The 230,686-nt window shown below is 52.1% G+C and carries 199 protein-coding genes, 4 tRNA genes, 1 other RNA gene, 1 pseudogene and 1 other annotated feature (1 of these 206 cut by a window edge); of the genes and pseudogenes, 99 read left to right on the plus strand and 106 right to left on the minus strand.

Annotated features, from left to right (window positions below):
• The first annotated feature begins 7 nt into the window (after window positions 1-7).
• A complete protein-coding gene (locus tag ACJY2G_RS08495; RefSeq protein ID WP_439291675.1) occupies window positions 8-1,651 on the plus strand; it encodes a CBM96 family carbohydrate-binding protein in 1,644 nt (547 codons plus the stop codon).
• Between the two features lie 59 nt (window positions 1,652-1,710).
• Here the strand turns inward: ACJY2G_RS08495 and xylR are convergent, their stop codons facing one another.
• The 4 genes from xylR to xylF form a co-directional block, all read right to left on the minus strand.
• Window positions 1,711-2,898, minus strand: a complete 1,188-nt coding sequence (gene xylR, locus ACJY2G_RS08500) for a D-xylose utilization transcriptional activator XylR (RefSeq protein WP_112289398.1) — start codon at window positions 2,896-2,898, stop codon at window positions 1,711-1,713.
• A 178-nt stretch (window positions 2,899-3,076) separates the two neighbouring features.
• Window positions 3,077-4,276 carry a xylose ABC transporter permease XylH gene (gene xylH / locus ACJY2G_RS08505; protein ID WP_120161450.1) on the minus strand — a complete coding sequence of 400 codons (1,200 nt, stop codon included), beginning with the start codon at window positions 4,274-4,276 and terminating at the stop codon, window positions 3,077-3,079.
• Complete coding sequence (locus tag ACJY2G_RS08510; RefSeq protein ID WP_439291648.1) at window positions 4,269-5,810, minus strand: xylose ABC transporter ATP-binding protein; 1,542 nt, start codon at window positions 5,808-5,810, stop codon at window positions 4,269-4,271. Before ACJY2G_RS08510 ends, xylH begins: the two co-directional genes overlap by 8 nt.
• Before the next feature lie 65 nt (window positions 5,811-5,875).
• On the minus strand, window positions 5,876-6,868 hold the full coding sequence (xylF, locus tag ACJY2G_RS08515) for a D-xylose ABC transporter substrate-binding protein (protein WP_439291676.1): 993 nt from the start codon (window positions 6,866-6,868) through the stop codon (window positions 5,876-5,878).
• Window positions 6,869-7,250: 382 nt separating this feature from the next.
• On the opposite strand from xylF, the gene xylA reads away from it, so the two are divergent.
• A complete protein-coding gene (xylA, locus tag ACJY2G_RS08520; RefSeq protein ID WP_120161445.1) occupies window positions 7,251-8,570 on the plus strand; it encodes a xylose isomerase in 1,320 nt (439 codons plus the stop codon).
• 91 nt (window positions 8,571-8,661) lie between these two features.
• A complete protein-coding gene (gene xylB / locus ACJY2G_RS08525; protein ID WP_430319121.1) occupies window positions 8,662-10,113 on the plus strand; it encodes a xylulokinase in 1,452 nt (483 codons plus the stop codon).
• Between the two features lie 627 nt (window positions 10,114-10,740).
• On the opposite strand, the gene lsrG is transcribed toward xylB, so the two are convergent.
• The 6 genes from lsrG to lsrA are packed head-to-tail and all read right to left on the minus strand — an operon-like array spanning window position 10,741 to window position 16,617.
• On the minus strand, window positions 10,741-11,031 hold the full coding sequence (gene lsrG, locus ACJY2G_RS08530) for a (4S)-4-hydroxy-5-phosphonooxypentane-2,3-dione isomerase (protein ID WP_112288394.1): 291 nt from the start codon (window positions 11,029-11,031) through the stop codon (window positions 10,741-10,743).
• Window positions 11,032-11,034: 3 nt separating this feature from the next.
• Window positions 11,035-11,910, minus strand: a complete 876-nt coding sequence (gene lsrF / locus ACJY2G_RS08535) for a 3-hydroxy-5-phosphonooxypentane-2,4-dione thiolase (protein ID WP_430319122.1) — start codon at window positions 11,908-11,910, stop codon at window positions 11,035-11,037.
• A 19-nt stretch (window positions 11,911-11,929) separates the two neighbouring features.
• The gene (gene lsrB, locus ACJY2G_RS08540) at window positions 11,930-12,931 is read right to left on the minus strand and encodes an autoinducer 2 ABC transporter substrate-binding protein LsrB (RefSeq protein WP_439291677.1); all 1,002 of its coding nucleotides are present in this window, start codon (window positions 12,929-12,931) and stop codon (window positions 11,930-11,932) included.
• Window positions 12,932-12,959: 28 nt separating this feature from the next.
• Complete coding sequence (gene lsrD, locus ACJY2G_RS08545) at window positions 12,960-13,985, minus strand: autoinducer 2 ABC transporter permease LsrD (RefSeq protein ID WP_439291649.1); 1,026 nt, start codon at window positions 13,983-13,985, stop codon at window positions 12,960-12,962.
• Complete coding sequence (gene lsrC / locus ACJY2G_RS08550) at window positions 13,985-15,061, minus strand: autoinducer 2 ABC transporter permease LsrC (protein WP_430319124.1); 1,077 nt, start codon at window positions 15,059-15,061, stop codon at window positions 13,985-13,987. The genes lsrD and lsrC overlap by 1 nt, the downstream gene beginning before the upstream one ends.
• Window positions 15,055-16,617 carry an autoinducer 2 ABC transporter ATP-binding protein LsrA gene (lsrA, locus tag ACJY2G_RS08555; RefSeq protein ID WP_430319125.1) on the minus strand — a complete coding sequence of 521 codons (1,563 nt, stop codon included), beginning with the start codon at window positions 16,615-16,617 and terminating at the stop codon, window positions 15,055-15,057. Before lsrA ends, lsrC begins: the two co-directional genes overlap by 7 nt.
• Window positions 16,618-16,848: 231 nt before the next feature.
• Between lsrA and lsrR the strand changes: the two genes are divergently transcribed.
• Together lsrR and lsrK are read left to right on the plus strand one after the other, a co-directional pair.
• Window positions 16,849-17,823: a transcriptional regulator LsrR gene (gene lsrR, locus ACJY2G_RS08560; protein WP_112288400.1), complete on the plus strand. Its 975-nt coding sequence runs from the start codon at window positions 16,849-16,851 to the stop codon at window positions 17,821-17,823.
• Between the two features lie 70 nt (window positions 17,824-17,893).
• Window positions 17,894-19,486, plus strand: coding sequence for an autoinducer-2 kinase (gene lsrK / locus ACJY2G_RS08565; protein WP_165353194.1), 1,593 nt, complete (start codon window positions 17,894-17,896; stop codon window positions 19,484-19,486).
• Window positions 19,487-20,100: 614 nt separating this feature from the next.
• On the opposite strand, the gene kdgT is transcribed toward lsrK, so the two are convergent.
• Both kdgT and fsa read right to left on the minus strand, forming a co-directional pair.
• Window positions 20,101-21,099: a 2-keto-3-deoxygluconate transporter gene (gene kdgT, locus ACJY2G_RS08570; RefSeq protein WP_120161434.1), complete on the minus strand. Its 999-nt coding sequence runs from the start codon at window positions 21,097-21,099 to the stop codon at window positions 20,101-20,103.
• 260 nt (window positions 21,100-21,359) lie between these two features.
• The gene (gene fsa / locus ACJY2G_RS08575; protein ID WP_439291650.1) at window positions 21,360-22,025 is read right to left on the minus strand and encodes a fructose-6-phosphate aldolase; all 666 of its coding nucleotides are present in this window, start codon (window positions 22,023-22,025) and stop codon (window positions 21,360-21,362) included.
• Between the two features lie 145 nt (window positions 22,026-22,170).
• On the opposite strand from fsa, the gene ACJY2G_RS08580 reads away from it, so the two are divergent.
• The 3 genes from ACJY2G_RS08580 (at window position 22,171) to ACJY2G_RS08590 (ending at window position 26,313) form a co-directional block, all read left to right on the plus strand.
• Entirely contained in the window at window positions 22,171-23,070 is a 900-nt protein-coding gene (locus tag ACJY2G_RS08580; protein WP_439291651.1) for a glycyl-radical enzyme activating protein, read from the plus strand.
• A gap of 5 nt (window positions 23,071-23,075) precedes the next feature.
• Window positions 23,076-25,508: a formate C-acetyltransferase/glycerol dehydratase family glycyl radical enzyme gene (locus ACJY2G_RS08585; protein WP_439291652.1), complete on the plus strand. Its 2,433-nt coding sequence runs from the start codon at window positions 23,076-23,078 to the stop codon at window positions 25,506-25,508.
• A gap of 61 nt (window positions 25,509-25,569) precedes the next feature.
• Complete coding sequence (locus ACJY2G_RS08590; protein WP_112288867.1) at window positions 25,570-26,313, plus strand: DeoR/GlpR family DNA-binding transcription regulator; 744 nt, start codon at window positions 25,570-25,572, stop codon at window positions 26,311-26,313.
• Between the two features lie 32 nt (window positions 26,314-26,345).
• On the opposite strand, the gene araD is transcribed toward ACJY2G_RS08590, so the two are convergent.
• A complete protein-coding gene (araD, locus tag ACJY2G_RS08595; RefSeq protein ID WP_430319129.1) occupies window positions 26,346-27,041 on the minus strand; it encodes an L-ribulose-5-phosphate 4-epimerase in 696 nt (231 codons plus the stop codon).
• A gap of 401 nt (window positions 27,042-27,442) precedes the next feature.
• Between araD and osmB the strand changes: the two genes are divergently transcribed.
• A complete protein-coding gene (gene osmB, locus ACJY2G_RS08600; RefSeq protein WP_056780657.1) occupies window positions 27,443-27,661 on the plus strand; it encodes an osmotically-inducible lipoprotein OsmB in 219 nt (72 codons plus the stop codon).
• 118 nt (window positions 27,662-27,779) lie between these two features.
• Here osmB and yciH read toward each other — a convergent pair whose 3' ends face one another.
• A complete protein-coding gene (yciH, locus tag ACJY2G_RS08605) occupies window positions 27,780-28,109 on the minus strand; it encodes a stress response translation initiation inhibitor YciH (RefSeq protein ID WP_112288856.1) in 330 nt (109 codons plus the stop codon).
• 11 nt (window positions 28,110-28,120) lie between these two features.
• On the minus strand, window positions 28,121-28,849 hold the full coding sequence (pyrF, locus tag ACJY2G_RS08610; protein WP_439291653.1) for an orotidine-5'-phosphate decarboxylase: 729 nt from the start codon (window positions 28,847-28,849) through the stop codon (window positions 28,121-28,123).
• A gap of 191 nt (window positions 28,850-29,040) precedes the next feature.
• On the opposite strand from pyrF, the gene ACJY2G_RS08615 reads away from it, so the two are divergent.
• A complete protein-coding gene (locus tag ACJY2G_RS08615) occupies window positions 29,041-29,328 on the plus strand; it encodes an Arc family DNA-binding protein (RefSeq protein WP_112288854.1) in 288 nt (95 codons plus the stop codon).
• A gap of 52 nt (window positions 29,329-29,380) precedes the next feature.
• Here ACJY2G_RS08615 and lapB read toward each other — a convergent pair whose 3' ends face one another.
• The 3 genes from lapB to pgpB all read right to left on the minus strand — a co-directional run bounded on the left by lapB (window position 29,381) and on the right by pgpB (window position 31,896).
• Window positions 29,381-30,550 carry a lipopolysaccharide assembly protein LapB gene (gene lapB / locus ACJY2G_RS08620; protein WP_112288853.1) on the minus strand — a complete coding sequence of 390 codons (1,170 nt, stop codon included), beginning with the start codon at window positions 30,548-30,550 and terminating at the stop codon, window positions 29,381-29,383.
• A gap of 6 nt (window positions 30,551-30,556) precedes the next feature.
• Complete coding sequence (locus ACJY2G_RS08625) at window positions 30,557-30,868, minus strand: LapA family protein (RefSeq protein WP_095925116.1); 312 nt, start codon at window positions 30,866-30,868, stop codon at window positions 30,557-30,559.
• A gap of 272 nt (window positions 30,869-31,140) precedes the next feature.
• Window positions 31,141-31,896: a phosphatidylglycerophosphatase B gene (gene pgpB, locus ACJY2G_RS08630; RefSeq protein WP_120161425.1), complete on the minus strand. Its 756-nt coding sequence runs from the start codon at window positions 31,894-31,896 to the stop codon at window positions 31,141-31,143.
• 291 nt (window positions 31,897-32,187) lie between these two features.
• Here pgpB and ribA point away from each other — a divergent pair, with 291 nt between their 5' ends.
• Window positions 32,188-32,778: a GTP cyclohydrolase II gene (gene ribA / locus ACJY2G_RS08635; protein WP_095921676.1), complete on the plus strand. Its 591-nt coding sequence runs from the start codon at window positions 32,188-32,190 to the stop codon at window positions 32,776-32,778.
• A gap of 73 nt (window positions 32,779-32,851) precedes the next feature.
• Here ribA and acnA read toward each other — a convergent pair whose 3' ends face one another.
• The 3 genes from acnA to topA form a co-directional block, all read right to left on the minus strand.
• Window positions 32,852-35,524, minus strand: coding sequence for an aconitate hydratase AcnA (gene acnA, locus ACJY2G_RS08640; protein ID WP_430319131.1), 2,673 nt, complete (start codon window positions 35,522-35,524; stop codon window positions 32,852-32,854).
• Between the two features lie 186 nt (window positions 35,525-35,710).
• Complete coding sequence (gene cysB, locus ACJY2G_RS08645; RefSeq protein WP_112288851.1) at window positions 35,711-36,685, minus strand: HTH-type transcriptional regulator CysB; 975 nt, start codon at window positions 36,683-36,685, stop codon at window positions 35,711-35,713.
• Window positions 36,686-37,159: 474 nt separating this feature from the next.
• A complete protein-coding gene (gene topA / locus ACJY2G_RS08650; RefSeq protein WP_120161421.1) occupies window positions 37,160-39,757 on the minus strand; it encodes a type I DNA topoisomerase in 2,598 nt (865 codons plus the stop codon).
• A gap of 462 nt (window positions 39,758-40,219) precedes the next feature.
• Here topA and ACJY2G_RS08655 point away from each other — a divergent pair, with 462 nt between their 5' ends.
• The gene (locus tag ACJY2G_RS08655) at window positions 40,220-40,471 is read left to right on the plus strand and encodes a YciN family protein (RefSeq protein WP_112288850.1); all 252 of its coding nucleotides are present in this window, start codon (window positions 40,220-40,222) and stop codon (window positions 40,469-40,471) included.
• Window positions 40,472-40,608: 137 nt separating this feature from the next.
• Here ACJY2G_RS08655 and sohB read toward each other — a convergent pair whose 3' ends face one another.
• On the minus strand, window positions 40,609-41,652 hold the full coding sequence (gene sohB / locus ACJY2G_RS08660) for a protease SohB (RefSeq protein ID WP_439291654.1): 1,044 nt from the start codon (window positions 41,650-41,652) through the stop codon (window positions 40,609-40,611).
• 360 nt (window positions 41,653-42,012) lie between these two features.
• Between sohB and ACJY2G_RS08665 the strand changes: the two genes are divergently transcribed.
• Both ACJY2G_RS08665 and cobO read left to right on the plus strand, forming a co-directional pair.
• The gene (locus ACJY2G_RS08665) at window positions 42,013-42,774 is read left to right on the plus strand and encodes a YciK family oxidoreductase (RefSeq protein WP_120161417.1); all 762 of its coding nucleotides are present in this window, start codon (window positions 42,013-42,015) and stop codon (window positions 42,772-42,774) included.
• Between the two features lie 14 nt (window positions 42,775-42,788).
• Complete coding sequence (gene cobO / locus ACJY2G_RS08670) at window positions 42,789-43,379, plus strand: cob(I)yrinic acid a,c-diamide adenosyltransferase (protein WP_346637049.1); 591 nt, start codon at window positions 42,789-42,791, stop codon at window positions 43,377-43,379.
• 16 nt (window positions 43,380-43,395) lie between these two features.
• Here cobO and cobT read toward each other — a convergent pair whose 3' ends face one another.
• The 7 genes from cobT to rnm all read right to left on the minus strand — a co-directional run bounded on the left by cobT (window position 43,396) and on the right by rnm (window position 49,664).
• The gene (gene cobT / locus ACJY2G_RS08675; protein WP_439291655.1) at window positions 43,396-44,439 is read right to left on the minus strand and encodes a nicotinate-nucleotide--dimethylbenzimidazole phosphoribosyltransferase; all 1,044 of its coding nucleotides are present in this window, start codon (window positions 44,437-44,439) and stop codon (window positions 43,396-43,398) included.
• 26 nt (window positions 44,440-44,465) lie between these two features.
• Window positions 44,466-45,062 carry an alpha-ribazole phosphatase gene (gene cobC / locus ACJY2G_RS08680; protein WP_439291656.1) on the minus strand — a complete coding sequence of 199 codons (597 nt, stop codon included), beginning with the start codon at window positions 45,060-45,062 and terminating at the stop codon, window positions 44,466-44,468.
• Between the two features lie 16 nt (window positions 45,063-45,078).
• Window positions 45,079-45,831: an adenosylcobinamide-GDP ribazoletransferase gene (cobS, locus tag ACJY2G_RS08685; protein WP_439291657.1), complete on the minus strand. Its 753-nt coding sequence runs from the start codon at window positions 45,829-45,831 to the stop codon at window positions 45,079-45,081.
• A 25-nt stretch (window positions 45,832-45,856) separates the two neighbouring features.
• Window positions 45,857-46,411: a bifunctional adenosylcobinamide kinase/adenosylcobinamide-phosphate guanylyltransferase gene (cobU, locus tag ACJY2G_RS08690; protein WP_132965970.1), complete on the minus strand. Its 555-nt coding sequence runs from the start codon at window positions 46,409-46,411 to the stop codon at window positions 45,857-45,859.
• A 136-nt stretch (window positions 46,412-46,547) separates the two neighbouring features.
• Window positions 46,548-47,468: a 23S rRNA pseudouridine(2605) synthase RluB gene (gene rluB, locus ACJY2G_RS08695; RefSeq protein ID WP_240783389.1), complete on the minus strand. Its 921-nt coding sequence runs from the start codon at window positions 47,466-47,468 to the stop codon at window positions 46,548-46,550.
• 611 nt (window positions 47,469-48,079) lie between these two features.
• Window positions 48,080-48,700, minus strand: a complete 621-nt coding sequence (locus tag ACJY2G_RS08700) for an L-threonylcarbamoyladenylate synthase (protein ID WP_112288841.1) — start codon at window positions 48,698-48,700, stop codon at window positions 48,080-48,082.
• Between the two features lie 34 nt (window positions 48,701-48,734).
• Window positions 48,735-49,664, minus strand: coding sequence for an RNase RNM (gene rnm / locus ACJY2G_RS08705; protein ID WP_425272789.1), 930 nt, complete (start codon window positions 49,662-49,664; stop codon window positions 48,735-48,737).
• A gap of 334 nt (window positions 49,665-49,998) precedes the next feature.
• Window positions 49,999-50,101, plus strand: a sequence feature (Trp leader region).
• A 55-nt stretch (window positions 50,102-50,156) separates the two neighbouring features.
• Here rnm and ACJY2G_RS08710 point away from each other — a divergent pair.
• The 6 genes and pseudogenes from ACJY2G_RS08710 (at window position 50,157) to ACJY2G_RS08735 (ending at window position 57,265) form a co-directional block, all read left to right on the plus strand.
• Window positions 50,157-51,719, plus strand: coding sequence for an anthranilate synthase component 1 (locus ACJY2G_RS08710; RefSeq protein ID WP_439291658.1), 1,563 nt, complete (start codon window positions 50,157-50,159; stop codon window positions 51,717-51,719).
• Window position 51,720: 1 nt separating this feature from the next.
• Window positions 51,721-53,324, plus strand: a pseudogene (gene trpD / locus ACJY2G_RS08715) (bifunctional anthranilate synthase glutamate amidotransferase component TrpG/anthranilate phosphoribosyltransferase TrpD).
• A 3-nt stretch (window positions 53,325-53,327) separates the two neighbouring features.
• Window positions 53,328-54,692: a bifunctional indole-3-glycerol-phosphate synthase TrpC/phosphoribosylanthranilate isomerase TrpF gene (gene trpCF, locus ACJY2G_RS08720; RefSeq protein ID WP_439291659.1), complete on the plus strand. Its 1,365-nt coding sequence runs from the start codon at window positions 53,328-53,330 to the stop codon at window positions 54,690-54,692.
• A gap of 44 nt (window positions 54,693-54,736) precedes the next feature.
• On the plus strand, window positions 54,737-55,927 hold the full coding sequence (gene trpB / locus ACJY2G_RS08725) for a tryptophan synthase subunit beta (protein WP_112288837.1): 1,191 nt from the start codon (window positions 54,737-54,739) through the stop codon (window positions 55,925-55,927).
• The gene (trpA, locus tag ACJY2G_RS08730; protein ID WP_439291660.1) at window positions 55,927-56,733 is read left to right on the plus strand and encodes a tryptophan synthase subunit alpha; all 807 of its coding nucleotides are present in this window, start codon (window positions 55,927-55,929) and stop codon (window positions 56,731-56,733) included. The genes trpB and trpA overlap by 1 nt, the downstream gene beginning before the upstream one ends.
• 217 nt (window positions 56,734-56,950) lie before the next feature.
• Window positions 56,951-57,265, plus strand: coding sequence for a BON domain-containing protein (locus ACJY2G_RS08735; protein WP_095921655.1), 315 nt, complete (start codon window positions 56,951-56,953; stop codon window positions 57,263-57,265).
• A 73-nt stretch (window positions 57,266-57,338) separates the two neighbouring features.
• On the opposite strand, the gene ompW is transcribed toward ACJY2G_RS08735, so the two are convergent.
• A complete protein-coding gene (gene ompW, locus ACJY2G_RS08740; protein ID WP_112288835.1) occupies window positions 57,339-57,971 on the minus strand; it encodes an outer membrane protein OmpW in 633 nt (210 codons plus the stop codon).
• Between the two features lie 435 nt (window positions 57,972-58,406).
• Here ompW and ACJY2G_RS08745 point away from each other — a divergent pair, with 435 nt between their 5' ends.
• The 3 genes from ACJY2G_RS08745 to yciA all read left to right on the plus strand — a co-directional run bounded on the left by ACJY2G_RS08745 (window position 58,407) and on the right by yciA (window position 60,306).
• A complete protein-coding gene (locus tag ACJY2G_RS08745; protein WP_112288834.1) occupies window positions 58,407-59,162 on the plus strand; it encodes a YciC family protein in 756 nt (251 codons plus the stop codon).
• Window positions 59,163-59,261: 99 nt separating this feature from the next.
• Window positions 59,262-59,801, plus strand: coding sequence for a septation protein A (locus ACJY2G_RS08750; protein WP_439291661.1), 540 nt, complete (start codon window positions 59,262-59,264; stop codon window positions 59,799-59,801).
• Window positions 59,802-59,865: 64 nt separating this feature from the next.
• Window positions 59,866-60,306, plus strand: a complete 441-nt coding sequence (gene yciA, locus ACJY2G_RS08755) for an acyl-CoA thioester hydrolase YciA (protein WP_013575935.1) — start codon at window positions 59,866-59,868, stop codon at window positions 60,304-60,306.
• A gap of 88 nt (window positions 60,307-60,394) precedes the next feature.
• On the opposite strand, the gene ACJY2G_RS08760 is transcribed toward yciA, so the two are convergent.
• Window positions 60,395-61,132 carry a TonB family protein gene (locus ACJY2G_RS08760; protein ID WP_439291662.1) on the minus strand — a complete coding sequence of 246 codons (738 nt, stop codon included), beginning with the start codon at window positions 61,130-61,132 and terminating at the stop codon, window positions 60,395-60,397.
• Between the two features lie 213 nt (window positions 61,133-61,345).
• Between ACJY2G_RS08760 and ACJY2G_RS08765 the strand changes: the two genes are divergently transcribed.
• The 3 genes from ACJY2G_RS08765 to ACJY2G_RS08775 all read left to right on the plus strand — a co-directional run bounded on the left by ACJY2G_RS08765 (window position 61,346) and on the right by ACJY2G_RS08775 (window position 62,407).
• Window positions 61,346-61,642 carry a YciI family protein gene (locus ACJY2G_RS08765; protein WP_112288831.1) on the plus strand — a complete coding sequence of 99 codons (297 nt, stop codon included), beginning with the start codon at window positions 61,346-61,348 and terminating at the stop codon, window positions 61,640-61,642.
• Window positions 61,643-61,805: 163 nt separating this feature from the next.
• A complete protein-coding gene (locus tag ACJY2G_RS08770; RefSeq protein WP_129639837.1) occupies window positions 61,806-62,120 on the plus strand; it encodes a zf-TFIIB domain-containing protein in 315 nt (104 codons plus the stop codon).
• A 125-nt stretch (window positions 62,121-62,245) separates the two neighbouring features.
• Window positions 62,246-62,407, plus strand: coding sequence for a YnfU family zinc-binding protein (locus ACJY2G_RS08775; RefSeq protein ID WP_217150653.1), 162 nt, complete (start codon window positions 62,246-62,248; stop codon window positions 62,405-62,407).
• Here the strand turns inward: ACJY2G_RS08775 and ACJY2G_RS08780 are convergent, their stop codons facing one another.
• Window positions 62,408-62,590 (minus strand): YciY family protein, encoded by a 183-nt coding sequence (locus ACJY2G_RS08780; RefSeq protein ID WP_101076905.1) that lies wholly within the window; start codon window positions 62,588-62,590, stop codon window positions 62,408-62,410.
• Between the two features lie 299 nt (window positions 62,591-62,889).
• Between ACJY2G_RS08780 and cls the strand changes: the two genes are divergently transcribed.
• Both cls and ACJY2G_RS08790 read left to right on the plus strand, forming a co-directional pair.
• A complete protein-coding gene (gene cls / locus ACJY2G_RS08785) occupies window positions 62,890-64,350 on the plus strand; it encodes a cardiolipin synthase (protein WP_430319140.1) in 1,461 nt (486 codons plus the stop codon).
• Window positions 64,351-64,430: 80 nt separating this feature from the next.
• Entirely contained in the window at window positions 64,431-64,754 is a 324-nt protein-coding gene (locus tag ACJY2G_RS08790) for an HI1450 family dsDNA-mimic protein (RefSeq protein ID WP_112288828.1), read from the plus strand.
• Between the two features lie 78 nt (window positions 64,755-64,832).
• Here the strand turns inward: ACJY2G_RS08790 and oppF are convergent, their stop codons facing one another.
• The 6 genes from oppF to ACJY2G_RS08820 all read right to left on the minus strand — a co-directional run bounded on the left by oppF (window position 64,833) and on the right by ACJY2G_RS08820 (window position 72,399).
• The gene (gene oppF, locus ACJY2G_RS08795) at window positions 64,833-65,837 is read right to left on the minus strand and encodes a murein tripeptide/oligopeptide ABC transporter ATP binding protein OppF (protein ID WP_112288864.1); all 1,005 of its coding nucleotides are present in this window, start codon (window positions 65,835-65,837) and stop codon (window positions 64,833-64,835) included.
• Window positions 65,838-65,866: 29 nt separating this feature from the next.
• Window positions 65,867-66,892, minus strand: coding sequence for an ABC transporter ATP-binding protein (locus ACJY2G_RS08800; RefSeq protein WP_232829873.1), 1,026 nt, complete (start codon window positions 66,890-66,892; stop codon window positions 65,867-65,869).
• 11 nt (window positions 66,893-66,903) lie between these two features.
• The gene (oppC, locus tag ACJY2G_RS08805; protein ID WP_430319141.1) at window positions 66,904-67,812 is read right to left on the minus strand and encodes an oligopeptide ABC transporter permease OppC; all 909 of its coding nucleotides are present in this window, start codon (window positions 67,810-67,812) and stop codon (window positions 66,904-66,906) included.
• 15 nt (window positions 67,813-67,827) lie between these two features.
• Window positions 67,828-68,748: an oligopeptide ABC transporter permease OppB gene (gene oppB, locus ACJY2G_RS08810; protein WP_112288826.1), complete on the minus strand. Its 921-nt coding sequence runs from the start codon at window positions 68,746-68,748 to the stop codon at window positions 67,828-67,830.
• Between the two features lie 187 nt (window positions 68,749-68,935).
• Entirely contained in the window at window positions 68,936-70,576 is a 1,641-nt protein-coding gene (gene oppA / locus ACJY2G_RS08815) for an oligopeptide ABC transporter substrate-binding protein OppA (RefSeq protein WP_112288825.1), read from the minus strand.
• A gap of 1,178 nt (window positions 70,577-71,754) precedes the next feature.
• A complete protein-coding gene (locus ACJY2G_RS08820; protein WP_112288824.1) occupies window positions 71,755-72,399 on the minus strand; it encodes a YchE family NAAT transporter in 645 nt (214 codons plus the stop codon).
• Window positions 72,400-72,932: 533 nt separating this feature from the next.
• Here ACJY2G_RS08820 and adhE point away from each other — a divergent pair.
• Window positions 72,933-75,602 carry a bifunctional acetaldehyde-CoA/alcohol dehydrogenase gene (gene adhE, locus ACJY2G_RS08825; protein ID WP_430319142.1) on the plus strand — a complete coding sequence of 890 codons (2,670 nt, stop codon included), beginning with the start codon at window positions 72,933-72,935 and terminating at the stop codon, window positions 75,600-75,602.
• 144 nt (window positions 75,603-75,746) lie between these two features.
• Here adhE and ACJY2G_RS08830 read toward each other — a convergent pair whose 3' ends face one another.
• Entirely contained in the window at window positions 75,747-76,355 is a 609-nt protein-coding gene (locus ACJY2G_RS08830; RefSeq protein ID WP_120161390.1) for a thymidine kinase, read from the minus strand.
• A 627-nt stretch (window positions 76,356-76,982) separates the two neighbouring features.
• On the opposite strand from ACJY2G_RS08830, the gene hns reads away from it, so the two are divergent.
• Window positions 76,983-77,390 (plus strand): histone-like nucleoid-structuring protein H-NS, encoded by a 408-nt coding sequence (hns, locus tag ACJY2G_RS08835; RefSeq protein ID WP_013575950.1) that lies wholly within the window; start codon window positions 76,983-76,985, stop codon window positions 77,388-77,390.
• A 219-nt stretch (window positions 77,391-77,609) separates the two neighbouring features.
• Here hns and ACJY2G_RS08840 read toward each other — a convergent pair whose 3' ends face one another.
• The 4 genes from ACJY2G_RS08840 to rssA form a co-directional block, all read right to left on the minus strand.
• Entirely contained in the window at window positions 77,610-78,617 is a 1,008-nt protein-coding gene (locus tag ACJY2G_RS08840) for an NAD-dependent epimerase (protein ID WP_120161389.1), read from the minus strand.
• Between the two features lie 9 nt (window positions 78,618-78,626).
• Window positions 78,627-79,970, minus strand: coding sequence for a UDP-glucose dehydrogenase family protein (locus tag ACJY2G_RS08845; protein ID WP_120161387.1), 1,344 nt, complete (start codon window positions 79,968-79,970; stop codon window positions 78,627-78,629).
• Window positions 79,971-80,186: 216 nt separating this feature from the next.
• Window positions 80,187-81,200, minus strand: coding sequence for a two-component system response regulator RssB (gene rssB, locus ACJY2G_RS08850; RefSeq protein WP_120161385.1), 1,014 nt, complete (start codon window positions 81,198-81,200; stop codon window positions 80,187-80,189).
• Window positions 81,201-81,296: 96 nt separating this feature from the next.
• Window positions 81,297-82,208 (minus strand): patatin-like phospholipase RssA, encoded by a 912-nt coding sequence (gene rssA / locus ACJY2G_RS08855; protein WP_430319143.1) that lies wholly within the window; start codon window positions 82,206-82,208, stop codon window positions 81,297-81,299.
• A gap of 149 nt (window positions 82,209-82,357) precedes the next feature.
• On the opposite strand from rssA, the gene ACJY2G_RS08860 reads away from it, so the two are divergent.
• The 4 genes from ACJY2G_RS08860 (at window position 82,358) to ACJY2G_RS08875 (ending at window position 84,185) form a co-directional block, all read left to right on the plus strand.
• Complete coding sequence (locus ACJY2G_RS08860) at window positions 82,358-82,822, plus strand: YchJ family protein (RefSeq protein WP_430319144.1); 465 nt, start codon at window positions 82,358-82,360, stop codon at window positions 82,820-82,822.
• Window positions 82,823-82,866: 44 nt separating this feature from the next.
• Window positions 82,867-83,715: a formyltetrahydrofolate deformylase gene (gene purU, locus ACJY2G_RS08865; RefSeq protein WP_013575956.1), complete on the plus strand. Its 849-nt coding sequence runs from the start codon at window positions 82,867-82,869 to the stop codon at window positions 83,713-83,715.
• Between the two features lie 211 nt (window positions 83,716-83,926).
• Window positions 83,927-84,011 (plus strand) — tRNA-Tyr (locus ACJY2G_RS08870).
• A 44-nt stretch (window positions 84,012-84,055) separates the two neighbouring features.
• A non-coding RNA gene (locus ACJY2G_RS08875) (RtT sRNA) lies at window positions 84,056-84,185 on the plus strand.
• Between the two features lie 135 nt (window positions 84,186-84,320).
• On the opposite strand, the gene ACJY2G_RS08880 is transcribed toward ACJY2G_RS08875, so the two are convergent.
• From ACJY2G_RS08880 to ACJY2G_RS08890, 3 genes are read right to left on the minus strand one after another with little or no spacing between them, the layout of a single operon-like run.
• Window positions 84,321-86,153 carry an ABC transporter ATP-binding protein gene (locus ACJY2G_RS08880; protein WP_430319145.1) on the minus strand — a complete coding sequence of 611 codons (1,833 nt, stop codon included), beginning with the start codon at window positions 86,151-86,153 and terminating at the stop codon, window positions 84,321-84,323.
• A gap of 15 nt (window positions 86,154-86,168) precedes the next feature.
• Window positions 86,169-87,602, minus strand: a complete 1,434-nt coding sequence (locus ACJY2G_RS08885) for a M81 family metallopeptidase (RefSeq protein ID WP_430319146.1) — start codon at window positions 87,600-87,602, stop codon at window positions 86,169-86,171.
• 12 nt (window positions 87,603-87,614) lie between these two features.
• Window positions 87,615-88,754 (minus strand): ROK family protein, encoded by a 1,140-nt coding sequence (locus tag ACJY2G_RS08890; RefSeq protein WP_430319147.1) that lies wholly within the window; start codon window positions 88,752-88,754, stop codon window positions 87,615-87,617.
• Window positions 88,755-88,989: 235 nt separating this feature from the next.
• Between ACJY2G_RS08890 and ACJY2G_RS08895 the strand changes: the two genes are divergently transcribed.
• The 4 genes from ACJY2G_RS08895 to ACJY2G_RS08910 are packed head-to-tail and all read left to right on the plus strand — an operon-like array spanning window position 88,990 to window position 93,271.
• On the plus strand, window positions 88,990-90,534 hold the full coding sequence (locus ACJY2G_RS08895) for an ABC transporter substrate-binding protein (protein ID WP_430319148.1): 1,545 nt from the start codon (window positions 88,990-88,992) through the stop codon (window positions 90,532-90,534).
• A gap of 24 nt (window positions 90,535-90,558) precedes the next feature.
• Window positions 90,559-91,479: an ABC transporter permease gene (locus tag ACJY2G_RS08900; protein ID WP_112288813.1), complete on the plus strand. Its 921-nt coding sequence runs from the start codon at window positions 90,559-90,561 to the stop codon at window positions 91,477-91,479.
• Complete coding sequence (locus ACJY2G_RS08905) at window positions 91,479-92,345, plus strand: ABC transporter permease (RefSeq protein ID WP_430319149.1); 867 nt, start codon at window positions 91,479-91,481, stop codon at window positions 92,343-92,345. Before ACJY2G_RS08900 ends, ACJY2G_RS08905 begins: the two co-directional genes overlap by 1 nt.
• Entirely contained in the window at window positions 92,342-93,271 is a 930-nt protein-coding gene (locus ACJY2G_RS08910) for an ROK family protein (RefSeq protein ID WP_430319150.1), read from the plus strand. Before ACJY2G_RS08905 ends, ACJY2G_RS08910 begins: the two co-directional genes overlap by 4 nt.
• Window positions 93,272-93,311: 40 nt before the next feature.
• Here ACJY2G_RS08910 and nac read toward each other — a convergent pair whose 3' ends face one another.
• Window positions 93,312-94,238, minus strand: a complete 927-nt coding sequence (nac, locus tag ACJY2G_RS08915; protein ID WP_132965945.1) for a nitrogen assimilation transcriptional regulator NAC — start codon at window positions 94,236-94,238, stop codon at window positions 93,312-93,314.
• Between the two features lie 400 nt (window positions 94,239-94,638).
• Window positions 94,639-95,538, minus strand: a complete 900-nt coding sequence (locus ACJY2G_RS08920; protein ID WP_430319151.1) for a GntR family transcriptional regulator — start codon at window positions 95,536-95,538, stop codon at window positions 94,639-94,641.
• A 192-nt stretch (window positions 95,539-95,730) separates the two neighbouring features.
• On the opposite strand from ACJY2G_RS08920, the gene ACJY2G_RS08925 reads away from it, so the two are divergent.
• From ACJY2G_RS08925 to vapC, 9 genes are all read left to right on the plus strand, one after another.
• Complete coding sequence (locus ACJY2G_RS08925) at window positions 95,731-96,549, plus strand: ABC transporter substrate-binding protein (protein ID WP_120161372.1); 819 nt, start codon at window positions 95,731-95,733, stop codon at window positions 96,547-96,549.
• A gap of 46 nt (window positions 96,550-96,595) precedes the next feature.
• Window positions 96,596-97,309, plus strand: coding sequence for an amino acid ABC transporter permease (locus tag ACJY2G_RS08930; RefSeq protein ID WP_095922431.1), 714 nt, complete (start codon window positions 96,596-96,598; stop codon window positions 97,307-97,309).
• A 10-nt stretch (window positions 97,310-97,319) separates the two neighbouring features.
• Entirely contained in the window at window positions 97,320-98,063 is a 744-nt protein-coding gene (locus ACJY2G_RS08935) for an amino acid ABC transporter ATP-binding protein (RefSeq protein ID WP_120161370.1), read from the plus strand.
• Window positions 98,064-98,161: 98 nt separating this feature from the next.
• A complete protein-coding gene (locus ACJY2G_RS08940; RefSeq protein ID WP_129639821.1) occupies window positions 98,162-99,325 on the plus strand; it encodes a M20 family metallopeptidase in 1,164 nt (387 codons plus the stop codon).
• A 10-nt stretch (window positions 99,326-99,335) separates the two neighbouring features.
• On the plus strand, window positions 99,336-100,433 hold the full coding sequence (locus ACJY2G_RS08945) for a mandelate racemase/muconate lactonizing enzyme family protein (protein ID WP_430319152.1): 1,098 nt from the start codon (window positions 99,336-99,338) through the stop codon (window positions 100,431-100,433).
• Window positions 100,430-101,614, plus strand: coding sequence for a M24 family metallopeptidase (locus ACJY2G_RS08950; protein ID WP_430319153.1), 1,185 nt, complete (start codon window positions 100,430-100,432; stop codon window positions 101,612-101,614). The genes ACJY2G_RS08945 and ACJY2G_RS08950 overlap by 4 nt, the downstream gene beginning before the upstream one ends.
• Window positions 101,615-101,648: 34 nt before the next feature.
• Window positions 101,649-102,569 carry a dihydrodipicolinate synthase family protein gene (locus ACJY2G_RS08955; RefSeq protein WP_430319154.1) on the plus strand — a complete coding sequence of 307 codons (921 nt, stop codon included), beginning with the start codon at window positions 101,649-101,651 and terminating at the stop codon, window positions 102,567-102,569.
• A 204-nt stretch (window positions 102,570-102,773) separates the two neighbouring features.
• Entirely contained in the window at window positions 102,774-103,007 is a 234-nt protein-coding gene (vapB, locus tag ACJY2G_RS08960; protein ID WP_112288802.1) for a type II toxin-antitoxin system VapB family antitoxin, read from the plus strand.
• Window positions 103,007-103,426 (plus strand): type II toxin-antitoxin system tRNA(fMet)-specific endonuclease VapC, encoded by a 420-nt coding sequence (vapC, locus tag ACJY2G_RS08965; protein ID WP_112288801.1) that lies wholly within the window; start codon window positions 103,007-103,009, stop codon window positions 103,424-103,426. Before vapB ends, vapC begins: the two co-directional genes overlap by 1 nt.
• Here vapC and ACJY2G_RS08970 read toward each other — a convergent pair.
• Entirely contained in the window at window positions 103,412-104,614 is a 1,203-nt protein-coding gene (locus tag ACJY2G_RS08970; protein ID WP_430319155.1) for a glutamine amidotransferase-related protein, read from the minus strand. The genes vapC and ACJY2G_RS08970 overlap by 15 nt on opposite strands.
• 204 nt (window positions 104,615-104,818) lie before the next feature.
• On the opposite strand from ACJY2G_RS08970, the gene ACJY2G_RS08975 reads away from it, so the two are divergent.
• From ACJY2G_RS08975 to ACJY2G_RS09005, 7 genes are all read left to right on the plus strand, one after another.
• On the plus strand, window positions 104,819-106,027 hold the full coding sequence (locus ACJY2G_RS08975) for a pyridoxal phosphate-dependent aminotransferase (protein WP_430319156.1): 1,209 nt from the start codon (window positions 104,819-104,821) through the stop codon (window positions 106,025-106,027).
• A 160-nt stretch (window positions 106,028-106,187) separates the two neighbouring features.
• A tRNA-Asn gene (locus tag ACJY2G_RS08980) sits at window positions 106,188-106,263 on the plus strand.
• Window positions 106,264-106,398: 135 nt separating this feature from the next.
• Window positions 106,399-107,097, plus strand: coding sequence for an RluA family pseudouridine synthase (locus ACJY2G_RS08985; protein WP_120161353.1), 699 nt, complete (start codon window positions 106,399-106,401; stop codon window positions 107,095-107,097).
• 89 nt (window positions 107,098-107,186) lie between these two features.
• Window positions 107,187-109,877 carry an AAA domain-containing protein gene (locus ACJY2G_RS08990; RefSeq protein ID WP_439291663.1) on the plus strand — a complete coding sequence of 897 codons (2,691 nt, stop codon included), beginning with the start codon at window positions 107,187-107,189 and terminating at the stop codon, window positions 109,875-109,877.
• A 233-nt stretch (window positions 109,878-110,110) separates the two neighbouring features.
• Window positions 110,111-111,430: a shikimate transporter gene (shiA, locus tag ACJY2G_RS08995; RefSeq protein ID WP_430319158.1), complete on the plus strand. Its 1,320-nt coding sequence runs from the start codon at window positions 110,111-110,113 to the stop codon at window positions 111,428-111,430.
• Between the two features lie 119 nt (window positions 111,431-111,549).
• On the plus strand, window positions 111,550-112,998 hold the full coding sequence (locus ACJY2G_RS09000) for an AMP nucleosidase (RefSeq protein WP_430319159.1): 1,449 nt from the start codon (window positions 111,550-111,552) through the stop codon (window positions 112,996-112,998).
• Window positions 112,999-113,231: 233 nt separating this feature from the next.
• On the plus strand, window positions 113,232-114,662 hold the full coding sequence (locus ACJY2G_RS09005) for an EmmdR/YeeO family multidrug/toxin efflux MATE transporter (RefSeq protein WP_120161346.1): 1,431 nt from the start codon (window positions 113,232-113,234) through the stop codon (window positions 114,660-114,662).
• 9 nt (window positions 114,663-114,671) lie between these two features.
• On the opposite strand, the gene ACJY2G_RS09010 is transcribed toward ACJY2G_RS09005, so the two are convergent.
• Genes ACJY2G_RS09010 through ACJY2G_RS09020 form a run of 3 tightly spaced genes read right to left on the minus strand, consistent with a single transcriptional unit; the run spans window position 114,672 to window position 117,269 of the window.
• Window positions 114,672-115,358 carry a response regulator gene (locus ACJY2G_RS09010; RefSeq protein ID WP_430319308.1) on the minus strand — a complete coding sequence of 229 codons (687 nt, stop codon included), beginning with the start codon at window positions 115,356-115,358 and terminating at the stop codon, window positions 114,672-114,674.
• The gene (locus ACJY2G_RS09015; protein WP_430319160.1) at window positions 115,358-117,010 is read right to left on the minus strand and encodes an ATP-binding protein; all 1,653 of its coding nucleotides are present in this window, start codon (window positions 117,008-117,010) and stop codon (window positions 115,358-115,360) included. Before ACJY2G_RS09015 ends, ACJY2G_RS09010 begins: the two co-directional genes overlap by 1 nt.
• Entirely contained in the window at window positions 116,892-117,269 is a 378-nt protein-coding gene (locus ACJY2G_RS09020) for a hypothetical protein (RefSeq protein WP_430319316.1), read from the minus strand. Before ACJY2G_RS09020 ends, ACJY2G_RS09015 begins: the two co-directional genes overlap by 119 nt.
• Before the next feature lie 109 nt (window positions 117,270-117,378).
• Here ACJY2G_RS09020 and ACJY2G_RS09025 point away from each other — a divergent pair, with 109 nt between their 5' ends.
• From ACJY2G_RS09025 to citG, 8 genes are read left to right on the plus strand one after another with little or no spacing between them, the layout of a single operon-like run.
• A complete protein-coding gene (locus tag ACJY2G_RS09025; RefSeq protein WP_120161342.1) occupies window positions 117,379-118,743 on the plus strand; it encodes a 2-hydroxycarboxylate transporter family protein in 1,365 nt (454 codons plus the stop codon).
• A 34-nt stretch (window positions 118,744-118,777) separates the two neighbouring features.
• Entirely contained in the window at window positions 118,778-119,665 is an 888-nt protein-coding gene (locus ACJY2G_RS09030; protein ID WP_430319161.1) for a fumarylacetoacetate hydrolase family protein, read from the plus strand.
• Complete coding sequence (citC, locus tag ACJY2G_RS09035; RefSeq protein ID WP_439291664.1) at window positions 119,652-120,746, plus strand: [citrate (pro-3S)-lyase] ligase; 1,095 nt, start codon at window positions 119,652-119,654, stop codon at window positions 120,744-120,746. Before ACJY2G_RS09030 ends, citC begins: the two co-directional genes overlap by 14 nt.
• 15 nt (window positions 120,747-120,761) lie before the next feature.
• On the plus strand, window positions 120,762-121,052 hold the full coding sequence (gene citD / locus ACJY2G_RS09040; protein WP_439291665.1) for a citrate lyase acyl carrier protein: 291 nt from the start codon (window positions 120,762-120,764) through the stop codon (window positions 121,050-121,052).
• Complete coding sequence (citE, locus tag ACJY2G_RS09045) at window positions 121,049-121,924, plus strand: citrate (pro-3S)-lyase subunit beta (protein WP_112289880.1); 876 nt, start codon at window positions 121,049-121,051, stop codon at window positions 121,922-121,924. The genes citD and citE overlap by 4 nt, the downstream gene beginning before the upstream one ends.
• A gap of 30 nt (window positions 121,925-121,954) precedes the next feature.
• Window positions 121,955-123,481: a citrate lyase subunit alpha gene (citF, locus tag ACJY2G_RS09050; protein ID WP_120161336.1), complete on the plus strand. Its 1,527-nt coding sequence runs from the start codon at window positions 121,955-121,957 to the stop codon at window positions 123,479-123,481.
• On the plus strand, window positions 123,481-124,020 hold the full coding sequence (gene citX / locus ACJY2G_RS09055; RefSeq protein WP_430319163.1) for a citrate lyase holo-[acyl-carrier protein] synthase: 540 nt from the start codon (window positions 123,481-123,483) through the stop codon (window positions 124,018-124,020). Before citF ends, citX begins: the two co-directional genes overlap by 1 nt.
• Window positions 123,998-124,837: a triphosphoribosyl-dephospho-CoA synthase CitG gene (citG, locus tag ACJY2G_RS09060; RefSeq protein ID WP_430319164.1), complete on the plus strand. Its 840-nt coding sequence runs from the start codon at window positions 123,998-124,000 to the stop codon at window positions 124,835-124,837. Before citX ends, citG begins: the two co-directional genes overlap by 23 nt.
• 91 nt (window positions 124,838-124,928) lie before the next feature.
• On the opposite strand, the gene ACJY2G_RS09065 is transcribed toward citG, so the two are convergent.
• Window positions 124,929-125,363, minus strand: a complete 435-nt coding sequence (locus ACJY2G_RS09065; RefSeq protein ID WP_439291666.1) for a DUF805 domain-containing protein — start codon at window positions 125,361-125,363, stop codon at window positions 124,929-124,931.
• 105 nt (window positions 125,364-125,468) lie between these two features.
• On the minus strand, window positions 125,469-126,539 hold the full coding sequence (locus tag ACJY2G_RS09070; protein ID WP_120161329.1) for a LacI family DNA-binding transcriptional regulator: 1,071 nt from the start codon (window positions 126,537-126,539) through the stop codon (window positions 125,469-125,471).
• Between the two features lie 278 nt (window positions 126,540-126,817).
• Between ACJY2G_RS09070 and ACJY2G_RS09075 the strand changes: the two genes are divergently transcribed.
• A complete protein-coding gene (locus tag ACJY2G_RS09075) occupies window positions 126,818-128,074 on the plus strand; it encodes a maltoporin (RefSeq protein WP_112289868.1) in 1,257 nt (418 codons plus the stop codon).
• A 319-nt stretch (window positions 128,075-128,393) separates the two neighbouring features.
• On the opposite strand, the gene ACJY2G_RS09080 is transcribed toward ACJY2G_RS09075, so the two are convergent.
• The 6 genes from ACJY2G_RS09080 to ACJY2G_RS09105 all read right to left on the minus strand — a co-directional run bounded on the left by ACJY2G_RS09080 (window position 128,394) and on the right by ACJY2G_RS09105 (window position 135,630).
• Window positions 128,394-128,711 (minus strand): glucose PTS transporter subunit EIIB, encoded by a 318-nt coding sequence (locus ACJY2G_RS09080; RefSeq protein WP_112289867.1) that lies wholly within the window; start codon window positions 128,709-128,711, stop codon window positions 128,394-128,396.
• A 79-nt stretch (window positions 128,712-128,790) separates the two neighbouring features.
• Window positions 128,791-130,860 carry a beta-galactosidase gene (locus ACJY2G_RS09085; RefSeq protein ID WP_430319166.1) on the minus strand — a complete coding sequence of 690 codons (2,070 nt, stop codon included), beginning with the start codon at window positions 130,858-130,860 and terminating at the stop codon, window positions 128,791-128,793.
• 65 nt (window positions 130,861-130,925) lie between these two features.
• A complete protein-coding gene (locus ACJY2G_RS09090) occupies window positions 130,926-132,077 on the minus strand; it encodes a glycoside hydrolase family 53 protein (RefSeq protein WP_430319309.1) in 1,152 nt (383 codons plus the stop codon).
• Between the two features lie 64 nt (window positions 132,078-132,141).
• The gene (locus ACJY2G_RS09095; protein WP_013574912.1) at window positions 132,142-132,993 is read right to left on the minus strand and encodes a sugar ABC transporter permease; all 852 of its coding nucleotides are present in this window, start codon (window positions 132,991-132,993) and stop codon (window positions 132,142-132,144) included.
• Window positions 132,994-133,006: 13 nt separating this feature from the next.
• Entirely contained in the window at window positions 133,007-134,308 is a 1,302-nt protein-coding gene (locus ACJY2G_RS09100; RefSeq protein WP_132965653.1) for a carbohydrate ABC transporter permease, read from the minus strand.
• A 95-nt stretch (window positions 134,309-134,403) separates the two neighbouring features.
• Window positions 134,404-135,630 carry an extracellular solute-binding protein gene (locus ACJY2G_RS09105; RefSeq protein ID WP_430319167.1) on the minus strand — a complete coding sequence of 409 codons (1,227 nt, stop codon included), beginning with the start codon at window positions 135,628-135,630 and terminating at the stop codon, window positions 134,404-134,406.
• 276 nt (window positions 135,631-135,906) lie between these two features.
• Between ACJY2G_RS09105 and ACJY2G_RS09110 the strand changes: the two genes are divergently transcribed.
• From ACJY2G_RS09110 to ACJY2G_RS09125, 4 genes are all read left to right on the plus strand, one after another.
• Window positions 135,907-137,010: an ABC transporter ATP-binding protein gene (locus ACJY2G_RS09110; protein ID WP_430319168.1), complete on the plus strand. Its 1,104-nt coding sequence runs from the start codon at window positions 135,907-135,909 to the stop codon at window positions 137,008-137,010.
• Between the two features lie 194 nt (window positions 137,011-137,204).
• On the plus strand, window positions 137,205-138,311 hold the full coding sequence (locus ACJY2G_RS09115; protein ID WP_120161463.1) for an ABC transporter substrate-binding protein: 1,107 nt from the start codon (window positions 137,205-137,207) through the stop codon (window positions 138,309-138,311).
• A gap of 51 nt (window positions 138,312-138,362) precedes the next feature.
• Window positions 138,363-140,336: a catecholate siderophore receptor CirA gene (gene cirA, locus ACJY2G_RS09120; RefSeq protein WP_430319169.1), complete on the plus strand. Its 1,974-nt coding sequence runs from the start codon at window positions 138,363-138,365 to the stop codon at window positions 140,334-140,336.
• Window positions 140,337-140,420: 84 nt separating this feature from the next.
• Window positions 140,421-141,380 (plus strand): D-2-hydroxyacid dehydrogenase family protein, encoded by a 960-nt coding sequence (locus tag ACJY2G_RS09125; protein WP_430319170.1) that lies wholly within the window; start codon window positions 140,421-140,423, stop codon window positions 141,378-141,380.
• A gap of 63 nt (window positions 141,381-141,443) precedes the next feature.
• On the opposite strand, the gene ACJY2G_RS09130 is transcribed toward ACJY2G_RS09125, so the two are convergent.
• Together ACJY2G_RS09130 and ACJY2G_RS09135 are read right to left on the minus strand one after the other, a co-directional pair.
• Window positions 141,444-141,776 (minus strand): DUF496 family protein, encoded by a 333-nt coding sequence (locus ACJY2G_RS09130; RefSeq protein ID WP_013574907.1) that lies wholly within the window; start codon window positions 141,774-141,776, stop codon window positions 141,444-141,446.
• Between the two features lie 156 nt (window positions 141,777-141,932).
• A complete protein-coding gene (locus tag ACJY2G_RS09135; protein WP_112291615.1) occupies window positions 141,933-143,030 on the minus strand; it encodes an FUSC family protein in 1,098 nt (365 codons plus the stop codon).
• Between the two features lie 254 nt (window positions 143,031-143,284).
• On the opposite strand from ACJY2G_RS09135, the gene ACJY2G_RS09140 reads away from it, so the two are divergent.
• Window positions 143,285-144,343 carry a glycosyltransferase family 9 protein gene (locus tag ACJY2G_RS09140; protein ID WP_430319171.1) on the plus strand — a complete coding sequence of 353 codons (1,059 nt, stop codon included), beginning with the start codon at window positions 143,285-143,287 and terminating at the stop codon, window positions 144,341-144,343.
• A 156-nt stretch (window positions 144,344-144,499) separates the two neighbouring features.
• On the plus strand, window positions 144,500-145,927 hold the full coding sequence (sbcB, locus tag ACJY2G_RS09145; RefSeq protein WP_430319172.1) for an exodeoxyribonuclease I: 1,428 nt from the start codon (window positions 144,500-144,502) through the stop codon (window positions 145,925-145,927).
• Between the two features lie 485 nt (window positions 145,928-146,412).
• On the opposite strand, the gene ACJY2G_RS09150 is transcribed toward sbcB, so the two are convergent.
• A complete protein-coding gene (locus ACJY2G_RS09150; RefSeq protein ID WP_120161309.1) occupies window positions 146,413-147,789 on the minus strand; it encodes an APC family permease in 1,377 nt (458 codons plus the stop codon).
• A gap of 461 nt (window positions 147,790-148,250) precedes the next feature.
• Window positions 148,251-149,669 carry a glutamine synthetase family protein gene (locus ACJY2G_RS09155; protein ID WP_129639393.1) on the minus strand — a complete coding sequence of 473 codons (1,419 nt, stop codon included), beginning with the start codon at window positions 149,667-149,669 and terminating at the stop codon, window positions 148,251-148,253.
• A 338-nt stretch (window positions 149,670-150,007) separates the two neighbouring features.
• Between ACJY2G_RS09155 and puuD the strand changes: the two genes are divergently transcribed.
• From puuD to ACJY2G_RS09170, 3 genes are read left to right on the plus strand one after another with little or no spacing between them, the layout of a single operon-like run.
• Window positions 150,008-150,811: a gamma-glutamyl-gamma-aminobutyrate hydrolase gene (puuD, locus tag ACJY2G_RS09160; protein ID WP_120161306.1), complete on the plus strand. Its 804-nt coding sequence runs from the start codon at window positions 150,008-150,010 to the stop codon at window positions 150,809-150,811.
• Between the two features lie 4 nt (window positions 150,812-150,815).
• Window positions 150,816-151,373: an HTH-type transcriptional regulator PuuR gene (puuR, locus tag ACJY2G_RS09165; protein WP_120161304.1), complete on the plus strand. Its 558-nt coding sequence runs from the start codon at window positions 150,816-150,818 to the stop codon at window positions 151,371-151,373.
• A gap of 50 nt (window positions 151,374-151,423) precedes the next feature.
• Window positions 151,424-152,737, plus strand: a complete 1,314-nt coding sequence (locus ACJY2G_RS09170) for an NAD(P)/FAD-dependent oxidoreductase (RefSeq protein WP_112291937.1) — start codon at window positions 151,424-151,426, stop codon at window positions 152,735-152,737.
• 40 nt (window positions 152,738-152,777) lie between these two features.
• Here ACJY2G_RS09170 and ACJY2G_RS09175 read toward each other — a convergent pair whose 3' ends face one another.
• A complete protein-coding gene (locus ACJY2G_RS09175) occupies window positions 152,778-152,972 on the minus strand; it encodes a hypothetical protein (RefSeq protein ID WP_112291939.1) in 195 nt (64 codons plus the stop codon).
• Window positions 152,973-153,166: 194 nt separating this feature from the next.
• Here ACJY2G_RS09175 and ACJY2G_RS09180 point away from each other — a divergent pair, with 194 nt between their 5' ends.
• Window positions 153,167-154,894, plus strand: a complete 1,728-nt coding sequence (locus tag ACJY2G_RS09180) for a potassium/proton antiporter (RefSeq protein ID WP_112291941.1) — start codon at window positions 153,167-153,169, stop codon at window positions 154,892-154,894.
• Between the two features lie 45 nt (window positions 154,895-154,939).
• Here ACJY2G_RS09180 and osmE read toward each other — a convergent pair whose 3' ends face one another.
• A complete protein-coding gene (osmE, locus tag ACJY2G_RS09185) occupies window positions 154,940-155,272 on the minus strand; it encodes an osmotically-inducible lipoprotein OsmE (RefSeq protein ID WP_112291944.1) in 333 nt (110 codons plus the stop codon).
• A 242-nt stretch (window positions 155,273-155,514) separates the two neighbouring features.
• On the opposite strand from osmE, the gene ACJY2G_RS09190 reads away from it, so the two are divergent.
• Window positions 155,515-156,114 (plus strand): cupin, encoded by a 600-nt coding sequence (locus ACJY2G_RS09190; protein WP_430319173.1) that lies wholly within the window; start codon window positions 155,515-155,517, stop codon window positions 156,112-156,114.
• 6 nt (window positions 156,115-156,120) lie between these two features.
• On the opposite strand, the gene ACJY2G_RS09195 is transcribed toward ACJY2G_RS09190, so the two are convergent.
• From ACJY2G_RS09195 to ACJY2G_RS09220, 6 genes are all read right to left on the minus strand, one after another.
• On the minus strand, window positions 156,121-156,597 hold the full coding sequence (locus ACJY2G_RS09195) for a GNAT family N-acetyltransferase (RefSeq protein WP_430319174.1): 477 nt from the start codon (window positions 156,595-156,597) through the stop codon (window positions 156,121-156,123).
• Window positions 156,598-156,662: 65 nt separating this feature from the next.
• A complete protein-coding gene (locus ACJY2G_RS09200) occupies window positions 156,663-158,255 on the minus strand; it encodes a methyl-accepting chemotaxis protein (RefSeq protein WP_430319310.1) in 1,593 nt (530 codons plus the stop codon).
• A gap of 244 nt (window positions 158,256-158,499) precedes the next feature.
• On the minus strand, window positions 158,500-159,567 hold the full coding sequence (locus ACJY2G_RS09205; protein WP_112291950.1) for an ABC transporter ATP-binding protein: 1,068 nt from the start codon (window positions 159,565-159,567) through the stop codon (window positions 158,500-158,502).
• The gene (locus ACJY2G_RS09210) at window positions 159,560-161,329 is read right to left on the minus strand and encodes an ABC transporter permease (RefSeq protein WP_159281031.1); all 1,770 of its coding nucleotides are present in this window, start codon (window positions 161,327-161,329) and stop codon (window positions 159,560-159,562) included. Before ACJY2G_RS09210 ends, ACJY2G_RS09205 begins: the two co-directional genes overlap by 8 nt.
• 87 nt (window positions 161,330-161,416) lie before the next feature.
• Complete coding sequence (locus ACJY2G_RS09215) at window positions 161,417-162,505, minus strand: ABC transporter substrate-binding protein (protein ID WP_112291952.1); 1,089 nt, start codon at window positions 162,503-162,505, stop codon at window positions 161,417-161,419.
• Window positions 162,506-162,703: 198 nt separating this feature from the next.
• Window positions 162,704-163,594: an SDR family oxidoreductase gene (locus ACJY2G_RS09220; RefSeq protein WP_430319175.1), complete on the minus strand. Its 891-nt coding sequence runs from the start codon at window positions 163,592-163,594 to the stop codon at window positions 162,704-162,706.
• Window positions 163,595-163,712: 118 nt separating this feature from the next.
• Between ACJY2G_RS09220 and ACJY2G_RS09225 the strand changes: the two genes are divergently transcribed.
• A complete protein-coding gene (locus ACJY2G_RS09225; RefSeq protein ID WP_430319176.1) occupies window positions 163,713-164,657 on the plus strand; it encodes an AraC family transcriptional regulator in 945 nt (314 codons plus the stop codon).
• Window positions 164,658-164,716: 59 nt separating this feature from the next.
• Here the strand turns inward: ACJY2G_RS09225 and ACJY2G_RS09230 are convergent.
• Together ACJY2G_RS09230 and ACJY2G_RS09235 are read right to left on the minus strand one after the other, a co-directional pair.
• Window positions 164,717-164,804 (minus strand) — tRNA-Ser (locus ACJY2G_RS09230).
• A gap of 195 nt (window positions 164,805-164,999) precedes the next feature.
• Window positions 165,000-165,087, minus strand: a tRNA-Ser gene (locus ACJY2G_RS09235).
• A 387-nt stretch (window positions 165,088-165,474) separates the two neighbouring features.
• On the opposite strand from ACJY2G_RS09235, the gene yccA reads away from it, so the two are divergent.
• Window positions 165,475-166,140 (plus strand): FtsH protease modulator YccA, encoded by a 666-nt coding sequence (yccA, locus tag ACJY2G_RS09240; protein ID WP_112287404.1) that lies wholly within the window; start codon window positions 165,475-165,477, stop codon window positions 166,138-166,140.
• 107 nt (window positions 166,141-166,247) lie between these two features.
• Window positions 166,248-166,577: a sulfurtransferase TusE gene (gene tusE, locus ACJY2G_RS09245; RefSeq protein WP_120161282.1), complete on the plus strand. Its 330-nt coding sequence runs from the start codon at window positions 166,248-166,250 to the stop codon at window positions 166,575-166,577.
• Between the two features lie 6 nt (window positions 166,578-166,583).
• Here the strand turns inward: tusE and yccX are convergent, their stop codons facing one another.
• On the minus strand, window positions 166,584-166,862 hold the full coding sequence (gene yccX / locus ACJY2G_RS09250) for an acylphosphatase (RefSeq protein WP_112287394.1): 279 nt from the start codon (window positions 166,860-166,862) through the stop codon (window positions 166,584-166,586).
• 98 nt (window positions 166,863-166,960) lie between these two features.
• On the opposite strand from yccX, the gene rlmI reads away from it, so the two are divergent.
• Together rlmI and hspQ are read left to right on the plus strand one after the other, a co-directional pair.
• Complete coding sequence (rlmI, locus tag ACJY2G_RS09255; RefSeq protein ID WP_120161280.1) at window positions 166,961-168,154, plus strand: 23S rRNA (cytosine(1962)-C(5))-methyltransferase RlmI; 1,194 nt, start codon at window positions 166,961-166,963, stop codon at window positions 168,152-168,154.
• A 139-nt stretch (window positions 168,155-168,293) separates the two neighbouring features.
• Complete coding sequence (hspQ, locus tag ACJY2G_RS09260; RefSeq protein ID WP_112287392.1) at window positions 168,294-168,611, plus strand: heat shock protein HspQ; 318 nt, start codon at window positions 168,294-168,296, stop codon at window positions 168,609-168,611.
• Between the two features lie 92 nt (window positions 168,612-168,703).
• On the opposite strand, the gene ACJY2G_RS09265 is transcribed toward hspQ, so the two are convergent.
• The gene (locus ACJY2G_RS09265; protein WP_430319178.1) at window positions 168,704-169,117 is read right to left on the minus strand and encodes a CoA-binding protein; all 414 of its coding nucleotides are present in this window, start codon (window positions 169,115-169,117) and stop codon (window positions 168,704-168,706) included.
• 188 nt (window positions 169,118-169,305) lie between these two features.
• Between ACJY2G_RS09265 and ACJY2G_RS09270 the strand changes: the two genes are divergently transcribed.
• The gene (locus tag ACJY2G_RS09270; protein WP_430319179.1) at window positions 169,306-169,956 is read left to right on the plus strand and encodes a YccT family protein; all 651 of its coding nucleotides are present in this window, start codon (window positions 169,306-169,308) and stop codon (window positions 169,954-169,956) included.
• A gap of 118 nt (window positions 169,957-170,074) precedes the next feature.
• Window positions 170,075-170,536, plus strand: coding sequence for a methylglyoxal synthase (gene mgsA, locus ACJY2G_RS09275; protein WP_112287389.1), 462 nt, complete (start codon window positions 170,075-170,077; stop codon window positions 170,534-170,536).
• A gap of 70 nt (window positions 170,537-170,606) precedes the next feature.
• Here mgsA and helD read toward each other — a convergent pair whose 3' ends face one another.
• Window positions 170,607-172,661: a DNA helicase IV gene (gene helD / locus ACJY2G_RS09280; protein WP_430319180.1), complete on the minus strand. Its 2,055-nt coding sequence runs from the start codon at window positions 172,659-172,661 to the stop codon at window positions 170,607-170,609.
• A 194-nt stretch (window positions 172,662-172,855) separates the two neighbouring features.
• Here helD and ACJY2G_RS09285 point away from each other — a divergent pair, with 194 nt between their 5' ends.
• Together ACJY2G_RS09285 and yccS are read left to right on the plus strand one after the other, a co-directional pair.
• A complete protein-coding gene (locus ACJY2G_RS09285; RefSeq protein WP_112287387.1) occupies window positions 172,856-173,317 on the plus strand; it encodes a YccF domain-containing protein in 462 nt (153 codons plus the stop codon).
• A 37-nt stretch (window positions 173,318-173,354) separates the two neighbouring features.
• Window positions 173,355-175,499 carry a YccS family putative transporter gene (gene yccS, locus ACJY2G_RS09290; RefSeq protein ID WP_430319181.1) on the plus strand — a complete coding sequence of 715 codons (2,145 nt, stop codon included), beginning with the start codon at window positions 173,355-173,357 and terminating at the stop codon, window positions 175,497-175,499.
• Window positions 175,500-175,526: 27 nt separating this feature from the next.
• Here the strand turns inward: yccS and ACJY2G_RS09295 are convergent, their stop codons facing one another.
• Window positions 175,527-176,156, minus strand: a complete 630-nt coding sequence (locus tag ACJY2G_RS09295) for a TfoX/Sxy family DNA transformation protein (protein ID WP_120161272.1) — start codon at window positions 176,154-176,156, stop codon at window positions 175,527-175,529.
• 216 nt (window positions 176,157-176,372) lie between these two features.
• Here ACJY2G_RS09295 and sulA point away from each other — a divergent pair, with 216 nt between their 5' ends.
• The gene (sulA, locus tag ACJY2G_RS09300) at window positions 176,373-176,879 is read left to right on the plus strand and encodes an SOS-induced cell division inhibitor SulA (protein WP_120161270.1); all 507 of its coding nucleotides are present in this window, start codon (window positions 176,373-176,375) and stop codon (window positions 176,877-176,879) included.
• Between the two features lie 357 nt (window positions 176,880-177,236).
• Complete coding sequence (gene ompA / locus ACJY2G_RS09305; RefSeq protein WP_112287383.1) at window positions 177,237-178,310, plus strand: porin OmpA; 1,074 nt, start codon at window positions 177,237-177,239, stop codon at window positions 178,308-178,310.
• A gap of 137 nt (window positions 178,311-178,447) precedes the next feature.
• Here the strand turns inward: ompA and matP are convergent, their stop codons facing one another.
• The gene (gene matP / locus ACJY2G_RS09310; protein ID WP_430319182.1) at window positions 178,448-178,906 is read right to left on the minus strand and encodes a macrodomain Ter protein MatP; all 459 of its coding nucleotides are present in this window, start codon (window positions 178,904-178,906) and stop codon (window positions 178,448-178,450) included.
• Between the two features lie 210 nt (window positions 178,907-179,116).
• Here matP and ACJY2G_RS09315 point away from each other — a divergent pair, with 210 nt between their 5' ends.
• Window positions 179,117-180,883, plus strand: coding sequence for an AAA family ATPase (locus ACJY2G_RS09315; RefSeq protein WP_430319183.1), 1,767 nt, complete (start codon window positions 179,117-179,119; stop codon window positions 180,881-180,883).
• A gap of 68 nt (window positions 180,884-180,951) precedes the next feature.
• Window positions 180,952-181,470 (plus strand): bifunctional 3-hydroxydecanoyl-ACP dehydratase/trans-2-decenoyl-ACP isomerase, encoded by a 519-nt coding sequence (fabA, locus tag ACJY2G_RS09320; RefSeq protein WP_430319184.1) that lies wholly within the window; start codon window positions 180,952-180,954, stop codon window positions 181,468-181,470.
• A 154-nt stretch (window positions 181,471-181,624) separates the two neighbouring features.
• Here fabA and rmf read toward each other — a convergent pair whose 3' ends face one another.
• The 6 genes from rmf to rlmKL all read right to left on the minus strand — a co-directional run bounded on the left by rmf (window position 181,625) and on the right by rlmKL (window position 189,655).
• Window positions 181,625-181,792, minus strand: a complete 168-nt coding sequence (gene rmf, locus ACJY2G_RS09325; RefSeq protein ID WP_013574871.1) for a ribosome modulation factor — start codon at window positions 181,790-181,792, stop codon at window positions 181,625-181,627.
• Between the two features lie 275 nt (window positions 181,793-182,067).
• A complete protein-coding gene (pqiC, locus tag ACJY2G_RS09330) occupies window positions 182,068-182,637 on the minus strand; it encodes a membrane integrity-associated transporter subunit PqiC (RefSeq protein WP_120161266.1) in 570 nt (189 codons plus the stop codon).
• The gene (gene pqiB, locus ACJY2G_RS09335; RefSeq protein WP_430319185.1) at window positions 182,637-184,289 is read right to left on the minus strand and encodes an intermembrane transport protein PqiB; all 1,653 of its coding nucleotides are present in this window, start codon (window positions 184,287-184,289) and stop codon (window positions 182,637-182,639) included. The genes pqiC and pqiB overlap by 1 nt, the downstream gene beginning before the upstream one ends.
• Complete coding sequence (gene pqiA, locus ACJY2G_RS09340; protein WP_181955481.1) at window positions 184,276-185,577, minus strand: membrane integrity-associated transporter subunit PqiA; 1,302 nt, start codon at window positions 185,575-185,577, stop codon at window positions 184,276-184,278. The genes pqiB and pqiA overlap by 14 nt, the downstream gene beginning before the upstream one ends.
• A gap of 47 nt (window positions 185,578-185,624) precedes the next feature.
• On the minus strand, window positions 185,625-187,529 hold the full coding sequence (locus ACJY2G_RS09345) for an ABC transporter ATP-binding protein (RefSeq protein ID WP_217175095.1): 1,905 nt from the start codon (window positions 187,527-187,529) through the stop codon (window positions 185,625-185,627).
• Window positions 187,530-187,534: 5 nt separating this feature from the next.
• Window positions 187,535-189,655, minus strand: coding sequence for a bifunctional 23S rRNA (guanine(2069)-N(7))-methyltransferase RlmK/23S rRNA (guanine(2445)-N(2))-methyltransferase RlmL (gene rlmKL, locus ACJY2G_RS09350; protein ID WP_439291667.1), 2,121 nt, complete (start codon window positions 189,653-189,655; stop codon window positions 187,535-187,537).
• 110 nt (window positions 189,656-189,765) lie between these two features.
• On the opposite strand from rlmKL, the gene ACJY2G_RS09355 reads away from it, so the two are divergent.
• On the plus strand, window positions 189,766-190,869 hold the full coding sequence (locus ACJY2G_RS09355; protein WP_430319186.1) for a YcbX family protein: 1,104 nt from the start codon (window positions 189,766-189,768) through the stop codon (window positions 190,867-190,869).
• A 154-nt stretch (window positions 190,870-191,023) separates the two neighbouring features.
• Here ACJY2G_RS09355 and ACJY2G_RS09360 read toward each other — a convergent pair whose 3' ends face one another.
• Both ACJY2G_RS09360 and pyrD read right to left on the minus strand, forming a co-directional pair.
• A complete protein-coding gene (locus ACJY2G_RS09360; RefSeq protein WP_112287374.1) occupies window positions 191,024-191,569 on the minus strand; it encodes a cell division protein ZapC in 546 nt (181 codons plus the stop codon).
• A gap of 184 nt (window positions 191,570-191,753) precedes the next feature.
• Complete coding sequence (gene pyrD / locus ACJY2G_RS09365) at window positions 191,754-192,764, minus strand: quinone-dependent dihydroorotate dehydrogenase (RefSeq protein ID WP_120161257.1); 1,011 nt, start codon at window positions 192,762-192,764, stop codon at window positions 191,754-191,756.
• Between the two features lie 314 nt (window positions 192,765-193,078).
• On the opposite strand from pyrD, the gene ssuE reads away from it, so the two are divergent.
• From ssuE to ssuB, 5 genes are read left to right on the plus strand one after another with little or no spacing between them, the layout of a single operon-like run.
• Entirely contained in the window at window positions 193,079-193,660 is a 582-nt protein-coding gene (ssuE, locus tag ACJY2G_RS09370) for an NADPH-dependent FMN reductase (protein ID WP_112287372.1), read from the plus strand.
• Window positions 193,661-193,678: 18 nt separating this feature from the next.
• Window positions 193,679-194,653: a sulfonate ABC transporter substrate-binding protein gene (locus ACJY2G_RS09375; protein WP_120161255.1), complete on the plus strand. Its 975-nt coding sequence runs from the start codon at window positions 193,679-193,681 to the stop codon at window positions 194,651-194,653.
• Window positions 194,654-194,712: 59 nt separating this feature from the next.
• A complete protein-coding gene (gene ssuD / locus ACJY2G_RS09380; protein ID WP_430319187.1) occupies window positions 194,713-195,867 on the plus strand; it encodes an FMNH2-dependent alkanesulfonate monooxygenase in 1,155 nt (384 codons plus the stop codon).
• A gap of 11 nt (window positions 195,868-195,878) precedes the next feature.
• Window positions 195,879-196,670, plus strand: a complete 792-nt coding sequence (ssuC, locus tag ACJY2G_RS09385) for an aliphatic sulfonate ABC transporter permease SsuC (RefSeq protein ID WP_120161252.1) — start codon at window positions 195,879-195,881, stop codon at window positions 196,668-196,670.
• The gene (gene ssuB, locus ACJY2G_RS09390; RefSeq protein WP_120161250.1) at window positions 196,667-197,449 is read left to right on the plus strand and encodes an aliphatic sulfonates ABC transporter ATP-binding protein; all 783 of its coding nucleotides are present in this window, start codon (window positions 196,667-196,669) and stop codon (window positions 197,447-197,449) included. Before ssuC ends, ssuB begins: the two co-directional genes overlap by 4 nt.
• An 85-nt stretch (window positions 197,450-197,534) precedes the next feature.
• Here ssuB and pepN read toward each other — a convergent pair whose 3' ends face one another.
• A complete protein-coding gene (pepN, locus tag ACJY2G_RS09395; RefSeq protein ID WP_430319188.1) occupies window positions 197,535-200,150 on the minus strand; it encodes an aminopeptidase N in 2,616 nt (871 codons plus the stop codon).
• Between the two features lie 410 nt (window positions 200,151-200,560).
• Between pepN and ACJY2G_RS09400 the strand changes: the two genes are divergently transcribed.
• The 5 genes from ACJY2G_RS09400 (at window position 200,561) to ACJY2G_RS09420 (ending at window position 208,039) form a co-directional block, all read left to right on the plus strand.
• Window positions 200,561-201,973 (plus strand): MFS transporter, encoded by a 1,413-nt coding sequence (locus ACJY2G_RS09400; protein ID WP_208644592.1) that lies wholly within the window; start codon window positions 200,561-200,563, stop codon window positions 201,971-201,973.
• Window positions 201,974-202,309: 336 nt separating this feature from the next.
• Window positions 202,310-203,515, plus strand: a complete 1,206-nt coding sequence (gene pncB, locus ACJY2G_RS09405; RefSeq protein ID WP_430319189.1) for a nicotinate phosphoribosyltransferase — start codon at window positions 202,310-202,312, stop codon at window positions 203,513-203,515.
• A gap of 279 nt (window positions 203,516-203,794) precedes the next feature.
• Window positions 203,795-205,195 carry an asparagine--tRNA ligase gene (gene asnS, locus ACJY2G_RS09410; protein ID WP_279919583.1) on the plus strand — a complete coding sequence of 467 codons (1,401 nt, stop codon included), beginning with the start codon at window positions 203,795-203,797 and terminating at the stop codon, window positions 205,193-205,195.
• A 299-nt stretch (window positions 205,196-205,494) separates the two neighbouring features.
• Window positions 205,495-206,607: a porin OmpC gene (gene ompC, locus ACJY2G_RS09415; protein WP_279630514.1), complete on the plus strand. Its 1,113-nt coding sequence runs from the start codon at window positions 205,495-205,497 to the stop codon at window positions 206,605-206,607.
• Between the two features lie 241 nt (window positions 206,608-206,848).
• Window positions 206,849-208,039, plus strand: a complete 1,191-nt coding sequence (locus tag ACJY2G_RS09420) for an amino acid aminotransferase (RefSeq protein WP_430319190.1) — start codon at window positions 206,849-206,851, stop codon at window positions 208,037-208,039.
• Between the two features lie 75 nt (window positions 208,040-208,114).
• Here ACJY2G_RS09420 and ACJY2G_RS09425 read toward each other — a convergent pair whose 3' ends face one another.
• The 7 genes from ACJY2G_RS09425 to cmoM all read right to left on the minus strand — a co-directional run bounded on the left by ACJY2G_RS09425 (window position 208,115) and on the right by cmoM (window position 219,008).
• On the minus strand, window positions 208,115-208,762 hold the full coding sequence (locus ACJY2G_RS09425) for an MBL fold metallo-hydrolase (RefSeq protein ID WP_112287362.1): 648 nt from the start codon (window positions 208,760-208,762) through the stop codon (window positions 208,115-208,117).
• Between the two features lie 49 nt (window positions 208,763-208,811).
• On the minus strand, window positions 208,812-209,363 hold the full coding sequence (locus ACJY2G_RS09430) for a YcbK family protein (protein ID WP_112287402.1): 552 nt from the start codon (window positions 209,361-209,363) through the stop codon (window positions 208,812-208,814).
• A gap of 179 nt (window positions 209,364-209,542) precedes the next feature.
• Window positions 209,543-211,393 carry a L,D-transpeptidase gene (ldtD, locus tag ACJY2G_RS09435; RefSeq protein ID WP_430319191.1) on the minus strand — a complete coding sequence of 617 codons (1,851 nt, stop codon included), beginning with the start codon at window positions 211,391-211,393 and terminating at the stop codon, window positions 209,543-209,545.
• A gap of 353 nt (window positions 211,394-211,746) precedes the next feature.
• Complete coding sequence (gene mukB, locus ACJY2G_RS09440) at window positions 211,747-216,195, minus strand: chromosome partition protein MukB (RefSeq protein WP_120161234.1); 4,449 nt, start codon at window positions 216,193-216,195, stop codon at window positions 211,747-211,749.
• The gene (mukE, locus tag ACJY2G_RS09445) at window positions 216,192-216,923 is read right to left on the minus strand and encodes a chromosome partition protein MukE (protein ID WP_430319192.1); all 732 of its coding nucleotides are present in this window, start codon (window positions 216,921-216,923) and stop codon (window positions 216,192-216,194) included. The genes mukB and mukE overlap by 4 nt, the downstream gene beginning before the upstream one ends.
• Entirely contained in the window at window positions 216,904-218,226 is a 1,323-nt protein-coding gene (mukF, locus tag ACJY2G_RS09450) for a chromosome partition protein MukF (protein WP_112287358.1), read from the minus strand. The genes mukE and mukF overlap by 20 nt, the downstream gene beginning before the upstream one ends.
• A complete protein-coding gene (gene cmoM / locus ACJY2G_RS09455; protein ID WP_439291668.1) occupies window positions 218,223-219,008 on the minus strand; it encodes a tRNA uridine 5-oxyacetic acid(34) methyltransferase CmoM in 786 nt (261 codons plus the stop codon). Before cmoM ends, mukF begins: the two co-directional genes overlap by 4 nt.
• 147 nt (window positions 219,009-219,155) lie before the next feature.
• Here cmoM and elyC point away from each other — a divergent pair, with 147 nt between their 5' ends.
• Entirely contained in the window at window positions 219,156-219,935 is a 780-nt protein-coding gene (gene elyC / locus ACJY2G_RS09460) for an envelope biogenesis factor ElyC (RefSeq protein WP_120161230.1), read from the plus strand.
• 10 nt (window positions 219,936-219,945) lie between these two features.
• Here elyC and ACJY2G_RS09465 read toward each other — a convergent pair whose 3' ends face one another.
• The 11 genes from ACJY2G_RS09465 to rpsA all read right to left on the minus strand — a co-directional run.
• Window positions 219,946-220,839 (minus strand): YcbJ family phosphotransferase, encoded by an 894-nt coding sequence (locus tag ACJY2G_RS09465; protein WP_430319193.1) that lies wholly within the window; start codon window positions 220,837-220,839, stop codon window positions 219,946-219,948.
• A gap of 193 nt (window positions 220,840-221,032) precedes the next feature.
• Window positions 221,033-221,785 (minus strand): 3-deoxy-manno-octulosonate cytidylyltransferase, encoded by a 753-nt coding sequence (gene kdsB, locus ACJY2G_RS09470; protein ID WP_112287354.1) that lies wholly within the window; start codon window positions 221,783-221,785, stop codon window positions 221,033-221,035.
• Entirely contained in the window at window positions 221,782-221,964 is a 183-nt protein-coding gene (locus tag ACJY2G_RS09475) for a Trm112 family protein (protein ID WP_056771818.1), read from the minus strand. Before ACJY2G_RS09475 ends, kdsB begins: the two co-directional genes overlap by 4 nt.
• Before the next feature lie 396 nt (window positions 221,965-222,360).
• Entirely contained in the window at window positions 222,361-223,584 is a 1,224-nt protein-coding gene (locus ACJY2G_RS09480; RefSeq protein WP_430319194.1) for a winged helix-turn-helix domain-containing protein, read from the minus strand.
• Between the two features lie 96 nt (window positions 223,585-223,680).
• Entirely contained in the window at window positions 223,681-223,893 is a 213-nt protein-coding gene (locus ACJY2G_RS09485) for a cold-shock protein (RefSeq protein WP_112287352.1), read from the minus strand.
• A 261-nt stretch (window positions 223,894-224,154) separates the two neighbouring features.
• Window positions 224,155-224,364: a transcription antiterminator/RNA stability regulator CspE gene (gene cspE, locus ACJY2G_RS09490; protein WP_013574839.1), complete on the minus strand. Its 210-nt coding sequence runs from the start codon at window positions 224,362-224,364 to the stop codon at window positions 224,155-224,157.
• Between the two features lie 349 nt (window positions 224,365-224,713).
• Complete coding sequence (gene lpxK / locus ACJY2G_RS09495; RefSeq protein WP_430319195.1) at window positions 224,714-225,703, minus strand: tetraacyldisaccharide 4'-kinase; 990 nt, start codon at window positions 225,701-225,703, stop codon at window positions 224,714-224,716.
• The gene (gene msbA, locus ACJY2G_RS09500; RefSeq protein WP_120161223.1) at window positions 225,700-227,448 is read right to left on the minus strand and encodes a lipid A ABC transporter ATP-binding protein/permease MsbA; all 1,749 of its coding nucleotides are present in this window, start codon (window positions 227,446-227,448) and stop codon (window positions 225,700-225,702) included. The genes lpxK and msbA overlap by 4 nt, the downstream gene beginning before the upstream one ends.
• 38 nt (window positions 227,449-227,486) lie before the next feature.
• Complete coding sequence (locus tag ACJY2G_RS09505) at window positions 227,487-229,733, minus strand: DNA internalization-related competence protein ComEC/Rec2 (protein WP_430319196.1); 2,247 nt, start codon at window positions 229,731-229,733, stop codon at window positions 227,487-227,489.
• Window positions 229,734-230,015: 282 nt separating this feature from the next.
• A complete protein-coding gene (gene ihfB / locus ACJY2G_RS09510; protein ID WP_013574835.1) occupies window positions 230,016-230,300 on the minus strand; it encodes an integration host factor subunit beta in 285 nt (94 codons plus the stop codon).
• 60 nt (window positions 230,301-230,360) lie between these two features.
• Window positions 230,361-230,686: the 3' portion of a 30S ribosomal protein S1 gene (gene rpsA / locus ACJY2G_RS09515; protein ID WP_095925166.1), read on the minus strand. It continues 1,348 nt past the right edge of the window; the window shows 326 of its 1,674 coding nt (coding positions 1,349-1,674); its start codon lies off the right edge, out of view; the stop codon is at window positions 230,361-230,363.

Here is a 230,686-nt window from a genome sequence, read left to right on the forward strand (position 1 = left end):
GACTCTCGTGAGTTACGGGGCTTTTTATTTCCGTCAATTCTACCGGTCACTCATTTCGGCTCATCGTTATAAAACAAATCATTCTTTTCTTCTTCATCTTATTTTACGTGCACATTTCACTGGCAATGAAATAATAAAACCTCTCAGTGACTCCAGCGGAAATCCTTTCTTTTTTAAACACGACTCAATATTTAAATACCCTTGCCGCGCCGTTAAGGATGCCAATATGAAATGTAGATTTTATTTTTCTTTGCTGCTGGCCTGTTGTGCAGGAATATCGGTACCGTCCGTTCAGGCTGCTGACGGACAGGCTAATGTGGTGTGTAGTTTCAGTCATATGAAACCGGATGACGCCATATTAATGCCCGGAATGCCAGGCATGGCAATGTCCCATGATTTTGTGGGCAACCGCTCCACCGACGCCTTCTCTACGGCAGAAAGCCTTCTCCTGCATTCAGGCACAACCTGTAATAACGCGGCGGACAGCACCGGTTATTGGGCGCCGACCATGATGTTACCTGATGGTCAGGTGGTGAACCCGGCCTACATCAAAATTTATTATCAGGCAAATAATGTTGCACAGTACCCTATCACCGCTTACCCACACGGTTTGCAGTTACTGGCGGGTGATCACCGGGGCTCGGGGCCGAATCCTCAGGTTAATTTCTTATGCGCAAATGGCAATGGTTACACCCACACCGCCGACCAGACCTGCGGCCTGCGCTCCGCTGGCGACGCCGTGCAGTTCAATATTGCTGTGATGTTTCCTAACTGCTGGGATGGTGTCAACCTGAAAGCCAAGGGCACAAAAAATGCCGTCTACAGCGACAATTCAGGGAAGTGTCCGGCCGACCATCCTGTCAAAATTGCCTCAGTGAATATGAACATTGCGTATGTCCTTCCTCAGATCCAATCGCTGGATGTCAGTAAAATCAAGTTATCACTGGATCCTCAGATGATTGACGGTCAGCTGACACCACTCTGGGGCAGTATTTATACCGCACATGGTGATTTCATGAATGGGTGGACAGAAGATGCAACCAAATTCATGGCTGACCGTTGTATGAATTATTCTATGGAATGTTCGACGAATATCCCTTACAGCTATACCGATGCAGAAGCTGATACCTATGTCAGCAATCAAACTGATGCCGAAAACAATTATGGCAGTGTCCCGACATTATTAGTGCAGGATGACTGGAGAAACTCCAGCCGCGATTATCATAAACAAATGCTGGCATTAATTAAATTCAAAATCCCCGCTTTACCGCCAAATGTGGATGATTATCCCGGCGTAAGCTTTAAATATAAAATCCGCATTTATAATGGAAATATTTCTGATACAAGTGCCTTTACTATTTTCTTCTACCCAACCACACCTGATGGCTGGGATGAAAATACTGTGAACTGGAATAACAAACCGTCATTTAAATATACTGCGGATGCCAGTTTGTATATGGATAACGTTCAGCAATTCCGCTATGTCGATGTCGATAAAGCCGTCCGTGCAGCTATTGCTGCAGGGCAAACCGAAGTGGCGTATTACATAGGCGGCGAACGCACCGGCCGCACTATCAGTGTCGAAGCAAAAGAAAGCGGTAAGCCGCCGGTTCTGATGCTTGCCGGTTATCAAAAGGTCGTCGAACCTTAAAAAGCGGAAGGTCTGCCTTGCCCCGTTGCCCTCACAACGGGGCTTTTTTTATGTGGTTTCTAAACGTCCTGATAGACACTTTCGCCGTGAATACTCCGGTACTCTTTCGGCGTCATTTCGTAGCCTTTTTTGAATACCGAATAGAAATATTGCAGCGACGGATAGCCGCACATCTGCGAGATCTCATTAATTGAAATTGACGTCGCCGCCAGCAGATTGCGCGCCCGGTCGAGTTTTTCCTCGTGGATCACACCGTGGATTGTTTGCCCGGTTTCATCTTTAAAGCGTTTTTCCAGGTTCGAACGCGACATCCCGATGGCATCAAGAACCTGCTCTACCTTAATCCCTTTACAGGCGTGATAACGGATATAGTGCATGGCCTGGATAACCGCCGGATCGCGCAAAGAACGGAAATCAGTTGAACGGCGCTCAACCACTTTCACCGGTGGCACAAGAATGCGCTGTAACGGTAAATCGCGCTGATCCAGCAACTGATGCAGGAGCTTTGCCGCCCGGTATCCCATCTGCCGCGTGCCTTGCACCACGGAAGACAGCGCCACGCGTGACAAATATCGTGTCAGTTCTTCGTTATCAATGCCGATCACACTGAGCTTTTCCGGCACCGGAATATTCAGATGCTCGCAGACCTGCAACAGATGGCGTGCCCGGGCATCGGTGACGGCAATAATGCCAGTTTGCTGCGGCAAGGTCTGGATCCAGTCGGCCAGCCGGTTCTGCGCGTGCTGCCAGTTTTCCGGCGCGGTTTCCATCCCCTGATACACCACCCCCTGATATTGCTCAGCCGATACCAGTTTTTTGAAAGCGTGTTCGCGCTCCTGTGCCCAGCGTTTCCCCCCCGCATCAGGTAAACCATAAAATGCGAAACGGTTGATACCTTTCTCTTTGAGGTGCATAAAGGCCGCTTCAACCAGCGCGTAGTTGTCGGTGGCGATGTAATGCACTGGCGGATAATCGTCTTCCTGATGATAGGAACCGCCGACGCCCACTATCGGAACATTTAGATCCTTAAGCAACGTCTCGATTTCCCTGTCGTCAAAATCAGCAATGACGCCATCGCCGAGCCAGTCTTTAATATTATCTATACGGCAGCGGAAATCCTCTTCAATGAAGATATCCCAGTCGCTTTGTGAGGCCTGCAAATACTCACCCACGCCTTCTACTACCTGACGGTCGTAAACTTTGTTAGCGTTAAATAACAGAGTGATCCGATAACGTTTCTCAAACATGCCTGTCTCTCACCGGTTTCTAATAGACTAAGCCTCATTCATTGCGCTAACTGAATGAGGCTGATTGCGTTGGTCAATAGCACAGCGCAATGGCTTAGGTTGATTTGGCATAGTGATTATGTGAGGTTCCTCAGGTTTTCCTGCATTGCCTCGCATAATCACCGCCACAGCGGAGGATTTATGCGCGTCTCTTGGTGGCCGAATCCATCCAGACCGCCAGCAGCAGGATCGCGCCTTTGACGATGTACTGCCAGAACGTTGGCACGTCCAGCATACTCATGCCGTTATCCAGAGATGCCATGATGAAAGCGCCCATTACGGCACCCGCAACACTCCCCACCCCGCCCGCCAGGCTGGTTCCGCCAATAACGCAGGCGGCAATGGCATCCAGTTCGGCAATATTACCCGCCGATGGCGAACCCGCGCCCAAACGTGAACTGAGGATCAGACCGGCGATAGCGACCATCAGTCCGTTAATCGCAAATACCGCCAGCTTGCTGCGTTCAACGTTCACGCCGGATAACCGCGCCGCTTCGATGTTGCCACCAATGGCATAAATACGACGACCAAATGAGGTGCGGGACGCCATAAACATGCCGCCCAGCATCAGCGCTACCAGAATCAGCACCGGCGTCGGCACGCCGCGATAGTCGTTGAGCAGATATATCGCACCCAGCGCAATGATGGCCGTCAGTGCCTGACGGGTGACATCGTTTTTAGCCGCGCTCACCGGCAATCCGAGAGCTGCACGCTGTTTACGCCGGTGCCATTGCCAGCCGATAAACAACGCCAGAGCCACCGCACCGATACCAAAACCTAAGGTATCTGGCAGGTAGCTTTGACCAATCAGCGACATCGCAGGCGTCGTCGGCGACACCGTGGTGCCGCTGGTGATACCTATCAGAATGCCGCGAAACGCCAGCATTCCTGCCAGCGTGACGATAAATGACGGTACCTTACGGTAAGCCACCCACCAGCCGTTCCATGCGCCAAGCAACAATCCAAGCGCCAGCGTCACCACGATAGTCAGTGGCAACGGCCAGCCGAGCCAGACGTCAAAAATCGCCGCCACGCCGCCGAGTAAACCCATCATCGAGCCGACGGACAGGTCGATTTCCGCAGAAATAATCACGAACACCATGCCGACGGCCAGAATGCCGGTAATGGCGGTCTGGCGCAGCAAATTAGAAACGTTACGCGCGCTGATATACGCGCCGTCGGTGGTCACGCTGAAAAACACGATAATCACCGCAATGGCCGCCAGCATGACAAAAACCTGCAGATTGATACTTTTCAGTTTTTTGACCGATAGCACGGCCTCTGAACCGCTCTCGTTGACGGCGGCGGAAGGGGTTCCTGGCTGGGGAAATTTAGACATAAGCTTCACTCCTCAATGCGGCTTCCATGACCTGCTCCTGACTTAAATTGTTATTTTCCAGGCAGGCTTTCACCTGCCCGAGATGCATCACTACGACGCGGTCACTCAGTCCAAGCACTTCGGGTAACTCTGATGAGATAACGATGATTGCCATTCCCTGTGCCGCAAGCTGGCCGATCAGTTTGTAGATTTCATGTTTTGCTCCCACATCGATTCCGCGTGTAGGTTCATCAAGAATTAAGATTTTGGGTTTAAGCAGCAGACAACGCGCCAGAATGGCTTTTTGTTGATTGCCGCCGCTGAGCCTTCCGATTGCCAGCTCGGGAGAAGATGTTTTAATTTTGAGTTGTTTCACCGATTCGCTGATGGTGTGCTGTTCCTGCGCTTCACGCAGAACACCGCCACCGCTGAACTGGCTCAGCGCTGCCAGCGTGATATTGCTGCCCACCGCCATCACCGGCACGATGCCGTCGCGTTTGCGGTCTTCGGGCACCATCGCCAGGCCACGGCGCATGGCATCACGGCAATCGGTAATCTGCACTTTATGACCTTCGAGCCAGACATCTCCTGACCAGCGCCCCGGATAAACACCGAAAAGGCACTCCATCATTTCTGTTCTGCCTGCACCGACCAGCCCTGCGACGCCCAGTACTTCGCCCTGACGCAGCGTGAAACCGGCGTTATCCACCCGCTTTATGTGGCGATTCACCGGATGCCACGCAGTGAGGTTTTCAATGCGCAAAATTTCATTACCCATCTGCCGCTCACGCGGGGGGAATAACTCAGTGAGTTCGCGGCCCACCATCATAGCGATGATGTCCTTTTCCGACGTGCCGGCCGCATTGCAGGTGGCGATATGACGTCCATCACGGATGACGCAAAGTTTGTCGGAGATAGCTTTCACTTCGTTCAGTTTGTGGGAAATGTAAATGCAGGCGATATCGTGATGGCGCAAATCACGGATAATATCGAGCAAAATCGCGGTTTCACTTTCAGTGAGAGACGCCGTGGGTTCGTCAAGCACCAGCAAACGCACCTGCTTGTTGAGGGCTTTAGCAATTTCAACCAGCTGCCGCTGCCCTAATCCCAGTTCGCCCACCAGCGTATGCGGATCGATATCGAGTTTGACCTGCGCCAGCATACGCTGACAACGCAGATACATTTTATCGGTATCGAGCAGGCCAAAGCTGCCCCACTCATTGCCCAAAAACATGTTTTCCAGCACGCTCAGTTGTTTTACCAGCGCCAGCTCCTGATGAATTATCGCAATCCCTTTTTGTTCAGTATCACGAATACCTTTTGCAGTAAGTCGTTCACCTGAAAAATAAATTTCCCCCTCAAAAGTTCCGTGCGGATAAATTGCGCACAACACTTTCATTAATGTCGATTTTCCGGACCCGTTCTCGCCGCACAGGGATAACACTTCGCCTGCGGCCAGCGTCAGACTAATATTATCAACCGCTTTTACCGCACCAAATTTCTTAGTGACATTTCGCATATCCAGCAGGGGTAATTTTTCATATTGATCTGGCATGTTTACCTCCAGAAAAAACAACACGTCAAAAAGAAGTGTTGTTTTCGTAGAAAAATATTGAAAAATTAGAGATCTGATTTCTTATGGAAACCGTCAGCCACCACGGTGCTATCAATATTATTTTTATCCACCTGAATCGGTGTTAATAAATACGAAGGCACTTCTTTTTTACCGTTATTTAATGTCGCATTAGATTTTGGCGTTTCACCTTTACCTAACTGCACGGCAATTTCGGCAGCATCATTGGCCAGTTTGGTGATGGGTTTGTAAACCGTCATGGTCTGCGTACCCGCTTCGATACGTTTGATCGCCGCAAGATCAGCATCCTGACCGGAGATCGCGACTTTACCCGCCAGACCCTGTGCAGATAACGCCTGCACCGCACCACCGGCGGTCGCATCGTTGGAGGCGACGACGGCATCGATTTTGTTGTTGTTGGCGGTCAGCGCGTTTTCCATAATCTTCAGGGCATTTTCAGGCAACCAGCCATCAGCCCATTGATCACCCACCACTTTTATCTTGCCGTCTTTGATTAGCGGATTGAGTACTTTCATCTGACCGGCGCGGAAAAGCTTGGCGTTGTTATCCACCGGCGAGCCGCCCATCAGGAAATAATTGCCTTGGGGTACGCGTTCAACCAGGCTTTGAGCCTGAAGTTCGCCCACCTTTTCATTATCAAAAGAGATATAAAAATCAATGTCGGCGTTATTAATCATGCGGTCATACGCCAGCACTTTTATGCCTTCCTGTTTGGCTTCGGCAATCACATTACTCAGCACTTGTCCGTTATAAGGAATGATCACCAGCACATCGACGCCACGGTTGATCATATTTTCAATCTGCGCCATTTGGGTTTCTTCATTACCATTCGCAGACTGAACAAAAACATCCGCACCGAGCGTTTTGGCTTTAACCACAAAAATATCACGGTCTTTTTGCCAGCGTTCTAAACGTAAGTCATCAATAGCCATACCAATTTTAATTTCTTTCGCCAACCCTGACTGACTGAAAAGCACTAATGCGGCACAGGCAGAAAGAATTATTTTATTCATTTTCATCATGTCAGACCTTTTATAAGAATAAGTAGAGGCAGATACAGAAGAGTTCGTACAGCAATGACACAAGGATTGTTGTCGCTGGGTAATTAATCGGCAATTGCAGATTTTAATCACTGCATTACGATTTTTTGTTTATTTCAGGAATTATGATGGGGATCATGGTTTGCCTGTAATACAAGCACGATAAGACTTTTTATTGTCGGGACATCGTGGAAGTTTAATAAAAACCATGAAGAAAACTGCTTATTTATGCGATCTGCCGCACACTTAATAATTCTATTAAATTGAGTGTGAAATAACGTAATTGTGGGATTTAACATCTCCTCCGAAGATAGAGCCTCAGCTTCCCAGTCCCGCTGGGCCCGTTTTCAAGGAGTTTTCAATGCACGCATATTTCGACAAGCTTGACGCCGTTCGCTACGAAGGTGCTAACAGCACTAACCCGCTGGCATTCCGTCATTACAATCCTGAAGAAGTCATCCTCGGCAAAACGATGGCTGAGCATCTGCGTTTCGCAGCCTGCTACTGGCACACATTCTGCTGGAACGGCAATGATATGTTCGGCGTGGGCGCATTTGATCGTCCGTGGCAACAACCCGGCGATGCGCTGGAGCTGGCGAAACGTAAAGCAGAGGTGGCGTTCGAGTTCTTCCAGAAACTCAATGTGCCTTACTACTGCTTCCACGATGTTGACGTCTCGCCGGAAGGCGCGACGATTAAAGAATACATCAATAATTTTGCCGTAATGACCGATGTTCTGGCGCAAAAACAGGAAGCCAGCGGCGTTAAACTGCTGTGGGGCACCGCGAACTGCTTTACCAATCCACGTTACGGCGCGGGTGCGGCAACCAATCCAAATCCTGAAATCTATACCTGGGCAGCGACGCAGGTTGTTCATGCGATGAACGCCACTAAACAGCTCGGCGGTGAAAACTATGTGTTGTGGGGTGGCCGCGAAGGTTATGAAACGCTGCTCAATACCGACCTGCGTCAGGAGCGCGAACAACTGGGTCGCTTCATGCAGATGGTGGTTGAACACAAACACAAAATTGGTTTCCAGGGCACCCTGCTGATTGAGCCAAAACCGCAGGAGCCGACCAAGCATCAGTATGATTATGACGTGGCGTCCGTTTACGGGTTCCTTAAACAGTTTGGTCTGGAAAAAGAGATCAAAGTAAATATCGAGGCGAACCACGCGACGCTGGCTGGTCACTCTTTCCATCATGAAATTGCCAACGCCATTGCTCTCGGTATCTTCGGTTCCGTCGATGCGAACCGCGGTGACCCGCAGTGCGGCTGGGACACTGACCAGTTCCCGAACAGCGTGGAAGAAAATGCGCTTGTGATGTATGAAATCATCAAAGCCGGCGGTTTCACCACCGGCGGTCTGAACTTCGACTCTAAGGTGCGTCGTCAGAGCACCGACAAATATGATCTGTTCTACGGCCATATTGGTGGCATGGATACCATGGCACTGGCGTTGAAAGTGGCGGCCCGTATGATTGAAAGCCGTGAACTGGATAAACACGTTGCACAGCGTTACGCCGGCTGGAATACAGAACTGGGTCAGCAGATCCTCCAAGGCAAAATGTCTCTGGAATCCCTGAGCAACTATGCGCAACAAAACGCGCTGGCACCTCAGCACCAGAGCGGCCAGCAGGAACGTCTGGAGAATCTGGTTAACCGTTATCTGTTTGGTTAATCTTGTAAAATAAGCTCACGCCCTGCCCGCTTTGTGCGGAATCGCAGGGCGTAAATCGTTCTGGGAACGGGTTAACAGAAAAGGGAAAAATATGTATCTCGGAATAGATCTCGGCACGTCTGGCGTCAAAGCCATTTTGCTTAGCGAAGAAGGTCGGGTGGTCGCCAGCCACAGTGAGGCGTTAACCCTTTCCCGTCCCCATCCTTTGTGGTCTGAGCAAAATCCGGCCGACTGGTGGACAGCAACAGACCGCGCGTTGTCTGCGTTATCTAAGCAACATGCCCTGCAAAGCGTAAAAGCGGTCGGCCTGACGGGTCAGATGCATGGCGCCACGGTTCTTGATGCAAAGCATCAGGTTCTGCGTCCGGCAATTTTATGGAACGATGGCCGCAGTTTCAGCCAGTGCGGGAAACTGGAAGCAGAACTCCCGGACTCCCGCCAGATAACCGGCAACCTGATGATGCCCGGCTTTACGGCACCAAAACTGCTCTGGCTGCGCGAAAACGAACCTGACTTGTTCGCGAAAATAGACAAAGTATTGCTGCCCAAAGATTATCTTCGCTGGCTGATGACCGGCGTTTTTGCTTCCGATATGTCTGACGCCGCAGGCACGATGTGGCTCGACGTGGCGAAACGCGACTGGAGTGACAAAATGCTCAGCGCAACCGGCCTGACGCGTAAACACATGCCGGAGCTTTTCGAAGGCAATCAGATTACCGGTCAGTTACTCCCAGAACTCGCTTCCCGCTGGGGAATGGATTGTGTGCCAGTCATCGCCGGTGGCGGTGATAATGCTGCTGGAGCGGTAGGTGTCGGGTTATACAAAACGGGTCAGGCGATGCTTTCTCTTGGCACGTCCGGCGTGTATTTCGCGGTCAGCGACGGATTTCTGAGTAATCCGCAACAGGCGGTACACAGTTTCTGTCACGCGCTGCCGGACACCTGGCATCTGATGTCGGTTATGCTCAGTGCCGCATCCTGTCTGGACTGGGCCGCGAATCTGACCGGCACCGCTTCAGTGGGTGAGCTGATCACTCTGGCGCAGAAAACTCAACCCGCCGACTCTCCTGTCTGGTTCCTGCCGTATCTGTCCGGTGAACGCACGCCGCACAATAATCCGAATGCCAAAGGAACGTTGTTTGGCCTGACACATCAGCACGGCCCTGCCGATATTGCCCGCGCGGTGCTCGAAGGTGTGGGATTCGCTCTGGCAGACGGTATGGACGTGTTGCACGCAACCGGTCTGAAACCGCACAGCATCACGCTGATTGGCGGCGGTGCCCGAAGCCCTTACTGGCGGCAAATGCTGGCGGATATCAGCGGTAAGACGCTGGAATACCGCACCGGCGGCGATGTCGGTCCGGCATTGGGCGCAGCGCGTCTGGCGCAAATTGCGATGAATGCGGGTAAACCGCTGGAACAGTTCCTGCCGGAGTTGGCACTTGAGCAAGTGCATGAACCAGACAGTGTTAAGCACACGGCATATGCGGAGCGGAGGAAAGTGTTCAGGGAGTTATATGTAAGGCTTGAAGGGTTGATGTAATTGGCCATTACAAGGGAGATTTAATCAACATTAGATCGAGAAGGTTTCGGTTTCTCAAGTGCAGCGGTCACCTGACGCACAGTGCCGAAACCGACCAGAGGGGAAAGGCTTTTCCCCTCTGAACTCCCCTCGCTTTTTCAAACACGTGATCCGCGCGCTGGCTATGTTTCAGATACCGCAGTGACAAGCTGGAAATCTTGCCGCGTTGCGGTGCCTTCTCTCGGTCCTGGAGCCTCTGGTCTCCAGGCCGCTCCGCTCAGCAAGATTTCTGAATCGCCCGCGCGATCTTAAAGTCAAAACCAATCCGCTTTTCATATCAAAATCAGTAAGGTTGCGAAGTAGAAGCCTGAGGCCGGTTCCAAAATACCGCCGGAGGGAGAGGTGGAAAACCGCGTGTCTTTTACGCGGGTTGTAACCCGAACGAAGGGAACCGCGCAGCGGCGGGGTTTTGCGGCTATCACTGCGGCTGATGAAACATAGTCAGCGAGCGAAGCGCGCAGTGAAAGAGCCCGGGGGGTCTTGGGGGGTGGCGGCGATAGGCCGCCCCCCAAGTCGGTGTGGGCCGACGCCCACGGTTTTGAAGTTGCAGTTGCAGTTGCAGTTGCAGTTGCGGTTAGAAATTACAGGTCAAGGGTAAATCCCCTTGAAAGTTGTCTTCTTCCTCGGCTCCGACATAATCCCCTCAAGCGCTTCAACGCATTTCAGATAATGGGGGGTTTTCTTGTGCGCCAGCACAGCATCATTATCCTGATAGGCTTCGTAGATAAAGAATCGCGTCGGTACATTTTCGTCCTGCAACACATCAAACCTCAGGTTTCCCGGTTCTTTCACCGCACCTGAATGATTGGCGTGAAACACTTCCAGAAACTCGTCCACCTTTTCCGGCTGAACATTAATTTCGACCAGTGTCACTTCCATGATTCACCCCTTTTCGCTCAGGAACAGTTCGTATGCGTGCGCCACGCTGGCGTTTTCATGCACCACCGCTTTCACAGCTTTCAGCATGGCGATTGGCGATTCTGACTGGAAAATGTTACGCCCCATATCCACACCGGATGCGCCCTGGTCTATAGCGTTGAAACACATTTCCAGCGCCTCGCGTTCCGGCAGCTTTTTACCGCCTGCAATCACGATCGGCACCGGACAGCCCGCCGCGACGCGTTCGAAACCTTCATCGACATAATAGGTTTTGATGATGTTCGCGCCCATTTCAGCCGCAATACGGGTTGCCAGCGAGAAGTAACGCTGATCACGCGCCATGTCTTTGCCGACGCCGGTCACCGCCATGGTCGGCATGCCGTAACGCATCCCCTGATCGACCAGCTGGATAATGTTTTTGATCGACTGATGCTCGTATTCACTGCCGATATACACCTGCGCCGCCATCGCCGCGACGTTCAGGCGCAGCGCGTCCTCTATCGCGACGGCAACGGTTTCATTGGAAAGCTCAGTCAGAATCGAGTTACCGCCGGAAGCGCGCATTACCACTGGCTTATTGACCGCCGCCGGAACCACACTGCGCAGCACGCCACGGGTACACATCAGTACATCGGTATGCGCAAACAGCGGTGCAATATTGATATCGATACGCTCAAGGCCAGTGGTCGGGCCCTGAAAATAGCCATGGTCGAACGCCAGCATCACTGTACGCCCGGACCCCGGATTGAAAATACGCGCCAGCCGCGACTGCATTCCCCAGTCCAGCTGACCGCTGCCTTTTAGGAAAAACGCATGATTGTCCTGCGGCGTGCCGATGCCGAAGTTCTTGCCGTCTCTGATATCGTCCAGATCTGCCATGTTCATTTCTCCTTAATCGTCAGAAGTCGTATTTGCCGATGTTGTCTTTAGTGAAGACCACGCGTTCCGGCAGTAACACGATGCCGTTGCCTTTGGCCTCATACTGGTAGCCCTGCACGCTGTTCGGCACGACTTCTACCGATCCGACGTTTGGCACATCCAGTTTGTCACCTACGTTGAGTTCGCCTTTTTTCAGTAACTGATCGGCGACGTAAACCGAAATCTTGCCCTGACTGACCACGTCCCACAGGCCGAACTGTTTCACCGTCCCGCGCTCAACATAAGGGCGCATGACGTTTGGCGTACTGAAGCCGACAATGGTCACATTAGTACGTTTGAGGTTTTCCGCCGCCTGTGCGGCCGCCGGTAATGCATTGGCGTCTGGTGCAATAATCGCGTCGAGATCACCGTAGGATTTCAAAATCCCTTCGGCGGTTTGCAGCGATTTGGTGGCGTCGTTATAGCCATATTGCGTGGTCACGATTTCCCAGCCCGGATGCTCTTTGGCAATTTTGGCTTTCGCCTCTTTTACCCACTGGTTCTGGTCGGTCACCGTCGGGCTGGAGTAGAAAAATGCCACTTTGGCTTTTTCTTTCTTCACCTGGCTGGACGTAATATCCACCAGCATCGAGCCGAGCTGTTGCGGAGTGCCCTGATTGATGTAAATCGAGCGACATTCTGGTTTGGTGTCAGAATCCCAGGTCAGCACTTTCACGCCGCGTTGCATGGCGCGTTTAAGTGCCGGACACAGGCCATCCGGTGATACCGCCGCGACCACAATCGCGTTGTATCCCTGATTGACGAAGTTGTTGATCATTTGTACCTGACCGGAAACGCTCGGTTCGGTCGGGCCGTCATACGTGACGTCCACACCCAGTTCTTTCCCCGCCGCCGTCGCGCCATTGCCGCCGCTGGTGAAATAGCCGACGCCCACGAGTTTTGGGATAAAGGCGATACGTTCTGCCGCCTGCGCACTCACGCAGGCGAGGCTTACGGCACTGGCAATCAGTAAGGTTTTCATTGTGTTGGCTTTCATCATTAACCCCGGCTTATTTAGAAGACGTCAAGGAAGGAGAAGGCGCAGACCAGCGCTGGCGATAACGCTGGAAAACACTGCGGATAAGACCACGGTTGAGGCTGGCGGAACGACCGATGACCACCAGGATCAATAGCGCGCCGGACAGCGCACTGGAAACCTGACTGGAGACGCCGACCATCTGCAAGCCCTGCTGGAGATACCCGATCAGCAGCGTCGCCAGCGCCGTGCCGAGAATGGAACCTGAACCGCCGTAGATATTGGCGCCGCCAAGCACGACCGCCGTGATAGCAGGCATCAGCAAAGCGTTGCCGAGATCAGAACGGGCAGAGCCGAAATAGGATGTCATCAGGATGGCGGCGACCGCGGAGGCCAGGCCGGTCATCCCGTAAAGGGCAAACACCGTGCGGCTGACAGGCAATGCGCCATAGCGCGCCACGCGGGCATTCTGTCCGATGAGGAAGACATTGCGACCGGTGCGACTGCGGTGCATCAGCAACCAGAAAAACAGCGTCGCCAGCAGGAAGATCACCAGCGGCATCGGCAGACCCAGCACCACCTGATTAGCAAAGTTGGTGAACGCATCAGGGAAATTACCGATACCCTCGAAACCCGTCGCGCCCGCCAGCCCGGAAAGCAGTAAGGCACTGCCGCCGAACAGATAAAGCGTGCCAAGCGTGATGACCAGCGGGTTAACGCCGGTATAAAGGATCAGAGCCGCATTCAGCAAACCACAGGCCGCGCCAAGCGCCAGCGTCATGATGATCGCCAGTGCCAGCGGAACGCCAGCCTGAAAAAGTACGCCGAGCGCGATGGCGCACAGGCCGATGGTCGAACCGAAGGAAATGTCGATGCCGCCGCTGACAATCACCAGGGTCAGCGGCAATGCCACAATTCCGATGGTGATGAAATCGCTGGTGCTGAACAGCAGCGTATTCGCATCCAGCATGCGCGGATTGGCGAAACCGAACAGTAAGATTTCGATGACCAGTAACGCCAGCAGCGCGATTTCCCAGCCATATTGTTGGAGTTTATTCATCACATCACCCCGCTCTTTTTGCCGGTACTTAACCGGCGGCTGGTATTTTTTGATGGCTGAGATTTACGTTCAGCAGTTTTCTTCTGAAGCGGCGGACTGGCCGTCAGGAAGCGTGAATACTTCTGACGCCGCAGGTTTTTCTCCAGCGCCTGCCGCAATCTGCCGTCGAATACCAGCACCGCCAGCAGCACTAGTCCGGCGATAAAATCGTTCCACCAGGCAGGAAGACGCAACAGCACCAGCACGCTGTCGATTTGTGTCAGGAAATACGCGCCGAGCACCGCGCCGAGTATAGATCCGGTGCCGCCGAGCAGGCTGATACCACCAAGTACGCAGGCGGCAATGGCTTTCATTTCCAGTCCGCTTCCGGTCTGGTTAGGCACAAAACCGATTTGCGAGGCGAAGACAATACCGGCGATGGCCGCCATCATGCCGTTGATGCCGAACGCCAGAATGCGTACGCGGTTCACAGCGACACCCAGTTGCCGCGCACCTTGTAAGTTATCGCCCACCGCGTAAAAACTGCGGCCAAATACGGTACGGCTGAGCATCCAGAACATCGCCACCAGTAAAGCCATCACCAGCCAGCCCAGCGATGAAACGCTGAGAAACACCGGTTCGGACAACGATTTCAGTCCGGCAGGTAAGCCTTCAATCCATTTGCCGCCGGTCATCAGCAACATCAGCCCGCGGTATAAACCCAGCGTGCCTAAAGTGGCGACAATCGCCGGAATGCGCAGCCAGGCCACCAGCACGCCGTTGAATAATCCCGCCAGCAAACCGGTGCCGAGAGTGACCACACAGGCCAGCGGCAGGTTCATGCCGCCGTTGAGCAAAACCCCCAGCGTCACGGCGCAGAGGCCGGTAATGGAACCGACCGACACGTCGATATTGCGGGTCAGCATCACCACCGTCGCGCCCATCGCCAGCAACATCAAAATTTGCGCGCTGCCGAAAATCATGCTCAGCGTCTGAAAGCTGAACGACTGCCTGTCCATTGCGCCGAGTAAGGCAAACAAGGCGATGATCGCCATCAGCGCGGTCAGTTCACGGTTGTTTTGTATCCGCTTCAGCATGAGGATCCTCCGGTGGCGGGGGTTTTGGCGTGATTACCAAACGCGATGTGCATAATGTTGCTGACGTTGATGTCGCTGCCCTGCAACTCGCCACTCATTTCGCCCTGATGCATGACAAAGACCCGGTCGGCCAGCCCTTCAATTTCATCCAGATCAGAAGAAATCAGGATCACCGCCACGTTCTGTTCAACGACATTGCGCAGCAGCTGATAAATATCCGCCCGCGCAGAAACATCGACTCCGCGCGTTGGTTCATCGACGATCAGCACCGCAGGCTGGGCTTCCAGACATTTCGCAATCAGCAATTTCTGCTGATTTCCGCCAGAAAGCGTGCGGGCAGTTTGCGACCCGTCGCGATATTTGATACCCAGCGCACGGTGATAACGCTCCAGCACTGCCGCCTCACGTTTGATATTCAGCCACCAGCTCTGACGGTTGAACGTGAGCGATGTGGTGTTCCAGCTCAGTGGCGCATCCAGATAAAGGCCGGACGCCTGCCGGTCTTCCGGCAAATACACCAGCCCTTTTCTAAGACGTTGTAAGGTGCTAAACCCGCTGATGTCCTGTTGCAACAAAAGCACCTGACCGCTTTGTGCATCCCGCAGGCCATACAGGGTTTCGGCCAGTTCGGTGCGCCCAGCGCCGACAACGCCTGCCAGCCCGACGATTTCCCCGGCGCGGGCGCTGAATGAAATATTGATAAACCCTTCACCGGTCAGGTTTTGCACCTGCAAGACCGGCTCGTTTCCCGACGAATTACGCCGTGCTCCCGGTAAATCCAGCCACAGCTTTTGTTCTGCGGGCAGTGCAGTGGCCTGCGTTTGCGGTGTGATAGCCGCAATCAGCGCATCGTTATCCAGCTCAGAAAGCGCGCCGCTGAGCGCAATTTTACCGTCGCGCATCACGCTGACCCGGTCGGCAATGGAGCGGATTTCCGGCAATTTGTGCGAGATGAACACCACGCCGACGCCCTGCGCCGTCAGGTGTCTAACCTGCGTAAACAGGCGGGCGGATTCCGCGGGAGTCAGCGAAGCCGTCGGTTCATCGAGGATCAGCAAACGCGCATCACGCATCAGCCCGCGCAGAATTTCCACCAGTTGCTGATCCGCCACTTCCAGCGTTCCGGCCAGTGAACCGAGCGGCAGATTGCAGCCCAGTTCAGTCAGCGACTGTTGCAGTTTTTTCTCGCTGGCCTGATGTGCGGGAAGACGGAAAAGAATGTTTTCGCGCACGCTGAGGCTCGGAAACAGCATCGGTTCCTGCGGCACCAGATAGATACCCGCCTGATGTGCTTTGGCAGGTGTCAGCGCCACCAGCGGCGCGCCACCAAGTCGCATTTCGCCCCGGTCGGCAATCTCGACACCGGCGATGATTTTCATCAGCGTCGATTTCCCCGCGCCATTCCCGCCCAGCAGTGCATGTACCTCACCGCGTTGCAGGCTGAAATCGATATCTTTCAGCACCGCAACACCGGAAAAGCTTTTACTGACACCGCTGACCTGCAACAGCAGGTCCGGGGATGGTGCGTCTGCTGATGAGTTTTCGCTGGACTGCATACGCTGGCCTCAGGTGAGATACATTAAGTGAACAAATGTATTTATTGTTTAACAATGCTCATAAAGCTAGTCTGTGGTGACGCGGAAAACTTTTGCCCTGATCACAGTTTGTTCAACTCATATACTCTGCGTTATGATTCGGGCAGTAATCATTTGAAATTTGCCAAATACATCACAGTTAACAACATTTCGTTAACGAACAATTGATCTACATTTTGATAAGTGTTCACTATGAATGACAAAACAACGCTTTCCGATTTGACTAACCATCCGGAATTCAGCATGGGTGAAGAGGAACTGCTGGCGCGCACCGCGTGGTTCTATTACCACGACGGCCTGACCCAGAATGAGATTGGTGAACGGCTCGGACTGACACGGCTTAAAGTGTCGCGCCTGCTGGAAAAAGGCCGGCAATCCGGAGTGATCCGAGTACAAATCAACTCGCGTTTTGAGGGCTGTTTGTCGCTGGAAAACACGCTGCTTGAGCGCTTTGGTTTGCAGCAGGTTCGTGTGCTGCCCCAGCTTGCCGACGGTTCGCTGAGCGCACGACTGGGCGTCGGCGCGGCGCATATGCTGATGACGATGTTAAAACCAGAGCAATTGCTGGCCGTGGGATTTGGCGAAACCGCCATGAGCACCTTGCAGCATCTGAGCGGGTTTATCGCCTCTCAGCAGATCCGTATGGTGACGCTTTCCGGCGGAGTCGGTCCGTATATGACCGGCATCGGGCAGCTTGATGCAGCCTGCGGCGTGAGCATTATTCCTGCGCCGTTGCGGGCGTCATCAGCCAGCGTGGCGACCATTTTCCGTCAGGAACGCAATGTTCACGACGTGATGCTGGCGGCCTGCGCTGCGGATATCGCCGTCGTCGGCATCGGTTCGCTGAACCAGAAACAGGAGGCGACCATTTTGCGCTCCGGTTATATCAGCGAAGGCGAACAGCTTTTATTTGGCCGTAAAGGCGCAGTAGGCGACATTCTCGGGTTCTTTATGCAGCGCAATGGTGAGCTGGCGGAAAACATGGCGATCCACGACGAACTGATTGCCGTCGCACCGGACGAACTGGCCAGCATTCCGACGGTATTAGGCGTAGCGGGCGGAGTCGAGAAGGCCGAAGCAATTGTCGCCGCACTGAAAGGCAAACGAATAAACGCACTGGTTACTGAAGAGAGCACAGCAAGAGCCATGCTGGCGCTGCTCGGCTGACCCGCAGGGAGTGAGGGGTGTGGCGGTCAGGTAACCGGTGCCCGATAAACTGGCACGAGAGAACATCACGATGACCCCTACCCTGAACTCTGACGACGATCGTAGCTATCTGATGGCGCTGGATGCCGGTACCGGCAGTATCCGGGCGGTAATTTTCAATCTTGAAGGTGAGCAGATTGCCGCCGGACAAGCAGAGTGGATCCATCTCGCCGTGCCGGATGTCCCCGGTTCGATGGAGTTTGATCTGCAAAAAAACTGGCAGCTTGCCTGTCAGTGTATTCGCCAGGCGCTGCATGAAGCGCATCTCCCTGCTTCCGCTATCCGTGCCGTTGCCGCCTGTTCTATGCGCGAGGGCATCGTGCTGTACGACAAATCCGGCGAGCCTGTCTGGGCGTGTGCCAACGTCGATGCCCGCGCCAGCCGTGAAGTCTCCGAATTAAAAGAAATCCACGATTTCGAATTTGAACGCGAAGTCTATGAATGCTCCGGCCAGACGCTGGCGCTGAGCGCAATGCCGCGTCTGCTGTGGCTGGCGCATCACCGGCCTGACATTTACCGGCAGGCAGCCACCATCACGATGATCAGCGACTGGCTGGCGTATATGCTCAGCGGCGAGCTGGCGGTGGATCCGTCCAACGCCGGCACCACCGGTATGCTGGATTTAGCCACCCGCAACTGGCGCCCTGAACTGCTGGATATGGCGGGGCTTCGCGCCGATATGCTTTCGCCGGTGGCAGAAACCGGTACCCGCCTCGGCTATGTGACGGCCCGCGCTGCGGATGCCTGCGGCCTGAAAGCCGGAACCCCCGTCGGCATGGGCGGTGGTGATGCGCAACTGGGCACGCTTGGCCTCGGGCTGGTGCGTCCCGGTCAGACGGCGGTTCTCGGCGGTACATTCTGGCAGCAAATCGTCAATCTGCCGCAAGCGGTCACCGATCCGGAGATGAATATCCGCGTCAATCCGCACGTCATTCCCGGCATGGCGCAGGCTGAATCCATCAGTTTCTTCACCGGCCTGACCATGCGCTGGTTCCGCGATGCTTTTTGTACGGAAGAAAAAACCATGGCGCATCGTCTTGGCGTGGATGCCTACAGTTTGCTGGAAGACATGGCGGCGCGGGTACCCGTCGGTGCCTGGGGCGTGACGCCGGTATTCTCGGATGCGATGCATTTCAAGAACTGGTATCACGCCGCCCCGTCTTTCATCAATCTTTCCATCGATCCTGAAAAGTGCAACAAACCGGTGCTGTTCCGTGCGCTGGAAGAGAACGCCGCCATCGTCTCGGCCTGCAATCTGGATATGATCGCTGCATTTTCGGGCGTACGGGCCAAATCGCTGGTGTTCTCAGGCGGCGGTTCGAAGGGCAAATTGTGGTGTCAGATTTTAAGTGATGTGACCGGCGTTCCGGTGAATGTGCCGGTGGTAAAAGAAGCAACCGCGCTGGGTTGTGCGATTGCAGCGGGTGTCGCTGCAGGTGTGTATTCGTCGCTCGCCGACACCGGTGAAGCGCTGGTGCGCTGGGAACGGGAATATCAGCCGGATGTGGCGAATCACGCAAAATATCTGGTGCAGAAAGCCAACTGGCAGGAAGTGTATGCGGATCAGCTTGGGCTGGTGGACAGGCAGCTGACGACGTCGATGTGGAAAGCACCAGGATTGTGAGGGTTAGCCACCCTAACTGGCTGCCTGAGGTCAAGGTCGTGGGCTCGCCGCCCACACTAGCTTTAAGGTCAACACCTTGGGCTGCCACCCAAACTGGCCTTAAGAGGCGCCTATCGCCGCGCCTCTTAAGAATCTCCGGCTCTTTCACTACGCGCTATCGCTAGACACTATGTTTCAGTTACTACAGTGACAGGCTGGAAAGCTTGCCGCTACGCGGTCCCTTCTCCCGGTGTTCGAGCCCTACGTCTCGAACCCGCTCCGTTCAGCAAGTTTTCTGAATCGCCCGCACGATCTTAAAATCAACGGCAGATTGTCTTTTATCATTTAAAAGAGTTTATTGGCGTGCTCAAAATTCAGCTGAACGGAGCGGCTTCGAGACCATTGGCTCGAAGACCGAGAGAAGGCAGTGCGAAGCACCTGGATTTGCGCCACCTACTAATTCACCAGAACATGTCCGTTGTGCCTGCGATAGCGCGCAGTTAAGAGACGTGGGAGATCCAAGAGGGGCCCGTCATGACCCCTCTTGGTCGGTTTCGGCGCGAAAAGCCGCATGATAACCGGTGCTAAAAAACCGAAACTATCACAGTCCATAACTAAGAGGCCATAACACCCAGTTATTTGACACTCGCCATCGGCGGATCCATCGCCACTTTGCCTTTCACTGCTTTGTTTTTCACTCTTCTTGACCACATCGCTGTCAGGATCGGCACCAGTATCGAGGTAACGATAACCGAAGTAGCGACCAGCGCCGTGGCGGCCGGGGCGATAGGTTTGAACTGCGGGACCATTTCGGCAATCAGTACCGGCGTCGCTACGGCAGCACCCGCGGAACTGGACGCGGCGATACCTGCGGTGCCATCACCGCCGCCGATAAATTTGTCGGCGAGGATCAGCGGGATACCGGTGATCACAATGACTGACACGCCCAGCAATATGCCTAACAGACCGGTTTGTGCAATGACGCTCAGGTTGATGGTGTTACCGAGGGCGAAAGCGAAGAACGGGATCAGCGTTTGTACCGCTTTGCTGAAGAACTCGCGCAGTTCAGGATCCAGATTGCCTAAGCCAAAACCGACCAGGAATGGCAGCACCGCGCCAACGAAAACATGAGGTTCAAAGGACGCAATCCCTGCTGTGCCCAGGATGACCATCGTCATCAGCGGGCCGGACTCCAGAGACATCAGGACGAAAGCCCCCGCCTCTTCTTTGGTGCCGTATTGCTGCATTACTGAGGCATACAGGCCGCCGTTGGTCATGTCCATTGCGGCGACCAGCGCCAGTACCGAAAGCCCGGCGAAGAAACCAAACTCCACGCCATTTTCCGGCATAAACCGTGATGCTATCGCCGCCACAACCCAGGCGACCGCGATTTTCGTGACCACCAGCGTGCCTGACTTACGCAACACGGTTCCGGTTGCGCTCAGTTTGATCGAGGCTCCCATGCAGAAGAACCACACCGCCAGAATCGGTACGGTGCCGGTCATCAGTCCGTTAGTGAAAGAGCCAAAATATTTGCCCGAATCAGGCGCGAAGGTATGGCACAACGCACCAAGAAAGAGAGGCACTAACATCATTCCGCCAGGAATTTTTTCTATCGCTCGTTTAATGTGCATATTTTTTCACCTGATTAGAAGTAACGGACCACTGAATGCCGCTACGTTATCCATTTATCAGGTGTATAAAAGTGACTCGCCTCATAAATTGAAACGATGTTTCTATTTTTTAGATCGGTAGTTTTATTAATTTATTCCGTCAATATTTAATTTCGGAGCGCAATCACATTTTCAGATTTTTATTATTCAGAAGGTGTCTGTCAGAAAACAAAAAACCCGCAGCAGTCGCCTGTGCGGGTTCGGTATGGCTGGAATGAAAATCAACTGATTGACGTTGTTCCGAAAGCCTGGCGCCAGTCGGCATCAAATTTTTCGACGGCCGCCTGCACTGCCGGTGTATCGAGCAGTTGCTCAGCGACATCGACCGGCAGAGTGATTGACTGACAACCGGCCAGCAGACAATCCATCGCCTGGCGGGGCGTTCTGAAACTGGCCGCCAGCACTTTTGCATGTGGCGCATGAAGATTCAGCAGGGTCTGCAACTCCTTCACTACAGCAATACCATCACCGCCCTGCGCGTCCAGACGGTTGACGTAAGGCGCGACATATTCAGCCCCTGCCAGTGCCGATAATAACCCCTGACCCGCCCCGTAAACGGCGGTGCCGAGGGTCGGGATATTCATCCCTTTCAGTTTTTTAATCGCGGCCAGACCTTCACGGGTTACGGGGACTTTTACCACTAAACCAGATACGCGCTGCGTCAGTAACAACGCTTCAGCTACCATCTTTTCAGCATCAGACGCCATCACCTGCGCGAATAATTTGCCATTACCGCCCAGCGCATCCCGCAACGCAGGCAACACTTCCCACAGCGATTTACCTTCTTTCGCCACAATGCTGGGATTTGTCGTCACCCCCTGCAACGGCAATATGCGTGAAAGACGTTTGACCGCAGCCACATCAGCAGTATCGAGATACAACTCCATAACCCTCTCCTTAAACATGTGAGCAAATGCAAAGTTCAGTGAGTGTACGCCTGCAAGCAGAAGATTTGTTGATCATCATCAAAATCACTTTCGAATGAAAGCATGTAAATTACGTAAGAAGAAAAAGACACAAAGGAGTGTCGAGATGATTTTCAATGTGCAGCGTTATTCCACACATGATGGCCCCGGGATCCGCACGGTCGTTTTCCTTAAAGGCTGTTCGCTGGGATGCACCTGGTGCCAGAACCCGGAAAGTCGCTCCGCCAGCCACGATATTTTGTTCGATACCCGCCTGTGCAGCACTGGCTGTGACTATTGCGCGCAGGTCTTCCCACATGCAGTCAGTGTTGAGGATGGCAGGATCCGCGTCCGGCAGGAAAATTTTACTGCGGCAGATTTATGTCAGATAGAACAAACCTGCCCTTCCGGCGCGCTGAGCGTGTGCGGAAGTGAGGCAGATGTCGATGAACTGATGCAGCAAATTTTGCGTGATAAACCTTTTTATCAGCGTACGGGTGGCGGCGTCACGCTTTCCGGTGGCGAACCTTTTATGCAGCCGCAGATGGCACAAACGTTACTGCAACGCTGCAAACAGGAAGGTTTGCACACCGCGGTGGAAAGCTGTCTGCATGTGCCGTGGAAATACATTGAACCCTCACTCGGTGCGCTCGATCTGATGCTGGCCGATTTAAAACATGTCGGGGATGACCCCTTTAGACGCCTGACCGGCGGCTCGGTAAAACGCGTGATGGATAATTTTCGCCGTCTGGCCGCTGCAGGACAACGGCTTATCGTACGCGTTCCGTTAATTCCTGATTTCAACGCTGACCGTGCGTCCGTCCGGCAGATTGTGGATTTTGCCGCTGAAGAAACCGGCTGCGAAGCCATTCACTTTTTGCCGTATCACACACTTGGCATCAATAAATACGCCCTGCTCGGGCAACCTTATCTGGCTCCGCGCCAGCCGTTAAATGCCCCTGACCTGCTGACGTTTGCCGAAGAATACGCCGCACAAAAAGGGCTATGTTCACAGTTAAGAGGATAAGAATAATGACCCAGCTGAATCTGAATACCCTTTCCGCCCGGATCCGCTCACACAAAGATGCCCTGATCCATATCGTAAAACCGCCGGTCTGTACTGAACGCGCGCAGCATTACACGCAGATTTATCAGCAACATGCCGACAAGCCGCTGGCGGTGCGTCGCGCCCTGGCGCTGGCTGAACATTTGCGCCAGCGAACTGTCTGGATCAAGCATGATGAACTGATCGTCGGGAACCAGGCCAGTGAAGTCCGTGCCGCGCCGATTTTCCCGGAATATACCGTCGGCTGGATCGAAAGTGAAATCGATGCGCTGGCGGACCGGCCGGGCGCGGGTTTTGCCGTCAGCGAAGCCAACAAAAAAGTTCTGCATGAAATCTGCCCGTGGTGGCGTGGTCAGACGGTTCAGGACCGTTGCTACGGGATGTTTACCGACGAACAGAAAGCGCTGCTCGAAAGCGGGATCGTGAAAGCTGAAGGGAATATGACGTCAGGAGACGCGCATCTGGCGGTGAATTTCCCGCTGCTGCTGGAACTCGGGCTTGACGGTTTACGTCATAAAGTGGACGAACGTCGCAGCCGCATTCAGCTGACAGACTGGGAAGATCTGCATAAAGAACAGCTGCTGAAGGCCATTGATATCACCCTGACTGCCGTGAGCCATCATATTATGCGCTTCGCTGAGCTGGCGCGTGAAATGGCAATTTCTGAAACCCGCGAAAACCGCCGTGCGGAATTACTGACCATGGCAGCGAACTGCGAAGTGATTGCCCACCGGCCACCCGAGAATTTCTGGCAGGCGTTGCAGTTATGCTATTTCATTCAGCTGATTCTGCAGATTGAATCCAACGGACATTCCGTTTCGTTCGGGCGTATGGATCAGTATCTGTATCCGTTCTACCGCCGTGATGTGGAACTGGAACAAACGCTGGAACGCGGCCAGGCGATTGAGCTGCTGCAAAGCTGCTGGCTGAAACTGCTGGAAGTGAACAAAATTCGCTCCGGCACACACTCAAAAGCGTCGGCAGGCAGCCCGCTTTATCAGAACGTCACCATCGGCGGCCAGACGTTGCATCACGGCGTGGCGGCGGATGCGGTCAATCCACTGTCTTACGCGGTGCTGGAATCCTGCGGACAACTGCGTTCTACCCAGCCGAACCTCAGTGTGCGTTATCACGCCGGTATGAGTAATGATTTCCTTGATGCCTGCGTACAGGTGATCCGCTGCGGCTTTGGGATGCCTGCGTTCAACAACGATGAAATCGTCATACCTGAATTCATTAAGCTGGGCGTCGAAAAGCAAGATGCTTATGATTATGCAGCCATTGGTTGTATCGAAACCGCGGTCGGCGGCAAATGGGGATACCGCTGCACCGGCATGAGTTTCATCAACTTTGCTCGTGTCATGCTGGCGGCGCTGGAACAAGGCAAAGACGCGAAAAGCCATACTCGCTTCCTGGCTCAGGAACGCGGTCTGTCGCAGGGTAATTTCGATAACTTCGAACAGGTCTTTGCACAGTGGGATGAACAGATCCGTTATTACACCCGCAAATCAATCGAGATTGAATGCGTGGTCGATACGGTGCTGGAAGAAAACGCGCAGGATATTTTATGTTCCGCACTGGTCGATGACTGCATTGAACGCGGCAAAACCATCAAGCAAGGCGGCGCTAACTATGACTGGGTTTCCGGTTTGCAGGTCGGTATCGCCAATCTGGGTAACAGTCTGGCGGCGGTGAAAAAGCTGGTCTTCGAACAGGGAACTATCGGTCAGCAGGAACTGGCTGAAGCGCTGGCTTCCGATTATGAAGGGCTGGATGGCGAGCGTCTTCGTCAACGCCTGATTAACGGCGCAGAGAAATATGGCAACGATCATGACGGCGTAGATAATCTGCTGGTACGCGCTTATCAGTGTTATATCGACGAACTGTCGAATTATCACAATACCCGCTTCGGACGCGGCCCGATTGGCGGCACGTATTATGCGGGCACATCGTCAATTTCCGCCAATGTGCCTTTCGGGGCAGCCACCACAGCAACGCCGGATGGTCGCAAAGCCTTTACCCCGCTGGCCGAAGGCGCAAGTCCGGCATCGGGTACCGATCATCTTGGTCCGACCGCCGTATTTAACTCGCTGGGTAAATTGCCGACCGAAGCAATTCTTGGTGGTGTATTGCTGAACCAGAAGCTCAATCCGGCATCACTGGAAAACGAAAATGACCGCCAGACGTTAATGCTGATGCTGCGGACTTTCTTCGAGGAACATCACGGCTGGCATGTTCAGTACAATATTGTTTCCCGCGAGACGTTACTGAAAGCCCGTGAAGAGCCGCAGAACTATCGTGACCTTGTGGTTCGCGTGGCCGGATATTCCGCGTTCTTTACGGCCTTATCGCCGGAGGCTCAGGATGATATTATCGCCCGTACTGAACACTCACTTTAATGTTCTCAACTGATATTTCTTTTTTTTGGGCGGTTCCGGCCGCCCTTACTTTCGGGCGATTATGAACGACAGACAACAAATTATTCTGCAATGGGTAAATGACAAACAACGTATCAGCGTCTCTGAGTTATCACAGATTTGTCAGGTATCCGAAGTCACGATCCGCCATGATCTGACCCAGCTGGAGCAGCGCCATTATCTGCGCCGTGCCCACGGTTTTGCCGTCGCGATCCAGACTGACGACGTGGATACCCGCATGATGTCGAATTTCGCACAGAAACAGAAACTGGCGAGATTTGCTGCATCATTGATTCAGGACGGAGAAACTGTGTTTTTCGAAAGTGGCAGCAGTATCGCCCTGCTGGCGCAATATCTTGCTGACAAAAAGAATCTGACCGTGATTACCGTCAGCAGTTATGTGGCGTCATTATTGAAAAGTATGCCGTGTGACGTGGTTCTGCTGGGCGGAATGTATCAGAAAACCAGTCAGACCGTGGTTGGCCCGCTGACCAGACTGTGCCTGCAACAAATGAATTTCAGCAAGGCGTTTATGGGGATTGACGGTTTCACAGAGGCAACAGGTTTTACCGGTCGCGATATGCTGCGCGCCGATGTAGTGAATGCGGTGGTGGAGAAAGGGGCGGAAAATATCGTCCTGACCGATTCCTCTAAATTCGGCCAGATCAATCTCAATCCGCTCGGCCCTGTCAGCGCATTCAGCAGGGTGATCACTGACGATAAATTGTCACCCGAGTATCAGCAACTGCTTTCTGCGGCTGGCATTCAGGTCAGCCTTGTGGGCTGACCTTTGGCATCAAAAGGTTTACTGCCCGTAGTTTACTGCCCGTAATAAGCGTTTTTTCCATGCTTGCGAAGATAGTGCTTATCTAAAAGTTGCGGCTGCATATCCGGCAGCTGCGGCGATAACTGACGTGAGAAAATCCCCATATACGCGATTTCTTCCAGTACGACGGCGTTATGTACGGCGTTATCTGCGTCGGTTCCCCAGGTAAACGGTCCGTGTGAATGCACCAGAACCGCCGGGATATCCGCCGGTGACAGGTTTCTGTCCGCAAAGGTTTTGACGATCACTTCACCGGTTTCCCATTCGTAACGCCCTGCAATCTCCTCTTCCGTCATCCGGCGGGTGCAGGGAATATTGCCGTAGAAATAATCCGCATGAGTGGTGCCCCAGGCAGGAATGTCCAGACCGGCCTGCGACCAGATGGTCGCGTGGCGCGAATGCGTATGAACAATACCGCCCGCTTGCGGAAAATTGAGGTACAGCACCCGATGGGTATCGGTATCCGAAGACGGCTTTTTACTGCCTTCTACGATTTTGCCGGTTTCCAGTTCCACCACCACCATGTCGTCCGCGCCCATGTGGTCGTATTCCACGCCCGAAGGTTTAATCACGACCAGCCCGAGCGCACGGTCAACAGCGCTGACATTCCCCCAGGTAAAGGTCACCAGATTGTGGCGCGGAAGTGCCAGATTGGCCTCTAATACCTGCTCTTTAAGTTGTTTCAGCATCTTGGTTCCCTCATATTGCGATGCTTTATTGTCTGAGTCGCGGGGGTGTGCAGGTATGGGGCAAATCGCTAAAGAGTGCGTACAGATCTGCTGCAAACGCAAAAGTGCCAGCCGTGCGAGATGAGGGATGAAATGTCGCCAGCTTTAGTCTTTTGTGCTCCGGTGACGCTTCACGCTGGTGAATTAAGATTATTCACCTAGTGAATGAATGGTGGTTTCACTATTTTAATTCAACGGATGCAAAAGTGCGTCCGGATGATACGAAATATAAATAAAGGTTCGGAACAGCCAAAAAATTTATTAGTAGTGTGAAGGATCACAAGGTGAATTTCGGTGATAACGCTGCAACTTACCTATACTTATAAATGATGCTGAACGTTAATCCTTTGAGGAAGATAACTATGATGCTCGTAAATAAACGCGTTGCCAGTATTGCACTGGTTCTGACTCTTGCGATGTCTGTTACCGCCTGCGGTAACTGGTCTAAACGTGACCGTAACACGGCAATTGGTGCCGGTGCCGGTGCACTGGGTGGTGCGGTTCTGACTGATGGCAGTACTTTAGGTACATTAGGTGGCGCAGCAGTCGGTGGTATTGTGGGTCATCAGGTCAGCAAATAAAAACAGAATCAAAAAACAGAAAGACGCTGCGCTGTCGACCGGCGCAGCATCTTGTTTATATCAGCCTTCTTTACATCAGCCTTCTTTACATAAGCTCAAGTACATTAGCTTAAGTACATCAGCCGCCAGCCAGCTTCACTTTCATTCCTTTCGCTTCCAGCAACTGTTTCAGCAGGTCACGTTTATCGCCCTGGATCTCAATCACGCCCTCTTTCACCGCCCCGCCGCATCCACATTTCTTTTTCAGTTCTGCCGCGAGTTTTTCCAGTGCTGCATCATCAAGATCAACGCCGGTGATCAGACACACGCCTTTGCCTTTACGACCGCTGGTCTGGCGCTGAATACGCACAATACCGTCACCTTTCGGGCGCGCGACGACGGCCTTCGGTTCATCAATCCTGCCGCTGTCGGTTGAATAGACCAGACGGCTGTTGTTGTCATTGCTCATACGACTCCCTCTTAACGCAGTGATGCGCGGATATCACGCAGGGTCTGCGCCGGATCGGCGGACTGCGTAATCGGACGGCCAATCACCATGTAATCCACACCGGCTGCCAGCGCTTCCTGCGGGGTCATGACGCGACGCTGGTCGTCAGCTTTACTGCCCGCCGGACGAATTCCCGGTGTCACCAGCTGGAATGCCTGCCCCAGCGCAGATTTAAAGCGCGTCGCTTCCTGAGCAGAACACACCACGCCGTCCAGGCCACAATCGCGGGTCAGACGGGCCAGACGCTCGGCGTAATCCGCAGGTGAAAGTGTAATGCCCAAATCCGCCAGGTCACTGCCTTCCATGCTGGTCAGCACGGTCACTGCAATCAGCAGCGGTGCATCTTTACCAAAGGGTGCCAGTGCTTCTCTGGCTGCGGTCATCATGCGCGCACCGCCGCTGGCGTGAACATTCACCATCCACACGCCCAGATCCGCCGCAGCGGCAACGGCACGTGCGGTAGTGTTAGGAATGTCGTGGAATTTCAAATCCAGAAAAACGTCAAAACCGCGGCTTTGCAAATCTTTGACCATCTGCGGACCAAAATGCGTGAACATCTCTTTGCCCACTTTCAGGCGGCAATCGCGGGGATCAATCTTATCGGCATACGCCAGCGCAGAGGATTTGTCGGCATAGTCAAGTGCGACAACAATAGGTGATGTATTTAAGTCGTTGTTGTTAGTGTTATTTTCAGACTTCATATCGTCAGCCTCTTGTGTGAATTCAAATCAGTAAGGGGAAATAATTTTTTTGCCGCCCGCATTTTACATGGCAAGACGCTGAATTCACAGCTACACATAATGTGACAGATTTATTAAATTTTTGTGAATCACTAGACGATGCAACAAGGCTGGCATAGCTTGTTACTTTTACTCTAAGGAAAGGCTGAAAAATGAGTGAGATAACAACCCTGACTGTCAAAATCCCGGTTGAATTAAAAGAACTGATTAAAAACGCCGCCGCTGACGCAGAACATTCATTAAGCGCAGAAGTGGCAGCACGCCTGGAACAGAGTTTTAATCCTGCTGCGCCAAAAAGCAAAAAGGCCGCCAAAGCGACCGAACACGAGATTGATAACCAGCATCTGGCGGAAGAAAGCGAACCTGCCCTGACCGCCAAAGAAATCAAGAAATTGCGTACCTTACTGAGCACGCGTAAGACGAGCACCAAGAAGAAGTAAGTTTAAACACTGCCTAAGCTTCCCCCTGATGATTCAGATTCAAGGGGGAAAGCTATTGGCCGTCCAGTCCTCTTATAGGCTTGATCGTGGCCCATCCCCGGCATGACGGGCAATGCCAGTACAATGAATGCGCGGTAAAGCCGCATTTGTGGCAACGGTAACGCGGCTTGGTACGGATTTGCTCGCCTACCATGTCGCGCAGTAAGACCAGACTTTCCTTCGCACGGCCCTCTTCCGCATCCGCCAGATGGTAATCCATCAGATGATGAAACACGCGCATCGTCGGATGGCGTTGCAGCTGACGGTTAATGTAGTTCTGCGCCGTCTCACGCCCTTCCTCATTATGAATGATTTCCGCCAGCATCAGCTCCGCAGCCGCACCGGTATTTTCATCCACACAACGTTTGAGGAACTCAGCCCAACCGAGAGTATCTTTCAGGTGCTGATAGCATTCCTGGAGCATCGGCAACGCTTCACTGACCAGCTCTTTATCCTGCTCCAGCACGCGCTGCAAGGCTTCTGTCGCTTTGCGGTATTCACCCTGCGCCAGCAAAATTCGCCCTTGCATAATAGAGACGCGGGCGCAGAGCTTATCCGCAGCAGCCGCTTTTTTCAGCAGCCCCATCGCTTTATCAAAATCATCGGCAACGATCGCCTGCAAGGCCAGTTCGCACCAGAAATGCGCGATTTCTTTACGGCGATTTTCTTTACCCAGTTTGACCAGTCGCTCAGCCACGTCGATGGCATTTTGCCAGTCGCTGGTCGCCTGATGGATGATCAACAGTTGCTCAAGCGCAAACAGCTGGAAATCCTGCTCTTTGACCAGCTGATTGAACATGTCTTCGGCGCGGTCATAAAAACCGGCAGCCATGTAGTCACGTCCCAGTTGCTGGACGGCAAGCAGGCGTTGTTCGAAGGTCAGTGAGGCGCTTTCCATCAGTGACTGGTGGATGCGGATTGCGCGATCCACTTCGCCACGGGAGCGGAACAGGTTACCCAGAGTCAGGTGCGCTTCGACTGTGCTGCTGTCCTCTTTTAACATCTCAAGGAACAGGTCGACCGCTTTGTCCTGCTGATTGGAAAGCAGGAAGTTAACCCCCGCTACGTATTCACGCGACAGGCGGTTAGCATTTTCCTGTTTATCCTGCTGAGAACTTCTGCGCCCCATGTACCAGCCATAGGCGGCCGCAACGGGCAACAACAGAAACAGCAGTTCTAACATAGAGGATTATTCCTTGCTGACATCATAAGATGCTGCTGGCGGCGTAACGACAGCCGCAGGCTCAATTTGTTGTTCAAGACGTTTGATTTTACGTTGCGCGCGCCCAAGTGACAGACGGACGCGAAGATAGAACAACCCGCAAATGACCCAGCCGAGGATAAAACCGGTGGCAAACAGCACGGCAAGTAGTGTGGAAACGCGATAGTCACCCTGCGCCAGCAAATAGTTAAAGGTCACAGTCTGATCGTTATGGGCACCCAGAGTGATAGAAATCACAACGATGACCAGCAAAAATAAAAAAATCAGCAGATATTTCACATTCGTTCCTGTAATGCCGGATGTTCCGGATGAATTATGCCAAAAACTCTCGTCCCGACCTAATAAGTTAGCATTTCCGAACAAAGCTGGGAAATATTGCAGTGGCTTTAGATGCAGTCTGTATCAACTTCGACCAATTTTAAAGACTATATCCGAAGTTACGCATATTACTGCAATCAGGCCAATAAGAAGTATATGGGGATTCAGTACGGGGAATTAAAGGGGCCCGGCGAGCGCCCCTTTTGGTGACAAACACTTATCTGATTTTCCGGTCATTCGCGCTCACGAATTTCCTGATTTTCTGCCGGCGGTGGCGTCAGCGGGCCGACGTAACGTTCGGTCAGCCAGCAGGCCACCGTCACCAGTATCCAGCTGATCCCCACGGATGCCAGCAGGTCACGCGGCCAGTGCATACCCAGCATCAGGCGGCTGCCCATAACCACCACTGCCCACACCATCAGCACCGTGACCGTTTTGTAGTGCTTACGGCGCCATAACAGCCCGATACCTAACAAAGCCCAGGTAGCCGCAAACATGGTATGACCGGAAGGAAATGCGTATCCGGTATCGTTCTGCCAGCTTTTGTTCAGCCAGTGCGGGATTTGCACGTTATCACCCAACACTTCTTTCACCTGAGCGCTGCGCACTTTCCTTTTCTGGGCGTAAAAATCCTCAACGTCCATATGATGGTCAGTGCCCAGCCACGCCACATAGGGCCTCGGCTCACGGACTTCCCCCTTGATGTAATCTTTCGCATACTGCCCGACCAGCAGAGAGGCGATGATAATCAGGCCCAGTCCGATGGCGGGTTTAAGCCGAAAACGCAGACACCACAAAAACCAACCACAAAGGATCACTGTGGTGATAATTCCCCACGGCTGACTCACGGTTTCAGTGACCCAATACAACGGGCGCAACACGGCCGGATTTCCTCCCGGCACCCAGAGCCAGCCGCTTATCCATACCGCTGCGGGCATCAGCATTAAAATTACAGCCCCGAGAGCGGTGCGTTTGGCGATATCAAACATAGTTGTCCTTTCCGTCAGTCGTAAAAAAGAATTGGAGTGTAGCAACGTTGTCACTGCATCACATTCTCAACGCTTCAATTGTTGAGGATGCAGTTATAATTCATATCTTATTAACTAATCGTTCAAATATTCCCGCTAAAATGAACAGCAAACTGTGGCAAAATGGTGCCCTGTCATGATGGAAAGGCACCGATTCCCTATCCACAGGCCGCATCTGAACGTAGGATGCGCATCAACAAGTAAAATACTCACTGTGAATCAAGACTATTTGTGGTTTTTTTGGAGCGTAAAATGCAGCTGAAACGGGTGGCAGAAGCCAATCTGCCAACACCTTGGGGCGATTTCCTGATGGTGGGTTTTGAAGAATTGGCCACCGGGCACGACCACCTGGCGTTAGTTTTTGGTGACATCAGCGGTGAAACACCCGTTCTTGCGCGAGTTCACTCTGAATGTCTGACCGGTGATGCTTTATTCAGCCTGCGCTGTGACTGTGGTTTTCAGCTCGAAGCAGCACTGAATCACATTGCTGAGGAAGGCCGCGGTATCCTGATGTATCACCGTCAGGAAGGGCGTAACATCGGCTTGCTCAATAAAATCCGTGCTTATGCGCTGCAGGACAAAGGCTACGACACCGTCGAAGCCAACCACCAGCTCGGGTTTGCCGCTGACGAACGTGACTTCACGCTGTGTGCGGACATGTTCAAACTGCTCGGCGTGGATTCCGTTCGCCTGCTGACCAACAATCCGAAGAAAGTCGAAATCCTGACAGAAGCCGGGATCCATATTACCGAACGCGTCCCGTTGATCGTGGGCCGTAATCCGGAAAACGAGCGCTACCTGTCGACCAAAGCGGCCAAAATGGGTCACCTGCTCGATAAGTAACGGCTCTATAGTCCGATGAAAATATTAAGGGCACCTTAAGAAGGTGCCCTTTTTTATGGCAGAAGGTCAGGTATTACAGCATTTTGCGGATCACATAATGCAGAATGCCGCCGTTCTGGAAGTACGTCAGCTCATTGCCGGTGTCGATACGACAGCGGGCATTGACCGTTTCTTTATGCCCGTCTGCATAAACGATATGCACCGCGACGTCCTGCCCCGGCGTCAGGGTTTGTAATCCGCTGACACTGATCTGCTCGTCGCCGGTCAGTTTCAGCGTTTTACGGGTCACACCCTGCGGGAATTCGAGCGGCAGAATCCCCATCCCGATCAGATTCGAACGGTGAATACGTTCGAAAGATTCGGCGATAACGACACGCACGCCAAGAAGACGCGGTCCCTTTGCTGCCCAGTCACGGCTTGAACCCGAACCGTATTCTTTACCCGCAATCACCGCCGTCGGCACACTTTCATGCTGATAACGCATCGCGGCATCGTAAATCGCCAGCTGATCCTGCGAAGGAATATGACGGGTATAACCGCCCTCCACACCCGGCACCATTTCGTTTTTGATACGGATGTTGGCGAATGTACCGCGCATCATGACTTCATGGTTACCACGGCGTGAACCATAAGAGTTAAAGGCTTTTGGTTCGACACCATGCTGTTTGAGATACAGCCCCGCCGGGCTTTCCGCCTTAATATTACCGGCTGGTGAAATGTGGTCGGTAGTGACGGAGTCCGCCAGAATCGCCAGAATACGGGCATCTTTGATGTCTTCGAGCGCATCCGGCTCGGCTTTCATATCACTGAAGAACGGCGGATGGCGGATGTAAGTGGAATCTTCCTGCCAGGTGTAGGTCGGCGTGCCGTCAACCTGAATCGCCTGCCAGCTAGCATCTCCGTTGAAGACTTCGGCATATTCTTTGTGGAACATTTCCGTCGTCACCTGCCCGACCGCATTGGCAATGTCATTAGCAGAAGGCCAGATATCTTTCAGGTACACCGGCTTGCCGTCTTTGTCCTCGCCGAGCGCATCGGTCGTCAGATCGACATTCATATTCCCCGCCAGCGCGTAAGCCACCACCAGCGGAGGTGATGCCAGCCAGTTGGTTTTAATCAGCGGATGAATACGTCCTTCGAAGTTACGGTTACCGGAAAGCACCGCACCGACCGTCAGATCACCGGCTTTAATCGCCGATTCAACCGGATCTGGCAACGGCCCGGAGTTACCGATACAGGTTGTACATCCGTAACCCACCAGATTAAATCCGAGTTGTTCCAGATACGGCATCAGACCGGCGGCATTAAGATAATCGGTCACCACTTTAGAACCCGGCGCCAGCGAGGTTTTCACCCACGGCTTGCTGGTGAGACCTTTTTCTGCGGCATTTTTGGCCAGCAAACCGGCCGCCATCAGCACGCTCGGGTTCGAGGTGTTGGTACAAGAGGTGATGGCGGCAATCACCACCGCGCCGGTGGTCAGGGCATAATGCTGGCCGTCGAGCGTGAACGTCTCTTTATCGCTGCGCCCCGCTTTGCTGTTGCCCAGTTCAAGTTCCGTCGCCGCTTTAAACGCTTTGGGAACGTTGGGCAGTGCCACGCGATCCTGCGGGCGTTTAGGCCCGGCCAGACTTGGCTCGACTTCCCCCATATCCAGCGCCAGCGTACTGGTAAACACCGGCTCATCACCGGCATTACGCCACAAGCCCTGAACCTGAGAATAGGCTTTCACCAGTTCGATTTGCTCGTCGCTGCGGCCACTGAGTTTCATGTAACTCAGGGTGACGTCATCCACCGGGAAGAATCCGCAGGTGGCACCGAATTCAGGCGACATATTGGCAATGGTGGCGCGGTCGGCCAGCGGTAAGTCAGCCAGTCCGTCACCGTAGAATTCGACAAATTTCCCCACCACCCCGTGTTTGCGCAGCATCTGCGTGACCGTTAACACCAGGTCAGTCGCGGTGATACCTTCGCGTAATTTACCGGTGAGTTTGAACCCGACAACATCCGGGATCAGCATGGAAACGGGTTGTCCGAGCATGGCCGCTTCGGCTTCGATACCGCCGCAGCCCCAGCCTAAAATGCCCAAACCGTTGATCATGGTGGTGTGCGAATCGGTGCCGACCAGTGTGTCGGGATAGGCGACCGTTTTGCCATCCTGTTCTTCATACCAGACGGTTTGCCCGAGGTACTCAAGGTTGACCTGATGACAGATACCGGTGCCGGGCGGGACTACGCGGAAACGGTTGAAGGCTTTTTGTCCCCAGCGCAGGAACTGGTAGCGCTCATTATTACGCTCCATTTCGAGGCGGACGTTTTCATCAAAGGCCTGATCATCACCAAATTCATCGACCGTTACGGAGTGGTCGATAACCAGATCTACAGGCGATAACGGGTTTACCTGTTCGACGTTACCGCCAAGCCGTTTGACCGCCTGACGCATCGCCGCCAGATCGACCACGGCGGGAACACCGGTGAAGTCCTGCATCAGAACCCGCGCCGGGCGGTAAGCAATTTCCCTGTCCGCATGGCCGGTTTTCTGCCAGCTGACCAGTTCCTGTAAATCACTTTCCGTGACCGTGTCGCCATCGACATGGCGCAGCAGATTTTCGAGTAACACTTTGAGGGATTTAGGCAGGCGCTGGATATCACCCAGCGTTTTGGCTGCGAGTGGCAGGCTGTAGTAGTGGAACTCCTTGTTCTGGACCGCCAGCTTATCCAGACTGTTCTTGCGAATAGACGACATAGCTTCTCCTTTAGCGCTCAGCGTGGCCTTAAGGAATAACCCGCTGGCTTATAAGTGCATAGTTAAAGATAACACAAATAATTGTTAACATTCCGATAACAGCTCAAAGTGTTCAACAGGCAAAAAAAATCCCGCGGCATCATCAGAGGCGGCGGGACTGGCGGTCAGCAAAGAAAATGTTGCGGTTTATTTCACCGGCAGTTTGATGTCTTTAAACATCTCTTCGATATCTTCGTTAGATCGCAGGGAAATGGCCGAATCCACCACATCGCGCGTCAGATGCGGCGCAAAGCGCTGGATAAAATCGTACATGTAACTGCGCAGGAACGTACTGCGGCGGAAACCGATTTTAGTGGTGCTGTAGGTGAAGATATCGCGCGCATCGACGGTGACCAGATCCGGATCTTGCACCGGATCCACCGCCATACTGGCGATTACTCCGACGCCGAGCCCCAGACGTACATAAGTTTTGATCACGTCGGCATCGGTGGCGGTGAAAACAATGCGTGGCGTCAGACCGGCACGGTTGAACGCCGTATCAAGCTCTGAGCGGCCGGTAAAGCCAAAGGTATACGTGACGATAGGGTAAGCGGCCAGTTCTTCGATGGTGACTTTCTCTTTGCCCGCCAGCGGATGATCCGGCTGAACCACGACCGCACGGTTCCAGTGGTAACAAGGCAACATCACCAGGTCATCGTAAAGATGCAGGGCTTCGGTGGCGATAGCGAAATCCGCATTCCCTTTGGAAACGGCTTCAGCAATCTGAGTCGGAGAACCCTGATGCATATGCAGCGAAACGCGCGGGTAACGCTCGATAAAGCCTTTAATCACGTTCGGCAGGGCATAACGTGCCTGCGTGTGCGTGGTCGCCACATACAACGACCCTTTGTCCGGATAAGTGTGCTCGCCAGCCACGGCTTTGATGGCATCCACTTTAGACAAGACTTCACGGGCAATACGGATAATTTCCTGCCCGGCGGGAGTCACCTGCGTGAGATGTTTGCCACTGCGCGAAAAAATCTGGATCCCCAGTTCATCTTCCAGCATGCGAACCTGTTTACTGATACCCGGCTGCGACGTGTACAGGCCTTCTGCCGTCGAACTGACGTTCAGATTGTGATTAACAACCTCTACGATGTAGCGCAGTTGCTGCAATTTCATATCTCATACCACCCTGGTTTCAAACCCTGTCGCCATCCCTGTTCATCCGTTGGCTGAACAGTCTGGAAATGATTTTTTTATCGACTACCGGAAGTCTGTGAACGCACCGTTTTTATGCCCCAGACGCATTAACTTATTACTTAAGTGCATAAGAATAAATTTTATATAACAATTATATCAATTATTAACGTCATGTATACCCGAAGAACATAACGATAATCGCGGTCTGTCGCAGACTGATAATAAAAACACGCAGAACTCAGCGATGATAGATCTTAATGCAATAAAAAAACCAGCCCGGAGGACTGGTTTTTTACAACTGCGCAACAGGATGCAGTCATTCGGTTATCGCCTAAATAATTCAAAATTCAGGAAGGCGGCAAACTCTGGCATCCCCGGTCACAGGGCTAACCCTGTGACCGGGGTGACTGAGCGCAGCCAACGCATCGGCAAGTTGAAGTATGACGGCGATAATTATTTTTTGCCTTCGACCCATTTACCATCAACAAAGAACGCCGTCCAGCCAGTGGCTTTACCGTCTTTCTCAGAGGAAACGTACTGCTGCTTGGTCTTACGGCTGAAACGTACCATCGATTTATTGCCTTCCGGGTCAGCGACTGGCGCATCGGCCAGATAGCTCAGTTTTTCCGGCAGACGATCTTTAAAGCGTTTCAGTTCTTCCACCAGCGGCGCACGGGTTTCGCGCGATTTAGGGAAAGTATTGGCCGCCAGGAAGACACCAGCCGCACCATCACGCAGAACGAAATAGGCGTCTGATTTCTCACACGGCAATTCTGGCAATGGAACCGGATCTTCTTTCGGCGGTGCAACGTCACCGTTACGTAAGATCTTACGGGTGTTTTTACACTCGTCGTTGGTACAGCCCATGTACTTACCGAAACGCCCCATTTTCAGGTGCATCTCAGAACCACATTTCTCGCACTCAACGATCGGGCCGTCATAGCCCTTAATGCGGAACTCGCCCTGCTCGATTTCGTAGCCATCACATTCCGGGTTATTACCGCAGACATGCAATTTACGCTGATTGTCGATGAGATAGCTGTCCATCGCCGTGCCGCATTTGCCGCAACGACGTTTCGCACGCAGCGCATTGGCTTCGGCTTCGTCGCCTTCCAGAATGTTGAGCACTTCAGCATCAGCAATCAGGTTGATGGTGGTTTTGCAGCGCTCTTTCGGCGGCAACGCATAACCGGAACAACCCAGGAACACGCCGGTGCTGGCGGTGCGGATCCCCATCGGACGGCCACAGGTCGGGCATTCGATGCTGGTCAGTACCATCTGATTCGGGCGCATACCGCCTTCCTCAGGATCTTTCTCGGCGGTTTCTAACTGCTGGCTGAATTCACTGAAGAATTCATCGAGAACCGCTTTCCATTCCGCCTTGTTATTAGCGACCTGATCCAGCCCGTCTTCCATGCGTGCGGTGAAATCGTAGTTCATCAGTTCGCGGAAGTTTTCTTCCAGACGATCGGTGACGATTTCGCCCATTTTCTCGGCATAGAAACGACGGTTTTCAACGTGTACGTAACCGCGATCCTGAATGGTCGAAATGATCGACGCATAAGTAGACGGACGGCCAATGCCACGTTTTTCCAGCTCTTTAACCAGTGATGCTTCGCTGAAACGCGCAGGCGGTTTGGTGAAGTGCTGAGTTGGCAGCAGTTGTTGCAGCTCCAGTTCAGTGCCCACTTCAATCGCCGGTAAGGTTCTGTCTTCGTCGCCTTTACGCAACGCAGGCATCACCTTGGTCCAGCCATCAAAACGCAGCGTACGGCCTTTGGCACGCAGGGAATAATCACCGGCTTTAACCGTCAGTGTGGTGGAATCGTACTGAGCTGGTGTCATCTGACACGCCACAAACTGGCGCCAGATCAGCTGATACAGACGCTGTGCATCCGCTTCCATATCTTTCAGCTGTTCGGAAACAACGGCCACATCAGAAGGACGAATCGCTTCGTGCGCTTCCTGAGAGTTCTCTTTGTTGCTGTACTGCAGCGGGGCTTTCGGCAGGTATTTATCGCCGAAATTCTCGCCAATATAGCCGCGTACCATTTCCACCGCGTCCTGGCTCAGGTTGGTGGAGTCAGTACGCATATAGGTAATGTGACCGGCTTCGTACAGACGCTGGGCCATCATCATGGTTTTCTTCACACCAAAGCTCAGACGCGTACTGGCCGCCTGTTGCAACGTAGAAGTAATGAACGGCGCACCCGGTTTGCTGCTGGTCGGTTTGTCTTCACGGTCAACCACGGTGTAGCGCGCTTTCTCAAGCAGCGAGACGGCTGCGTGAGTCTGTTCTTTATTCACCGGCTTGAACGGTTTTTCCAGGTGATGCGTAACTTCCATTTGCAGGGCGGTTTCTTTCTTCGCCAGCAAATCTGCATGCAACTCCCAGTATTCTTCCGGCACGAACGCTTTGATTTCTTTCTCGCGTTCCACCACCAGACGCACTGCCACGGACTGAACACGGCCAGCGGATAAACCACGGGCAATTTTCTTCCACAGCAGCGGGGACACCATGTAACCCACCACGCGGTCCATAAAGCGACGCGCCTGCTGAGCGTTAACACGATCAATATTCAGTTCGCCGGGTTCTTTAAAGGCATTCTGAATCGCGTTTTTGGTAATTTCGTTAAATACCACGCGGCTGAAACGTTTGTCATCACCGCCAATCACTTCCCGCAAATGCCAGGCAATCGCCTCTCCTTCGCGGTCAAGGTCGGTTGCGAGATAGATGTGGTCAGCTTTTTCCGCTAACGCTTTTAACTCAGCAACAACCTTTTCTTTACCGGGAAGTATTTCGTATTGAGCAGCCCAGCCATGAAACGGATCGACGCCCATGCGATTAACCAGCGCAGTTTTCTCATCCTTTTTTACTTTTTTCTTTGTTTTTTCTTCGGTTGAGACGGCGGTTTTTTTAGCAGCGGATCCACTGGTCGGTAAATCACGGATATGACCGACGCTGGACTTAACCACGTAGTCATTTCCTAAATATTTATTAATCGTTTTGGCTTTTGCCGGGGACTCAACTATTACGAGAGCTTTGCCCATAATTACCTTTACCTGAATGATTCTTCATCAACTGAAGAAGATTTTGTCTAGTTATGCCGCGGCACAATATCACGTCTTTTTTTATATTGCGGCAGTGAGTCAGAACGTCAACTCATTTCTTTAAAAGAAGGAGCGAACTGACTTCCAGAGGTTCAAAACACTGATTCTGCAAGGGATTAACCAGACAGGGCTCAGCAGAATGCGCCCATTTTTATGTCAAATAATGACCAAGCGTAAACAAAACATTCCACCTGAAGCCACAAAATCCCACACTCTACCTGATTAAAATCGTCACGCAAACTAATTAACACGTAAACGCTCTTTTCGCCAATCCGTGCAAACTCTTGACTGTTTAGTACAAATAACAATCAACCGTTCAGGTGGATTACCCACAGCAGATTTGCGGTTTTCTCCGTCGCGGGATTACAATAACGTCAGCAATTATAGTGGGGAGTAAATATCATGCACGAAAATACATCGGCAATTAGTCGCGAAGCTTTACTGGTCGAGGCGAATAAGGTTATCCGTGAGCACGAAGATTACATGCACGGAATGCTGGCGACAGACGTTGAGCAGAAAGGCAATGTGCTGGTTTTCCGCGGGGAGTTTTTCATGGATGACGACGGTTTACCGACCAGAAAAACCACGGCAGTATTTAATATGTTTAAACACCTGGCGCATCTTTTTTCAGAAAAATACCATCTCGTCGATTAAGCGTAAAAAAAGACTAATAAAGGTTAACGTTACCGATTAACTCTTGCAGTAAATCGGGACAATAAAAAAGGGACAATAAAGTCCCTTTTTACTCTTAATGCTCAGCCAGAACGATTTATGCCCCGCCAGATCAGGCGTTACAATAACGGCTTCTGACTGCGCTGCAACCAGCGCAGGAACAGACGATCCGCGCTTTCTGCTGCACTGCCGGTAAACAGGTCCATCATGCGTTTGCGACGGCTGTAACGCACCGCGATCACTTCATGATTTTTCATTTCGGCAATCAGCAAATCATCACTTGTACCGATCGCATCAATCAGACCATTTTCTCGTGCCTGTGTACCGAACCAGTGTTCGCCGGTCGCAACCGCATTAATATCGAGTGAAGGACGGTTTTGATGTACAAACTCCTTGAACAACACATGCGTTTCGTTCAGGTCTTCACGGAATTTCTCGCGCCCTTCCTCGGTGTTTTCACCCAGCAACGTCAGCGTCCGTTTGAACTCACCCGCCGTATGCAACTCAATATCAATGTCGTTCTTTTTCAGCAAACGGTTGAAGTTAGGGATTTGCGCCACAACACCGATGGAACCGATGATGGCAAACGGCGCGGCAACGATTCTGTCCGCCACGCACGCCATCATATAACCGCCGCTGGCCGCCACTTTATCCACGGCAACGGTCAGGCGGATCCCGCTTTGACGCAGGCGAACAAGTTGTGAGGCCGCAAGGCCATAGCCGTGTACCACCCCGCCCGGACTTTCGAGGCGCAGCAGCACTTCGTCTTCCGGTGTCGCCACCGCCAGAACCGCCGAAATTTCTTCACGCAGCGACGTGACTTCGTGGGCGTCCATACTGCCTTTAAAATCGAGCACATACAGGCAGGGTTTGCTTTTCGAGCCACCGGTTTTTGCCTGCAGTTTTTTCTGTTTGGCTTCCGCTTTGTCTTTTTTCTTCAGTTCCTTGCTGCGAATTTTCAGCTCTGCAGGATTCATACGCGCACTGCGCATTTCACGTTGCATTTCGCGGTATTGTTCGCCTAAGTCGATCAGCTGTAACTCACCTTTGCTGTGAGATTTACGGTGACGAAGGCCAATCACCAGAATTATCAGTGCGCCGATGGCGATCACTACAGTCACAACTTTGGCCAAAAACAGCCCATAAAGAGAAAGTAAATCCACAAAACCGCCTTATCTATGTGGTCATAAAACCGTGGTCAGAAAGATGTTGAACATTCTAGACAATCGTCGCTGCGGCGTCTTGTTTGAATATGACATTGTCAATCGTACGTAAAACTGAGTGCGCCGGTGTTCCAATTTTGTTACAAAAGAACTGTCCGTTTTTCGGTTAATCATTGAAACTCATGCCCATTTGAGGCATACAAGCGGTGATCACTGCCGAAACACCCCAAATTTTCGCCACAATGTCGGACTGCGGTTGAGCGCAATTTCTCCCGTTCCCGGCATTTTTGATATTAAGAGCGCCAGATATGATGACGGCCATTTGCCGCCATATCGCGCCCCCGTATAAGAGGACTGACTGTGCATTACCATCCTAAATCTGATTTGCTCAACAACCGCATTATTCTCATTACCGGCGCCGGCGACGGCATTGGTCGCGAAGCCGCCCTGACCTACGCCCGCTTCGGCGCGCAGTTGATTTTGCTGGGTCGCACTGAGAGCAAGCTGGCCAGCGTGCAGCAGGAAATTGCGGCAAGAAACCTGCGCCCGGCTTTTATTTATGCACTGGATTTACTGACCGCCAGCCAGCAGGATTGCCAGCGCGTTGCCGATCAAATCGCGCAATGGGTACCACATCTCGACGGCGTTTTACACAATGCAGGCCTGCTGACTGAGATTACGCCGATGGCCGAAATTCAGCTGCAGGACTGGATGAACGTGATGCAGGTTAACGTGAATGCAACCTTTATGCTGACGCAGGCGTTACTGCCGCTGATGCTGAAATCCGCCAGTTCTTCGCTGGTCTTCACCACCTCCAGCGTGGGACGCGAAGGCCGCAGCGGCTGGGGTGCCTATGCCGTGTCCAAATTCGCTACCGAAGGCATGATGCAGGTGCTGGCTGAAGAGCATAAGCATACCGGTTTGCGCGTCAACTGCATCAATCCGGGCGGTACGCGCACCAGCATGCGTGCCTCGGCGTTCCCCGATGAAAACAAAGATAAACTCAAAACACCGGCCGACATCATGCCGTTGTATCTTTACCTGATGGGCGATGACAGCCGCCGTAAAACCGGTATCAGTTTTGATGCCCAGCCGGGGCGTAAAGCCGGTCCGGCAGAATAATCACGGAGTCACTGATGACCGAAGATCGCCACAAGCAGCGCCAGCAAAAGCTGAAAGAACAGGTTGATGCACGTATTGATGCTGCCAAAGAACAACGCGGCATTCTGATTGTGTTTACCGGCAACGGTAAGGGCAAAACCACGGCGGCCTTTGGTACCGTCACCCGCGCCGTCGGGCATGGTATGCGTGCGGCAGTGATCCAGTTTATCAAGGGTGAATGGCCGAACGGCGAGAAGAACCTGCTCGAGCCGCACGGCGTGGAATTTCAGGTGATGGCGACCGGTTTTACCTGGGAAACGCAGAATAAAGAAACCGATACCGAAGCCTGTCAGGCCGTCTGGCAGCACGGAAAACGCATGCTGGCCGATGCCTCGTTGGATCTGGTGGTGCTCGATGAACTGACCTACATGGTCAGTTTCGGCTATCTGGATTTACAGGATGTGGTGGACGCGCTAAATGCCCGTCCGGCGCACCAGACGGTGATTATTACCGGACGTGGTTGTCATCGTGATTTGCTGGAAATGGCCGATACCGTCAGCGAACTGCGGCCGGTAAAACATGCGTTTGACGCCGGTATTATGGCGCAACAGGGCATCGACTGGTGACGCCCTGTTTCACCGGTTAAAGCTCAATCTGACATTCTGCCAGCGTCGCCATTTCGTTATGAATCGCGCAGGCGGCATCAATCAGCGGTAACGCGAGCGCCGCGCCGCTGCCTTCGCCCAGCCGCAGGTTCAGATCAAAATATGGTGTCAGGCCCAGTGCTTCCAGCGCCAGCGTCGCGCCCTGCTCTGCCGAAAGATGCGAAGGAATGAGATAGGGTTTCAGCGCAGGCGCAATCTGGCATGCCGCCAGCGCTGATGCGTAAGAAAGAAAACCATCCAGTACCAGCGGAATACCAGCAGCTGCCGCTCCAATCATGGCACCCGCCATCGCCACCAGTTCAAAGCCCCCCACTTTCGCCATCACATCCAGCGCATCTGACGGGTCAGGCTGATTGACCGCAATGGCTTTTTCCACCACGCTGATTTTATGTGCCAGTCTGTCCGGTGGCAGATTCGCACCCAGTCCGACGGTTTGCGCAGGCTGAGCACCGGTCAGCACCGCCACCATCGCCGCTGCGGGCGTGGTGTTTGCCATACCGAGTTCGCCGACAGCCAGCAGCGATAATCCGCTTTCAGCTTTAGCGATCACTCGTTCTGCACTCCAGATCAGCAATGACTCAGCCTGTTCGCGCGTCATCGCCGGGCCGGTGGCAATATTTCCCGTTCCCTGCGCGATTTTATGGTTGAGCGTGCCGGGAACATCCGGGCCAATGATCCCGCAATCAATCAGCGTAACCTGCGCACCGGCCGCTCTCGCCAGCACGGAAACCCCGGCTTTTCCCTGCACAATATTCACCGCCTGAATGGCAGTTACAACCTGCGGAGACGGCGTGACACCTTCCTGCCACACACCGTGATCGGCAGCCATCACCAGCACTTCTTTGCTCGGAAAATGCAACGGCTGATTGCCACGAATAGAGGCCAGCTGGATCGCCAGTTGTTCCAGGCGGCCAAGGCTGCCCAGCGGTTTAACCAGACTGTCGAGCCGTTCTGCCGCCTTCTGCGCGGCCTGTGTATCAGGTTCAGCAATCTGACGGAGGATATTTGCCAGCGAAGCCATCGGGTTGTCCTTACGAGTTTGAAAAGTTAAATACCGCTGTCGTTAAAACGCTGGATCACACAAGCGCCATGACTGAGATCGATTTCACACAGACAGCCCTGCTTAAACGGGAAGCGCCACATGTCGGAGGGTGCCAGTTTGAGCATCATCGCCAGCAACAGGCTGAGTGAACCCTGATGCGCGACGATCGCTAACCGGCTTTCCTGTGGGCGCAAATGCAGCTGCTGCAAAGCCTGGCGGATACGCAGGGTGAAATCTGTAAAAGATTCGCCCTGCGGGACATCGGCCTTTTGCCAGTCCTGACACCAGGCCTGATAACCTTCAGCCTGCGAGGCTTCCAGCTCCTTGTGATGGCGCATTTCCCAGTCGCCAAACGCCATCTCTTGCAACAGAGGCTGAGTTTCCATCATCAGTTCGCGTCCGTGAGCAATTATCGCCGCCGTATCGCGGCTGCGGCGCATATCGGTGTGGATCAGCGCATCGAGTGGCACAGAAGCCAGCTGGCGGCCGACGTGCTGCGCCTGTCGCTCACCTTCAGCAGTCAGCGCAATGTCGCTGCTGCCGCAAAAAACGCCGCTTACGTTAGCCTGAGTTTGTCCGTGCCGTATCAGATACAGTTTCATTATTTTGTCCTTTATCTCAGTGCCATAGCAGGAAAAACAGGAAGACCAGTTCACTTAATTCGCACGCTGCCCCCAGGGTGTCACCGGTCTGACCGCCAATGCGGCTGGCAACAAAACGCCGGAAGCCGAAGACAAACAGCAGCGTCACCAGCAATGCAAACAGGGATGATAACCCGCCGATGAACAACACGAGCGCCGTCATCAGCAGCAATGTGACACCGAAGCGCCCTTCACTGATTTTACCGATAAATAAATTGCCCATTCCCGATTCGCGGGCATAAGCCTGACGGTACATCATCACCGCCATCATGCCCCGCCCGACAACCGGCGTGACGATAAGAAGCGCCAGCACCGGCAATCCGTCCGCACTCATCTGATAAATCAGCGCTGTCCGCAGTACAACGGCTACAATCAGCGCCAGCGCGCCATTAGTGCCGATGCGGCTGTCGCGCATGATTTCAAGGATCCGCTCGCGGCTGCGTACCGAAAACAAACCGTCGCAACTGTCAGCTAATCCGTCGAGATGCAGACCGCCGGTCAGCATAATGTGCGCGATGACAACGGCGATTGCCGCGACAAGCGCGCCGACATGCGGCATGACAGTCCACCATACCAGCGCGGTAAGTAAACCCATCACCAGTCCGACCAGCGGAAAACAGACAATCCCGCGGGAATACTCTTTCAGATCAACGCCGTCGCACCATCGTTCCTTCACCGGAATGCGGGTAAGGAACTGCAACATCGCCAGAAACTGCCGCCAAAAAGCCATAATAAATTCCCTTTTCTGAGTGGTTTTATTCCGATGTTTTTACCGGTAGCGGAATGCCTGAGACAATCAGGTAAACGTCGTCCGCTGCGGCGGCCAGTTGCTGATTTACCCGCCCGGCGATATCACGAAAACGCCGCGCCAGCAGGTTGTCCGGCACGATACCCATGCCCACTTCGTTGGTGACAATAATCACTTCGGATTCAGGATGTTGCGCAGCTTCCATCAGCTGTGCAACTTGCGCAAAAATGTGCTGTTCTATCGCGTCAAAATCCATTTCTTCCGGCGGTGTTTCACCGGCAATATCAAACAGAAGATTGGTGATAAGCGTCGTGATGCACTCGATAATAATGGTCGGAAACTGCGCCTGATGCGCACGCACAACATTACCCAGGTCACGATAGCTTTCAAAAGTATGCCAGTGAGCCGGACGTTGTTGCTGGTGATAACGGATGCGCTCCGCCATTTCGGCATCGGTCACGACCGAGGTGGCGATATACAGCACCTCGCCGCCACGTTTTTCAGCCACCTGCTCGGCAAAACGGCTTTTGCCGCTGCGGGCACCGCCGGTGATCAGCATCATAATCGGCTCCATGCTTTCTGTTGGTTAATTCAACATTCGTCAGAAATGACGTTATGCCCTGAATTTTGAGCAAAAAAAACCGCAGTCACTGACTGCGGTTTATGAGCATAGACGCAAGTGCATCGCTTGTCAGCGATTAACCCCGTTTTGCCGGTCCGGTTGCGCGACGTGCCGGTGCAACCTGAGTGTGGCGCTTAACAGCACGACGGATCTGGTTAGCTTTCACACGACGACGGTCACGTTCAACCGGCAGTTTGCTGACGGTTTCTTCGGTCATATCGACCAGTGTGCGCAGATAGTTGATGTCTGGCAGATCCAGCTCTTTATAGCCGCCACGAGGCAGGCCTTTAGGCAGGTTCAGGTCACCATAACGCACGCGGATCAGGCGACTGACCTGCACGCCAACGGCTTCCCACAGACGACGAACTTCGCGGTTACGCCCTTCTGTCAGGGTCACGTTGTACCACTGGTTCAGGCCTTCGCCGCCCTGGAATTTGATCGAGCGGAATGCCGCAGGACCGTCTTCCAGCTGCACGCCACGGCTCAGTTGTTTGATTTTTTCATCATCAACCTGACCGAACACACGTACGGCATATTCGCGTTCAACTTCACGGCTCGGGTGCATCAGGCGGTTAGCCAGTTCACCGTCGGTGGTGAATAACAGCAGGCCGGAGGTGTTAACGTCCAGACGCCCTACCGCAATCCAGCGTGAACCGCGCATTTTTGGCAGACGGTCAAAGACGGTCGGACGGCCTTCCGGATCACTGCGCGTACACAACTCGCCTTCCGGCTTGTAGTACGCCAGCACGCGGCAGACAGTGTCCTGAGATTCCATCACTGACAGAACGTGGCCATCAAGACGAATTTTGGTGCCGCCGGTGACTTCCACGCGGTCGCCCAGCGTAGAAATTTTACCGTCAACGCTGACGCGGCCAGCCTGGATCATCGCTTCAACTTCACGACGTGAACCGTGGCCTGCACGCGCCAGGACTTTTTGCAGCTTTTCGCTTTGTCCTTCGGTGCTGTCCAGTGCGTTCTTCGGCTTCTGGTATTTCACTTCTTCTTCTTCGCCGTTTTCATCAAACAGCGCTTCAGCTTTAGGTTTGGTACCACGCGGTTTTAGCGGCGCGCGAGGTTTTTCACCACGGGCATTTTCCGGACGACCCGGTTTGCCTGTACGTGGTTTTTCAATACGGGAGTTTTCGGTGCGTGAATCGCCGCGGCCTGCGTCAGAACGTGGTTTGTCTGAACGCGGCTTGTCGCTGCGTGGTTTATCTGTACGTGGTTTGTCAGTACGTGGCTTTTCGCCGCGCTTTTCAGCCCGTGACGGTTCCGGACGGCTTTTAGCTGCGCCGGAATTTCTGCCACTTTTTGGCTTGTCACCAGATGGACGTGCCGGTTTGGCTTTATCGCTGGTGTGCTTCTGGGAATTATACTTCTCGCTCATTGAGCAGCCTCATTTGTCGCCTTCACAGGCGTCGGGGGGAGCCGGCAGCATGACGTGATTCGCCATCTGCCCGCCAAAATTCAGTTATTGCGTAGTGATACAACGACTTACAAAAAAGTCAGCCCGCCATTATACACATTTATCAGTAATTTGTATCCCGCTAAGGACGTTACGGGCTGATTATTTTTCAAACAAAATGCAAAAAATGGCTCACGGGAAGATCAGCGGAAAGGTGCCGGATCGCCCGCGCCTTCACGTATCACTTCCGGTGACGCTTCGGTCAGGTCAATCACCGTCGTCGGTTGCTGACCGAGGGATCCGCCGTCAATCACCAGATCAACCAGCTTGCCTAAATTATCCTTGATGTCTTCCGGATCAGATTCTGCAAAGTCATTGCCCGGCAGCATCAGCGTGGTGGACATCAGCGGCTCACCCAGTGCATCGAGTAATGCGACAGCAATCGGGTTTGATGGCACGCGCAGACCAATGGTTTTACGCTTCTCACTCATCAGGCGACGCGGCACTTCTTTGGTCGCTTTCAGAATGAACGTGTAGTTACCCGGCGTGTTATTTTTGATCAGACGAAATGCCGAATTATCCACGTAAGCGTAAGTGGACAGCTCAGAGAGATCACGGCACATCAGAGTAAAGTTGTGGTTTCCGTCTAACTGACGGATGCGGCAAATGCGCTCCATCGCGTTCTTTTCTTCCAGACGACAACCCAGCGCATAGCCAGAGTCCGTCGGATAAACGATCACATTGCCCTTGCGCAGCAATTCGACCGCCTGATTAATCAGGCGTGGCTGCGGATTTTCAGGGTGAATATAAAAATATTGACTCATTGTTCCCTCTTAATTCTTCTTCTGCGGTCGGGCTTCAGACCAGTTCAATTTCAGGCTGTTTCCCGGCGACCGGCCAGTGTTGCCATACCGGTTCAACGCCTGCGGGAAGCCAAAGTTTGCGCCCCAGCTCAATCCACGAACAGGGCTGATGAAAATCAGACCCCTGCGAGGCGAGCAAATTATAGTCACGGGCGTAAGCCGCCAGTTGCGCACGCTCATTGGGTGCCTGCTGACACTGCGCGACTTCCATCGCATCGCCGCCCTGTTCCGCAAAGAACGCGAGCAGGCGTTTCAGCCATTTTGTGGACAAGTCATAACGCCCCGGATGGGCGACCACGGCCTGTCCGCCAGACTGATGAATCGCATCAATCGCTTGTTCTATTGTACACCACTGTGGCGGAACATAGCCGGTCTTGCCTTTGGCGAGGAATTTTTTGAACACCTGGGCGATATTATCAGCCGCACCGAATTCCACCAGATAGCGGGCAAAGTGTGCCCGGGTGACGGCACCACCATCGGCCAGACGCAACGCGCCTTCCCATGCACCTTCGATACGCGCTTTCGCCAGACGACGGCCCATTTCCTGCGCACGTTGCTGACGTAAATCGGCCTGCACTTTCAGCAGTTCGATCATCGCCGGATGCAAAGGGTCGATGCCCAGCCCGACGATGTGAATTTCATGGTTTTCCCACAATGTAGAAATTTCAACACCGTTCACCAGTTGCAACGGCAGCTGATTTTCAGCAATGGCTTGTGCCGCCCGCGCCAGCCCTTCCGTGCTGTCGTGATCGGTGATCGCCAGAACGCCCACCCGCATTTCCACCGCACGCGCGACCAGTGCTTCAGGCGTTAGATAGCCGTCCGACGCCGTGGTATGGCTGTGAAGATCGTAGATCGTGAATGCAGTGCTGGGGGTCTGATCGTCTGCTGAAGATGAAGTGTTTACGGGTAAAGTCGTCGTCACGTGGGGAATTAACCTGTTTCTGAATGCAGCGCCCATCATAACGCGTTAGGGCTTTTCACGTTAGGGATGATTTTCACCTGAACGTGATGCACTGCAACGGTGCGATAACACTTTTTGCACAATACAGCCGCACCACGGCCGCACTAAAGCGGGGAAGTGCATGAAAAAGAGGGTTGACTTTACATCCCTGAACTAGTTTACTAGTACGCAAGTTCACGGGACAGTTCAGAAATGAACAGCGTGACAAACCGATTCAGAAAGCTTACGTTTTAAAGACGTTAGCTTCATAAACAAACAAGAGTGTCTGATGATGAAAACTCACATGATGGCGGTTCTCAGCTGGTGGCGTACTTCCCTTTGGCGGGCGGAATAATCACGCATAGCTGTCATCAGACGCTGCAAGATTTCCGAAGCCCGCATAATGCGGGCTTTTTTGTGGCCGTCTATTTGAAATCTGTTTTACAGAAACGTTAAAAAATTTCAGGAAGCAAAATGACTATTCAGAAACCACGATTAGAATTGCTGACCGCAGAAGGATGTTATCGCAGCGACCCGACGGCCATTTTCCACCAGCTTTGTGGCGCACGCCCGGCTACGCTGCTGCTTGAATCCTCAGAAGTGACCAGCAAAGAAAACCTGAAGAGCCTGTTGATTGTTGACAGCGCCCTGCGCATCACTGCGCTGGGTTCCCGGGTTTCCATTCAGGCACTGACCCCCAACGGCGCGTCTTTACTGTCACTGATTGACGCCGCATTACCGGCTGAAATCCGCAATGATGTTCGTCCGAACGGTCGCGAACTGAGCTTCCCGGTGATTGACCAGATGCAGGACGAAGATGCCCGTCTGCGTTCACGTTCCGTATTTGACGCACTGCGTAGCATTCTGACCTCAGTTGAAACGCCTGCGGATGAGCGCGAGGCGATGTTCCTCGGCGGTCTGTTTGCTTATGACCTGGTCGCCGGTTTCGAAGATTTACCGCAACTGCCTTCTGATCAGCGCTGCCCGGATTTCTGTTTCTATCTGGCAGAAACCCTGCTGGTGCTTGACCATCAGAACCGCTCCTGCCGTCTGCAGGCCAGCTTGTTTACCCCATCAGCTGAAGAGAAACAGCGCCTGCACGAGCGTCTGGAACAGTTGCAACATCAGCTGCAATTACCGGCGCACGCCATTGCGCATCAGAGCGTGCCGGAAATGCAACTGAGCGTGAACCAGAGTGACGAGGTGTTCGGCGCCGTTGTTGAAAAAATGAAAGTGGCGATCCGCGCCGGTGAAATTTTCCAGGTCGTGCCTTCACGTCGTTTCTCACTGCCATGCCCTGCTCCGCTGGCAGCTTATGAAACGCTGAAAAACAACAACCCGAGCCCGTACATGTTTTTCATGCAGGACAACGATTTCACGTTGTTCGGCGCATCGCCAGAGAGCGCGCTGAAATATGACGCGACGAATCGCCAGATCGAAATCTATCCGATTGCAGGCACCCGCCCGCGCGGTCGCCGTGCTGACGGTTCACTGGATTTAGATCTCGACAGCCGTATCGAACTGGAAATGCGTACCGATCATAAAGAACTGGCCGAGCATCTGATGCTGGTGGATTTAGCGCGTAACGATCTGGCGCGTATCTGTGAGCCTGGCAGCCGTTACGTCGCCGACCTGACCAAAGTTGACCGTTATTCTTTCGTGATGCATCTGGTGTCCCGCGTGGTCGGCACACTGCGTCATGACCTCGACGTGCTGCATGCTTATCAGGCCGTCATGAATATGGGCACGCTGACCGGCGCACCGAAAGTTCGCGCCATGCAGCTGATTTCCGCCTCCGAGCAGACACGTCGCGGCAGTTACGGCGGCGCGGTTGGCTACTTCACCGCTCACGGTGATTTAGATACCTGCATCGTGATCCGCTCAGCCTATGTCGAAGACGGCATTGCCACCGTGCAGGCAGGCGGCGGCGTGGTGCTGGATTCCGTCCCGCAAGCTGAAGCCGACGAAACCCGTAATAAAGCCCGTGCAGTCCTGCGCGCCATCGCCACCGCCCACAATGCGAAAGAGGTATTTTAAGATGGCCGATATCTTACTCATCGATAACATCGATTCCTTTACTTACAACCTCGTCGATCAGCTGCGTTCAAGTGGTCATAACGTGGTGATTTACCGCAATCAGATACCGGCTGACGTGATTATTGAAAAACTCAGCCAGCTGGAAAAACCCGTGCTGGTGCTTTCTCCGGGTCCGGGTACGCCTTCCGAAGCGGGCTGCATGCCGGAACTGCTGAAACGTCTGCGCGGCCAGTTACCGATTATCGGTATCTGCCTGGGTCATCAGGCGATTGTCGAAACCTACGGCGGATTTGTAGGTCAGGCGGGTGAAATCCTGCACGGTAAAGCGTCTTCTGTTACGCATGACAACGAAGCTATGTTTGCCGGTATGAACAACCCGCTGCCGGTAGCACGTTATCACTCGCTGGTCGGCAGCCAGATCCCCGACGGTCTGACCGTTAACGCCCGTTTCGGCGACATGGTGATGGCAGTGCGTCACGAAGAAGATCGCGTTTGCGGTTTCCAGTTCCATCCGGAATCCATCTTAACTTCACAGGGCGCCCGTCTGCTTGAGCAGACACTGGCCTGGGCTTTGGCGTAAGGAGAACTGTCATGAAAACGCAAACTATTCCCGGCATTCTCGAAAATCTGTTTCGCGCTCAGACAATGACGCAGGAAGAAAGCCAGCAGTTATTTACCGCCATCGTGAATGGCGAACTGGAACCGGCGCAGCTGGCCGGTGCATTAATCAGCATGAAAGTGCGTGGCGAACAACCGGCTGAAATCGCCGGTGCCGCCAAAGCGTTGCTGGCACACGCGGAACCGTTCCCGCGTCCTGATTATCAGTTCGCTGACATTGTCGGCACCGGCGGCGATGGCACCAACAGCATCAACATTTCTACCGCCAGCGCCTTTGTGGCCGCGGCGTGTGGCGCTCGCGTGGCGAAACACGGCAACCGCAGCGTGTCCAGCCGTTCGGGCTCGTCGGATTTACTGGTGGCGTTTGGTATCCGTCTGGATATGCCAGCGGAAGAATCCCGCGCCGCGCTGGATGACCTGAACGTGTGTTTCCTGTTCGCACCGCAATATCACACTGGTTTTCGCCATGCGATGCCGGTACGCAAAGCACTGAAAACCCGCACGCTGTTTAACGTGCTGGGTCCGCTGATTAACCCGGCACGTCCGCCGCTGGCGCTGATTGGCGTGTACAGCCCGGAGCTGGTGCAGCCGATTGCCGAAACATTGCGTGCGCTGGGATATGAGCGTGCGGCAGTGGTTCACGGCGGCGGAATGGATGAGGTTGCTATCCACGCAGCCACACAGGTTGCCGAGCTGAAAGACGGTAAAATCACCACTTATGAACTGACGCCGCAGGACTTCGGTCTGGATAATTATCCGATTGAATCCTTGCTGGGCGGCGAGCCGGAAGAAAACCGTGACATTCTGGCACGCTTATTACAAGGTAAAGGAGATCCGGCCCATGAAGCCGCGGTAGCCGTCAATGTGGCGATGTTACTGCGTCTGTTCGGTCAGGAAGACTTAAAGCAAAATGCACAACAGGCTTTGGCCGTCATGCGCAGCGGTGAACCTTACCAGCGCGTGCTGGCATTGGCAGCAAGAGGATAAGTGATGCAGCAGGAAACCGTGCTCCACAAAATTGTACGCGACAAGGAAATTTGGGTCGCGGCACGCAAAGAACAACAACCGCTGGCCAGCTTTCAGAACGAAATAACTCAGAGCCAGCGCAGTTTCTACCATGCCCTGCAAGGTGCAAGAACGGCCTTTATTCTGGAGTGTAAACAAGCCTCTCCGTCGAAAGGGAAGATCCGCGAAAACTTCGATCCGGTAGAAATCGCCAGTGTTTATAAAGACCATGCGTCCGCCATTTCAGTATTAACCGATGAGAAATACTTCCAGGGCAGTTTTGATTTCCTGCCGCTGGTCAGCAAAACCGTCACACAGCCGGTGCTGTGCAAAGATTTTATTATCGACCCGTATCAGATCCACCTGGCCCGCTTTTATCAGGCCGATGCGATTTTGCTGATGCTGTCAGTGCTGGATGATGACCAGTACGTTCAGCTCGCCGCCGTCGCTCACAGCCTGAATATGGGCGTACTGACCGAAGCGAGTAATGAAGAAGAACTGGATCGCGCCGTTAAGCTGAAAGCGAAAGTGGTCGGTATCAATAACCGCGACCTGCGCGATTTATCCATCGACCTGAACCGCACCCGTGAACTGGCACCGCGCGTTCCGCACGGCATGACGGTCATCAGTGAATCCGGCATTAATACTTACGGGCAAATTCGTGAGCTCAGCCGCTTCGCCAATGGTTTCCTGATTGGCAGCGCGCTGATGTCAGAACAAGATTTGTCCGCTGCCGTGCGTCGTGTGCTGCTCGGTGATAATAAAGTCTGCGGCCTGACCCGCGCTGAGGACGCCAAAGCGGCCTACGACGCCGGTGCCATTTATGGCGGACTGATTTTTGTCGAAACCTCACCGCGTTTCGTCACACAAACGCTGGCGAAAGAAGTGCAGAACGGCGCGCCGCTGAAATATGTCGGCGTGTTCCGCGATGAAACCGTCAGCACAGTGGTACAAACCGCAGAGATTCTGAAACTGACCGCCGTGCAACTTCACGGCGATGAGAGCCAGGCCTATATCGATGAACTGCGCGCAGCGCTGCCGGAAGCCGTGCAGATCTGGAAAGCGCTGAGCGTCAAAGAAACATTGCCCGCGCGCGACCTGAACCACGTGGATCGTTACGTGCTCGACAACGGCAAAGGCGGCACCGGTTATCGTTTCGACTGGAGTAAACTGGCCGGTCACGATCTGAGCAATACGTTACTCGCCGGTGGCCTGAGCGCAGATAACTGTGTTGAAGCCGCACAGCTCGGTTGTGCAGGTCTGGATTTCAACTCCGGTGTTGAAAGCGAGCCGGGCATCAAAGATGCCGAAAAAATTACCGCCGTATTCCAGACATTGCGGGCGTACTAAGCCGCACGCAATGACGCAAAAATTGACAGACAGGACGGAATAACATGACTTTACTTAATCCCTACTTCGGCGAATTTGGCGGCCAGTATGTTCCGCAAATTCTGATGCCTGCGCTGGTCCAGCTGGAAGAAGCCTTTGTCAGTGCACAGCGCGACCCTGAGTTTCAGGCTGAATTTATTGATTTGCTGAAAAACTACGCAGGTCGCCCGACGGCGCTGACACTGTGCAAAAACCTCACCGCCGGTACTAAAACCAAGCTGTATCTTAAGCGTGAAGATTTGCTGCACGGCGGCGCGCATAAGACTAACCAGGTGTTGGGTCAGGCATTGCTGGCAAAACGCATGGGCAAAACAGAAATCATTGCTGAAACCGGTGCCGGCCAGCACGGTGTGGCATCGGCTCTGGCCTGCGCCCTGCTCGGTCTGAAATGCCGCATTTATATGGGTGCCAAAGACATTGAGCGTCAGTCGCCAAACGTGTTCCGTATGCGCCTGATGGGTGCGGAAGTGATCCCGGTACACAGCGGTTCATCCACGCTGAAAGATGCCTGTAATGAGGCACTGCGTGACTGGTCAGGCAGCTATGAAACAGCACACTACATGCTGGGCACCGCAGCAGGCCCGCATCCGTATCCGACTATCGTGCGCGAATTCCAGCGCATGATCGGCGAAGAAACCAAATCCCAGATGCAGGAACGCGAAGGCTGTCTGCCGGATGCGGTGATTGCCTGCGTCGGTGGCGGTTCCAATGCCATTGGCATGTTTGCAGATTTCATCGACGACACCAGCGTGAAACTGATTGGGGTTGAACCGGGTGGTCTGGGTATCGAAACCGGACAACACGGCGCGCCGCTTAAACACGGTCACGTCGGCATTTATTTCGGCATGAAAGCGCCAATGATGCAGACGTCTGAAGGTCAGATTGAAGAGTCCTACTCGATTTCAGCCGGTCTGGATTTCCCGTCTGTCGGCCCGCAACACGCCTTCCTCAACAGTATCGGCCGTGCAGAATATGTGTCGATTACCGATGATGAAGCGCTGGATGCCTTTAAAGAATTGTCCCGTCATGAAGGGATTATTCCTGCGCTGGAATCCTCACACGCGCTGGCTTATGCGTTGAAACTGATCAAGGAAACGCCAGAGAAAGAACAAATCCTGGTCGTGAATTTGTCAGGTCGCGGCGACAAAGACATTTTCACCGTACACGACATCCTGACTGCCCGGGGAGAAATTTAATGGAACGTTATCAGCAATTATTCAAGCGTCTGGAAAGCAAAAAAGAAGGTGCATTTGTTCCTTTCGTTACGCTGGGCGATCCGGGCGTTGAGCTTTCCCTGTCCATCATCGACACGCTGATTGAAGCGGGTGCGGATGCGCTGGAACTGGGGATCCCGTTCTCTGACCCGCTGGCTGACGGCCCGACGATTCAGAATGCTAACCTGCGCGCTTTCGCAGCGGGTGTGACACCGACGCAGTGTTTCAATATGCTCGCACGCATCCGTGAAAAGCACCCGGACATTCCGATTGGCCTGCTGATGTACGCCAATCTGGTGTTCCACAACGGTATCGAAACCTTCTATCAGCGTTGCGCTGAAGTGGGCGTCGATTCTGTGCTGGTGGCCGATGTGCCGTTTGAAGAATCCACGCCGTTCCGCGCCGCTGCATTGCGACACGGTATTGCGCCAATTTTCATCTGCCCGCCAAATGCGTCGGATGACTTGCTGCGTGAGATTTCTTCTCATGGTCGCGGCTACACCTATTTGCTGTCCCGCGCTGGCGTTACCGGTACGGAGAAGCGCGCGCTGACGCCGCTGAATCACATGGTTGATAAGTTGCGGGAATACAATGCTGCGCCACCATTGCAGGGCTTTGGTATTTCTGAACCTTCACAGGTGAAAGAAACGCTGGCCGCAGGCGCAGCCGGTGCGATTTCCGGTTCAGCGACAGTGCGTATCATCGAAAACAACCAGCATCAGCCTTCTGAAATGCTGGCTCAGCTTTCCCGCTTTGTCAGTGAAATGAAGGCCGCAACCCACGCATAACCTTCTCTAAAACAGAACCTCAGTCATACAGTGACTAAGGTTCTGTTTCTTTTAATTTCTTACTTTTTTTTACCCCGCTTAATTTGTATTACCCATTTCAATAATCCAAACTAAAATTACTCTGCAGATCAATGATACTGTACGTGAGAGAGATATCATCTGCTCAGTTAAACGTTTGTTTCTTTTGGTTTTATAACAAATCATGGAGAGTTATTTTATGAAGCTATTCAAAACATTGTCCGCATTCTGCATGGCAGCCGTTGTGGTCATGGCCGTTGCCGCTTGTGCACCGACTAAAAAATCAGAAGGAACCGGTGGTTACATCGATGACACTGTTGTCACGACAAAAGTAAAATCAGCCCTGCTGGCCGATAAAACGATTAAATCCACTGAGATTAGCGTCGAGACCTTTAAAGGCCGCGTGCAGTTAAGTGGTTTTGTGACGTCAACAGCGGATGCAAACCGTGCGGTAGAAGTGACGCGTGGCGTTGCAGGTGTACGTTCGATTGAAAATGATATGCGGGTAAAATAAGCCCGCAAATGCGGTAAACTGAAAAGCGAAGAGGCGCCGAAGCGCCTCTTTTTTTGTGTTTTTTTCTTTAAAATCAGAAACGATAGCCGACGCCAAACATAAAGACCCACGGATCGATCCGGGTGTTGATGTTTTGCTGCTCACCACCGGCTTTGAATTTAACTTCCGTATCAATATCCATCCACCACACAGACATGTTGATTAACCAGTTGTCGTCCAGGTTGTAATCCAGCCCCGCCTGCGTTGCCACGCCCCATGAATCTTTGACGCTTAAATCAGACAGCCCGGCATCACGCCCGGTCTGGTTGAAATCCGTGTCATAGAACGTGGTGTAGTTGATACCCACACCGAGGTAAGGACGCAATTTGTCCTGTCTGTCACCGAAGTAATACTGCGCCATCAATGAAGGCGGCAACTGCTTCACTTCTGCGATTGTCCCGGTACTTTGCAAACCGACTTTGTGCTGGAACGGCGTCGCGGCCAGCAACTCCATGCCGATATTGTCGGTGAACATGTAGCCAAGTGTTAAGCCCATCTGGGTATTGTTGTTGATATTAAATGACCCCAGACCCAGCACGTTATCCGAACCTTCTGTCGGACGTACCGTGGCGGTGCCTACGCGAAAAATCACATCCCCTGCCTGATGTGCGCTCGCGACTGCCGGAAATGCCGCTGCTGCGACTAATGCCCAATATGCTGCTTTCATTGTCCCTTCCCTTTGTGTGGATTATTTATCAACCGCGCGAATGATACCTACTCTTTGGTATGGTTTGATCAATGCGAGATCACATCTTTAAAACAAAAAGTAAGAAAATGCATCTTCCGCAAAGCGATCTAAATCTATAAAAACAAAGGAATTGATCTACATCAAAAATGAGGGGGTTTTGTAGATTTGTTAACAGGTGTAATCCCAGTTGCTAAAAAAATAGCGTTGCGTAATTTGCATACACAAGTTGGTTTTAAAATGGTGCCGTGGGCTGAATACGAGTTTACTGGCGATTGTTCTCAGTCACCTCAGCGACGTTTACGCAGAGATTCATCAGGCAAACTGACAGGAAATCAGCGCAAAACTATCGGCGGAGTATATTTAAAGGGTACAATCGCCGCCTTATTGATTTTTGCTTTTTGCCAAGGAGCGTCCATGTCTATCACGGCCAGTACGTTGTACCGTGACAGTTATAATTTTATGCGTAATCAGATGAGTAGCGTTTTGGCGCTCTCGGTTCTGGCCGCATTGATTACCGTCATATTGAGCTGGGTTTTAAGTCCTTCCGCTGAGCAGATCGATGCTATCGGCCAACTGATGAGCAACATGACCGGCATGAGCGTCGGCGATATGATGGGTTATATCGAACAGCAAATTACTCCGGAGCAGCAAAGCGCTATTTTCCGCTATAGCCTGGCAGCGCTGTTTTCCACCCTGGCTGGTAACGTCATTCTGGTCGGCGGCGTATTAACGCTCATTCAGCTGGTTTCTCAGGGTGTACGCGCCAGTGTCGTTCAGGTGATGACCGCTTCCCTGCCGGTTCTGCCGCGTCTGGCTATTTTGCTCTTCATTTACAGCGTGATGTTCCGTATCGGGCTGGCACTGCTGTTTGTTCCTGCTTTCCTGATTGCGATTGCATGGGCGTTATCCCCGGTTATCGCGTGCAAAGAGAACACGGGTGCCTTCAAAGCGATGCGCCTGAGTACACGTCTGGCCTTCTCAAATGTACGTCTTGTGGCACCGGCTGTGATGTTGTGGATTGTGGCACAAGTGGTTCTGATGCTGTTTGTCGGCGTTCTGAGCGCACTCAATCCGATGATTGGCGCCGTTATTCTCGGCGCAGTCAGCAATATCATCAGTGCATTTATGCTCATTTATCTGTTCCGTCTTTACATGAAATTACATGCATAATATAGACATACGTTTTTAAGGGGCGCTCCGGCGCCCTTTTCTTTTGTCCGTGAAATGATTCCGGTATAGTCATCCCATACATAAAACATGGAATGAAGTATGAAGCAGCTCCTCGATTTTCTTCCCCTGATTGTCTTTTTTGTGGTTTATAAGCTTTACGACATCTTTGTCGCATCAGGCGCGTTAATCGCTGCCACCGCGTTAGCGTTAGTGATCACCTGGATTCTGTACCGTAAAATCGAGAAGATGACGTTAATCACCTTCGCGATGGTGGCGGTTTTCGGCACCCTGACCCTGGTTTTCCATAATGATGACTTCATTAAATGGAAAGTGACCGTGATTTACGTCCTGTTCTCCGGCGCATTGCTGATCAGTCAGCTGGTGCTGAAAAAGCCTTTAATCCAGCGTATGTTGGGTAAAGAGCTGACATTGCCGGATCACGTGTGGAATAAACTGAACATCAGCTGGGCGATCTTTTTCCTGCTGTGCGGCCTGGCTAACATCTATGTCGCCTTCTGGTTGCCACAAAATATTTGGGTCAACTTTAAGGTCTTTGGCCTGACAGCCCTGACGCTGGTATTTACGCTGTTAAGTGGTATCTATATTTACCGGCATATGCCGGATGATGAAAAAAAATAAGCATTTTTTTGCACAGGCCTTTCTTTGAAAGGCCTTAATCTTTTGACAGTGTGAAGCCCAATACATGAACGAAAAACATAGCTTACCCAATGGTGAAATGGTGTTGCGTACGCTGGCTATGCCCGCTGACACCAATGCAAACGGTGATATTTTTGGCGGCTGGCTGATGTCACAGATGGACATGGGCGGTGCGATCCAGGCGAAGGAAATCGCTAAAGGTCGCGTCGTGACGGTTCGCGTTGATGGCATGACATTCCTCAAGCCGGTCGCGGTCGGTGATGTGGTGTGCTGTTATGCCCGTTGTATCCGTACCGGCAACAGCTCGATTACCATCAATGTTGAAGTCTGGGTGAAGAAAGTCTCTTCTGAGCCTATCGGACAGCGTTACAGAGCCACTGAAGCGGTCTTTACCTATGTCGCCGTGGATGACGAAGGCAAATCACGTCAGTTGCCGGATGGACGCAGTAATTTCAGCGTTGATTCAGACGGTGTTTCTCAGGACTGAGTGATTTCCTGAAACGCTTAAAAACGAAAAGGTCGCCTCGAGGGGCGACCTTTTTTATTGTGCTGAACGTCAGAATCCGCAGCAGGTGTTACTCCACACTGCTGCCGCCTTTGATTTTGAACACCAGATTAACAATCAGGTTGCTCGCCGCTTTAGGCTCATAACGCCATTTGTTCATCGCCTGCTTCACTTCACGCTCAAACATGTTGCGTGGTTCGGCTGACAACACGCGGATATTCTGCACGCGACCGTCGCTGTCTACATCAAACTGCACACGTACACGACCTTCGATACGCAGGGCCAAAGCACGTGCCGGGTAACCAGGCTGCCCGCGTTGCAGCGGACGTGGCCCGCTGTCACTTTTTGCATTGGTTGACGCTGGCGGCTGACTGAACGGTTTGTTTACCGGCTGATTGCTGGTCACCGGCGCGGTTTGCACCGTTTGCGTCGGTTTTTCTACCGGACGTTCAACAGGCTTAACCTTCGGTTTCACCACGGGTTTTTTAACCGGCTTCGGTTTGGGTTTGGGTTTCGGTGGTTCAGGGATCACCACGGCTTCTGGCGGAGGTGGCGGCTCAGGCACCACTTCCGGCTCAGGCTCGGGTTCAGGTGGCGTCGGTTCAGCCTGAGGCGGCGGCGGAGGTGGCGCAAAGTCAGCGGGATTGACCATCGTCACGCTCATCACCTTTTGTTCCTGCGTCGGCAATTTGATTGACTCACCGACTGTCATATACAAAACGCCAGCGATAACAGCGACATGCAAACTGACAGCAAGCGCAACCGGAATCGTAACCTTGCAGATAAATCTAAACTTTTTTAGCGGCATAATGATTCATTTTCCCCGTGAAGCCGCAAGTTTAAATGTAAATAGCAATCATATTCAACACCGAGATGACAACTATTCTCAAATAACCTTTGCTTTGATCCTACGCAAAGCACTTTCCCCGGACTTCAGGTTTAGCTATGTTAATTCTACAAAACGCTCTGGCAGCGCCTGAATGCTGCAAATCGCTCTATAAAACCCAATTAAAGGTGACTCATGCTTTACGTTATTTATTCTGAAGATGTTTCGGATTCACTGGAGAAACGTGCCGCTGCCCGCCCTGCGCACATCGAACGCCTGAAAAAATTGCAGGAGCAAGGCCGCGTATTGATCGGCGGCCCGACTCCGGCCATCGACAGTGAAGATCCGGGCGCTGCCGGAATGACCGGCTCCGTACTGATTGTTGAATTTGAAACGCTCGATGACGCCAAAGTGTGGGCCGATGCAGACCCTTATGTCGCCGCAGGCGTCTATAAATCAGTCACCGTCAAACCGTTCAAACGCGTATTCTGATATTTCTCGGGCAGTCTTCGGGCTGCCCGTCGTTCCCTGTGCCCTGTCCTCTCTCCTGCTTTAATCAACTTTACTTTTGCTTACGCCAGTTGATTGTCTAACTCTCCGGATAGCCAATAATTTACCTGCGCAATTTTTATCAAAAGCGAATGGAGAACCGGATATGCAATGTCCTGTATGCAAAGAAAGCCAGCTGGTGATGTCTGAACGTCAGGGGATCGAGATCGACTATTGCCCGGACTGTCGCGGCGTCTGGTTAGATCGCGGTGAGCTGGATAAAATCATTGAGAAGTCCGCCGCGCTACAGCAGGCGGCTCAGGTACAAGCTCCTCAGGAGCAACGTCCTCAGCCTGTACGTTATGACGAGCGCGACCGCCGGGACGACAATCGCCATCATGGCAATTACGATAACCGGGGTCATTACTCGTCGCATAAGCCGTATAAAAAGAAGAGTTTTCTTTCTGAGTTGTTCGACTGATTTCTGCCCGCTAAAAACTCACGCGTCATGACTAATGCGTCATGGCGCGATTTCCCCGAATGTCGTCACATTGCTTTCATCGCTTCTGTGTTAGGATGCCTACCCCTGCCCACGAGGTACGTCCTATGTCATTCTTCGACGGATTGAAGTTTCTAACCAGTACGACCACGAAGGTCACATGCCCTGAATGTGGTTACGTTTCAGAACAGATGACTGCAAAAGTACGCAAAAACTCGACGCTGGTTTGCAAAAAATGTGGCGCGCTGTTTCAGCCTAAATCCCGCTAATCAGGAATTCCATTCGTAATTTACGGCATATAATGACAAACGCTGGTGCTGCTGATGGTGGATCTGGCGAATGCGGTAGATGTGACGATAGCGTCTTGACTGACCTTCCAGCCAGCGGCTTCTGCGGCGCTGAGTCTGGCGTAGCATACGCCACCGGCCAACTTCATTTTTACTGCGTTTCATTCACTTGTGTCCCGTGATGCCCGTCACTGCTTCTTTAACGGAAGAGTTTCTTTTACAGAAAGTGCCTTAAACGGAAAAAACTGCGGAGGTCATTATAGGCCGATGACGTTGTGATCCAAGTCTTGTTTTTTCCTTCTTCCCCGTTATCGTCTAACCTTGATGTCAGAGCAGTGACATTTTTATTAAGCGGATACAGATTTAAGAGGTAGCTGATTGATTGCTGGGATAAAGTTAGTTAAAAGAATGCCCCTTTCACGTACACTCACGCCGATGGCTTGCGAACAGGATTTTTCGCCTTTATGACAACATTTTATACGGTAATCAGCGGACTTCTGGTTTTCGGCTACTGGTTACTGATTGCCGGCGTCACCCTGCGTATTCTGATGAAACGCCGGGCGGTTCCTTCCGCAATGGCATGGCTGCTGATCATCTACATCATTCCTCTGGTCGGCATCATTGCTTATCTTTCGTTTGGTGAATTGCATTTAGGCAAACGACGTGCAGAGCGTGCTAAAGCCATGTGGCCTTCCACGGCGCGCTGGCTGAATGATCTCAAAGACTGCAAACGTATTTTCGCGACAGAAAACAGTGAAATTGCGGCGTCTCTTTTCCAGCTTTGTGAACGCCGTCAGGGCATTGCGGGCGTCAAAGGCAACCAGCTGCAACTGCTGACCACCAGTGACGACGTGCTGAAAGCCATGATGCGCGATATTGAACTGGCCCGCAGCAACATCGAAATGGTGTTCTATATCTGGCAGCCTGGCGGTCTGGTGGATCAGGTCGCTGAGTCCCTGATGGCCGCGTCACGCCGTGGTATTCATTGCCGTCTGATGCTCGACTCCGCAGGCAGCGTGGCCTTCTTCCGCAGCCCTTATCCGGCCATGATGCGCAACGCCGGTATCGAAGTGGTCGAAGCGTTACAGGTGAATTTATTCCGTGTATTCCTGCGCCGTATGGATTTGCGCCAGCACCGTAAAGTCGTGCTGATCGACAACTATGTCGCTTATACCGGCAGCATGAATATGGTCGATCCGCGCTTCTTCAAGCAGGATGCTGGCGTCGGTCAGTGGGTGGACCTGATGGCGCGTATGGAAGGCCCGGTCGCCACGACCATGGGCATTGTGTATTCCTGCGACTGGGAGATTGAGACCGGCAAACGCATTCTGCCACCGGAACCGGATCTGAATCAGATGCCGTTCGAGCAGGAAAGCGGCCATACCATTCAGGTGATCGCCTCCGGTCCGGGCTTCCCGGAAGATATGATCCACCAGGCGCTGCTGACTGCAACGTATTCCGCCCGCGAACAACTGGTGATGACCACACCTTACCTGGTGCCAAGTGATGACCTGCTGCATGCCATTTGTACCGCAGCTCAGCGCGGAGTCGATGTCAGTATCATTTTGCCAATGAAGAACGATTCAATGATGGTCGACTGGGCCAGTAAAGCCTTCTTTGGCGAGTTGCTGGAAGCGGGTGTAAAGATTTATCAGTTCGAAGATGGCCTGCTGCATACCAAAAGTATTCTGGTCGACGGTCAGCTCAGTCTGGTTGGTACCGTGAATCTCGATATGCGCAGCCTCTGGCTGAATTTTGAAATAACGCTGGTCATTGATGACGCCGGATTCGGTGACGATCTGGGTCGTGTGCAGGAAGATTACCTTGCCCGTTCGCATCTGCTGGATGTCGAAGCCTGGCTTAAGCGGCCTTTCTGGCATCGCATCGTTGAACGTTTGTTCTACTTTTTCAGTCCGCTGCTGTAAAAGCCGCGTCGGGCATGATGTAATACGCTCAGTACCGGCTGGTTTCAGCCTGAACACACTTATTTGTAAACGAGAATGATATGGACCTGAATAATCGCCTGACCGAAGACGAAACGCTTGAACAAGCCTACGATATCTTTCTGGAACTGGCCGGAGATAATCTGGATCCAGCGGATATCCTGATCTTCAATTTGCAATTTGAAGAACGCGGCGGCGCTGAATTATATGATCCCGCAGAAGACTGGGTTGAGCATGTGGATTACGATCTGAATCCTGACTTCTTCGCGGAAGTGGTGATTGGTCTGGCTGACGCTGAAGATCAGCCGATTAATGATATCTTTGCCCGTGTCCTGTTGTGCCGCGAGAAAGATCATAAGCTCTGTCATATCCTCTGGAAGGAGTGATTTAGGAGAGGCGCTTAACAGAAAAAGAAAAACCTGCCATTGGCAGGTTTTTTTATGCTTTCCGTCTGAGAGTATTTATCAGAGCGGATCAACTTTCAGGCAGGATACCGCATGACGGAAGCTGCCTTCCAGCAACGGACGGGTGATCGCACATTCAGGTCCGGCAATCGGGCAGCGGGTACGGAATACGCAGCCTGATGGCGGATTGATCGGCGAAGGTAACTCCCCTTCCAGCAACTGAATGGTCTTGTTGCGCTCTTTATCCGGATCCGGCACGGGCACCGCAGACATCAGGGCACGGGTATACGGATGCTGAGGATTGTTGTACACCTCATCATAAGTTCCCAGTTCGACCGCATGTCCCAGATACATCACCAAGACACGGTCAGAAATGTGCTTCACCACTGCCAGATCGTGCGCGATGAAAATCAGCGACAAGCCCATTTCGCGCTGCAACTGTTGCAACAGGTTAACAACCTGCGCCTGAATAGAAACGTCCAGAGCAGAAACCGGTTCATCACAGATAATCAGTTTCGGTTCAAGGATCAGGGCGCGGGCAATACCGATACGCTGACACTGACCGCCGGAGAATTCGTGCGGGTAACGGTTAATCAGGTTAGGCAGCAGCCCGACCTTTAACATCATTGCCTTCACTTTCTCCTTGACCTCAGCACGAGGCATTTTCGGATTATAGGTTTTCAGCGGCTCGGCAATAATTTCGCCGATAGTCATACGCGGGTTCAGAGACGCCAGCGGATCCTGGAAAATCATCTGGATGTCGCTGCGGGTCTGGCGCCACTCATTATCAGACATATTGAGCAGATCTTTGCCTAACCAGGCTACGCGGCCATCGGTCGCTTTTACCAGACCGATCAGCGCACGGGCGAAAGTAGATTTACCGCAACCGGATTCACCTACAACACCCAGAGTTTCACCTTCATACAGGCGCAGCGTGACACCATCAACCGCTTTCAGGGTTTTTGATGGCTGCCAGAACCACTGTTTGCCGTCTTTGATATCGAAATGGACTTTGAGATCCGCCACTTCAAGCAGGACTTTTTTCTCAGGTGCGTTTGTGTTCATTGCCGCGCTGTTCATTACTGTATTGTCAGTCATACCAGTTCCTCCAGCGGCTTATAGCAGGCACGCAGGCGACCATCACCGAAACGCTCAAGCGGCGGAGCCGAGGAGCAGATATCCATCGCATGTGGGCAGCGAGGCTGGAAAGGACAACCTTTTGGCAGGCGCAACAAGTTTGGCGGATTGCCGGGAATCGTGAGCATCGCCCCGCCCTCGGCATCCAGACGCGGAACCGCGTTCAGCAGGCCGATAGAATACGGATGACACGGATCGTAGAACACATCGCGCGCACGACCATATTCCATGGTACGGCCAGCATACATCACCAGCACTTTATCGCAGATACCGGCCACAACGCCCAGATCATGGGTAATCATGATGATGGCGGTGTTGAACTCGGCTTTCAGCTCATTAAGTAACGTCATGATCTGCGCCTGAACAGTAACGTCCAGTGCGGTCGTGGGTTCATCAGCAATCAGCAATTTTGGTCGGCACAATAAGGCCATCGCGATCATTACGCGCTGGCGCATACCGCCGGAAAATTCGTGCGGGAACATTTTCATACGCTTGCGGGCTTCCGGCATTTTTACCGCGTCCAGCATGCGTACAGATTCTTCAAACGCTTCACGACTGCTCATTTTTTTATGCAGGATCAGGACTTCCATCAGCTGCTCACCCACGCGCATGTACGGGTTGAGAGATGTCATCGGATCCTGGAAAATCATCGATATCTGTTCTGCACGAAGCTTGTTGAGCTGCTGTTGCGGCAGGTTCAGAATTTCGCGGCCATTAAATTTCGCAGAACCGCCAATGCGACCGTTGCTGGCCAGCAAGCCCATCAGGGCAAATGCAGTCTGTGATTTACCGGAGCCTGATTCGCCCACGATGCCCAGCGTTTCACCGGCACGTAAGTCAAAGTTCAGGTCATTTACCGCGGTCACGTCACCGTCAGGCGTCTCGAAAGTCACGCGCAGGTCTTGCACATCCAGCAGGATCGGAGGTGCTTTGCCGTCAACCGCAGCGGGCGATGCAAAAGTGGAATGTTCAATGGTGCTCATGGTTGCACTCCTTAACGATCTTTCGGGTCGAGGGCATCACGCAAGCCATCGCCGATAAAATTGAAACAAAACAGAGTTACAACCAGGAAGCCTGCCGGGTACAGCAGTAACCAAGGTGAAACTTCCATCGAGTTGGCGCCATCACTTAACAACGCGCCCCAACTGCTCAGCGGCTCCTGCGTCCCTAAGCCGAGGAAGCTCAGGAAGGATTCGAACAGGATCATGCTGGGTACCAGCAGCGATGCATACACCACTACGACACCCAGTACGTTCGGAACAATGTGACGCAACACAATATTGCGCGTATTCACACCGCTCACCAGCGCCGCTTCGATGAATTCTTTACGTTTCAGACTAAGGGTCTGACCACGCACGATACGTGCCATGTCCAGCCAGGATACCATCCCGATCGCCACGAAGATCAGCAGGATGTTTTGTCCGAAGAAGGTCACCAGCAGAATGACGAAGAACATGAACGGGAAGGAGTTGAGAATTTCCAGCAGGCGCATCATCGCGGAGTCAATTTTACCGCCCAGATAACCGGACAATGACCCGTAAAGCGTACCGAGGATCACCGCAACCAGCGCTGCCGCCACGCCAACCATCAGGGAAATACGCCCGCCGATCGCCACACGCACCAGCAAATCACGGCCTGAAGAATCTGTCCCGAAGAAGTGATGGGAAGCCATATCAGGGGCGGCTGACATCATATTCCAGTCAGTATCATCGTAGGCAAACTGCGACAACATTGGCGCGAAAGTCACAAATAAGGCGATGAACGCGAGGACGATCAGGCTGGTCACCGCGGCGCGGTTGTGCATAAAGCGGCGTCGCGCATCCTGCCACAAACTGCGGCCTTCAACTTCCAGTTTCTCGCTGAAGTTTTCGACGACGTCGCTATTTTTCTTACTTAACATCATTGACGTACTCCGGCATTAATAACGGATTTTCGGGTCGATGACGGCATAAAGCACGTCGACGATCGCATTGAACAAAATAGTCAATGCGCCCACTAAAATGGTCAGGCTCAGAACCAGTGAATAGTCACGGTTTAATGCACCGTTAACAAACAGCTGGCCAATACCTGGCAATCCGAAAATGCTCTCGATGACCATCGAACCGGTGATGATACCCACGAAGGCCGGTCCCATGTAGGACAATACCGGCAGCAGCGCGGGTTTCAGTGCGTGACGCAAAATGATGCGGCGCAGTGGCAAACCTTTGGCACGTGCTGTACGGATAAAGTTGGAATGCAGAATTTCGATCATTGAGCCACGGGTGATACGCGCGATACTGGCGATATACGCCAGAGACAGCGCCACCATTGGCAAGATCATATATTTTGCGCCACCGCCATTCCAGCCACCACCAGGCAGCCATTTCAGCGTAATCGCAAATATCAGCACCAGTAACGGCGCCACCACGAAACTGGGTATAACCACCCCGGTCATCGCTATGCCCATTACCGTGTAATCCCATTTGGTATTTTGGTTCAGGGCGGCAATAACGCCCGCACTCACACCAAACACAATCGCCATGATAAATGCCGCCAGACCGAGTTTCGCTGAAACCGGGAACGAGGCCGCAACCAGATCATTAACGGTATAGTCTTTATATTTGAACGACGGGCCGAAATCGCCTTTCGCCAGCTGTTCTAAATAGTGGAAGTACTGCTTATACATAGGGTCATTGAGGTGATATTTGGCCTCAATGTTTGCCATCACTTCTGGCGGGAGATTACGCTCACCCGTAAAAGGGCTGCCCGGTGCGAGACGCATCATAAAAAATGAAATGGTGATCAGAATGAATAGCGTCGGAATCGCTTCCAGACAGCGGCGTAAAATAAACTTTAACATTGCCCGTACCTGTTTCTAAGCCTGTCACTACAGCTTTATAGTTTTGGCTTGTTCACGGCGACCATCAACTGATCGTCGCCGTGGTGGCTCTTTGTTTTCATCCCGAAATCCGGAATAAAAAACATTACCTTCATCAAAATAGGATGAGCAAGGCAGCTCGGGGATGCCTTGCTCTGATATCCGTGACTTAGTGTTTGATGATGTACAAGTCTTTCACGTAGACGTTGTCCTGCGGATCTTTACCGGTGTAACCGCCAACGTATGGTTTCACCAGACGCGCGTTCACGTAGTAATAAACAGGAACAATGGCAGAGTCTTTATCCAGCTGGGTTTCTGCTTTCTGATACAGCGCTGCACGCTCTTCATCAGTTTTCACTGTCAGAGTGTCCGCGATGTCTTTATCAAACGCCGGGCTCTTATAGTGAGCGGTGTTGTTGCTGCTGTCAGACAGCATGGTGTTCAGGAAGGAAGAAGGTTCGTTGTAGTCAGAACACCAGCCCGCACGTGCCACATCAAAGTTGCCCTGATGACGGCTGTCCAGGAAGGTTTTCCATTCCTGGTTAACGAGTTTCACGTCAACACCCAGGTTTTTCTTCCAGATAGCGGCGGCAGCGATAGCCAGTTTCTTGTGCAGATCCGACGTGTTGTACAACAGATCGAAAGTCAGAGGTTTAGCAGAGGTGTAACCTGCTTCGGCCAGCAGTTTTTTAGCCTGCTCGTTACGTTGTTCCTGAGTCTCTTTGAACCAGGCTGGCGGAGTCAGTTTCGCACCATCGGTATAAGGAGGGGTGTAACCGTAAGCTGGCAGGTCGCCCTGTGCTTTTACTTTGTTCACGATGATATCGCGGTCCAGGCCCAGTTTCAGTGCTTCACGAACGCGAGAATCGGTAAACGGCGCTTTCTGGTTGTTGATTTCGTAGTAATAAGTACACAGGTACGGGTCAACGTGAACTTCGGTTGGGATTTCTTTCTTCAGTTTCTGGAACAGTTCGATCGGCATGTTGTTGTAAGTCATGTCGATTTCGCCGCTGCGGTAGCGGTTAACGTCAGTTACTTCCGAAGAAATTGGCAGGTAAGTTACCTGGTTGATCACAGTTTTTGCGTTATCCCAGTAAGTCGGGCTGCGTTCCAGGACAATACGTTCGTTGACGGTCCAGGCTTTCAGTTTGTATGCGCCGTTGCTCACGTAGTTTTCTGGTTGGGTCCATTTGTCGCCAAACTTCTCAACAACACTTTTGTTTACCGGCTTCATCGCGGTGTGAGACAGCATTTTTACGAAATACGGAACAGGTTCGGTCAGCGTCACTTGCAGGGTATGGTCGTCGATGGCTTTCACACCCAGAGTATCAGGGCTTTTCTTACCACTGATGATGTCATCAATGTTTTCGATATGACCGTATTGCAGGTAGCTTTCGTAAGGAGATGCGGTTTTAGGATCTGCCAGACGCTGCCAGCTGTAAACGAAATCAGCGGCGGTCACAGGGTCACCGTTGGACCATTTAGCTTCCGGACGCAGGTGGAAGGTCCAGACTTTAAAATCTTTGTTTTCCCAGCTGGTTGCTACGCCAGGAATAACGCTGCCGTCTTTACTGTCGGTATTCACCAGGCCTTCAAGCAAGTCACGGATAACGTTGGATTCTGGTACGCCTTCAACTTTATGCGGGTCGAGAGACTGAACTTCTGAACCGTTGTTACGAACCAGTTCTTGTTTGGCTGCCAGAGTGACACCTGCCGGCACATTGGCTGCAAATGCATTATTCACTGACACCGCGCCAACCGCAGCCATAATGCAGGCAGCCAGCAGATTTTTTTTTGTGATGTTGGTCATTTTTATTCAACTCCAGTTTTTATTATGAACTTGCACGCCTGGGTGCAAGATAAACCCTTGCTGGGTCAACGGATTTCAAGAGCAGGAACGAATTGCTCATGAAAAGCCCCATGTAGTTACCACCCGCAGATGGCTGTCCCCTACTACTGCATGTGTTACCTGGTAAGTCCGTTAAACCTCTGGCTGTTAATCGCCTTGCGGTTTCTGAGATCGTTAAGGATGATCTCGCTCCATTTGATTCACCCCGTGCGCGACAAAAAGAATTCTGTGGCGAACCAGGCAATCACATACTGTTATTCCTGCACTTAACAATATTATTTTCTTATTAACCCGACTTAGGGCGATAGAAAATCCTTCGCGGTTAAATGCGAGCCATCAAATTAATAAGAAGAAGATCTGAAGATTTGTTTAGCTGATCATGAAAATTCAGCATAAGGCGGTTTGATGTCGTCAACGTTATGCCCGGTTTTCTTTTTGCAGAAAACACATGAGGATAAATTTGCAGTAAGCATTGCGACACGACACTCTCCAAAAACAAATAAAATGGCTTCAATCTTTTTCGCACTAGCAAGAATCGTGCTCACCAGGAGCATTGCTCTAAACAAAAATCCATTTTTGAAGGCGATTTGAAAATTATCAGAACCCTGTTACGCGCGCCAATAAATTTTGCAAATTTGTTACGTAATTCTCTTTTACTCATAACAGTCTTTACAACAGGTCAGTCAGGCAGAGAGCAGAAAACAGTTTTAACCCACTGATTTAATATATCTTTATGGCAAAATTACTCATCAAAGTCCTACCGGAGACTGTTCAAGAACTCGCCTGACACAATCAGTTAACATTGTTAGATTTATAAGAATAAACACCTGTTAACTGCTGTGTTAACACTAATAACATCTCGATACAGCCTGCACAAGCCTTACAGAATGATGTGAGTAAATTAGCGTCAATACGGGCAGTAAACGCCCGTAATTAGCCAATAATTAGCTAAGTTTATTTAAAGAAATGAGGACTTGGATTGAAAAGAGGAGTGAGACAAGGGTTTGCGCTACATTAGGGTGCAATTGCTCTGAATTAAGCCATTAGCTGCACTATAATAAGGCATTAGATTATAAGTGGAAGTGATAATTATCACGAAAACACTTGGGTATTTTCGTGATAATTCGGCCGCTAATTGATTAAAGAAGGCCCGGGAAAATCGCTTTTATACCTGTCACAATAAATTCAATGCCCAGTGACATCAGCAGCAATCCCATAATACGGGTGATGACGTTAATGCCGGTTTGCCCCAGCAGACGCACCAGTAAAGGTGCCGCCCTGAACAGCAGCCAGCAGCAGAAGGCGAAGAACATGATCGCAACGGTCAGACCCAGCAGGTTTGGCCAGCTGTGATAACGCGAACTCCAGACGATTGTTGAACTGATTGCACCGGGTCCTGCCATTAAAGGCAATGCCAGCGGAACTACACCGACGTTTTCGCGGATCGCTGTTTCTGACTTTTCCTGCTTGTTCTGTTTATCTTCCCCGAGCTTTCCGCTGATCATCGACATGGCGATAGTGACCACCAGGATCCCGCCAGCAATACGGAACGAATCAATGGAAATGCCGAACAGGTGCAGAATCGCATCGCCGAGGAACAGCGCGGTCGACAATATAATGGCAACAGAAAGGTTGGCCGTCATATTGGTTTTGTTACGCCCTGCCGCCGCCTGATAGCTGGTCATACTGATAAACACTGGCAAGATCCCCACCGGGTTGACCAGTGCAAACAGCCCGACAAAGAATTTGATATAACCAGAAAAATCTAATAAAGATTGGCTCACGCAGAACTCCGCACAGTTACGCCAGTAGATGAAGGTTTTGATGGGCGCTAATGTACTGGAATCGCAGTAAAGGCGCCACGCCGTTTCATAGTTTTTATCACCAGATTTACAAATAAAGGCAGTGGATAAGACTTTTGTTAAAAATCAGTTTTTTTATTGATAACTTTAGATACAAAACTGTATTATCCATGGGCGAATTTGATAATTATTCTCAATAAACCACTGCTGAAAGGTGTCAGCTTAGGTGTTTAGTGATCCAGATCAAATTACGTCTGCCTACAAATAGGTAAGCTTTGTGCATAGTCACTCAACGGTAGTTTGCAGAACAAATATTCGTCAAGCCACGTTGAATGAGGAGTTATCTACTACCTTACGTGCTTCACTACTGGAAGCTCTTTAAGCAAATAAAGAGACAAAGACAACACCTTGAGAATCATAGAGTTAATTAGTTTCTCACGGTGACTGATAGCAGGTCTATACTAGTCTTTGGCAAGTTATTTACTAAAAGAGTTTAACTTTATCAGGAGAGCATCATGGCTGTAACAAATGTCGCTGAACTAAACGCACTCGTTGCGCGAGTCAAAAAGGCACAGCGCGAATATGCCAACTTCAGTCAGGAACAAGTAGATAAGATTTTCGCTGCCGCCGCTCTGGCTGCTGCCGATTCTCGTATTCTGCTCGCCAAACTGGCCGTTGAAGAATCCGGAATGGGTATTGTCGAAGACAAAGTGATCAAAAACCACTTCGCCTCCGAATATATCTACAATGCTTACAAAGACGAAAAAACCTGTGGCATCCTGGGTCAGGATGACACTTTCGGTACCATCACTATCGCTGAACCCATCGGCCTGATTTGCGGTATCGTCCCAACTACCAACCCCACTTCCACTGCGATTTTCAAAGCGCTTATCAGCCTGAAAACACGTAACGGTATTATCTTCTCTCCACACCCACGTGCTAAAAACGCGACTAACAAAGCGGCAGACATCGTTCTGCAGGCTGCTATCGCTGCCGGTGCGCCAAAAGACATCATTGGCTGGATTGATGAACCAAGTGTAGAACTTTCTAACCAACTTATGCACCACCCGGATCTGAACCTGATTCTGGCAACCGGTGGTCCGGGCATGGTTAAAGCAGCCTACAGCTCCGGTAAGCCAGCAATCGGTGTGGGTGCAGGTAATACCCCGGTCGTTGTTGATGAAACTGCAGATATCAAACGTGTTGTTGCTTCCGTGCTGATGTCCAAAACCTTCGATAATGGCGTAATCTGTGCGTCTGAACAGTCCATCATCGTGGTTGATTCTGCTTATAACGCAGTTCGTGAACGTTTCGCATCTCACGGCGGCTACATGTTGCAAGGCAAAGAGCTGAAAGCTGTTTCAGATATCATTCTGAAAAATGGTGGCCTGAACGCGGCTATCGTAGGCCAGCCAGCGACTAAAATTGCCGAAATGGCCGGCATCAAAGTGCCAGCTCATACTAAAGTGTTAATTGGCGAAGTCAGCGTTGTTGACGAATCAGAACCATTTGCACACGAAAAACTGTCCCCTACCCTCGCGATGTACCGTGCTAAGAACTTCGAAGACGCGGTTGCTAAAGCTGAGAAACTGGTAGAAATGGGCGGTATCGGCCATACCTCTTGCCTGTATACAGACCAGGACAACCAACCAGAACGTGTGAACTATTTTGGCAACAAAATGAAAACCGCACGTATCCTGATTAACACCCCGGCTTCTCAGGGTGGTATCGGTGACCTGTACAACTTTAAACTTGCTCCTTCTCTGACGCTGGGTTGCGGTTCATGGGGTGGTAACTCCATCTCTGAAAACGTCGGTCCTAAACACTTGATCAACAAGAAAACTGTAGCGAAGCGAGCAGAAAACATGTTGTGGCATAAACTTCCAAAATCTATTTACTTCCGTCGTGGCTCACTGCCAATCGCACTGGAAGAAGTGGCTACTGATGGAGCAAAACGCGCATTCATCGTCACTGACCGTTTCCTGTTCAATAACGGCTATGCAGATCAGATTACCAGCGTTCTGAAAAGCCACGGTATTGAAACAGAAGTGTTCTTCGAAGTAGAGGCTGACCCAACGCTGAGCATTGTTCGTAAAGGTGCTGAGCAAATGAACTCCTTCAAACCAGACGTCATTATCGCGCTGGGTGGTGGTTCACCGATGGACGCCGCGAAAATCATGTGGGTTCTGTACGAACACCCGGATACTCAGTTCGAAGATTTGGCGCTGCGCTTTATGGATATCCGTAAACGTATCTACAAATTCCCGAAAATGGGCGTGAAAGCGAAAATGATCGCTGTCACTACCACTTCCGGTACCGGTTCTGAAGTGACTCCGTTTGCGGTTGTTACCGATGATGCAACTGGTCAGAAATATCCACTGGCTGACTATGCGCTGACACCTGATATGGCTATCGTTGATGCTAATCTGGTGATGAACATGCCTAAATCACTGTGTGCTTTCGGTGGTCTGGATGCTGTGACTCACGCACTGGAAGCTTACGTTTCTGTACTGGCTAACGAATATTCCGACGGTCAGGCTCTGCAGGCACTGAAACTGCTTAAAGAAAACCTGCCAGCCAGCTACAACGAAGGGGCTAAAAATCCGGTAGCACGTGAGCGTGTTCACAATGCGGCAACTATCGCGGGTATCGCGTTCGCTAACGCCTTCCTTGGGGTTTGTCACTCAATGGCCCATAAACTGGGTTCAGAGTTCCATATTCCACACGGTCTGGCTAACGCAATGCTGATTTCTAACGTCATCCGCTACAACGCCAATGACAACCCAACTAAACAGACTGCTTTCAGTCAGTATGACCGCCCACAAGCGCGTCGTCGCTACGCAGAAGTGGCTGACCATTTAGGTCTGAGCGCTGCCGGTGACCGTACTGCACAGAAAATTCAGAAACTGCTGACCTGGTTGGATGAAATCAAAGCGGAGCTGGGTATCCCAACCTCTATCCGTGAAGCAGGCGTTCAGGAAGCTGACTTCCTGGCGAAAGTAGACAAACTGTCTGAAGATGCGTTCGATGACCAGTGTACCGGTGCTAACCCACGTTACCCGCTGATCTCTGAACTGAAACAGATTCTGATGGATACTTTCTACGGCCGCGAATTCAGCGAAGAAGAAGCAGCAGACGTTGTTGTTGCTGCTCCTAAAGCTGAAAAGAAAACCAGCAAAAAATAATCTGCTGAGTTTCTGATAGCTAAAATCAGAAAGTAAAAACCCGCTGAAAAGCGGGTTTTTTTATGGATTCAGGATAAATGAGGGAAAATTTGAGAATGGCTTTGAAGATAAAAGCCAAAAAACCTCTGTAAATACTTTGCAGATTTACTCTGGTTTAACTTCGACCGTGGTATCAAACGCCGCCATGGCTTCTTTGTAGTGCTTACGGCAGACAGATACATAGCTTTCGTCACCGCCTATAACGACCTGTGCGCCATCATGCAGGGCGTTACCCTTCTCATCCAGCCTCAGGTTACGGTTAGCCTTACGTCCGCAGTGACAGATGGTTTTCAGCTCAACCAGTTTATCCGCCCATGCCAGCAAATATTCACTGCCCTCAAAAAGTTCACCACGAAAATCGGTCCGCAGGCCATAACAAAGTACCGGCACATCCAGATCGTCCACAACGTCAGTGAGCTGGGATACCTGCGCCTTAGTGAGGAACTGGCATTCATCTATCAAAACGCAGCTCAGACGCTGAGAGCGATTCTCCTGAGCTATTAGATTGAAAAGTTCAGTGTCCTTATTGTAGAGCTCTGCCGGCGAGGATAAACCGATTCGGGAGCTGACTTTACCGACACCGAAACGATGATCTAATTCTGCTGTTAACACCAGCGTGCGCATACCACGTTCTTGATAATTATATGAAGATTGCAATAGCGAAGTGGACTTACCGGCATTCATTGCCGAGTAATAGAAATAAAGCTGAGCCATGAAGGAGTGACCCCATAATGTAAATGGATGGCATAAATTTTCGGCGTGGATTGTACCACAAGCCTGACAATCTATAACCACGCCTGTCTGGCGCAGTTATCGGGTACGGTTCAAAGAATCATTACATTTGAAAAAATCACAGAAACTTACAATCAAAATTTATAAATGCAATAGCCGATAATCCGTAATCGTTAGACGACAATACTCCCTGACATGGCTCATCTTATATACCAGAGGGTCGCATTATGGGTTTGTCTATACAATATCTGACAGGATAGAAGCACTTAAAAGTAAAAAATTTAGTATGCTGTTGCGATACTGCCTCCTCAATTTCCCCTAGTCCTTACATTAGTTATCTTCACATCCTCTTTAATTGTGTGAACAATCGCATGCTTATAAAACGACTTACGCATTGCAACAATAGCGCATAAGCGTGTATTGAAATTAGGGTTATAGACCTCAGATAAATAGTGTGAACTGTCCTGCCTATATTTTGCAGGACACATTCACCATTTGCATTAAATGCGTAAATTAAGGTCAGGTATACAAATTGGCTATTGCAGAATACTGAAGAGCATTCTATTATTAGCCAAACGCCCCCCACCAATATAATTTGAGACTAGTATAATGAGCGAAGCATTAAAGATTCTGAACAACATCCGTACTCTGCGCGCGCAAGCAAGAGAATGCACTCTGGAAACTCTGGAAGAGATGCTGGAAAAATTAGAAGTTGTTGTGAACGAGCGTCGCGAAGAAGATTCTCAGGCAGCTGCTGAGATTGAAGAGCGCACCCGTAAACTGCAACAATACCGTGAAATGCTGATTGCTGATGGCATTGATCCTAACGAATTGCTGCAAACCATGGCTGCTACTAAGGCTACCGGTAAAGCAAAACGTGCAGCGCGTCCTGCTAAATACAAATACGTTGACGAAAACGGCGAAAACAAAACCTGGACTGGCCAGGGCCGTACTCCAGCTGTAATCAAGAAAGCAATCGAAGAGCAAGGTAAATCACTGGACGATTTCCTGCTGTAATTGCCCTTATTAACATAAATGTTAATACAAAAAAGCCCATCTTTATGATGGGCTTTTCGTTTTCTAATCCCGCAGATAAATGCTTCTTGTTACTAATACAAAAACCAAACAAGTGCATCTTAAAAATGGATTACATTCAGACTGCTATAGGACTTAACTGATTCCATAAAAAAGGCTGCCTGAGCAGCCTTTAACGTAACAGAATTTTTATCCTGAATTTCAGACCTGATAAAAATCCCGATACCAGTCAACAAACTTCTGCACGCCCTGCTCAACGCTGGTTTCAGGCGCAAAGCCAATGGCCTGCGACAACGGCTGCGTATCCGCGCTTGTCTCGTGTACATCGCCCGGTTGCATTGGCAGCATATTCTTAACAGCCTCCATGCCTAATGCCTTCTCCAGCGCACTGATATAGGCCATGAGTTTTACCGGGTTGTTATTGCCGATATTATAAACGCAATAAGGCGCGGAACTGCTTGCCGGAGATCCCTGTTCCACAGTCCAGTTCGGATCAGATTGCGGAATGACATCCTGTAAACGAACAATGGCTTCTGCAATATCATCGATATAAGTAAAGTCTCGACGCATTTCACCGTGGTTATAAACATCAATACTCTGTCCCGCCAGCATTGCTTTAGTAAACTTAAACAATGCCATATCAGGACGTCCCCAGGGACCATATACGGTAAAGAAACGTAATCCGGTCGTTGGTAATCCATAAAGATGTGAATAGGTATGAGCCATTAATTCATTGGCTTTTTTCGTCGCCGCATACAATGAAACAGGATGGTCAACAGAATCATCGGTTGAGAAAGGTTGCTTTTTGTTCAAACCATAAACTGAGCTGGAAGAAGCATAAAGCAAATGCCCGACTTTATTATGGCGGCAACCTTCCAGAATGTTTACAAACCCAACCAGGTTAGAATCAGCATAAGCCAGAGGGTTTTCGATTGAATATCGGACACCAGCCTGCGCGGCCAAATGGATCACACGTTCGAAACGCTGTCCGGCAAACAATGCGGCCATGCCTTCACGATCGGCTAAATCCAGCTTAATAAACTCGAAGCCGTCTTTATTCTCCAGCTGAGCAAGCCGCGCCAGTTTCAGGCTGACATCATAATAATCATTCAGATTATCGATCCCGACAACCGAATGACCCGCTGCTAACAAACGTTGCGACACATAGAAACCAATAAAGCCCGCTGCGCCGGTAACCAGATATTTCATGAAAACTCCTTACAGAACCGGATTGATTGAAGCACCGCGGCCAATGCCGTAGTAAGTAAACCCGCGTTTCTCCAAACGTTCAGGATCGAATAAGTTTCGACCATCAAAGATAACCGGCTCTTTTAAAGCTTTTTTGATCACATCAAAATCAGGGGCACGGAAGTTCTGCCATTCAGTGCAAATAATCAGCGCATCAGCATTGTGCAATGCGGATTCTTTAGTACCCATTAATTCTAAATCTTCGCGATGACCATAAATACGCTGTGTCTCATTCATGGCTTCAGGATCATAAGCTTTGATTTTTGCACCCGCAGCCCAGAGCTGTTCCATTAATACACGGCTTGAGGCTTCACGCATGTCATCGGTATTAGGTTTGAAGGACAGCCCCCAAAGCGCAAAGGTTTTGCCTTTCAGGTCGTCACCGAAGTGGCGCTGAATGAAAGCAGGCAATTTATATTTTTGCTGATAATTGACCTGTTCCACCGCCTGCAAAAGTTTTGGCTGATAACCGATGTGCTCTGCGGTACGGATTAATGCCTGAACATCTTTAGGGAAACAAGAACCGCCATAACCGCAACCTGGATAGATAAAGTGGTAACCGATACGGGAGTCAGAACCAATCCCCTGACGCACTTTTTCGATATCAGCACCCAGCATTTCTGCCAGATTGGACATTTCGTTCATGAAGCTGATTTTGGTTGCCAGCATACAGTTGGCCGCATATTTGGTCAGTTCAGCACTGCGGATATCCATCAGGATCATACGATCGTGATTACGGTTAAACGGTTCGTAAAGCTCACGGATAGGATCGATGGCATCAGGATTATCTGTACCGATGACGATACGCTCAGGACGCATACAGTCAGCAACCGCAGCACCTTCTTTCAGGAATTCAGGATTGGATACGACATCAAAAGTGATATCCACGCCGCGTTCTTTGAGTTTTTCACTCATTACCGCACGCACTTTATCGGCGGTACCCACCGGCACGGTAGACTTATCGATGACTACTTTAGGTCCAGTCATATGCTCGGCAATAGTGCGCGCCACAGCAGTCACATATTTAAGATCCGCAGAACCATCTTCATCTGGCGGAGTACCGACAGCGATAAACTGGACGGTAGCATGGGCAACACCTTCAGCCGCATTGGTGCTGAACAGCAAACGCCCTGCTTCGTAATTACGTTGAACCAGAGGGGTTAGACCTGGTTCAAAAATTGGGATCTGCCCGTTCTTCAGGTTTTCCACTTTCTTTGCATCAACATCGATGCACAAAACTTCGTGCCCGACTTCAGCAAGAACCGCCGCCTGAACAAGTCCGACGTAACCGATACCAAAAACTGTTACTTTCATCAGCGAATTCCTATTTGTTATTTTTTAAACAACGTGAAACAGACAGCCAAAAATTCCGGAACGCATTATACCAGTTTCAGCCGCAAGTTCGCCTGCAAAGGCATATTTTGCATAAGATAGGTCTTAGCAGAATGGATTAAAACGAAGATAGGTAATAACACGCCGAAAAAATGCTCAATGTTATTAAGGCATTATTATCAGTGACATTAAGTGAGTTCACTCTGTGGACAGCATTAATCTCAGACGTCCACCCGCTCCCCATACCTGACACTGCCACGCATCGCATTTCTGACTGATTTGATTGGAATATGTTGCACCCGTCGTCCCCAGCGGGACACCGTTACTGAGCTGGATCATATTGGTGCCGGTATTGACGTTGGCATGTAATCCCGCAGAAACCAGAATGAGATTCTTAAAACCGGCATGATAATAGCCCAGTAACAAAGGGAATTGCCCTTCAAGATTAGCCTGTCTGAATAAATGATTGACTTGTTTGAGCAACGTTGACATTTGCGGTAACCGCTGTTGCTGATTACTCAAATGCTCACGTAATAAGCTGTTAAAAATGGCCCGCAATAATAAGGCTGCCAGAACGCCATTTTCATTGGCGCGGGTGACGTCAAGACAATAAAACCCGAGATCTTTGGATGAAAGCGCCGCAATATCGAGCACCAGCCCCGGACGGTCCGCTGTTGTCAGCTGCCGGTAGTTAATGCGGCAACTCGCCAGCGTCTGCTGCACAGGCGGTTGCAACTCCTGCAATAACCGCTGGGCTTCATTCGGATTGCGGCACAGCGCTTCCCAGTCCTGAACCAGTGAACTTTCTTCCATCGCCTGTGAGGAAAAAAGCTTTGGGTACAATGACGTAAGCAACGCCTCACGTAAACGCTGCAAGTCGTTAAGAGGTTTAAGCAGAACATCTTCCACGCCAAGCCGCAACATAGAAGCGACATCGGTCATTTTATCAGTGGCTGAAATCACCAGCACCGGGATTTTGTTGCCCTGCAATCTCAGATTTTCGACAAACTCCATCCCGCCCATTTCTGGCATCGCTAAGTCACAGAGGATCAGGTCAGGCGGGTAGTCTTCAAGCAGGGATAACGCTTCAAGACCATTCTCAGCTTCGGTAAAGGTGGCACCCAGGGAACTTACATAGCCAGCAAGGATAGATCGGAAAACGGCTTCGTCTTCAACGATGAGAATATGCTTGCTTGTAAGTGGCTTGTCCATCAGGGTCCCCCAGAATTTCTTATTCTAATAGTGGCTCATAAAGCCTGTTTTTGCTTGGCAGAATTGTCAGATTCGACCAAAGACGTTTTAAGCCATTCAGAACTGTCTATTTTTTATCAGGGGCAACAACTGTTCTCTTTGCTTCTCAACCGCAAGCCTGCCCGCCTCAATCGCTTCTTCCGCCCGATGAAAATCCAGCGTCGAAATCTGCGGACAATATGGCTGGATCAACACATCCGGCGGGTCACCTGCCATACGGTTACGCTTAAGCCGGTTCTCCAGCACCTGAATAGAGGTCGACATGATCTCCATCGCCGAAGGGCTGACATTCGGCTTTCTGGCGTTTGGACGAGTTAAGCGCTGGCGGATTCTGTCACGCCAGCTGACTTCTTTCTCAGTATTTAGTGCTTCTCCGGTCGGTTGTACGGTAAGCAAATCTTGCTGCATCAGATGTGCGTCATGCTGAAGGTCGACAGCAATCACGATATCGGCCCCCAGAGCACGGGTCAGCGACACCGGCACAGGATTGACCACTGCGCCGTCAACCAACCAGTAACCGTTATGCCAGACCGGCGCCAGCAGGCCCGGCATACTGCATGAGGCGCGAATAGCCTGATGCAAATCGCCTTTAGTCAGCCACAATTCTCGTCCGGTACTCAGGTTTGTCGCGACGGCACCAAACTTCTTCGAGCATTTTTCAAACTCATTGATGCGGATCAACTGACCGACCGCATTGAAAACCCGCTCTCCGCGCAATAATCCGCCGCGTCGCCATGAAAAATCCATCAGCCGCAACACATCCCAGTAGCTGAACGAACGTACCCAGCTTTCAATCGCCGGTAATCTGTTGCTCACATACGCCGCACCGACCAGCGCACCCACCGAACAACCCGCCACCACATCGACTTCGATATCCATTTCTTTCAGGGCATTGATCACGCCAATGTGAGCCCACCCTTTTGCCGCTCCCGACCCCAGGGCAAGACCGATGGTGACTTTTCTGCTCATCTGATGACCTTAATATTTCGCATATCTTGAGAATGGGCCGGGAAGCGCGTTGTCACCCGGCGAGTTTGTTAGGTAACATATCATTTTGGTGCATTCAATAGCGCAGACCGCGCACCGGATGTTGATACTCTGCCTGTTCAGGAGTTTGTGTGTCTGAAATATGCCCTTGCGGCAGCAGCCTTTCTTATGAAGAATGCTGCCAGCCCTACATTACTGAGAATAAAGTGGCGCCTTCTCCGGCAGCTTTGATGCGCTCGCGCTATACAGCCTATGTTTTGAAAAATGCGAGTTATCTGATCGCCTCCTGGCACCCGGACTGTCAACCCGAGCAATGGCGTGACAGTTTACAGGAAGGCTTTACCAGCACGCACTGGCAAGGACTTGAGGTTATCCGCGAAACAGACGGGCGCGACAACAATGAAGGCTTTGTCGAGTTTGCTGCGCGATTCACAGAAACCGGTGATGAATACATTCACCTCATCCATGAACGCTCGCGATTTCTTCGTTTAAAAGAACGCTGGTACTATATTGATGGAATTAAACCGCAGACAGGCCGAAACGATGCTTGCCCGTGCGGTTCCGGCAAAAAATATAAGAAGTGCTGCGGTAAATAATTCAACCGTAATATTGATAAGTCTTGGACAGGATCCACACCCTCATGCCGCAACAGAACGTACAAACCAAGGTGTTACGCACCATTTGCCCTGACGCAAAAGGTCTGATCGCCAAAATTACCAACATTTGCTATAAGCACGAACTCAATATCGTGCAGAACAACGAATTTGTTGATCACCGTACCGGCCGCTTCTTTATGCGTACTGAGCTGGAAGGGATTTTCAACGACACCACCCTGCTGGCCGATCTCGACAGCGCGCTGCCTGCCGGTTCTGTACGTGAGCTGAACAGCACCGGACGTCGCCGCATCGTTATTCTGGTCACCAAAGAGGCGCATTGCCTGGGTGACTTACTGATGAAAGCCGCTTACGGTGGTCTGGATGTCGAGATTGCTGCGGTCATTGGCAACCACGATACTTTGCAGACGCTGGTTGAGCGTTTCGATATTCCGTTCCATCTGGTCAGCCATGACGGTCTGACCCGCGAACAGCACGACAGCGCGATGATTGCGCAAATCGATCAGTACCAGCCTGATTATGTGGTGCTCGCGAAATACATGCGCGTACTGACGCCGGGCTTTGTGCAGCATTATCCGCATCAGGTGATCAACATTCACCACTCGTTCCTGCCGGCATTCATCGGCGCCCGTCCGTACCATCAGGCATACGAGCGCGGCGTGAAACTGATCGGTGCTACGGCTCACTACGTGAATGATAATCTGGATGAAGGCCCGATCATTATGCAGGACGTCATCAACGTCGATCACACTTATACCGCTGAAGATATGATGCGTGCAGGCCGTGACGTTGAGAAAAACGTCCTCAGCCGGGCGTTATACCGCGTGCTGGCGCAGCGTGTATTTGTTTACGGAAATCGCACGGTTATTCTGTAAACCCATTCTGACGGTGCTTTTCGTTCAGAGAAGCACCGTTAAGAACAAAAAAACCGCAAACGAACTTTTTTATCGCTTTCAGGACTTTACACCTTCGAATCATTTGGTATTATGCGCCCCGTTCGCAGCTAACCGCTGTAACGATAAATCATCCATGTAGCGCATGATGATTTAAGGCCAGAAGTAAGTAGTAAATGCCACAAAAAATTGTGGTGGGGTTCCCGAGCGGCCAAAGGGAGCAGACTGTAAATCTGCCGTCATCGACTTCGAAGGTTCGAATCCTTCCCCCACCACCATCTTCCAGAAATTCCGTCCCTTTTCCGAAAACTCCAAACTAAAATAAAAATGCAAATCGGGAAGGATAGAGAACCTTCGACCCGAAGGTTTGAGCCGAGCAAAGCGAGACAACGTTGCGCAGCAACGACCCGAAGGGCGAGTCCGGAGGACGAGTAATCCTTCCCCCACCACCATCTTCCAGTATTTCGCACTACCTCCTCCAAAAACAAAAATCAAATAAAGCACAAAGCGGGAAGGATAGAGAACCTTCGACCCGATTCCAGACTCATCCCTGAGTCACTTCTTAGTAAACTTTCCTGTATGCCCCGTCAAACCTGAACAAAATGTCCTGCTGATATTTCCTGATATTGCCTTTGCGGCGGAACATAGCCGTTATCGCGCACCGGGCTCTTCAGCTCATCCACCTGCATTTGCCGTTTGAGCATTCTGCGGGAGGGATCCGGCACCGGCACAGATGCCATCAGTTTTTTGGTATACGCATGTTGGGGATTATCAAATATTGCCGCACGTGGCCCGATCTCCACGATTTCCCCCAGATACATCACCGCCACGCGATGACTCACCCGCTCAACCACCGCCATGTCATGCGAAATAAACAGATAGGAAAGATTCATGCTTTCCTGCAAATCGAGCAGCAAATTCACGACCTGCGCTTTCACTGACACATCCAGCGCCGAAACCGACTCATCAGCGACAATCACTTTGGGATCGAGCGTCAGGGCACGCGCGATGCAAATTCGCTGACGCTGACCGCCGGAAAACTCATGCGGAAAACGGCGCAGCATATCCGGCGACAACCCGACCCTTTGCAGCAGCGACGCCGCCTTCTCTTTCGCATCGCTGCGGTTATGCAGTTTATGTTGCAGCATCGGTTCGATCAGCGCGTCGCCAATGCGCATACGCGGATTAAGACTGGCGAAAGGATCCTGAAATATCATCTGGATGCGCTGACGCATTTGCAAAATGTCGCGCTTACCCAGATTCGTGACATCGAAACCGTCGAAATCAATCGCGCCGCTGTGCGGCTTCAGCAGACGGGTCACAGCACGCCCCGTCGTGGATTTCCCGCAACCGGACTCGCCGACCAGCGAAAGCGTTTCGCCCTGAAATAAATCAAAGCTGATATTTTCCACCGCGTGCACCGCGCCTACCTGACGGCTGAAAATACCGCCATACACCGGAAAACGCGCGCTGAGGTTTTTGACCGATAACAACGGCGTCAGCCCCGAATCTATGGTTCCCGCCACTTCCTGCGGCACACTGGCTTCACCGGTTTGCAGGTTGATTTGCGGAAAACGCAGCGGCCAGTCGCGCCCCTGCATCGACCCTAATTTTGGCACCGCCGCAAGTAATGCACGGGTATACGGGTGTTGAGGCCGGTGGAAAATGTCTTCCGTCGCCCCGCTTTCCACCGCTTCTCCGCGATACATCACCAGCGTCCGGTCGGCAATCTCCGCCACCACGCCCATATCATGCGTGATGAACAGCACCGCCATCCCTTCTTCTTCCTGCAACGTCTTGATCAAATCCAGAATCTGTCCCTGAATCGTCACATCCAGCGCGGTCGTGGGTTCGTCCGCGATCAGTAATTTCGGTTTCAGCGCCAGCGCCATGGCGATCATCACGCGCTGGCGCATGCCGCCGGAAAACTGATGCGGATATTCATCAAAACGCGCGTTAGCATTCGGAATACGCACTTTTTCCAGCAACCGCAGGGTTTCAGCCCGCGCTTCAGATGACGACATGCCGCGATGCCGCTTCAGGCTTTCGGCAATCTGGCGGCCAATACTGAATGTCGGATTAAGCGACGTCATCGGTTCCTGAAAGATCATCGCCATCTCATTGCCGCGGATATCGCGCATCTGTTTGTCCGAGAGCCGTAACACATTGCGCTGATTAAGCCAGACCTCGCCCTCAATCCGGCTGCTTTGTGCTTTCAGTAAACACATCACCGACAGCGACGTCACGCTCTTGCCGGAACCGGATTCACCGACAATCGCCAGCGTTTCTCCGGCATAGACGTCAAACGACAAATCACGCACTACCGGCAGCCAGTCGTCCTCGCCGAGAAATGAAGTGGTCAGATGCTTCACGCTCAGCACGGGCTGACGTTTTTCCTGCTGTCCGGCGGTCTGATTCATCTTATGGCTCCTGAATTATTTGCTGCGCGCGGAAATCTGCACCTGCGGCACATAGCTGAAATCCCGGTCAAACGGGAAGGTTTTGCGTGCTTTGCGGTTGCGCGGCAGGCGCTCTACAAACTGATCCACCACGCCGTTAGACAGCGCCATCAGATTCGGACTGGCAATCGGCGCCAGTTCCGGCGACAGATAACCGGATTTCACCACCACGATATCGGCGCTATGCGGATCGAGTTCCAGCACAGTGAAATCGCTGATGTTGTGATACGGACGACGACGCGCCGACACCACGACGTCAATTCCGCCAGTGCGCAGAACCGCCTGACGGTCAGAAGGTGTCAGTGCATCGAGCAGGAAAACCACCTCAAAATCACCTTTCACCTGCGGGCTGGAATGATCCAGCGAAGCCCCTAACGTCAGCGTCAGCACTGATCCCACGCCAGCGTTAAATGCCGCGTCCGTTGCCGGTGCATCGGCAATACCTGCCACGATCGTATTTTGCGCATACTGTTTGATAAGCTCCTGCAACACATCTGCACGATCGCCCACGCCGCCGCCGGTCGGGTTATCGCCGGAATCGGCCAGCACCACCGGACGAGTTTCACAGGCAATCGCCTTTTTCACACAGGCCTCAACGGTGTCCGTTTCACAGCCAAACACGAAATCTTCGCGCGCGTCCCAGTAAGCCTGCGCCAGTTGCGTGCCCTGTTGTTCCAGCGCCGTCCGGTCGGTGCCGGTCATGATCACTGCGGCTGTCGCTCGTGGCTCATCTGCCCATACATAACCAACCATCAGCGAGCTGTCCCACACGCCATCCACTTCATCCATTTCTGGCAGACGGGCGTACAAACTTTTCGCCGGTTCATCTTCCGTACTGGTACGTTCACCCGGTAATACCACCGGCACCGGCACCCACAGCAGCGTCGGTTTTACACCGGTTTGCAGATGTTTCACCAGCATCGCGACCGAACGGCGCATGGTTTCCTCCACATCGATATGGGGCGCGGTGCGGTAAGTCGAAAACATATCAATGGCGTCGATAATCCGCTGAGAAACATTGCCGTGCAGGTCATAACTGACGCTGATCGGACAATCCGGCCCGACGGCTTTACGCGCCGCAGCAATCCAGTCGCCTTCCGCATCCTCCAGCCCTTCGACATACATCGCGCCGTGCATCGCCAGATATAAACCATCGAACGGTTTTTGCGCTTCCAGTCCTGCCAGCATTTCCGCTTTGAATTTATCGTACGTTGCGCGCGCTACCGGACCACCGGCAATGGCACGGGCGTGGATAGTCGGTAAAAACGTCGCCGGGTAATCCTGCAAAAAACGAAAACGCGGCGACGCCAGTAACTGGGCGTCACGCACGACGGTGAAATCCCTCTCCTCATTCAGCACCGGGTTATAAGTGCTGCATTCAATGTGGATACCGCTGACAGCTATACGCATGTTGATGATTCCTCAGACAGGCTTCAGACCGACCAGAAAGCGGTGTGCAGCAATACTCGCCGCCGCGCGCGCCCAGGTGTCGTCATTTAGGGTAAAAGTACGAACCGGCGTTTTCCCGGCATTTCCCGGCAAAACATTGGCTTCGATAGACTGATGAACAACCGTGCCGAACAGCCCGGAGAAATCTGCGTCCTGATGAGCTATCAGGATCAGGTCCGGGTCATTAATTTGAATCAGATGGGATATCGCTAAACCGAGCGCCGAACCGGCACGGTGCAGAATACGTACCGCTTCGCTGACACCCTGCATCGCCAGCTTTTCCAGGCCGCCAATGGTGGTCGCTTCCAGCCCGCCGTCTCTGGCCATTTCGGCAATGGCATTCAGAGACGCCAGCGTATCGAGACAACCGCGCTTGCCGCAGCGGCAGGGCAAACCGTTCAGTTCCAGCGTGCAGTGGGCGATTTCCCCTGCGCCGCCATGCAGGCCGCGATGCAACTGACCGGCGACAAAATGCGCGCTGCCGATCCCTGCGCCATGACTGACCAGCGTAAAGCTGCTCAAATCCCGCGCCTGCCCGAAATTTTTCTCACTCACCGCCAGTGCTTTGGCGTCATTTTCGATGGCCACGTCCATGCCGGTGGCCTGTGAAATCAGGCTGGCCAGCGGCACATCGCGCCAGCCAAGCAGCGCCGACTGTACGCAGGTGGACTGATGTTCATCAATAAGGCCGGATAACGTCACCCCCAGCCCGACCAGTTTTTTTGCCGCTTCGGGATGCGGTTCAAGCAGTGCCGGTAACGCGCTGGCGATGTTTTCTGCCAGACGCTGCGGACTGGCACCGGCCTCGAACGATACCCGTGAAAGGATTTCGCCATGCAGATTAATCAGCGCCATCTGCGCCGGATTTTGCAGCAAGGAAACGCCGGCGAACCACGCGCCATCCGGATGAACCACCAGCCGCACCGAAGGTCTGCCCTGCCCGTTCCCCGGCACGGTTTCCGCTTCGTGCAGGAAACCGGCGTCGATCATTTCACGCACCACGCCGCCAATCGCCGCTTTGCTCATTCCTGAAAGCTGCGCCAGTTCGGTACGGCTCAGACCGCCGGATGCATTGACCGCACCCAATATCTGACGTTGCAAAGTTGTTAGCATATTCGTTTCGGCGCTCTCAGTTTTTGGTCATCTGCATTGACATTAAACGCTGGAAATGGATATATCAATGCCAATTAGTTCACAAAATAAACTAAATGTTGGCATATAAGTATTTCATATGAACTATTTGTTAAATCTCTTTGTTAAAACAAACTGTCATTAAAACCGGCGTTTTACCAAACCGGCAGACGTAGCCAGAGCCACTTAATCCGATTTTTCACGCAGAGGGCAGAACATGAAGATTACCCGTTACATCCGGCGTCCCGTGCAGTTAACGTTGCTGAGCAGCGCTCTTCTGGCGGCGTTTTCGCTGCCGGTTTACGCCGCCACACTGAACGTGATGCAAAACGAAGCACCGCGCAGTATGGATCCGGGCAACCAGACCGCGACCTTTACCGGTACCGTGCTGGATCCGATGTATGAAGGCCTGCTGCGCATGTCGCCGCAGCTGAAACCTGAAGCCGCGCTGGCGACTTCGTGGAGCAGTGATGAAAGCGGGCTGGTGTGGACATTCAAACTGCGCAGCGGCGTTACTTTCCATGACGGCACACCGTTTAACGCCGATGCGGTGGTCGCCAACTTTGCCCGCCATCTCGACACAAAACGCGGTCTGGCGGCCAGCGGACGTCTGCGCACCTTCCTCGACAGCGTGACCAAAACCGACGATTCCACCGTCGTCTTCAAACTAAAAAAACCGTATCCGGCGTTCCTGAATTTACTGACCACTGGCGCCTGTCTGATGGTCAGCCCGGCGGCCGATAAAACCGGCACGCTCGACAGCAAAGCCGTCGGTACCGGCCCGTACAAAATGGTGCAATACAAAACCGGTGAATTCGTGCTGGAAGAAAAATATCCGGGCTACTGGGGCGATAAAGCCGCCGGGCCGGATGACATTAAATGGACGTGGAGCGCCGAGCCTTCGGTCATGAATATGGCGTTGCAGGCGGGCGAAACTGACGTAATTAACCCGGTGCCGCCGCAGTTTGCACGCGTGCTGAAAAACAATCCGAAGTTCGACCTGCATGAAAGCCCGGGTGCCTCCGTGTTCTGGGTGGCGCTGAATACCGATCTCAAACCGCTCAGCGACGTCCGTGTGCGTCAGGCACTGAACTACGCCACCGACCGTGACGGTCTGGTGCGCGCCATCATGTCCGGCTTCGCGCAACCGGCGAACTCGCCGCTGGCACCGGTCACCGCCGGTTATGACAAAACCCTGAACCCGTATCCGCTGGATCTGGCGAAAGCCAAAGCCCTGCTCAAAGAAGCCGGTGTGGCTGACGGATTCACACTGTCGATTGCAGTGCAGGGTCAGGACGCACGTATCGGTCAGGTGCTGCAAAGCATGTGGGCGAAAATCGGCGTGAAGCTGGACGTGAAAATCATGGAAAGCGGCGTTTGGACCAAAGCGGCATTTGCCGATCAGGCCGGTAAAAAAGCCGATAACACCGGCGCGGTGCTGGCATCCTGGTCTTCCGGCGCGAACGGCGCCGATCTGCAACTTCGTCCGCTGTACTACAGCAAAAGTTTTGCTCCGGGCGGCGCAAATCTGGGCTTCTTCAGTGACCCGAAACTGGATGAAATGTTAGACAAGGCCGCATCGACGCTGGATGAAAATACCCGCAATGCGATTTATGTCGATGCGCAGAAAGAGATTAACCAGCAGGCGCCGCAGGTGCTGTTGTATTACCAGAATGACTTGTACGCCACCGGCAAAAACATCTCAGGCGTCACGATGATCCCGGGCGGCCAAATTGTGGTGAAAGATGCTCAGAAGAAATAAACGCATTCACAGTGGGAAATAGCCATGAAAGCCTATCTTGCCAAAAAACTCATCGCCTTCCCGATCATCCTGATCGGGGTTTCGATGCTGATTTTTGTGTCCATCCGCGCGCTGCCGGGGGATCCGGCACGTCTGATGGCCGGGCCTGAAGCCACGCAGGAAGCCGTTGATGCCATGCGCGTTCGCCTCGGGCTGGATCAGCCGCTGCTGACGCAGTATCTGCATTTTGCCGGTGACGTTCTGCACGGCAATCTCGGCGTCTCGTTGCAGTCGCAGCAGCCGGTGACGCAGGAAATCGGGGAACGCATGCCTTACACGCTGATGCTGGCAGTACTGTCGTATTTTCTGGCAGTGGCGATTGGCGTTCCGGCGGGCATGATAGGCGCGGTGTACCGCAACCGCTGGCCGGATTTTGGCGTGATGTTACTGGCTATCGCCGGTGCTTCGATTGCCAACTTCTGGCTGGGGCTGATGGCGATGAACACCTTCTCGGTCAATCTCGGCTGGCTGCCGTTGCTCGGCGCAACGTCATGGAAAAGCTATATTCTGCCTTCGGTGACGCTGGCCGTTTTGCCGATGGCGGTGATGGCGCGCATGACGCGATCCAGCATGCTGGATGTGCTCTCGGAAGATTATATCCGCACCGCCCGCGCCAAGGGGTTGTCGGCAACGACCGTGTATTGCAGCCATGCTTTTCGTAACGCGCTGATCCCGATTGTCACCATTGTGGCGCTCAATTTCGGCAGTCTGATTGGCGGCGCAGTGGTGACCGAATCTGTCTTTAACTGGCCGGGCATTGGCCGCTTGCTGGTAGATTCCGTGCGTTATCGCGATTATCCGGTGATTCAGGGCGTTGCGCTGGTCGCTGTCTGCGGTGTGGTGGTGATGAATCTGCTCGGTGAATTACTGATCGCTTTCCTGAATCCAAAAATAAGGTTCGATTAATGTCTGCCATTATCACGCAATTACCCCGTCGCAAACCGCGCACGCTGCGGTTTTTCCGCTGGTTGTGGCAACATCCGGCAGTGTCCATCGGCGGCTTTATCGTCAGTCTGATTGTGCTGATGGGAGTGTTCGCACCCTTAATTGCCCGTCACGATCCTTACGCCCAGGATCTGATTGATACCCTGCTTTCCCCCGGTGCCGATCACTGGTTTGGCACTGACGATTACGGGCGCGATATCTTCGCCCGCGTCATTTACGGGGCACGCATTTCCATTATTGAAGTGGTGCTGAGTGTTGGTCTGGCGATGATTATCGGTATTCCGCTGGGCATTATTGCCGGTATGGCCGGTCGTTATACCGACATGATCATCATGTGGTTTATGGATATGCTGTTCGCGTTTCCGGGCATCGTGCTGGCGATTCTGGTGGTCAGTATTCTCGGCGGCGGTCTGGTGAATCTTTTGATCGCCATTTCGCTGTTCGCCATTCCGGTGTACGCACGTCTGAGCCGTAACCTGACGCTCGGTTTAAAGCAGATGGAATATGTCGAAGCGGCGCAGGCGCTGGGTTTGTCTAATTACCGGATCATCGTGCATTACATTTTGCGCAATGCCATCGGGCCGATTATCGTGCAATCGACGCTGACCGCCGGCACGGTCATTCTTGCCGCGGCCAGCCTCTCATTTCTGGGGCTTGGCGTGCAGCCGCCGATGCCGGAATGGGGTACCATGATGAGCGATGGACGCAACTTCCTCGGCATTAATATTTACCTTTCGCTGTTCCCGGGTCTGGCCATTATGCTGATCGTGCTTGGTTTTAACGTACTGGGCGACGGGCTGCGAGATTTACTGGACACACGCTCATGACCTCAGCTGTTTTTTGCGCCGATATCGGCGGTTCATTTATTAAGTTTGGTGTTTCGCGCCATCCCGGCGAAATGGAAGAATGCGGCAAAGTCCCGACACCGGTTTCTTCATGGGACGATTTTGTGCAGGCGATGCACAATCTGATCGAAAAATTTGGCGCAGATTTACCCGCCGGTACACCGCTGGCGATTTCTACAGCCGGACTGGTTTCGCCACAAACCGGCGAAATGCTGGCAACCAATATTCCGGCATTTACCGGACATTCGCTGGCGAAAGATCTCAGCGTTGCGCTCGCCCGCCCGGTAACGGCGGCGAATGACGCGGACTGTTTTGCGCTCGCCGAAGCCCATGCCGGTAACGCGCAACACCAGCCGGTGGTGGTCGCCATTATTCTGGGCACCGGCGTCGGTGGCGGACTGGTGATCAACGGTCAGCTGGTGCGCGGTCACGGCGGCGTCACTGGCGAATGGGGTCACGGCGCCATCACCCGCACTGAGCTGGTGATAAATGGCGAAAACTACGCCATTCCGCGGCTGAAATGTGGTTGCGGTCAGACCGGTTGCCTCGACATGCTGGGTGGCGCTCGCGGAGTGGAACGCTTACATCAGCATTTTCATCATCAAGACTGCACCAGTCTGGAGATCGTGACCGGCTGGCTGAACGGCGATGCCAGCGCGTCTCTCACTGTTAACGCCTGGTTGGAACTGGTCGCCGAACCGCTGGCCTTACTGGTCAATATTCTTGGCCCTTCGCGGATTGTCGCCGGTGGCGGACTGGCTTCTGCCAGTGAACTGATCGCCGCGCTGGATGTGAAAGTACGCAGCGGCGTTCTGCACAACTATCAACAAACGCTGCTGGTGCCGGGGAAATTCCTGACCGACGGTGGCCTGGTCGGCGCATCAGTGATGGGAAGACTGGAAAGTTAAGGAGCTGCCCTCTCCTGCGGGATGAGGGCAACGTCTGATTTCAGCTCGCGACCAGCATCGGTTCCAGAACCGGTGCGGTTTGCTCGAAGACCAGTGACAGCAGAATTTTCTTCACCGCCATCGCTTCCTGCGATAATGCCAGCGTTTCAGAAACACACAGTGAAAGCGGAACCTGAATCGACGGGCTGCTGATGCATGACATCCAGGCTTTCGCCGGACCGGTCATGGCACGGGCAGCAGATTCAGGCAAAATGGTGACGCCCAGACCGCTGGCAACGGCAGCAGTCAGCGTGGCGGCAGATTCAATTTCCCCGATGATATTTGCGCTCAGGCGGCGCAGCGCCATAGCGTCATCCACCAGACGGCGGGTCACGTTGTGCGAGCGCGGCATGAATAAATTCATTTTCGCCACATCACTCAGTTCGACATATTTCCCCGGATTCAGCACCGAGTGTGCCCCGACGAGATACAAATCCTCTTTCATCAGCGGCTGGCTGCTCAGTCCGGCGGCCATACTGGTGCCATAAAATACCGCCATATCCATGCGCCCGTTGAGAACCAAATCACCCAGCGCCGTGCCGAAATTTTCATTCAGATATAACAAAATACCCGGATGCTGTTTACGCACCGCCTGTAACAGCGGCACCGCCAGCTGAGAAGCCGCCGTACCCGGCGCAAGGCCAACCGAAACCTGCCCGTTCAGCGACTGACCGGCATTATTGACCGCGCTGTGGATCTGGTCGCACTGGCGCAAAATCGCCTGCGCATGGGAATAAAGAATATTACCGGCTTCGGTAGGAGTGACGCCGCGCTTGGTGCGAATCAGCAATTGTTGCTGCAATTCTCCTTCCAGTGTCGCCAGTTGCTGGCTCAGTGCCGGTTGGGCGATATGCAGAACATCAGCAGCCTGCGTCAGACTGCCGATATCGACGATTTTCACAAAGTACTTCAGACGTCTGAGATTCATCTCTGTCTCCATCTTGCGCGAATGGGGTAAACCCGGGCGGTCGTTAATGATGCGAATAATAAGCCGGACTAATAAAAGCAAGATTTACGCCAATCTCCGGCGCGCAGGTAAAAAACGCCCGTTCAGAAAGCTAATACCGCAAAATATAAGAGAAAACGATTACGCACGATGAGCAGAAAGCTGGCGACGATGAAAAAAAAGAAGGGAATGAAATGCGCTGCAAAGGAAGGATGCACCAATATCATGCATTCTTATAGGTCATCCTTATAAATTAGCAGGGTTAATAACAGAGGCAGCCACCGCAAGGGCCGCAATCTGACACGCGGCCCTGAATACCAAAATCCATCACTTTTTGCTCTGGTTAACGTATTGCGAAAATAATCAATTTTTCATCAATGAGTTACCCAACTTTACTGACTTTATTGAGCACCATCTGATAAGCCGATTGCAGGTGACTGCGCATCATTTCCGCCGCCGCCTCCATTCGTCCTTCCAACACGGCGTCGATGATAGCGACATGCTCCTCGCACCATTCGCGCACCCGTTGTTTATTGGTGTAACTGCCAAACTCAAGCAAACGACGCAGCCTGTTTTGCTGCTGGATCGCCTGTAAAACAAAAATGTTGCCGCTGAATTCCGCCAGCATCTCGTGGAAAGTCGCATCCGTTTCGAAAATCTGACGGCCATCCACAGCCAGAATATCCGGATGCGTTATCAGATAAATATGCTGCATCCGCAGGCGGCGCAGCGCGCTTTTATCGGCATGAAAACCCGCCGCCAGCATCGCACCCGGCTCAATCATCAGCCGGAAACCGTAACCGTTACTCAGCGCCACATCGGTATTGAGCGTCGGTAAAAACGACCAGCCATGCCCCTTATTGCGGGCGATCAGGCCGTCCTCGGCCAGCCGCAACAACGTGCGCGCCAGCACCCCGCGGTCGGCGTCATAGCGCTGAGCGATTTCAGTTTGCATCAGGGAATCCGGCAACTTTCCGGCGATGCGATCTTTCACCAGCTGCTCGTATAAATCCTGATCGCTGCTGGCGGGGATATCGATGCTGATGCGCTGGAGTTCATCGAAGGCTTTCAGCAGGAAAAAACCCTGATTACGCCGCGCTTCGATAATCCCTAATTCACACAGCAATTTCAGGGCGGTACGCACCGGCGTGCGGGAAACGCCGAGCATATCGGCCAGCTGTTGCTCCCTGAGATGGTGACCTGGCTCAAATTTTGCTTCACGTATCAGGTCAAGGATTTGGTTTGCCAGACGCCTTCCGCTGGCTGTCGTAGTTTGGGTCATGGAATAGCAGCACCTGAAAGTATTTATTGTTTAGGTTTGTACAATATCACAAGCCTTGAGGAGGGTGAAGCCTGGTGATAAAGCCCCCAAATCGTGCAATTAACGCACCAAAAAAGAGCCTTGACTCACAAGCTTAATTGTATTTAATGAGACACAAAGAGGAATCTTGCTCATGGGAAACAGGAGTCTGTCATGTCAAAAAAATCTTTTTTGCGCCGATATGCCGCCGTCTCTCTGGCCGCTATTTGCCTGAGTGCCCCGCTGTTCAGCCAGGCCGCCGCGCCTGCTCTGGTCAGCAAAGGTCAGCTGACGTACGGCACCGCCGCCACGTTCATGCCATTTGAATTTACCAAAGACGGCAAGCTGACCGGATTCGATATCGACCTGATCACCGCCATGTCTGAAAAACTGGCGCTGAAACCGGCGCCGATGTCGATGGAATTCAAAGGGCTGATCCCGGCATTGCAGGGCAAACGTCTCGATATCATTAACTCCGCAATGTACATCAACCCGACCCGTTCTGAGCAGGTCGATTTCGTGCCATACCTGAAAATCGGCAGCCGCGTGATTGTGGCAAAAGGAAATCCGGAAAAAATCACCGGCCGTGATTTGTCCCTGTGCGGCAAAAACATTGCCGTGACGCTGGGCGGTATCGAAGAAAGCCAGGCGCGTGCGGATAACCAGAAATGTCTCGATGCCAAAAAACCGGCACTGACTGTGCTGACCTTCCCGGCAGCGACCGATTCCGCCGTTGCGGTCGCCCAAAAACGTGCCGATGCGGAATTCCTGTCAACACCGGGCGCGGTAGCGCTGCTGAGCGAAAAAGGTGACACCTTCGAAGCCGTCGGTGCTGAATTTGAAGCTGACACGCACATCGGTTTTGCCGTGCGTAAAGGCGATACCGAAATGAAATCGCTGCTGGAAAAAGGCCTTCAGGATGTCGTGAAAGACGGCACGTATCAGAAAATCATCAGCAAATGGCAGTTCCCGGCTTCAGTGTCCATTTTCTGAAACCGCGAAGTTAAGAAAAGATTTGCCCTGACGTTGAGGAAAGTTCATGTCACTTGATCTTGTTTGGCAATACCTGTTCTCACCGGCGTTCTTTCAGGGTGCATTAATGACCTTGTTGTTAACGGTGTGCTCGTTGTTCTTCGGCATTATTGCCGGGCTGGTGCTGGCCCTGCTGCAGGAATCCCGCTTCCGGGCGGGTTCCGTTCTGGCTTTCTTTTATCTGTGGTTGTTTCGCGGCACACCGGTGCTGTTCCAGATTATTTTCGTTTACAACGTTCTGCCGACCTTTGGCCTGCGATTCTCCGCTTTTACCTGCGCGGTGATGGCGCTGTCCTTAAATGAGGGCGCCTATATGGCCGAAATTCTGCGATCCGGTTTGCAGGCCGTACGCAGCGGTCAGCGTACCGCCGGGATGGCGCTTGGTATGACCCAAAGCCAGATCATGCGCAAGATAGTTTTGCCACAGGCCGCGCGGATTGTGCTGCCGCCGATGGGCAATCAGATGATCAGCATGCTCAAATCCAGCGCACTGGTGTCAGTGATTGCGGTACAGGAACTTCTGCTTATCGCCAACCAGACCGCCAGCGCAAGCTTCCGTTATTTCGAAGCCTTGTGCGCCGCCGGGATTTACTACCTGGTGCTGACGTCGATCTTTATGGTCGGACAGGCATGGCTGGAACGCTCTCTTGATCCGAAAAAGCGTAAGAAACCCGCGCTGTCCTTGACCGAACGCCTGCTGCGCAGCAGCACGCCAAACTGAGGAGAAGCCCGTGAATAAATCCAAACCGGTTCTGGAAATCATCGGCGTCGATAAACATTTTGGCGCACAACATGTTCTGAAAAACTGCTCCCTGAATGTGGCTCAGGGCGAAACCGTGGTGCTGATCGGCCCGTCCGGCTCAGGCAAATCCACCTTACTGCGTTGCATTAATTTGCTGGAACCGATTCAGGGCGGCGCAATCTTCTTTCGTAATCAGGACATCACCCACGCCAGCATGGAGCCACACAAACTGCGTCAGGACATCGGCATGGTGTTTCAGAACTACGAGCTGTTTTCGCATCTGACTGCCGCAGAAAACATCATGCTGGCCCCCATGACCGTGCTGGGCATCAGCCGCAGTGAAGCTGAAGCGCAGGCACTGGAACTGCTTGGCAAAGTGCGTATTCCCGACAAGGCGGATTCGTTCCCTGATGAGCTTTCCGGTGGACAGCAGCAGCGCGTTGCCATTGCCCGCGCGCTGGCGATGAAACCAAAACTGATGCTGTTTGATGAACCGACTTCAGCCCTGGATCCGGAGATGATCCGCGAAGTGCTCGACGTGATGGCCGATCTCAGCGCCGAAGGCATGACCAGCATTGTGGTCACGCACGAAATGGGCTTTGCGAAACGCGCAGCCAATCAGATCGTCTTTATGGAAAACGGCGAAATTATCGAAAACGCGACCGGCGAAAAATTCTTCGGCGGCGACGTCAGCCTGCGGGCGCAACGTTTCTTAGATCAAATCTTACATTAATCACTTTTAGCACCACTGAATCACACACTGCGCTCTCACCAGGGGCCTGACTTTTGCCACAAAACTGTATTTCAAATACTGTATTTCAGGAGACACCGATGAGCCTTTCATCGCCCGATATCAGCAGAATGAAACGTGACCTTGCCGCACTGGTCGCGATCAATACTGAAAATCCGCCGGGACGCGAACGCGAAGCCGCTGAACTTATCAGCGCCATGCTGAGCGAAATCGGCTTCGACATGACACTCAGCGAATATGCGCCGGGACGCACCAACGTGATTGGCCGCCTCGAAAATGGCGCTGGCCCGTGCTTTGCTTTTAATACCCACATCGACGTGGTGCCCGCCGGTGAAGGCTGGCAGCAGGATCCGTTTACCCTCACCGAACGCGACGGCCGGTTATATGGTCGCGGTGCCTGCGACGCCAAAGGGCCGCTGATCGCCATGATCGAAGCCATGCGCTGGCTGGCGGCCAACCGCAACGACTGGAGCGGCACGCTGATGGCGATTTTTGTCGCCGACGAAGAAGTCGCCAGCGAAGGTGCGAAGTTTTACGTGCGCGAAGCCCCGGCACATATCGACTTCGTGGTGATCGGCGAACCAACCTCTAACACCACGTATTCGGCACATAAAGGCAGTTTGCGCCCGCTGGTCCGCGTTCACGGCGTCACCGCTCACTCCGGCACACCGGAACTGGGCGAGAACGCTATTTTCCGCGCCGCACAACTGCTCGGTCTGGTGAAAGAAACCCACCAGCACACCGTGCGCTGCCGCTGTCATCCGCTGGTCGGTAATGCCAGCCTGACGGTCACCCGCATTAACGGCGGTCATGCCGATAACGTGCTGCCGGGTGCCTGCGAATTACTGCTCGATCGTCGCATGGTGCCTGGCGAAGACGAAGACACAGTGAAACAGGAGATTCAGGATTTACTGCAACTCGCCCATGACAAATTCGGTGTACGCAGCGAAATCATTACCTTCAAACCGACCACCGGCGGTGCAACCGAAACCGACTCCGGCGATCCGATTGTGCTGGCCGGCGTTGAAGCTTGCGCGGCACAAGGCAATCAGGAACCGGGTCCGTTCGGTTTTCAGGGCGGTTGCGATCTGGTGCATTTTCGCAGCCTGGGAACCAAAGGCATCATCATCGGCCCCGGTTCGCTGGCGGTCGCGCACAAACCTGATGAGTTTATCCCGATCGACGAATTCATCGCAGGCAGCAAAATTTACTGCGATGTCGCGCTGAAAATGCTCAAACGCTGAGGAGGAGCCGGTGAAAGCTACGTTATATCGCACCGACCTGCGGTATCCGCATCTGCAACTTTACACCGCCTCTTCGGGCTGTGTGCCAGGGCTGGACACCTTGTATCTGCTGCTGGAAGACAAAAACGTCAACGGGCTGGGCGAAGTGCGTATCAATATCGCTTATCTCAATGGTTGCAACGCCGAAAGGGTGTTGAGTGATGTGATCCGTGCGTTGCAGCAACTGGATCTCAGCCAGCCTGCCAGCACGCTTTTGCTCAACCTGCCGCAACGGATGGCAGATTCTCTGGCACCGACACGCATGCTGCTGGATATCGCATTGCATGATCTGATTGCCCGTCAGGAAGGTATCAGCGTGGCAGAACTTGCCGGGGCAGAAAACAGCCAAACGGTGAGTTATCACACCAACCAGACGCTGTTCTGGACGCCGATGGAACAGATGCTGGAACAGGCCACAGCCTATGTGGAGCGCGGTTTTACTCAGCTGAAACTGCGCGTCGGTGTGGCGTCATTTGCTGAGGACGAAGCACGCCTTAGCGCCCTGCGCCGCCGTTTCGGACACGAGATCAGTTTGTCCGCCGATGCCAACGGACAATGGCAACCGGAAGAAGCCCGCAGTCATTTACTGTCGCTGGCGAAATTTGAAATGAGTTATCTCGAACAGCCGGTTTCTGACGCCAATGCGCACTATTACCCGGCGCTCGCCGAAGTCAGTCCGCTGCCGCTGATGCTTGATGAAAGCATGAGCAGCGAGGCGGATTTAGGACGTATTGTGCAGCTCAAAGGCAAGGTCATGGCGCATCTCAAGCTGGTCAAAATGGGAGGGATTGCGCCGACAATAGCGGCCGCACGACGCCTGACCGCGGCGGGTGTGCCGTTTATGATCGGCCAGATGAATGAAGGCGGTGCCGCTACCGCCGCCGCGCTGCACGTCGCCCGCGCCAGTCAGCCGGCTTATGCAGAACTTTACGGTGCCGACGGGCTGGGCAACGACCCGGTTCACGGCCTTTCCTATCATCAGGGTTTACTCAGCAGCCAGCCGGGCGCGGGGCTTGGCATCCGCTTTACCCCTTCTCAGGCAGAATTTATTCAGGAGTTTGAACAATGACAGCAACATCATTGCCCGACCTGGGCCGCGTCGTGCCAGGCGCAGAATCCGCCTTTCGTGAAGCAGAATATGCGCAGCGCATGGCGAAAGCGCGTCAGCTGCTGGTCAAAGCCGGTCTGGACGTCATGGTCATCACCGGTCCGGAAAATATCTTTTATCTGACCGGCCAGCAAACGCCGGGCTACTACACCTTCCAGACGCTGGTGTTGCCGGTAGAAGGCGATCCGGTTTTTGTCATCCGTCAGCTGGAGTATTTCAACTTTATCTCCAACACCTTTATCCGCGACGCCGCGATTTATACCGATGGCGATAATCCGGTGAATTTCCTGCTCGATGTGCTGAAAGCGCGCGGCTGGATGAAAAGCCGGATCGGTATCGACAAACGCGGCTGGTTCCTGCCCGTGGCGGTATACGAAGCGTTGCAGGCTGAAATCGGCACTATTCACGACGCAGCCGGCGTTATCGAACAACTGCGGGCTGTGAAATCTGCCGCCGAACTGGAAAAAATGGCCCACGCAGCGCGTTACGTTGATGCCGGTATGCTGGCAGGTCGCGCGGCGATTGCCGCCGGTGCCACTGAAAACGATCTGGTTTCCGCCATGATGGGCGCCGCCATTGCCGCCGGATCCGAATACATGGGCATGGAACCGCTGGTTTCCAGCGGTCCGCGCACCGGCGTACCGCACGGCACCTGGCGACGTCGCAAAATTCTCGATGGCGACCCGATTTTCCTGGAAATGGCCGCCACGCATGACCGTTACCACGCTGCCCTGATGCGCTCCGCCTGGCTTGGCAAACCACCCGCCGTAGCGCTGGAAATGGAAAAAGTGTGTCAGGAAGCGCTGCAGGCTGCACTGGATGCCATTCGTCCGGGCGCCACCTGCGAAGCACCGCATCTGGCGTGTCAGGCCGTCATTGACCGCGCCGGTTACACCGACAACTTCAAAAAACGCACCGGTTATTCTATTGGGATCTCATTTGCACCTGACTGGGGCGAAGGCGCGATCCTCAGCCTTTACAGCGGCATCACGACTGAATTACAGCCGGGCATGACCTTCCACATTCCACCGGCACTGCGCATTTACGGCGAATTCACCGTCGGTGTCAGTGAAACCATTGTGGTGACCGAAACCGGCTACCGCGCCCTCGGCACGGTGGAGCGTCCGCTGACCTTACTTTGATTTAGCGTTTAACAAGATGATGGGAAGTGAATAAATGAAAGACATCAGTGAAAGCCAGGCGCGCCTGAAAGGTATTTTTAATATTACCGTCACGCCTTTTACCGCCAGCGGCGAGTTTGATTTCGCGGGGCTGTCGCGCAATATCGAGCGCGTCATCAGCCTCGGTTATGACGGCATTTTGATTGGCGGCACCTACGGCGAATTCCCGGCAATGACCGCAGATGAGCGCACCACGCTGTTTCGTTATGTCATGGAAGTGGTCGGTAACCGCGTACCGGTAATGTTATGCAGCGCCGGCTCCGATGCCCGCGTCGTGCGCGATTTAACCCAACTGGCGGGTGATCTGGGCGGGCTCCCAATGGTGACACCGCCGTTTGTTTCGGAAGTGACGGAAGCACAAATCATCAGTTTTTTCAAACAGATGGCGCCGCTATCACGCACCGGTATTCTGGTGTACAACGCGCCGGGCATCGGCATTACGTTACCGCCTGTGGTGCTGGAGCAACTGGCCGATATCGAAGGCGTTGTGGGCATTAAACAAGGTGACCTGAACCCGACGGCCATTGACCAGATTGCCAACCGGCTGGGCGGACGTCTGCGCCTGTTCTGCGCTTCTGACCTGGCATTTTTAGGTCCGATGATGTGTGGTTTTGATGGCATCAGCACCACTAACAGCGGCGCATTGCCGGAAATCATTCTGGCGACATATCGTGCGCTGGAAAATGGCGATGCGAACACCGCGCGCGAACTGCACCGCCTTTGGTATCCGTACCGCGCCCTCGCCCGCCGCTATGGTCAGCCGCAACTGGTGAAAGCGGCCATGAACCTGCGCGGCTTCGACGGTCACCATGTGCGCGCACCACTGATTGATCTGGAGCCTGACGTTATCGGGCTGGTGGAGCAGGAACTCCAGCGTCTGGCTGCGGATCCGCGTTCCGGCGTCACCCTGAAGTAATCCGCTTTGCTAAAACTCCCGTCTGAGCAGGCGGGAATTTCCTCTCGTTACATCCGCTTTTCCGGGACATCCCGCAAATTCAGCAATGACATTTTTAATGTCCTTGCCATCGCCTTTCGACGTATATACCTTTGCACTATATTTTTCAGGCGAGTATTATTTGAGCAGATTTCCGGCTTAAACAACTTACTGAGGAATAACGACATGCCCAAAGGCACCGTATTTTTAAATAACAGGACTCAAAGCGTACGTATTCCGGCAGAGTGCCGTTTTCCAGACGAGGTAAAAATCGTGACGATAAGAAAAGTAGGGAGTTCACTGGTTTTAACGCCAGTGGATAACACATGGGATAATTTTTTCCACAGCGAACTGCGCGTGACGGATGATTTTATGGAAGAACGCGCCTCACAAGATCAGTCTGAGCGGGATACATTTTAATGCTGACCTATCTGCTGGACACCAATATTGTCATTTATATACTCAAACGCAGGCCGATGAGCGTGCTGGCGAAATTCAACCAGCACGCCGATCAACTGGCGATCTCAATGATCACTTATGCTGAACTACTGCATGGCATTGCGAAAAGCACCAGTCCGACCAAAAACAAACTGGCGGTAGAGGAATTCGTTTCTCATTTACGTATCGTGGACTATGACCAGAAAGCTGCCGCGCATTACGGACATATCCGTGCCTGCCTCGAAAAATGCGGCAGCCTGATTGGGGTGAACGATATTCATATTGCCGCACAGGCACGCAGCGCGGGTATGGTGATGGTGACCAATAATATGAATGAGTTCACCCGCGTTGACGGGCTCCTGACTGAGAACTGGGTGGGTCCTTCCTTAACTGCGCTTTGAACCCGCCGCTTTTAAAAACGCGGTCAGCAGCGGATGCGGTTTCACACGCAGTGACGACAACTCCGGATGCCCTTGTACTCCGAGATAAAACGGGTGATGAGTGAACTCAATACCATCAGCAATTTTTCCCGTAGCGTCAGTCCCGCTGATATGCAGCCCGAACTTCTCCAGATCGGGCTTCAGTTCGGGTTCAAGATGAAAGCGGTGGTTATAGCGCACGGTAAATTCATCGCCGAGGATGTCATTTAATCTGCTGCCAGGACGGCAATGCATCTGATAATCCCCAAGACGATGTACCGGAAATGTCGGCGTATCCGTCAGCGGGATAAAGGTTTTAATTTCGGCATTAGCATCGGCTTCGGCAAGATTGGCTTTCGTGGAACCAAGCATTTTCTGCACGATGGCCGTGGTCATGGTTTGCATACCCAGACAAAGCCCGAGAATGGGAATATTACGGTTCAGCGCGTAATGCGCCGCGCAAATTTGTCCGGTCACATTACACATCGCTGAGCCTCCGGGCAGCAATATACCATCGACATTTTCCATCACTTCATGCAGGTGATCTTCCAGCGCCTGCGGTGCTGCGTACACCATGTCCAGTGATAACGACAGCGCATCTGCCGCGTCCCCCAGAGCAGCCAGAGTGGCAGGGTAAATACTGCATTGATCCGACTGGGATCCGACCAGCGCAATGCGCAATGACGGGCCGGTGTGCGGTGGCATGTTCTGATTGATCCAGCGCCCGTAGCGGTCTCGCCACCAGCATCCTGACGCGTCATCTGTCTGACCATGACGCCTGAATACAAACCCCTGATTGGCGCGCTCAACCGTAACCAGTTCGTAATCCAGCGCGTTATCCCGCACCTGTCTGGCGATTTGCGTGAACTGAATAATTTGCATCGGCCCCAGCGGAACCACTACATCCTGCGTACCGTAAGTATTGAGCAGGTCTTCCAGCTCCATAACCTTTCCGGCGCTTTGCGGATTCATTCGCTCAGTCCACAGCAAACCGCTGGTCATCAGCTGTCCTTCGCCGATGACATGCTGACAGGCATCCGGATAACGGGCGATATCCCAGCTCACCGGCAGATGAGCTAGCGGTAAATGTTTTTGTGCTGCCAGTATTGCCGCCATCGCCCCGTACAGCGATGGCTCAGGTGTGTCATGTGCAACAAAAATAAAAGACATAAGACAACCTTGAAATATAAAAGGAAAGTGACGGCATTCCGCAGACTCCGGAGTCAGCCAAACGAGTTGCCGTGCCATTTCCGCCGGTAAAATGCTGCTCAGCACGAAGAAATTATGAGCAAAGCAAAAAGAAGAATGGTAAGTTTAAATTGGTTTTAATGATTCACATAATACAATTTTGTTATTACTCAAACAGGGGAAACAATGTCTGCTGAATTTCTTGCACCTCGTTTACGTCGTGTGCGCCCTTCGCCGACAGCGGCGATTTCCGACCAGGTGCGCGCATTGATTGCGTCTGGCTTTGATGTTATCAACCTCGGCGAGGGCGAACTCGATTTCGATACTCCCGCACATATCAGGCAGGCAGGCATCGATGCGATTGTACAAGGTGACACAAAATACACCGCGGTGGCCGGTACCGCCGCGCTGAAACAAGCCATCATTACTAAGTTTAATCGCGAAAATGGGATCAGCTACCGTGCGGACGAAGTGATTGCAGGTAGCGGAGCCAAGCAACTGATCTTCAATGCACTTCTGGCCACGGTTTCTGCCGGTGATCAGGTCCTGATTCCTGCGCCCTATTGGGTTTCTTATCCGGACATGGTGGCGCTGGCGGAAGGCGAGCCGAAGATAGTAACTTGCCTTGAAAGCCATGGCTGGAAGTTACAGCCGGAAGATCTGGCGGCCGCGATTACCCCGCAAACCCGCTGGGTTATCCTCAACTCTCCGAATAACCCAACCGGCGCGGTGTATTCTGCGAAAGAATTAAAGGCGCTGGCTGCCGTTGTGCTGGAACATCCACAGTTGCTTGTCATGGCGGATGATATTTATGAGCAAATTTGTTTTACCTCCGGCGAATTCGCCACGCTGGCGCAGGTTGAACCGCGCCTGAAGGATCGTATCCTCACGGTCAACGGTGTTTCAAAGGGCTATTCAATGACCGGCTGGCGACTGGGTTATGCCGGAGGCCCGGCCTGGCTGATTTCAGCGATGCAAATCTTGCAGTCCCAAAGCACGTCAAATCCATGCTCAATCTCACAGGCTGCGACCGTTGTCGCACTGGAACACGGCAGCAAATTCATCACGGAGTGGATTGAAATACTGTCACGCCGCCGCACCCTGATCATGAACTGCATCAACGCCATTGACGGCCTGAGTGCAGAGGTGCCGCCAGGAGCATTTTACGTTTTCGCTAATTGCCAGAAAATGCTAGATAAAACAACGCCTTCGGGTGAGTCCCTCAATACAGATGAAGATTTTGCGACTTATCTGCTGAAATTTGCCCACGTGGCAACGCTTCAGGGTTCAGCTTTCGGCGTACCAGGTTATTTACGCATCGCTTATGCCATTGATGACAAGCGTTTACAGGAAGCCTGTGAGCGGATCACCCGTGCCTGCGGCGAATTGCGCTAACCGGGCAAAGGCTGACAGAGTGCAGAAACAGGCCTTTCGGGTTCCTTTTTGACTCTATTGTCAACAACTTGACCAAAGTATCAGCAAACGAACGCATTTATAGAGTTTCCCCTTTGACATGCCACGGGGCAGTCGCTATTATTCGCCCCGTTCCAACGATTCCTCTGTAGTTCAGTCGGTAGAACGGCGGACTGTTAATCCGTATGTCACTGGTTCGAGTCCAGTCAGAGGAGCCATATTAGAAACGCCTGCTTAAGGAAACTTAAGCGGGCGTTTTGCTTTGGGGTGTTTCACTCTTCATCTGCCCGACAGGTCGCCACCTGCTTTAAAATTCGTTATCATCCGCCCCCACTCCTCCGCCGGTTAGTCTGATGTCTGCGATTATTGATACCTTTATTGCCCCGCCGTGCCATGAAACGATTGAGATCCTCTTTCAGGACGAGCATCTGGTGCTTATCAATAAACCCTCCGGACTACTTAGCCTCTCGGGGAAAAATCCGCAAAATCTGGATTCTGTTCATCACCGGCTGGTCAGGCTATTCCCCGGTTGCACCCTGATCCATCGTCTGGATTTCGGCACTTCTGGTCTGATGGTGCTCGCCCGTAATAAAGCAATAAATGCTGCCCTCTGCCAGCAGTTCAGCCAGCGCGCCGTGACTAAAATCTACAGCGCACTGCTCTGCGGGCATTTGCAAGATGATGAAGGGGTGATAGACGCACCGATTGCCAAAGACCCGGCGCTGTTCCCGCTGATGTCGATTTGTGCAGTCAACGGTAAGCCTGCCCGCTCCGGCTATCAGGTGGTTGAGCGCTTTTATCATGAGCTGGAGGACGGAACGTCGCTGCCGTTAACAAGGGTTCAGCTGATGCCGGAAACCGGGCGCACTCACCAGCTTCGCATCCACTGCCAGCAGATGGGTCATCCTATTTTGGGCTGTGACCTGTATGGCGGCCGCCTGCTGCCCGGCACAGAACAGACTCCGCGGCTGATGCTGCACGCCAGCGAACTGCACTTTGTACACCCTGTCAGCCTGGAGCGGATAGAAGCCCGCAATGCCAGCCCGTTCTGAATGAGAATACTCCCCTCTGAAAATTGCTGACTTCACCCCTATCTCATTGGGGTGTATAGTATTTTCTCGCAAAACTCAGGGAGAGAGAAATGGTAACGGTCATAGTGGATGGGGAAGATAAAACAGCAAAAATAGTCGACTGGACACTTTTTTATTCAGATAAATACGACTGCATTCAGCTCACCTGCCATTTCCCTTCTGGAAAAAAATATACACGCCCGCTAAGTGCCTCTCACATTGAACCGACTGTCGATGCAAGTGGTAAAATATTGGTAAAACGGGGACAGCCAAATGCGCAGCGTATCGTGAGTGCGCAAATCATTGGCAATAAATATGCGCTGATTACCTACGCTGATTCAGCACATCCCTGGATTTATAAATGTGCAGATGTTGAACTACTCAACGAGTCCCCATTGAAACAAGGTAACGTCTTCAAATACTTGCGTGACGTGGCCGAACAACGTTCGCGACAGGCCAGCTCCGGCAAAGAAAATATCCCGCAAAACACTGTCAGGCAATTAGATAAAATCATCGCCCATCCTGATACCGTGCTGGAGTCTTATTGCTGTGGTGAAAATGCGCCACGTCGTGCCCCTGAAAACCTCATTTATCCTTTTGGGCTGAACGAAAGCCAGATGCAGGCTGTTGAAAAAGCGTTTAGTTCACAAATATCGGTTATTGAAGGGCCGCCGGGGACAGGAAAAACCCAAACTATTCTTAATATCCTGGCGAATATTTTGCTGCAAAATGGGCGCGTGGCTATTGTCTCGAATAACAATACTGCAGTAGCAAATGTGTATGAAAAGCTCGCTAAAGTGGAGCTGGACTATGTGGTGGCAAAGCTCGGCAGTACAGAGAAGCGCGAGCAATTTTTCGATGCACAGCCTTCCAGACCAGCAGCTCAGACCGATCCTGCTCCAGAAAAAGCCGTTCTCACAGAACAAACATTGCGTCTTAAAAAACATTTAAGTATGCAAAATGAAGTGGCAAAACTGCGCGCCGAGATTGATGAATTAAACATCGAAGAGAATTACCTGAACCGCTGGCTTCAGACTCAGGGGTTCGGTGTTCTGCCAGATATAAAACGCTACCGGCTAAAACCAGGGAAGATTACCGACCTGATGGCGTTTCTTCGCTCCCTGCCGCAAGGTAAGCCCGGCTGGCGCAACCGTCTCTCCCTGCTGTTCAAATTTGGCATTTTCAAAACCAACGTACTGAAGTCTGCCGCGAACCGGCAAACCCTCTTTTTTGCTCTTCAGCATCACTATTATTCAACACGTTTACAGCTGTCTCGTGCAGACCTGGCCGAAAAAGAGGAAATCATTAAGGCTAATAATGTCGAAGCGTTGCTAAAAAGTGTTACATCCGATTCGATGTCTTTTTTAAAGCAGCATCTCGACCAATCTATTGGTGAAAACGCTGACTTTACAATGAGAAACTACCGCAACCAATTCACCGATTTTCTCCAACGCTATCCCATTATTGGCAGCAGCACGCACTCCGTCATCAATTCCCTGGCTCCCGGAACGTTACTTGATTACATAATCATCGATGAAGCATCTCAGCAAGATATCATTCCCGGCATTCTTGCCTTTGCCTGTGCCCGAAATGTGATTGTTGTTGGGGATCGAAAACAGCTTCCGCACGTCCCGGAAGAGACAGATATCCTTGCCCCTGCACCTCATTATGATTGTGGTAGTCAGAGCTTGCTTGACTCACTTTTCGGACTCTATGGCGATAATTTGCCCGTGACATTGCTAAAAGAACATTACCGATGCCACCCCAAGATTATTCATTTCTGTAATAAGCAATTTTATGACAATCAGCTTGTGGTGATGACAAGAGACAAAGGTGAAGCGGCACTCTCTTTGATCGTGACCGCCAGAGGTAATCATGAACGGCATAACAGCAATCTGCGTGAAGTGGAGTCCTTCCTGTCAATGGAGAGTGCTGACGCGGCTAACCGCGGTTTTATTGCGCCTTATAACGCACAAGTCTCACTGTCTGAGCGCCTCCTGCCCGCTGAATTTATTACCTCGACAGTACATAAGTTTCAGGGACGTGAATGCGAACAGATTGTTTTTTCGACCGTAATTGACAAGAAGGCTGATACCAGATCACTCGATTTTGTTGATGATCCGCATTTAATTAATGTCGCTGTCTCACGGGCGCAAAAGCATTTCACCTTAGTCACCGGTGAGAATGTCTTTGCGGGCAATAATAAGCATATCGCTGCGCTCGTGCGTTATATGACCTACTACGCCGATGAACCCAATATTCATCACAGCCCGGTCGTGAGCGCCTTTGATTTACTTTATCAAGAGTACGACCATTCTTTAGAAAATTTAAATACCAGACTTAACCCGGAGGATTCAACTTATCGCTCTGAGCAAATCGCCATGAGACTCATTAAAGATATACTTAAGCACGAGACTTACCGCGCGATTATTGTCCACAAGCAGATCCTGCTGAGGCAACTGGTCACAAATTTCGATGACCGTTTTGACCCACGCCAAAAAGAATTTATGGCACAAGGTGCAAGCTGTGATTTCGTTTTTTATTTCCGTGTTGGAAAACAGCCTTTCGCAGTCATTGAAGTGGATGGTCATTATCACGAAACGCCTGAACAAAGTGAACGTGATGCCTTAAAAGCAACGATTCTGGATAAGAGCGGCATCACTTTGCTGAGACTCAGAACTGTCGACAGCCAGATTGAGGCAAAAATTGCCGCGTTTATCCTGGCAAGCATGCAGGAAAATAGCGTACAGCTGGCAGGTTAATACGTCCGGTTGGTCCGGGCGATTTCGCCCCACGCCAACCTTGCGTAAATTACCGCTCCCCGCATTAAATTACCCTTCACTTTGCAAAAGCGTTTTTAACCTGACGGTTGAGGCTGTAGTCTCAGTAGCGGTTTTATTTAGCTGTGCGCCAGATGAAACCCGCTTAACTGTTTTAATAAACAAAAACGCTAATAACTAAAAGTTTAGAAATCTGAGGAACAGACAGGACAATTATGGACTCCATGCTCACCGCCCCCCGCCCCGATGAGGAGATAATTTCGCATAATCGTGCCCGCCGTGCTGCCTGGGGCAGCTTCGTTGGCGCAGTCGTAGACTGGTTCGATTTTCTGCTGTACGGCATCACCGCAGCGCTGGTGTTTAACAGCGAGTTCTTCCCGCAAATCGACCCGGCAATGGGCACGCTCGCCGCATTTGCTACTTTCGGCGTCGGCTTTCTCTTTCGCCCGCTCGGCGGCATTGTCTTCGGCCATTTCGGTGATCGTCTGGGCCGCAAACGGATGCTGATGATGACCGTCTGGATCATGGGCATCGCCACCGCCTGCATCGGTATTCTCCCCTCTTTTGCAACGATTGGCTGGTGGGCTCCGGCGCTGCTGGTCACGCTGCGCGCTATTCAGGGGTTTGCCGTCGGGGGTGAATGGGGCGGCGCAGCGTTACTGGCCGTCGAAAGTGCGCCTGCCGGGAAAAAAGCTTTCTACAGCAGCGGTATTCAGATGGGGTATGGCGTCGGCCTGTTACTCGCAACCGGTCTGGTGTCTTTGATAAGCAGCCTGACAACGGATGCGCAGTTCATGAGCTGGGGCTGGCGTTTGCCGTTCCTGTTCAGTGTTGTGCTGGTACTCGGCGCGCTGTGGGTACGTAACGGTATGGAAGAGTCGGTCGAGTTTGAACGCGCTCAGGAAGAGCAGCCAAAAGAAGCAAAAAAACGCTTACCGGTATTCGAAGCACTGTTTCGCCATCCCGGCGCATTTCTGAAAATCATCCTCCTGCGCCTGTGTGAATTGCTGACGATGTACATTGTCACCGCGTTCGCACTTAACTATTCGACGCACAACCTTGGGATGACGCGTGAACTGTTTCTGAATATCGGACTGCTGGTCGGCGGTATTAGTTGCCTGACAATTCCTCTGTTTGCCTGGCTTGCAGACCGTTTCGGGCGTCGCCGCATTTACATTACCGGCGCACTCGTTGGCGCACTGAGCGCCTTCCCGTTCTTTATGGCACTGGAAGCCCGCTCCATTATCGGCGTAGTGATCTTCTCGTTGCTGCTGGCAAATATCGCCCACGATATGGTGGTCTGCGTCCAGCAACCGATGTTCACGGAAATGTTCGGCGCAGGTTACCGCTACAGCGGTGCGGGTGTGGGTTATCAGGTCGCCAGCGTGGTGGGCGGTGGATTTACGCCGTTTATTGCCGCTGCGTTGCTGAATTTCTCCGGAGGAGAATGGCATTCTGTCGCCATCTATCTGATGGCCGGTTGTGTGCTCTCGGCCCTCACGGCGATGTTTATGAAAACGTCTCAGCCGCACTGAACCGCCACCTGTTAAAAAAGCATCATCCGGAACAGTTGCGCGAATAAAACATTGGCGGCACCGCGCAGACAAGCCATATTTAAAGTGAATGATGACGAACGAAGCACAAAGGAAAACGTATGGATAACAAGTCCCTCACCGCTTCACAGGCGATTGAGAAGCTCGAAGAGATGTATAACAGGTCTGTGGCCGCATTGCGGGTGGCGATTAAAGACTTCATCGTTGAGGGGACACTGCCTGACATCAGTGCGCGTGCCGCCGGGCTGTTTGTTTACCCGGAATTACGTGTCACCTGGGACGGCGTAACGCCCGCTAAAAACCCGACCCGCGCCTATGGTCGTTTTTCCCATCCCGGCCGTTATGCCAACACCATCACGCACCCTGAATTGTTCCGTCACTATCTGCTCGAGCAGCTGTCCCTGCTGGAAGAAGAATATGAAGCGGTAATTGAAGTCGTCCCTTCCCAGCAGGAAATCCCATATTCCTACGTGATTGACGGCTCAGATCTGATGCTTGACCGCTCAATGAGCGCGGGTCTGGCGAAGCATTTCCCGACCACTGAACTCTCGCAAATTGGCGATGAAACCGCAGATGGTCTCAGCTATCCCGGCGATATCTTCCCGCTGTCGCATTTTAATGCCCTGCGGGCGGACTTCTCGCTGGCGCGCCTGCGTCATTACACCGGCACACTGATCGAACACTTCCAGCCGTATGTACTTTTCACCAACTACACCCGCTACGTGGATGAATTCGTCAGCTGGGCGTGCGCGCAGATTGCCGATCCTGAAAGTCCTTACGAGGCGCTGGCCTGCGCGGGCAGTGTGTTCATTACCGCAGAGACGCAGAATCCGGAACAGGCAGTGTCTGATCTGGCCTGGAAAAAGCATCAGATGCCTGCCTATCACCTGATTGCCCGCGACGGCTCAGGTATTACGCTGGTTAATATCGGCGTGGGCCCGGCGAACGCCAAAACCATTTGCGATCACCTTGCCGTCTTACGGCCACACGTGTGGCTGATGATTGGTCACTGCGGCGGATTACGTGAAACGCAGTCGATTGGGGATTATGTTCTGGCACACGCTTATCTGCGTGACGATCACGTTCTGGATGCCGTTCTGCCGCCAGATATTCCTATCCCAAGCATCGCTGAAGTACAGCGCGCACTTTACGACGCAACGAAAAAAATGAGCGGAATGCCGGGTGAGGAAGTGAAGCAACGGCTGCGCACCGGTACGGTTGTGACCACCGATGACCGTAACTGGGAATTACGTTACGCCGCGTCGGCACTGCGCTTTAATCTCAGCCGTGCCGTGGCTGTCGATATGGAAAGTGCGACAATTGCCGCGCAAGGTTACCGTTTCCGAGTGCCTTACGGCACGTTGCTGTGCGTATCGGATAAGCCATTGCACGGTGAAATCAAACTGCCGGGCCAGGCGAACAAATTCTACGAAGGCGCCATTTCAGAACATCTGCAAATTGGCATCTGCGCTATCGACCTGCTGCGCGCCGAAGGCGATCATCTGCATTCACGCAAATTGCGCACGTTTAATGAGCCGCCTTTCCGCTGATAACCACCCTAAAGTCCCCTGAATAGTTCGGGTTGCAGGCAGGCGGCAAGTTTGATAATCCCGATGAGCTGACATTAAGTCAGTGATTCGGGTTGTTAACCGCAGCCAGCGCATCTGCGGCACGAAATATGACGGGGAATTAAGGATTTCCTTAAAAAGACTTTGCATATTACGGAGTCTTTTACCATCATAAATTAAAACGCTGTTCTACTTTCTTCCACACTGGAACTCTCTTGCAAAACGTCATCGTCTCTTTGCGCAAAGCCATCGAGCGCACGCCCTGGTATCCGAAACGGCGTTCTTACCGCACGTTGTTCTGGCGCGAAATAACGCCCCTCGCTGTCCCGATCTTTTTTGAGAATGCCTGCGTACTGCTGATGGGCGTACTGAGTACTTTTCTGGTCAGCTGGCTGGGTAAGGAAGCGATGGCGGGCGTTGGCCTGGCCGACAGTTTTAACATGGTGGTGATTTCGTTCTTCGCGGCGGTCGATCTGGGGACGACCGTTGTCGTTGCCTTCAGCCTGGGAAAACTCGACCATGAACGCGCCCGCGCTGCTGCCCGTCAGTCGCTGGCCATCATGACCGTTTTCGCGGTGCTTCTGGCGATACTTTTGCAATTTTCCGGGCATGTGATTATCGACATGATCGCCGGAAATGCGGAGCCGGAAGTCAAAGAGCTGGCGCTGTCTTATCTGCAAATGAGTAGCTGGAGTTATCCGGCTGCGGCCATCGCGCTGATAGGTTCCGGTGCGCTGCGGGGTGCGGGCAACACCAAAATCCCGATGTTACTGAATGGCGGGATGAACATCCTCAATCTGGTGATCAGCAGCGTGCTGATTTACGGCTGTTTTGGCTGGCACGGTCTGGGCTTTATTGGTGCCGGTCTGGGGCTGACTATCGCCCGTTATATCGGTGCGATTGCGGTCATTGTTGTGCTGATGGTCGGTTTCAACCCTTCGCTGAAAATCTCCCTGAAAAGCTATTTCCTGCCACTGAATACCAATATTTTGCGTGAAGTGCTGGGCATCGGTATCCCGGCCAGTATTGAATCCGTGCTGTTTAACGGTGGTAAATTACTGACACAGGTTTTTGTGGCGGGCATGGGCACCAATGTCATTGCAGGTAACTTTATTGCCTTCTCGATTGCCGCACTGATCAACCTGCCGGGGAATGCGCTGGGGTCAGCTTCTACCATCATCGTTGGTACGCGCCTGGGTAAAGGGCAAATTGCCCAATCCGAGCGCCAGTTGCGCCACATTTTCTGGTTATCCACTTTCGGGCTTTGCGTGCTGGCGTTCCTTTCCGTGCCGTTTGCCGGTTTGCTGGCGCGGTTTTACACCAATGAACAAGACGTTATCGACGTCGTAAAAATCCTCATCTGGCTCAACGCCGCCTTTATGCCTTTCTGGGCCGCTTCCTGGGTATTACCTGCAGGACTAAAAGGCGCACGCGACGCACGTTTTACCATGTACGTATCGATGCTCGGCATGTGGGGTTGTCGTATTGTGGTGGGCTATTTCCTCGGTATTGTTCTTGGCTTTGGCGTGGTCGGTATCTGGCTGGGGATGTTCCTCGACTGGATCGTGCGCGGGATATTCTTTTACTGGCGCATGGCGAGCGGTCGCTGGCTGTGGAAATACCCGAAAACGAAAAGAACCGAATAGTTTTGACTGCTACGCCCGCCGGTACATCCGGCGGGGATGGCCAATTTTCCCGTACAGCATTTCGACTTTCAAATCCCCTTTCTGCACACAATGTTCAAGATAGCGCCGGGCGGTGGTTTTACTCAAACCGGTTTCACTGACCACTTCATCCACTGAATAGCAACGCCCGCCCTCCTGGATAAAGATGCCTTCAACCAGATTCAGCGTATTTTCCTCGATGCCTTTATTGCCTGCTTTCTGTGTAAAATCCTTCGCCTGTAGCTGGTAAAGACTGTCGACGTTTTGCTGGTCCACCACTTTCCAGGCACGCTGTGTCTGGCTGAACTGAATAAAACGCTCCAGCGATTGTTGCAGCCGGTTCCACGACACAGGCTTTAAAATATAATCAAAAGCCCCGCAGCGGATCGCCTGACTGCATGTGTTCATGTCACTGGCCGCAGTAATAAAGATTACCGAACAGTGGGTCTTTTTAAGCAGATCATTTTCAATTAACGAAATGCCCTGACCGTCAGGTAAATAGTTATCCAGCAGCAGGAGCTGCGGTCGTCTTGCTTCTATAAGCTCTCTGGCTTCCCGCAACGTTGTTGCTACACCCGCCAGTCTCAGCCAGGGATGATTGTCTATAAGTTCGGCATAAAGCTGTGCCAGCCGGTTTTCATCTTCCACAATCATTACGTCAATTATTTCAGCTTGCATCATTTACTCACTTCCGTATTTTCCGGTTGAAGGTACTCTGCTGTATGACCTGGAACTCCGTTACCGTTGGGGATAAAAACAGAGAAAACAGCACCGGTTGGCGGATTGTCGGAAACCTCAATACTGCCACCAGCATGGCTGACATAGCTGGCGACCAGATGCAGCCCCAGGCCGTGATCCCCTTCCGGCTTTGAAGTTACCCCCATCGAAAATATGTCTTCCCGCCGTTCCTGCGTAATACCCACTCCGTGATCTGCCACTTCGATCACCAGTTCATCTTTGCTGCAAACGATATACACCTCGACCGGCCCTGCCTCGCTACCGCGCAGCAACGTAGCTTCAATGGCGTTATCCAACAGATTTCCGATAACTGACATCAGCTCAGTTTCACTCAGTGCTGCCGGCAACCGGGTTATCTCACAGGCCGGGTCAAACTCCAGCACGACGCCCTTTTCACGGGCACGGGCATATTTGCCCAGAAGTAATCCGCACAGTCTGGGTGAGCAAAAACGCGCCGAGACAAAATCCAGTATTTCCTGTGCATTTTCTGATTGCGCCTCGATGTAGCGTATGGCCTCATCGTAACGCCCCATATGCAACAAACCCGCGAGCGTCGCCGTCCAGTTAAGCTGTTCATGGCGCATGATGCGCAGGTTATCGGCATAACGTTGCACCTGACTGAGCTGGATGCTGAGCCGGTCGATATCGCTGCAATCGCGGAAAGTAATCACCCAACCCTGCAGCTGATTTTCCAGCATGATCCGCACCCGGCTGGCGATCACCGTCAGGTTATTGAACAGGCAAATTTCATCGTGAATATCTTTTTCCAGCATCACCTGCGGAGTGAAAAAGCCGACCGGAACGATGACCTGCTGAAGCGGGAGACCGCGCAATTCACGCGACGGCGCCTCAAGATTGAGTAATTTTTTGGCTGCCTGGTTGATCACAGCCACGCGAAACTGGTCATCAATGGCGATCACGCCTTCGTAGATAGACTCCATCAGGGCTTTTTGCTGACGCACCAGCAGACCGATGTCGCGCGGTTCCAGCGAGAACATCTGCTTTTTGATCGAGCGGGAGAAAAACCAGGAGAAGGTAAACAATGCCACCAGCAAAGTGACCGCCGCCAGTAAAATGCTGATCACTTTCTCGAGGGTCAGGCTATTAATGTGGCTGGTCAGATACCCGACCGAGACGATACCTATCACCTGATTTTCAGCATTGCGGATGGGTGCTTTGCTGCGCAATGACAATCCGGCGCCTCCCAGCCTGATAGTGGTGGTACTTTTACCGGCCAGCACCTCTTTGTTATCCCCGCCGATCAGCGTTGACCCCAGCCTGCCGGCATCGATGGAGTGAAACAGATGCATCGCTTTCCCGTCGCCGATCACCATATAACTGGCATCACTGTGTGCAGAGACATTCCTCATTAAATGGTTAATTGCTGAAATATCCTTATTTTCAACTGCGTTTATTAATGAGGGAATAAGTGCAATTTCGTCTGCCTGAACTTTTGCACGAATACCCATATCTTCATACAACTGTCTCTGAATATCCTGATAGTAATAAATACCCACTATCGAAAACAGCGCCATAAATAACATAACAAGATAAGTAAAAAGTTTTATCTGAAAAGAAGGCCGAAACCGCATCAGGCAACCTGTAAACAAACAGTGATATAAATAACAGTGCAGGGATATTATCACCGGGCGGTATTCCAGTCAGAGTGGAGAATAAAAGTTGCGAGGCGTGCCGCAGAACATCGCCCGCCAAAGCAAGCCGCGGGTGGCGAGATACATAATTCACAACAGTTATTTCACCATAAATTAACAGCAATATTATAATTACAAATAACACCATAAAAACCACGAAAAATAAACTCAGCCACTTTATGAATTTAATTAAAACCATAAAAACCTTTCACTCCTTTAAAATACCGTTTCTAATTTGCGGCACCTCACATATTAGCGGGCATTATCTCTCTTACACTCCCTGCACAAATTGACACAGGGGATTCATCATGAGTACAACCGACGACACCTATTCTGTTCCCGCGGGATCTTCACCCGCAAAACAGCTCTCATTAAAAGAAAAATGGTGGCATATTCTCGACACCTGGAAGATCGGCATTATTCCACTGCCTTTATTTGTCATGGCTGGCGTGCTGATCGCCATTGATTGCCTTGATGGAAAACTGCCCAGCGATATTGTGGTGATGGTCGCTACTTTAGCGTTCTTTGGTTTCGCCTGCGGTGAGTTCGGTAAGCGTCTGCCTTTCATCGGCAAGATGGGCGCGGCGGCGATTTGCGCCACCTTTATCCCTTCCGCACTGGTCTATTACGGCCTGCTGCCGGACGTTGTGGTGGAATCCACCACTAAGTTCTATAAAAGCACCAACATTCTTTACCTCTATATCTGCTGCATTATCGTCGGCAGCATTATGAGCATGGATCGCAAAGTGCTGATCCAGGGTTTCATGCGCATCTTCTTCCCGATGCTGTGCGGTGAAGTGGTCGGCATGTTAACCGGCATGGGCGTTGGCCTGGCGCTGGGCATGGAACCCTTCCAGATTTTCTTCTTCCTGATCCTGCCGATTATGGCCGGGGGCGTCGGTGAAGGGGCTATCCCGCTTTCCATCGGTTACGCAGCATTACTGCATATGGATCAGGGTGTGGCGCTGGGTCGCATTCTGCCAATCGTCATGCTGGGTGGTCTGACCGCTATCGTTATTTCCGGTTCACTCAATCAGTTAGGTAAACGCTATCCGCATCTGACCGGCGAGGGCCAGCTGATGCCGACGTCCAAAAATGCCACCGCTGACAGCAGCAAACTGAGCAGCACCGGCGGTAAAGTTGATGTCACCACCATTGCCGCAGGCGCGTTACTGGCCGTTCTGCTTTATATGGTGGGCATGCTGTTACACAAACTGATTGGTCTTCCTGCACCTGTCGGCATGCTGTTTGCAGCGGTTGCGCTGAAACTGGCGCACGGCGTTTCACCACGCCTGCTGGAAGGTTCTCAGGTGGTTTACAAATTCTTCCAGACATCTGTTACCTATCCGATTCTGTTCGCCGTGGGTGTGGCAATCACACCGTGGAATGAACTGGTCGCCGCATTCACCCTTTCTAATCTTTTGGTCATCGTCAGCACCGTTGCGGCGCTGGTTGCGACCGGTTTCTTCGTCGGCAAGAAAATTGGTATGCACCCGATTGATGTTGCCATTGTCTCCTGCTGCCAGAGCGGTCAGGGCGGAACCGGTGATGTCGCGATCCTGACCGCCGGTAACCGTATGCAACTCATGCCATTTGCGCAAATCGCCACCCGCATCGGCGGCGCGATCAATGTCTCCGTGTCGCTGCTGGTGCTCGGCAACTTCCTCGTCTGAGACTGTGTGAAATCTTTTTAAATCAGGACCTAATATGAAACTGGCAAGCTATCTCTATCAGGGGCGCAAGTCCTACGGCATCGCGACCGACAAAGGCATCATTGACCTTGGTCGTCATCTCGGAAAGCGTTATCCGGATCTCAAAGCCCTGCTGGCGGGCAATGCGCTGTCGCAGGCTCAGGAACTGGCTGCCCTGCCCGCTGATCTGGACTTCGCCGACATTACATTTCTGCCGGTGATTCAGAATCCGGAGAAAATTCTCTGCGTCGGCATGAACTACGCCGAAAAGCGCAAAGAGTTTGATCAGCATAATCCGGCACCGACGCTGTTTGTGCGGTTCGCTGACTCTCAGACAGGTCATGCATCCCCCATCATCAAACCGAGCCGTTCCGTTGAGTTTGACTATGAAGGCGAACTGGCGGTGATTATCGGTTCTGCGGGGGAAAATATCGCACGTGAAGACGCCCTGTCGCATGTCGCCGGATACAGCTGTTACATGGACGGTTCCGCCCGCGACTGGCAGCACACGTGGTTTACCGCCGGTAAAAACTGGCGTCAGACCGGGGCATTTGGACCGTGGATGACCACCGCCGATGAAATCCCCGATCCGCATACGCTGGCAATCCGTACCTGGCTCAACGGCAATATGGTGCAGGACGACAACACCTGCAGCATGATCCACAAAGTGGCTGAACTGATTGAATATATCAGCACCTTTACCTCGCTTCATGCCGGTGACGTGATCATCACAGGTTCACCCGGCGGTGTGGGCAAAAAACGTGTGCCGCCGCTGTTTATGAAACCCGGCGACCGCATTGAAGTGGAAATCGAAAAGATTGGTCATCTGAGCAATGTGATTGTCGCCGCAGACATAAAGGTTGCCCCCCATCGTCACGCGAGCCCGGCTTATGTTCAGTCGTAATACGCCTGACTTTCACGTCATCTCTGTCAGCAAGCCACCAAAAGGCATGCTTGAGGACATTCGTGCCCTGCTTCAGCAAAGTCAGCTGGGCATGGATGATGACATTGAACAGTTTGTGGTGGCCTGTTCAGGCCACCATGTAGTCGGCTGCGCAGGTCTGGTCAGTAACACCATTAAATGCGTCGCCGTCGCGTCCGGCTGGCGCGGTGAAAATCTCAGCGCCAGATTGCTCGGTGAAGTTGAGAACCTGGCGGTTCAGCGCGGTAATTTTCATCTGTTTCTCTATACCCGCCCTACCAATCTGGCGCGTTTTCGCGGCTGCGGATTTTATCCGCTGGTGCAGTGGGATGATGTGGCCGTACTGATGGAAAACACGCCGGTGGGTATCAGTCATTACTGTCGTTCGCTGCAACGTCACCTTCACCACGGTAAGCGTATCGGTGCGGTGGTGATGAATGCTAATCCGTTTACCCTCGGTCACCGTTATCTGGCAGAACAGGCGGCCGCCACTTGTGACTGGCTGCATGTGTTTGTGGTCAGCGAAGACGTGTCGTATTTCCCGTTTCAGGAACGGCTTGAAATGGTGCGTAAGGGCGTCGCGGATTTGCCTAACGTGACCGTACATGCCGGTTCGGAATATCTGATTTCGCGCGCGACCTTCCCCGGTTATTTCCTCAAGGATGCCGGGCTGGTCAATCAGGCATGGAGCGTGATGGATTTGCTGATTTTTCGTCAGTACATCGCTCAGGCATTAGGCATTACCCATCGGTTTATCGGCAGCGAGCCATTTTGTCCGGTCACCCATCAGTACAACTGCGACATGCATGACTGGCTGGAAACGCCGGGCCGCTCTGCCTCACCGCCACTGAGCGTTATCGAATTGCCACGGAAACGCCATGCCAGCGGCAGAGCCATTTCCGCATCCGAAGTGCGCGCATTGCTCAAAACGCAGCAGCTGGCGCGTATACGCGACATCGTTCCGCCCGGCACTTATGCGCACCTGAAACAGCATTATTGCGTCACGGCGGCGGTTGAAACGACGCACGACGACGCACTCACTATTTCACCCTCACTTTGTTAACTGCAGGAAAAACGAATGAAAATTATGAAGGAGGCGCTGGCAGGAACGGTTGAATCCAGCGATTTGCTGGTAAAAATCGCCCCGGCCAGTGAGCTGACGGTGATCATCAACAGTGAAGTCATCAAACAGTTTCGCGACCAAATCCGCAGCGTCGTCAATGAAACACTCAGCGCCCTCGCGGTCACGGAAGGTTTGCTGATTATCGACGACAAGGGCGCGCTTGATTGTGTGATCCGCGCGCGCGTTCAAAGTGCGGTAATGCGTGCTGCACAAGCCGAAGAGATTAACTGGGAGACATTACGATGAAGAAACTGCGCCGCAGTATGCTGTTCCTGCCCGGAGCCAGCGCCGCCATGCTCTCCACCGCGTTTATCTATCGCCCGGACTCCATCATGTTTGATCTCGAAGATGCTGTTTCCCTGCGCGAAAAAGATACCGCACGCATTCTGGTATTTCATGCGCTGCAACACCCGATGTATCGCGATATTGAAACCGTAGTGCGCATTAATCAGCTCAGCACACCATTTGGCCTTAAAGATTTAGAGGCCGTAGTACGCGCGGGCGTGGATGTCGTGCGTTTGCCGAAAACCGATACGCCGGAAGATATCTTTGAGCTGGAAGCACATATAGAGCGCATCGAAAAAGAGTGTGGTCGCGAAGCTGGCTCCACCAAAATTATGGCCGCCATTGAATCGGCCATTGGCGTGATCAATGCCGTGGCGATCGCCCGCTGTTCACCGCGCCTGATCGGCATCGCACTGGCAGCTTTCGATTATGTGATGGATATGCAGACAGAACGCGGCGACGGCACAGAGCTGTTCTATGCCCGTTGCGCCGTGCTGCACGCGGCCCGTGCGGCGGGCATTGATGCCTTCGATGTAGTGTATTCCGACATCAACGATGAAGCCGGTTTCCTGCGCGAAGTCGAACTGATCCGCAAAATGGGCTTCAACGGAAAATCCCTGATCAACCCGCGTCAGATTGAGTTGCTGCATAACGCTTACGCGCCGACCCCGGAAGACGTGGATTACGCGAAACGGGTGATTGCTGCCGCCGAAGAAGGTGAACGCAAAGGGCTGGGGGTGATCTCGCTCAACGGCAAGATGATCGATGGGCCGATCATTAATCACGCGCAGGTAGTGCTGGAACGCGCCAGTGCGTCTGGCGTCCGCCGCTAGCCCTCAAATTTGCACAGGAATATCAATACAATGAGTCATTTCACTGAAATGTTGCACAGCGAATATCCGCAGTTAAAACACCTGGTTGCCTTTGACGGTGCGCACCGGACGACACCTTATCTTTCTGATCCCGATGCCCGTCAGCACCGTAAACTTTGCACTTCACTGGAACAGGCGATTGCCCGCAGCGGCGTGAAAGACGGTATGACCATTTCCTTCCACCACGCGTTTCGTGAAGGCGATCAGGTCATTAATAACGTAGTCGCTATGCTTTCAAAACTCGGCTTTAAAAATCTCACGCTGGCGTCCAGTTCGCTGATGTCCTGCAATGATGCGCTGATCGAACATATCCGCAGCGGCGTCATCAGCCGTATTTACACCTCCGGAATGCGCGGCAAACTGGCTGACGCTATTTCTCACGGACTGATGGAAGAACCGGTACAAATTCACTCGCACGGCGGGCGGGTAAAATTACTACAGGATGGCGAACTGAACATCGATGTCGCATTTCTCGGTGTACCGTGCAGTGACGAATTCGGTAACGCCAACGGCACACACGGAAAATCCTGCTGCGGTTCGCTGGGCTACGCGATGGTCGATGCGCAATTCGCGAAAACCGTCGTGCTGCTGACGGAAGAGCTGGTGCCCTTCCCTAATATGCCCGCCAGCCTGCTACAGGATCAGGTGGATTACATCGTCAAAGTCGATCAGGTCGGTGACCCGGCCAAAATCAGCGTCGGTGCCGCCCGTGTCACCAGCAACCCGCGGGAGCTGATGATTGCCCGCACGGCCGCTGAAGTCATCGAATTTTCAGGCTATTTCAAACCCGGATTTTCGATGCAAACCGGATCCGGCGCAGCGGCCACAGCCTGCACCCGTTTCATGGAAGAAAAAATGGAACGCCACCAGATAACAGCCCGTTTTGCCCTAGGCGGTATCACCGGCAGTCTGGTGGATTTACATGAAAAAGGGCTGATTGAAACGTTGCTCGATACACAATGTTTTGACGGTCAGGCGGCGGCATCGCTCAGCCGTAATCCGCAACACATCGAGATTTCTACCAACGTCTATGCCAATCCGGGAGCCAAGGCGGCGAGTTGCGATCAGCTGGATATCGTTATTCTGAGCGCACTTGAAATCGACACCGGTTTCAATGTCAACGTGATCACCGGTTCCGACGGCGTGATGCGCGGTGCTTCCGGCGGTCATTGCGATGTGGCCAGTGCCGCCAATCTGACCATTGTCGTCGCGCCGTTGCTGCGCAGCCGCATTCCGACGGTCGTCCGTCGGGTCACGACCCGCGTGACACCGGGGGAAAGCATTGATGTGCTGGTGACCGATCACGGTATCGCCGTGAATCCTGCGCGACCGGAGATCCGCCAGCGGCTGGAAGACGCAGGGATGAAAGTGATGGATATCGAAGCGTTATACCAGCGCGCCATTTCTCTGAGCGGTGAGCCGAAACCGATTGAATTCACCGACCGAGTCGTCGGCGTGATCCGCTATCGCGACGGCAGCGTGATCGACGTCGTTCATCAGGTCAGAGAGGACGCATAATGACTACTGTGACGCCTGCACCAGCAGGCGTCAGTCTGGAGGATTTGCTGGCCGCAAAGGAACTGCGCGCCAGACGGCAAACCGACTGGCTGACACAATTCACACAACCGCTGATTTCACTCACGCTGGTGACGCCGGGGCCGGTGAAAGATTCTGTTGCCTGGCGTCAGGTCATGCGCGAAGCACTGCAACAGGCCGAGGTCATGTTGCTTCAACACGGCTGGCCGGTGCTGAAACATCAGGTTTTCTGGCTCCCGACAGGCGCGGAAGCGTTCTGGTGTGTGGAGCATTATGCGCCAGAAGTGAAAGCGGCCACGGTTGAACTGGAACACTCTCACGCACTCGGGCGTTTATGGGATTTCGATGTTATCTGTCCGCAGGCAGGCGTTGTTGGCCGACGTTCGCTGGATAATGCCAGCCGCCGCTGTCTGGTTTGCGATGGCCCCGCCCACGCGTGCGCCCGCTCGCGTAAACATCCGCTATCTGAAGTGATGCTAAAAGTGGAGGCGCTGATTGATGGCTGGCATCGCACACTCTGAACCCCTTTCTGCTGCCTGCATCGCCACGCTGGCGGCTGACGCCCTGCGCAGCGAAGTCTGGCTGACACCGAAACCAGGGCTGGTGGACAGCATCAATAATGGCTCGCACTGTGACATGGATTTGCCGCTTTTTTTACGCAGCATCGGCGCCATCACGCCGTGGCTGTATCAGTTTTACGCTCTCGGTCAGCAGGATTTTTTGCAACCTGCGCAGTCAATGCTGATGCGCATCCGTCCGACCGGGATTGCCTGTGAACAGGCCATGTTCGGTGCCACACAGGGCGTGAATACGCACAAAGGCGGTATTTTTTCGCTGGGACTGTTATGTACAGCGGCTGGCAGGATCAGCGTGCATCGCCAGCTAATGACCCGTCGCGGGATATGTCGCGAAGTGGCTGCCATGACACAAGGGCTGATTGAGCGTGAACTGCAAAGCTGTCGCCAGCCGGTGACGGCGGGTGAACGGCTGTTTGTGGCACACGGCATGACCGGAGCACGCGGCGAAGTGCAGAGCGGATTCCTCACCCTGCGCCGTCACGTTTTACCTTACTGGTATCAGGAAAATAATCCTGAGCGCCGCAGCCTGAATGCCCTGCTGCGTTTGATGGCGTATAACCCTGACACTAATCTGGTGTCGCGCGGTGGTCTGAACGGACTGCTTTTCGTGCAGGATTATGCCCGGCAGTTGCTGAAAAAAGGGTGGCAGAAAGAGGATTTGCAGGAGATGGACAGGCAGCTGATTGCCCGCCATCTCAGCCCCGGCGGCAGTGCTGATTTACTGGCGATTGCCACCGTGCTGATGGCTTTTCCGCCATGAACGCGATGCCAGAAATAAACCTGAGACGTTTGCCGCGCAACTGGCGGCAAACCGTTCTTATTCACTGCGGAACAGGACATCCGGTGTAGCGTTACTCAACAATGCGGGTTTGGGTTGCCGGTGCAGGCTGAGATTTTTGGCAACACAGAAAAACCATCACCAGCAGCGGGATCCAGCCCAGCACAATGCCCAGCGTGATTTTCATCCAGACATACGTTTCCGGTGATGCGTATTCCATCAGGATGGAATTCAGCAGACGCGAGACAATGCCTGCCAGGTAAACACCGCCAAACCACCAGCCGGAGCGGTTAATGTCATGCATGCGCCTGACGCCGACCGCCAGCAGCGGTAATGCCGTCGCCAGTGCAAAAAGGGTATAAGCGACGCCCGCGTAGAAAACGCTGTAAGGATTTCCCACCAGCGTGAACCCCAATGACACACCCATTGTCAGCAAAATAATTATCAGCAAATTGCCCAGCGCAAAGGTCCAGAACTCCTTGCGGCTCGCACGTCCCCGGAAATCCACATATTATTTCCAGCCCTGCACATAACTCTGCCATAACGTCATTGCTTCACTTCCTTTTGCTGTTCAGTCGTCTGCTTAACATAGTCCGGGGATTTAACCGGTTTATCACTGGCCGCGCAACTGCCTGGCCAGAATATCGAGCTGGTCGGCTATCTGATTAAGATCCTTATCCTGCACACCCGGCGCACTGGCAGAGTTTCTTACCACCAGTCTGGCGGGCAGTATTTTGGAAGGCATCCCGTCATTGTTATCAGCCAGCAGATGCTCAACCGCTTCTTTACTTTGCAAATCGAGATCCAGCGATACCGTGGTCAGCGCCGGATGGAAAAACGCACTGTCATACGTATCGTCATAACCCACAATAGAAACCTGCTGCGGGATAGCCACATTGTGCTGATGCAGCGCGCTGATCACGCCCAGCGCCATCTGGTCATTCCCGACAAGTATGGCGGTAAACTGCGGCGTTTCGCGCAGCATCTGTAATGCGCTGTAATAACCACTTTTTGCGCTCCAGTCACCGTGGATCACCGTCACCGGCACAATGCCCTTTTCTGCCAGCGTTTCCTGCCAGCTTTGCAGCCGCAAACGTGAGGAAACCGAATCATCCGGTCCCGCCAGTAAGGCAAATTCCCTGTGTCCCAGATTCAGCAAATATTCCACGCTGGCCCGTGAGCCGTCCGCCGGATTGAAGCAGACATTGAATACCGGACTGGTCGGATCGACATCCAGAAACAGACAAAGAATGTCGCGGTTATTTTCATAAATTCGCTCCGCCTCGGCACTTTCCAGCGGGATATTAATGATGACCTTTTCGACGCGCTGTGATTTCAGCTCGTTAATGGAGTCCTGAATGCTCTGATTGACGTCTTCATCAATCATGGAAATCAGCACCTGATACCCGGCCTGATGAGCATATTTCTTCACAGAAGCGGCAATCTGTGACGGCGCGTGCAATGCCAGCGATGTCGTCACCAGTCCGATGGTAAAGCTCTGTTTTCCAACCAGTTGCTGCGCCAGCCGGTTTGGCACGTAGCGCAATACTTCAATGGCCTGTTCGACCTTCAGACGCGTGGCGTCTGAAACATTGGCCGACTTGTTTAAAACTCGCGACACCGTCTGATACGAAACACCGGCATAGCGGGCAACATCTTCTAATGTCGAACTTTTTGATTTCATTCTTTCCCCAGACCGCAACCCGTGATTTTGCATAATTCTATGATAATCGAGCCAAAGTACGGGATCTCATTTAAAAGTTCAATCCGGACACCCTCCCGTTGCATAAGTTATACGTTAACATTGCATACAATCGTGATTTACATCACTTCAACTTTATATTTAACGCATAAGTTGTAGACATATATCACATTTCACAATATGTAAAATTGATCATTATTGTTTCTGGGTATCTTATACATTTCGTAAATGTGAACGTCATACAATCATAAGGAAAAAAAATGAAACACAACTTACGCACTCTGGCTGTGGCGGTTTCGCTCGCCATCACAGCAGGCCCTGCAATGGCTAATGATATTGATTTTCATGGATATCTGCGTTCGGGGCTGGGGGTTTCTGGCGGTGGCAGTCTTGAGCAATTCCAGAAAAATAAGGTCGGGCGTCTGGGCAACGAAAACGATACATACGGCGAAGTAGAACTGGGCAGCGAAGTCTATAAAAAAGACGATGTGAGTTTTTATGTCGATTCGATGGTCAGCATGGTGTCGGACGGTTCGAATGATGATGAAAGCACCGTCGATGACGATGCACAGTTCGGTCTGCGTCAGCTAAATCTGCAAATCAAAGGGCTGGTGCCGTGGGATAAAGATGCGGTGATCTGGGGCGGCAAACGTTATTACCAGCGCCACGACTTGCATATCATTGATACCAAATACTGGAACATTTCCGGTGCCGGTGCCGGTATTGAAAACCTGAAAATGGGCGAAGGCGCGCTGTCTCTGGCGTGGATCCGCGGCGATGCCAATGACGTGGATTACCGCGTGGATGGCAATAATGACGTGAACATCAACTACATCGACGTACGCTATGCCGGCATCAAACCGTGGAGCGGCGCGTGGATGGAAGTCGGTGCCGACTACGCCATGCCAAACCTGTCGCATGATCAGAAAGAGTACGGCGGCCTTTACGACGCGGATAACGGCGTGATGCTGACCGGCGAAATCAGTCAGGACATGTGGGGCGGCTATAACAAACTGGTGTTGCAGTACGCCAACAAAGGTCTGGCGCAGAACATGATTTCGCAGGGCGGCGGCTGGTACGATATGTGGAACTACACCAATGACGCCACCGGTTATCGTGGCATCATCACCGGCCTTATTCCGATCACCAGCAAGTTCAGTCTCAACCACGTGCTGACGTATGGCCATGCCGAAAACATCACCGATTACACCGACACCACTGAGCTGGTTTCTCTTGTGGGTCGTGCGCAATACCAGTGGACCGATTATGTGCGTACCATCGGCGAAGTCGGTACCTTCTACCAGAAAGATGATTACAAGAACGGTTCGAATTACAAACAAGGCGGTCAGAAATATACGCTGGCAATGGGCCTGGCGGCCGGTCCGGAGTTTATGTCACGCCCTGAACTGCGCGTGTTCGCGTCTTATCTGAATGATTCTGAGCATGGCGATACGTTTGACGACCATACCAAAGCGGATACGTGGAACTTTGGAGTCCAGGTGGAAGCCTGGTGGTAAATTTCCTTCATTCTTGAAGCTGTTGCTGCGTTGGCTGCGTTTACTCACCCGAATCACTGACATGAGTCAGCTCATCGGGATTCGTTCACTTGCCGCCTGGCTACAACTCCAATAATTTTGGAAATGTGAAGTAATATTGTACAAAAAAATATCCTCATTGTGATAAAGCGACAGATAAAAACTTAATTTCTCTTGTAGGGGATCGTTACGTTTTTTCTCCGCACAGCAGCATCATTATTATATTTTATTAAAAGCAGAAACAATAAAGGCAGCCTTGTGTCGGGCTGCCTTTATTTTTGGCGTTATTTAAATAACAGAGTTAATTACTTTTTAAGCCAAACTTCTCAGTCATTAATTTTTTCAGGCTGTCGGACTGTTTGCCAAATATCGCATGTACTTCCTGACCGATAATCACCACGCCAATCGCGCCGGTTTGCTGGATAGCACCGGAATTTACGCGCTTGAGTTCTTTTACCGTTACGCGCAGGCGGGTAATACAGGCATCAACATTAACGATATTATCGCGACCGCCGAGTGCATCAATTAATAACGCTACGTCAGTGGATGGCGGCACTTCATTTTCCGGGGTTTTATTCTTCGCAGAGAATACATGCATAAAGTCTTTAATATTTACCATGATCAACACTCTCTTTCAGGAATGAAAAAAAACGTGCAACCGGGAAACCTGATTGCACGTCGGTATTAAAAATAACGGGTTAAGAAATGGCTGGTAAACGGCGCGTCAGGATCTGATAACCAAATGCCGGAAGCGTCAGTTTGCGCGGTAAAGTGCCACCGTGAATCATGTCGCTGTAATCCGCGGTTAACGTGATTGTCTGGCTCTGCGCCGCATAGTTTTGCAGGAAGATAAATTCACTTTCACCATCCGTACGACGCGCCGCCGTCATCCCTTCCGGCAGCGTTGCCTCCAGCGCCCGTGGCAAGTTCATTTCCTGCGCCAGCGCGGTGTAAAAATCTGCGTGGAATGTCTGATCGTTTCGGGAGGCCAGATAATATGCCTGCCCTTTGCCAAACAAATTCACCGTCACGGCTGGCGTGCCGGCATAGAAATCATCACCGTAAGTCGCCAGCGTAGCCGCGCCCTCCAGGTGGATCACTTCACACAATTCGCTGGCGCGGTAAGGACCGTTTAACCCGAGCGCATTGCCTTCGACGCCGCTGACACTGTTGTGCTGGTCGTCGGTCAGGCTGTCGATTTCTTCCGACCAGATACCGAGCACCGGACGCAATGGCCCCGGGAATCCGCTGAGGAAACACAAATCGCTTTCGTTAACGATGCCGCTCCAGTAGGTCGCGACGAAGCGTCCACCGGCCTGCACGAATGCGGTGATCCGCTCGCCGACGCCTGCACGCACCATATACAGCATCGGCGCGATCACCAGGTCGTAGCCACTTAATTCGCAGTCGGCGTTGATCACATCCACCGCAATGCCCTGCGCCCACAGCGCACGATAATGTCCGGCGACAGTGTTTTCATATTCCAGCCCCTGATTGCGCGGACCGAGGGAATCGTCCATCGCCCAGCGGCTTTCCCAGTCGAAAATAATCGCTACTTTCGCTTCCACGCGGCTGCCCGCTACCGGTGCCAGCGCGGATAAAATTCCGCCCAGTTCCGACACTTCGCGCCCAACGCGGGTATTAATGTGTCCGACGTGATCGACAACCGCGCCGTGGAATTTCTCAGAAGAACCGCGGCTTTTACGCCACTGGAAATACTGCACCGAATCCGAACCGTGAGCGACCGCCTGCAAAGAAGACAGAATATGCATACCCGGCTTTTTCAGTTTGCTGACCGGCTGCCAGTTGGTGAAGCTCGGCGTGGATTCCATCAGTACAAACGGCTGACCCTGTTTCAGCGTGCGCATCAGGTCGTGATACATCGCGGTATACGCCGCCAGACCGATATCGTCTTTGCGGGTGTGCCACATCGGATAGCTGTCCCACGAGATGAAATCCAGCACGCTGGCAAGTTTCCAGTAATCGTAATCGTAGAAATATTCCATGAAATTAGTGGTTGCCGGTAACGCGGGGTTCTCCGCTTTCAGCGGGCGGATTTCCTCGCTGCAAAAACGCGTGACCTGATCGGTGTTAAAACGGCGCCAGTCGAGATTCAGGCCGTGAACGCCGCTTTCGCCCTGCGGCGACGGCGATTCAATCTGCGCCCAGTCGGTATAGGTGTGGCTCCAGAAGGTGCTCCACCAGGCTTTATTCAGCGCATCGAGCGTGACGTAACGGGCTTTCAGCCAGTCACGAAAACGTCCCTGACAGTGGTTGCAATGACACTCGCCGCCGTATTCGTTGGAAATATGCCAGCCGATCACCGCCGGATGATGGGCGTAACGCTTCGCCAGCGCGCTGTTCATCAGCTGCACTTTTTCGGCATACACCGGCGAACTCATGCAGTGATTGTGACGTCCGCCGTGCAGCGCTTTTACGCGGTCGCGTCCCACGCGCAGGACTTCAGGGTATTTTTGCGACATCCATGCAGGCCGCGCACCGCTTGGCGTGGCGAGAAATACCGAGATACCGTTTTCATGCAACCTGTCCAGCACCTGATCCATCCAGCCAAAGGTGAAATGGCCTTCTTCAGGTTCCAGCGCCGACCAGCTGAAAATCCCGACAGACATGACATTACAGCGAGCCTCTTTCATCATTTCGACATCGCGGATCAGGACATCAGGGCTTTCCAGCCACTGTTCCGGGTTGTAATCCGCGCCATGCAACAGCCCGGAAATCTTACTGCTCAGAAGAGGAAATTTCGTCATGCTTGGGTCCTTAGGAACTTTAAGAAAGTTAAACTCCCCGGCCAATGAAGCCGGGGAAAAAGGGATTAATGGAAGACGTTGATGGAAGGAAGAACCTGACCGTCACAGCTGAACAACGCCTGATTTTCGCGGGCATTGCCCTCTTTCCAGTGGTCGTTGATATAGGTCATACCGGCAGGTGTCGCCCAGCCTGCGCCGTCAACGGCGATCCAGGTCGGTTCCCAGTAGAACAACCCTTTGCCGCGATGATCCGGCACGGCGACCAGGCTTTTGATCATGTCGCTGAGGAAATCGGCCTGCCCCTGAACCGTGGCAGGATAGCCGCCGTCTTTAGCTTCTTTTTCGGTGAAGCTGTTTTCAGCGGCGTCGCAGTTTTTGGTGGTGTAACCGTAGGCCACTTCGACGACGATTACGTCTTTGTTGTAGCGTTTGCTGATGTCGTCCATGTTGGCCTGTAAGGCGGAAATCGGGCCATTCCAGTAGGTGTAAAACGACAGGCCGATGACGTCATAAGGCACCTTGCGCTGATTGATTTCATCGAACCACCAGCGAAAAGTATCGTTCTTGGTGCCTTCAGCCAGATGCAGCATGATTTTGATATCAGAAGGATTTTTTTCATCAGCACGGACACCGGCAATTGCGGCGTTCAGCAAACCAGCCAGACGATCAAACTCACCACCGCCCGCGCCCCAGCTTTTGCCCTCCGGCCATAAAATCCCGCCGTTCATTTCATTGCCGACCTGCACCATATCCGGCACGGTGCCCTGCTCGCGGAATTTAGCAATCACCTCGCGGCTGTAATCGTGAATAGTGGTTTTCAGCTGCGGATAATCCATTTTTTCCCAGCTTTTCGGCTTGAACTGCTTACCCGGATCGGTCCAGAAATCGCTGTAATGGAAATCGAGCAGGATTTTAAAGCCCTGCGCTTTGGCACGTTTCGCCAGCTCCAGCGTGGTGGCCAGATCGTTATTGCCGCCGCCGTACGGATGCCCCTGCGCGTCTTGTGGATCCACCCACAAGCGCAGGCGCACGTAGTTGAACCCGTTTTGTCTGAGGATCACCATCGCATCGGTCTGTTTATGGTTCTGATCGAAGAACTTACCGCCGTGTTTTTCCACATCAATCAGCGTCGAGATATCAGCGCCTTTGATAAAATCTGCCGGGACGTTGGCGACCTTTTTAATTACCACATCCTGTGCCACTGTTGAAAATGACATCGCCAGCAGCACGCAGGCCATTGCGTTTTTTTTGAAAATCTTCTCAGAAAAGAAAGTCATCGGATTATCCTTTTGTACTGCCAGCCGTCAGGCCGGAAACGAAGTATTTTTGTAAGGCGAGATAGAAAATGGCGACCGGCACGGCGATCAGCACCGCACCCGCGGCGTACATGGTGTAGTTGGCACCCATTTTTTGCGCGACCAGGTTGTACAGGCCAATCGGTAAGGTGTACTTATCCGGTGTGCGTAAAATGGTGCTGGAAAGAATGAAATCACCCAGCGGTCCGGTGAAGGAAAACAGCGCGATCACCGCCAGTATCGGTTTCGATAGCGGCATGATGATTTCGATGAAAATGCGGAAATTACCCGCGCCGTCCATCCGCGCTGATTCATCCAGATCTTTCGGAATCGCGTCCAGATAGCCTTTCATCAGATAGGTGTTCATCGGGATCATGCCGCCGACGTAGATCAGCACCAGTGCCAGATGGCTGTTAATCAGACCGAGCAACTGTGCCAGCACAAAGATGGCGATCAGCGCCGAAAACTGCGGGATCATCTGCAATAACAGGAACAGCATCAGCCCGTCTTTACGGCCTTTAAAGCGAAAGCGCGAGAAGGAATAGGCGGTGAAGCTGACGCAAATCAGCGTCAGGATCATGGTCAGGAAGCTGATTTTCATCGAGTTCCAGTACCAGCCAACGTAATTAACTTCGCCGTTAAACAGGTCTTTGTAATGCTGGAAAGAAACGTTCTCCGGAATAATTGATGTGCTAAGCAGACTGTTACCGGCATTCAGCGAGGCGCCGACGGTCCAGATCAGCGGATAAATAATGATCACCGCCACAATCAGCAACAGGAAATAACTCAGCCCCAGGCGAATAAACCGGTTTCTTTTAATACTGCTGTTCTTACTCATGCCCTTCTCCCGGTTACGCCATATCATCTTGTTTAAAGGAATTGGTTGAGCGGAATTGCCACAACGCAATACCGACCACAAATATCGACAGCAAAATCGTAATGGTCGCGGCTATGGCGTATTGCGAAGATGACATGGTGAGTTTATATATCCAGGACACCAGAATATCCGTTCCGCCTGCGTTAGAACCGGCCACTGCCGGGCCACCGTTATTAAACAGATAGATAATATTGAAGTTATTAAAGTTGAAGGTGTATTGCGTGATAATAATTGGCGCAATGGAATATAAGACCAGCGGCAGCGTAATGGTTTTCAGTTTCTTCCAGGTACTTGCCCCGTCCATGGTCGCCGCTTCATATAAATCGTTGGGAATGGCCTGCAATACGCCGGTGGTCATCGCAAATACAAACGGGAAACCCAGCCAGGTCTGCATCATGATCAGCGCGGTTTTGGTCCAGAACGGATCCGTCAGCCAGGCTTTCGGCTCAATACCTAAAGCGGCCAGAATGCCGTTGTTAATCACACCAAACGAGTCATTGAACATACCGGCAAACACCAGAATAGTGACAAAGCCCGGTACCGCCCACGGCAAAATCAGTACGGTGCGGATCAGCGCCTTGAAACGCAAATCTTTCTGATTGACCAGAATTGCCAGCATCACGCCAACCGTACATTGCAGCGTGGTCGCCAGCACCGTCCAGACCACCGTCCATTGCAAGACGTCCAGCAATGTCGAACGCCAGATATTCAGCGTGAAGATATTGATAAAGTTTTTGAACCCCACCCAGTCGACTAATTTAGCCGGTGGCGTGTGATACAAATTGTAATTGGTAAACGCAATCGAGAAACCGAATATAATCGGGAAGACCACCACAAACACCAGCAAAATAAAGCCCGGCGTAATCATTAAATACGGAAAACCTTCACGCAGCAGTAAATGATATTGCTTGCGCACGCTGGGTAATTCCAACCCCTGATCGCGACGTTTGCCGTTTGCCCAGGCGTCGCGCAGACTCCAGTAATAAAAGCCCACGCCGAACGCACCAATCAATACGCTGATAATGCCTTTGGCTAACAGGAATATCGAATTATCACGCGGCACTTCTTCGCCCAGCGTATATAAACCCCATAATCCCTGACGCAGGAAATCATAGAACACGCCGGCGAAACAAATAAGAATGATAAAAAACAGTATTCCCTTGGCCCATTGCCGGTTATAGAACTGCCCAAAACCGGGGATCAGCGCCACAGCCAGCGCCACCGGTGCATGGTGACTGGCGGAGAGTGGCGCCTGGTTTTCCTCATGAAGACGCATAGACACAAAGATGTTCCTTTCACTGGTGAGGGCGTGAATTCACGCCCTCCTTTCAGAAGTACGGGTGTTTAACCGAAATAATTGCGTTTAACGGATTACTCGTTGCTGGCTTTCGCTGCCTCGATTTGCATCTGGATATTTTTCACCGCGTCGTTCAGGGCGGCGTCAACCGGCTGTTTGCCGGTCACTCCCAGCTGGATACCGTTGTTAGCCGGGCCCCAGACTTCCTGCATTTCGGGTACACCCGGCATCGCCGTGGCGCGGGTTGACTGCTCGGCTACCGCGTTGGCTTTTTCATCGTTTTTAATCATCGGATCGTTAACCAGCGCCGTCAGTGCCGGGATTTCCTTGGTCACTTCGTAACGCACCTTGGCGTATTTCGGCTGGTTGATGAAGGTGATGAATTTCTCGGCCAGCGGTTTTTGCTTGCTGTAGGTCGAAACCGCATAACCTTTTACGCCGAGGAATGAACTCATCGGTTTGCCGTTCGGCAACAGCGGCAACGCTTTCACGCCGTAGTTAATGCCTGCCGCTTCATACGGCTGGAACGCCCACGGGCCGGTGATCACCGCGGCCGCTTTCTTCTCAGTAAACAGCGAATCGATGGCGTTCAGGCCGTTATCACCGACAATCCCCGCCGGGAATAATCCGTCGGCATAGAATTTTTTCAGGTAGGTAATGGCTTCGACACTGCCCGGCTTGTTCAGGCCGATATCTTCAACGTTGATTTCGCCTTTGGCATCCTTACCGAAGATATAGCCGCCCATGGAAGCCATTGCGCCGTAGGCGTAATACACTTCGTCAAACTTGGCCAGCAGGCCGTATTTACCTTTCGCCCGCTCTTCTTTGGAGAAGGTGTAATACTCGTCGAGCGTTGCCGGAGCCTGTGGCAGCAAATCTTTGTTGTAAATCAGCACCAGGGTTTCCACCGCTTTCGGCACGCCGTAGGTCTGGCCTTTCAGCTGAAATGCGTTAATCGCCGATGGCGTAAAGCTGTCGGTAAATGCTTTATCAAGGGTCAGCGGTGCCAGTAATCCCTGCACCACCGCCGTGCCTACCTGGTCATTGGGAATGACCACCACGTCGGGGCCGATTCCCGCCGGACCATCCAGACGTAATTTCTCCGTTTGTTGTGCATAAGGCGTTTCCTGCACAACGACTTTGACGTTGTTCTCTTTTTCAAAATCTTTCACCGCGTCTGAAATACCGGAAGATTTCTTAATATCTTCCCAGACAAGTAATTGTCCCTCTGCTGCCCGGACGGCCTGACTGCTGAGACTTAATGACATCAGTACCAGGGCAGTAAGGTGTGTAATTTTCATTGTTGCTCCTGAATGTGAAGGTATAACATTTTTGTAGGATACTCAGCGACATCAAATCCATCATCAACATTAAAAACCTGTTATAACCTGATTAATTGATGGTTAATGCCGTCATAAAAACTATGTTATACGTTAAACTTACAAGCCATAAATCACTACAAAAAGATGCGCATTGTGTGATCTTCTCTCCAAAATTCGAACCCGCTTGTGCAAACGTTTACACAAGGTGGTTATAGTCCGAAATATCAGCGGTATGAATTCTTTATGAGGTCAAACATGTCCAGCATCAGACTTAAAAATGTGGTCAAACGTTTCGATAAAACAGTGACGTTGCATGGCATCAACATTGATATTGAGGACGGCGAATTCACCGTTTTCGTCGGGCCGTCGGGGTGCGGGAAATCCACCCTGCTGCGCATGATTGCCGGACTGGAAGATATTACGGAAGGAGACGTTTACATTGGTGAGCAGCGGGTCAATGACGTCGATCCTTCACGGCGCGGCGTGGCGATGGTGTTTCAGTCCTACGCGCTGTATCCGCACATGACGATTGCTGAAAACATGGGTTACGGTTTGAAAGTGAACGGCGTGCCGAAAGACGAAATCCGCCATCAGGTTGAGATGGTCGCCAAAACCTTGCAGCTTTCTCATCTGCTGGACAGAAAACCGAAACAGCTTTCCGGTGGTCAGCGCCAGCGCACCGCCATCGGTCGGGCTATCGTGCGTAATCCTCAGGTGTTCATGTTCGATGAACCGCTGTCTAACCTCGATGCCGAACTGCGTGTGGATATGCGTTTACACATATCCAAGCTGCATCAGGAACTGAAAACCACCATGGTCTACGTGACGCACGATCAGACCGAAGCCATGACGCTGGCCGATAAAATCGTGGTGATGAACTACGGCAAAGTCGAACAGATGGGCGCACCGATGGATCTTTACTACAACCCGGTAAATCAGTTTGTGGCCGGATTTATCGGCTCACCGAAGATGAATTTCCTGCCAGCCGAAGTCATCAGCTGGCAGCCGGAGCGGCTTGACGTGCGACTGACGCCGGAGAAAACCCTGTCACTGGCGCTGAGCACCCGTGAACTGGCCGCAGGCGAAAAAGTCACGCTCGGCATTCGTCCTGAACATCTGCTGTCGCAGGAAACGGAAAACATGCTGGAATTTAACTGCGAAGTGGTTGAGCGGCTGGGCAACAGCACCTATCTGTTCGGTCAGTGTTACGGCACCGACGGTTTTAAAATGCTGCTGCCGGGCGACATGGCCTTCAACCCTTATCAAAGTCTGACCACCTGGTTTGATGCCAAACGTTGCATGGTCTTCAGCGAAGATGGTCTGCGCATCAGCGCGCCCAGCCTTTCACATCTGCATTAATTTTTTTCATTCCACGTTCAGGAAGCTCAGGACCGCCCCTGCCGGGCGGTTTTGCTCTTCCCCCTCCAAATGTAAACCGCATTGATAATCGTTATCGTTTCTTTTATTGTTAGCGCCTCTTCAGGGAAACGTAAAGGAATCGGAAGAAGATGAATTTTCAGCATAATCTTTTCACTACGCTGTGCGGTAAACGAATGGCGGGTGGATTAGCCGGGCTTACGCTCGGTGTGATAAGCGTTACGGCGCAGGCTGTCACCGTGACAGATATTGCCGGGCGCACGGTGACTGTGCCGGATGATGTTCAGCGCGTTGTGCTCGGAGAAGGCCGGTTGTTCTTCGCCCTTTCCCTGCTCGAAGGCCAGAAACCTTTCGACCGCATTGTCGGCTGGCAGGGAGATTTCCGTAAGCTTGACCCGCAAACCTACGCCACCTATCAGGCGAAATTCCCGCAAATCGACAAAATTCCGCTGATTGGTAATACCAGCGCTGACAGCATCAGTCCGGAAAAAGTGCTGACGCTGAACCCGCAGCTGGCGATCTTTGGTTTATCAGGCCACGGACCGGGCAAAGAAAGTGAGCTGGTGAACCAGCTTCAGAAAGCCGGTGTGCCGGTGGTGTTTGTGGATTTCCGTACCTCTCCGCTGAAAAACACCCTGCCGAGTATGGAACTGCTGGGCAAAGTGCTGAACCGCGAGCAACAGGCGCAGGACTATATCCGTTTCTATCAGGACAACATCAAACGCGTCACCGATGTGACCAAAGACATTCCTGAGCAGGATAAACCCAAGGTGTTTATCGAACTGCGCGCTTCGACGGCAGATGAATGCTGCCGCTCAGCCGGTAACGGAAATATGGGTGATTTTATCGATCAGGCGGGCGGCGTGAATATCGCCAAACCTCTGCTGCCGGGTCCTCTCGGTCAGGTGAATCTGGAAAAAGTCATCGCTTCGCAGCCTGATGTGTATCTGGTCAGCGGTGGCGGTAAACCAGCAAAAGCTGGCGATCCGCAACCCGCCGGTTTAGTGCTGGGCGCGCAGACCACGCCGGAACAGGCGAGCGCCAGTCTGAAACCGCTGCTGGCGCGTAAAGGCATCAGTACCCTGAAAGCTGTCGAAGATGGCCGCAGTTTTGGCATCTGGCACAACTATTACAATTCCCCGTATAACGTGCTGGCCGTGCAGGTCTTCGCCAAAGCGTTTTACCCGCAGAAGTTTGCCGATCTCAACCCGCAGCAAACTCAAAAACAACTTTATAAACAGTTCCTCGCCGTCGAACCGACCGGCACTTACTGGACAGAGTAAAAGGGACGCTGCCCCGGGCTGCCGGGGCTTTTTATCTCACGGAGAGAAGAAATGGCTAAGGTTAAATTTACACCGGCGGTTAAAGCCGGACTGCTCGCACAACTGATTGCTGCCGCGATGCCGGTGATGGCGGAAGACGCCAGCGAAGTGAAAGAAAAAGAAGATCAGATGGTGGTGACGGCCTCCTCCATCGAACAAAATCTTAAAGATGCCCCCGCCAGTATCAGCGTGATCACCCGCGAAGATCTGCAAAAGAAACCGGTACAAAACCTCAAAGACGTGCTGAAAGATGTCCCCGGCGTGCAAATCACCAATGAAAGTGATAACCGTCAGGGCGTCAGCATCCGCGGGCTGGGCAGCGGCTATACCCTGATTCTGGTTGATGGCAAACGAGTCAACTCGCGCAACGCGGTTTTCCGCCATAACGATTTCGATCTGAGCTGGATCCCCGCTGAATCTATTGAACGCATCGAAGTGGTGCGCGGGCCGATGTCTTCCTTATATGGCTCTGACGCGCTCGGCGGCGTGGTCAACATCATCACCCGCAAAGTCGGCACAAAGTGGCACGGCACGCTGAGCGCCGACACCACCGTTCAGGAACACCGCGATCGCGGCGACAGCGGTAACGGTAACTTCTTCGCCAGCGGCCCGCTGGTTGACGATTTACTGGGCGTGAAAGTTTACGGCGCGCTCGGTAAACGCGAGAAAGATCAGGCAAGTTCCGCCAGCGGCAGCACCGGTCAGCCGCGTATCGAAGGTTACACGTCGCGCAACGCCAACGTCGAATTCTCGCTGACGCCGGATGAAGATCAGGACATCACCTTCGGTTACGGGATGGATCGTCAGGACCGCGATTCCGACACGCTGGATAAAAACCGAATCGAACGCGAAAACTACTCGCTCGGCCATAATGGTCGCTGGGGCTTAGCGAATACCGAACTGCGTTTCTACGGTGAAAACATTGAGAACAAAAACGCCGAAACCATCACCTCGAAAAACAACTCCCTCGACGGCAAAGTCGTGATCCCGCTCGGCGATTACAACCAGTTCCTGACGTTTGGCGGCGAATACCGCAACGACAAACTGGAAGACGGCGTGAACATGAAAAATGGCGGCAGCACGCAGGCTAATCAGTACGCGCTGTTCCTGGAAGATGAGTGGCGGATGTTCGAAAATCTGGCGCTGACCGGCGGCGTGCGCATGGATGACCATGAAAACTACGGCGTCAACTGGAGCCCGCGGGCCTATCTGGTCTATAACGCCACCGACACCGTGACGATGAAAGGTGGCTGGGCATCGGCCTTCAAAGCGCCCTCTCTGTTACAGCTCAGCCCGGACTGGCAAAGCGCCTCCTGCCGCGGAAGTTGTAACGTGGTCGGCAGTAAGGATCTGAAAGCAGAAACCAGCGAAAGCGTGGAATTCGGCCTGTATTACGCCGGTCAGGAAGGTTTGCTGGAAGACGTCACCGCCAGTGCGACGGTGTTCCAGAATGACATCGACGACATGATCACGGTTATCCGTACCGCCAACCGCAGTCTGGCACCGACCTATCAGAACTTTGCTGGTTTCGATGCCAGCGGCAATCCGATCTTCCAGTATTACAACGTGAATAAAGCAAGGATCCGCGGACTGGAAACCGAGCTTGGTTTACCGCTAACCGACCAGCTGAACCTCAAGCTGAATTACACCTACAACGACGCCCGCGACCTGAGTAACGGCGGCAATAAACCGTTGTCCGAACTGCCATTCCATACCAGCAATGCGACGCTCGACTGGAAACCGCTGGATGCCTGGAGCTTCTATCTTTCCGCCAACTATAAAGGCAAAAGCCGCACCGTCACTGACGGAAACGCCACGCCTGGCGGATACACCATCTGGAACACCGGCGGTTCGTATGCGGTGAATAAAGCCGTAAAAATACGCGCCGGGGTACTGAATCTGACCGATAAAGATCTCAACCGCGACGACTACAGTTATAACGAAGATGGCCGCAGATATTTCGCTGCTGTCGATTACAGTTTCTGACAATAACCTCCGGCCGGGACACTTCACGTCCCGGCTGTTTCAGTGCTATATCTCTTTATCATTATTTTCAGATAAGGGATTCCCATGCCACTGCAATGCCTCATTCTTGATGATTACCAGAACGTTTCCCTTTCGCTGGCTGACTGGCACTCACTGACGCCGCAGGTGGAATGCCGCGCACTGACAGAACATATCACTGATCAAAACGCGCTGGCAGAATCGCTGAAAGACGCTGAGATTGTGGTGATAATGCGCGAAAGGACGCCGTTCACCGCGGCGTTGTTTGCCCGTCTGCCCAAACTGAAACTCCTGATTACCTCGGGTATGCGCAATGCTTCCATAGATCTGGCAGCGGCAAAAAAGCATGGCGTGACCGTTTGCGGTACAGGCAGCGGACAGGCCGCGCCGGTTGAGCTGACCTGGGCACTGATCCTCGGGCTGGCGCGGCATCTGGTCACAGAAAATAATGCGCTGCGCCAGAACGGTCCGTGGCAAAGTACGGTCGGTTTTGGCCTGAGCGGCAAGCGACTGGGTCTGCTGGGGCTGGGTAAAATTGGTCAGAAAGTGGCGCAGATAGCGAAAGCGTTTGGCATGGACGTCTGTGCCTGGAGCCAGAACCTGACGGCAGAACGCGCCGCAGAACATGGCGTGACGTTATGCGCATCGAAAGAAGAGTTGCTGCGAACCAGCGACGTGGTGTCCATTCATCTGGTGCTCGGCGACCGCACGCGCAACTTGCTGGGTGCGCAGGAACTGGCGCAGATGAAAGCCTCCGCTCTGCTGATCAATACCTCACGCGCCGCGATTGTTGATCAGCCCGCCCTGCTTGATGCGTTGCAAAACGGTGTAATTACCGGTGCCGGGCTGGATGTGTTTGATGTCGAACCGCTGCCCGCTGACCACCCTTTCAGAACACAACCCAACGTGCTGGCGACGCCGCATCTGGGCTACGTTTCCGATGGCAATTATCAGGTGTATTTCACCGAAGCCGTGGAAGATATCCAGGCGTTTCTGGCCGGTAAACCGGTGCGCGTTTTAGAATAGCCTGAATGACAGGCGTAAAAAAACCGGGTATCGACCCGGTTTTTGCTTTGAGAAGCGACGAAATCACTTGGTTTCGTTGGCTTTGATTTCGCCCATCGCTTTCAGCTTTTTGGACATTTCACGACGTTCTTTCGACAGGTCTGCATTACGGATGATGTAATCATCTACACGATCTTCATAGTCGCCGCGCATGCTGGCAATGATTGCCTGAATTTCGTCGATGCTCATTCCTGGCTTGATGTAATCGCTCAGGTTGTCGAGCAGCAGAACACGTTTCTGGTTGTCACGGATTTTCTTCTCGTTGTCAGCAATTTCGCGTTGTAATTTGTTTTTACGACGGAAAATGCGCACAAACTCCAGAACGTCCTGGAAACTCGGCTTATTGATATTGTCCATTTTAACACCTTCGATTAAGTTACACAGATTCAGTGACTGACTTGTCGCAACCCGTTTTGCCACCTGAAGAGTAGCGTAGCAAACACTGGCCTGCGAGCTCAGATAATCGTCCAATGGCTTCATCTTACCCGTTTTAGGCCACAGACAAAAATCCCTTCATGCTTTCGTTGTTTTAACGCTGTTTATTTGAGCTTCTTCTTTCTGCATCGTCATGGTGATGAGGTCGCCCATAGACTTCAGTTGTTCCGCCACCTGCGCGCTCAGCCATACATAACCGTAGACCTGCGCTTCCAGATGATTTGCCGCATTCATTTCTGCCATCAGCGCTTTCAGTTCTTCAGCAGATTCATTGAGCTGATGATTGATAGTCAGCTCATCACCTTTCGTACCGTTCATCAGCATCAGACTGAGTTTTTCCAGCGTGCTGAGCATCAGCAACTGCGCACTGCGCAAGGTGCGGGCGTTGAGCATCAGGAAGTGGCTTTCGCGTGAACTCCAGTAAGCGTCGGCCAGCAGTTCCAGCGTACACAGCAGATTGCGACTCAGCGTCTGGATCGCGTCAAACACTTCGCGCGGAATATGTGATTCTTTGCTGGCAGGCGCGAACAGTGAACGCATCTTGATCATCTGGCTCATAGACGTTTTCATTTTACCGTGCAGATGCGGACGTTCGAGCATGTTTGGCGACAACCACGCGCTGTACAGTTTATTCAGCGACATCAGGTAATCGGCCATCTGTATACGCCAGTGAATAAACGCGCGCTGCGGATAAATACTGGCGAAAAGCAGCGCCAGCAGGGATCCGAAAATCACATCGCCCGAACGCCACAGCGCGGTATTCATATCACCCGGCCCTGCGCCACAGACCACCGCCAGCGTAATACCAATCAGCAGCGCCATATAAGGGCGTTTACCGAGGGTCAGATAGCCGCTGACAAACATCACCACAGCGCACCACACCATCATCAGCGGAAAGGAATACAGTTCGAGCCATAAGGCAATCAGCCCTGAAGCCGAGCCTAGAACGGTTCCGCTGATACGCTCAAGCACGCGCTGAACGACGTTTCCCCAAAACGAAATCGGCCCCATCACCACGACCATGGTGATCAGCGGCCAGGTGCCCTCGGGGATTTCAGTCAGACGCACGATGACAAAAGTCAGCAAAAACGCCACGGCGATACGCAGCCCGTGAGTAATGCGGTAATTACGGTAAATGACGTTATCCAGCGGAGAAATTTTCTTGTCGAGACGCACGTTAGGCCTGCCGAAGGCTAGAATTCAAAGTAGGCAGTAGTTTAGCCGAGTTACCACAGGCATTCACCCCGGTTATGTCAGGGTTTTGGCCGATTGATAGTGGAAAATGAGGAAGGGAATGCTGTTAAACGTGAAAGGCCCTGGGGGTAAGATTGACTTGGCGGATTGCGCCTAGGTAAAATCAGAAAATAATTCTGACAGTTATAATATGTTATGAAATGTTTTCATCTGGCTTAAATTAGGAAATTCAAGGAATGGCGTTTAAAAAACTCAGGCATTTAAACAGGAAAAAGAATATTTTCCTGAAAAAAGTCAAACTCGACGCCCAGTTATTATTCCTCGATAAAATAAAACGTCGCGAACCGGCACCCTTCTCAGAGAAGATGAATATCGTCATGCTCTGCAATGCGTTTGGTATTGGCGATGCGATTGTCATGAGCGGCCTGGTCAATGCCTTACATCAGCAGGGGCACAACATCACTATGTTGTGCGAAAAAAGAACGGCATTTATTTTCGAGCACTCCCCGCTGGTCGACAGTGTGATTGTTTTTGAAAAAACCAGTGACCTGAAAAAGATGCCGGTTAAATCCTATGACCTGCTGATTGATATCAATGATAAAAACCATTTAAGCCCGCTCAGATTTAAAATCATTAAAGCGCTGAATCCGAAAATTGCACTGACGCTGAACCAGAACCAATACAAGATTTACGATATATCAATCGGTTACTATCAGCCGCATAAACATACCAGCTGGCGTCACAGAGCCGTTCTTAATACGCTGGGCTACACGGATTCCGTGTGGCAATATGCACTGACTATTCCGGCAGAGATTGAAGCCACAACCGCACAATTTTTAAGCACGCTGAGTCCGGGAAAATTAGTGGTCATTAATCCATACTCCACCGAGCAAGCCCGCGATATGTCACCGGCTCAACTGGCAGAAATAACAACTTATCTGGCGAAAGACGCTCAAAATACGGTGCTGTATATCGGCACCCCGGCTCAGCTGGAAAAAATAGATAATGCTTCAGGAATTAAATTCTCATCACCTTCTTTCCTGCATGCTGCCGCGCTGATTAAAGCCGCAGACTTAGTTATTTCCCCGGACACGTCCGTGGTGCATTTGTGTAAGGTTTATAATAAAAATCTTATCTGTTTATACAACAACAAAGTGTATGGTCAGGGATATCAGAACAATATTGTGTGGGGGCCGGATTATGACAAAGCCACCCAGATTTTGTCACCGGGCAAGCGCGTTGATCAGATAACCACGGAAACCCTCATCACAGCGCTGGAAACGTCGGGCTTCTGAGGTTCCCTGAACCGCGCGTTACCTGCCAACATTCAGTATCTTCCTCAGCCATGGTATTCTCTGTGGCAGTGATTTCCTCTTTGCTTTGCACGCGTGACTCGCAGAAATATCACGCTGGCGTAAAGTGCCTTCGACTTAATAAGGCCTGCTTAACTAATGTCAGATAAACCGCAAAAAACCTTCTATTTTCATGACTATGAGACTTTCGGCAAGAATCCGGCGCTGGACAGACCGGCGCAGTTTGCCGGTGTCAGAACCGACGAAGATTTCAATATCATTGAAGAACCGCTGGTGATTTATTGCCGCCCTTCTGATGATTATTTGCCGGAACCGGAAGCGGTGATGATCACGGGTATTACCCCGCAAATCGCGCTGGAACGCGGCGTGATCGAAGCTGAGTTCACAGCGCAGATTCATAAAGCCTTCAGCGTACCGGGCACCTGCATTGTCGGATATAACAACATCCGTTTCGACGATGAAGTCAGCCGTAATATCCTTTATCGCAACTTTTACGACCCTTATGCCTACAGCTGGCAGAACGGCAATTCCCGCTGGGATTTGCTGGACGTGATGCGTGCCTGTTATGCGCTGCGCCCTGAAGGCATCAACTGGCCGGAAAATGATGACGGTTTCCCGAGTTTCCGCCTCGAACATCTGACCAAAGCCAACGGCATTGAACACGAGAATGCGCACGACGCGATGGCCGACGTGTACGCCACGATTGCGATGGCGAAGCTGGTGAAACAGGCGCAGCCCCGTTTGTTCAGTTTTCTGCTGGAACACCGCAGCAAGCATAAGCTGAATACGCTGATCGACATTCCCTCGATGGCACCGCTGGTGCATGTTTCCGGTATGTTTGGTGCCGCGCGCGGTAATACCGCGTGGGTCGCGCCGCTGGCATGGCATCCCGAAAACAAGAACGCTGTGATCATGTGCGATCTGGCCGGTGATATGTCGACGCTGCTAGATCTCAATCCTGATGAAATGCGCGAGCGTTTGTACAGCCGCCGCGACGCGTTACAGGCCGGGCAATCTCCGCTGCCGATTAAGCTGGTACATATCAATAAATGTCCGGTGCTGGCACCGGCAAAAACGCTGTTGCCGGAAAATGCCGAACGTCTGGGCATTGATCGTCAGCGCTGTCTCGAGAATCTGCAACTGCTGCGTCAGAACCCGCAGGTACGCGAAAAATTGGTCACGATGTTTGCCGAAGCCGAACCATTTACGCCGTCTGACGATGTGGATGCCCGTTTGTATGATGGTTTCTTCAGCGATGCCGACCGCGCCGCGATGCGCATCATTCTGGAAACCCGCCCGGAGAATCTTCCGGCACTGGATCTGACCTTTAACGATTCCCGCATCGAGCCGCTGTTGTTCCGTTTCCGTGCGCGCAACTACCCTGCCACGCTGACGGATGCCGAGCAAAAGCGATGGATGGCGCACCGGCAGACGAAGCTCACTGACGAACGTTTTCAGAATTATGCGTTAGAGCTTGAGGCGCTGTATAACTTGCATGAGGGGGATGTTGAGAAGATGGCGCTTCTCAAGGCGCTGTTTGAATATGGGAAGAAACTGGTGGGTTAATTTTTGGGGATTCCCCATGCGAAAGGGGAGGCTGCGAGCGGGGTTTAAAAGGCTAACACCATATCAAAGCCTGTTTCAATTTCTTGATTTCGCTTTAATACCCCACCCCAGCCCTCCCCTTCGCAGGGGAGGGAGCAGAGCAGTTAACTCACTCAACCACAGCGGTATGATTAAGCCGTCGTGTGTTTGCTCCTCCCCCTGCGAAGGGGGAGGTTGGGAGCAGTTAACTCACACAACCGCAGCGGTATGATTAAGCCGTAGTATGTTTGCTCCTCCCCCTGCGAAGGGGGAGGAGCAAAGCAGTTAACTCACTCAACCACAGCGGTATGATTAAGGCGTCGTGTGTTTGCTCCTCCCCCTGCGAAGGGGGAGGTTGGGAGGGGGTTTTAAAGGCTAACACTACGTCAAAGAAAACCTCAACTCATTGATTTCGCTTTAATACCTCACCCCGACCCTCCCCTTCGCAGGGAAGGACGCGGAACAAATCAAGCTTCCGGCGCAATCTCCCCGCTCATCTGCGGTGGCTGCTTGCGAAACGCATTAGTGATAAACGCCAGATACCCAAAGCCAATCGCGCCCCAGACTAAGCCTAATGTCATCGAACTCGATTCCAGGTTCAGCCACAGCGCACCGACGGTCAGCGCACCAATCACCGGTAAGACCAGATAGTTGATGTGATCTTTCAGCGTACGGTTACGTTTTTCACGGATGTAGAACTGTGAAATCACCGACAGGTTCACGAAGGTGAACGCCACCAGCGCACCAAAGTTAATCAGCGCAGTCGCCGTCACCAGATCAAAGGTCACCGCAGACATCGCCACAGCGCCGACCAGCAGGACGTTGAACGTCGGGGTACGCCATTTCGGATGCACATAACCGAACAGTTTTTCCGGGAACACACCATCACGGCCCATCACGTACAGCAGACGGGAAACACCGGCGTGCGCCGCCATACCCGATGCCAGAACGGTCACACAGCTAAAGCACAAAATGACGGACTGGAAGAACTTACCTGCCACATACAGCATGATTTCAGGCTGTGACGCGTCCGGATCTTTAAAGCGTGAGATGTCCGGGAAGTACAGTTGCAGGAAGTAAGACACCACCACGAAGATGATGCCGCCAATCAGCGCGGTCAGGAAAATCGCTTTCGGAATGACTTTGCCCGCGTTTGGCGTTTCTTCTGACAACGAACTGATACCGTCGAAGCCCAGGAACGAGAAGCACAGAATGGTCGCCCCGGTGATCATCGGCACCACGTGCGCATTCTCACTGAAGAATGGCTTGGTGGTCGCCAGCGTGCCCATGCCCTCGCCCATGTAAACGCCACGGACTAACAGACCCAGGAACACCACCATGATCGCCACCTGCACCACAACAATTATGCTGTTCAGGTTAGCAACGACCTTGATGCCGCGCAGGTTGAACGCGGTCATCATGCCGACCAGCGCCACCACGAATATCCATGACGGTACGCCCGGGAAAATGGCTTCCAGGTAAATTTTCGCCAGCAGGATGTTGATCATCGGCATGAACAGGTAGTCCAGCAGTGATGACCAGCCGACCATAAAGCCGACGTGCGGGCTGATGGCTTTTTGCGCGTAAGTATAAGCAGAACCGGCAGACGGGAAACGTTGCACCAGTTTGCCGTAGCTCACGGCAGTAAACAGAACGGCGATCAGCGCGAAAATATACGCGGTCGCGACGTGACCATCGGTCAGGCCGGACACAATGCCGAACGTATCGAAAATGGTCATCGGTTGCAGATAGGCAAGACCCATCATCACAACCTGAACCAGAGTCAGGGTTTTACGCAGTTGTACACGCTGAGTGGCCGGAGCGGCAGATGCATTAGCAGACATGGTTCAGCCCTCCCTGCATTGCAGACACCGGGCGCTTAAACGCCTCTGAAAGCAACGTACAGGGAAAACTTCGTGAGTTATTACCAGTAAACGGGGGAGTGATCTTCACGTCGCTGAACGCGGAGGTGAAGGCTGTGCGAATGTGGCCGCAGCTGAAAGTAGTACCGGCGGGCACCGGTACAGGTTTGAAGTATTGCCCCATATTACATTTCCTCATAGTGGCGACCGTTTTTAATTTGGGATCGCACACGAACCTTGTTATCTATCCGGATCTGGGTCCGGCCTCTGTTGAATTAGTTTGGGTACTGCATATATAAAAAAAATAACCGGCGCCTTTAAGCGTCGGTTATCTGCAGTGCGGCGTATTTTGCACAAATCACGCATAAATGACAACATTCAGAGGCGTTGAGTTACAAATTCTTTTCCAGCAATGAACATGATGCGCGGATTCGTTAACTGTCTTAAGCGTTACGTAACATCCAGTCTATCTCCGTTTCCGTCACCCTTCGCTCAAACTGCAACAACTCGTTCGATTTACAGGTGTGATAAACGTGCGAGAAACGCTCGCCTAGGATTTTTTTCAGAGCCGGCTGATCGTCAAAATCATACAGTGCATCGCTCTGGCGGATTGGCAGCGGAATGCCTTCCTGTTCCAGACCGTTACCGGTCACCGGTTCCGGCAACGGCAAGTCGTTATCCAGTCCATGCAACATGCCCGCCAGCACGGTGGCGACCACTAAATACGGGTTGGCATCGGCACCGGCCACGCGGTATTCGACACGGTGATCGGCAGTTCCGCCGCAAGGGACACGCAGTGCAACGGTACGGTTATTATGGCCCCACGACGCCTGCGTCGGCACATACATGCCCGGCTGGAAGCGGCGGAAAGCATTGACGTTTGGCGCTAATACCGCCATCGAGGCTGGCATTAAAGCAATCATTCCGGCAAGAGAGCGTTTCATCAGCTCAGAATCTTCGCCACCGGCACCGGCAAACAGGTTCTTGCCGTTGTCGTCTAGCACGCTGAGATGGATATGCATCCCGCTGCCCGCATATTCGTCATACGGTTTCGCCATAAAAGTGGCGTCCATATCGTGATTTTCCGCGACCAGCCGCACCAGACGTTTGAGCATCAGGGCGTAATCGCAGGCGCGCAGAATATTTTCGCTGTGGTGCAGATTGATTTCGAACTGGCCGGGAGAAGATTCCGCCACCGCGCCATCCGCAGGTAATCCCTGAATGTGCGCCAGACGGTCAATGTCACTGAGCACATCGGCAAAGTGATCCAGATTATCGACGGAATAAACCTGAGTATGCATGCTGCGTTCCTGCGTCCCCGGCGTACACGGCGGCTGAATATAACCTTCCGCATCGCGCTGCCTGTCGAGCAGATAGAACTCCAGCTCTACCGCTACCACCGGGAACAAGCCCCGCTGGCGCAATGTTTGCCAGATATGGTTCAGCACATTGCGTGGTTCAACGTTAAAGGGAGTGCCATCTTCGTCAAGCATAGTCAGAAGCAACTGGCCGATATGTTCAGGGTCGGAAGCCGAGGGCGTCAAGGTGCCGGGCACCGGGATACAGGTGCGGTCGGGTTCGCCCAGCTCCTGGCCTAATCCGGCTTCTTCCACGACATTACCGAGAATGTCCATGGCGAAAACCGATGCCGGGAAATAACAGCCTTTTTCGAGTTTACGGAGTGCTGAGACGGGAATGCGTTTACCGCGGAAGGAGCCATTGAGATCGGTGAGCAGGACGTCGACGTGAAGGGTTTGCGGGTGACGCTCCAGGTACTGAGTTACTTCATCCTGGAACGCGCTACTTCGCTCTTCAGCGTGCTTAGCGAGGGGTTCGCTAATCTCTTTCTTGATTTCGTTCATCAGTTCAGTCGCTTGCATAGGTTTTCCGCCATTTGCTGGTTTCCGGCATATCAGGCACCACCATGATGCCAGCCGGTTATCTTTACCGGGTCATTACCCTGTTCAACGCAGTGCGCTCATGTTGTCGCGATCCTCTCGAATGTGCTCAAAATAACGGCCATATGAATAACCCTAGCCTTAACATTAATTATTTGCAACACCTACATTCTCGCAACATATCCGTTTGAAAAGCGACCGTAGCGCTGCTAAATTGGTCAATAACAGGTCAATATTCTGAGCAGTTTCGTGCGGGGAGGCGCGTGCTGTCAGCAAATTCATCTACTCAACGAGGCGGTATTATGGGCAATATATTTTCCACGACATCCACGGGAAAAGAGACGCGCTACAGACCGGTCATTGGGGTAGTTATGTGTGAGAACACTGTCGATGAAAATCCGGCCCTGACTGTCCATGAAAAATATCTGGACGCCATCTTTAATGCCGATGCCCTTCCCGTCTGTCTTCCGCATGAACTGGCAGCACGCGAAGGCGCGATAGACCAGATTCTGCGCGGTCTGGACGGCATCTTCCTCACCGGCAGCCCCAGCAATATTGAGCCCCATCAGTACGGTGAAGAAGGAGTCGAGGAGCTGGCCGATCCCGGCCGCGACCGCCTGAGTTTGCAGTTAATCCGTGCGACGCTGGAGAAGAAAATCCCGCTGTTCGCCGCCTGTCGGGGATTGCAGGAACTGGTGGTTGCTACCGGCGGCAGTTTGCACCGTAAAGTGCAGGACGTGCCGGGCTATATGGATCACCGCGAAGACACCTCTTTGCCGCACGACGAGCAGTACGCGCTGGTGCATCCGGTGCATATCGAACCCGGCGGCTTACTTTCGGAATTGTTACCCGATTATCAGCAGTTTCAGGTGAACTCCCTTCACGGCCAGGGAGCCAACCGTCTGGGCGACGTACTGACCGTGGAAGCACGCGCACCGGACAATCTGGTGGAAGCCGTGAGTGTCCGCAATCATCCGTTTGCCCTTGGTGTGCAATGGCATCCGGAATGGCACAGTCTGACGGATCCCGTATCCCGCCAGCTGTTTGAGGCTTTTATCGCTGCCTGTCGCAAAGGCCATCAGGCCCGGAGCGCACGAGAGGAATAAACGGATGAGCGAAGTCAGTCTGGCGCCTGGTCGCCGGCTTTCTGAAATTCGCCAGCAACTCGGTATGTCCCAACGCAAAGCCGCCGAGTTGTCTGGCCTGACCCACAGCGCCATCAGCACCATCGAACAGGACAAAGTCAGCCCCGCCGTCAGTACGTTGCAAAAGTTATTGCGGGTTTACGGGCTGTCACTTTCAGAATTTTTCGCCGAGGAACATAAGAGCAGCGAGCCGCGGATCGTGATTAATGCAGCGGATTTAATCGAAATCGGCAGCCGAGGCGTGTCCATGCGCATGGTCCACAACGGCACACCGAACCATACCGTCGCCATGTTGCTGGAAACCTATCAACCCGGCAGCACAACCGGCGATAAGATCAAGCATCAGGGCGAGGAAGTCGGCACCCTGTTAGAAGGAGAAATCATCTTAACCGTCAACGGTCAGAGTTACCCGCTGCGTGCGGGGCAAAGTTATGCCATTAACACCGCGAACCCTCACAGCTTTAGTAATATTTCGACGCGGATTTGCAGGATTGTTAGCGCACATACCCCTAATACCTTCTAGTTGTCATCGACTCCGGGCGAGGCAACGGGAACCCAAAGAAGGATGTCACCATGAGTGCTCAAACAGGAAGTCCCCGCGCTGCCGGTGTGCCCCACACCGACAGCTATTATGCCAGCTCCGCCAACAACCATGCGCCGTGGCCGGAACTGACTGACAATATTGAGTGCGATGTCTGTATTGTCGGTGCCGGTTATACCGGCATTTCTTCTGCTTTATATCTGTGCGAAGCCGGTTACGACGTCGTGGTGCTCGAAGCCGCCCGCGTCGGCTGGGGTGCCAGCGGGCGAAACGGCGGACAGGTCGTTAATTCCTACAGCCGCGATATAGATGTGATTGAAGAACGTTACGGACGTCAGACCGCCGATATGCTCGGCAGCATGATGTTTGAAGGCGCGAATATTATCCGTCAGCGCATCGACCAGTACGCCATCGACTGCGACTATCGCCCCGGCTGTATTTTTGCCGCGCTCAGTGCGCGCCAGCTGACGAAATTGCGCGATCAGCAAAAGTTGTGGAATCGCTATGGTCATACCGAACTGCGGCTGCTGGATGAAACTGCCGTGCGCCGCGAGATCGCCACCGATCGTTATGTCGGCGGCCTGCTGGATAAAAACGGCGGTCATCTTCACCCGCTGAATCTGGTGCTGGGCGAGGCCGAAGCGGTGCGCCGTCATGGCGGACGTATTTTTGAAGGCTCGGCAGTGACACGTATTGACCACGGAGAACCGGCATTAGTGCATACCGCGAAAGGTCAGGTAAAAGCCAAATATGTGATTCTGGCGGGCAACGCTTATCTCAGTCAGCAGCTGGCGCCGCGCCTCACGCGTCTCAGCATGCCGTGCGGTTCGCAGATTGTAGCGACGGAACCGCTGTCGGATGACATGGCGTTATCGCTTTTGCCAAACAATTACTGTGTGGAAGACTGTAATTACCTGCTCGATTATTTCCGCCTGACCGCGGACAACCGCATGTTGTACGGCGGCGGCGTGACCTACGGCGGCAAAAATCCGCCGAATATCGATTCGGTGATCTTGCCCAAGCTCAACCGCACGTTCCCGCAGCTGAAAGGCGTGAAGATAGATTACCGCTGGGGCGGCAATTTCCTGCTGACGTTATCGCGCCTGCCGCAGTTTGGCCGGCTGGAAAACAACATCTATTACATGCAGGGAGACAGCGGGCACGGCGTGACGCTGACGCACCTGGCCGGGAAGCTGATCACCGAAATGCTGCGCGGCGACGCCGAACGTTTCGATGCGTTCGCCCGTCTGCCACACATGCCGTTCTTCGGTGGCCGCAACTTCCAGGTGCCGTTTACCATGCTCGGCGCGGCGTACTATTCGCTGCGCGATCGTTTAGGCGTGTAACCCTGTTCCCCGCAGATTACCTGCGGGGAACAGCGAATATTCAGCCTTTGCCCGCGACCGGAAAGTCACTGTCAGTGCCCACTTCGGGCAACTCATTCAGATCTGGCTCGATCCCCTGCGAAATGTAATCTTTTGCGGCTATCGACTGCTCATTGCCCGCCGCATCGCGGATCAGCACATGTTTGATCGCCCCGTCTTTCATCACCTCGCGGTGTACACCGGTATATTCACTCACTGTGGTTTCCTTTTTTATGAACTGCGCATAGATATAGCTCATCTTTAAGCATAGTTTTTTATTCTTAACTGCAACTAATAAAAATCTTAAATGAGCCCAGCAACGCGCTCATTTTCCTGATAAATTAGGGGGATTGTCACTGATGACGACACCGCACGCCCCCGCACCACTCATGCCTTACAAGGAGAACGCTCTTGGACGCCAGCACGATTAATACTCTTTTCTTTATTGGCGCCCTGTTAGTCGCAGCGAGCATTTTGCTCAGTTCGTTCTCTTCTAAGCTTGGCATCCCTATTTTGGTCATTTTCCTCGCCATCGGTATGCTGGCGGGCGTAGACGGAATTGGCGGCATTGCGTTTGATAATTACCCCGCCGCCTATCTGGTCAGTAACCTGGCGCTGGCCGTCATTTTGCTCGACGGCGGGATGCGTACCCGCGCCTCTTCCTTTCGCGTTGCGCTGTGGCCCGCACTGTCGCTGGCGACCGTCGGTGTCCTGATTACAGCCGGTCTGACCGGGCTGGCTGCCGCGTGGCTGTTCAATATCAACCTGATGCAGGGTTTGCTGATTGGCGCGATTATCGGCTCAACCGATGCGGCGGCGGTGTTCTCACTGATCGGCGGTAAAGGCCTGAACGAACGTGTCAGCGCCACGCTGGAAATTGAATCCGGCAGCAACGACCCGATGGCGGTATTCCTGACCATCACCCTGATCGACATGATTTCCAAGGGCCAACACGGCCTGAGTCTGATGTTTGTGGTGGATGTGGTGCGCCAGTTCGGCCTCGGCATTGTGTTTGGTGTCGGCGGTGGCTGGTTGCTGCACAAGCTGATTAATAAGATCACGCTGGCGGCCGGGCTGTATCCGTTACTGGCATTCAGCGGCGGCTTGCTGGTTTACGCCGCCACCATGGCGCTGGAAGGCAGCGGCATTCTGGCGGTGTATCTGTGCGGCCTGATGCTCGGCAATATGCCGATCCGCAACCGTCACGGCATTTTGCAGACCTTCGACGGACTGGCGTGGCTCAGCCAGATTGGCATGTTCCTGGTGCTCGGTCTGCTGCTGACGCCGAGCGATCTGCTGCCGATTGCTATCGCGGCGCTGGCGCTCTCGTTGTGGATGATCCTGCTGGCGCGTCCGCTGTCGGTGTTTGTCAGCCTGATCCCGTTCAAAAACTTTACCCTGCGCGAACGCGTCTTTATTTCGTGGGTCGGCCTGCGTGGCGCGGTGCCTATCATTCTGGCGGTGTTCCCGATGATGGCCGGACTGCCTAACGCCACGCTGTATTTCAACGTCGCGTTCTTTATCGTGCTGGTTTCCCTGCTGCTTCAGGGTACGTCGCTGGGCTTTGCGGCGAAGAAAGCCAAAGTACTGGTGCCACCGCAGCCGACGCCGGTTTCCCGCGTCGGGCTGGATATCGACGTGTATAACGACTGGGAGCAATTTATCTATCAGCTGGGCTCCGACAAATGGTGCGTCGGGGCGGCGTTGCGTGACCTGCAAATGCCCAAGGCGACGCGGATTGCGGCATTATTCCGTGGCAAAGAAATGCTGCATCCGACCGGCAGTACGCGGCTCAAAGAAGGCGATATTCTGTGTGTGATCGGCCAGGAAAAGGATCTGCCGGAACTGGGTAAACTGTTCAGCGACAGCAATAAAGTGGTGCTCGATGACCGCTTCTTCGGTGACTTTATCCTGCAGGCAGATGCGCCGCTGGATGCGATTTCACAGCTTTATGGTCTGAATCTGGAAGAGACGGTGGATCAGTCGCAAACGCTGGGACATTTTGTGATCAGGCTGCTCGGTGGTGAACCGGTTATCGGTGACCATATCGAATGGGACGGGCTGACGTGGACGATCGCAGAAATGGACGGGAATCAGGTGAGCAAAGTCGGCGTGAGGATTGTGACGCAGAAGGCTTGATGATTTAACGCCTTCCCCTCTCACGAGGGGAAGGCGTTAATTGAATTACTGACCAGCCTGCGGGTCTTTATCGTAGTCTGAACAGGACTGATAACCCTTATTCATGACATGACCGGTGTCGTTATAGCTAACGAAGTAGGTCTGAGCTTTACCATCACGCGGAGCAACCGCATAAGTCTGGCAAGTCCCTTTAGCATGGATAAGCGTGGCTTCAGTCGATGGTGGCCCTGCAATTGCACGAACCTGAGATTTGGTCATACCGACTTTAACGTCGCTGACGACAGGCTCTTTAACGTAGCTTGCTGCGCGATCGTAAGTCTGACACCCTGCCAATACAGAAACAGCTGTAGCAACCACAAGTAACATTTTCTTATTCATAAACTTCTCCTCCTGAGTACTTTTTGTATTGTTAAGCATAGAGGACATAAAGGATTTCGCCAGCCAATATGACTTTTATATGTTGATTGCTACAGATTTTAAGTTTTTTCTGATAACCGTCTCCCTCCCGCAACCCTTTTCTCTCAAATCTTTTTATGTTTCCAAAAAGAGGATTTTCAGGTTCTTTTGTTCTATACATGAATGAGGTAAGCCATTGATTGCGCGATAAGGAGCCCTGCCTGATGCTGTTGGATCGACGCCGGTTTGTTACTTTGCTGGGCGTGCTCGCCCTGATACCGATGCCACGTATGGCCTTCGCGACTGCCCGAGAGGTTGCTATGGATACACTGCTGATTAATAAACCCGACGGCGGTGTGCCGAATAACGCATTGCCGGTGCTGATTTATCACCGCGTCATTCCCCCCGATACCGCTGATAATGCGGAATACCTCGAACACCTTTTCCGCACCAACGGCTGGCCGCCGCAGTGGCGTTATCCGGTGTATACCTTTACGCATTTTCACTCCAACACTCATGAAGTGCTGGGCGTTTATGCCGGTAGCGCAAAGCTGCAACTCGGCGGCGAGCACGGAAAAATTATTGAGGTAAACGTCGGGGATGTGTTGTTGCTTCCGGCCGGGATCGGCCATAAACAAATTTCAGCCGATGAAGATTTCATGCTGGTCGGCGCGTATCCGCCGGATATGAAAGCTGACCTTTGTCATGACGAACTGCCACAACTGGCAGCACGCACCAGAGCGGTCAATGCCGTGCCGCTGCCCGCCACGGATCCGGTGACCGGACACACTGAAGGCAGCATGCTGGTGTGGCATAAAGAGTAAGAACGGTCACAGCGGCAGCATCATCACCGTGACCTGTTCCCCCGCCTGCTCGCGTTGTTCGGCTTCCTGCCAGCCCAGACGGGCATACAATGCCTGCTGATCCGGCGTATACAGCCACAGTGCCTCAATGCCTGCGGCGCGGGCTTTTTCCACACAGGCTCGCACCAGCGCGCTGCCGATGCCTTTTCCGCGCACAGGCGCACAGGTAAAGACTTCGCCCAGCCAATATTCCCGTTCCGCACGATCGGCCAGTTCATAACGGATCACACTGGCGGTGCCCGCAATCCCTTGTTTATCCGCCAGCGCCACCAGGGTGAACTCATGGTGACCGGCGCTGATACGCGCCTGTAACCGCTGACTGATCCGCGCCGGTTCCGCCCAGTGATCGAACGACGACCATTCTTCGTTAAGCAGTTGCGAAATCGCGGGAATATGCTCCGTATTTTCTGCCAGCGAACAAATCTCCAGCCCGTTGATGACCATTCAAAATCTTCCAGGTGACTGATGTGATGTCACAATTTGTCTGGCGGCAGCGTGTCTGTCAAGCCTCAGGCCGCCGTCAGGGCAAACCGCGCGACGGCCTTTTCCAGACGCTGCGACTGATCCAGTAACTGCTGGGAAGACGCCGCCGCATAATCGGCCAGTTTGCCGTTTTGCAGCGTCACATGATTAAGTGCGGTGATGCGTTCGGAGACATCGTGAACACTTTGCCCCTGATACAACGTCGCCTCTGAAATCTCACTGACCAGCGCACTCAGGCCGTTGAAGATATGGATAATTTCCTCCAGGCTCTGACTGAGCACCGTCACAGATGCCGAACCACGGCCAATCTGCTGCACGGAATCATCAATCAGCTGATGGATACCCCGCGTTGAGTGGCTGCTCTTTTGCGCTAGCAGGCCGATTTCTTTCGCCACCACCGCAAAGCCGCGTCCGTGCTGACCGGCGTGCGCCGCTTCAATCGCCGCATTCAGCGCCAGAATATTGGTCTGGAACGCCACGCTGTCAATCATAGAAACAATACTGCTCATTTCCGAGGACTGGCTGACAATCTCCTTCATCGCCGTGTCCACCTGCCCCATCACTTCGCCGCCGCGGGTCGCTACGTCTTTCGCCTGTTCGGCCTGTCGGGTGGCCTGCCGGGCATGGGCGGCATTTTCTTTCACGCGCTCATTGAGGTGAGTGATGTGTTCGGTGGCAGCTCGCAGTTCCTCGCTTTGAATCGCCGCCTGCGCCGACAATTCCTCGTTTCCTTTTGCCATCTGATCAATGTTCAGCATGATATGCGCTGAGGCGTCACGGACTTCGCTAACCAGTTTTTGCAGGCCGCGCTGCATATTGCGCAGGCTGACGCCCAGCTCACGGACTTCGATCACCCGCGCATTATCGTCTTCGACATCCCGCGATAAATCCCCGGCAGCCAGCACGCTGATGTGCCCGATCATGCGTTGCAGCGGACGGATAATCCACGCAGACACACCGCGCCAGACCAGCACCGCGATCACCGCCAGAATCACCAGCGCGCCCATAAACAGGGTTTTCGCCTGTGACAACGCATTCAGCAATCTGTCGCTGAGCGACACCGCCGTGTGCTCGTTAACGTCCAGATAAGCATAATATTTCTGGCTGAAGTCATCCTGAAACGCCTGAATCGGCACTTCAAAGAAGGAATCGATATTGTTGTTCTTTTGCAGGCCGCCAGCCTGTTCGCGCAGACCGTCATAAAACATCTGGTAGCTGGCTTTCAGCTCCGTCGCGGCCTGATTGCCGTCTTTGGTCATCTCCTGAAACTGCGTGAAGGCTTTCTGCGATGCGGTCAGTGAGCCGAGCGATTCTTCCATCAGGCTGTTCCAGCTGCCGACCGAGCCGGTTTCTTTATCCTGCATGTAATAAATGCCAGCACGGTTGAGTTTGTCACTGGCCATCAGCAATTCCATGCGGGCTTTATCCATCACGGCTTGTTGCTGACGCAGACTTTCAGTAGCGATCACGTTGTTTCGCGCATCCTGAAGGATTTTGGTGAGCACGACAGTGGAGAAAATCTGTAAAGCAGAAAACAGGGCGATAACACAAATTACCCCAAAAAGTATTCCCCGTGGACGTCTGAAGAAAGCAGATCGAAACAATCTGTTGAATGGCATCTTACCAGTAAGCGAACGAGTGGTTAAAATCATGATTATTCTGCATTATTTAAACAGGAAGCAGAATTTTACGCGCGGGAAATGACAGAAATATTTCAATAAATTGTCCGACTTCCGGTAATACCCTAAATAATTGAAGCTGCAGGAAGGCGGCAAGCGATGGGATCCCGATGAGCTTACATAAGTAAGTGATTCGGGTCCCTGAGCGTAGCCAACGCACCTGCAGCTTTAAGTATGACGGGTATTATTTGGGAAAGATCCAGACATGCTGTTCGGGTAGCTTCAGGTGGCAGTGCTGCGGATCTCGCACATCGGTGCCATACGCACGAATGACAAAATCATCGCCCGCCGTACGGAACAGATATTCCCAGCGGTCACCGAGATACATGCTGGTCAGCAACGGTAATTCCAGCTGATTCTCGCCCGGCCCTTCAGCCAGCACCACGCGTTCAACGCGGATCACTGCCGTGCCCTCCTGCCCGGCCTGCACGCCCTCGCCCGCCTGTCCCCACAGCACCCAGCCGCTGCCTTCGATGCGCGCTTTGCCGTCGCGTACTTCGGTGACTTTGCCGTGCAGACGGTTGTTGCTGCCCATAAACTCTGCGGTAAACAGCGTTTTCGGCGAGCCGTACATTTCCTGCGGCGTGCCCTGTTGTTCGATTTTGCCGTTATTGAGCAGCAGAATGCGGTCTGAAATCGCCATCGCTTCGTTCTGGTCGTGCGTCACCATCAGCGCCGACAGCCCCAGTTTGATGATCAGTTCGCGCAGGAACACGCGCGCTTCTTCACGCAATTTGGCGTCGAGGTTCGACAGCGGCTCATCAAGCAAAATTACCGGCGGGTTGTACACCAGCGCACGGCCAATCGCCACGCGCTGTTGCTGACCACCGGAAAGCTGATGCGGATGGCGTTTGCCCAGATGTCCGAGGCCGAGCTGGTTGAGAACATCCTGCACACGCCGGGTGATTTCGCCGGCAGAAACTTTGCGCAGTTTCAGCGGATATGCCACGTTCTCGAATACTGTTTTGTGCGGCCACAGGGCGTAAGACTGGAACACCAGCCCGAGGTTGCGCTCTTCGGCCGGAATTTCGCTGCGCGGTGTGCCGTCGTAAACCTTATTTTTGCCGATAACGATGGTGCCTTTGACCGGTTTTTCCAGTCCTGCGACCGCACGCAATAAAGTGGTTTTTCCGCTGCCGGAAGGCCCGAGCAGTGACACCACTTCGCCACGTTTCAGATCCATCGAAACACCTTTTAACACCGGATTGTCGCCGTAGGTTAAGTGCAGATTGTCGACCGATAATTCAATCATGTAATTTGACTCCAAAACGAAGGGCAATACCCAGACCTAACACCACCAGCAGGATGTTAATAAAGGAGAGCGCGGCCACGATATCAATGGCACCCGCCGCCCACAGGGAAACCAGCATCGAGCCGATGGTTTCCGTACCCGGCGAAAGCAGATACACACCGGTGGAATATTCGCGCTCGAAAATCAGGAACATCAGCAGCCACGAGCCAATCAGACCGTAACGCGACAGCGGAATGGTGACGTGACGGGTGATCTGCCCGCGGGTTGCACCGGTACTGCGCGCCGCTTCTTCCAGTTCCGGCCCGACCTGCAACAGCGTCGAGGAAATCAGCCGCAGCCCATACGCCATCCACACCACGGTATACGCCAGCCAGACGCTAAAAATCGTGCTGCGCAGCGATCGCAGCCAGACCACCAGGTTATCGCGCAGCCACTGTGACCATGGCATACCCGAAAGCCAGCCTGATTTGAGCGCGTTATCCAGCCACATCGGCAGGAACAGGAACACCCACAGAAAGGCCAGACCGGCCAGCAGCCCCGGCACCGCACGCGGCACCAGCACGCTGTAATCGAGGAAACGGGTGACGCCATCCGGCTTACGGTGCATCGCAATGCCGATAAACAGATAACAGGCCACCGCCAGCGCGCCGCCGATAACACCAATGGCCATGGAGTTGACGATCGCGCGCAGCAGGTTCGGCTGTTCCCAGATGGTGCGGAAAGTATTGAGCGACAGTTCGTCCCAGATAGAGACACCGACGCCCCAGTTGGAAATAAACGCCCGCAGCATCACGCCAATCAGCGGAACACCGATAGTGACAGTCAGCCAGAACGCCACTACGGCACCGGCCACCCAGCGCCATTTGCCGAGCGGCAAGGCACGCGCCTGCGACGCTTTACCTTTGACCGTGACGAAACGGTTGGCGGTACGCATCAGGCGGCGCTGCAACATGACCAGCGGAATAGTGATACAAATCAGCACCACGGCGACGGCAGCCATCAGATGATAAGACGGCGTGCCGAGTTTGTTGGTCAGCTGATAAAGATAGGTCGCCAGCACCATGTTGCCTTCCGGATCGCCGAGCACCAGCATCAGACCGAACACTTCCAGCCCGAGGAAGAACAGCAACACGGTGGCGTACAGAATCGACGGGCGCACCATCGGCAGACTGACCGCAGTCATCACCTGCAACGGCGAAGCACCGGCGGTTCGCGCGGCTTCTTCAACATCCGACCCGACGCTGCGCAGCGCCGATGAGATATACAGGTACGCGTGCGGAACGTGCGTCAGACCGGCGATCACCACGATGCTCGACATGTCGTAAATGTTCCACGGGACGAACCCAAGAATAGCCTGCGCCCACAGCGAGAAGAACCCGACCGGACCGGCAGCCACCACGTAGCCGAAACCTAATACCATCGGCGAGACGAAAATCGGCACCAGGATCAGCGGTTCAATCATGCGTCTGCCCGGTAAATCCGTACGCACCATCAGGAACGCCAGAATACCGCCGAGCGGAATCGCGATCACCACCAGCCCGAAAGCCAGAATAAAACCGCTTTTCAGTGCCTTGTAGAAATCCGGATCGGTAAAGATGAATCCAAAAGATTCGAGGCTCCATTCTTTTGACGGGGAAAAGAACGGCGCGGAGAGGAAACTTTGTATCACGATGAACGACAACGGGATGTAGATAACCAGCGCCGTTATCAACACCACAATGCCGCGCGGCAGGCTCTGCCACTTTCTGCGCAATGCATTCATGTTACTTCCCTTCGGTTAGAAACAAGGAGAGCGAAATCAGGCAGGAAAAAGGAAGCGCGACAGAAAGTGACGCGCTTCGTTATGCCACTACTTGGCAGCAGCGGTACGCCATTGTTTGATGTAATCCAGGCGTTTTTTCTGTTGCAGGTATTCCAGCAGGGTTTCATCGACCGGGATTGGCTTGAGCGCATTGCCTAACATTTTGGTCATGCCGTCGATGTCGTTTTTGCCTTCGATATCGTTGCGGATGGACGGAATGTCAGCCTGATTGGCCAGAATGCTCTGCCCTTTCTCTGACAAGACGTAGTCCAGCCACAGTTTGGCAGCATTGCTGTTTTTCGATTCCTGGCTGATGAAAGACACGCGGGAAAGTACCAGGGTGTAATCCTTCGGATAGGAAATCCCCAGCGACGGATCCGTTTTGGCGCGGGCTTCTGCGTACGATCCGAGGATGTTGAAGCCGATCAGGTTTTCGCCGGAAGAAACGCGTTCCATCATGGTGCCGGTGGAAGACTGCACCGCTAAGCCGCCTTTGGCGACGTCAGCCAGCGTTTTGAAATAATTCGGATCAGCTTTGAAATCTTGTACCGACAACATGAAGCCGAGACCGGATTTCTCGATATCGTACGTGGTGACTTTTTTGTTGAATTTTTCGGTCTGGCTGGCGATCAGTTTTGCCAGCGCTGCATGTGAATCAGGCACATCACCGGCCGGGATCAGACGCTTATTGTAGATAAACACCACCGGCTCATAGGTCGTGCCGTAGGCTTTGTCTTTCCACACCGCCCATTTTGGTAACTGACCCTGTTCAGGGGATTTATATTCCTGCGCGTAGTCTGTCGCCAGTTTCAGCGCGGTATCCATGGAAGAACTCCAGACGACATCGCCGCTGGTGCCGCCCGCCGCCTGCTCACTGATATAACGGTTATACAGTTCGGTGCTATTCATGTCGTTATATTCGACTTTGATACCCGGATAAGTCGCCTCGAAGCCCTGGATCAGCGGGCCTGCGGCTTTGGTGTCGGTGGTGGAATACACCACAACTTTGCCTTCTTTGGTCGCCGCATCGACGATTTTTTGATAGTCGGCCGGATAGCCCTGAGGTAATGCAGACATTGCAGAGGAAGACATCATTACAGCCACAGCAATCAGAGAGATACGTAATTTATTCGACATTATTGTTAACCTCTAGTTACATTTGGGAAACTAAAAATCAACATAACGCATAACATCGGACTGGCAATAGGGTAACGTTTTTATCTTCACGATTTGTGATTCGGGGCGTTTTTTAGGCAATTAACACCATTAAAACCACGGCAAAAAATGCAAAACAGGCCACCTGAATGGCCTGTTTTGAGTGTCAGAAAACGGGAGTTATTCAAAATATCCGGCGGTATCAATATCGGTCAGTAAATCCGGATGTACCGGTTTCCAGCCCAAAATATCGCGGGTGAACTGGCTGGACGTCGGGTTATTCAGCGAAGCAAAATGCGTGAACCAGCCAAAGTGTGCCGCCAGATCCTGCCCGTTTTTACTGACCACTGGCAGATTCAGGTGCTTACCAATCAGCGTGGCAATGTCGCGAAATGGTACGCCTTCCTCTGAGTTCGCATGATATATCGCATTTTCCGCGCCTTTCTCCAGCGCCAGCACAAATACCTTCGCGGCATCAAAACGGTTCACCGCGGGCCAGAGATTTTTGCCATCGCCCGGATATGCGGATTCGCCTTTTTCGCGGGCCGTCGCAATAATCAGCGGCACAAATCCGTGATCACCCGCACCATGCACCGAGGGCGGCAGACGCACCAGTGAAACCCGCACGCCCTCCTCTGCCAGCTTAGCAACGGCAAGATCAGACGCCACGCGCGGATTTTGTCCCTGCGGATCGGGTAAATCATTTTCTGTCGCCAGCCGTCCGGTATTCACCAGCGCTGTGCCGGAGGTCACGATCAGTGGTTTTTTTGTGCCTTTTAACGCTGCGCCTAAAGCACCAATCGCCAGCCGGTCTTTTTCACAGTTTTCCAGAAACGTCGAAAAGTCATGAATAAACGCGGTGTGGATCACACCGTCGGCCTGCGCTGCGCCGGACGTCAGACTGTGCAGATCTTCAATACTGCCTCGATGCACATCGGCACCCACGTCGGTCAGCGCCTGCGCCGAAGCATCAGAACGCGCTAAACCGAGCACCTGATGGCCTGCGCGCAGTAATTCCTGCACCACCGCAGAACCGACAAATCCTGTCGCACCTGTCACGAATACACGCATTGCGAATTCCTCTGTTGTTGACTCAATCTGCTGCTTTCGTAACTGAATATAGGCGCTGGAGAAAAGACGATCTATGCGCTAATGTCCGTATTATCTTTGCAATCGTCCGGAGTCACTGATGGATCCTCTTTCAGATGTGTTGTCACTGCTGAAGCCGCGCAGTTATATGTCCAAAGGTTTTGAAGCCGGTGGAGAATGGTCGGTGCAATTCCCTGACCATTATCAGTCAATTAAATGCAACGCCATCATTACGGGTGAATGCTGGCTGGCGGTTGATGGCGTGCCCGCCGCAGTCCATCTCAAAGCTGGTGATTGTTTTGTTTTACCGGGCGGACGCCCGTTCAGGCTGGCGAGCGATCTGAATCTTCCGCCTGTCGACGCCGGGCCGATTTTCCAGCAGGCGCAGGATGGCGGGACTGTTTCCTGCAACGGCGGCAAAGATTTCTTTCTCACCGGCAGCCGGTTTGCAGTCAGCGGCGCAAACGCCTCAACCCTGCTGGCAATGTTGCCGCCAGTGGTGCATATCTCGAAAGAATCCGACAGGCAAAGTTTGCGCTGGGCAGTGGAATGTATGATGCAGGAACTGCGCGATGAGCGGCCTGGCGGATTGCTGATCGCGCAGCATATGGCGCACATGATGCTGGTGCAGGCGCTGCGGATGCACGTCGATAATTCACCGGCAGGTGAAAACAGCGGCTGGTTTGCTGCGCTGGCGGATAAGCAACTTTCCAGGGCACTGAATGCAATGCATGAGGATCCCGCAAACCGCTGGACGGTGCAGACGCTGGCTGAACGGGCGGGTATGTCACGTTCGGTGTTTTCGCAGAAATTTAAGCAGGCCGTCGGCAGTGCGCCGCTTGAATACCTGACGCGCTGGCGGATGTTGCTGGCCGGAGACCGGCTGGCGAACGGTAAAGAACCGGTATCAGCAGTGGCGTTTTCGCTCGGGTACGAATCAGAGAGCGCGTTCAGTACGGCGTTCAAACGCACATTGGGGTGTTCCCCGAGGCAGTACGGGCAGAAAGATCAAACGGACGTAGAAAATACAGCAAGTGCGGAGTGAGTCGAATTTCAGACACAAAAAAAGCCGCTAATTGCTTAGCAGCTTTAATGTGTTGTTTATGGCGGAGGAGGAGAGATTCGAACTCTCGAATGGTTTCCCATCGCCGGTTTTCAAGACCGGTGCCTTCAGCCGCTCGGCCACCCCTCCGTAAACAACAAGCACTTCGCGACATCAGTCGTTCAGTACGGGGCGTAGTATACAAGACCGAGGAAAAGATGCAATCATTATTTTCAGTCTAGTTTGTTGATTTTATGAGCATTTAAATTGTCTTCATAAAGTCGCGCATAAATCGCAGATACAAAAAAAGCCGCTAATTGCTTAGCAGCTTTCTTGTGTTGTTTATGGCGGAGGAGAAGAGATTCGAACTCTTGAATGGTTTCCCATCGCCGGTTTTCAAGACCGGTGCCTTCAGCCGCTCGGCCACCCCTCCGCAACGAAGCGAACTATAAACAGTGCCGATCCTCTTGTAAAGTCTGATTCTGTTCGTTTGCCTGAAAAACAGGCATTCGGCTTGCAAGCGGTGATTTAAGCATCATTTAGGCGATTTTGAAGCCAGGAAACCGCGCCCTGCCCGCCCTGAGCAGGTAAAGAAGGGTAAAACGTCTTTAATGACGCTCCGCAACTACTTACACTACAACCTGTTTGTATTTTCACCGACTCCAATTAGATACCCAAAATAATTTGGGTCGCAGGAAGGCGGCAAGAGAGGGAGTCCCGATGAGCTTACACAGGTAAGTGATTCCGGTGACCGGGCGAAGCCAACGCATCTGCGACACAAAGTATGAAGGGCTTAAGTGAGAATTTTATTATGAACCGCATGGATCGTATCGTTGCATCTTCGTCATCATCACGCGCTGGCTCGTTGCTAAGCACGCACCGGGTGCTGCGTAATACTTATTTTCTGCTGGCGCTGACTTTGGGCGTTTCCGCAATTACTGCGACGGCAAGTACGGTTCTGAGATTGCCGTCCCCTGGTTTTCTGCTGACTCTCGTTGGCTTCTATGGCCTGATGTTCCTGACTTACCGCACAGCAAATAGCCCGGCGGGTATTTTGTCCGCTTTCGCGCTGACCGGCTTTATGGGTTATACGCTCGGCCCGTTGCTGAGCTCGCTGCTTTCGGTCGGTGCCGGTGACATTATTATGCTGGCACTGGGCGGTACCGCACTGGTGTTCTTCTGCTGTTCAGCCTACGTGCTGACCACGCGCAAAGACATGTCGTTCCTTTCCGGCATGATGATGGCGGGTTTTGTTGTGCTGCTGGTGGCGGTGATCGCTAACCTGTTCCTGCAAATTCCGGCGCTGTCGCTGGCAATCAGTTGCCTGTTTATTTTGTTCTCTGCGGGCGCGATTTTGTGGGAAACCAGCAACATCATTCATGGCGGCGAAACCAACTATATTCGCGCGACCGTGAGCCTGTATGTCTCGCTGTACAACATCTTTGTCAGCCTGCTGAGCATCCTGGGTCTGTCATCGCGTAACTGATGATATCGGATGGTCCTCTAAGCCCCGCCCTTGCGCGGGGCTTTTTATTTTGTCTGACCGGCGTTTTTGATAAACTGACCGCCGCATTTTTACGGGTTTGAGGTTGTATGCTGCAGTTTGAAGGTCAGATTATTGAAACCGACGCTCAGGGTTACCTGAAAAACAGTCAGGACTGGCAGGAAGGCATGGCACCCCTGCTGGCGGAAGAAGAAGGGATCGCGCTTACCGACGCCCACTGGGAAGTCGTGCGTTTCGTACGCGAGTTTTATCTCGAATTCAATACGTCGCCTGCCGTACGCATGCTGGTGAAAGCGATGGCGCAGAAATATGGCGAAGAGAAAGGCAACAGCCGCTATCTGTTCCGGCTGTTCCCGAAAGGCCCGGCTAAACAGGCGACCAAAATTGCCGGTCTGCCCAAGCCGGTGAAGTGCCTGTAAAAGACTTCAGTATTTGATTTTGAAATCGCTGTAATGGCCGGGTGCGGTCGGCTCGCTGAGCACACGATCTACCCGTGCATGCTTCGGCCCGCCCTGCTTTAACCAGGCCAGCAGCTGTTCCACCTTTTCCTGTTCGCCGCACGCCACCACTTCGACGCTGCCATCCTCAAGATTTTTTGCATAACCGGTCAGACCTAAACCGGTGGCCTGATGTTGGGTCGCAAAACGAAAACCCACGCCCTGCACCATGCCGTACACATAGGCGGCTATACTGACTGTTGCCATAATTTTCTCTCCGTTAGCGGTATGGTTCGTTGCAATTTCACCTGCATGACCGGACAATGTCGCTCTTTTTTGTCTCCGAACCGACAGAACCTAATTTTATGACTGCACGTTTAATTCTGGCCAAAGGCCGTGAAAAATCACTTCTCCGCCGCCATCCGTGGGTATTTTCCGGCGCGGTACACCGTGTCGAAGGCAAAGCCAATTCCGGCGAGACTATAGATATTGTAGACAGTCAGGGAAAATGGCTGGCACGCGGTGCCTATTCACCGTCTTCTCAGATCCGTGCGCGTGTCTGGACGTTCAAGCAAGACGAAGATATCGACATTGAATTCTTTATCCGCCGTCTGCAACAAGCGCAAAACTGGCGCGATTATATCGCTAAGCGTGACGGACTGGACGGTTACCGCCTGATTGCTGGTGAATCCGACTGTCTGCCGGGCATCACCATCGATCGCTTCCAGAATTTCCTGGTGCTGCAACTGCTGTCAGCGGGTGCCGAATACCAGCGTGCGCCGCTGATTGCTGCACTGCAACATTGCTATCCTGAATGCGCAATCTGGGACCGCTCAGACGTCGCCGTGCGTAAAAAAGAAGGCCTGGAACTGACTCAGGGACATGTGGTCGGCGATGAGCCGCCTGCCCTGCTGCCGATTCAGGAACACGGCATGAGCCTGCTGGTGGATATCAAGGAAGGCCACAAAACCGGCTTCTACCTCGATCAGCGCGACAGCCGTCTTGCCGCACGTAACTATGCTGCAGGCCGCAACGTTCTGAACTGTTTCTCTTACACCGGGGCGTTTGCGGTATCGGCGCTGATGGGCGGCTGTACGAAAGTCACTAACGTGGATACCTCTCAGGCAGCGCTTGACGTGGCACGTCAGAACGTGGAGCTGAACAAGCTGGATCTGTCGAAAGCTGAATTCGTGCGTGAAGACGTATTCCAGCTGCTGCGCAAATATCGGACCGAAGGCCAGCAGTTCGACATGATTGTGATGGATCCGCCGAAATTCGTTGAGAACAAAAACCAGCTGGCGAGCGCCTGTCGTGGCTACAAAGATATCAATATGCTGGCGCTGCAACTGCTTCGTCCGGGCGGTATCCTGCTGAGCTTCTCCTGTTCCGGCTTGCTGCCAACAGATTTGTTCCAGAAAATTCTGGCCGATGCCGCACTCGATGCGGGACGCGAAATTCAGTTCGTTGAGCAATTCCGTCAGGCCGCCGATCATCCGGTGACCGGCGCCTATCCGGAAGGCCTGTATCTGAAAGGTTTCGCCTGCCTGGTGATGAACTAAAAAAGGGTCTGACAGACTAAGCACGGCGTGCTGTACTGACGACACGCCGTCGAATTTTTAGCAGAATGAGCGGTCATAACTTGAAATAGCGCGTTTTATCTCCATATAGAGATCAATGTATTATTTTGGGAGGTGACTTATGATTGCCAGTAAATTCGGTATCGGCCAGCAGGTTCGCCACAGACTGTTAGGTTACTTAGGTGTGGTGATTGATGTCGATGCAGAGTATTCGCTCGAAAAGCCCGGTGTCGACGATGTCGCCGCTGACGATTCCATGCGCACCGCTCCCTGGTATCACGTGGTGATGGAAGATGAAGAAGGCCAGCCGGTTCATACCTATCTGGCGGAGATTCAGATTGATCACGAAGCCGCGCGTTCTCATCCGGAGCAAACGTCTCTGGATGACCTGGCTGAATCAGTCCGCAGACAGCTTATGGCGCCACGCCTGCGTAACTAAGTCTGCTCCTGCGGCACGCTCTTAAAATTAAAAACCGGCTTCGATGGCCGGTTTTTTTATTGCTACATTTCTTTGCTGATTAGAGATGGCGGTTACTTTTCCATCCCCAGACGCGGAATTTCGATTTTCGGACAACGATCCATCACGACTTTTAATCCGGCCTCTTTTGCCAGCACGGCAGCCTGTTCATTGATTATGTCTAACTGAAGCCACAGCACTTTGGCCTTAATGGCAATCGCTTCCTGCGCCACGCCATACGCGGCTTCGACATTACGAAATACATCCACCATATCTACCGGATGCGGAATTTCTGCCAGTGAACCATAGGCTTTTTGCCCCAGTAACTCCTTGCCTGCCAGTTTCGGGCTGACCGGGATCACCACATAGCCCTGAGAAAGCAGATACGCCATCACGCCATAGCTTGGACGCCCCGGATTGTCACTGGCACCAACCAGGGCGATAGTTTTCACTTCTTCAAGAATCTTGCGGATATCATTATCTTGCACGGGATTATCTCCTTTTACCTGTATTCGTTAAGTGTAACGCAGGCTGGCTGTTCCGACAGCCCGTGGATCAAAAAGGCGACCTGCCTCACCCTGCCCGTGTTAATTAAAAACATTTTGTAAAACTTTGACACATTATCGCCATTGCTGAATAATAGACGATGAGCAATTTGGTATTTGGGGAGAGAAGAATGAAAGTCTGTCATGCGCTGGTCGCATTAGCGAGTCTCAGCCTGATGGCGTCAGCTTCGGCGACCTCACTCAAATTGTCTCCGGATGTTGACGTTCTGGTGATCGACGGCAAACAAATGTCTGGCGCTATTCTGAAAGGTGCGGACAGTCTGGAACTCGACGGCGGTCAGCATCAGATCCTGTTTCAGGTCAGCAAAAATCTTCGCGCCGGCTTGATGCCGATGTATCACTCCCCTGCGCTTATTGTGACGTTCAACGCCAAAAGCAGTCGTTCCGTTTCTTTCGTTTTGCCAAAACTGAGCAACGAAACTGAGGCGGCGCAATTTAACAAGCAGATGAATTATCAGCTGGTTGATGATCAGGGTCGGCAAATACCGACCCAGCGTGATGTGCTGAATATGTTTAATCCCGGCCACACTGCGGACGCTGAAAAATTGATGATTACCTACAATTTGTCCGGCGCACGTGCAGCTGTTCCTTTGTTTGCGAAAGGATTCACGGATAAAAAAACGGCGCTGGCTCAGGAAACACCGTCGAAAATTTCAATCACTTATCTCCATCCGCTATGGACACGACTGGCTGCCAACGCCAGCTTCGAACAATTTCTGCTCTGGTTTAAGCTGCCAGGTGAACAGGAACGGACATCGTAACTTAACCTGTATCACGCAATCTTTCTGTAAACACTGAATTATCGCCCCCGCCCTTTGCAGTAAAACGGACTTTCAGTATTCTGTGATCCACTCTTACTTTCGCGTTGAAGGGAATTTGATGGAATACACGACCCGTACGATCGCAAAACAAAAACACATTGCTCTGGTCGCGCATGACCACTGTAAAAACACCCTGATGAAATGGGTGGACAAAAACGTCGCCGAACTTTCCAAACATGTTCTCTACGCCACCGGCACTACCGGTAATCTGGTGCAGCGTAATACCGGCATCAATGTAAAAAGTATGCTGAGCGGCCCGATGGGTGGCGATCAGCAGGTTGGCGCGATGATTGCCGAAGGCAAAATCGATTTGCTGATTTTTCTGTGGGATCCGCTGAATGCGGTTCCGCATGATCCCGATGTGAAAGCCCTGCTGCGTCTCGCAACTGTGTGGAATATTCCGGTAGCGACCAATGTGGCGACCGCGGATTTCCTCATCAATTCCCCGTTATTCCAGTCTGAAGTCGATATTGTGATTCCCGACTATCAACGCTATTTATGGTCGCGCCTGAAAGAGTGATGTGAAAGCTCGCACTGATAAAAGTCATCAAAGCTAAAAAGAAAACCCGGCGATTGCCGGGTCTGTCATTTCAGGGTTTACGCTGCACCGGAACGCCGATATCTTCCAGCTGTTCTACAAATACCGACGGACGCTGTTTATCCTGCATCAGCCAGACCTGATGCTTCGCCCGCGTCATGGCCACATACAATAAACGCCGCTCTTCAGCATCCATAAAGTCTTCAGGTTTCGGAAGCAGGACTTCTTCCAGAAGGGATTCGCGCGCCGCCGCCGGGAAACCGTCGTTCCCTTCATGCAGCCCGACAATAATCACATATTCTGCCTGTTGCCCTTTGCTGGCGTGAATGGTCATAAATTCCAGATTGAGTTTTGGCCAGCGCGTTGCCGCCTTCTCGAGAATTTGTGGACGCAGATGGTGATAGCGCGACAGCACCAAAATCCGCTCGTCGGCCGTGACGTATCCGCTGAGCTTATCCAGCAATTTTTCCATCTGGTCCTCAGGCAGGATCACGACATTCTTCTTGTTACCTTTGGTCAGACTGTTCAGCGGTTTTTTCAGCTGATGAGGGTTTTGCTGGACGAACTTATTAGCAATCTCGCCGATACGATCGTTGAACCGGTACGTGGTATCCAGCGCACATTGCGCGCCTTCGCCAAAGTTTGTGGCAAAGGCGGTGGTAAGCGAAAGCTCGGCGCCACTGAAACGGTAAATCGCCTGCCAGTCATCCCCGACCGCAAATAAACTGGTGTGTTTGTTGAGCTTACGTAATGCAGAAAGCAGCAATGCGCGCTGTGGCGAAATATCCTGAAATTCATCCACCAGAATATGCTTCCACGGGCTGACAAAGCGGCCTTTTTCCAGAATATTCACCGCCTGATGGATGAGCCCAGAGAAATCTACCGCGCCCTCATCTTTGAGCGCGGTTTTCCAGGCTTTCATCAGCGGCGCCATCAGGCGAATGCGTTTCGTGAACAGGTCTCTGACTTCTTCCGGCGCACTTTCAATCATTTCTGCCTGACTGCCGCCGTGCATACGCATCAGGCTGAGCCAGCGTTCGAGACGGCTTCCGAGACGTTCTGCCAGGGATTTATTTTTCCAGTAATCACCGTCAGGAACCGTCCATTCCAGCTCGTCGGTCATCCACTGCCGCCAGCCGCTGGCCTGGATTTTTTTCTCCGCACACTGTTGCTGCCAGGTTTTGATCAGCAGCGAGCGACGCGCTTTAGCATCCGTTTCGAGTTTGCTTATCTTCGGCGCTTTTTTGCTCCCTTCCTGAATAATTTGTAACGCCAGCGCATGGAAGGTTTTGGCTTTAATCCCGTCAGTGTGCAGCCGTTCTTTAATACGGGTATTCATTTCATCCGCAGCCTGACGCCCGAAAGCCAGCAGAAGAATTTGCTCGGGAAGTGCTTCCTGACGACGCAACAACCAGCCAGCACGCGCCACCAGCACGGATGTTTTACCGCTACCGGCACCGGCCAGCACCAGAACTGAGTCCTCACCATTGACCACGGCGCGACACTGACTTTCGTTAAGCGGCGAAACCTCAACGGTATCGAAAAAATCGCGATTATCCGCAATGACCCGTTCGGTCCAGGCCAGATTACGTTGTGTGACACTGCGCCTCCCCTGCTCCAGCCAGCGCAGGCAGGTCTGGTAATCATCACGGCAATTGTCAAAATCATTAAGGCGTTCGACGGGCACCGGAACCGCAGAAAAGGCTTCCTGAATATCTTTTTGTACATCGGCTAAATCAGCCCGTTTGAACCATTTATCCTGCTGCTCAATCTGCGTAATTTTTTCGATTTGTCCGTGCAATACCCCCGCGCTGACCCCACTCATTTCCTGACTCCAGGTCTGCCAGATATTAAGGAGGTACTGATAAAACCGCTGAGTTTCCTGCCATTCGGTACCATGAAGACGGACGACTTTCTGTTCCGGCAATTCAAATTCCAGCTCACCCCAGACAATGCCGCGCTTACAGCGGATCTGGATGAGCTGATTAAAAGGGATCAGGTAGTGATGTTTATCGCCACTGACTTCAACGCCCGCATTAAGCAGACGCACCCGGTTGTACGGATGCTGCGCCAGATGTTTCCCGAATGAGGTCGATTTCAATTCCATATCATCACACCGTATTTTCTCTAAAATTCCTGACGGAAAGGTAATGTTTATAATTTTACATGCAAGTGTATTTAAGAGTTTACCTTTGATAAGCGCAGGCGATCCACGTTCCAAAACAGGGTAGAATAAGAAGTATGTTTCCTTTTGGGAAACATGAATTCCTTTAACTTTTCATATCTTCGGGAAGAGCAGACATGCGCACAGTTCTCAATATTCTCAACTTTGTTTTAGGTGGTTTCTTTACCACTCTCGCCTGGCTATTTGCCACGCTGGTGAGCATCGTACTGATCTTTACCCTGCCCCTCACCCGCTCTTGCTGGGAGATCACCCGTCTGTCTTTGATGCCATTTGGCAACGAAGCCGTACATGTTGATGAATTGTATCCTGAAAAACGCAATGCGCTGATGTCCGGCGGTGGTACTCTGTTGAATATATTCTGGTTTATTTTCTTCGGCTGGTGGTTATGCTTGTCCCACATCATGGCGGGTATCGCTCAATGTATCAGTATTATCGGCATTCCGGTGGGCATCGCGAATTTTAAAATCGCCGTTATCGCACTGTGGCCGGTCGGACGCCGGGTGGTTTCCGTTGAGCTCGCCAGACAAGTTCGTGAAGCGAATGCCAGCCGTCTGATGAAAGATGGACGCATTCGCTGATTTTCATCATTTTTGATTTTTAAGGTGGGGTTTTTTAGTGCTTTCGATTGCACCGGGCTTAAGGCGTTATGCCTATAACAGCAATGTTCTTTATCACATCAGGATTTTCATTGCTCTGGCAGGCGCGGCCGCCGTTCCATGGTGGCTGGGTGAGATTACGCTGACTATCCCGCTGACGCTCGGTGTCGTCGCCGCCGCGCTGGCTGATCTTGACGATCGTCTAGCCGGCAGGCTGCGTAATTTGCTGATTACGCTGGTATGCTTTTTCATCGCTTCAGCGTCAATCGAATTACTTTTCCCCTATCCCTGGCTATTTGCGCCGGGACTGATGCTTTCCACCTGCGGGTTTATTCTGCTCGGCGCACTCGGCCAGCGTTATGCCACTATTGCTTTTGGCGCGCTGCTGATCGCCATCTATACCATGCTTGGTACGAGCATGTATCACATCTGGTATCAGCAACCACTGCTCCTGCTGGCCGGTGCCATCTGGTATAACCTGCTGACGCTGGCCGGGCATATTATCTTTCCTATCCGGCCACTACAGGATCAGATTTCACGCTGCTTCACACAACTCGCGGCGTATCTGGAAGCCAAAGCGACCTTGTTCGACCCCGATCAGGAAGACAATAATCAGCAACTGGTTGAGCTGGCGATGGCTAACGGACAGCTGGTTTCCACGCTTAATCAGACTAAAAATACGCTGCAAACCCGTCTGAAAGGTGACCGCGGTCAGAAAGGAACGCGCAGGACTTTGCATTATTATTTCGTGGTGCAGGATATTCACGAACGCGCCAGTTCGTCGCATGTGAAGTATCTAAAGCTCAGTGAACAATTCCATCACAGTGACATTCTGTTCCGTTTCCAGCGGCTGATGAGTATGCAAGCCCGGGCCTGTTTGCAGCTGTCACAATGCATTTTATATCGTCAGAAATATCAGCATAACAGCCAATTTGAGCGGGCGTTTGCGCGGCTGGAAGAAGCATTGAAACGCCTGGAATCTCAGGGCGAGCATCGTGAAATGTTGCAGGCGTTGCGCCATCTTTTACGCAATCTGCACGCCATTGATGCACAGCTGGCCAATATTGAATCCGAACAGTCACTGCCTGAGAATAATGAAACCGGGAAAAACACGTTTGCCGAAGATCGCCTGACAGGGCTTGATGATATCTGGCTGCGTATATCGCGGCACTTCACGCCGCAGTCAGTATTATTCCGCCATGCGGTGCGTATGTCAGTCGTTCTGTTTGTCGGTTACGTGTTTCTTCAGGTCAGTGGTTTACATCATGGCTACTGGATATTGCTCACCAGTTTGTTTGTCTGTCAGCCGAACTACAGCGCCACACGCCGCAGGCTGGCGTTAAGGATTATCGGCACTCTCGCCGGTATCGCGCTGGGTATTCCGATACTGTACTTCGTGCCTTCGATTGACGGACAAATGATCCTGATCGTTATCAGCGGTTTATTATTCTTCGCCTTTCGCACGGTGCAATATGCGCAGGCAACGATGTTTATTACCCTGCTGGTGTTGTTGTGTTTCAACTTGCTGGGAGAGGGTTTTGAAATCGCCATACCCCGCGTCATCGATACGCTGATTGGGTGTGGTATTGCCTGGGCTGCAGTGACTTTTATCTGGCCGGACTGGAAATTCAGGCAAATCGACCGCGTTGTCAGCAAAACTTTCGATGCCAACTGCCGCTACCTTGACGCTATTTTGGTGCAATACCATCAGGGAAAAGACAACAGTCTCGATTATCGTCTGGCACGCCGTGATGCGCATAACTGTGATGCGGAACTGGCGTCAGTAGTCTCGAATATGAGTTCGGAGAAAAATAACGACACAACGACTCTGGATGCCGCATTCCGCTTGCTGTGCCTCAACCATACGATGCTGAGCTATATTTCTGCGCTCGGGGCACATCGTGAAAAACTCGAAGATGCTGAAACCCTGAGCTTGCTGGATGATGCAGTGTGCTGCGTGGACGGGGCTCTGCACCATCTGCCTGCTGAATCCGGGCGTATTCAGCAGGCTCTTGAAAATCTCAGTGCCCGCATTCAGATGAGAACCCCGGATTCGGACAGTAAAGAACAGCTGGTATTGCAACAAATTGGATTACTGGTGGCTCATTTACCTGAACTCACCAGTCTTAACAGTAAAATCTTGCCTGCTCATAACCCGGTCTGACAACCCGCAGCCATCATGTGCTGCGGGTTAGTGCGTCATCGGATACTTTTCTTGCTGATGGTTGAACCAGTGAGTTAAAAACTCTCTCGACGCCGTCGGCAAGGCCGCTTCATGAAAACCTAAAATTGCGCCTTCCAGTGCCATCAGCAAATTAATGCCCAAATTCTTTTTTTTTATTGCACACAATTTCAGGTATGCCCCGCACGCACCTTGCATCCGAAGGTCCCCCGAATTCTCGATACCGACTTGCCACAGCATCCGCTCAAGAGCCAGCGAGAGATTAGGTAAGTCTTTCAAACGTGATGCTTCACTGTTTTTCTTTGCTTCAATTTCACGACGCATCCCTTTGATTGAAACTCTCGCCAGTCTCAGCAAAATGTGGGGATCACTCCACTGCTCATGACTGACTTTGAAATAGCGTAAATGCACATCCATCCCGCGCTTGCGGTAGATCAGACGTTCCATTTTTTTCCGACAAAAATGACCTTCTGTATCATCATTCGCCCTCAGGAATAATTCTCCGTCAGACACCAGACCAAACATGGCTCGATCGGCCGATAAACTGAATCCGCCAAACTGCGTTCGCGATCGTATATTGCCCAGTGGGGCAAACAGTTCCAGACATTCAAGTACTCTTTTTTTTGATTTATTTATCATTGCGTTATCCTTTTCACATTCATTCCTGACTTCCAATTTGAATTACCAGAACCGCTAAATGCAAAATACGCAATGTCGTGAGTGGCAACAAACATAAAATGCAGTTGCAGTGTATTGCCTTCAATATTTGCGAGATGTCTTGGAAAAATTGGGTTGATCTTTGCTCATCGCCAGAGTACTGTACATCCATACAGTAACTCACTGGGGTACATCTCTATGCGAACTCAACACCATACAAATCATCATTTTAGTCAGCTTGCTTTGCCCGTTTCCCGTGCACAGGTAAATACGTCTGCATCCTTGAATAATGGTCTGATCACTGAGTTCGTCTATAGTGCGAGCCAACCTGCTTTTGCTCAGTTACTGCTGCCCCTGCTGCAACATCTCGGCATGCAATCACGCTGGTTGTTGTGGCTGACACCACAACAAAAATTGAGCCGCCACTGGTTATCAGAGTCCGGGCTACCGGTGGATAAAATGGTGCAGGTGAATCAGATCACTGCGATGTCTACTGTCGATGCCATGGAAAAAGCATTGCAAACGGGTAACTACAGTGTCGTGCTTGGATGGTTGCCAGATTTGAATGATGCAGAGAGGGAAAGATTACAAATTGCTGCCCGTCAGGGGGGAGCATACGGCTTCATCATGAAGCCAACAAATGAACAGAATTCAGCTAGTGGACATCACTCAACAGTAAAAATTCACTCTTCTGTATACCATTAGTTCAAAATAGGAATGTTCCTACGAAAATAATGGGGAACTTAGTGATTTGTGCTGCGAAAGCTCCGGAACCCAGTAAAAACGGGCTTCCTGAATGTAGATTGTCTTCGAAAATTGTCAGTAATTGGTCAAAGCCGTTAAGAAATGTGTACGTTTTTCCCTTTTTTTCCACGGTGTTAACACATCAAGCTTGTAAGTTTCGCGCCACGTTGTAGACTTTACAACGCCAAGGTTGCTCAATAATGCCAACGTAAAGTGGCAAGTTCTGAAATGAAGCAATAATCTTGGCGTAAGGATTTTAACCAAGGGCTTAAAAAGCTTAAAGCTCAATTGCCTATTTGGATGATAACGAGGCGCAAAATGAAAAAGACAGCTATCGCATTAGCAGTGGCACTGGCAGGTTTCGCTACCGTAGCGCAAGCCGCCCCTAAAGATAACACCTGGTATACCGGTGGTAAATTGGGCTGGTCCCAATACCATGACACTGGTTTCGCAAATGCTTACGAAGGTATCGGCAACGGCCCTACCCACGAGAGCCAACTGGGTGCAGGTGCGTTCTTGGGTTACCAAGCGAACCAATACCTGGGCTTTGAAATGGGATATGACTGGCTTGGCCGTATGCCTTACAAAGGCAGCGTAAACAATGGCGCGTTCAAAGCACAAGGCGTTCAGCTGGCTGCTAAACTGAGCTACCCACTGACTGACGACCTGGACATCTATACCCGTCTGGGTGGTATGGTTTGGCGTGCAGACGCTAAAGGTAACTTCGACAATGGCGCAGCTGGCCGCGTAAGCGATCACGACACCGGTGTTTCTCCACTGGCAGCCGTTGGTCTTGAATACGCAGTGACCAAAAACTGGGCTACCCGTCTGGATTACCAGTGGGTTAACAACATCGGTGACGCTGCTACTGTTGGCGCACGTCCTGATAACGGCATGCTGGCTGTGGGTGTTTCTTACCGTTTCGGTCAAGAAGAAGCTGCTCCAGTTGTTGCTCCAGCACCAGCACCAGCTCCAGTTGTTGAGACTAAGAAATTCACTCTGAAATCTGACGTTCTCTTCAACTTCAACAAAGCAACTCTGAAACCAGAAGGCCAACAGGCTCTGGATCAGCTGTACAGCCAGTTGAGCTCAATCGATCCTAAAGACGGTTCTGTTATCGTTCTGGGTTACACCGACCGTATCGGTTCAGAACAATACAACCAGAAACTGTCTGAGCAACGTGCTCAGAGCGTAGTAGATTACCTGGTATCTAAAGGTATCCCTGCTAACAAGATCTCTGCACAAGGCCAGGGTAAATCTAACCCAGTTACCGGTTCTACCTGTGACTCCGTTAAAGGCCGTGCTGCTCTGATCGACTGCCTGGCACCAGACCGTCGTGTAGAAATCGAAGTTAAAGGCTACAAAGATACTGTTACTCAGCCACAGGCTTAATAACACTCTTTAGCTTTTGCTACAGATATCAAAAACCCCGCCTCGGCGGGGTTTTTTTATGTCTTCTAATGAAAAGTCAGGGAAATGCTTTCTGATGAGAAAGTCTGTGAAGAATTCGGGGAAGGAAGAAGAGAGACTCAGCTCTCTTTTTTACCGAGGATTTGTTCCAGATCTTCTTTAAGAGAAGACATCTGATTTGCGTACTTCTCTTTACGTTCCGCATCTTCAAGCAACTGAATGATCGTATCAGACAATGTTGCTCCGCGCCTTTGCGCCAGTCCAGCCAGTCGCTGCCAGACAAGAAATTCCAGGTCAATGGACTTCTTACGCGTATGCTGATGTTCAGCATTAAAATGACGCTTACGGCGGGCACGGATGGTTTGTTTTAGCCGATTTTCCAGCGACGGATTCATATTATTAACGATCCAATCCGTCACCTTAACAGGTTCGTTTTCCAGCCTGAGAAGTTGATTCACGGATTCTTCAGCGGCGCTTTTTTCCAAATGACGAGTAATCCGCTCACCTTCCCGGTGTTTTTTCACCAGATACTTCCATTTCCAACCGCTTTCGAGATTTTCCAGTTGCTGATATTTCATCGTGAACTCTTCGGTGACCACGTAACTTTACTAAGCATAACAGCTTTAATTCAATTTTCACCCCAAATAAACCCGCTTATTTTGCCTGTTTTTTAAGCACCCGTTCAGCAATGTGCACTAAGACCAATTGTGCTGCGACTCTGATTGTATGCAGCCGGATTTATTCTTGTATAATCGCTCTTTCCCTTTTTATAGAAAACAGCTAACACATTGACCAATAACCGACTTGACTGGCAGCTTTTACTGCCCGATACCGCGCCTTACGAGGCAATTTTTGCAACGGCTTCCCAGTTAGCCCCTGTCGATTTCGCAGGCACTCAGCCCCGGCTGGAAAATGGTTTAACGCTGTTTTGTCATCCCCGTTCCCGTGCGCGTTTTATGACGCTCAAAGCGCAGGAAAATCGCGAGTACTTGTCACGCATCGCTGATGTGGTCAGGAGCCTGCTGCCGGAACAAACTGAAGTTATTGGCAACCGCTATCATATTGACGGTAATAAGGTGACGCTGCTGGCGGCTAAATCTTCAGAAGATACCTTTGCTGCAAGCTTTACCTGCCAGTACCGCGAATGGATTGAGCCGGAACAATTGTTTGGCTGTGTTCGCTTGTTTAAAGATCAGATTCAACTCGAACCGGGTCTGGTTCATCAGGTCAATGGCGGTGTTTTAGTGCTGTCTATCCGCACACTCATCGCTCAGCCACTGATGTGGTTGCGACTTAAGCAAATGATCACTGAAGGCCAGTATCACTGGGTATCTCCGGATGAGACAAAACCGTTGCCAGTGACGGTGCCTCCGATGCCGCTGGATCTGCGTCTTATTCTGGTGGGCGATCGCTTGTCGCTGGGCGACCTCAGCGATATGGAACCGGAGCTGATGGATTCTGCCATCTATGGCGAATTTGAAGCGGACCTGCCACTGACCGAAGAAAGTGACATGGAAACCTGGTGTGGTTACGTTAACACGCTGGCCGATGAGCTTGAGATCCCGCGTCTTGCTGCCGATGCCTGGCCTGAGTTTCTGAAAATTGCCATTCGCCACAGCACCGATCAGGGAAGCCTGACTCTCGATCCGGTCTGGCTGAATACTCAGCTCAGTGAAGCCGCGCTTTACAATGAAGACGAGTTGCTCAGTGCCAAATCTCTTGAAGCGGCCGCGAATGCACGTGCATGGCGCGAAAGCTACCTGCAGGAACGTATGCAGGACGAAATTGAGCTTGGGCAAATCCGTATTGAAACCGAAGGTGAAGTCGTCGGGCAGATTAACGGCCTTTCCGTTCTGGAATATCCGGGTCATCCGCGCGCTTTAGGTGAACCTTCACGTATTAGTTGTGTCGTACACACCGGCGACGGCGAATTTACCGACGTTGAACGCAAAGCTGAATTAGGCGGTAATCTGCATGCCAAAGGCATGATGATTATGCAGGCCTTTTTGATTTCCGAGTTAGAACTCGACCAGCCTCTGCCCTTCTCCGCTTCGATTGTGTTTGAGCAGTCTTACGGAGAAGTGGACGGCGACAGCGCATCCCTCGCTGAACTCTGCGCACTCATCAGTGCGTTGTCGATGCAGCCGATTAACCAGCAAATTGCGGTCACCGGCTCTGTCGATCAGTTTGGGAATGTGCAACCCATTGGTGGCGTGAATGAGAAAATCGAAGGTTTCTTCGAAGTTTGTCAGCGTCGCGGTTTGACCGGTAAGCAAGGGGTCATTCTGCCAACCAGCAACGTGCGTAATCTTTGCCTGCATCCGCAGGTTGTAGACGCCGTTCGCGAAGGCCAGTTTCACTTATGGGCAGTTGATAACGCAGCCGAAGCGCTGCCTATCCTGACCGGACTGATTTACACAAACGAAGAAGAAGCTGAAGAAGAGCGTCCGAGCCTGCTGGGATTGATTCAGCAGCGTATTGCGCTGGTCACATCGCAAGGTGGCCCGCGCTACCCGTGGCCTCTTCGCTGGTTGAACTGGTTCAGCCGCAGCTGATCGGAGTTGTTCAGCTTACAGCTGTAAGCTAAGCTTCGCCCTTCATTAAAATAAGGCTTACATAGAACATGGTAGATAAACGCGATTCCTATACGAAAGAAGACCTCGTAGCTTCTGGCCGCAGTGAACTGTTTGGCGCTGGCGGTCCTCCATTACCATCAGGCAATATGCTGATGATGGATCGCATCGTTAAGATGCAAGAAAATGGCGGCACCCATGGCAAAGGTTATGTTGAAGCTGAGTTAGATATCAATCCTGACCTGTGGTTCTTCGGCTGTCACTTTATTGGTGATCCGGTTATGCCAGGCTGTCTGGGTCTGGACGCAATGTGGCAGTTAGTCGGTTTCTATCTGGGCTGGCTCGGTGGCGAAGGCAAAGGCCGCGCACTGGGTGTAGGTGAAGTTAAATTCACCGGTCAGGTGTTGCCAACTGCAAAACTGGTTACCTACCGCCTGAATTTCAAACGTGTTATCAACCGTAAACTGATCATGGGCGTCGCTGATGGTGAAGTTCTGGTTGATGGTGTGGTGATTTACACCGCAACTGACCTGAAAGTTGGTCTGTTCAAAGACGCCGCTGCTTTCTAAGAAAGCGCATTGCTGAGTCTGATAAAACGGTGAGCCTGATGGCTCGCCGTTTTTTATGCGCATTTTTCAGCGCAGATGATATTAATGATGTTTATTACAAACAAAAACCTCCGCGCGCAGCGGAGGTTGTTCCTTATTCTGACAGGGGAGCCGCTTAAGCGGTAACGGCCCTGTCCTCCATGGCTTGTCGCCAACCCCCGAGCCAGTGTGATCGGGCATCTAATGATTGGTACGGACAAATCTCTTTTGAGCGTCCGCCAATACCTGCTTGATATCCACGTGATTGTGCCCGTTCCAGGCGATCGCGTTTTTGTCTCTTCATGCCTTATATCCCTCATTATTCAGGTCAGGTGGAAAGAAAACAGTGGCCCGCTTCTGCGTCCACACCTAACAAATAGCTGCTATCGGCAGAGAGGTCAATGCGCAAAATTCACGCCAATGTCATATTTGTGAGTTATATTATTAGATTGCGCGCGAGATAATAGTGCTAATAAAATCCTCATCTGGCTGATCACCATAAAAAAATCCCGGTGTCTGAAAAGTCAGAAGCCGGGATTTTTTACGTTTTACTTAAAAAATATTAAGCTTAAAAAATAGTCATCTTATTTGTGAGGCAATCTGGCCTGCTTCTTGCTGCCATCCGGCAGCCAGCGTTTTCACCAGCGCATCATAACCATCTTCGTTCTGTTTCAGGTTTAACGTAAAGTCGCGCTGGATCATCTGCCCGCTGCGGCTCAGCGTCCAGCTCCCGCTGATAACCACCGTGCCATCATAACGGCCGTGGAATGCGGTCACATTCACGTTCAGCACATCCTGATCATCCGAACTGACAGCCTGGGTGGAAACCAGATACCCCGGCAAGTCACGGCGCAGGTATGTCACCAGTGATTGTTGAAGTTGCTGATCCAGCGGGCTGGCCCAGAGATTATTCTGGGTCAGCGTGTACTGCACATCATTGGTCTGATAAACCAGTCCGTTACCTGACAAGTAATCAGCCACACTAACCCTTTCCACCCACAGATGGCGTTGGGTAGTCATGCCTGATGACATTGCGCTGCCCGTTGCCGGGGCGCTGTTGAGCACCGGCAACTGGTAGTAAGTTTTCTGATCACTGCTGCTACAGGCAGTCAGGAATAATGCTAAGACGACAGGTATCCATTTCATCATTATTTGGCCTTCTTCGGCTGAGGATCATCTTGCCCTGGGGCGGCGAAAATCAGTGCATTACTTTTCTGATTAAGCGTTTTCAATACCGGTTGCAGTTCACGCAGGGTCTTATCCAGACTTTGCATGTCATTCACCATATGTCCGTATGCCGGAGAACCAGGCTGGAAGCCTTTCAGGCTGCGGTTAAGCTGAATCAACGTCTGCTGCATATCCTGTGGCAGGTTTTTCATTTCCTTGCTGCTGACAATGGAATTCAGAGACTCTATGGTCCTCTGCGTCGCTTTCATCGTCCTCTGACTTTCCGCCAGTGTGCTGGTGGCTTCACGCATCATCGGTTCGATCGGCAGATTGTTGATCTTATCGAGCGTGGTCATCAGTTTCTGTTGGATCTGCGCAAACCCGCCGCTCACCGTCGGCAACAGTTTTTGCCCGTCTATTTCCAGCGGCCCTTTCCACGGTTTCTCATTCGGATAGAAATCCAGATCAATAAACATCGCCCCCGTTAGCAGGTTGGCTGATTTCATCGAAGCACGCAGACCATGAGCGATACCGTCACGGATATGCTCTTCGATATTAAAGTTACTGCCCAGCAACTGAGCGAAGCGGTCTGGTTCGATGCGGATCAGCACCGGAATACGATAATCATCCGACATCTGCTGTTTCACCACATTCATCGGATATGGCACTTCGGCCACAGTCCCCAGACGGATGCCACGGAATTCAACAGGCGCGCCAGGTTGCAGGCCGCGAATAGAATCCGAGAAGAACATGACGTAATCCATGTGACGGGTATAAAGCGATTCCTGAATGCTTTTCTGATCGTCGAAGAGCTTATAACTGTCACCATCTTTGGCTTCGTTGCCCTGCGTCCAGCCATTCGGAATGTCAAAGCTGACACCACCGCTAAATAACGTGGTCAGTGAACCCATTTCGACACGCATACCGGCGGCAGACATATCGAAGTTCACGCCGCTGTCTTTCCAGAAACGAACGTTGTCAGTCACCAACGTGTCGTAAGGTGCCCGGATAAACAGCTGATATTTGATGTTGCGCGCTTTCGGATCAAAGTGACTGGTTTCCACTGTACCGACCTGGAAACCTCTGAACAGCACCGGATCTCCCGGATTCAGCTGGCCTGAACGTTCACTTTCCAGACTCACGCGGATACCTTTGGCATCAGGGGAAGCCAGCGGAGGTGAATCATCCAGTTTATATTCTGATTTTTCACCGCCTTTATTGCCCGGCTGCAACTGAATATACGCACCTGACAATAATGTGCCCAAACCGGAAATACCTTCACGTCCGATTTGCGGTTTTACCACCCAGAATACAGAGTCGTCACGGAGCATTTTTTCCATGCCGGTATTCAGGCGCGCTTTAATAATGACCTGTTGCAGATCTTCACTCAGGGTCACGCTTTCCACTTTACCGACATCAACGTTACGGCTTTTGATGGTGGTCTTTCCGCCCTCAATGCCTTCCGCCGTGGTGGTGATCAATGTCACTTCCGGGCCCTGATGGCTGTAGTGGTAGAACAGTATCCAGGCGCCGATCAGTGCCGTAACAATCGGCACAATCCACACCGGCGACCAGCGTTTAATCTTTTCTACTTTGGCAGTTCCATCGTGCTCTGCCATATTATTTCCCGCCATCTTGTGGCTCCTTTGCAGACTTCATTACAGCGCGATCCCAAATGAGCCTTGGGTCAAACGTCATTGCAGCGAACATAGTGAGAATGACAACACTGGCAAAAAGCAGTGCGCCAATGTCCGGATAAATACTCATCAGTTGTCCCATCCTTACCAGAGCTGAAAGCACCGCAATAACGAACACGTCAATCATTGACCAGCGGCCAACAAATTCCACGACTTCATAAATCACGTGCAATCTTTCCCTGTCAATTTCCTTATTACTGTTTGCATCCCAGCATAACCAACCAATCGCAATCATTTTCAGCGTCGGCACCATGATACTGGCAATCAAAATCACCATAGCCACAGGATAAGAACCTTCACTCCACAGCAACACCACGCCAGCCATAATGGTGGATGGCATCGGAGTGCCGAGCACCTGGGTTATCATGATCGGCAGCAGATTGGCGGGGATATACAAAAAAATAGACGTAATGAGAAGTGCCATCGTCCATTGCAAACTGTTTTTGCGGCGCGCATGGCCGGATGTATCACAACGCCCGCACTGTTTTTGATCAACCGGCAAAATAGCCATACAACAATGGCATGAACGTAATCCCTGTGACAGTCCGCTCTCACCGACACGAAGCGGCATCTCCAGCTTCGGTGCAGGAGCAACCTGCTGCCAGATCCAGTAACGGTCAGTACACTGAAAAGCCCTGAGCTGTAAAATACAAAACAGCACAAAGGGATAGAAACTGGTGCCGACGCCGACATCACCATAAGCCATCAGCTTCACGAAACTGACCAAGACACCCGCCAGGAAAATCTCGACCATGCACCAGGCCTTCAGGCGAAAATAGTTACGGGCAATGCTGATCTGCCAGTGACTGGGTATCGATGTCCCCTGGCAAAGAATGATGATGAAAATCATGCCTAACGCAGGCATCAGTTGAACCAGAATCATAAACAGCGACGCCATGCTGGCGTAGTCGTCAGAAACTAAAACCTGGGGAATTTGAATCAGTGTAACTTCGCTTCCCAGGCCGGCAACTTTCATGTTCACGAAAGGGAAAAGGTTAGACAACAGCAGCATGAATAATGCGCTGACAGCATAGGCAATAGGGCGGCGACGCGGCTCTTTCCAGCGCGACGTCAGCGTCGTATGGCAACGCGGGCATTTTGCTTTTTGCCCGACAGCAATCTCAGGGATTGCCACCAGCAAATCGCATTGGGGACATAAAATGTGCGGATCGTGGACATGAGAACACACAAGCCAACTCCTCAATTGCGGAACGTGCAATAGCATGTGCCGCAGGAACAATCCTTCATTCCGCGGCACATGACGGGGCAGTGTTAGCCGTTTTTCTGCGCTTCCAGCGCTTCCCAACGTTCAAACGCCTGCTCTAACTCCTGCTCTGCGGCGGCTAAAGCGGTGATAACCTGCTGAGTTTCTTCATGAGGAAGTGTGAAGAAATTCGCATCACTCATTTGCTGTTGCAGCGCTTCAATTCTTTCTTCCAGCGTGCTGATTTGCGCAGGCAATTGTTCAAGCTCGCGTTGTTGATTATAGCTGAGCTTATTCGCCGTGCGTTTTGCTGGTTCTGCTTTAGGTTGAGCAGCCGGTTTATTTTCGGTGACTACCGCCTGACGGATTGGCTTCTGGTTACGGCGCTGATGCTGTGCGTCATGGTAACCGCCAACATAACTGTTGATCACGCCGTTGCCTTCATAAATCCAGCATTCGGTTGCTGAGTTATCAACAAACTCACGGTCATGGCTCACCAGCATTACCGTGCCCTGATAGCTGTCGATCATCTCTTCCAGCAGCTCGAGTGTTTCCACATCCAGGTCGTTGGTCGGTTCATCGAGGATCAGCAGGTTGCTGGGACGCAGGAACAGTTTTGCCAGCAGCAGACGGTTACGTTCGCCGCCTGACAGCGCTTTTACCGGCGTCATTGCACGTTTTGGATGAAACAGGAAGTCCTGCAGGTAGCCCAGCACGTGACGGGCACGACCGTTAACCATCACTTCCTGCTTACCTTCAGCGAGGTTATCCATCACGGTACGTTCAGGATCCAGCTCAGCACGGTGCTGGTCGAAATAGGCGACTTCCAGTTTGGTACCGCAGTGAACGCGGCCGCTGTCTGCCTTAATCTGACTCAACATCAGTTTCAGTAACGTCGTTTTACCGCAGCCGTTCGGGCCTATCAGTGCAATTTTGTCTCCACGCATAACCTGCGAAGAGAAATTGCTGACCAGTTGTTTACCGGCGATGCTGTAGTTAACGTCTTCCATTTCAAAGACAATCTTGCCGGAGCTTGCCGCTTCAACCACCTGCATTTTGGCGGTGCCCATCACTTCACGGCGATCGGAACGTTCTTTACGCAGGGCTTTCAGGGCGCGTACGCGGCCTTCGTTACGGGTACGGCGGGCTTTGATACCCTGACGGATCCACACTTCTTCCTGCGCCAGTTTTTTATCGAACTCAGCGTTTTGCAGTTCTTCAACGCGCAACGCTTCTTCTTTTGCCAGCAAATACGCTTCGTAATTACCCGGATAGGACACCAGTTTGCCGCGATCAAGATCGACAATGCGGGTCGCCATATTGCGGATGAAAGAACGGTCATGGGAAATGAAGATAATGCTGCCCTGGAATTCTTTCAGGAAATCTTCCAGCCACGCGATACTTTCGATATCCAGGTGGTTGGTCGGTTCGTCGAGCAGCAGAATGTGCGGCGCGCTGACCAAAGCACGTCCCAGCGCCGCTTTACGCAGCCAGCCACCAGACAGGGATTTCAGCTCTGTATCGGCATCCAGACCCAGTTTCAGTAATACTTCATTGATACGGCTGTCGAGCTGCCACAGGCCCTGATGATCGAGAATTTCCATCACCTGAGCCAGTTTGTTCATGTTCTTTTCGCTCGGGTCGGTTTCAACCAGATGCGAAATCGCGTGATACGCTTTCAGGTGTTCAGCCTGCTCGAATACGCCTTCGGAGACGAAATCAAACACTGTACCTTCGACGTTGCGCGGCGGATCCTGTTGCAGACGCGCGACAATCAAATCCTGCTCATACACGATACGGCCGTCATCAAGCGGCACTTCGCGGTTCAGGATTTTCATCAGCGTCGATTTACCGGCGCCGTTACGGCCAACAAGACAGACGCGCTCATTTGGCTCGATGTGTAATTCGGTGTTATCCAACAGCGGCGAGTCACTGAATGACAGCCAGGCACCTGACATACTAATTAACGACATAAACTTTATTTTTCCTCGCCGGCATGGGACAGCAGCCAGCAGTTATGAATCTGACGATTACGGGCGAAATCCTGTGACAGGGTTTGGCTGGTGATTTCTTTCGCGCTCAGCCCCAGCTTGCTCAATCCTTCGAGGTCCATCTGGAAGCCGCGCTTGTTGTTGGAGAACATAATGGTGCCGTTGCGACGTAAAATGCGTTTCAGATCTTTCATCAGAGCCAGATGATCACGCTGTACGTCAAAACTTTCGGCCATACGTTTAGAGTTGGAGAACGTCGGCGGATCGATAAAGATCACATCGAATTGTTCATCGCACATCCCCAGATAAGACAGACAATCTGCCTGGATCAGGCGATGCTGACGGCCGGTCAGACCGTTAGCGCGCAGGTTCTTTTCCGCCCATTCCAGATAGGTGCGGGACATATCTACCGTAGTCGTGCTGCGCGCGCCGCCCAGACCTGCATGAACACTGGCGGTGCCGGTGTAAGCAAACAGGTTGAGGAAGTCCTTACCCTTACTCATTTCACCGAGCATTTTACGGGCGATACGGTGGTCAAGGAACAAACCGGTATCAAGATAATCCGTCAGATTGACCCACAGCTTCGCGTTGAACTCTTCAACCAGCAGGAACTCGCCTTTTTGCGCCAGTTTCTCGTACTGACTGGTACCTTTCTGGCGTTCACGGGTTTTCAGGATCAACTGGCTGGATGAAATATCCAGCACTGACAGGGTGGCATTGATCACGTCAAACAAGCGCTGACGGGCTTTTTGTGCATCCACAGTTTTTGGCGGCGCATATTCCTGCACCACCACTTTGCTGCCGTAGCGGTCAACCGCCACGTTGTAATCTGGCAAATCGGCGTCATACAAGCGGTAGCATTCAATGTCCTGCTGTTTAGCCCATTTCTCCAGTTTTTTCACGTTCTTACGCAGGCGGTTTGCATAATCTTCCGCCATTTGCGTTCCGGCAGCACCAGTCGGGTTTTCAGCCAGCTGGTAGTTTTTCTGCACACATTCCAGCGGACCGTTTTTAGCTTTGAACTGGCGCTCAGCACGCAATTGCAGGCAACTCAGCAATTCCGGCGACGCACTGAACAGCGACAACTGCCAGCCACCAAACTTAGTCTTCATGATGCGACCAAGCATGTTGTGCAGCGCAATCAGCGCCGGTTCGCTTTCCAGACGTTCACCGTATGGCGGGTTACTGATGACCGTACCCACCGGACCTTCCGGCAACGGATTCACCAGTTTACCGACTTCAGCGGCTTCAAAGCTAATCAGCTCCGCCACACCGGCGCGACGGGCGTTGGCACGCGCCATCTCAATGACGCGGCGGTCAATATCAGAACCGAAGAAACGGGACGTGGTTTCCTGCACTGCACGGCGGGTACGAACCTGTGCTTCGGCGGTTAGTTCGCGCCACAGTTCGGCGTCAAATTTGTTCCAGCCGGTAAAGCCCCAGTGCTGGCGATGTAAGCCCGGCGCGCGATCGGCGGCGATCATTGCCGCTTCGATCAGCAAGGTACCGGAACCACACATCGGATCGACCATCGGCGTGCCCGCTTCCCAGCCTGAACGCATCACGATAGCCGCAGCTAGGTTTTCTTTCAGCGGTGCCTGACCGGTCAGATCACGGTAGCCACGCTGATGCAGGCCTTCGCCGCTGAGATCCAACGCGACGCTGGCGGTATCACGTTGCAGGAAGACGTTTACACGAATATCGGGCTGCTGTTTCGCCACATTCGGACGCTCATCCATTTTGCGGGTAAAGCTGTCGACAATGGCGTCTTTCACTTTCAGCGCGCCGTACTGGCTGTTACGGATTTCGTCATTCAGGCCGCTGAAATGCACGGCGAACGTTTTTTCCACGCCAAAAACGGACGGCCAGTCAATCGCCATCACGCCAAGATAAAGATCCAGATCGCTGTGAACTTTGAATTCGTTCAGCGGCAACAGGATGCGCGAAGCCAGACGGCTCCACAATAAGCTACGGTACAGCAGGCGATCGTCACCTTCAAAATGCACCCCTCCCTGCACAACTTTGCAGGCTTGCGCACCCAGCGTTTCCAGTTCGCTTTTTAACAGTTCTTCCAGTCCACGCGCCGTGCTGGCAAACAAAGAGTTCATATCGACATATCACCAAAAATAAAATTGTTGCGCATTATAGCTAATCCCTGCCGCTTGTCATAAAGTCTCTGGTTATTCTTAAGACTTTATACTCTGAGAGGCAGTGTTCAGTGCCCATTCTTTCACGTTTATTTGTTCATCCGGTTAAATCGATGCGCGGCCTGCAAGTTTCACACTCGCTGGTCACGCCAACAGGACTGGCTTTCGACCGTCAGTTCATGATAACCGACCCGCAAGGCATGTTTATAACTGCCCGCCAGTATCCGAACCTCGTCCTGTTCATCCCGGTTTTGTTACCTGATGGTCTGATGCTGAGTGCGCCGGAAGGCGAAAGTATCAGCGTCAGATTTCGTGATTTCGCAGGCGTTAACTCGCCGACGGAAGTCTGGGGCAATCAGTTTACCTCACTCATCGCGCCGGAACCGGTAAATCGCTGGTTAAGTGGTTATTTAAAACGTGATGTACAGTTGCGCTGGGTCGGTGACGAACCCACCCGCCGGGTGAAGAAGCATCCCGAAGTGCCGCTGTCGTTCGCCGACGGGTTCCCGTACCTGCTGATTAACGAAGCGTCAATGCAGGATTTGCAGCGCCGCTGTCCGGGCGGTGTCAGGGTTGAACAGTTCCGACCCAATATTGTGGTCAGTGGTGCCGAGGCTTACGCAGAAGACAGCTGGCAGACCATCCGCATCGGAGAAGTCATTTTCGATCTGGTGAAGCCGTGCAGCCGCTGCATTTTTACTACGGTCAGCATCGAAAAAGGCCGCAAGCATCCGCGTGGCGAACCTCTGAAAACGTTGCAAGGTTACCGGACTGCCAGCGATGGCGACGTCGATTTCGGTCAGAACATGATTGCCCGTAACAACGGTGTGATCCGCGCGGGTGACAGCGTTCAGGTGCTGGCGACCAAACCACCCCGCCCTTACAGCGCAGGCAACGTCGTTGAAAATGTCGACGCACCAAAAAGTACTGCTCAGGAAGTCCGCATTAATTATCAGGGCACGGAGTTTACCGGCAACAATCAGCAGATTTTGCTCGAACAACTGGAGTTACAGGGATTACGTATCCCCTATTCCTGCCGTGCGGGAATTTGCGGTGCGTGCAGAATGACATTAAAAGAAGGAAATGTTGCGCCACTGAAAGAAAGTGCTGTGGGGAAAGACGGAACGATTCTGTCGTGCAGTTGCATACCGGCAACGGATATCGTGCTCGGCTAAAATATTCCGCAATTACCCAAATCCGCAATTACCCAAAATAGTTCGGGTTGCAAAAAGGCGGCAAGAGAAGGGATCCCGATGAGCTTACACAGGTAAGTGATTCGGGTGACTGAGCGCAGCCAACGCATCTGCAACTTGAAATATGAAGGGTAATTTACACTGCCTGATCGTAGACATCGCTGTCGACTCTAAATGCCGCTGGCATTAACCGGTCATGCATCACTTTAATGGCATCACCGAGCACCATACCGCGCCCTGCCACTGTCAGCCGCTCCTGCGCCAGCAGGCACAGGCTGGCGTTATCACCGGATTCTACCACCAGCAATGTCGCCTGTTCGCCACTGTCCATCACCTGCACCTGAGCAAGCTGACCATTCTCTGGCTGGAAAGGACGCATCTGCTGACTGAAATGCCAGCTCTTTGGCATCAGCGGTTTTAAAAAACGGAAAGCGACTAAGGCATTTAAAACTAATTCCGCACGTTGTTCCGCGGCCAGACGAATATGTTTGCACTGTTCTTCATAATCGAAATACAAAGCCGCATCATCGACACAGAATGACATATTTCCAAATGCATCAGGAGTTAACATTTTAGCCGGGAAACGGGAACGGAAAATCATGCCATTGGCGAGATCCAACATAAGCCGATCATGCTCTGCATCGAAGTACCAACGCCAATTATCATCTGGTTTGATTTTCATTTCGTCATCCTGTTTGCCCTCATGCCCTCTGCCTGACTTCATTTCCGGCTAATCTGTGAGAATAGATTTTTTTGCGATGAAGTGATATCAGACAAATCCTGAGCCTGAATTACGGTCAGTGGACAAAATATAGACGAGCCGGGTTGATAAATAAACCCCTGACTCGCCTAAAGGATGAAAAATATTAGATGTGGGTAACAATATCTTTGATTAAACCCGGGCCTTTGAAGATAAAGCCGGAATAGATTTGAATTAATGACGCACCGGCCGCCATTTTTTCACGTGCGGCAGTTAATGAATCAATCCCGCCGACGCCAATAATAGGCAGACGTCCCTGCAATTCATTCGACAACATACGGATAATTTCTGTACTGCGCAGCTGCACCGGACGCCCGCTCAGTCCACCCACCTGCTCACAATAATTCAGCCCCTGAACCAGTTTACGATCGAGCGTGGTATTGGTGGCGATAACGCCGTCCATATTATGACGTACCAGACTGTCCGCTATTTGGATCAATTCTTCTTCAGAAAGATCCGGCGCGATCTTCACGGCAACCGGCACATATTTCTGGTAACGCTGCTGAAGTTCGAGCTGCTTATTCTTGATCGCCGCCAGTAAATCATCCAGCGCCTCACCGTATTGCAGTGAACGTAAGCCAGGAGTATTTGGCGATGAAATATTCACCGCGATATAACCGGCATACGGATATACCTTATCCATACAGGTCAGATAATCGTCTGCGCCGTGCTCAACAGGCGTGTCTTTATTCTTGCCAATATTAATCCCCAGAATGCCGCCAAAATGTGATTTTTTGACATTATTCACCAGATTATCCACGCCATGGTTATTAAAGCCCATGCGGTTAATCAGGCCTTCAGCTTCAACGATGCGGAATAAACGCGGCTTATCATTACCCGCCTGCGCACGCGGTGTCACCGTGCCGACTTCAATAAATCCAAAGCCCATTGCGCCGAGTGCATCAATACATTCGCCGTCTTTATCCAGGCCTGCGGCCAGTCCCAAAGGGTTCTTAAAGGATAATCCCATGCAGTTTACCGGTTTGGTTGGCACTGACTGGCGGATCAGGAATTCAAAAGGGGTGCCGGAAATGCGGCTCAACTGACGAAAGGTTAACTCGTGGGCGCGCTCTGGATCGAGCTGAAACAGTGCTTTCCTGACAAGAGGATAATACATGGAAACTCCTGGATTCCCGGTGGCTAGACGGGGTGGTATTATTGACTAAGCGCGGGACAATTGGAAATGATAACCGGCATATTGAACAAATAATTGCTTCACTGCGCAAACGATTACTTTTTAGTTACCTTTAATTCACTTTTCCTTCTTAACCTGTCTCCGCGTCAACACGCCATCTAAAGCGCTTTATGTGATTTGAAACTTTCCATAGCCAAAATTGAGATTTCCGCTCTGCCGCCTTCCCCTGCTAGGTTTACTTCACTTCGTTAATAAAAATGATAGTTCTATAACAGATTGTTATAAGGAATAAGTGAATGCGCGTAATCACACTGGCCGGCAGCCCACGACAACCTTCCCGCTCCTCTTCCCTGCTGGCGCTCAGCCATCAGTGGCTGGCGAGCCGGGGCGTCGAAGTCTTTACCTACAATATTCAGGATTTTTCGGCTGATGATTTGTTATTTGCCAATTTTGCCAGCCCTCAGTTGAAGCAACTGAATGCTGAACTGGCGAGCGCAGATGGCCTGATTGTCGCCACGCCGGTGTACAAGGCGTCTTTTTCAGGTGCGCTGAAAACTCTGCTGGATTTACTGCCCGAGCGCGCACTCGACCATAAAGTCGTTTTGCCACTGGCGACGGCCGGATCGATCGGCCACATGCTGGCCGTCGATTATGCGCTGAAACCTGTGCTGGCCTCGCTGAAAGCGCAGGAAGTTTTACAGGGTGTTTTCGCCGATGACAGTCTGATCACTGATTATCAGACGTTCCCGGCCAGGCTGGATCCGGCGCTGGAAGAACGTCTGACCGAATCGCTGGAAAACTTCTATCTGGCACTGAGCCGCCGCCGTCCGCAAATTCCGTCTGTCACTTCCCTTTCCGCGCAAGCTCTGCGCGTCTGAAATTAAAAGGAATTAATCATGCCTTCGTCTTTCTCTTTATTACGTCGGTTGCCCGTCATCGCCGGACTGGTCACCAGCCTGATATTCGCCGCAACAGCCTCAGCACAGGAAAAGGATCCTGCGCAATTACGCATCGCTTATCAGAAAGGTTCCGTCGGACTGGTGCTGGCCAAATCTCATCAGCTGCTGGAAAAACGTTTCCCGGACACCAAAATCAGCTGGGTGGAATTTCCCGCTGGTCCGCAGATCCTTGAAGCTCTGAACGTCGGCAGTATTGATTTGGGCGGTACAGGCGATTTACCGCCACTGTTTGCACAGGCGGCCGGGGCGGATCTTCTTTATATCGGTTCAGAACCGCCGAAACCAAAAGCGGAAGTGATTCTGGTCGACAGTAACAGTCCGATCAAAACCGTGGCAGATCTCAAAGGCCATAAAGTCGCATTCCAGAAAGGCTCCAGTTCACACAACTTATTGCTTCGTGCCCTGCAACAGGCAGGTCTTAAATTCAGTGATATCCAGCCGGTCTATCTGACACCTGCCGACGCGCGCGCCGCGTTTCAGCAGCATGACGTCGATGCCTGGGCTATCTGGGATCCGTACTACTCCGCCGCAGAAGTTCAGGGCGATGTTCGCGTGCTGACCGACGGCTCGACGCTGCATCAGACCGGTTCCTTCTATCTTGCGCCGAAAAAATATACCGAGGCCAATCCTCAGTTCATCAGTCAGGTACTGGATGTGTTAACGCAGGCGAATGCGCTGACCAAAACTGACCGCGAACAAAGTATCAAACTGCTTTCTCAGTCGATGGGATTACCGGAAAAAGTGGTCGCCTCTTATCTGGATCATTTGCCGGATATGCCAATCACTCCGGTCAATGCCGAGACGGAAAAGCGCCAGCAGCAAACCGCCGACCTGTTTTATCAGAACCACATTTTGCCAAAGCCGGTTGAAATCAAAGACCGCATCTGGAAACCGGCTGTACAGGCCAACTGAACCCTAATTTAGCCGCCGCTGAGCGGTCATGAATCAAAAAACTTTGAGAGGAACATACTATGAGTCTGAACGTATTCTGGTTTTTACCCACCCATGGCGATGGTCGTTATTTAGGAACTGAAGAAGGTGCCCGTGTGGTAGACCACGGTTATCTCCAGCAGATTGCTCAGGCCGCGGACCGCTTAGGTTTCGCCGGTGTACTGCTGCCGACCGGCCGTTCATGTGAAGACTCATGGCTCGTCGCGGCTTCTCTGATTTCTGTCACGCAACGCCTGAAATTCCTGGTGGCGCTGCGCCCGGGGATTATCTCCCCGACACTGGCCGCCCGTCAGGCGGCGACACTCGACCGGCTTTCCGGCGGTCGTGCGCTGTTTAATCTGGTGACCGGCGGTGATCCGTCTGAACTGGCGGCGGAAGGTTTACATCTCAATCATAAAGAACGGTATGAAGCTTCAGCAGAATTTACCCGTATCTGGCGCCGCGTACTTGAAGGCGAAACGGTTGATTACGAAGGCAAACATATTCAGGTAAAAGGCGCGAGCCTGATGCATCCGCCAGTTCAGTACCCTCGCCCGCCGCTCTATTTCGGCGGATCTTCCGACGAAGCGCAGGATCTGGCCGCCGAGCAGGTGGAACTGTATCTGACCTGGGGTGAACCTCCGGCGTTAGTGAAAGAGAAAATTGAGCAAGTGCGTGCCAAAGCTGCCGCGAAAGGCCGCACAGTGCGTTTCGGTATTCGTCTGCACGTGATTGTGCGTGAAACCAACGAAGAAGCCTGGCGCGCCGCCGACAAACTGATCGCCAACGTGGATGACGAAACTATTCAGCGCGCACAGGCCGCTTTCGCCAAAACCGATTCCGTCGGTCAGCACCGCATGGCAGCGTTGCACGGCGGCGACCGCAACAAGCTGGAAATCTATCCGAATCTCTGGGCAGGTATCGGTCTGGTGCGCACCGGCGCAGGAACAGCACTGGTCGGCGATGGCCCGACTGTCGCTGCGCGTATGCAGGAATATGCGGATCTGGGCATCGACACCTTCATTTTCTCCGGTTATCCGCATCTGGAAGAAGCGTACCGCGTCAGCGAATTACTGTTCCCGCATCTGGATCTGGCCAAACCGGAAGATGACAACACTGTGAAGAAAGCCATTTTGCCGCGCGGTGAACTGGTCGCTCATGACTTTGCGAACAAACGCACTGCCAGCCAGCATTAAGGAGAACGCAGATGACAACGACACAACGCTGGCTGAACCGCGTGGCTCCGTGGATTGTGCCGGTGGTACTCATCGGCGGCTGGCAGCTGGCGGTGGAAGCCGGCTGGCTATCCAACCGTATTCTGCCGGCACCGAGCGCCGTGGTAGAAGCCTTCTGGACACTGGCGAAAAGCGGTGACCTGTGGCAAAACCTGAAAATCAGTTCCTTCCGCGCATTGATTGGCTTCGCTATCGGCGGCAGTCTCGGGTTGCTGCTCGGTTTTATCACCGGGCTTTCCCGCTGGGGCGAGCGTCTGCTGGACAGTTCGCTGCAAATGCTGCGTAACATTCCGCATCTGGCGCTGATCCCGCTGGTGATTCTGTGGTTTGGCATTGACGAATCTGCCAAGATTTTCCTGGTGGCACTGGGAACGTTGTTCCCGATTTATCTCAATACTTATCACGGAATTCGCAACATTGACCGCGGTCTGCTGGAGATGTCGCGCAGTTACGGACTTTCCGGTTTCCCGCTGTTTATTCAGGTGGTGTTACCGGGCGCGTTGCCTTCGATTATGGTCGGCGTGCGCTTTGCGCTGGGGTTCATGTGGCTGACGCTGATTGTGGCGGAAACCATCTCCGCCAACTCCGGGATTGGTTATCTGGCGATGAACGCCCGCGAGTTTTTACAAACTGACGTCGTGGTTGTCGCCATCGTGCTGTACGCCATTCTTGGCAAACTGGCCGATGTTCTTGCCCGCCTGCTGGAAAGTGTCTGGCTGCGCTGGCACCCTGCTTATCAGAAAAAACAAGGAGATGCCGCATGAGCGCCCCCGCACGCATTCCGCAAGGCACGCCGGTGACTCTCTCCGGTATCACGAAAAAATACGGCAACCGCGCCGTGCTCAACGATATTAATCTGCGCATTCCGCCCGGCCAGTTTGTGGCAGTAGTCGGTCGCAGCGGTTGTGGCAAAAGCACCCTGCTGCGTTTACTGGCCGGGCTGGAGAAAACCACGCAGGGCGAGTTGCTCAGCGCCAGCGCGCCGCTAAGTCAGGTACGCGATGACACGCGCCTTATGTTTCAGGATGACCGCCTGCTGCCATGGAAAAAGGTGATTGATAACGTCGGTCTGGGTCTGAAAGGCAAATGGCGTGAAGCCGCACTGGCTGCGCTGGAAGAAGTCGGCCTGGCGGATCGTGCCGATGACTGGCCTTCTGCATTATCCGGCGGACAGAAACAACGCGTGGCACTGGCACGTGCATTAATTCATCGCCCGCGTCTGTTATTGCTTGATGAACCGCTGGGCGCGCTGGACGCCCTGACGCGTATCGAGATGCAAAGCCTGATCGAACGTTTGTGGCAGCAACATGATTTCACGGTTTTGCTGGTGACGCATGATGTCAGCGAAGCCGTGACCGTGGCTGACCGGGTGATCCTGATTGATCAGGGGCAGATTGGTATGGATTTGACGGTTGACCTGCCGCGTCCGCGCCGTAAAGGTTCCGCGCGACTGGCGGAGCTGGAAGCTGAAGTGCTGGAACGTGTACTGACGCCGCAGCCGTTGCAAAATGTGGCTCAGGAAGCGAAGCGCGCACAAAACTGATTTCATCTTTCAGAGAATTAAAAACGTAAAAAGGGCGATGTCTCCATCGCCCTTTTTTATTGCCGCTATTTGCTGTTACAAGCGATTACGCATCTAACGCTTTGGTAATTTTCTCGAACAAATCACCGGACAGATTTTCCAGCCCTTTCAGCTGTTCCAGCGCCTGACGCATCAGCGCCTGACGGTTCTGGTCATATCGTTTCAGGCGGATCAGCGGCTCAATCATGCGCGCTGCAACCTGCGGGTTACGGGTGTTGAGATCTGTCAGCATTTCAGTCAGGAACTGATAACCGCTGCCGTCTGCCGCGTGGAATGCAGAAGGATTGGCAGAGGCAAATGCACCGACTAATGAACGGACGCGGTTCGGGTTGCCCATGCTGAATGAACGGTGGTTCAGCAGTGAACGGACTTTCTGCAACACATCGGCTGCCGGGCTGGTCGCCTGCTGGATAAACCATTTATCCATGACCAGACCGTCGTGATGCCAGCGTTCGTCATAGGCCGCCATCAGCGATTCACGGCAAGGCAGCTGCGCGGAAATCGCCGCAGACATCGCTGCCAGAGAATCCGTCATGTTATCTGCCTGTTCAAATTGTGCCTTAACAAGCTGATCAGCCAGCGTCACATCGGCAAAAGCCAGATAATGCAGGCAGGTGTTACGCAGCGAACGTTTACCGATATCTTCATGCACGACACGGTACGCTGGCAGACGGTTAGCGTTGTAAACCGCCAGGAATTCATCGGCCATTTCGGTCGCCAGACAACGGGTAATCGCATCGTGAACCGCACTGATCGCTTCCGGATCGATAATTTCGAACAGTTCAGCGATTTCGTTCTCAGATGGCAGAGTCAGGATCTGCGCCGCCAGTGCCGGATCGATATTCTCATCCAGCAATACCGCCCGGAACGCATCCGCCACATGCAGCGGCAGAGACAGCGGTTGTTTCTGCTGATGACGCGCCACGTTCAGCTTGATGTAAATTGCCAGCAAACTTTGCGCCGCATCCCAGCGGGCGAAATCGTTACGCGCGTATTTCATCAGGAAAGTCAGCTGATGATCGCCCCATTTGTAATCGAGTTTCACCGGTGCGGAGAATTCACGTAATAAAGAAGGCACCGGCTGATATTCCACGTCGTCAAATACGAACGTTTGCTCAGCTTCGGTCACGTTAAGCACGTTGCTGACTGTCTGACCGTTTTGTTTCAGCGCAATCACGTTGCCCTGCGGGTCATACAGTTCGATATCCAGCGGAATGTGAAGTGGCAGCTTTTCAGTCTGATCAGGCGTCGCCGGTGTTTTCTGGCTGACAGTCAGAGTGTATTGCTGTTTTTCCACATCATAGTCATCGCGCACGGTCAGCACCGGCGTACCGGACTGGCTGTACCAGCGGCGGAACAGTGACAGATCCACGTTTGACGCGTCTTCCATCGCCTGCACAAAGTCGTCACAGGTCGCGGCGCTGCCGTCATGACGCTCAAAGTACAGCTGCATCCCGGCCTGGAATTTCTCTTCACCGAGCAAAGTGTGCAGCATACGGATGACTTCTGAACCTTTCTCATACACCGTCAGGGTGTAGAAGTTGTTCATCTCAATGACTTTTTCAGGGCGGATCGGGTGCGCCATCGGGCTGGCATCTTCAGAGAACTGCGCGCCACGCATCACACGGACGTTATCGATACGGTTGACTGAGCGCGATCCCAGATCAGAACTAAATTCCTGATCACGGAAAACGGTCAGGCCTTCTTTCAGGCTCAGCTGGAACCAGTCGCGGCAGGTCACGCGGTTACCGGTCCAGTTATGGAAGTATTCGTGGCCGATCACTGCTTCGATACCGAGATAATCTTTGTCTGTGGCGGTTTCGGCTTTCGCCAGCACGTATTTGGAGTTAAAGACGTTGAGGCCTTTGTTTTCCATTGCGCCCATGTTGAAGAAATCAACGGCAACAATCATAAAGATGTCGAGGTCGTATTCCAGATTGAAACGGGTTTCGTCCCATTTCATGGATTGCTTCAGGGATTCCATCGCCCAGCCGGCGCGATCCAGGTTGCCGCGGTCGACGAACAGTTCCAGCGCCACATCACGACCCGAGCGGGTTTTGAAGGAATCACGCAGGACATCGAAATCACCAGCGACCAGCGCAAACAGGTAGCAAGGTTTCGGGAACGGGTCTTCCCATTTGATCCAGTGCTTACCGCCTTCCAGTTCACCCTGATCAATACGGTTACCGTTGGACAGCAAATAAGGATAACGGGCTTTGTCCGCCACGATGCGGGTGGTGAAACGCGCCAGAACGTCCGGGCGATCCAGATAATAGGTAATGTGGCGGAAACCTTCTGCTTCGCACTGGGTACACAGCGCTTCACCGGAAAGGTACAGCCCTTCCAGTGCGGTATTTTTCGCCGGATGAATTTCGTTAACAATCGCCAGTTCAAACGCTTCAGGCAGGCCGGTAACTTCAAGCACGCCTTCTTTTAACTGATATTTCGGCCAGTCCTGACCGTTAATTTTCAGGCTGATCAGCGTCAGATCTTCACCGTTGAGCACCAGCGGCGCGCCTTCGGCACCCTGTCGTTTAATCTGACTGACAGCAGTCACGATGGTTTTCTGTGCATCAAGCTCAAAATTAAGGTCGATATCCGTGATGGTATAGTCCGGCGCACGATAGTCATGGCGGAACTTGGCTTGTGGCAGTTGAGTCATAAAAAACCTTTTGGCGTTTTCATTGTTTATGGTGATGACGATTCATGGCATCTAAGCGGGTGCTTTTCATCAGCGAATCGCTGCGCAGAGCCCTGCCGGCCTTCATTCTTTTCTCTCTAAACTCTAACACAGGCATCAGAAAATCCCAGATTGTTGCCAGTTTGTGAGTGCGTATGCGCACCTTTCAACCAAAACACAGAAATTTGTCTTAAAGGACCTTTGGGCGGTCAAAAGTGGAAGTCCGATCTGCATCACATTCTGAACCGATAAAACTGTACTTTTCGCAATGTGTTTTTGCGCAGTTTTTTATGCTCTATTTTCTTATTCGTTACAAAAATTCAATATTTAAATCCGATCGGGAGTCATTAGCATGATCATGAATACGATGAATCACTAAGGCTAATAATAAAATGAGTGACACCTGCGCCCCCGTTATGGGGATACCAAAACAAAAAACATTAAATAACAAGACATTATCAGCCCGCATTGACGCGCTTCCTGCCTCCGCCGGACTCTGGCGCTTCATCATATTGCTGTCACTGGGTGGATTCTTCGAACTCTACGACCTTTTCGAAACCGGATACATTAGTTCAGGTTTACTGGCAGAGAACATATTTCATATCGGCACTGCGGGAGTATTTGGTATATCCGATCAGGCTGCCTTCGCTTCTTCCACATTTTTAGGTCTTTTTTTTGGCGCGAGTCTTTTGGCACCCAATGCTGACCGCTTCGGACGACGCATGACATTCATGTTTGCGCTGGCGTGGTACGGCTGTTTTTCGTTGCTGATGTCGTTCCAGAACACCGCTGAAGGCATCATCCTTTGTCGTTTTCTGGTCGGTGTTGGCCTGGGCCTTGAGCTGGTGACTATCGATACGTATCTCACCGAATGGGTGCCGAGTCATATGCGCAGCCGCGCTTTTGCGTTCGCCTTCTTTATTCAGTTTCTTTCTGTACCGGCTGTCGCGCTGATGTCATGGTGGCTGGTACCGCAAACCTTTTTCGGGCTGACAGGCTGGCGTTACGTGGTGATTGCGGGTGCGTTGTGCTCGCTGGTTGTGTGGATTGTGCGTAAAAACCTGCCGGAGTCCGCCCGCTGGCTGGCGCAACAGGGACGTCACGAAGACGCACATAATGTCGTGAGCGCGATGGAAAAACGCTGCGGCGTAAGCAATAGTCCGGCGTACATCGCAGAAGAAAGCCCCGCTGAATTGCCGCGAAAAGGCACGTTCAGGGAAATCTGGTCACCTGAATACCGCAAACGGACGCTCATGCTGACAGTCATGAACTTTTTCCAGGCGATTGGTTTCTTCGGCTTTGGCAACTGGCTGCCCGCCCTGCTTTCCGGCAAAGGCACGACCGTCACCCACAGTTTGCTGTACGCCTTCTTTATCACGCTGGCGTATCCTCTCGGCTCACTTATTTGCAGCCGGTATGCGGATAAAATTGAAAACAAATGGCAAATTGTTCTCTCGTCATTGATGACAGTGGTTTTCGGCACCTTATTCGCTCTGCAGACCCATCCGGTGATGTTGGTGATTTGCGGCTTCCTGATCACTTATTCCAACGCATGGCTGACCTTTAGCTATCACGCGTATCAGACAGAAGTGTTCCCGACACATATCCGGGCTCGCGCCGTTGGCTTTTGTTATTCTTTCAGCCGCCTGTCGACCGTTTTCAGCAGCATTTTGATCGGCCTGATCCTGCAATATGCCGGAACGCAGGGCGTGATAGCGTTCATTGTCGTTAGCATGATCATCGTGATGCTGGTTATCGGCATTTTCGGACCTAAAACGCGGGGCATTAATTTAGAAAACATCTAATCGTTTACTATCGTGAACAAACGAAGCGTAATGAACACACAAAAATCGGCGTAAAAATGCCCCGATTTTTCTTTTATGAATGTCAGGTTGATTAAATTTATGTAATCAATTTGTGCTTTTTTTAAAACGCAAAATCGCCTGTTTGCCCATATTCCCTATGTTTAAGCACAATTAAGCCTCGACCACCCGCAGACAATTATGATGTGATGAGGGTTCTTTGACAGGATAATACGGTATACTTCACAGACTTTGCTGTTTTATCCAGAACGTTTTTTTTACGGAACGGTTGTTTGTGTTCAAACACTCAGTTTCTGACGAGGATGCTGTAAGCGCGCTATGACTCCATACGCCTCCCCGATTTTGACTTCGCTGTTAGATACCGATGCCTACAAGCTTCATATGCAGCAAGCGGTTTATCATCGCTATCGCAATATTAGCGTGGTAGCCGAGTTCCGTTGCCGCGGCGATGAGTTGCTGGGTGAATATGCCAGCGAAATTCGCGAGCAAATCCAGATGATGAGCCAGCTGGGACTGACAGATGATGAGTTCGCTTATCTTTCCGGTCTGCCCTTTTTCACGCACGACTATCTGAACTGGCTGAAAGCGTTCCGCTACAATCCAGAACACGTCACCGTTTCCGATCGCAACGGGCATTTGCACGTGCGTATTGAAGGTCCGTGGCGTGAAGTGATTATGTGGGAAGTACCGCTGCTGGCGGTGATCAGCGAAGTGGTGCATCGTCACCGTTCGCCGCAAGTCACTGCGCAAATGGCCGTAGATCAGCTGCGTAAAAATCTTGCCAGTTTTAAAGAACAGGCCGCAGATATCGACCTCTCTGCCTTCCGTCTGATGGATTTCGGCACACGCCGTCGTTTCTCGGGCGAAGTTCAGGAAGCCATTGTCAGTACGCTAAAAAATGAATTCCCTTATCTGGCCGGCACCAGCAATTACGATGTAGCACATAAATTGCAGCTGACACCGGTCGGGACTCAGGCTCATGAATGGTTCCAGGCGCATCAGCAAATCAGTCCGGTTCTGGCAAACAGCCAGCGTGCTGCGTTACAGGCCTGGCTGGATGAATATCCTGACCAGCTTGGCATTGCACTGACCGACTGCATTACGATGGATGCGTTCCTGCGTGATTTCGGCAGCAATTTCGCCAATGCCTATCAGGGGCTACGCCATGACTCCGGCGATCCGTTTGAATGGGGCGAAAAAGCCATTGCGCACTATCAGGCGCTGGGAATCGATCCGATGACCAAAACGCTGGTGTTTTCCGATAACCTGGATCTGGATAAAGCGCTGCACCTTTATCGCCATTTCCATCAGCGCATCAATCTGGTGTTTGGGATTGGAACGCGTCTGACTTGTAATATTCCCGGCGTTAAGCCTCTGAATATTGTAATTAAATTGGTTCAGTGCAACGGTAAACCGGTCGCTAAGTTGTCTGACAGTCCGGGCAAAACCATTTGTCAGGACAAAGCCTTCGTGAAAGCGCTTCGGAAAGCCTTTGATTTACCGCTGGTTAAAAAAGCGTCCTGAGTGTCAATGAAGCGCCGGGAGTCATTCCGGCGCTTCATCGGAATTTTGCTCCTAACTTTCTTTCCTTTATATAGCTGTAATTTCATTCCGCTCGGCTTTTATTCGTTATATCAATATTTCCTGTTATTCCTGTTATTCCTGTCAATTGTCCCTTAATTCTTCTTCACCAACGGTGATTTCTGCTTGTGTCCTGAGAAAGGCTAAGTAACATAGCAAAATCCCTATTTACAGGGTGTCCAATATTTCTTAGCCAACATATATAAAGAAAGAGAGAAATCTATGAGCGTTGTGCCTGTAGTCGACGTACTGCAAGGCCGTGCTGCGGTTGACAGTGAAGTCACCGTACGCGGTTGGGTACGTACCCGGAGAGATTCTAAAGCTGGTATCTCATTCGTCGCCGTTTATGACGGCTCCTGCTTTAATCCTTTACAGGCCGTCATCAATAATTCTCTGCCCAATTATCAGGAAGACGTCCTGCGTCTGACGACGGGTTGTTCAGTAGAAGTGACCGGTACTGTTGTCGCATCTCCTGGCGAAGGCCAGAGTTTCGAACTGCAGGCAACCGCTGTTAAAGTTGTTGGCTGGGTGGATGACCCTGATACCTACCCGATGGCGGCAAAACGCCACAGTATCGAATACCTGCGTGAGGTGGCTCACCTTCGCCCGCGCACCAACCTGATTGGCGCCGTTGCCCGTGTGCGCAACACCCTGTCTCAGGCGATTCACCGTTTCTATCATGAAAACGGCTACTTCTGGGTGTCCACTCCGCTGATTACTGCTTCCGATACCGAAGGTGCGGGTGAAATGTTCCGCGTTTCTACGCTGGATCTGCAAAACCTGCCGCGTACCGATAAAGGCGAAATCGACTTCAGCGAAGACTTCTTCGGTAAAGAAGCATTCCTTACCGTTTCCGGTCAGCTTAACGGTGAAACCTATGCATGTGCGCTGTCCAAGGTTTATACCTTCGGCCCGACCTTCCGCGCAGAAAACTCAAACACCAGCCGCCACCTTGCTGAGTTCTGGATGGTTGAACCGGAAGTGGCTTTTGCTACGCTGGATGACATCGCGTCACTGGCTGAAAACATGCTTAAATATGTTTTCAAAGCCGTTTTAGACGAACGTGCAGACGATATGGCCTTTTTTGCCGATCGCATAGACAAAGATGCTGTTGCGCGCCTTGAGCGATTTGTAACATCCGATTTCGCGCAAGTGGATTACACCGATGCTGTAGAAATCCTAATGAATTGTGGCCAGAAATTTGAAAACCCGGTTTCCTGGGGTGTAGATCTTTCTTCTGAACACGAACGTTACCTGGCTGAGCAGCATTTCAAAGCGCCTGTTGTGGTCAAAAACTACCCTAAAGATATCAAAGCCTTCTACATGCGTATGAACGATGATGGCAAAACTGTTGCCGCAATGGACGTTCTTGCGCCAGGTATTGGTGAGATTATCGGCGGTTCTCAGCGTGAAGAACGTCTGGATGTATTGGACGCGCGAATGGCTGAAATGGGTCTGAATAAAGAAGATTATTGGTGGTATCGCGATCTTCGCCGTTACGGCACTGTCCCGCATTCCGGCTTCGGGTTAGGTTTTGAGCGTTTAGTTGCTTATGTGACCGGTGTTCAAAACGTTCGTGACGTGATCCCGTTCCCACGTACACCACGTAGTGCAACCTTCTAATTAATTAAACTATTTCTAATTAACAAAATAGTTACAAAACTAAGGCCAGCAATGCTGGCCTTAGTCATTTTGAAAGATAGATCCCTGTCACAAAGTTCCGTAAAATACACATTTTGTAATACATTTTTTCTGACTGAAACATATTTAGTAATTTAGTAGCATTTTCGCTATGGATTAAGCTTACTACGGATGGAATAGTGCGTTCAGACACAGGAGACACCAAACTTTCGTGAATAGTTCCGTAAAGAATTATTTAGGCAGTGGCAGGTGTCCAAATAAAACCAATGAGGGTAATAATAATGATGAAGCGCAATATTCTTGCAGTGGTAATCCCTGCTCTGTTAGTTGCTGGTGCAGCTAACGCAGCTGAGATCTATAACAAAGACGGCAACAAACTGGATCTGTACGGTAAAGTTGACGCGCGTCACACCTTCTCTGACAACGCTGGCGACGATGGCGACCAGACCTATGTCCGTTTCGGCTTCAAAGGCGAAACTCAAATTACTGACCAACTGACCGGTTACGGCCAGTGGGAATACAACGTTCAGGCTAACCACGCAGAAAGCGCTGGCGACGAAGGCAACAAAACTCGTCTGGGCTTCGCTGGTCTGAAATTTGGCGATGCAGGTTCTTTCGACTACGGTCGTAACTACGGCGTAATCTACGACGTAATGTCCTACACCGACCAATTGCCAATCTTTGGCGATGACACCATGTACCAGAACAACGACAACTTCATGGTTGGTCGTGGTAATGGCATGGCAACTTACCGTAACAGCAACTTCTTCGGTCTGGTTGACGGCCTGAGCTTCGCTGTACAGTACCAGGGTAAAAACGACGAAGGTCGTGACGATCGTGGCGCAGTTGATTCCAATGGCGACGGCTGGGGTACTTCTGCCGCTTATGCTATCGGCGACTCCGGTGTTAGCCTGACAGGTGCTTACTTCTCTTCTAACCGTACCTCTCTGCAGAAGCAAGATGGTGCTGGTGATAAAGCTGACGCATACGCATTCGGCGCGAAATACGACGCTAACAACCTGTACCTGGCGACCTTCTACGGTGAATCACGTAACACCACTGATTACGGCAACCCGGATTCTATCGCTAACAAAACTCAGAACTTCGAAGTTGTTGCTCAGTACCAGTTCGATTTCGGTCTGCGCCCATCTATCGCCTACCTGCAGTCTAAAGGTAAGGACCTGAACGGCTTCACCAAAAATGGTTCAACCTACGGCGGCGGCGATGCTGACCTGGTTAAATACGTAGAAGTAGGTACTTACTACTACTTCAACAAAAACATGTCTACCTATGTTGACTACAAAATCAACCTGCTGGACGACAACAGCTACACCAAAGCATCTGGCCGTAGCACAGACGACATCGTTGGTGTTGGTCTGCAATACCAGTTCTAATATCGCTTAACGATGCGCTTTCGGGCGCATCAAAGTGGATATCAAGGCAGAGCTTCGGTTCTGCCTTTTGCATTTAATCAATTCAAAAAACGAACTTTGCTACCCTCTTCCATAAAAAATTTTAATCTCACACGCCTTCTCACAACTCTGCTTTCTTTTTGCCGCAAACGGTTGGCAAACGACAGCGCTGGCGGTACCCTGATGCCCTCTTTCGTCATATCAGGCTATGGAATTTTCCGACATGTTTGAAAAAATCACTGCAGCACCTGCTGACCCTATTCTGGGTCTTACCGATCTTTTCCGCGCTGATGATCGCTCGAATAAAATCAATCTTGGGATTGGTGTTTATAAAGATGAAACGGGTAAAACGCCGGTTTTGGCCAGCGTGAAAAAAGCCGAACAGTTCCTGTTGGAAAATGAAACCACGAAAACCTATCTGAGCATCGACGGATTGCCTGATTTTGCACATTGCACGCAGGAACTGCTGTTCGGTAAAGGCAGCACTGTGATTGCAGACAAGCGTGCGCACACGGCACAAACGCCTGGCGGTACCGGTGCCCTGCGCATTGCAGCAGATTTTATTGCGACACAAACCAGCGCCAAACGCGTGTGGGTCAGCAATCCAAGCTGGCCGAACCATAAAGGCGTATTTTCCGCTTCAGGCCTGGAAGTTGCAGAGTACAACTATTACGACGCAGCCAATCACAGTCTTGATTTCGACGGCATGCTGAAAAGCCTGAGCGAAGCGAAAGCCGGTGACGTAGTGTTGTTCCACGGTTGCTGCCACAACCCTACGGGTATCGACCCGACTGAAGAACAATGGGCGAAGCTGGCTGAATTGTCTGTGGCAAACGGCTGGTTACCGCTGTTCGATTTTGCTTATCAGGGTTTTGCTAAGGGTCTGGAAGAAGATGCCGCGGGTCTGCGCCTGTTTGTTGCCAGCCATAAAGAGTTACTGGTCGCCAGTTCTTACTCGAAAAACTTCGGCCTGTATAATGAACGTGTCGGCGCCTGTACGTTAGTCGCCGCTGACGCTGAAACCGCCGATCGCGCGTTCAGTCAGATGAAATCGGTTATCCGTGCAAACTACTCTAACCCGCCAGCACACGGCGCAGCGGTTGTAGCTACCATTCTGGGTAACGAAGCCTTGCGCACGCTGTGGGAGCAGGAACTGAGCGATATGCGTCAGCGTATCCACCGTATGCGTCAGTTGTTTGTCAGCACCTTGCAGGAAAAAGGGGCGCAGCAGGATTTCAGCTTTATTATCAATCAGAACGGGATGTTCTCTTTCAGCGGCCTGACCAAAGATCAGGTATTGCGTTTACGGGATGAATTCGGTGTATACGCGGTGAATTCAGGACGTATCAACGTTGCGGGTATCACACTCGACAATATGGCACCACTGTGTGAAGCCATCGTCGCCGTACTGTAATCGTTAAGCACTGCTTCTCGATTAAAAAAGCCCGTCAGGACACTGACGGGCTTTTTGTATTCAGGCAATCAATAATTACCAGACCGGCATTTCATCCTGCAGGAAAGGATTGTTTTTACGCTCGTAACCAAAGTCAGACATCGGGCCATGACCTGGAATAAAGACCATGTCATCACCCAGAGGCAACAGCTTGGTTTTAATCGAGTGGATCAGCGCCTGATGATCACCGCGCGGGAAATCACTTCGCCCTACGCCGCCTTTGAAAATCACGTCACCGGAAATGGCAATACGCGTTTCATCATTGATGAAAACAATATGCCCCGGCGTATGACCCGGGCAATGTAATACAGATAAGGTTTCTTCGCCCACACTCACGGTGTCACCTTCCTCGAGCCAGGTATCAGGCGTCAGCGGGTCACAATGGTCAAGGCCAAACATCTGGCTCTGAGTTGGCAAAGCATCAAGCAGGAACTGATCTTCCTTCTGCGGGCCAATAACGGGCACCTGATAATGAGCAGCCAGTTCAGCGGCGGCACCTACGTGATCAAGATGACCGTGCGTGAGCAAAATTTGAGTAACCAGAACGCCTTTGGCAGACACTTCCTGAATGATACGCGGGGCTTCACCGCCGGGATCGACAATGGCGGCCTGATTGGTCTTCGTACACCAAATCAGAGAGCAGTTCTGGCTGAAGGCCGTGACGGTAATAAGATGGATTTTCATAGGGCTCCACAAAATGGCATGCACATCGGCAGGCCATTAATTACACACATCACCAGGTCCGTGCGGGGCCGGTATCGATGTGCACAAAGTTACTTCGTGGATAATATCCTACACCACCCATCCGCATTTTTAACGCTGCTTTGCGGATATTGCTCAATTCGATTCCCTGAATATGGAAATCCATCGCCTGTCCGAGCGTGTGGTAACTGTGTTTTGCTACGCCACTGCCTGGTTCACGCATGCTGTTGTTGGTCGCCAGAGAGCGGTAACCAGAAATTAACTGAACAGGTTTATTGGTGCCGCCGAGCATAACTTGCAGACGATAAAGATGATCGAATAAGGCGGGATCGATGGCTTTAACTTTTTCCGCCCGATAGTCTCTGAACAGATGATTCAACCGAGCCAACTCATCCTTGTTGTAACGCTTTCCATCAAAAAACTCTGTTTTGAGGGTTTCGCCGGTATTTAAGTTATTAACGACTAAAATACGCGGACGAGGAGTGGAAAGAGTGGCGAATGCACGACCCGGAAGGAATGCAATCCCCATAGCGGCACTGCCCAGTGCCAGCCATTTACGGCGATGTTTGTCGATTTCATTCATGAACAGTTTACTATCCGATAAGAGAGTCAAAAAGAAGTGCGATTTTTGCACCGTTTCGAACCTTAACCGCCAAATATCAGCGAGTCAAGCGACCCTGAAACGCAAAACGAGCGTGCCAGTGGCTCACGCTCGTTGTATGGCCAAATACTCTGACCCTTATCAGATTAGTTTTACTGCATTTATTGAAGCAAAATTTCTGCCTGAGGCAAAATTTGTGCTCCGGATCTCACTGTGGAATCATAATTGTAAATATCTGTGCGGAACTGCGGTTTACCATCATCTGCAACCCACGCCGTCAGATAAAACAGTTTTACCGGTATGTGATGTCGTATTGCCACGTAAGTGGTGTTACCGCCCTGCAAAGCAGAAGAGATACGAGTGTCATTCCAGCCGGCATCCTGTAACAACATATTCGCCAGTTCAGACGCTTTATTGACCCTCACGCACCCTGAACTCAGCGCACGAATGTCTTTGCTAAACAGGTTATGGTTTGGCGTGTCATGCAGATAAATTGCATCAGAACTCGGCATATTAAATTTATACCGGCCAAGCGAGTTGCTGACTCCAGGAGCCTGACGGATACGGTAAGGGAAGTGATTAGGGGACACCATTGCCCAGTCGATCATGGAAGGATCGATGACTTCCGCGTCATTGCTCCAGCCTGACAATACCTGATAACCATGCTGCTGGAAGTAGCCCGGATTATTCATGGCTTTCGGCACAATATCTTCACGTACTAATGTTGTCGGCACATTCCACGGTGGATTCACCACCACATTATTGAGCGCACTGCTCATCAGAGGCGTTTTCCGGCTGGGCCGCCCGACAATCACCCGCGACGACAGCACCTCACTGCCGTTAAGGTAATAGGTAAGCTGATAGTTTGGAATGTTGACCATAATTCCGGTATTCACATTCCCTGGCAGAATTCGCAATCGCTGAATATTCAGCGCCAGTAAAGTCGCCCTCAGCTGTGGTGAAGCATTCAACCACTGGCGTGTACGCCCGCCGATAATCCCATCCGCCTCAAGTCCCTGCCATTTCTGAAAACGTTTTACTGCTTCCACTAAATCTGGCGTGTACTGATTATTCGCAACAGCTACAGAAGCAGCCGGTGCCGGTGCTTCAGTAGACTGAACCGAAGGCAGAACGTCCTGGACCGACGTCGCTGAAGGACTCACCGCTGGGGTGGCTGGCTGCGCTTTGTCTGCGGTTTCATCCACAGACAAATCATCATTCGCCGCGCTCCCCGGCGTATTCGGGGCGATGGTTTCATCTGTCGGTTTAGGCGCACTGGTTTCCTGCGGCGAGGCAACCATCATGCCCGTTCTGGTGAGGATCTCACGCAGAGCCGGAACATCATCACTGATTTGATCAGGTCGCAAGCTTGCTGAACCGCGCATCGCAGGCCACGGACGGTTGTCCGCCAGCATCGTTTTCAACGCGTCATGCATTTTGGCGTAATAAGGGTGCTGTGGCGTCAGTGTCGACATATAGTGCGCGGTATCACCCTGCCGCACCGCCAGTTGCCACTGATTAATCACTGTCAGCGAAGGTGTGGTCATCTTGTACGGCGTCGTACCGTAAAGCCACTTATCCCCGTTGGCTTCCACGCTACTGGTAAATTGGAGATAGCCCAGCATCGCATCAGAAAGCACAACGTCGCGTGCCATACCGGTCACTTCCGGGTCAGTCAGCCATTTCACCCATTGGGTAAACTGCGGCTGAATACCGGAAATAGCCAGCTCAGCTAACTGCTGCTGGAATATTTGTATCGTTTCACGATCTTTCCACATCGGCTGCATATGATTAGCGGCGTAAAGCGACGAGAGAGATGACAGATAGAGAGGCCGGATGCCCCTTGGCATTAATTCTGCCTGCAGCTGGCTCATGCTTTGCACGCTGGATAACGTGGTCTTTCCGACCGGCATAGTGGGAACTGCCGCCCAGGCAGCAAACCACGGAGACAGACCGCTCGCCAGCAAACAGCTGGCGACTAAAAACTTGAGAGACCTTTGATTCATTAACATCTTCCCTTGCCTCCCGGTAAAGTGCCCAATTCATTCCCCAAAATTAAGCCAGCAATGTCTGGTTTAAGTATATAAACAGAATTCTTTTTTTGCGCGGTAGCTCAATGAAATGCAGTCCGCGTGTACCTGAAGACTCTAAGCCAGCCGTCAGACGAAATAAAGGTTTGATTGGGTACTTTCCATTCAATGACAATCCATCAGCTCAGATTTCATCCAGTGATTAAGAATATCTTTATCCTCTGATTAATCAGGGGATAAATTTTCATAGAAATATCTGATTAATTAATCAATTAGCGCTAAGGCAAAAAAAAAGCCCCGACATAAGCCGGGGCATGATCATATTCTGAAAATAATCAGGAAACGTCAGCTTCCGTGTTGGCCAGTGCAGGAAGTTCTGCGGCAAAACCGCGTAAACCCACCACATGTACATGTTCATTATTGCCAAATACTTTTCGCACCAGTTTATACGTCGTCCCTTTTTCCGGGCTGATGTTTTCTGGCGCAGCGATAATCAGCTGCATTTCGAGACGGTCGCAAAGCTCGAACAGCGTGGCGATGGATTTCGCATCCAGACGCGCGGCTTCATCAAGGAACAGCAGACGACATGGCGAAATATCTTTGCCACGCATACGGCTCGACTCATCTTCCCAGCTCTGAACCACCATCACCAGAATCGACATACCGGTACCGATCGCTTCACCAGTAGACAGCGCGCCACTTTCCGCACGCAGCCAGCCGTCTGAACCACGGTTAACTTCCACTTCCATTTCCAGGTAGTTGCGGTAATCCAGAAGTTCTTCGCCGATGGTTTGTGGCGTACGCTGACCCATATCAATCTGCGGATTCAGACGCTGATACAGTTTGGCCAGCGCTTCCGAGAAGGTCAGACGGTTACTGCTGAACAGATCCTGATGCTGTTCCTGCTGTTCAGAAAGAACATCCAGCAGGCCCGCATGTGCTTCACGCACATTCACGTTCAGACGCACACTTTTCACCTGACCAAACGCCACGGCCTGCAGCCCCTGGTTCAGCTGGCGGATACGGTTCTGCTCGCGCTGAATGGTTTTGCGGATAATGTTCGCCACACTTTTCGAACTGATGGCCAGTTGCTGTTCGCGGGCGGTCAGTTCTTCAGTCAGACGTCCCAGCTCGATTTCCATCTGCTCAATGGCTTCGACCGGATCGTCGGTGCGGATAATATCCTGACGAATACGTTCACGCAGATGCTGATACACGGCAATGTAGAACTGGATTTTACGTTCCGGACGTTTCGGATCTTCTGAAAGACGCAGCACGTCGCGCAAATGTTCGTTATCAGACACCGCCAGGCGCAGCGCACCCAATGCTTTATCCGACATCGAACGCAGTTCGTCGCCATCCATGTAAGCCAGCTCACGACGGTGCAGACGACGCTCAACGCCGTTATCTTTTACCAGACGCATGACCGCACACCAGCCCGCTTTCGAGGACACGACCTGCTCACGGCTCTGGTGATAATCGCGCTCAAGTTTGCGCAGTTTTTTCTGCAGATTGTCCATTTCTGCTTCGCAGAAGGTGATCTGTTTTTCCAGCTGGTTGCAACGGGCACGGTTAGTGCTCAATGCAGTATGCAGCTCATCACGACGGGTTTTGGCTCGTGCTTCGGCATTCGGATCGGCCTGAACGCCGATATCCTGCAATTCCTGGCTCAGCTCTTTAAGCATATCGCGTTTGGCATCGAACGAACTTTTCAGCGAGGCCAGAACCTGACTGTACTGAGTCAGCTGAGTCTGATGCTGACGCATCTGCTCGCGGGCACGCGTACGTTCCGCTTCCGCATGTTCCAGACGCTGACGTAGTTTGTCGTTCAGGTCGCTGTTTTCATTCAGCATGCCGGCAGAATCGGTATAGCTGAAGTGCGCACGACGCTGAACGACTTCGGTCAGCGCAAAGGCCTGCTGCTTCGCCAGACGCTGTGAATGCTGCGCCTGTGCGTAATCTTCTTTCAGTTGCTCATGCTGTTCCGGGTCACTTTGCAGCACTGACACCAGCGGTTCCAGCTTAGCCAGCGAAACACCGTGTTGCTGAATGAAACGGGCAGCATCCTGCGCCTCTTCCATTTCTTCGCGGATTTCTTCCACACGGTCGATCAGCGTTTCATCGCACAGTAAGCCTACGCGCGGCTGCAATTTATTGAGCATACCGATAGCGTCTTTCGCCTGCTCGTATTGCTGACGCTGCTGCTGATTCTGGCCTTCATGTGCATTGATGGCACGTTCCAGTTCACCACGACGTCCGCTCAGGGTGCGGATTTCTGCTTCCGGATCGGCATCAAACGCAACGGCCAGATGGCTGCCGATGAAACGGCTGAATGCCTGATGCGCACGCTGGATTTTCTGCACGTCAAACGACAAGGTCGCATAACGCTCAGAAAGATTTTCGCGTTCTTTATGCAGAGTTTCGAGACGGTTTTCACGCGCCGCACGACCAAACAACGGTACCTGCGGGAAGTGAGAATAACGCCACTGGCGGTCACCGGTTTTCACCAGCACCGCGCCCTGCATTTCTTCCACTTCAAACACGTTGTCATCAAATGACTGCGGATCCCCTTCAATCAGGTAGAGATCTTCAGGACAATCGTCCAGACCGTCTAACTGATCGCGGATCAGAGACAAATCAGGCACGACAATCGCGTGGCGTGACGGACCATACAACGCGGAGAAGTAAGGCGCATCATCGATGGTAACGTCATCATAAATTTCAGATAACAGTACGCCACCAAAGCGTTCTGCCAGCGCGATCATGCGGGAATCTTCTGCACCGCTTGGCTGACTGAGACGCGTTATCTGGCCTTCAATGCGACGTTTGCGGGCAGCTACTTCGTCACGCTCAACCGTGGTTTCGCGTTCCGTTTCCAGCAACTGCTGCATGTATTCGGTCACCTGCTGGCTGCTTTCCAGCGGTTCTTTACTTTGTTCACTCAGCTGGCTGAGGGCTTCCTGTGCGGCCAGCCAGACCGGGGCACGGGCGGTCAGCTCGCGAATACGCGACTGAACCTGCTCGAGTTCCTGACGCATTTGCATACGACGTTCACCGGCCTGCGAGACAACACCCTGCAATTCTTCGATCTGTACTTCCAGCTCACGCTGCATTTCGTCCAGATCTTCCGGATGCACATCCTGACCGGTGCGTTTACAGAATTCCTGCAACTGACGCTCAGCATCCTGCTGTTCACGCAGACGACCTTCCAGCTCGGACAAACGCATGCGCAGCGGTTCAACGCGCTCCGCCTGATGTTGCTGTGAAGACCAGTCGCGCAGCAATTCACGCGCGGTCTGCCAGGCTTCGCTGCGGCTCACTTCACCGGCGATTTTCACCACCAGCTGATAGGCATTTTCGAACTGATTATGGGCGGCAGACGCCACGCTCATTTTCTGTTCGAGCATCAGCAGGATTTCAGTGGCTTCCTGTTCTTTACTCTGGAATGTTTCCAGCCATTCTTCACTGTTCTGAATACTCAGATCAGGGATCTGACAAAGATCGCGCGCACGCTCAATAGCCTGTAAGGCTTGCTGATATTGGATCGCACGGGTTTGCTGAACATCCAGCGCCTGCTGGTAATCGGCCAGCTGACTTTTCAGTTCGTCCACTTCAAGCTCAGCCGCTTCCGCACGTGCTTCGTGCTCTGCGTGCAGTTCGCTGGCTTCTGCGACGACTTCGTTCTGCTCTTCCAGACGGTACGTCAGCTCTTCGAGGTCACTTTCATAACGCTCGATTTTTTCCTGCTGACGCATTGCGGTCTGAACCAGACTCAGATGATCGCTCGCAGCCTGATAATCGGTTTCCAGATCGCTCTGCGAACCGCTCTGCTCAGCCAGCTCACGCGCCATTTCAACATGACGATATTGCTCACTGGAAAGCTGTTTGCGGCTGGTCAGCAAATCATTACGCAGTACCAGCGCGCCATCGAGATGAATGCGGCGTTCATTGGCGTGACGCATATAGTCGGCGGCCACGTACGACGTCGCTTCCGAAATCAGATGCTTGAACAGGTCACGGTCAGATTGCGTAACGCGGATCGCTTCCAGCGTCATGCGGTTTTCACGCAGCGCGGCTTCCATATCCTGGAAGGCTTTACGCACACCGCTGTTTTCCGGCAACAGGTAGTCGCGCAGGGAGCGGGTAATGGCGCTGGAGATACCGCCGTAAAGTGACGCTTCGATCAGGCGATAGAATTTACTGCGATCAGACGCTGAACGCAGACGACGCGGGATCACACCCAGGTCAAACATCAGCGCATGGTAATCGGTAATCGAGTTGAACTGCTTGAACTGCACGCCTTCCATTGCTTCAACGCGCTCTTTCAGTTCATGCAAAGGCAACACGCGCGCCTGACGTTCGCCAACGGTTTCCGTCAGCATTTCTGTCGGGTTCACCGCAACCGGCAAGCCCTGAATGGTGAAAGGTTTGATATCGACTTTACGGTCACGCCCCGCAACCTGTTGCAGACGAACGCCCACGACAATGCGCTGATGCCGCGAGTTCACCACATCCAGAACGGAATAACAGACACCGGCGCGTAATTTACCGTGCAGACCTTTATCACGTGATCCGGAGGTCGCACCCGCTTCGGTGGTATTACGAAAATGCAGCAACGTCAGATCGGGGATCAGCGCCGTGACAAAAGCGGCCATGGTGGTGGATTTACCCGCACCGTTACCACCGGAAAGCGTGGTGACCAGTGAATCGAGGTCAAATGTCCGGGCGAAAAAGCCGTTCCAGTTAACCAGCGTCAGTGAGCGAAATTTACCGCGTTCAATCATTCCTGTTCATCCTCTGCGCTTTCATGCCCTTGCTGCCCTGCCAGCGGTTCGCCGTCTTCATTTTCGTCGTTCAAGGACAACGCGCTGTCGACTGGCATCGCTTCGCCGTCGCGGATCATCCGCAACTGAGCTTCGCGCGCGTCATCGCCGCTGCGGACATCCGCACCAAAGCGAAATACTGCTTCTGTAATACGGAATTTAGTGCTGTCGACGCCCATGAAATACACCATGCCCAGACGGCGCAGGCGGTTCAGTGACGTGCGGACTTTATCCTGCAACTTCTGGCGATCCAGGTCAGAGCCGGTTGAGCGCTGGTTGACGAATTTCAGCAATTTGCTTTCGTCGGCCAGACTCAGTAATTCATCATAAAGTTCCTGCTGGGTAAAAATCCCCTCATGCGCCAGACGTTCCGGGCTGAGATACAAATAGCAGAGAATTTTTCCGACCATCATATCCAGTTCAGAGAGCACGGAACGCGGGATAAGCGTGGTGGAGCGCGGACGCAGATAGAAGAAACCTTCCGGAGCCCGGATTAATTCCACGCTATAGCGGCTGTAAAACAGTTCCATTTCTTCCTGATAGTCCATCAGGAAAGCATGGTTATCCAGTTCGTCAATGCCGATATGACGGCCAGAACGCAGCTGGCTGTCGAGAGCAGGAAACACTGAATTTGCCAGTGCCTGCGCCAGCTTAGCTGGCATTATGTGTTCAATATTTGTCGATGACATGGGCCTGCACCTTGGCTCCGTAATCATTGATTGCCTGCCATTCGGCATGCAACCCTGAAAAATCTGCTTCAGCCACACCAAGGCGTACCGCCTGGTCGACCACAATTCGCGCGACATCAAAGTGTCGGGCACGCGGATACTGCTTGAGGTATTCGCGCATTACCATGCCCAGATTGAGCGGCGTTTTTTGTTGCTGATAAACCTGTAATGCCTGTTCAATCAATGCCGCAAGTTGTTCGCGGATTTCGTTAAATTCTTCAAACTCGAGATCTGGCGGAAGTTCACCGGTCACTTCTTCGCTGCGCAGTGCCAGCTCTTCGTCACGCATATCCAGCAGACGATCGGCATTGGCAAAGGTGAGCGTCCACGGCTGGTCAAAGTAGTTTTGCACCGACTGACGCAGACGTTGAGCAAATACCCGGTTCTTATCCATGTCGATCGCAGTACGGATAAATTTATGCACATGGCGGTCATAACCAATCCACAGGTCAATGGCCTGCTGACCCCAGCTGGTAATACGATCGAGTTTGTTCTGTAAGTCGAACACCAGTTTGTCGACGAAACTCAAATCAAGTTCGACCATGGTGGCGTCCTGAATGCGCATCAGATGCGCCTGCAACAAGTTACCGGCAGCTTCAAGCGTATCCTGTAATTCACGCAACGTGCCTGAGGTTTCTGACAGAAGGATTTCACAGCTTGAAATGGCCGCGCGCCAGTCTTTATTCAGCAGTGCAGCAATATCATCTTTTACGCCCTGCTGCTGTTCGTCCATGATGCGCTGGGTCATGTCGATGCTGTCAAAAATCTCAGCTACGGAATATTTCAGCGGTGCGTAGACATTGCGATGCCAGTGGAAATCATCGCCGCCCTCTTCGGCCGCATCAGCAGCGCGTTTGAGTTCCTGCGCAACAATCGATAACTGCATTGATAACCGCAACGTGGAAAATTCACGCTGGCGGATGTAATAATCTGAAATGCCGATCGCCAGCGGTGTCAGGCGATAAATGGCATTGCCATCCGCCATTTCACTGACAAAACGGTTGAGCAAGCGCTGACGCACCATGTCATTGATGGCGTTATTGGCACGTACGGTAATGGTTTCGTTTGTCTGCTCAAATCCTTTACTGACATGACGAAACGCATCGACCAGTTCACCCTCACTCATTTCCCCGTCAAGGCGCTCGCTGTTTAACGTGGCAATCGCCAGAAGAAAAGCCAGCCGCTCCGTTGGCAGCGAAATTGAGAAATCATTTTTCCGTGCCCAGGCGACCAGTTCGGGTACAGTCTGGGAAAATTCACTCATAATTCGTCCTTCAGAATGGGTTTGTGCGCCATCACATGGATGTAGCGTCCCAAACTAACAAAAGGTTCCTGACGGCAATAACGCTGCTCCAGCGCCAAAAGCTCGTCAAAATCCTGCTTATGTTGTTGTCTGTTTCGCAAATAATCGTGGAACACTCTAACACCGGTCTTGCCGCTTATCTGCATTCCAAGTTCTTCCAGCCACTGATAAACCTGCGCAGGTTCCAGCGGATGATCGGGTAACAGGGAGCTTTTTTTGATTTTGGGCACACCGGCTTCGACATGACCAAAGTTGCCGAGGATCATATGCCGCATGACCAGACCGTGGATATTGTAAAACATCAACGATAATGCGCCACCCGGTGCCAGACAATCGACCAGCGCGGCCAGTGCCTGACGCGGTTCTGCCAGCCATTCAAGGACTGCATGGAACAATATCAGATCAACCGGCTGTTCCAAATGTTCAGCAATGTGCTGAGCCGGACATTGTACAAATTGCATGTTCCCGCTCACACCTTTTTCCAGCGCCGCGGCCTCGGCGCGTCGGATCATCTCACCGGAGAGATCGCACAACAAGACCTGATGTCCTAAAGCAGCAAGTTCACAGGCCATTTGCCCTTCACCGCCGCCCGCATCAAGAATACGCAACGGTCGCTGAGGCAGCGTTTGTAGCAATTCTTGCAGATCCTGACCCAGCACAGCCTGACGGATACGTCCCTTAGTTGTGCCGTAGATATTGCGCGAAAACTTTTCCGCCATATCGTCGAAGTTACGATCCTGCATGAAGAGATACCTGTTCCTGATGGTGCATTCTGTTAAAGGGTTTATCTGCGCGACCTGCTATTTTGGCACAGGCTGGCATAGAATAAATCATCCTGACGCGGATTCATGCCCGGATGTCGTTTTTTCACCCAAAAGGACCGGTTTCTGATGTTATTTATCCTAAAAAAAACCTTCGGTGGCCTGTTATTGCCGCTGCCCTTTATTCTGGTCATCATGGCGGTTGCACTGGTTTTGTTGTGGATGACCCGCTGGCAAAAAACAGGGAAAGTGTTTTTTTTACTGAGTTGGCTGCTTTTACTGCTGCTGAGTATACAGCCGGTCGCGGACAGTCTTCTGCGCCCGATTGAAACCGGGTATCCGACTTATCAGGTCACGGGGCATACGCCGGTTAAATTTGTGGTAGTTCTCGGTGGCGGTTATACCTACAACCCGGACTGGGCACCGAGTTCTAATCTCATCAGCAACAGTCTGCCACGTGTGACGGAAGGTATCCGTATTTACCGCGCAAATCCGGGTTCAAAAATGATTTTTACCGGTGCGCAGGCGATGACAAATCCGGTCAGCAGTGCCGCCGTGGCCGGAAAAGTGGCGCAAAGTTTAGGAGTGCCTGATAGCGATATTATCCTGCTCGATAAACCCAGAGATACGCATCAGGAAGCACTGGAAGTGAAAGCACTGATAGCTGACCAGCCTTTCGTGCTGGTGACGTCAGCAAATCATTTGCCTCGGGCGATGGTGTTTTTCCGGCAGCAGGGATTGCATCCGATCCCCGCACCGGCGAATCAGCTGGCGATCGATTCCCCGCTTAATCCGTGGGAGCGTGCGCTGCCACAGGCCTTGTTCTTATCGCACAGCGAGCGGGCGTGGTACGAAACGCTGGGGCGCTTATGGCAATGGATGACATCACCCGCGCCCGTAACGAAATAGTTAAGTCAGCTCAGTTAAGCCACGGCAGCAGTTGTTGCCGTGCAAAATCAAACTGGCGGCGATCAAGTTTGCCGGTGTGGATCATGTGCGCAACAGACTCCCACACCAGATACATCCAGCGGCGGGCAAGGAAGCTTTCAGAAACCGGCGCTTTTTGCAGATAGCCGAACAGCAACTGCTCGCTCATCCCTTTTTCCCACAGGCGGAACAAATCAAACTCACGTGGTGCCCACAGCACTGGTCCGGGATTGATCATCGCCAGCAACTGATCGCTGCGCGGGTCTTTTAGCATACTGCGTAACGACAGATTGCCGTGAACCAGCACCGGCGTGTCGTCAAAATCTTCAAACAGCGCGGGGATACAGGCACGGGAACGAAACAGCAGCGTGCGGTCTTCCGGCGTCAGATCAGGTGCCTGCAAATTCGTTAACGTTGCCCACAGCACTTCTATTCTTTGCGGATACCAGTTTTCCCAACGATTTTCCTGCGTGCTGTCAACAGAACCGACGCAGCCGTGACTGTCGATTCGGTGCCAGGCCAGCATAGCTTCGACAATTTGCTCCTGTAATATTTTCCAGCGTTCCGGCGTACGTGTCGGGGCTTCCGCTGAAACGCCGCGCAGGCGCTCAATTAGCAGGATTTCCTGATAAGGTTTCTGGTGCGTGGTGACCATGCCGTAGACCGTCGGAACCCGTACCACACCTTCTCTCGCCAGCATCGACAATTTATAGGCTTCCTGTCCGGCGATACCCTGACAAACAAAACTTTTCGCCAGCAAAGGCATGGCGTAACCCTGCTCATCATAAAGGGAAAAAAGATGGGCATAAGGCTGCTCACTCACACATTCCAGTCGGGACAAACGCTCGCCCAACACGATGCTCAATTCGGCTTTTAGCTGTTCCATAACATGTTCGCAGTGACGAAAAAGTTAACGTTTATGATGAAAGCTTCAGTGATGGATTACCCCGTTTCAGATCAAACAAAAACCGGATAATGAGGGCAGAAAAAGGAAGATGTCGCGCAAAACGCAGGGAAAGGTAGAAATGTAGAAACGGAATGCCGGGACATTCCGTCTTATTATTGCTGGCGCGTAGGTTTTATTTATGACCCAGGATTGCGCGCACGCGTTCTAAATCTTCTGCCGTGTCCACACCCACCGACGGAATGGCTTTCGCCACATCAACGTGGATTTTTTCACCGTACCACAGTACCCGCAGCTGTTCGAGCAGTTCGATATGCTCAAGCTGGCTCGGTTCCCATTTTACATACTGGCGGATAAACCCTGCGCGGTAAGCATAAATGCCAATGTGGCGAAGGAAAGTATCCCCGACAGTTTCCTTAGAAACGGCAAAACGCTCACGTTCCCACGGAATAGTTGCACGTGAGAAATACAGCGCATAGCCGCGTGCATCGCGAACGACTTTCACAGCATTCGGGTTGAACGCCTCTTCCGCGGTTTCGATAGGCACGGCCAGTGTCGCCATACCGGCTTCACTTTTCGCCAGATTATCGGCCACCTGACGGATGATCACCGGCGGGATCAGGGGCTCGTCACCCTGCACGTTAACGATGATTTCATCATCAGCAAACTGACATAACTCAATCACTTCAGCCAGACGTTCAGTACCGGACTCATGGTCAGGACGGGTCAGGCAGACTTCACCACCTGCCGCTTCGACGGCTTTCGCTACATCGGGGTGATCGGTCGCAACAATCACTCTTTTCGCCCCGGACTCGAGGGCGCGCTCCATCACATGCACAACCATCGGTTTACCGTTGATATCCGCCAGCGGCTTACCCGGCAAACGGCTTGACCCAAAACGGGCCGGAATAATGGCAATAAAACTCATGGATGCGTCTCATCAACAGATAGCGGACGGGCTTCATTTTCTAATAATACAGGGATACCGTCACGGACCGGATAAGCCAGACTGTCTGCCTTACATACCAGTTCCTGTGATTCTTTATTAAAGTAGAGCTTGCCGTTGCAGACAGGGCACGCAACGATTTCAAGTAAACGATGATCCATAAGTTCCTCCCGGAGGCGAATACACTGCATTTTCGGCAAGGTGTAACGCAAAAAACATTGGAATACATAAGACAGCGGTCCCAGAGGATAGCATAACCCCCGCTACCCGTTAATCCTCAGTTCGCCCGCAGGAATTTCTTAAAAGTTAATTCAATGTGAATGAAAAATTTCATCATGGAGCGATTGCGTTGCAGATTTTGTGGGAGTACAATTTTTTTGTGATGCAAGTCACACTATCAACCCCACAATAAGAGCTCGAAAATGAAAACCATTAACAAAATCATCGCAATGTTCGCTAACTTCAGTCAATAAGACTGTAGTAACACCTGCAATCATCGTGAAATAACGGCTGCCTTGACGCAGCCGTTTCATTTTGCGGGATGACTTTTATGCGAATTAAACCTGCCAGTCAGTACTCCAAAACGCCATCAGTGTCTCCGGCACATTTCCAGTCAACACCCTTTCAGCTCCCTGCCACTGCGCAAATCGCGTAATTGCACCGTGAACATCCTGCGCACGTCGGGCTGTCATTGTGCTCTGCGGTTCAAGATGCAGACTTTTCACTTCCAGAATTTTTTCTTTACGATGCATCTTGGCATCCACACGTCCAATCAGGTCGCCACGCTGTAATATTGGCAGCGTGAAATAGCCATACTGACGTTTTGCCTCCGGCGTATAGCACTCAATCCGGTATTCAAAATTAAACAGCACCGATGCACGTTTGCGATCCCACACCACCGGATCAAATGGTGAAAGCAGTGTAGTGACGGTTGAGCAAATTCGTGATTCAGTCGCTTGCTGTAACAAAGAAAACTGTTGCTGATGAACGTAAAAAATACCCTCAAGCCCTGTCACTTCAACGGGTGTGATTTCCTCATCAGCCAGCAATTGTGCAATAACGGCTTTGGTATTCACACGCTTAAGACGGTAGTAGTCCGCCAGCCATTCCGGTTTGAAGATGCCGAGATATTGCGCCGAGCGACGCAGCATCTGATATTCCGCTACGCCCTGATCAAGGGTCTGGCTGGCATCATCCCAGTCAGGCATTACGCGTTCGGCCAGGTCGTAAACCCGGTGGAAGTTACGCCGTTCAGATACCATCAGTTTTCCCGAGGTGAACAACGTTTCCAGATGCTTTTTGTGAGGCTTCCAGTCCCACCAGCCACTGGCTGATTTTTTATCTGCGGTGAAATCTGCCGAGCGTACGGGACCGTTTTCAGCAATATGTCCCAGCAATGCCTGTATATCTGACTGATGTTCATCAAACCAGGCCTGAGAAAACTTCCAGCCCATTCCCTGCGGATTCAGCATACGGTGACGTAATAATCCGTAATCTTCGCTGGGAATAAAACAGGCTTCATGCGCCCAATATTCAAAGATTTTTCCGCCGGAAAGCGCTTCTTCCAGCCATTGCGGAGAATAGTGACCTAAGCGACTGAAGAGAACCAAATAAGGGCTACGTGCCACCACACTGATAGTGTCGATTTGCAGCAATCCCATATCACGGATGGCCTGCACAACATCAGCAGCAGACGGTTTGCGGGTAACGGGTTTTAGGAGGTTTTGCGCAGATAAATGCAGGGTGCGGGCTGAAGCGAGAGATATAACCGGGTGAGACATATCGGTATCCAGGGCAGCAAGTAGACTGTGGATACCGATAGCATATTTTTACCGGAGCGTAAAATTCAGCTCAACGGGGAACAACAAAAACCAGACTCAGAACGCAATAACATCAGCCGCGGAAGGGCCATGTGCTACGCTGCGATAAGTGGTGAATTCGACCTTCTGGCCAGCGCTGAGGGATTTATTTCCGGTATTCGCGATGGAAGTACGCTGAACATAAATTTCAGAAGAACCATCAAGCGGACAAATAAAACCGTAGCCTTTAGCCTGGTTGTACCATTTAACTAAACCCATTTGTAACATCATAATTTCTATCCTTTATTTTGGGCATCCATGAACACACTTTTTTATTATTGTTCGGATGCGTTTGCCCATTTCTAAGTTATTTTTTTATAAAAAACCTCTAATGAGCGAATTATTTAACGATTATTTTTACTGTTATATTTTTTTGTTAGGTATTGAAACCTAACTGACTTCTTCGCACTAAAAACCCGCCATGGGGCGGGCTTTATTCTGCTGATATAAATCACGATTCACGTTGTTTTATATCACCACGCCAGCCTCTTATCAGAGAGCAATAACGTTGGCAGCAGCCGGACCGCGCGGGCTGTCCTGAATGGTGTATTCTACACGCTGGCCTTCAGCCAGAGTTTTGAAACCATCAGTTGCGATTGCAGAAAAATGTACGAATACATCTTTGCCGCCATCAGCTTGCTCAATAAAACCAAAACCTTTGCTTTCATTGAACCACTTAACCTGACCATTTTTCTTAGACATATTTAAAACCTTTTTACTAAATACAAAATCCTGCCATTCGGCAATGTTGGCCAATAGTTCAGACAATTACTTATGGGGAGGACTTAGAAGGTTCGTCTTGGAAGCGGAATCATCGGGAAAGAGATAACGTCTGGGAGGAACTGCTTTACTCTACACTCATACATAAATAGCGCTGCAACACAGGCTGTGTGCATTTACTCATAAGTGCTGCCTGATAGCAAGACACCTAACGTAATTATTTTCAGGAAAACAGTAATTTTAAATATAAACCTTTAAAATCAGTCACTTTGAGATTATATATTTACGTAAATTTTAAATCATAATGTGAATTTTAATGAAAATTCCGCGTTCAGCGGATGTTTTTCAGTATCAGATCGCTGATTTTTTGCAGTAATTTCTCGGCCAGAACTCCTTCAATCTTTGCGTCAACCGGCAGATACCACCAGTCGGGCTGAGCAAATGAGCGACATTTTACCGCGTCTTTTTCCGTCATCAGAAGAGCTTGCCCGGATTGTGCAACGCCTGAAAGCTTATCCAGCGTATAGGATTGATGATCAGAAAATGCGACTTCTTTTTGCACGTTCACGTTCAACTGTTTCAGCGTCGCAAAAAAACGTGGCGGATGCCCGATGCCAGCCATTGCGACAACATTCTGTAGTGAGGTCGGATCACGCTGCTCACCGGTCAGCAGATTGATGGCTTTTCCAGGCTGCAGGATCATTGCTAACTCACCTGATTGTGCTGTGCCACCGTTAGTGATCACAGCATCAACTGAGCGCAACCGTGAACGACGCTCCCGCATCGGTCCCGCCGGTAACCAGTGCCCGTTGCCGAAGCGTCTTATGCCATCAACCACTACAATTTCAACATCACGCGCAAGAGCATAATGTTGCAAACCATCGTCGGTAATAATCACGTCCAGTTCATGCGACACGAGGAGTGCTTTTACTGCATCAGAGCGAACAGGAGACACCGCAACCGGTGCCCCCGTTCTCTGAAAAATCAGCACTGGCTCATCACCCGCTTGTGCCGTTGAAGTTTCTTCACAAAGCAGCAGCGGATAGCTTTCCGCTTTTCCGCCATACCCGCGTGAAACAACGCCGACACGAAAACCATGCTGTTGCAGCGTTTCAACCAACCAGATGACCACCGGCGTTTTGCCGTTACCCCCGGCAGTCAGATTTCCGACCACCACGACGGGCACCGGAGCCCGCCAGCTTTTTTTCAGCCCCGCTTTATAGCTAAAACGGATCAGAGTTGAGATCAATCCGTAAAGCCAGGCCAGCGGAAGGAGTAACAAATATAACGGTGATTTCCCTGACCAGATGCGATCAATCATTGCCCGAATTGCATCCGGTAGAGTTGTGAGTAAACACCACGTTCTTCGAGAAGTTTCGCGTGTGAACCACGTTCCACGATACACCCATCCTCAATAACCAGGATTTCATCCGCTTTCTCGATAGTCGATAAACGGTGAGCGATAACCAGTGAGGTACGGTTTTTCTGCAATTCATCCAGCGCAGCCTGGATTGCGCGCTCAGACTCAGTATCCAGCGCAGAGGTTGCTTCATCGAGGATCAGAACTGGCGAATCACGTAACAAGGCACGTGCAATGGCAATACGCTGACGCTGACCGCCTGAAAGCAGAACGCCATTCTCGCCAATGACCGTATCCAGCCCTTTGTCCATTTTACTGATAAAGTCCATCGCATATGCCATGGTGGCCGCTTTTTCGATTTCTTCGCGGGAATACATATCAGTTCGGGCGTAGGCGATATTGTTGGCAATGGTGTCGTTGAACAAATGGACGTTCTGGGAAACCAGTGCCACCTGATCGCGCAATGACGACAGGGTATATTCACGCAAATCATGTCCATCCATCAGGATTTTACCTTCCTGAATGTCATAGAAGCGTGTCAGCAAATTCGCGATGGTCGATTTACCGGAACCGGAACGTCCCACCAGTGCAACGGTTTTACCTTCTGGCAAGTCGAAGGAAATATTACGCAGTGCGGGAATATCACGCCCAGGATAAGTGAAAGTCACATTTTTGAATTCCACGTCACCTTTAACGCGTTTAACTTCCAGTTTACCTTCGTCTTTTTCCTGTTCCATATCCAGAATGGAGAACAGAGTCTGGCAGGCAGCCATACCGCGCTGGAACTGAGAGTTGACGTTAGTCAGAGATTTCAGCGGACGCATCAGGGCAATCATGGAAGAAAACACGACAGTGATGGTACCTGCGCTGAGCGTTTCCATAACAGACGGGAAGCTCGCCGCATACAATACGAAGGCCAGAGCCAGAGAAGCGATCAGCTGAATAATCGGGTCGGAAATTGAGGAAGCAGAAACCATACGCATACCTTGCTGACGCATGCGGTTACTGACTTTATCAAAACGCGCGGTTTCAACTTTCTGACCACCGAAGATCAACACTTCTTTATGGCCTTTCAGCATCTGCTCGGCGCTGGTTGTTACCTGCCCCATCGTGTTTTGCATCGTCTTACTGATATTACGGAAGCGCTTAGACACCACACGAATAACAACAGAAACAATCGGCGCAATCACTAACAGGATCACCGACAGCTGCCAGCTGTAATAGAACATCATGATAAACAGACCAATGATCGACGCGCCTTCACGTACGACTGTCACCAGCGCACTGGAGGAGGAGGATGCGACCTGTTCTGAATCATAGGTAATACGCGAAAGCAAGGTGCCGGTAGATTGCTGGTCAAAGAAAGCGACCGGCATTCTCATCATATGGCCGAACAGACGGCGGCGCATATGCATCACTACTTTGCCCGACACCCATGAAATGCAGTAGCTGGAAATGTAGCCACTGATACCACGAACGACCATCAGGCCGATAACAACCAGTGGCATCCAGAGAAGAATTGAGCGGTCAGCTTTACCAAAACCGTCATCCAACAGCGGCTTGAGCAAGGACAGCATGAAAGTATCACTGGCGGCGTTAGCGACCAGAGCAACAGCCGCAGCGATAAGCCCGGCTTTAAAAGGTGTGATCATCGGCCACAAGCGGCGGAATGTCTGCCATGTGGAGAGATCTTTATCGTTCATCATGCAATATCAACCAGCATCGAAAGAAATAGCGGTCTATTCTACTCATTATCTACTGATACTCCAAACTGACGGTGATACCAACGTGGGATTAATTGCTCGCGTAAGCCTTTAATTGTCCAATAATCATCATAAATGAACAGGCTCAACTGGCCTGATTCAGACGTCGAATGCCAGTCATAGCGCGCTTTGTTGTATCTGCTAACAACTTTATGCGCAGGCAGATGCCATTTATTGAAACGGGAAGCAGAAGCGAGTGAAGTAACAGGTTTAACCGTTCTCAGGAAGGGCGGAGTCGACGATGTATTGCTTCCATGGTGGGGTACCTGTAGCACTGTCGCCTGTAAACCCTGACGCCATTTCATGATGAGAGCCTTTTCTGTTTCCGCTTCAATATCTCCCGTCAGCAGCAAACTAAATGCCCCTTCACTGACGCGAATGACGCAACTTTCGTTGTTTCCCGCATCAGCGACCTGCCGCTCAGGCCACAGCACGTTGAACATCAGCCCTTGCCAGCGCCATTGCTCACCAGCAATGCATTGCAAATGGCTGTGCCCCGATATTGAGTTTTCCCGAAGCCGGGCATCGGGATACCGGATTTGTAATGACTCCAGTCCGCCACGGTGATCCATGTCGTTGTGACTGATAATTATCTGCTCAAGCTGAATATTTCGTCGGTTCAGGAACGGAATAATATTCTGCTCAGCAGCTGAACCCCCTTCCCATCTGTTACCAGTGTCATACAGAATCCCTTTTCCGTTTCTGCTGATGAGGACTGAAAGACCATGACCGACATCCAGCATATCGATCCGCCATCTTTCCGGCGGGAACCTGAGAAACCAGGTCACCGAAAGAGCAAGCAAAGAAAGTACAAGTGAAAAAGAGTGTTTAACAGGAATGAGGCGCCAGCAAATAATTATTAGCCACCCCAAAAGGCTAAACACCAGAAACGACTCACCAAGCGGAGTCCAGCCCGCGGCAAAAGGTTTTACCCCCCACATGGCCAGACTCAGCGATGAATCAGCGAGTTGCCAGACAATAATTTTCGCATTAATCAGCCAGCCCGCTGGCAGCAAATTTGTGAGTAAGGACAACAAAACTAAAGGCACGGTGATCAGTGAAACAACCGGCACCGCCCACATATTAGCCAAAAAAGAATAAGCATTAACTCCCTGAAAAATAGCAATTTGTATCGGTAAAAGAAGAAGTGTCATGCCCGTCTGTAAGTGACCCCAACGCAAGAATGACCAATACCAGGCATGCTGGAAACGTGCTGGAAGTGGCGCCCACTGGAACCAAAACACCAGCGAGGCCACTGCAAAACAGGATAACCAAAAGCTGTCTGACAGAAGATTCATGGGGTCTAAAAGCAGTAGCAGAGCCACTCCCCACAGCCAAATCTGCCATGGATGACAACGGATGCGAAAAAAACGAAGTGTCAGCCACATTGATACCGCCAGCGCAGCTCGCATAGCCGGTGCATTCCCACCCGACAGCCAGGCATAGGTCAGCATAAATGCCCCACTCACTATTAACGGGAAGCGATAGTCAATCATTCTTACCGGCAGATAAAATTGCAGACCACGCGCCAGCCACCAGCCAAACAAGGCGGCAATACCAATATGCAGCCCTGATATAGCCACCAGATGCGCGATCCCGGTTCTCTGCAACAAAAGTTTTTCCGGTCCCTGAATCAGCCCTTTCTCCCCAAAAGCCAATGCCACTAACACTGGCGTATTTTCCAGCTGCGGCATCCCCAGCTGTACCCGCCTGATAAATTGCTGACGAAGGGTGCTGTTATTATCAAGCAACACTGCACTGCGGATTGTCGCGGTCATAGGAGCATGCTGAGAAAGGGCCCAACGTTGAGCGTCAAAACCGCCTTCGTTGAGCAGGCTATGAACAGGACGCAAGCTGACCTTCAGCTGCCAGCGCTGACCGGCCTGCAGACTTTCCGCTTCCTCACGCCACTTTGTCCTGAACATAAGAGGTGGGAAGATTCTCCGGCCTTCAAATTTTTCAATTTTGAAATACTGAGATTGTTCACTGGCATTCCCAAGATTGATGGTTTGCAGAGTTGCTGTCACGTTTCTGGACGCTCCCTGAAATGCATTTATCTGCTGTATCTGAAGTCCTCCCTGAAAAGCCCCCCAGCTGAAACTGAGCAATGCGAGCGCAGATATCCTTAATACTTTTTGCTTTCCTCCGGCTAAATACCAGGCGAGACCACATAAAGCCGTCAGAACACCCGCAGAAGGTATTTGTGGGAGAAATATCAGTGGCAACATGCCGGTTATGACGGCTGCCGCGGCCTCATCCGTTGAGATTTTTATTTTTCACACCCTTCCGTTTAACCACCAATACCTTCGGTGGCTTTCCGTGCCGGAGTATGATTTTCAGGCGAATGATGGACAAGCAGAAGACAGTATCAATGCGGGACATTACGCAAAATATCGAAGGGAGACGGGTTATGAAGGGTTAATTATCAGTAATAAAAGCAAAAAAAACGGCACCCCGAAGGGTACCGTTTACGTTCGCTATAGGCAGACATTTATGTTCAGGCCAAAGCCTTAACCATAAATATTCGCGCGATCACGCAACTCTTTGCCTGGTTTAAAGTGAGGAACATACTTGCCGTCCAGCTCAACTTTATCACCCGTTTTAGGGTTGCGCCCAACACGCGGAGCACGGTAGTGAAGAGAAAAACTGCCAAACCCACGGATTTCGATGCGTTCACCATCAGCCAAGGTTGCAGCCATATGCTCAAGCATCTCTTTCACTGCATCCTCAACAGCTTTCGCCGGGATATGAGAGTGCTGGCCAGCAAGTCTTTCAATAAGTTCAGACTTGGTCATAGTACCTCCAAGCTTTGCAGCTAAACTACCGTTTCGGGGCAACAGAGTTGCCCCCCGTCATTACTCGCCTTTTGCCGCTTTGAACGCTTCAGCCATAGCGTTAGAGAAGTTGCTTTCGTCTGGTTTGTTGTTAACAACAGCGATTGCATCTTTCTCGTCTGCTTCGTCCTTAGCACGGACGGACAGGCTTACTACGCGGTTCTTACGATCAACACCGGTGAATTTAGCTTCAACTTCATCACCAACGCTCAGAACCAGAGTTGCGTCTTCAATACGGTCGCGAGAAGCTTCTGAAGCGCGCAGGTAACCTTCTACGCCACCAGCTAATTCAACTGTAGCACCTTTGGCGTCAACTGCTGTGACTTTACCAGTAACAATAGTACCTT

The sequence above is a fragment of the Rahnella sp. ATs2 genome (assembly GCF_051851855.1).
Taxonomy (GTDB): domain Bacteria; phylum Pseudomonadota; class Gammaproteobacteria; order Enterobacterales; family Enterobacteriaceae; genus Rahnella; species Rahnella variigena.

Bases quoted from the DNA above. Each gene is read 5' to 3' on its own strand.
- xylR (WP_112289398.1), bottom strand. From the start codon at position 2,898: ATGTTTGAGAAACGTTATCGGATCACTCTGTTATTTAACGCTAACAAA.
- xylH (WP_120161450.1), bottom strand. From the start codon at position 4,276: ATGTCTAAATTTCCCCAGCCAGGAACCCCTTCCGCCGCCGTCAACGAG.
- ACJY2G_RS08510 (WP_439291648.1), bottom strand. From the start codon at position 5,810: ATGCCAGATCAATATGAAAAATTACCCCTGCTGGATATGCGAAATGTC.
- xylF (WP_439291676.1), bottom strand. From the start codon at position 6,868: ATGAAAATGAATAAAATAATTCTTTCTGCCTGTGCCGCATTAGTGCTT.
- xylA (WP_120161445.1), top strand. From the start codon at position 7,251: ATGCACGCATATTTCGACAAGCTTGACGCCGTTCGCTACGAAGGTGCT.
- xylB (WP_430319121.1), top strand. From the start codon at position 8,662: ATGTATCTCGGAATAGATCTCGGCACGTCTGGCGTCAAAGCCATTTTG.
- lsrG (WP_112288394.1), bottom strand. From the start codon at position 11,031: ATGGAAGTGACACTGGTCGAAATTAATGTTCAGCCGGAAAAGGTGGAC.
- lsrF (WP_430319122.1), bottom strand. From the start codon at position 11,910: ATGGCAGATCTGGACGATATCAGAGACGGCAAGAACTTCGGCATCGGC.
- lsrB (WP_439291677.1), bottom strand. From the start codon at position 12,931: ATGAAAACCTTACTGATTGCCAGTGCCGTAAGCCTCGCCTGCGTGAGT.
- lsrD (WP_439291649.1), bottom strand. From the start codon at position 13,985: ATGAATAAACTCCAACAATATGGCTGGGAAATCGCGCTGCTGGCGTTA.
- lsrC (WP_430319124.1), bottom strand. From the start codon at position 15,061: ATGCTGAAGCGGATACAAAACAACCGTGAACTGACCGCGCTGATGGCG.
- lsrA (WP_430319125.1), bottom strand. From the start codon at position 16,617: ATGCAGTCCAGCGAAAACTCATCAGCAGACGCACCATCCCCGGACCTG.
- lsrR (WP_112288400.1), top strand. From the start codon at position 16,849: ATGAATGACAAAACAACGCTTTCCGATTTGACTAACCATCCGGAATTC.
- lsrK (WP_165353194.1), top strand. From the start codon at position 17,894: ATGACCCCTACCCTGAACTCTGACGACGATCGTAGCTATCTGATGGCG.
- kdgT (WP_120161434.1), bottom strand. From the start codon at position 21,099: ATGCACATTAAACGAGCGATAGAAAAAATTCCTGGCGGAATGATGTTA.
- fsa (WP_439291650.1), bottom strand. From the start codon at position 22,025: ATGGAGTTGTATCTCGATACTGCTGATGTGGCTGCGGTCAAACGTCTT.
- ACJY2G_RS08580 (WP_439291651.1), top strand. From the start codon at position 22,171: ATGATTTTCAATGTGCAGCGTTATTCCACACATGATGGCCCCGGGATC.
- ACJY2G_RS08585 (WP_439291652.1), top strand. From the start codon at position 23,076: ATGACCCAGCTGAATCTGAATACCCTTTCCGCCCGGATCCGCTCACAC.
- ACJY2G_RS08590 (WP_112288867.1), top strand. From the start codon at position 25,570: ATGAACGACAGACAACAAATTATTCTGCAATGGGTAAATGACAAACAA.
- araD (WP_430319129.1), bottom strand. From the start codon at position 27,041: ATGCTGAAACAACTTAAAGAGCAGGTATTAGAGGCCAATCTGGCACTT.
- osmB (WP_056780657.1), top strand. From the start codon at position 27,443: ATGATGCTCGTAAATAAACGCGTTGCCAGTATTGCACTGGTTCTGACT.
- yciH (WP_112288856.1), bottom strand. From the start codon at position 28,109: ATGAGCAATGACAACAACAGCCGTCTGGTCTATTCAACCGACAGCGGC.
- pyrF (WP_439291653.1), bottom strand. From the start codon at position 28,849: ATGAAGTCTGAAAATAACACTAACAACAACGACTTAAATACATCACCT.
- ACJY2G_RS08615 (WP_112288854.1), top strand. From the start codon at position 29,041: ATGAGTGAGATAACAACCCTGACTGTCAAAATCCCGGTTGAATTAAAA.
- lapB (WP_112288853.1), bottom strand. From the start codon at position 30,550: ATGTTAGAACTGCTGTTTCTGTTGTTGCCCGTTGCGGCCGCCTATGGC.
- pgpB (WP_120161425.1), bottom strand. From the start codon at position 31,896: ATGTTTGATATCGCCAAACGCACCGCTCTCGGGGCTGTAATTTTAATG.
- ribA (WP_095921676.1), top strand. From the start codon at position 32,188: ATGCAGCTGAAACGGGTGGCAGAAGCCAATCTGCCAACACCTTGGGGC.
- acnA (WP_430319131.1), bottom strand. From the start codon at position 35,524: ATGTCGTCTATTCGCAAGAACAGTCTGGATAAGCTGGCGGTCCAGAAC.
- cysB (WP_112288851.1), bottom strand. From the start codon at position 36,685: ATGAAATTGCAGCAACTGCGCTACATCGTAGAGGTTGTTAATCACAAT.
- topA (WP_120161421.1), bottom strand. From the start codon at position 39,757: ATGGGCAAAGCTCTCGTAATAGTTGAGTCCCCGGCAAAAGCCAAAACG.
- ACJY2G_RS08655 (WP_112288850.1), top strand. From the start codon at position 40,220: ATGCACGAAAATACATCGGCAATTAGTCGCGAAGCTTTACTGGTCGAG.
- cobO (WP_346637049.1), top strand. From the start codon at position 42,789: ATGACCGAAGATCGCCACAAGCAGCGCCAGCAAAAGCTGAAAGAACAG.
- cobT (WP_439291655.1), bottom strand. From the start codon at position 44,439: ATGGCTTCGCTGGCAAATATCCTCCGTCAGATTGCTGAACCTGATACA.
- cobC (WP_439291656.1), bottom strand. From the start codon at position 45,062: ATGAAACTGTATCTGATACGGCACGGACAAACTCAGGCTAACGTAAGC.
- cobS (WP_439291657.1), bottom strand. From the start codon at position 45,831: ATGGCTTTTTGGCGGCAGTTTCTGGCGATGTTGCAGTTCCTTACCCGC.
- cobU (WP_132965970.1), bottom strand. From the start codon at position 46,411: ATGATGCTGATCACCGGCGGTGCCCGCAGCGGCAAAAGCCGTTTTGCC.
- ACJY2G_RS08700 (WP_112288841.1), bottom strand. From the start codon at position 48,700: ATGAGTCAATATTTTTATATTCACCCTGAAAATCCGCAGCCACGCCTG.
- ACJY2G_RS08710 (WP_439291658.1), top strand. From the start codon at position 50,157: ATGACTATTCAGAAACCACGATTAGAATTGCTGACCGCAGAAGGATGT.
- trpCF (WP_439291659.1), top strand. From the start codon at position 53,328: ATGCAGCAGGAAACCGTGCTCCACAAAATTGTACGCGACAAGGAAATT.
- trpB (WP_112288837.1), top strand. From the start codon at position 54,737: ATGACTTTACTTAATCCCTACTTCGGCGAATTTGGCGGCCAGTATGTT.
- trpA (WP_439291660.1), top strand. From the start codon at position 55,927: ATGGAACGTTATCAGCAATTATTCAAGCGTCTGGAAAGCAAAAAAGAA.
- ACJY2G_RS08735 (WP_095921655.1), top strand. From the start codon at position 56,951: ATGAAGCTATTCAAAACATTGTCCGCATTCTGCATGGCAGCCGTTGTG.
- ompW (WP_112288835.1), bottom strand. From the start codon at position 57,971: ATGAAAGCAGCATATTGGGCATTAGTCGCAGCAGCGGCATTTCCGGCA.
- ACJY2G_RS08745 (WP_112288834.1), top strand. From the start codon at position 58,407: ATGTCTATCACGGCCAGTACGTTGTACCGTGACAGTTATAATTTTATG.
- ACJY2G_RS08750 (WP_439291661.1), top strand. From the start codon at position 59,262: ATGAAGCAGCTCCTCGATTTTCTTCCCCTGATTGTCTTTTTTGTGGTT.
- yciA (WP_013575935.1), top strand. From the start codon at position 59,866: ATGAACGAAAAACATAGCTTACCCAATGGTGAAATGGTGTTGCGTACG.
- ACJY2G_RS08760 (WP_439291662.1), bottom strand. From the start codon at position 61,132: ATGCCGCTAAAAAAGTTTAGATTTATCTGCAAGGTTACGATTCCGGTT.
- ACJY2G_RS08765 (WP_112288831.1), top strand. From the start codon at position 61,346: ATGCTTTACGTTATTTATTCTGAAGATGTTTCGGATTCACTGGAGAAA.
- ACJY2G_RS08770 (WP_129639837.1), top strand. From the start codon at position 61,806: ATGCAATGTCCTGTATGCAAAGAAAGCCAGCTGGTGATGTCTGAACGT.
- ACJY2G_RS08775 (WP_217150653.1), top strand. From the start codon at position 62,246: ATGTCATTCTTCGACGGATTGAAGTTTCTAACCAGTACGACCACGAAG.
- ACJY2G_RS08780 (WP_101076905.1), bottom strand. From the start codon at position 62,590: ATGAAACGCAGTAAAAATGAAGTTGGCCGGTGGCGTATGCTACGCCAG.
- cls (WP_430319140.1), top strand. From the start codon at position 62,890: ATGACAACATTTTATACGGTAATCAGCGGACTTCTGGTTTTCGGCTAC.
- ACJY2G_RS08790 (WP_112288828.1), top strand. From the start codon at position 64,431: ATGGACCTGAATAATCGCCTGACCGAAGACGAAACGCTTGAACAAGCC.
- oppF (WP_112288864.1), bottom strand. From the start codon at position 65,837: ATGAACACAAACGCACCTGAGAAAAAAGTCCTGCTTGAAGTGGCGGAT.
- ACJY2G_RS08800 (WP_232829873.1), bottom strand. From the start codon at position 66,892: ATGAGCACCATTGAACATTCCACTTTTGCATCGCCCGCTGCGGTTGAC.
- oppC (WP_430319141.1), bottom strand. From the start codon at position 67,812: ATGATGTTAAGTAAGAAAAATAGCGACGTCGTCGAAAACTTCAGCGAG.
- oppB (WP_112288826.1), bottom strand. From the start codon at position 68,748: ATGTTAAAGTTTATTTTACGCCGCTGTCTGGAAGCGATTCCGACGCTA.
- oppA (WP_112288825.1), bottom strand. From the start codon at position 70,576: ATGACCAACATCACAAAAAAAAATCTGCTGGCTGCCTGCATTATGGCT.
- adhE (WP_430319142.1), top strand. From the start codon at position 72,933: ATGGCTGTAACAAATGTCGCTGAACTAAACGCACTCGTTGCGCGAGTC.
- ACJY2G_RS08830 (WP_120161390.1), bottom strand. From the start codon at position 76,355: ATGGCTCAGCTTTATTTCTATTACTCGGCAATGAATGCCGGTAAGTCC.
- hns (WP_013575950.1), top strand. From the start codon at position 76,983: ATGAGCGAAGCATTAAAGATTCTGAACAACATCCGTACTCTGCGCGCG.
- ACJY2G_RS08840 (WP_120161389.1), bottom strand. From the start codon at position 78,617: ATGAAATATCTGGTTACCGGCGCAGCGGGCTTTATTGGTTTCTATGTG.
- ACJY2G_RS08845 (WP_120161387.1), bottom strand. From the start codon at position 79,970: ATGAAAGTAACAGTTTTTGGTATCGGTTACGTCGGACTTGTTCAGGCG.
- rssB (WP_120161385.1), bottom strand. From the start codon at position 81,200: ATGGACAAGCCACTTACAAGCAAGCATATTCTCATCGTTGAAGACGAA.
- rssA (WP_430319143.1), bottom strand. From the start codon at position 82,208: ATGAGCAGAAAAGTCACCATCGGTCTTGCCCTGGGGTCGGGAGCGGCA.
- purU (WP_013575956.1), top strand. From the start codon at position 82,867: ATGCCGCAACAGAACGTACAAACCAAGGTGTTACGCACCATTTGCCCT.
- ACJY2G_RS08880 (WP_430319145.1), bottom strand. From the start codon at position 86,153: ATGAATCAGACCGCCGGACAGCAGGAAAAACGTCAGCCCGTGCTGAGC.
- ACJY2G_RS08885 (WP_430319146.1), bottom strand. From the start codon at position 87,602: ATGCGTATAGCTGTCAGCGGTATCCACATTGAATGCAGCACTTATAAC.
- ACJY2G_RS08890 (WP_430319147.1), bottom strand. From the start codon at position 88,754: ATGCTAACAACTTTGCAACGTCAGATATTGGGTGCGGTCAATGCATCC.
- ACJY2G_RS08895 (WP_430319148.1), top strand. From the start codon at position 88,990: ATGAAGATTACCCGTTACATCCGGCGTCCCGTGCAGTTAACGTTGCTG.
- ACJY2G_RS08900 (WP_112288813.1), top strand. From the start codon at position 90,559: ATGAAAGCCTATCTTGCCAAAAAACTCATCGCCTTCCCGATCATCCTG.
- ACJY2G_RS08905 (WP_430319149.1), top strand. From the start codon at position 91,479: ATGTCTGCCATTATCACGCAATTACCCCGTCGCAAACCGCGCACGCTG.
- ACJY2G_RS08910 (WP_430319150.1), top strand. From the start codon at position 92,342: ATGACCTCAGCTGTTTTTTGCGCCGATATCGGCGGTTCATTTATTAAG.
- nac (WP_132965945.1), bottom strand. From the start codon at position 94,238: ATGAATCTCAGACGTCTGAAGTACTTTGTGAAAATCGTCGATATCGGC.
- ACJY2G_RS08920 (WP_430319151.1), bottom strand. From the start codon at position 95,538: ATGACCCAAACTACGACAGCCAGCGGAAGGCGTCTGGCAAACCAAATC.
- ACJY2G_RS08925 (WP_120161372.1), top strand. From the start codon at position 95,731: ATGTCAAAAAAATCTTTTTTGCGCCGATATGCCGCCGTCTCTCTGGCC.
- ACJY2G_RS08930 (WP_095922431.1), top strand. From the start codon at position 96,596: ATGTCACTTGATCTTGTTTGGCAATACCTGTTCTCACCGGCGTTCTTT.
- ACJY2G_RS08940 (WP_129639821.1), top strand. From the start codon at position 98,162: ATGAGCCTTTCATCGCCCGATATCAGCAGAATGAAACGTGACCTTGCC.
- ACJY2G_RS08950 (WP_430319153.1), top strand. From the start codon at position 100,430: ATGACAGCAACATCATTGCCCGACCTGGGCCGCGTCGTGCCAGGCGCA.
- ACJY2G_RS08955 (WP_430319154.1), top strand. From the start codon at position 101,649: ATGAAAGACATCAGTGAAAGCCAGGCGCGCCTGAAAGGTATTTTTAAT.
- vapB (WP_112288802.1), top strand. From the start codon at position 102,774: ATGCCCAAAGGCACCGTATTTTTAAATAACAGGACTCAAAGCGTACGT.
- vapC (WP_112288801.1), top strand. From the start codon at position 103,007: ATGCTGACCTATCTGCTGGACACCAATATTGTCATTTATATACTCAAA.
- ACJY2G_RS08970 (WP_430319155.1), bottom strand. From the start codon at position 104,614: ATGTCTTTTATTTTTGTTGCACATGACACACCTGAGCCATCGCTGTAC.
- ACJY2G_RS08975 (WP_430319156.1), top strand. From the start codon at position 104,819: ATGTCTGCTGAATTTCTTGCACCTCGTTTACGTCGTGTGCGCCCTTCG.
- ACJY2G_RS08985 (WP_120161353.1), top strand. From the start codon at position 106,399: ATGTCTGCGATTATTGATACCTTTATTGCCCCGCCGTGCCATGAAACG.
- ACJY2G_RS08990 (WP_439291663.1), top strand. From the start codon at position 107,187: ATGGTAACGGTCATAGTGGATGGGGAAGATAAAACAGCAAAAATAGTC.
- shiA (WP_430319158.1), top strand. From the start codon at position 110,111: ATGGACTCCATGCTCACCGCCCCCCGCCCCGATGAGGAGATAATTTCG.
- ACJY2G_RS09000 (WP_430319159.1), top strand. From the start codon at position 111,550: ATGGATAACAAGTCCCTCACCGCTTCACAGGCGATTGAGAAGCTCGAA.
- ACJY2G_RS09010 (WP_430319308.1), bottom strand. From the start codon at position 115,358: ATGCAAGCTGAAATAATTGACGTAATGATTGTGGAAGATGAAAACCGG.
- ACJY2G_RS09015 (WP_430319160.1), bottom strand. From the start codon at position 117,010: ATGCGGTTTCGGCCTTCTTTTCAGATAAAACTTTTTACTTATCTTGTT.
- ACJY2G_RS09020 (WP_430319316.1), bottom strand. From the start codon at position 117,269: ATGGTTTTAATTAAATTCATAAAGTGGCTGAGTTTATTTTTCGTGGTT.
- ACJY2G_RS09025 (WP_120161342.1), top strand. From the start codon at position 117,379: ATGAGTACAACCGACGACACCTATTCTGTTCCCGCGGGATCTTCACCC.
- ACJY2G_RS09030 (WP_430319161.1), top strand. From the start codon at position 118,778: ATGAAACTGGCAAGCTATCTCTATCAGGGGCGCAAGTCCTACGGCATC.
- citC (WP_439291664.1), top strand. From the start codon at position 119,652: ATGTTCAGTCGTAATACGCCTGACTTTCACGTCATCTCTGTCAGCAAG.
- citD (WP_439291665.1), top strand. From the start codon at position 120,762: ATGAAAATTATGAAGGAGGCGCTGGCAGGAACGGTTGAATCCAGCGAT.
- citE (WP_112289880.1), top strand. From the start codon at position 121,049: ATGAAGAAACTGCGCCGCAGTATGCTGTTCCTGCCCGGAGCCAGCGCC.
- citF (WP_120161336.1), top strand. From the start codon at position 121,955: ATGAGTCATTTCACTGAAATGTTGCACAGCGAATATCCGCAGTTAAAA.
- citX (WP_430319163.1), top strand. From the start codon at position 123,481: ATGACTACTGTGACGCCTGCACCAGCAGGCGTCAGTCTGGAGGATTTG.
- citG (WP_430319164.1), top strand. From the start codon at position 123,998: ATGGCTGGCATCGCACACTCTGAACCCCTTTCTGCTGCCTGCATCGCC.
- ACJY2G_RS09070 (WP_120161329.1), bottom strand. From the start codon at position 126,539: ATGAAATCAAAAAGTTCGACATTAGAAGATGTTGCCCGCTATGCCGGT.
- ACJY2G_RS09075 (WP_112289868.1), top strand. From the start codon at position 126,818: ATGAAACACAACTTACGCACTCTGGCTGTGGCGGTTTCGCTCGCCATC.
- ACJY2G_RS09080 (WP_112289867.1), bottom strand. From the start codon at position 128,711: ATGGTAAATATTAAAGACTTTATGCATGTATTCTCTGCGAAGAATAAA.
- ACJY2G_RS09085 (WP_430319166.1), bottom strand. From the start codon at position 130,860: ATGACGAAATTTCCTCTTCTGAGCAGTAAGATTTCCGGGCTGTTGCAT.
- ACJY2G_RS09090 (WP_430319309.1), bottom strand. From the start codon at position 132,077: ATGTCATTTTCAACAGTGGCACAGGATGTGGTAATTAAAAAGGTCGCC.
- ACJY2G_RS09095 (WP_013574912.1), bottom strand. From the start codon at position 132,993: ATGAGTAAGAACAGCAGTATTAAAAGAAACCGGTTTATTCGCCTGGGG.
- ACJY2G_RS09100 (WP_132965653.1), bottom strand. From the start codon at position 134,308: ATGCGTCTTCATGAGGAAAACCAGGCGCCACTCTCCGCCAGTCACCAT.
- ACJY2G_RS09105 (WP_430319167.1), bottom strand. From the start codon at position 135,630: ATGAAAATTACACACCTTACTGCCCTGGTACTGATGTCATTAAGTCTC.
- ACJY2G_RS09110 (WP_430319168.1), top strand. From the start codon at position 135,907: ATGTCCAGCATCAGACTTAAAAATGTGGTCAAACGTTTCGATAAAACA.
- ACJY2G_RS09115 (WP_120161463.1), top strand. From the start codon at position 137,205: ATGGCGGGTGGATTAGCCGGGCTTACGCTCGGTGTGATAAGCGTTACG.
- cirA (WP_430319169.1), top strand. From the start codon at position 138,363: ATGGCTAAGGTTAAATTTACACCGGCGGTTAAAGCCGGACTGCTCGCA.
- ACJY2G_RS09125 (WP_430319170.1), top strand. From the start codon at position 140,421: ATGCCACTGCAATGCCTCATTCTTGATGATTACCAGAACGTTTCCCTT.
- ACJY2G_RS09130 (WP_013574907.1), bottom strand. From the start codon at position 141,776: ATGGACAATATCAATAAGCCGAGTTTCCAGGACGTTCTGGAGTTTGTG.
- ACJY2G_RS09140 (WP_430319171.1), top strand. From the start codon at position 143,285: ATGGCGTTTAAAAAACTCAGGCATTTAAACAGGAAAAAGAATATTTTC.
- sbcB (WP_430319172.1), top strand. From the start codon at position 144,500: ATGTCAGATAAACCGCAAAAAACCTTCTATTTTCATGACTATGAGACT.
- ACJY2G_RS09150 (WP_120161309.1), bottom strand. From the start codon at position 147,789: ATGTCTGCTAATGCATCTGCCGCTCCGGCCACTCAGCGTGTACAACTG.
- ACJY2G_RS09155 (WP_129639393.1), bottom strand. From the start codon at position 149,669: ATGAACGAAATCAAGAAAGAGATTAGCGAACCCCTCGCTAAGCACGCT.
- puuD (WP_120161306.1), top strand. From the start codon at position 150,008: ATGGGCAATATATTTTCCACGACATCCACGGGAAAAGAGACGCGCTAC.
- puuR (WP_120161304.1), top strand. From the start codon at position 150,816: ATGAGCGAAGTCAGTCTGGCGCCTGGTCGCCGGCTTTCTGAAATTCGC.
- ACJY2G_RS09170 (WP_112291937.1), top strand. From the start codon at position 151,424: ATGAGTGCTCAAACAGGAAGTCCCCGCGCTGCCGGTGTGCCCCACACC.
- osmE (WP_112291944.1), bottom strand. From the start codon at position 155,272: ATGAATAAGAAAATGTTACTTGTGGTTGCTACAGCTGTTTCTGTATTG.
- ACJY2G_RS09190 (WP_430319173.1), top strand. From the start codon at position 155,515: ATGCTGTTGGATCGACGCCGGTTTGTTACTTTGCTGGGCGTGCTCGCC.
- ACJY2G_RS09195 (WP_430319174.1), bottom strand. From the start codon at position 156,597: ATGGTCATCAACGGGCTGGAGATTTGTTCGCTGGCAGAAAATACGGAG.
- ACJY2G_RS09200 (WP_430319310.1), bottom strand. From the start codon at position 158,255: ATGCCATTCAACAGATTGTTTCGATCTGCTTTCTTCAGACGTCCACGG.
- ACJY2G_RS09205 (WP_112291950.1), bottom strand. From the start codon at position 159,567: ATGATTGAATTATCGGTCGACAATCTGCACTTAACCTACGGCGACAAT.
- ACJY2G_RS09210 (WP_159281031.1), bottom strand. From the start codon at position 161,329: ATGAATGCATTGCGCAGAAAGTGGCAGAGCCTGCCGCGCGGCATTGTG.
- ACJY2G_RS09215 (WP_112291952.1), bottom strand. From the start codon at position 162,505: ATGTCGAATAAATTACGTATCTCTCTGATTGCTGTGGCTGTAATGATG.
- ACJY2G_RS09220 (WP_430319175.1), bottom strand. From the start codon at position 163,594: ATGCGTGTATTCGTGACAGGTGCGACAGGATTTGTCGGTTCTGCGGTG.
- ACJY2G_RS09225 (WP_430319176.1), top strand. From the start codon at position 163,713: ATGGATCCTCTTTCAGATGTGTTGTCACTGCTGAAGCCGCGCAGTTAT.
- yccA (WP_112287404.1), top strand. From the start codon at position 165,475: ATGGATCGTATCGTTGCATCTTCGTCATCATCACGCGCTGGCTCGTTG.
- tusE (WP_120161282.1), top strand. From the start codon at position 166,248: ATGCTGCAGTTTGAAGGTCAGATTATTGAAACCGACGCTCAGGGTTAC.
- yccX (WP_112287394.1), bottom strand. From the start codon at position 166,862: ATGGCAACAGTCAGTATAGCCGCCTATGTGTACGGCATGGTGCAGGGC.
- rlmI (WP_120161280.1), top strand. From the start codon at position 166,961: ATGACTGCACGTTTAATTCTGGCCAAAGGCCGTGAAAAATCACTTCTC.
- hspQ (WP_112287392.1), top strand. From the start codon at position 168,294: ATGATTGCCAGTAAATTCGGTATCGGCCAGCAGGTTCGCCACAGACTG.
- ACJY2G_RS09270 (WP_430319179.1), top strand. From the start codon at position 169,306: ATGAAAGTCTGTCATGCGCTGGTCGCATTAGCGAGTCTCAGCCTGATG.
- mgsA (WP_112287389.1), top strand. From the start codon at position 170,075: ATGGAATACACGACCCGTACGATCGCAAAACAAAAACACATTGCTCTG.
- helD (WP_430319180.1), bottom strand. From the start codon at position 172,661: ATGGAATTGAAATCGACCTCATTCGGGAAACATCTGGCGCAGCATCCG.
- ACJY2G_RS09285 (WP_112287387.1), top strand. From the start codon at position 172,856: ATGCGCACAGTTCTCAATATTCTCAACTTTGTTTTAGGTGGTTTCTTT.
- ACJY2G_RS09295 (WP_120161272.1), bottom strand. From the start codon at position 176,156: ATGATAAATAAATCAAAAAAAAGAGTACTTGAATGTCTGGAACTGTTT.
- sulA (WP_120161270.1), top strand. From the start codon at position 176,373: ATGCGAACTCAACACCATACAAATCATCATTTTAGTCAGCTTGCTTTG.
- ompA (WP_112287383.1), top strand. From the start codon at position 177,237: ATGAAAAAGACAGCTATCGCATTAGCAGTGGCACTGGCAGGTTTCGCT.
- matP (WP_430319182.1), bottom strand. From the start codon at position 178,906: ATGAAATATCAGCAACTGGAAAATCTCGAAAGCGGTTGGAAATGGAAG.
- fabA (WP_430319184.1), top strand. From the start codon at position 180,952: ATGGTAGATAAACGCGATTCCTATACGAAAGAAGACCTCGTAGCTTCT.
- rmf (WP_013574871.1), bottom strand. From the start codon at position 181,792: ATGAAGAGACAAAAACGCGATCGCCTGGAACGGGCACAATCACGTGGA.
- pqiC (WP_120161266.1), bottom strand. From the start codon at position 182,637: ATGATGAAATGGATACCTGTCGTCTTAGCATTATTCCTGACTGCCTGT.
- pqiB (WP_430319185.1), bottom strand. From the start codon at position 184,289: ATGGCGGGAAATAATATGGCAGAGCACGATGGAACTGCCAAAGTAGAA.
- pqiA (WP_181955481.1), bottom strand. From the start codon at position 185,577: ATGCTATTGCACGTTCCGCAATTGAGGAGTTGGCTTGTGTGTTCTCAT.
- ACJY2G_RS09345 (WP_217175095.1), bottom strand. From the start codon at position 187,529: ATGTCGTTAATTAGTATGTCAGGTGCCTGGCTGTCATTCAGTGACTCG.
- rlmKL (WP_439291667.1), bottom strand. From the start codon at position 189,655: ATGAACTCTTTGTTTGCCAGCACGGCGCGTGGACTGGAAGAACTGTTA.
- ACJY2G_RS09360 (WP_112287374.1), bottom strand. From the start codon at position 191,569: ATGAAAATCAAACCAGATGATAATTGGCGTTGGTACTTCGATGCAGAG.
- pyrD (WP_120161257.1), bottom strand. From the start codon at position 192,764: ATGTATTATCCTCTTGTCAGGAAAGCACTGTTTCAGCTCGATCCAGAG.
- ssuE (WP_112287372.1), top strand. From the start codon at position 193,079: ATGCGCGTAATCACACTGGCCGGCAGCCCACGACAACCTTCCCGCTCC.
- ACJY2G_RS09375 (WP_120161255.1), top strand. From the start codon at position 193,679: ATGCCTTCGTCTTTCTCTTTATTACGTCGGTTGCCCGTCATCGCCGGA.
- ssuD (WP_430319187.1), top strand. From the start codon at position 194,713: ATGAGTCTGAACGTATTCTGGTTTTTACCCACCCATGGCGATGGTCGT.
- ssuC (WP_120161252.1), top strand. From the start codon at position 195,879: ATGACAACGACACAACGCTGGCTGAACCGCGTGGCTCCGTGGATTGTG.
- ssuB (WP_120161250.1), top strand. From the start codon at position 196,667: ATGAGCGCCCCCGCACGCATTCCGCAAGGCACGCCGGTGACTCTCTCC.
- pepN (WP_430319188.1), bottom strand. From the start codon at position 200,150: ATGACTCAACTGCCACAAGCCAAGTTCCGCCATGACTATCGTGCGCCG.
- ACJY2G_RS09400 (WP_208644592.1), top strand. From the start codon at position 200,561: ATGAGTGACACCTGCGCCCCCGTTATGGGGATACCAAAACAAAAAACA.
- pncB (WP_430319189.1), top strand. From the start codon at position 202,310: ATGACTCCATACGCCTCCCCGATTTTGACTTCGCTGTTAGATACCGAT.
- asnS (WP_279919583.1), top strand. From the start codon at position 203,795: ATGAGCGTTGTGCCTGTAGTCGACGTACTGCAAGGCCGTGCTGCGGTT.
- ompC (WP_279630514.1), top strand. From the start codon at position 205,495: ATGATGAAGCGCAATATTCTTGCAGTGGTAATCCCTGCTCTGTTAGTT.
- ACJY2G_RS09420 (WP_430319190.1), top strand. From the start codon at position 206,849: ATGTTTGAAAAAATCACTGCAGCACCTGCTGACCCTATTCTGGGTCTT.
- ACJY2G_RS09425 (WP_112287362.1), bottom strand. From the start codon at position 208,762: ATGAAAATCCATCTTATTACCGTCACGGCCTTCAGCCAGAACTGCTCT.
- ACJY2G_RS09430 (WP_112287402.1), bottom strand. From the start codon at position 209,363: ATGAATGAAATCGACAAACATCGCCGTAAATGGCTGGCACTGGGCAGT.
- ldtD (WP_430319191.1), bottom strand. From the start codon at position 211,393: ATGTTAATGAATCAAAGGTCTCTCAAGTTTTTAGTCGCCAGCTGTTTG.
- mukB (WP_120161234.1), bottom strand. From the start codon at position 216,195: ATGATTGAACGCGGTAAATTTCGCTCACTGACGCTGGTTAACTGGAAC.
- mukE (WP_430319192.1), bottom strand. From the start codon at position 216,923: ATGTCATCGACAAATATTGAACACATAATGCCAGCTAAGCTGGCGCAG.
- mukF (WP_112287358.1), bottom strand. From the start codon at position 218,226: ATGAGTGAATTTTCCCAGACTGTACCCGAACTGGTCGCCTGGGCACGG.
- cmoM (WP_439291668.1), bottom strand. From the start codon at position 219,008: ATGCAGGATCGTAACTTCGACGATATGGCGGAAAAGTTTTCGCGCAAT.
- elyC (WP_120161230.1), top strand. From the start codon at position 219,156: ATGTTATTTATCCTAAAAAAAACCTTCGGTGGCCTGTTATTGCCGCTG.
- ACJY2G_RS09465 (WP_430319193.1), bottom strand. From the start codon at position 220,839: ATGGAACAGCTAAAAGCCGAATTGAGCATCGTGTTGGGCGAGCGTTTG.
- kdsB (WP_112287354.1), bottom strand. From the start codon at position 221,785: ATGAGTTTTATTGCCATTATTCCGGCCCGTTTTGGGTCAAGCCGTTTG.
- ACJY2G_RS09475 (WP_056771818.1), bottom strand. From the start codon at position 221,964: ATGGATCATCGTTTACTTGAAATCGTTGCGTGCCCTGTCTGCAACGGC.
- ACJY2G_RS09480 (WP_430319194.1), bottom strand. From the start codon at position 223,584: ATGTCTCACCCGGTTATATCTCTCGCTTCAGCCCGCACCCTGCATTTA.
- ACJY2G_RS09485 (WP_112287352.1), bottom strand. From the start codon at position 223,893: ATGATGTTACAAATGGGTTTAGTTAAATGGTACAACCAGGCTAAAGGC.
- cspE (WP_013574839.1), bottom strand. From the start codon at position 224,364: ATGTCTAAGAAAAATGGTCAGGTTAAGTGGTTCAATGAAAGCAAAGGT.
- lpxK (WP_430319195.1), bottom strand. From the start codon at position 225,703: ATGATTGATCGCATCTGGTCAGGGAAATCACCGTTATATTTGTTACTC.
- msbA (WP_120161223.1), bottom strand. From the start codon at position 227,448: ATGATGAACGATAAAGATCTCTCCACATGGCAGACATTCCGCCGCTTG.
- ACJY2G_RS09505 (WP_430319196.1), bottom strand. From the start codon at position 229,733: ATGTTGCCACTGATATTTCTCCCACAAATACCTTCTGCGGGTGTTCTG.
- ihfB (WP_013574835.1), bottom strand. From the start codon at position 230,300: ATGACCAAGTCTGAACTTATTGAAAGACTTGCTGGCCAGCACTCTCAT.